Source organism: Thermoanaerobacterium sp. RBIITD (genome assembly GCF_900205865.1).
In the GTDB taxonomy this organism is placed as follows: domain Bacteria; phylum Bacillota; class Thermoanaerobacteria; order Thermoanaerobacterales; family Thermoanaerobacteraceae; genus Thermoanaerobacterium.
In genome coordinates this window covers 1,384,114-1,614,799 of the sequence record NZ_LT906662.1, presented here as the reverse complement: position 1 = coordinate 1,614,799, position 230,686 = coordinate 1,384,114, and the positions used below count along the sequence as shown (strand labels likewise).

Below are 230,686 nucleotides of genomic sequence, written 5' to 3'. Positions count from 1 at the left end.
TGTGCTTATTTCCCTCAGACCTTGTATCATCGCTTTCCTTTACATCTATCATTACATTAAATTTGGCGACATTAAATACATCTACCATTGTATCAACAACAAATTTAATCTCTGCTTCTTTCATAGCCATAATGTCATATGATATATGAGTAATTTTTACATCAACATAAAGCTCGCCACTATTTATGGTCACATCTACAAAAGTCTTAAATGGCAATTCACCTTTTGTTGACATAACATTATCGTCATCACTTACATAAAGTATATTATAATCGATTATTCCCTCTAAAAGCACTTTGCCGTCACTTAGACTGTAATCTGTCAAAACCGGATATGCTATAACGTCCACGATTTTTTTTACGTTATTTTTGAATTCGACACTTTCTTTAAATATCGCTTGTGATTTATATCTATCTAAACTGTCTACAGCTTCAATCTCCTCTTTTACAGGTTCTATGTTTCTGGATATACCATATATGTCAACAGGGATTTCAGTCTCATCATGTTCTGTAACAGCCGCTTCGGTTTTAAGTACAAGCTCAACATCAATAACCCTATTCTCTCCGTTCTCATCAGGTGAAATTGTTATGTTTTGCTCTGTTATTTCTTCATATGTTTTTGCATTCATATAACTCAGTGCATCCGGTATCTCTATGAAATTTGCATAATTCAAATCGCATTCTTCATATCCAAAATCATTTTTTGGTTCACCTTCATAGACTATATGCGCATGAACACTCCCTTGAATAACAACGCGATTATCTGTAATCTTCGGTTCTTCTGGTTTAATTAATATATCAGTTTTTAATATCTTAGAAATTTTTGGTGCTCCATCAGGTATTTTCACCTGTTCTTTCAAAAATGTCTCAGCACTATTTTGTCCAACGGTCTTTACAAATTTCACTGATTTTCTCAGATATTCTATGTCATTATTGTCTTGAATGCCAACAACTACATCCTTTTTGTCTCTTTCAAATGCTCTTCCAGACACATTTAAAATTATTTTGACGTTCATTTTTCTGCTATTAATCAAGGAAAAGTCAACATGTTCCACTCTCGCATTAACAAATGCCATACACTTAGGATTTGCCCCTTCAATTTCGAGAAAATGTGTAAAATCAATAGATTTATCAATTTTCGCAAGCTTTTTTTCTTTATCTGCCGCATATAAGATATTAAGCCTTAACTCTCCGTCAACCTGGGCTTTCCCATCACTTGATGTTATTCCATTTACTATGACTTTGGCATCAACTGCAGTTATATTTAATACATCAGGCATATCCTCAGGCACTATAATGTCATTTTCAACAAGCGCCTGGCTGTCTTCTCCGCCTAAAAATCTGTCATAACTTATCGTATTTGTTAAAATACCTTGAGCCATATTTTAACCTCCTTTATATTAGAAATTCATGATATTCTACTGAATTAAAAATCCACTTTTTTAATGACATGAATATCTAATATAATAATATAATGGGAAGGGTTAAAATATGCTAAAAAAACAAAAGGCCGATAAATAATCGGTCTTTTGTCACATGCACTGTATTTCTTTTTCATCTTTCATCAAAGTAAGTTCAACTGTATCTGTTAAAATGTCTGAATAACTATAAGAGACCCTGCGGGTTGCTCCCTGTCCATCTATAACTATAATAAAAATACTCGGATATGTCTTCTCTAAAAATCCTTCACGGATTATTGTCTTTTTTCTACCACCATTGGTTTTTAGCCGGACTCTCGCTCCAACATGGTCATCCAGCTTCTTCTTAATCTCATGTAGGGCTAATCTATCGGCCAACTTCATCACTCCTTAAAGCATTCTGAAAATATTATAACACATTTTTCATTCATTGTCAAATAAATAAAATATTATACCAGTGAAAAAGTTATTTGTCAATAAGATATTTGCCAAGTAAAAATGCAAATTACTTTGTCATAGTAAGATTTTTAAGTATTATTACGAAAAAAACAAATGGCGAGCCTTTAAAGACTCGCTTTTAGTATTTTGCTTTCGGCGCTCCATATCTAAATTTACCCATTGTTTGAAGACCACCAATCCCAGGAGATCCAGTTATAGTATTTTCAATGAGGTCTTCTATTTTGACTATTTCATTAATATGGGAGTATGCAACTTTCTCACATACCAAAACTGGATCAAGGCAATGTATCAAAACTCGCTCAGGTGAACTTGCATAGTTAGCACCTGCGGCAATTATCGCTTCATAATTTGATTGACAGGCGCCCGCAAAAACAACCAAATCATCTAGTGAAGGTTCATATTTTCTGGCATTTTTTACAGCATCAATAAAATACTTCGAATTTCTGTAATTATTTAAATCTGAATAATTCCTACTGTTTTTTACGCCATCATGTCCTGTCAATACAAGTATATCAGGTCTATATTTATTAAGAAGGTCTAAAACCTTATCTGGCTGATCTTCCTCATCAACAATTTCACCATGTGCCTCAATATTCGCCTTTTTATATGCATCAAGGCAAATATTTAAATATCCTTCATCGCCATCAATATGAAGAACCGTTCCGGGTTTGCCATATGGCTCACTTCGGTTTGACCGCATCATCCCCCGTCTTTTTAAGTCTTTTGACTCTGCAATTTTTTTTATAAGGTAGTTTGCCTTTTTTTGATATGGTTCATCATATTCATTAATTCTGGACATCGATGCTGGCATAAGGTCATCTTCAGGCGCATCGGCAACTATCCTCATGGTAATACCATGTAGAAGATAATGCTTTACGCCCCTATTTTCAATAACATCTATAACTTTAAACAGTATGTCAAAGCCATGTGATTTCCTAACAACAATATCATTAATCTTAAATGGCATTAATATCCCCCCACAACATTATAGTCATATCTTATATACTATAATATGCAGGGTTTTATATATATGTTATATATTTATTCTTCCATCTGCTTTCCTAAGAAAGTAGCTGCTGTCTCAGCTATTTTTGCCTCTACCTCTGTCAATACTACTCCGCTTTCACGGGTAAATATTATAACAGAACCTATTGTATCACCTCTTGAAATTATAGGAACAATCACTTGTGATACAGGCATAAATTCTTGACCATCAGCAATTGTTATAGCACCCTTTTCTTTGCCCTCACCAAGTACAACTGTTCTTTTCTCTTCCATGTATTTCTCCAACTCGGAACTAATAGGTTTCTCGATCAGCTCTTTTTTTGGCATTCCAGCAACAGCAATTACATTGTCGCCATCTGTAATGCAGACAGACTGCTTTGTCGACTGATATATACTATCAGCATATTCCTGTGCAAAATCTCCAAGTTCACTTATAGGAGAGTACTTCTTTAGGATTATCTCGCCTTCCCTGTCAGTAAATATCTCTAGCGGGTCACCTTCTCTTATCCTTAATGTCCTTCTTATTTCTTTTGGAATAACGACCCTACCGAGGTCATCTATTCTTCTAACTATTCCTGTTGCTTTCAATATATGTACCTCCATTCCATGAAATTTTAAGTTCAATGATTAGTATTTATGTATTACCATAATTTTATACATAAAAAAAAGACACTTTATGGTGTCTTTTTTAGTCTACGGTAACCTTTATATTTTGTGGAAATTTTTCAATCTTTGCAACCTTCTTAAGCTCGTTGTACTTATTATCAAAAACTTCTTTCTTCTTATTGTTTTCAAGATACGATATTATACTATTTTTTACGTCATTAAATGGTTTTATCGATGTTCCTTCTGATTTTATTATATGATACCCAAACTGTGTTTTGACAGGTTTTGATATCTCACCAGCTTTTAATGCAAAAACAGCTTGGTCAAATTCTGACACCATAGTACCTCTTGGAAACTCTCCTAAGTCACCACCTTTGTCCTTTGTTCCAGTATCTGTAGAATACTGTTTGGCGAGATCCGCAAAATTAGCGCCTTTTTGTAATTTGTCATAAACTTCATTAGCTGTCTTTTCATCCGCCACTAATATGTGACTTGCTTTAACAACTTCAAATTGGCTTTTATTATCATTATAATATTTCTCAGCATCGCTATCAGAAACTTTTACATTTTTTGTCCAATCACTAACAAGCTTATTTATTAGCAAATTGTTCTTAGCCATATCTTTTGTTACATTTTTATTTGATGTTTTTTCACTGTTATATTCATTATTAATTTCTTTATCTGTAACAGTTAACTTCTCTTTTTGTGCCTCTTTAAGTAATACTTTCTCCATTATTAGGTTATCCAAAACAGATTCTTTTACTGCGTCAATGAATTTTTTCCCATTGTAATCTTGATTCCAGACATCTTTATTATATTGAGGATTGCTCTTTATCTGATCTTTTACCTGATTAAAAGAATCCTGATATTCTTTTACAGTTATATTCTGCCCATCAACTTTTGCAACTATATTTTTGCTTGATGCACAAGATGTCAATGTGGTAAGTGCTAATGACAATACCAAAATCGTGCTAAGTTTTTTTAACTTCAAAACATTCATCCTCTCATAATATCAATATTATATACTTTCATTATATATCATATTCAATTAATCTGCAAACATTTAATTTTCCCCACAAGTCCAATTAATTCTTTCAAAATGCTCTCTTTTTTCATATATTTATATGTGAGATATGGTGGAAGCTGCCCTGAAAACATAAGACTACCTTTGTATTCCTTTATCAAATTATCAACTATTCCCATATTAATAGAGTTAGCATCTTTAAATTTTAGTATTATAGATGAGCCTTTTTCCGAAATTTCAGTGATATTTACACTTCTCGCCAATGCTTTAAGGTATGCTACATCTATAAGTGCTTCAACTGGTTTTGGATATTCCTTAAACCTGTCTATAAGCTCATCTATGATATCATCGACATCCTTTTTCGTTTCAATAGACGAAATCTTTTTATACATCTCAAGCCTTTGGTTTTCATCTTCTATATATTCCTGATCAATATATGCGCTTATCTTAATATCTATCGTCGTATTTGGCTTTTCTTCACTTATTTCACCTTTTAAATTCCTTATAGCCTCGTCGAGAAGCTTTAAATACATGTCATAGCCTATAGCATCTATATGTCCATGTTGTTCTGCTCCAAGGAGATTACCAGCACCCCTTATTTCAAGGTCCCTCATCGCAATTTTAAAACCTGAACCGAATTCGGTAAACTCTTTTATGGCTTCTAATCTTTTTTCAGCAACCTCGGTTATGACCTTGTCCTTTCTATAAGTGAAATAAGCATACGCTAATCTGTTCGACCTTCCGACCCTACCTCTTAATTGATATAGCTGCGAAAGCCCCATTCTGTCAGCATCACATACTATAATAGTATTGACATTTGGTATATCAAGACCTGTTTCAATAATAGTCGTACATACAAGCACATCGTAATCACCATTTAAAAACCCCATCATTATTTCCTCGAGCTGCCTTTCATCCATCTGTCCGTGTGCTACAACTACCTTTGCATCTGGTATCAATTCTTTAATAAGTGCCGCCATTTTATTAATCCCACTTATTCTATTGTATACAAAATACACTTGACCACCGCGGCCCATTTCCCTTAGTATTGCATCCCTTATCAATTCTTCATTAAATTCAACAACATATGTCTGAACAGGATATCTATCTTCTGGCGGGTTTTCAATGACGCTCATGTCCCTTATACCTATTAGTGACATGTGTAGCGTCCTTGGAATCGGTGTGGCTGACAATGACAGAACATCCACATTTTCTTTTAATCTTTTTATCTTCTCTTTGTGTGCAACACCAAATCTCTGCTCTTCATCTATTATCAAAAGCCCTAAATTTTTAAATTTAACATCATCCTGCAAAATTCTATGTGTTCCTACTAGGATGTCGATAATTCCTTCGTTAAGAGATTTTATTATTTCTGATTGTTCTCTGTGACTTCTAAATCTCGAAAGCATCTCGATCTTAACAGGAAAATCTTTAAAGCGCTGAATAAAATTCGTATAATGTTGCTCGGCTAATATTGTCGTAGGACATAAAAAAGCAACTTGTTTACCATCTGCTACGGCTTTAAATGCAGCCCTTAAAGCAACTTCTGTCTTACCATATCCAACATCACCACAAAGAAGCCTGTCCATAGGTTTTTCTTTTTCCATATCTTCCTTTATTTCTTGAATACATCTTAATTGGTCTTCTGTTTCTTCATATGGAAATCTCTCTTCGAAATCCTTTTGCCATGGCGTGTCTTTTGAAAAAGCATATCCCTTCATTGTCTGTCTTTTTGCATATAGTTTAATAAGATCCTTTGCAAGTTCTTCTACGGCTTTTTTAGCTTTTCTTTTTGCTCTTGCCCATTCATTACCACCAAGTTTATTAAGCTTAGGCGGTTTGTCCTCAGGACCTATATATTTTTGAATTAGATCTAACTGCTCAACAGGAATAAAAAGTTTATCACCACCTGCATAAATAATTTTAAGATAATCCTTTGTCACACCATCGACAGTTATTTTCTCTATCCCTTCATATTTACCAATTCCATAATTTACATGCACTATATATGAACCAACAGTAAGTTCAGTAAAATTCTTTATTCTATTGCCATTTTTTATTTTAAATGTCTTTCGAGGTTTTCTTGACTGCCCAAATATCTCAGCATCACTTATTAAAGCAAATTTCGCATCAACATATTCAAAGCCTTTGTTTACCGTCCCCGGATATATTAAAATATTTCCTTCCGGAATATCATAATCATCATCATCGATTATTGGAATCTCCATTCCATAGCTCATTAAAGAATTTTTTAGTATTTTTCCTCTTTCAATATTGCTGGATAACAGTATAACCTTGTAACCAGCTCTTTTATAATATTTTAAATCGTCAACTAACAATTCCAATTTGCCATGAAATGGATGCATTGACTTTGACACAAAATTAACAATACTTTTTGGTTCTATATTACTATCAGATTTTATAATGGTATTCATCAAAATTAGTGGCTTTTGTTTAAGTTTTTTTAATAATTCCTCATAATCGTATAGCAAGCCTGATTGCTCTGGCAAAACTTCTCCAGATACTAAAAGTGATTTAAAATTTTCGCTAAATTCTGTTAGGATATTTGTGGCTCTTTCTTTGACCCTAATATTTTCATCGAGAATAATAATTGCATCATCAAAATAATCAATTATAGAATATAATTTTTCATAAAAAAAATTGAGAAGTTCCCCTATATTTGATGTGTTTTTCGTCTCTTCTATATTCTCCATTATCTCATCAAATTTCTTTTTTAGTTTTTCTGCTCTACCGCTATGGCTCTCCTTTATTCTTGATATATATGAATTCAAACAGCTGCTCAAATTTTTCATACCCAATTTGATATTTTTATCTTCAAGGATAAATTCTCTTGCAGGAAATATCTCTATCACATCAGCATTATTTAATGACCTCTGTGTGAATACATCAAAGCTTCTAATTGAATCAATAACATCATCAAATAGCTCTATCCTGTATGCCTCCTCCATCATAGGTGAGAAGAAATCTATTATTCCGCCTCTTATGCTGAATTGTCCCTTGCCTTCTACCATTGGCACTCTTTCATATCCCATAGTAACTAATGATGAAGTAATCTCTTCTAAATCTACAGCATCGCCAATCTTATATGAAAAGCTGTATTTTCTAAATATATCTAATGGCATAATTTTATTCATTACAGCGTCTATTGATGCAACGAAAGCACCAGGCTTTTCATCAATGATATTTTTTATTGTCTTAAGCCTTCTTCCAATTAGGTCAAGGCTCGCCGCATCTACTTTATAAAAAAGAGCGTCTCTTGATGGAAATAAATATGCATCACCATGTAAAAAAGAGGTCATATCTTCGTAAAGCATCCTTGCCTCAACATCATCGTACGTTATAAATAATACTTTCTTATTAAATTCCTTTATAATATAATGAGCTACATGAGATTTTTGCGAATCTGTAAGACCATATATTAAAATTGGTACATTATCTTTCTCAATTGCCTCTTTTATATCTATAATCTCTTTTAAATTTTCTATGGGTTTTATAAACAACACTATCACCTCAACATAATCCTATTCCAGTACCCATGTATAAATGATGCAAAAATTACCGCAACATATATATTTATATAAGTTGTTATATAATATGTCATTAAACCAAATACCACATGGCTCATTATACTTAACATTGCCGCGCGAAAGTTTACTCTTTTAGATGCTGAAAAAAAATCATTCAATGCTTCTGTTATACCGAATACAGCATGTACACCTATTATACTGCCAGAAAAATACCCAATAATGGTTTTTGAAGACTCCTCTGCGAAAGGTACTCCATATATTATAGCCTTATCGCCATATTTATTTACTATAAACTTATTTAAAAAATAAGCCATGAAAGTACTTATTAGTCCACCTATAACCCACATGTACCATTGCCATTATATAAATTCATGGCATGTTCAACTCCATTCTCTATAATGTCAAGTACAGCATTTGAGGCATTTGATAAAGCACTATTTACAAGCTCCATATCGCTATCATTAAATCTTCCAAGGACATGTTTTATCATATCTCCATCAGGTTTTCCAATGCCAACGCGCACTCTTGGAAAGTCTTCACTATTTAAAAGATATATAATCGATTTCATGCCGTTATGTCCACCTGCACTGCCTTTCTTTCTAATTCTTATTTTACCAACATCAAGATCTTTATCATCATATACAACGATAAGATTTGAAAGAGGTACCTTATAAAAATTTATTATATCATATATTGCTTCACCACTTAAATTCATAAATGTTTGTGGCTTTTGCAATATAATCTTTTCACCTTTAAAGATTCCCTCACCAATTAATGACTTAAATTTAAGCTTTAGTACATCAATATTAAGTTTTGAAGCAAGATTATCTATTACATTAAAACCCATATTATGCCTTGTTCCTTCGTATTCTTTGCCTGGATTTCCAAGCCCTGCAATAATATACATAATAAAAAAACCTCCCGTCGTACTATTTTTAATTATATCATAAATCATTTTAAAAAAAAGATAAGGTATTTTTTACAATTAAAAAAGGCTCTTTACCAGCGGGAGGAATCTGGTAAAGAACCAATTGTACATTATTGTATACTATTGTGCATTAGCACTGCTCATAAGTTTTACCTTTGCACTAAGAGTTTTCCCATTTCTCCAGAAGGTGACATTTATCGTATCACCGACTTTATGCTTGTTCAATATTCCCTGTAAATCATCAAATGTTTTTATCTGTGTCCCATCTATTGATGTTATTATATCACCTGCTTGAAGTCCTGCATTATCTGCAGCACTTCCTTGTTGAACTTGTGCGATATATACTCCGACTGGTATATTGTATTGCTTTGAATCCTGTTGTGAAACTTCCTGTATGCTAACACCCATCATCGGTCTTTCAACATAACCATGTTTTATAAGCTGGTCTATTATTGGCTTTGCTTCATCAATTGGAATTGCAAACCCCATCCCTTCTACAGGTGTACCTTGACTCTGAAACATACCAAATGGATCCTGAACATCTGACCCACCTGTCGATGTTAACTTGACACTTGTTATGCCAACTACTTCACCTTTGCTATTTACAAGGGGTCCACCGCTGTTACCAGGGTTTATAGCCGCATCTGTTTGTATAAGTCTCACAGGGCCATAATCACTTTGAAGATTCCTATTTAAGCCACTTATTATTCCCGCTGTAACAGTTCCTGCAAAGCTTTCTCCAAGTGGATTTCCTATTGCAACAGCAAGCTCACCAACTTCAAGCTTTGATGAATCACCGAATTTAGCAACAGTTAAATTTGGCGCGTTTATCTTTAAGACTGCAAGGTCTGTCTTATCATCTTTGCCAACCAATTGAGCAGAGAATTTCCTACCATCGGAAAGGTTAACTGTAATTTTCGATGCACCATTTATTACATGATTATTTGTAACAATATATCCCTGTGAATCAAATATTATACCAGACCCACTACCTTGAGGTACAAGAGCGCTTCTATAACCATTTGAATATGATACGCTTGTATCAATACCGACAACGGCAGGGCTTACTATCTTTGCAATATTTGTTATAAGACTAAAATTATTATTATCAGATGACAATGGTAAGTATCTATTTATAATTTGCGGCTGTTGACCTACATTGTAATACCTCATCACACCAGCGACAGTTCCACCACCTGCTAAAGCAGCTATTAAAGCGACAGCAACAAAAGAAACAAACATTCTTCTTCTAAATCTTTTTACCATCTTTCCCAAGCTCTTTTTGTTGTTTCTAAACTCTACTCTTGGCATCTCATGGCTATCAGATACTCCCCCACTTTGATTATATGTTGCGGGAATTTCTGCTGTCTTGTCCATAGAATTTTCAAAGTCCTCATTTGAAGTAAATATTTCGTCATCATTTTTTATATCATCATTGTTTATGTTTTGATTTTGATTATTATTTAAATCCATATGATTCACTCTCCTTAATTATCTTTCATAATTACATTATAGAAGAGAATTTTTAATAAACTGTGAACACTTTGTAAATAATTTTTAAGAATTTATATTATTTTTAATTATAAATTAAAATGCAGCCCGAGGGGTGGCTCGGACTGCTATAATAAGGGAGGTCAAGGAGAGGCTTTTCTCTCTCTCAATTATTATTATATCTTTAATTTATGAATAAACTATGAACAAATTGTAAAAATTTTATTCTATGATTTAATTTTTTTCAGCTTTAATGTGAATGTAAAGGTCGTTCCATCCTCTTTGTTGCTTTTTACCCAAATGTCTTCGTTATGCTGGTTTATTATATTCTTTACGATATATAAGCCTAAACCAACACCATTGCTGCCGCTTCTTGACTTATCCGCTTTATAAAATCTATCCCATATATGTGGTATTTCATCATCTGGTATTATCTTGCCTTTGTTTTGTATCTTTATATACAGTTTATCTTTTGCTTTCTCTGTTAATACATGGATGTAACCTTCTATGTCCGAGAATTTAATCGCATTATCAATTAAATTTGTTAAAACCTGTTCTATTCTGTCCTTATCTGCCTCAACAATATTTTTTTCACTATCAAAGTCTACCTTTACCATTAATTTTTTATCATTTATGCGGGATTCCATCTTGATCAATGTTAGTCTTATCAACTCATTGACATCAAATTCTGAAATGGTTAAAGGAAATTCACCTGATTCCATCTTTGTAATATCTAGAAGCTCAGAAATAAGCCTCGCCATGCGCCGCGTTTCTTTTTGTGCTATCCCAAGGTAAAAATTCGCTTTATCCTGAGGTATTGTACCATCGACAACACCATCGATATATCCTTGAATTGTCGAAAGTGGCGAACGCAGTTCATGAGAAACATTTGCAACAAATTCCTTTCTCGCACTGTCTATTCTTCCTAGCTCACTTGACATGACATTAAATGATTTTGAAAGATCACCTATTTCATCATCATCAATGACATTTATCTTAGTCGAAAAATCCCCTTTTGCCATTTTCTTTGTAGCAAGGCTCATCTCTTTTAAAGGATCTGAAATTCTTTTAGATGTGTATGAAATTAATATAAATGCAACCAATATAGATGCTGATATGGCAATAATCATTATTAAAAATATATCCATCAATGTTTTTTGCATCTCAACAATGGGTGCATGCATAAATATTGCACCTTGAATCTTTCCATTTAGTACAAGTGGCAGTCCTACTGTCAATACCGGCTGTGTAAATCTTCCGCCAAAATAACCCCTTCTTACGATAGTCTCACCATGTAAAATATTTTTAATATCATCTTGACTTAACTTTACTCCTGTCCAGTTTTTTTCAAAGTTCCTCGATTGAATGTATATACGTCCGTCCGTACTGACGACCCAAATTGATGCATTTATAAATCTATCGACAACATTTAAATTCTGACTTAATCTATCAAGGTCTATATCACCTATTATATAATCATTCAATATAGTATTTATCTGCTTTCCTTCTTCAACCATTATTCTTTCTTTTTCTTGAAAATAGTAATTTTGAAACATTATATAAAATAATATAAACAGCATTACCATAGTTATAAAAATAATCGCTATATTAGTAAAAAGCAGCCTTCTAAAAAGCCTGTTTCTACCCAAATCATTTCACCTCGAATTTATATCCGACACCCCATACTGTTGTTAACTTCCAGTTTGGCCCATCTCCCATTTTTTCCCTCAACCTCTTTACATGGACATCTACAGTTCTGCTATCACCCATGTATTCATATCCCCAAACATTTTCCAAAAGCTGATCCCTTGTAAAAACCTTGTTGGGATGTGTGCACAAAAAGTAAAAAAGCTCTAATTCCTTTGGCGTCAAATCAATATTTTTCCCCTTGTATATGACTTTGTATTCACTTAAGCTTATGGACAAATCTGGATATGTTATATAGTCACCATTATCCTCTTTATGTTCGTATCTTCTTAAAACAGCTTTAACTCTCGCAACTAATTCTTTTCCATCAAAAGGCTTAACAATATAATCATCTGCACCTATCTCAAGCCCCAATACTTTGTCAAAAGTATCACCTTTTGCCGTAAGCATGATTATCGGAACATCCGTGAATTTTCTCACTTCCTTGCATAACGTCATACCATCAATGCCTGGAAGCATTAAGTCAAGTATAATAAGCATAGGGTTTTCTTCTTTTATTTTATTAAGAGCCGTTGTGCCATCACCGATTCTCAAAGTGCTGAATCCCTCTTTTTCAAGGTACAAAGAAATTATTTCACATATATTTCTATCATCATCAACAATATATATCTTTTTATTCTCTCCCATAAAAACACCCCTTATTATATCTTAAAACTATTATACATAATATATCATTAAACCGCAATGAAGTAATATGAATTAAATTTGCATTAAAAAAAGGCACCTTAGTGCCTATACAAATAATTTACTTACTGACATACCTTCATAAATGCGCATTATAGCTTCTGCCAAAAGTGGTGCAACAGATCTAATCTTTATTTTGCTTATTTTTTTCTCATCAGGCAATGGTATAGTATCCGTTATCACTAATTCCTTTATAGGGGAATCTTTAATCCTGTCAATAGCAGGGCCTGACAAGACTCCATGTGTTGCACACGCATAGACTTCTTTTGCGCCATTATCTATGAGAGCCTGTGCACCCTGCTGTAATGTGCCTCCTGTGTCTATTAAGTCATCTACGAGAATTGCAATTTTGCCTCTTACATCGCCGATAAGATTCATAATCTCAGCTACATTGGCCTTTGGTCTTCTTTTATCAATTATAGCAATAGGTGCATTCAATTTTTCGGCAAAATTTCTCGCTCTTACTACACTTCCGTGGTCAGGTGAAACAACTACAACATCACCACCAAGTTCTTTTTCTATAAAATATTTGGCAAGAATTGGTCCACCAAGAAGATGGTCAACAGGTATATTAAAATATCCTTGTATCTGTGCAGCATGCAGATCCATTGTAAGTACCCTGTCGGCACCTGCAACTGTTATAAGGTCTGCCACCAATTTTGCTGTTATTGGATCTCTTGGCTTTGCTTTTCTATCCTGCCTTGCATAGCCATAGTATGGTATAACTGCGGTTATCTCACCTGCAGATGCTCTCTTAAAAGCATCTATCATTATCAAAAGTTCCATTAAATTGTTATTTACAGGTGCACATGTCGATTGCACTACAAAAACATTTGCACCTCTTATACTTTCACCTATTCTAACACTAATCTCTCCATCGCTAAATGTTCCAACTTCTGAATCACCAAGTGTAAGTCCCAAATTTTCGGCAATCTCCTTTGCCAATTCCGGATTGGAATTACCTGTAAAAATCTTTATTGATCCTCCGTGTCTCACCACTTCTTATAGTCCTCCTTTTTTTCTTCTTCCTTCTACCCAACCTTCTTTGTTTGTCTGACGACATCTTGCAATAGCAAGTGCACCGTCCGGTACCTCATCTGTTATTGTCGAACCGGCTGCTATAAATGCATTATTATTTACTTTAACAGGTGATACGAGGTTTACATTGCATCCAACAAAAACATCATCACCTATCGTAGTCTTGTGCTTCCTCTTACCATCGTAATTTACAACTATTGAGCCACAGCCCATATTGACGCGCTTCCCAACTTCTGCATCACCTATATAAGTGAGATGTGGTACTTTTGTACCTTCCCCAATAATAGATTTTTTGATTTCAATAAAATTACCAAGCTTTGCATTATCATGTATTACACTATCCGGTCTAATCTGCGCAAATGGTCCAAGTTTAATATTATTGCAGAGTTTTGATTCAGTAATCATTGAGAATATAATTTTACATCCATTGCCAATCTCCGAATCGATTATACGAGAATTTGGTCCTATTTCGCAATCCTTGCCGATTGTAGAATTACCCTCAATTATGGTCCCTGGATAAATTATTGTATCTATACCAATATTTACATCCGGACCTATATAGGTATTATCAGGATCTATAATTGTTACACCTTCTAACATATGTCTTTCATTTATTCTTTTCCTCATGACTTTCTCTGCCTCAGCAAGTTGGACTCTCGAATTAACACCCATGATCTCTTCGCTATGAACCTTGTATGCTCCTATCTTGCCGCCCATGTTTTTTACAATTTCGATAGCATCCGTCAGATAATATTCACTCTGTGCATTATTGTTATTAATATGCTCAAGAGATTTCTTTAAATAATCCAATTTAAAAATGTACATGGCAGAATTTATCTCATGGATGCCTTTTATCTTTTCATCTGCATCTTTATCCTCTACAATTTTTAAAACACCGCCATCAGAACCCCTCACAATTCTTCCGTAGCCCTGCGGATCATCAAATATAGAAGATAATATAGTTATAGAATTCCCCTCATTCAAATGAAAATCATAAAATTCTTTTAAAGTTCCCGATGTGATAAGAGGTGTATCACCAGTCAAAATCATTATATCACCCTCATCAGGTAGCATATCCTTTGCCATCATGACTGCATGTCCAGTACCAAGTTGCTTTTCCTGATATGCAAATTTTACATCATCACTTAATATGCTCTTTACTTCATCTGCCCCATGCCCAACGACAACTATAACATCATCAGAACCTGCCGCTTTTGCACTTCTAACAACCCATTCTACCATTGGTCTACCACAAACCTTATGTGCAACCTTAGGATGTCTTGACTTCATTCTCTTGCCAAGACCGGCTGCAAGTATGAGTGTATATAATTTCTTCATTTTGACACCTTCTACTACTTTTCTTTTATTTTTTCAATTCTTTACTATATTATTTTAACTATATTTTAATTAAACTTCAACAAAAAATAAAAAGGAGATAACTCCTTTTTATTCCTGATCCTGTGGCTTGTCCTGTTCTTTCGCTTTCTCGTATTCATTAAGTATTGCGTCCTGTATTTTCGCCCTTGTCTCAGAATTTATCGGGTGTGCAATATCTTTAAACTCTCCTTCGGGAGTTTTACGACTTGGCATTGCAATAAACAAGCCATTCTGTCCCTCAATAACCTTAATATCATGAACAACAAATTCATTATCGAAGGTTACAGAAACCACAGCTCTCATTTTGCCTTCCTCGTTTATCTTTCTCACCCTGACGTCTGTAATTTCCATAAGCTCACCACCTTCCTGCAAAATAAGCCCATAATGGGTGATTATTTGAAAATTACTAAATAAAATTTCTTTACCTTATTATTATTCGCCATCAATTCTAAATTTCCTCCATCAAAATTTAAAATTCAGAAAAATTTTGATAAAAAATTTCATTTTATGCCATCTTGTCTATTATTTCCATAATTTTTCGCCTTATACATCTATTTAAGCCAGTCACTTATTTCCATCTCTATTAAGTTTTTCTCTTCATCCATTTCAACCAGGGTAAAAAGTGAAAAATAATTTTTAACAACTTTAACTTCTGGCTCTTTCGTAGCAATCATAACACCAGCACCTAAGACTTCTGCGTCGAATTCATTCATAAGCTCCATCATTCCTTTTATTGTGCCACCCGCCTTCATAAAATCATCAATAAGGACGACTTTTGAATTTCGCTCAAGTGACCTTCTTGAAAGTGACATCGCTCTTATTTGCATCTTAGACCCAGATACATAATTTATTGAAACAGATGAACCCTCAGTTACTCTGTTGTCCTGCCTTATAATAACAAGTGGAACATTTAGTGATCTTGCACACATTAAGGCTATAGGTATCCCCTTCGTTTCCACAGTTACAACAGCATCTACTTCTTTCTCCTGAAACGGATGCGAAAGAATCTCCCCTATTTTATTTGCTGCAGATGGCGAATAAATTATGTCTGCAGTATACAAAAACCCCCCCGGTATTATTCTTTTCGGGTCTTCAAGCTTTTTGCATATATCTATCATAAATTCGTGATAACTATCTATACTATTGATAGGAATATATTTTATTCCACCACCAGCACCTGCTACCGTTTTTATTTCACCAAAGCCGAACTTTTTTAAGGTACTTTTAAGTATTTCTATATCCTCAGATGCAGTTGACTTTGCCGTCTTAAATAGATCCATAAAATAATTCAAATTAAATAATGTATTGGGGTTTTCGGACAGGATTTTTAGTATTACACTAATTCTCTCGTACCTTTTATAAATATTCATCGAAAAACCTCCAAAGACAAACTTTTACTTTAAATTATATTTTAAAGTTCATAAATTTGCAATATATGATATAATCTTTTTGTATAGTATTTTGTCATTAATAATTTAGCTAATTTATGGTAATAATAATAGCAAAACCTGAAAGAGGTGTAATTTTAATGGATATAAATATAGAAAATTTTAATAGAGTACATTTTATTGGAATTGGCGGAATAAGCATGAGCGGGCTTGCGCATATAATGCTTAATGCCGGTCATATTGTAACAGGCTCTGACCTTAAGGATTCACATATTATACAAAGATTAAGAAATGAAGGCGCAATCATAAATATTCCTCATGATGCAAAGTCTGTTGAAGGGTCAGATTTAGTTGTCTACACTGCAGCTGTAAAACAGGATAACCCTGAAATGGTAAGAGCTAAGGAGCTTAATATACCAGTTATAGATAGAGCAACATTGCTCGGAAAAATAATGAAAAAATACAAATATGGAGTAGGTATTGCAGGAAGTCATGGTAAGACAACAACAACATCATTAATATCTGTACTCCTTGAAGAAATGAGTTATGACCCAACAGTCCTTGTTGGAGGAGAAGTCGACGTTATAGGTGGAAATGTAAGAGTGGGAAACTCAGATTATTTTGTTACTGAGGCATGCGAATACACTGACAGCTTTCTTAAATTTTATCCATATATAGCTGTCATCCTAAATGTTGATTCAGACCACCTCGACTATTTTAAAAACATTGACAATATAAAGCAATCCTTCACACAATTTGCAAACCTCGTGCCAAGTGATGGATTTGTAGTCGCATGTGGTGACGATGCAAACACCATGAGTGTCCTTAAAAATGTCGACCGCAATATAATAACATTTGGAATAGATAATAAGTGTAACTGGAATGCCAAAAAAATAAAATTTGATGAAAAGGGTTGTCCCTCTTTTGATGCATATTACAATGGTAAATATGTTGGTAACTATGAATTATCTATTGTAGGTAGGCATAATGTCTATAATGCCCTTGCCACATTAGCAGTTTGTAGCTTATTGGGGGTTGATGTAAAAAAAGCTGCAACATGGATGAAAAAATTTAAAGGAACCCATAGGAGATTTGAAGTTAAAGGAGCAATCGATGGTGCTATTATAATTGACGATTACGCACACCATCCGACAGAAATTAAAGCGACTTTGTTATCTGCATTAAATTATCCTCATAAGCGTATAATTTGCGTGTTTCAGCCCCACACGTATTCAAGAACAAAATCCTTATTGTGCGATTTTGCAAGTTCTTTTGATAACTCGGACATAACGATAATTACGGATATTTATGCTGCTAGAGAAAAAGATTCTGGCATTATACATGCAAGAGATCTTGCCAATTTGATCAAAGAAAGAGGAAATGAAACATATTATATAAAAGAGTTTACCGACATAGCAGAATATCTAAAAAGCATATTAAAGAGCGGTGATTTGGTTATAACAATAGGTGCCGGCGATATCTACAAAATTGGAGAATTACTTTTAAACTACAATAAGAAAGCCGCTGTAGGTGCATAATAAATAGGCCTTTTAAGGGCCTATTTATTTTTTATTATGCATGATTTTCTTTCTATAAGCTTTACAGGAACTATAATATGATTTGCTTTGGCATCCTTGTTTTTAAGATTGTGAATTAAAAGTTCTGCAGATTTAACGCCCAATTCAAATGTTGAAATATCAATTGTTGTAAGTGGCGGATTTGCAAACTCAGAAAGTGGTATATTATTAAAACCGATTAGGGATATATCTTGTGGTACTTTAAAGCCCGAATCAATTGCTGCCCTTATTACCCCAAATGACATTATATCATCTGTAACAACGACGGCTGTCGGTTTTTTATGCTTTAAAATCCTCATCATTGCATTATATCCGCCATCTTCTGAAAACTCATCCTGTTGTGCCAAATCTCTGTCAAAAGGAATATGATTTTCTTCAAGGGCCAATTTATATCCATCAAGCCTATCCAAACTTACGACGAACTCGAGTGAACCACTAATAAAAGCGATCTTCCTATGGCCATGCTTTATTAAATAATTTGTAGCAAGTCTTGATGCACCGATATTATCATTATCAACCCAGCAGACATCCTTTGAATCAAGTGGCTTGCCGATAACTGTAAAAGGAAACCTCTCTTTTCTAAGCCATGGTATAAGTTTATCTGTAGTCCTGGAACACAGAAGTACGATTCCATCGACTTTTCTACCCTTTACCATATTTATAACAGCATCTTTTTCCTCTTCTTCATTTCCTGATGTAGAAATTAACAAGTCGTATTTTTCATTGTGTGCTACAACGCTAATACCTCTCATCACTTCTGGAAAGAATGGGTTTGAAAAGGCATCCTCCGCAGAACGAGGCATAATTAGTCCGATTGTATATGTCATCTTGCTAGCAAGGCTTCTAGCTATTGCATTTGGATAGTATCCCAATTCCTCCATCACCTTCCAGACTCTATCTTTTGTCTCCTTGCTTATCCTCGGGTTGTCTGCTATAACCCTTGATACAGTTGAAGGTGCAACATTTGCACGCCGTGCTACATCTTTTATTGTTACGTTCATTAATATCACCGCCTTAGTGAAACCGATTGCATCTAACTATATTTTATCGCAATTTATAACTTATGTCAACATTTTAAAAAAGCTAAATGATGAACCAGATATCTTCAAAACCTCTAGTATAATCATAGCAATAAAAATAAATACCGATATAGATAAAGGCCAGTGCAACAATATCTTAAAATCATCTTTGATTTTTGTAGGACTATATATTATATATGGGTTTGTCGTATTCACTAATAATTTTAACAATAGATAAAGGATAAAGCCAAATATAATAGCTACAATGCTATACGCAATGACTGAAATAAACGATATATCCACTTTTATCATAGAATTTGGTTGCAATTTTTGAACCTTTGCAAAATTAAATGTGATATATTGAGTCATTAGTGCCAAAGTATTATTTGTAAAATGTCCTAACATACCAGCAAATATGGAATCTGTCCTATGTACCACATATCCGAGAAGGCAGCCCAAAAAAATTATGCTTAAAAAGTTTTGTATATTCAAATGAAGAGCTGCAAACATTATACCGGATATCACAACAGCTTTAATCGACCCTCTCATCTCGTAGCTCCTCATGATTAATCCTCTCATGAGAATTTCTTCACATAGTGCCGCAGTTCCGGAAACAATTAGAATCTGTATAATTAATCCTTTAAAATCGCTTGCAGCAGTAATAGGTGGAAGCGGTACTCTCCCTATTTTGCTCAAAAAATAGTTTGTTAAAACACCTAAAAAACTTGATACAAATAATCCACATATCATTATAGCAATGATCAATAATGCATGACCAACTTTAAGTCGATTGAATCTCAATACGTATTTTATGTCAAATCTCTTTAAAGCCAAAAAAAGTATAACTGGCAAAAGAACAATGCCAAATTCCGTTATAACAAGGCCCGAATACAACGATTTCCTTTGAACATAAGACCCAACAAATATAAAGAGTATTAAAACTAAGAGATATACTTTATTTGCATCTTTTTCTGATGGTCTCATAATAAAACTCCTCTTTTTTAAAATTGTCTACATTTGATTTTACCATACATATAATAAAAATGTAAGAATAAAAAAATATATTTCTCACAAAATATTATTGAAAAAAAATTTTGGAGGTGTCTTAAATGAGTTTAATCAAATGGCATTGTAATGAATTATGGCCCGATTTTAACTTCGATTTTAATTTACCGGCATTTTCAAACATGTTTGTAAGGCCAAAAATTGATATAACAGAATCAGATACAGAAGTAACTGCAACTGCAGAACTGCCAGGTGTCGATAAAAAAGATATTGAAATAAATGTACATGACAACGTACTTGAGATTAAAGGGCAAACTTCAAAAGTGGCTGAGAAGAAAAACCAAAATTATTACCTAAATGAAAGGTATTATGGTTCATTTGAAAGAAGAGTAGGACTTCCATCTGAAGTAGATTCAGAGAGGACAACAGCAAAATTTGAAAATGGCATACTTACAATTGTAATGCCAAAACTTCATCCTGAAAAGCAAAAAGGTAGAAGAATAGACATACAATAGTGGAACAGGGATCGTTTCCTTGTCCCATTTTTTTAATATACATTTAATTATTTTATAGTAAATAAATATCTTATATTATTTTGAAACTTAAATATATATTAACATAATATAAGAAATGGCATATTATATTCTATATTTAAATATATATATTTGGAGGTATATATATGCCAGATGGAGATAAACACTATCACGATTATTCCGGAACTACAAGTACCGTACTCGAACATTGTCATAATTATTGTGGCGCCACAAGCTATGCAATAAATTATGGCTTGAGCCATATTCATTATTATTCAGGATATACAACAGTTGAAAGTGGCCATAAACACTATATTTGCGAATACACAGGTCCTGGTATAAGAACTAAGAATGGTCATGTCCACAGAATGGATGGTAAGACATCATATGATAAAAATCATTATCATACCTATAATAATTGTACAACTAAGCAGATATACTATTAGCTAAAGATATTTTCATTAAATATGCAACTCATAATTTCATGATAAAATAGAATAATGTTGTTAGAAAAAGCCCCCTTTGCAATTTAGTAAAGGGGTTTTATCTTTCCATCCACTTATTATCGTTATTTCTATGTCCAAATGATTTCTTAATATTGCTGAAAAGTTTATATAGGCCATCAGCAACATTGTAAATCATACCTATAGTATGATCATCAAAATCGTAACTATAATTAAGTGTATTCCCTTTATATCTTCCTGATTTTTTCATTTCACTCTCAACTTGTGTCCCAGCAAGCGGCAAAAGCTTACTTATCGGATAATAATTAAGTCTATCTTTGCCTATTAGTTTACTAGCATTGTTTATAAATGCAATATTATCGCTAAGTTCCTTATAATTTATATGTGGATCAAACATTATAAATCCCATCGAAATATATAACTCAAGTTTATTCAATATCTTTAAAGCCTTAATATTTTCTTCTACAGTAGCATCTTTGTTAAAGCGGTCAAGTATAGTCTGTGAACCTGATTCAACACCAAGGAACACCCTTCTTAAGCCTGCATTTTTAAGAAGTGTAAAAAGTTCTTCATCGACATCATTTACCCTACACTGTATGCTAAAATGCAAATCATAATTTCTCGCAATTAGCTCTTCAGCCAGTTTCCACGCCCTTTCATACCCTCTTCCCTTGCCACCTATAAATTCCGCATCATTGAAAAATAGATTCCTCACATTGTATTTATTATACAAAAGATCAATTTCCTCCAAGACATTTTCCGTACTTCTAAGTCTATATTTGGGGCCGAACTGTGAAAAGAAAGGCCCAACACTGCAAAAGCTACATCTACCATAGCAACCCCTTGATGTAAGAATTGACGCAAAACCTGATTTAAGTAATACAATTGGCAGTGTATCCCTTTCAGGAAACGGAAAACTATCAATGTCCTCAATTAAAGGTCTCTTTTCATTTAATTTGATACCATTTCCTTCATGATATGCAATACCTATCACATCTTTCCAATTTTCATCATTTAAAATTTTCTTTGTAAGCTCCAAAAATGTAAGTTCGCCTTCGCCAATAACCACCGAATCAATTGAAGGATATAAATTCATTATTTCTTCATAAGAAAAAGTCGGATAAATACCGCCTATAGAAATATGCTCTAAAAATCCAGATTTTCTTATATTTTCAATAAATTCAAATGCTTCTTTGGCACTATCTTGAAATGGTACACTTACACCTATTATTTTCGGCTTCTCAATCTTTATATCACTAACAACGATATTTGGATCTAAATCATATAATGGTATATCATCAATTTTAACTCGTATTCCATTCTTCCTTAAAACTGCGGCTATATACATTAAACCAAGGTGCTCATATTTTTCCTTCATATTTCTCGAAGGTGGGTTTATTAGTAAGACATCGTATTGTTCCATCTAAGCATTCATTCCTTTCACAATGGACCTCTTTATGACTTCTCTCTATTAGCAAAAATAACTATATATATATTTCTACAAATTATTCATATATCCTTCTATTATTCATCAATATAATTGTTCCATTGTGATTTTATTGTTTTCCACTCTCTTTCCACATTTTATAGATAATATAAAAGCAATTTGTATATTAATTAATAATATAAACCTAAAATAAGGCTTTTATTTTATCATAATTTAATTCATGAAAAGAATTCACTATAATATCTGCCACTTTCAAATCTTGATTGCCCGAATTAGGATTTTGAAATCCAATAACTTTCATACCAGCCTTCTTCGCTGCCAAAACCCCATTATGTGAATCTTCAATAACAGCACAGTTTTTGGGATCCTTTTTTAGTTTGTTTGCAGCATATAAAAATATATCCGGTTCAGGTTTGCTTTTTTCAACAAAGTCCCCTGTAACAAGTTCATCAAAATACTTTGAAATACCCAACTTCTCTACTACAATTTCAATTACGTTAAATGGAGAAGATGATGCAACTGCAAGTTTCGTTCCTCTTTTATATAAATCTTCTATAAGGTCTTTTACACCTTCTATAGGGATAATTCCATCTTCTTTATTATCTGTTATATAGTCAAGATATCTCTTCCTATCTTTTTCTACGAGTTCCTCAACAGTATATGGAAGCTTATATTTATTGATGATATTACTCCACATAAAATGTGATGTTGTACCTACATATGTAAGATGCTCTTCCAGTGAAACATCGACACCCAGTATCTTATAAAATTCCTCTTCAAGTTTAAGATGCAGTGGTTCACTGTCAATCAACACACCATCCATATCAAAAATCGCTGCTTCAAACACTCACAACACTCCTATATAAAATATTTACTCCATATATAGTATATTAGTTTTTACATATGTTTTCAATTGATTTTTTGAAGCAGCTATAATTCAAAGTTAATTAAAATTCGCGACTTTTATAAAATTTAGCAGAAAGAAAATAAGAAAATGTATATATAAGTAATGCTAATATAACTGATTTACTCATTACCTGCATATTTTCGTTTTTATGCAGTTCAAAAGCATCTCGACTATTTTGCGGGATGCCTAAAAATTTTTGTGAAACAATAAATGAGGCTTCACATACTCTTTGAATATTTAATAATATCAAAATCTTGACCCTTTATTTCCATAATAATGGGTTCAACAGCTTCTAATCCTTTTTTTATACAATCCTCTGCACAATCGAACCTAAACCACTTAATTTTTCAACTCCAGGCCTTATCATATAAACTTTTATATCTCCATATACCTCATTCTTTTCATTTGTTTTTCTGTGTAATAGTATTACTGGTATAAATATACTTGCTCATACAGCTTTTAATAAAGACCCCTCTGAAAATATTACTTCTTTACCTTTATTTATATCTGTATCTATTACATATAGCGGTATATTTAAATCTTTAAAGTCTTCCTTAATATAATTTGATAAATATGCCTCTATTTCGTCACCCCTTATAAGACCCTTTCGTGGTATTCTCAAATCAATTAGCCGTTGTCATCGAATTAATTGTTTTTGTACCTGTTTCACCTACATGTTTCACCTACATTATTCAAATATTATCTGAACAGCATCCAATGCATCTGATATTTCTTTTTGATCAGGTTCCAATACTATCTGGTATGGCTGTACCAAACATCGCGCCAAGTATCATTCGCGCTATTGATTTTGATGAATATCCTTTTAGACTTCCATTTAAAGTTGTTTTTGACAATATATTTTCTTCGATCAATTCTGATATTCCATTAAATAACTCTTTCAATAAATCATTAAATGAAGTTGACCAAATGGATAATCCAGTCAAATCATATAACATCCGAAATAATTCCGGATTGTTTTTAAGCATTTCCCTAAAAAAATTAATTATTGATAACAACTTTTCTTTAGCTGATTCACCTTTTCTTAATGCCTTAACTATTTCTTTCATGTATTTGTTAATCATAATTTTTATTACTTCAGCAAAAAGCCCTTCCTTATTCCCGAAATAATAATTAAGTTGGCTTAGTACTACACCCGCTTCATCAGCTATTTCTCTTAAAGATACATTTGCATATCCCTTTGATGAAATACAATTATACGCTGCATCTAAAATTTTTTGTGCCTGAGTTTTTTCTTCCATAAAGCATAACCTCTTTCTAAATCATAACCATCCAGATTGATTATATTAATATTTCGCTGACTTAAATTTATTAATCGGCAATTCTTTCACACCTTATGTTAGACAGCCGTCTTTCTTTGAAGACTTATAATTAGGACATACGTCCTAATAACATTATAGTAATACTCTTGTATTAAGTTAATAATAATAGTTCACAAGATCTTATAGATTATTATAATCCATATTAATCCTTTTTTGTTATTCTTATACTTAATCATTTGCAATAAAATTAAACTTATTAAAATCCTATCTTTGACATATATATGTTAGATTAATTGAATTGTCATTATTCTTAAAGGCCCAAAAAAGATTTGATAAATCAAACCACTACAATTAAATATTATATACTTATAACAAATTTATCATATGTACTTAATTTCTCCCCCTTATCTTTTAACCTAAATTTAACATAAGTCACTAATATACAATGTTATAATATCCTTGAGATTAAAAGAAAGGATGAATAACTTATGGATTCTAACAAAAAAGAAGTATTTTCATGGGTTATGTATGACTGGGCAAATTCGGCATTTGCAACGACAATTTGTGCCGCAGTATTCCCAATTTTTTATCATGATGTAGCAGCAGGAAACTTGCCTGGGTCGGTAGCATCTGCCTATTGGGGCTTTACTGCAGGAATTTCAATGCTTGTCCTTATAATTTTATCACCGATTATTGGTACACTCGCAGATTATTCTTATTCTAAAAAGAAATATCTTATCACACTAGCATTGCTTGGAATAATATCTACTGGTTTTTTTATGATGGTAAATAAAGGACAATATTTATTAGCATCAGCAATATATATAATTGCTGTAATAGGTTTTGCCGGTGGAAATGTCTTTTATGATTCATTTTTACCCGACATAGTTGACGAAGAAGAAAGAAATTATGTTTCATCAAAAGGTTTTGCATTTGGATATCTCGGTGGTGGACTTCTTCTAGCAATAAATATATTAATGATACAATTCCCAAAATTCTTTTTCATACATGATACATTAGAAGCAACTAAACTTTCATTTTTATCTGTAAGCATATGGTGGTTTATCTTTTCATTGCCGATATTTATTAATCTAAAAGAGCGTAAACCTGCAAAAATTGAGAAACACCATTTTAGTAAATTAATAATTGGAAGTTTTAATAGACTTGGAAATACATTCTTAAATATAATGAAATATAAGGAGTTATTTAAATTTCTAATAGCTTTCTGGTTATATAATGATGCAATAGGAACTATCATAGCAATGGCAACAACATATGGAAGAGATATCGGTATAAATCAAGTATCGCTTATGGGCGCATTATTGTTGACACAATTTGCTGGATTCCCATTTACAATGATTTTCGGAAAATATGCTAATAGATGGGGCACAAAGAATAGTATATACATATGCCTTTTCATATATGGTCTTATATGTATAGGCGGTTTTTTTATGAAGAATGCTTTGCATTTCTGGATTTTAGCTTTTGCTGTATCAATGGTGCAAGGCGGCAGTCAAGCTCTAAGCCGTTCGCTTTTCTCAAATCTCGTTCCTAAGGAGAGAACAGCAGAGTTTTTCGGTTTTTATAGTATATTCAATAAACTATCGGATTGGATGGGACCAATGATTTTCGGTTTTGCCAGCTTATTTACAGGAAACAGCCGTTTTGGTATATTCTCACTTATCTTTTTTATCATATTAGGTGCAATTGTACTATATTTTGTTGATGTTGAGAATGAAAAAGAAGTTAACCTTGAAATGGTAGTTGAATAAAATAAAAATAATGGGATGCACTTTGTATACGTCCCATTATTTTTATTTTATTCCTCAATATTCTGCCGTTATATTTAAAAAGCTCTTGTATTAATTTTGCTCACATATAAAATACAACAATATACATTTAAAGTCTCCCCATAAACCTTTTATGAGAAAGCCACCATTCATAAGTGTACTTCCTGAATACACTTCATTTGTCTCTTCGTTGCGGTAGAAGGCATTCTTTCGTAGCCCCTTTAAACGAATTCTTCTGCTGTGATAATTTGGCCGATTTAAAACTTGAACATAAACCACCAAGGCTTCGCTTTTATCTTTTGCAACATACTTCACACAGTAAAACTCCGGATTTTCAAATGAATTCCCAATACGGTGTACTCCACGTATCAAATCATTATATTTATTATACATGGCTATTTGTTTTGGTATCATATTTCTATCTTCCTGCGAAATTTTAGTAATATCCAGCTCGTATCCAAAAGTTCCAGAAAGAGCAACTAATCCTCTAGTTTCAAAAGGAGTTATTCTTCCAACAATATGATTTGGGCAATCACTTACGTGGGTACCCATAGCTGATACAGGATAAACATAAGAAGCACCATGCTGAATTTTTAACCTTTCAATAGCATCTGTATCATCTGAAATCCAAATTTGAGGACTGTAGTATAACATACCAGGATCTAACCTAGCACCACCTCCTGAGCAATTTTCTAGAAGTATATGTGGGAATTCTGTAGTTAACCTGTCCATTAACTCATAAACCCCTAGCACATATCTATGCCAGATTTCTCTCTGGCGCTCAGGTGGAAGAATACTATTTCCAACATCACTAAGCTGCCGGTTCATATCCCATTTTACATATTCAATATTTGCACTAAGTAAAATATTTCTTAAGCTTTCATAAACATAATCTCTAACTTCTCTTCTAGACAAATCTAATACGTATTGGCTGCGACAAAGCGTACCTACTCTTCCTTCAATATGAATGCACCAGTCTTGATGTGCTCTATATAAATCAGAATCTGGTGAAATCATTTCAGGTTCAAACCAAATTCCAAACTTCATTCCAAGCTTGTTAACTTCATCTACTAAATATTTAAGCCCGCCTTTTATTTTATATTCGTTAACTACCCAATCACCTAAAGAACAATTGTCACTGTTTCTTTTCCCAAACCAACCATCATCCATAACCAGCATTTCAATACCAAGCTTAGATGCTTCTCTTGCTATACTTAATAGTTTTTCTGTATCAAAATCAAAGTAAGTAGCTTCCCAATTATTAATTAAAATAGGACGCTTTTTGTCCTTGTATTCTCCACGAATAAGGTGATTCCGGTATAAGTCATGAAAAGTTCTAGACATTTTCCCTATACCGCTATTTGAATAAACCATAACAACTTCAGGAGCTACAAACTCCTCTTGTGGTTCCAGCTTCCAGGCAAAATCAAAAGGATTAATACCCATTATAACACGGGTTGTGTCAAATTGGCATCCTTCTGCCTGAGCAAAAAAATTTCCGGAATATACAAAATTAAATCCATACACTTCGCCAGAATCTTCAGTAGCACTTTTATCCATCACTGCCAGAAATGGATTAACTTGATGGCTTGATTCACCTCTTGCAGAAGAAATACCCTGCTTTCCTAAGTTAACACTTCTTCTGCATATATGGCATTCTCTTGCCCATGAACCATGCAAAGTGATCATGTCCATGTCAATTCTGTCAAAATCCACACAAGCGGATAAAACTCTTGTTAATATGATATCTTCATTTGAACAATTCTTTACCCTTACACTTCTTGTTATAACATCCAGGTTTTCAAAAACGGTATAAATTAAAACTACTTCTAAATTCAAATTCTTATCCATGCAAGTTATTTCTAAAGTTGTACAGTCTTTTTCTCCCCCAAATGTAGCCGGTAAGCCTTTTAATTTAGGCTTGCCTTCATAAATTTTGTGTGAATTATAGAAAATACCACAAGCAGATATGCCTGACTTTGTCATAACCTGTAAGCACGATTCCCTAAAATCTCCTAACCCTCCTGTAGAATATTCAGTTGGAAAGCTATCTAAAAAGGACATTCTATCCCTATTGTTTTTTGAAGGTATAAATGGTGGCTCCTCTAGGCGCATTAAATAATTTACATTTTCATCTGGAATTTTCTCACCAAAATAAACATGTCCTAAAAATTGCTCTTCATCAACAATTGCTATTACATAGCTTGTATCTTTTGCATCAAGCTTAAAGGACTTTGATTTTTCATAATAATGAATAGGCATAATAATCCTCCATTTTTTCTCTAAAAGAAAGTCTATTATTTATTCCAGTAAAATTCTTTTGCATTCAAAAATGCTTTTGCTAATATCATATTAAATAAAACTTGCCATTTAGTTCAGTAGCGCCAAAATTCATTATAGCATTAAACCCTAATCTTTCCATAAAATATGGATTTATCTCTAGATTGAAGTCATATTTCCAAAATAATGGTGTATGATCACGAGTTAAAACAAGATATTTATATCTTTCGTAAATTCCATTGTAGAAGCGCTCATCTACTTAATTTTTTCCTGTAAATAAAGCTCGTATTTTTTCTGTTCTTGTTTTACTAATTTATTAAAACTTTTTATATCTTTTAATTACCTCCATACACATTCTCCCATTATGATAAGGACATTTCCAGGGTTCTACAATTGGTTTTCTGCTGGAAGGCTTACCTTCAAAATCAACATCCCAAAACCACTCCGAACCTACCCTTTTATCAATGATATGCTTTTTAATATAGTCCCAAATTTCCAAAGCTGCGACCAGGTATTTCTTATCCTTCGTTTTCTCATATGCATTTAAAAAACCTACAACGCTTTCTGCCTGTACCCACCATACTCTTGTTTTATCAATTCTCCCTGCACAATTTTGATTATTAAGTGCACCATTTTCATAAGCAGTCTTTAGCACCATGTCAACAATCCCTGATGTCATTGGTGCAATTTCTTTTGTAAGCTCTGCATCACCAAGAACCTCACAAGCTCTGTCTATAAGCCAGCTTGCTTCAATATCGTGTCCGTAGGAATATATATCTGCAATGGAGTTCATCTTACTGTCAAAAAACACTCTTAAGATATGAGTATCTGCATTATAAACTATATCTTTAAAGGCAAGAAGTATATCCTTTAATTTTCTTCCTACTTTTTCATTTCTATCTACACGATAAAGTTCTGTGTATGCTTCCAGAATGTGTAATAATGTATTCATAGTCTTGTCCGCACGAAATCCATCCTCTGAAAGCTGCTCATTATCGATTAAGTTCCAAGTTCTATCAAAAGCTTCTGTATATCCATACTGATCTACACATTTAGTTTCCATAATGTTAAAAAGTTCGTAAGCTAGCTTAAGTGCATTTTCATCTTTAGTAGCGTCATAATAAGAAGATAATCCATAAACGGCAAATGCCTGATTATAGGTATACTTCACATCATCAAAAGGAGTACCATCATAATTTAATGACCAGTATACACCACCATTTTCTTTATCTATGCAGTAGTTTTTTAAAAATTCAAATGCATGTTTTGCATAGTTTAAAGCTTCTTTAATTTTACAAGTTAAATAAACATTGGAATAAAACCACAAAATACGGCTATTTAATATAACACCCTTTACCGCATTTTTATCCACATTCAAATCATAATCCATATATCCATAAAACCCTCCGCGGTCATCTTTTAATTTATTCCAAAAGGGCATAATATGGTTTAATAATTCTTTTTTAGTTTCCTTATATAACAAATCAAATGTCAACATGCAAACCTCCTATCTTAACTCTAAAAAAGCGCACACAATGATGCGCTTTTGATCATGGTTCTAAAAGTTCAATAAAATATTTGAGAATTATATCCCCTGAATATAGCAGATACTCATGTTGATATTCCGGGAAAAATATAATCTGCTTTTCTGATGTAATATTGTTGTATGCTGCCATTTGTGAAAATGGCGGACATACAGTATCCATCAAAGCTGTCATCCATAATACATTACACTTGACATCTTTCGCACGATTTTTCAAATCTATATATCCAAGACGTTCAAAGAAAAAATCTTCCATTAAATGATTTGGATCCTTCTGTCTAAAGTACCATGTGATTTCTTCGTAGCTTGGACATTTAAAATTATTTTGGTAAATGCCCCGGAAATCGCAAAGGAACGGATATATTGCTGCTGCTCCTTTTAAGTCATCTACCAGCGATGCACATGCGATTGTTAGTGCTCCACCTTGGGATGCTCCGGTAGCAAATACATTCTTTTCATCTACAAAATCCATGCTTTGGAGAATCCTTACGCATTGTGCAGCATCTAAAAATACATTCCTATAGAATAAATCATCCGGACTATTGCTTTCTAATCCACGTATAATATGTCCACTTTGAGTGTTCCCTTTATATATGCCATTATCAATGCTTGTACCGCCCTGCCCTCTAACATCCATAGCTAAAACGCAGAAGCCTTCTGCAATATACTGCAGTTTCCCACTCCACTCACCACAGTTGCTCCAATATCCATGAAACATTACAATGGCTGGAATTTTTCCCACTATATTTTTAGGCTTTAAAAACTGGCAGTGGATTCTGGCTCCCCCTACACCTGTAAAATACAAATCATATGCATCACAACTTCGAGTTACAAAATCGCTTCGTATCAACTCATAGTTTAAAGAAGCATTTTCCAAATCCTTTTTTGCTCTTTCCCAATACTCATCATAATCTGCTGGTGCATCTCCAATTCCTTTGTAGTTTTTCAGATGTTCTATTTGACATTCATATAACTTATCCATATAAAATCTTCCTCTATATTCTTCCGTCTGTTTTATCAAAGCCTAAAAGTTCGTTATGCTCTTTAATGAAGTTTAAAGTTTCATCTACGGTTGTATAAGCTACTGCAACATACGAATCAGCAGCACCATAGTATAGTGCAATTCTTCCAGTATCGGCATCGCATAATGCAGCACATGGAAATACCACATTTGGAACAAATCCCTTTTCTTCATACCATTCTTCTGGCGTCATCATAAAACTTCCAGCACGATACAAAACTTTAGCTGGATTGCCCTTATCTAATATAGCTGCGCTCATGGAGTAAACCAATCCATTACATGTACCTGTTACTCCATGATAGAAAATCAGCCATCCTTCATCTAATTCAATCGGTGCCGGTCCGCATCCAATTTTAACAGACTGCCACCATCCATTTCCACCCTTTTGCATAACAAGCCTATGTTCTCCCCAGTATTTCAAATCAGGGCTTTGGCTTAACATAATATCACCAAATTGAGTGTGCCCGTTATCACTTGGACGAGACAACATGATGTATTTGCCATTTATCCTACGCGGAAATAAAACAGCATTTCTATTAAATGGTAAAAATGGATTTTCTAAACGCGTAAATGTTTTGAAATCAGTTGTTCTTGCAAGGCCAATAGAAGCTCCATCAAAGTCGCCACACCAAATGATGTAATAGGCATCTTCTACTTTAACGAGCCTAGGATCATATGCGTAAAGTGGTTGATATGGTTTGCCATCTTCATCAACAAACTGTATTTTTTCTTCATCGAAGTCCCAATGCAAACCATCTTTGCTTCTTCCTAAATATATATGCGGTCTACCATTGATAGTTTCACCGCGAAATACCCCAATAAAAGAACCTTCATACGGTACAACTGCACTGTTAAAAATACGCGTTACTCCTTTCATTGGATTGCGCTCAATTATTGGATTTTCTGTATACCGCCAAATTGGCCCATCGAATCCTTCTGGCTTATCCTGCCATGGTATGTTTTTCAAACTGCTACCAATGATTTTGCTCATAATAACATCTCCTTTTTATTTATTCCTTAACAGAACCTACAACTAAACCATTATAAATTTGTTTTTGTAAGGCTATAAAAGTAATCAAAGTCGGTATCATAATAAGAATTATGCCTGCAGATATTATCTCCCAATGTGCACCATACGGTCCCTTAAATGCAAATAAAGCTGTTGATACAGTTAATAAGCTTTGATCAGGTGTATATAGAAATGGAATGTAAAAGTCGTTGTAAATAGCTACACCTTTTGTAATTAATACCGTTGCAATTGCTGGCCTAATCAGCGGAAAAATAATTTTAAAAAATACTTGAAAATAATTCGCCCCATCTATGATAGCTGATTCATCTAATGAAACAGAAATATTTTCCATGAATTGTAGAAAAATATAAATAGATACAATATCAGTACCACAATACAATATTATTGGAGCCAGCCTCGTATTGAACAAGCCTAAAGCATTAATAATCTGGAAAGTCGCAACTTGTGTAGAAATCATAGGGATCATCGTCGCAACTAAAAACAGAAAATTTGCGATTTTACTTATTTGAGATTTAAACCGACTAAATATAAAAGCAGACATCGACCCTGTAAGCACAGAACCAGCTAGTGAAAAAATCATTATAATGATTGTATTTTTAAAACCGGTTAGCATGTGACCATCTACAAATGCAGTAATAAAGTTTTTAAAGTCGAAAAAGCTTGTCGGTAAAGTCAAAACGCTAGTTGTTGCATATTCTTTATTAGTTTTAAATGCTGCAAAGAAAATAACTAAAACAGGTATAACAAATACAAAAAGCAAAAATATAAGTATGGCATATTTAAGAGTACTAAAAAATATATCCTTGAAATTCATTTTTTTAACCATAATCTTATGCACCTCTCGCCTTTAAAACAACTCTTTGAATAACGAATATTGAAATACTGATCAAAAGCAGAATTACAGCAAGAGCAGATGCTAAACCAACTCTATAGTTTTGGAACGCATAATTAACTGTTTGAATAACAAATGTCATACTGCCATTGCCGCCGCCCGTCATAATATATGGTATTTCAAAAGCAGCTAGCGAACCTGTAACGGAAAGAAAGATTAACAATTTTAGAATTGTTGATATACCTGGAATTATAATATGAATAAATTGTTGAAACCTATTTGCGCCATCTACTTCTGCAGCTTCTATAATATCCGTAGGTATTGACTGCATAGCAGCAGAAAACATAACAATATCATAGCCTATATATCTCCAGACAGAGACAAATGCTAACGAAATATTTATAAGCTTAGGATCCTGCAGCCAAAACTTTATAAATTTTCCAAGTCCAACTAATTTCATAACGGTATCCAGTGTAGAACCTGGTTGGAAAAAGAAAATAAATATAAAGCTAATTGCAACACTGTTAATCAGTGAAGGAAAAAAATATACACCTTTAAATAAATTAGCAAACTTACATCTGAAACTTATTAAGTAAGAAATACAAACAGCCAGTATAATTTGAATAAAAGCAGCCACAATATAATATAAGCTGACAAATAACGGTCTAAAATAATCTACACTACTAAATATTATTTTATAATTATATAATCCTACAAAATTTTTGGTTGGACTAATGCCATCCCAATCAGTAAAGCTGTATCCAAACATAAAAATCGATGGAATATAGGTAAATAAAATAAGCAATAATAGTGGAACAAATAAAAATGTTATAGAGATTATTATCTTTTGTTTTTTATATGTTAAAGAAGAAAAACTGAACTTTTTCTTTTTAATACAGGCTTCCATATAATCATCCTTTCGAATTTATGATAACGTGACTAGTACCAATTATGACATTATACTATTTTTTGTTTCCTTTATCATATAAACATTCAGCTTACATAATTTAATAGGTTTAGTTTATGCTCCATGCACACACTCTTTATACCGCAACGTGAACATGAAGCATAAAAGCTAAACCTAAATTATTATCACTTTAAAGAATATAAATTTATCACGCTTTCATATTAAAATTATTTCCCTACAGCTTTAACTCCTTTAGCCCATTTAGAATTTAACTCAGACATGTATTGGTCAAAAGTTTCATTACTAACTCCTAAACCAATTTCAATGATTTTCTTTATCCATGTACCATCGTTTAAATTTATCAATGATACTTTTTGAACTGTATCTAAGTCTTTAGCCTGTTGAGTTGTCCCTGGCTTGGCTTCAACTAATTTAATGTCACTTGCGCCGCTTAAATAGTCAGGTAAACTTGCACCTACAATAGGAGAAAACATGTTAGAATCCTTTGGATATTTTGTGATGAAAAATTTTAAAAACTCTTTTGCTAATTCGATATTCTTACTATGGACGTTTACACCCATACCATAGTCAGGACCTACCTGAACTACTGCTTTTCCGTCATGGCGTACTGGAACTGGCATGAACTTTATGTCCTCTGGTGTTTTTGACTTCGCTTGAATCTGGCCTATAGCCCAAGAACCTAAACACATCACGCCAATCTTGCCATCAGCCATTTCTTGTTTTGACCGTTCCCAATCAGAAGTCATTGGATCCTGTTCTACTAATTTATTTTTAACAGCTTCATAAAGAAAATCTAATGAAGTATATGTGGCAGAACCTTTTATAAATTCGTTTGGATTGTAGATCATCTTGTTCATGTAATCTATATCACCGGAAATTCCTATTTGCAACGCATTAGAAAAGTTTGTTAGCGCCCAATCAGATGTATAGTTCGTGTAATAAGGAATAGCATCTGTCTTTTCCTTAATCGCTTTAAGCATATTTATATATTCCTCTGGAGTTGTTGGAAGGCTAGTTACACCTGCTTCTTTTAGAACCTTTTCATTGTATACAAAACCTGTTGCATTTGCACCTGTAGGGATACCATAAATTGTACCATTGACATCAAAATTATCAAGATAATTATAAGTTTTTGAAAGTTCTTTTCTTGTCCCTAGCGGCGCAAAAAAGTCTTTATATTTATCTTTTGTGATATTAGCAGGAAGCATCAAAACATCGCCATAGTTCCCAGTGGACATTCTTGTTGAAATCGCATTTTGATAATCATTTAAATTCTCAAATTTAACAATTGTTCCAGGATGTAACTTTTGGAATTCTTCTGCGTATTTATTAAAAACATCCGTCATATCTGTCCTGTGTGTCAATACTGTAATCGAACCTTTTAGCTGTCCGTTTGTACTGCTCGTTTTATTGTTGTTACTATCGTTCGTTTTAGCACAGCCAGCAAGTGAAGTGGAAATTACTGTTGTAGTTACTAGAAGTGAAATTAATTTTTTAACTTTCATAACTGCTCCTCCCACGCAAAATTAATTTTTATATTTATTTTTAAGTAATTAAATATAAATGTTTTCATTAATGCTAATCCCATCTCCTTTTTAATAAAGATTTATAAAAAGGTTTAAATCACCTTTTTAACAGAATCACGAATAACAAGGTTTGTACTTAATCTGATGTCTTCATATGGTCTCTCAGGATCATTCATTCTATATATTAATTGCTGAACAGCTTTTTCACCAAGGGCCTGTTTGGGGATATTTACTGTAGTTAATGCAGGATAAGAAAGAGCGCCAATTTCGATATTATCAAATCCTATTACTGAAACCCTATCAGGTACATTTATATCCATTTCTACTAAACTTCTGATGAAAACCAATGCTATTTTATCATTTGCACATATCCATGCCGTTGGGAAGTCATCAGTCAGAGAAATTTTTCTTTTAAAATATTCAACATCTTTAAAAAAGTCAGTTCCCTTGAGGTTTATATCAAGCCATACATATTCACTATCTATGCTTAAATTAAATTCTTTCATATATCTCACATACGAGTAATATCTTTGTTTAAAACTATATGCCCATTCGTTATTTCCAATAAAACCTATTTTTTTATGCCCATTTTCATAAAAATATTTTAGTGCTTTATATATGCCATTCTCATTAGCAGAATTTATATAGTCGCATTCAATTTCTTCACTATAATGATCTACTATAACAAATGGGATCTTTGTTGCTTCTACCTTTTTTATAAATTTGTCGTTCAAAGTTCCTACAATTATTATTCCGTTTGTTGTTTCTTTGGTAATAGTTTGAGGTATATTTAAATTTTCTTCACCCTCAACGTCAATAGCAGTAATACTTAATTTTAAATTATTGTTTCTAGTTGAATTTTCGATACCAAATAAAACATTTGACCAAAAAGTTGATTCCACAAGAAAGTCTTCACGGCACAATACTGTTACATTAATAATTTTATTGGGTAAGTCTTTTATTTTTTTATATCCCATTCTAATTGCTGTATCCAATATTTTATTTTTTACTTCCGCACTTACTCCGTCAGAGCCACGCAAAGCCTTTGATACCGTATTTTTTGATACACCGATTACATCTGCAATATCTTGTAAGGTTACTTTCTCCATATTTATCACCATTTCCGTTTATTTTATGTTTTATTTTTAACTTAATTTAAGTATAATGTAACTATTATAAAATGTCAATATTAAATTAAAATTTTCATTTATTTACATTATATTTTCGTTATTAAACGAATACATAACCATTCATTGATTAATTTATTATATTTTTAATTTAAATTAAGGTTATAAAATTGAAATTTGTAATCCTAAGTAAAAATATTTTTCAAAAAAAAAAAAAAAAAAAACAATACTAAATATAAGTTTATTTAACCTTAACCTATATGCAAATATTTTTTATTTCTTATCACATTCTTGTTCTAATCTGGTTTGATAATATTCAATAATATATCTGTCTATTATCTTACTTAATTTCATTATAATTTCTTGGCGCATATTCATTTCAACTGCATTATTGAGAATCCGCCTTGCAGTTTCAATTCTATCTTTGACGTTCACAAAGTTCACTCCTTTTATAGCATTACTTTATAATTCTACATCAAATATATGCTATTTGCAAATATTATAATTATGCATATCGCATATTCATATGATAATGAAAATTAGGTAAAGTAGTTTTATATAGGAGTGTTATAAATGGCAAAAAATATTAATGTAGATACAAAGTCTATTGGTCAAAGAATACGGGAAGAGAGAGAAAAACTCAACCTTACAAGAGAAGAATTTGCGGAAATTATAGATCTTTCGGATTACTATGTTGGGCAACTGGAAAGAGGAGAGAGGCAAATGAGTTTGCCAGTACTAATCAATGTGGCAAATTGTTTGCATGTATCTTTAGACTACCTTATTTTTGGTAAATCCCCAAATAATGAATACTATGTGCACGATTCAGTTAGCAATTATAGTACTTTAAATTCCAGTAAAAATGCTGAGATTAATAGTTTATTAGAAAAATGTTCTCCGAAAGAATTAGATTTGATAATAAAATTTATAAAAGTTATTCTTCCTTATTTGGGCACTAACTAAATATTTTACTTGAAATATAATACTTCAAGAATCTATAGACTTTGGAAGTATTGTAATAACTTATAACGACATTCGTTGCCATCTTATATTTTTTATTTATAATATTTAAAACAGGCTTATAATGAAACACTTACTTATACTTAATCCCATTGCTATAGCATCACGACTATTTTGAGGTACGCCTAATGGTTTTTCGGCAACAATATGCATAGCTAAATCAATACATGTTACTTCACATGCTCTTTGTCCGATTCATACCTCTTAAGGCTCTTATGAAAAACTATAAACTGCTTCAGCATGCAATTATTATTTATTAATCAATATTAGATGCACTATGAAAGGACAGATACATTTTATACTTAATCGCTTATATTTTTCAACAACCTTGCATTAAGAAATGCCGCAATAAAGCTCATTATTATAAAAACACCTACAAATGTAATGAATTCTTGTACACTTATATTAATTCCTGCGATCTTTTGAAACATTGTTTGTGAAATGACTACAACTCCAACAAATGCATTTAAAACGAGTAAGATTGCTGCATAAATGTAGCCCAACGATTTTTTGCGAAAAAGTAAAATAGCACATGTAAAGGCAGAGGGTGCAATGATGCCCAGATCTAAAACATATGTTGGTTCTGTTGTATAAATACCTAAGCTTATTGGTGGTTTTCCTGTAGATAAAGCGCCAATAATTTCAAATAGCCACACAAAAACCGATGATCCTGCAAAAACCATATAGATTGCAATACTGCGGCGAAGCATTTTATCAGATATTTTATCTGATATACTTTTTGATTCAATACCTGTTATACCAACCATGAAGGCGAAAAGGCTTGAAGAAAAAAGCATGATATAAACAAGAAACAATATATTGTATGATACCCCGAAAGCTAATGATGCCGAATAATATAAAAAATATGAAAGCACACTAACAAGCATTAACCTGCATTTGATCATATTTTGCTTATTATATAGAATCAAATATACAAGCAATGGTATTGCCAAAAATAGTGTTACTAAATCTGTTCCTCTTTGTATGGGCGCTTTAAAATATGTATCATTTGCGTACAAACCATTTCCGTACATTTGAACACTGTTTCCATATATATTATTGACATAAAAGGGCGTTCCGCTGTTAATCCAAAAAAGACCAACAGATGATGCTATCAGCGCTAATAAGGCAACTATGCTGGATAATATTTTTAAAATTCTATATGATCCCATAATAGACTCCTTTACATATTTAATTTGTTCAATTTATAATATTCGATATAGCACACATCAATCCTTCTAATTTACATAAATTTAACAAAAAATTTTTTTCTTTTTCGTTATATAGATTATCAGCAGATAAATCAGGAATCCTTTTATTAAATAAAATCTCATTTATTATTTGGTATTATTAGCAAACCTATAATTTTCATTGACAATTCATATGTATAAGTGTTAAAGTTAAATGGTATAGAATATAAGGAGGTTCACATGAAAAATTTTTATATGAAAAGTTTAAAAATAGGAAACTTGACTGCAAGATTACCTATAATTCAAGGTGGTATGGGGATAGGAGTTTCTTTAAATAATCTTGCATCAGCCGTTGCAAATGAAGGTGGTATCGGTGTGATATCAGCCGCTGGTATCGGTTTTAATGAGCCAGATTTTGCAGTAAATTATATTGAAGCAAATATAAGAGCATTAAAGAAAGAGATAAAAAAAGCTCGCGAAAAAACAAAGGGAATTATCGGTGTCAACATTATGGTTGCACTTTCGAATTTCACTGATATGGTTAAAACCGCCATAGATGAAGGTATAGATATAATTTTCTCCGGAGCTGGGCTCCCATTAAGTCTTCCTAAGTTTTTAAATGGAACAACGAATACCAAAATTGTTCCTATAGTTTCATCGGGAAGAGCTGCAAACCTTATTGCAAAAAAATGGTTTCAAAAATATAATTATGCACCAGATGCAGTAGTTGTTGAAGGTCCGATGGCTGGAGGTCATCTTGGGTATTCACCTGATGAAGTTTCAAACCCGACTTATTCATTGGAAAAGATAGTTAAAAATGTAATTGATGAAATGAAATCATACGAAGATGCATCAGGAAAGGCTATACCTGTTATTGCTGCTGGAGGTATATATACGGGTGAAGATATCTACAGATTTCTAAGCTTAGGCGCATCGGGTGTACAGATGGCAACACGTTTTGTTGCAACAGATGAATGTGATGCATCAACAGAATTTAAAAATGCCTATATTAATTGTGAAAAAGATGATATTGACATAATAAAAAGTCCCGTCGGTATGCCGGGAAGAGCAATTATAAATCAGTTCCTTGAAAGTGTAAAAGCTGGTGAGAAAAAACCATATAAGTGCTTATATCACTGTATAACCCCCTGTGATTATAAAAAAAGTCCATACTGTATAGCACGAGCACTTATCAATGCACAAAAGGGTTTTTTGAAAAATGGCTTTGCTTTCGCCGGTGCAAATGCATTTAGAATAGACAAAATTATTTCTGTAAAAGAACTGATTAAAACGTTGATAAATGAATATGTTGCAGCATCCCAGAAAAATGGGATAATTGAATAAATTTGTATCTCAGGCTATAAATATTAATTTATTTATAGCCTTTTTATGGTTTCTTATTTAATTTTTAGGTTTTGATACTTCTATCTTAATTTTTCTACCACCAAAACTTCTGCCTGAGGAATTCTTTAATATGGATTTAGAAACCTTTTCTTTAGCATCAATAAAAGCAAATTTATCGTATATCTCTATATCGCCAATATCATCTTTACTAACATTCGCAGTTTCACTATATACATATGATTCAACATCCTGTGGCATATTTTCTTCACCAAGGCTAAATATAGCGTAGTGGGTAATACTTATGTTACAACCCTTTCTCGAAACAATAAAACTTCCCTTTCCTAAACTCCACAATTCCTACTGCCTTATATCCAAGCTTTTTATAAAGATTACATGCACGCTCATTATTCACAAAAGCATCCAGCCGAATGGATTCATACCCCAAAGCTTTTCCTTGTTGTTCTGCATAATCCACTAACAATCTTGCAATCCCTTGTCCTTGATACTTTGGATCAATACATAAACGATGTATAATTAAGTGTTTTCCTGAATTAAATTCCCATTTCATATCTTCATATTCCTTATCTTGATATTCATTCAAGACAATAATGCCTTTGATTATACCACCATCTTCATATACATAAAGTGTTTCATTGCTTAAATCATTATTGATCACCTCATCATTCGGATAAATGCTATCCCACTGATAAATACCTTTTGCTTCCATATCAATAATTGCATTATGTATTATCCCCATAATAAATAATTGATCATCCAAACATCCTTTTCTAATCATATTATAAAACCACCACTTTCCCCACTATATGACTCTTTACGCTATCGACTATATAGCTACAGTACTTCGTGAAGCCTCCCCATCTAGCATTAACATTCAAACATCTCGGCTTTCCTAAATTTCACGACCTTTTATTGTTCATTTATTTATATTGTGAATATCTTTGTGTGTAATTTCCAGTGAATATCATTTCCATTATATATCACTTTATAATAATTTTTCTATTTTCTTTATAAAAATGAAAGATCTCCTTTATTTTATGAGAAGATCTTTTTTCCGATATCCATACAAAATAAATGTTTTTTCGTAAGATATTATAAAGCTTCGACAGTCTTAATCCATTCCTTAGCCATTAAGGCATGGCCTTCACCTGTCGGGTGTACACCATCCTGCGTCCAGAAAAGTGGATCACGTAATATAGCCGCCTGTGCCATTATTCCATCAAATGGAATATAATATGTACCAAATTCTTTTGCGAGTTTTCTTACAACATGTATTTTAGGATCCAAGTCTACTCTCCATTCTCTGCGATCAGGTGGCTCAGACATTACAAATGGCTCGCATAAAATGATCTTAGCATCAAGATTTTCTTTAACTTGTTGCAATATGTATCTATAATCTTCTTCAAATTTCTCTGGTGATGTTGGATCATTGCTATCATACCTTCTCCATGTGTCATTTATACCAATAAGAATACTTAAAACCGTTGGTTTTAAATTAAGGCAATCTTCAACCCAACGTTTTTTAAGGTCCCTTACTCTATCACCGCTTACACCCCTATTAATAAATTTTACTTTCAATTCGGGATGTAATGCAGCAAACCATGATGCTACAAAATATGGATATCCCATACCAAGGTCATCAGGTTTTTCTTTTATGCGTCCTGCATCTGTTACACTATCACCTTGAAATAATACAATATCATTGTTTTTTAAAAGCATCATTATCATCTCCTTTTGTTATAATATTAGTTGAAATATATGTATATCTATATATTTATCAAATTTATAGCCGAGTTCTTTTAATGTTCCTATCAATTTAAATCCGTATCTTTCATGAAGATGTACACTTACATCATTTCCGTCGGATATTCTTGCTATTATTGTGTGAAATTCATTTGATTTTGCATGGTCAATTATTGCATTTAATAGTTTTTTCCCCGCACCGCGATCTCTATATTTTTCATCGATATATATAGAGTCTTCTGCAACGCCTTTATAGCCACATTTATCAGACCAAAGTGACAAAGATGCCCAACCTATTACACTATTGTTTTCTTCTGCAACATAAATTGCAAATCTATCATCATGCTTTTTAAACCAATCCAATTGATATTCAATAGGCCTTGGCTCTGTATCAATTGTTGCTGTCGTATTTAGTACGGCCTGATTGTAAATATAATTTATACTTTTCACATCATGAATCGTAGCTTTTCTAATGAGCATGTTTAGCCCTCCAAAAATTTATTTGAAATTCTCTGGCTTTTCAACATACCATTCAACATGTCCACAGTTTGAGCACACATATGGTATTAGTTCACTGCTTTCCTTAGCAGTTAAATACTTTATCGGAAACTTTATAGCACTAAATTTTCCCATAAAACTTGATGCGCGACATTCTGTCATCTTTGTACTTCATTTTGGGCACAAATACTCCATAATATTACCTCCCAAAAGTATGATGACATATAATTAACATTATATTATCACTTTATTAAATTACATTCAACCAAAAACTTCAGATAAAGTACAACAGAACAATGATCATAAACCATAAACAGCATTCAATATGTCAACGCCCTTTACACTTTCGATCATATTATCTGATACAAAGAAATAGTCGATTCTCAACCAGATATTTTTATCTCTTGCCTTAAACCTGTAGCTCTATCATAAATCATTTTATCTTCACATATCCCTGTCCGAATATTTGCTAGCATATTCTCGGTAATAGCTCACCTACAGGTCTGTCAACTATCCTTGAGGTTCCATATTTGGTTTCTACAGTCACAAGATTTGAATCATTTATTTCACCTATTATTGTGGCATCTTTGCCATATTTATTCTTTTTCATTATATTTATAGCATAATTAGCATAATCCTTATCAACAACACATACAAGCTTCCCTTCATTTGCAAGATGCAAAAAATCAAGGCCTAACATATCACATGCTGATTTCACACTTTCTTTTACTGGAAGTTTATCTTCATATATCTTTATTCCGACTTTGCTCATTTTCGCAATCTCATAAAGAATTTCTGCTACGCCGCCTCTTGTCGGGTCTCTTAAAGCTTTTACAACTCTTCCAAGTAATGATAAATCTTCTACAAGTTTATTAAGAGGTGATACATCTGATGCTAAAGGTGGATCAAAATTAAGTCCTTCCCTTGCACTTAATACAGCCATTCCGTGGTCGCCAATCGTACCGGAAATAATGACTATATCACCTGGTTTCGCATTTTTTATTGAAATATCAATGCCTCTCTGTAACATTCCAATTCCGGTCGTATTAATAAATAATCCGTCTGCACTATTCTTTTCTACAACTTTCGTATCACCAGTTACAATTTGCACACCAGCTTCTTTCGCAGTTTTAACCATTGAATCAACTATTCTTTTTAAATCTTCTATAGGAAAGCCTTCTTCTATTATAAAAGATGTGCTTAAATAAATAGGCTTAGCACCTCTCATGGAAAGGTCATTAACTGTCCCACATATAGATAGCTTTCCAATATCACCACCGGGGAAAAACAGTGGTTTTACAACGAAACTATCTGTCGTAAATACGATATTCCCTGGAAGTATTGCAGCATCTTCCATCATTTTAAGATATTCATTATCAAATTTATCAATAAAAACATCCTCAATGAGGCTCTGCATCATTGAACCTCCACCACCATGTGACAACATTATTTTGTCCATTTTCTAAACACCCCTTTCCTTATTAAATGATAAAGTCATAAGACACACTTTATGGGAAGTTACTAAATCATAACAGAATCAAAAAATCATGTGATTTTTCAATGCCTCAGAATTCAGAGAAATACATTAAGATCCATATTTAAAATATGCTGCGCAAGACCCTTCTGATGAAACCATACATGGTCCTACAGGATTAATTGGTGTACATACTTTATCAAATAATGGGCACTCTTTTGGTGATATGAAGCCTTTTAATACATCACCACATTTACAGCCTCTTATTTCTACTTCACCGTTCATTCTTTTTATATTATATTTCTTTTCTGCATCAAATCCACTATACTTGTCCTTAATTCTAAGTCCCGAATTCTTTATCATGCCAAGGCCTCTCCATGTACTATCGCTGATTTCAAAAACCTCTTCTATAAGTTTTTGTGCCTCGATGTTTCCTTCTTCCCTTACGACTCTTTTATATTCTATTTCTATTTTAGGATTACTCAAAGATTTAAGCATCATTATTATACTCATCATTATATCCTCTGCTTCAAAACCGGAAATCACACCACCTATACCATAATCATTAACTAAAAAATCGTAAATTCTACTCCCAGTTATCGTACTCACATGCCCAGGAAGCAAAAATCCTTGTATATCTGCACCGTTTTCAATAAGAGCCTTCAGAACTTCAGGCATTGTCTTGTGCAAACAATATACACTGTAATTATTTAACCTTCTATCAGAAGCTTCTTTTATTGTCAATGCAACAGAAGGAATCGTTGTTTCAAAACCTATGCCTATAAAAATCACTTCTTTTGAAGGATTATCGATAGCGTATTTTAAGGCTTCCAATGGTGAATAAAATACTTTTATATCTCTTCCATTTGCTCTTTCTCTCTGAAGCGATGATTTATTGCCTGGTACTCTTATAAGGTCACCAAATGTGGCAATTGTCACATCTTTTTCGGCCAATGAAACAATAGAATCAATTTCGTTTTGAGCCGTTACACAAACGGGACATCCAGGTCCTGATATAAGCTTGATATTTTTAGGCATAATCTGCCTTAACCCGAATCTAGATATTGCCATTGTATGTGAACCACATACTTCCATGATTTTTATAGGGCTACCCGGATTATATGCATCAATTAGCTCTTTTGCTTTTTTTACAAATTTATTAGAGCTCACTCTCAATTCCTCCATAGTATTTGTAAAACTATCTATGATTTTTTAAATTGACTCTCATTCAATGCCTCTTCCAATTCCTGCATTAGCTTTCTCTCTTCTTCTGCCTCTTTTTCATCGACTATGCTTATGGCAACACCTGCATGAACCATAACATAATCACCAATTTTAACGCCTGGCACCATTTCTATCGAAACTCTTCTTTTTAATCCATTTAAATCTGTTTCAGCAACCTTACCATCAATTTTTACAACTTTCTGTGAAACTGCAATACACATATTACCCCTCCATTTTACTATTTGCTATTACCGCCTGTCCTAAACATATTCCACCGTCATTACATGGGACAGTGCTATTGGAATACACTAAAAAGCCTTTATTCTCGAGTTTATATATGATATTCTCAAGTAGATATTTATTCTGAAAGCTTCCACCGCTTAAAACAATCTTATTTATGCCATAATCATCTCTCAATTTTATCGCCATATCAATCGTAAAATTCACTATTGTATTATGAAATCTTGATGATATTATCCCCTTGTCGATATCATCTAAATAATCAGCATAAACCTGCTTTAAAATATCCGCGGTATCAATAATATATCCATCATCTCTTGTTATAACATAATCATATGATGAAGAATCATTTTTAATAATACTTTCAAGTTCCATCGCGGCCTGACCTTCATATTGTACTTCATAGGTTATACCAATAAGTGATGCAGCCGCATCAAAAAGTCTTCCCATACTGGAAACCAACGGTGCATTAATTTTCTTATCTATCTGCTTTTTTATAATATCTAATTCTTTCATATTAAACCCTCGTAAAAACTTGTCATAATAATTTAAATCATCATTTATGAAACCTATTGCGGTCCTATATATTTTCTTAATTGCAAGTTCACCACCTGGTAGTGGATTGTATTTAAGATGGCCAGCTCTTGTAAAGTCTTTTAGATCAGCAATTAAAAATTCCGCTCCCCAAATGTTGCCGTCAACACCATATCCCGTGCCATCGTAAGCAATGCCAATGATTCTATCCTCTATGCCATATTCTGCCATGCAGCTGACTATATGTGCATGGTGGTGCTGTGTAGAAATTACTGGTAGTCCACAAGATTTTGCATATTGTGTCGACAAGTATCCTGGATGCATGTCACATGCTACAAATTCTGGTGTTACTCGAAATAATTTCATATATTTCTGTATTTCATTTTTAAAATAATCATATGTTTTGCTGTTGTCAAGGTCTCCTATATGATGGCTCATAAAAGCATAATCATCTTTTGTAAGGCAAAAGGCATTTTTGTAAAATCCTCCAACCGCAAGTATTGATTTAACATTATCCTTTAATATGATAGGCTGTGGCGCATATCCTCTTGCACGCCTTATTATCCTCTCTTTTCCCGCTTTATAGCTTGTAACAGTATCATCAATCCTATTTACTATGTCGCGGTTGTTTAAAAGAAAACTATCTGCAATATCTTTAAGCCTTGATAAGGCCTCTCCATTATCCTTACAAAGTGGTTCGTCACTTATATTTCCGCTCGTCATGACAAGTGGAAAATCTATTATATCAAATAGAAGATAATGTATCGGCGTATATGGAAGCATAACGCCTACGCTATCAAGTCCATCACTGATCCATTTGAAATCGTATTTTTTCTTTAAAAGTACAATAGGCCTCCTCTGGCTTAAAAGAAGCTCTTTTTCACCATTATTTAAATAACAATACTTTTCAACTTGATTAATATCTTTCATCATTAAAGCTAATGGTTTGCCATATCTAAATTTTCTTTCTCTTAGTCTTAAAACAGCATCATACATAAGAGCATTAACAGCGAGGTGATAACCGCCAATTCCTTTAATGGCGACAATCTTTCCTCTTTTTAAATCCTCTGACGCTGACTTAATCGGATTTTTGTCATCATTTTCACCTATGTACCGAAGCGATGGACCACAGTCATAGCATGCTACAGGTTGTGCATGAAATCTCCTATTACGCGGATCTGTGTATTCTTTCTCACATAGTCTGCACATGGGGAATTTCTTCATCGATGTTTTGGGCCTATCATATGGTATATCTTCTATTATGGAAAACCTTGGACCACAGTTTGTACAATTTATAAATGGATATCTATACCTCCGATCGCTTTTGTCCATCATCTCCCTTATGCAGTCATCACACACTCCCATATCAGGCGAAACCAGGACAAAACCATTATCTTCTTTGCTTAATTTTATGCTAAAATCCCTATATCCCTTTATCTCACTTTCATTAATAACTACATCATCTATTTTAGAAAGCTTTGGCGGATTTGATTTAAGCTCATCTATAAATGAGTCTAAGTTTCCCTCGTCACCTTCTATATCTATGTGTAAGCCAGATGATGTATTGTACACAATGCCATTTAAGTCATATTTAGATGCAAGCTTAAATATAAAAGGGCGAAAACCAACGCCCTGTACAATACCTTTTACATCTATCGCTTTTGCATATATTCTTTGTAGCGATCTTTCAGCCATTTTGATAACACCTCAAAGCCTTCACCCGTTTTTGATGATACTTCAAAAATCTCTGCATTGTCATTCAATGTCTTAACGCCATCATAAAAATATTTTTTATTAAAATCAAAATACGGTATAAGGTCAATCTTATTTATTACGACCGCTTTAGCTTTTGCAAAAAGTAATGGATATTTATACGGCTTGTCATCACCTTCCGCAACATTTGACAATGCAAGTTTAAAATCCTCACCGATTTCAAATTCTGAAGGACAAACGAGATTCCCTACGTTTTCTATAAACAAAATACCATCATGAAAGTCAAAGTTCATAAGAGCTTTATTTATTGAATTGGCATTTAAATGACATTCCCCGCCTGTGTTTATCTGTATGACAGGTATATTTCTTTCTGCCATTTTGCGTGCGTCAATATCTGATGCTATATCACCTTCTATTACACCACATGGAATGTCAATATTATCAATAAGTTTTAATATAAAGCTGGTTTTACCGGTGCCGGGTGAACCAATAATGTTAACCATTAATATATTTCTTTCATCTTTAATATTTTTGTTTTCTTCTGCAATATTGTTATTCGCCTCAAGGACATCCTTTATAATCTTTATCTCCATTTTTTAAATACACTCCTTTAAAAGGCTTTTTAATCATTCTACATCAATACTATCTATATAAAGCTCTTTCCCTTTCTCTATAAGGACACCGCTTTCACCGCAGTTAGGGCATTTAAAAGTAAAATTGCTCCTATTATAAATCATGCCGCATTTGCGGCATTTAAACTCTGCTTTTATCTTTTTAAAATTTAGTACTGCACCATATAGTGGTGTATTTTCACTCAATATATCAAAATAAAATTTGATGCTGTCCTCTTCAAAACCCGTTAATTCTCCTAAAACGAGATTAATTTTAGTGACTTTCTTTATATCTCGTTTTTTAGTCTCATTCAAGACCATATTAACAATGCTCTCAGTTACAGAAAGCTCGTGCATCTACGCACCAACTTTCTCTGAAACTTTTGGCTTTTCAAGGCACACCTCATATTTTTTGTCTGTACAGCTTCTATAATGTTCATTAAGGTTTAAAGACTTTTTCGGGCATTTATCAACGCAAACACCACATATTACGCATTTAAAAGGTTCGTATGTCCATGTACCCTTCTTCCTATCGACTGTTATGCAACCAGATGGACATACTCTTTGACACATACCGCATAATATGCATTGATCAATGTCATTTTCAATGTGCCCTCTATCTATATCAAATGGCTTTCTTGCAACAAATGGATATAATCGTGTAACTGGTCTTTTTGTCAAATTGCCAATGACATTTTTAAGCATATCAAACATCAAAACCACTCCCTTCTTTCATACTATCTTTCGGTACAGCTAATGCATGGATCAATCGTCAATATTAGCACAGGAACATCCTGTAACTGTGATCCTGGAAGCATCTTTAATAGTGCCGGTATATTTGCAAATGTAGGGGTTCTTATGCGGAGTCTGTCTAAGAATTTGCTTCCATTTGATTTAAGATAGTAGTAAACTTCACCTCTTGACTGCTCAACCCTTGATATCACTTCACCCTCCGGTGGATTGCCCTTTACCATAACATTTATCTCACCCTCTGGCATCTTGCTTAAAGCTTGCCTAACGATGTCAATAGATTGAAATATCTCTCTCATCCTAACGAGATTTCTGGCATAGCTGTCACCATCTTTTTCAACAATAGGTTCAAAATCAAGATATTTATATGCCGCATAACCTGTAGTCCTTAAATCAAGGTCGATACCGCTCCCCTTTGCCATAGGACCTGTTACACCAAGTTCATACGCTTCATCTTTTGACAGTACACCAACACCAACTGTTCTTTCTTTAACTGAATAATTATTTACCACAACATCATTTATGCTTTTTAATTCTCTTTCGATTTCATCCAGTTCTTGCAAAATCCATTTGGCCTGTTCACTATTTATATCTTTTCTTACACCGCCAACAATATTTACAGATATTATAACCCTATTACCTGATGTAGCTTCGAGAATATCCATGACCTTTTCACGTATTTTCCATGTCTGCATAAACAAATTCTCGAAGCCAAATGCATCTGCAAAAAGCCCCAACCATAGTAGATGGCTGTGTATTCTGTGAAGCTCTGCCCATATAGTCCTTAAATATTCAGCTCTTTCAGGAATTTTGATATCCATTAATTCTTCTAGACCTTGACAATACGCTTGTGCATGCATGCAACTGCAGATACCGCATACGCGCTCAACAACATAAACCATCTGGTTTATATCCTTCTTTTTTGCAAGGGTTTCAAGGCCTCTATGAACAAATCCCAATGCGGGATATGCTTCAATTACTTTCTCATCTTCTACAACAAGCTTTAAATGTATTGGTTCAGGTAAAACAGGGTGCTGTGGTCCAAACGGTATAGTACCTTTTTCACTCATCTTTACCACCCTTTGCTCTTTTAATTATTTCAATATTCGCCTGCGGGCTTATAGGAGAGCTTTCCCCAAGCATCAGATTTCCTCCAAAATCAACAGCTAAATTGCTGAAATTTATGCCAAATAGCTCTTTTATCTCATTTTCGACTAGCAATGCGCACAAATAGATCTTTGATATACTTGGCACATCAGATCCATCTGTAATAAGGTGTATATTCTCGATGTCATAGCCTTTGGCAAAACTATAAAGCAGTTTGAAACCATTATCGATATTTACACAGGTTTCTGTGACAAATCTATATCCGCAATCATGATATTCTTTAACCATATCAAGTAAATTATCTGTTGTTACTTCCTTGCTTTTTACAATCATCACATTCACTCCTAACCTAAGCTTCTAACCGCAACTGTTACTTCTTTCTTTCCATACTTATCCTTTAATATCTGTGCTGCCTTGTATAAACCATCTATCAAGGCCTCCGGCTTAGCTGGGCAACCAGGCACATAAACATCTACTGGAACAATCTTATCAATGCCACCGATAACATTGTAACATTCCCTAAATATACCACCGCTTGATGCACATATGCCGGCTGCAACAACTACCTTAGGATTCGGCATCATATCATATACATTTTTTAATACATCCTTATTCTTCTCATTTACCGTACCTGTAACTATAAGAATATCCGCATGCTTAGGATTGCCCACATTCACCATACCGAACCTTTCCATATCATATATAGGTGTCATACATGCAAGTACCTCTATATCACAGCCATTGCAACTGCCACAGTCATAGTGAATAACCCATGGAGATTTTGCAAATGACTTTTTTACAAATTCTTTTAATCCCATGATAACATCACCTCAATACATCATTTACTTCCTAAAATACAAATACGCAATATTTGATATCGTGAATAAGATACCCGTAATCCAACTAAAACCAAGCATCCATTTGAGTGTCATTCTCGCTGATACATTATCTATTATTATATCAATAAAAAGCACTAAAAGTGATATAATAGCTCCAATTATGAGATTCTCCGACCAAAAGATTGCAATCATAGCAAGTATCAAAACAAGCTCATACCAGTCAGCTATCTCAATAAGTGCAAGATATGGTCCAGAATAATCTGTCAGAATACCTCTCACAAGCTCTTGGTGTGCATGCTCCGATGTAGAAAAATCAAATGGCGACTTTTTTATCTTTATATCAAGTACAAGGCATAATACTAAAAACAAAAGTGGTAAATCGAGAATTAGTCTTCCATATGACATAATGTCACCAAGGCTAAAACTGCCCGTATCATAATGCAAACCAATCAGAACGAATATCAAAAGAGGCTCGTACGCTAACATTTGCATTAACTCTCTTTGAGCACCAACTTCGCTATAAGGAGACCTTGTTGCAAGAGCACCTATGATGTAAAATATAATACCTATTGACATAATAAATATTATCATGAGGAGATCTGCCTTTAAGGCAAGAAAGCCTATACTTAAGATAGCTGAAAGCAGATAAATATATGCAGAAAACACCTGGAAGTCATTTACAATCATCTTCTCTTTAAACAAAAGCTTTGTAACATCATAAAAAGGTTGTAATATAGGTGGGCCATACCTTCCTTGCATTAATGCAGTAATCTTCCTATCAAAACCATTAATAAGCCCACCTATTAATGGTGTCAAAACTACTGCTGCAATAATTTGCCATGTCATAGCAAAATCCCTCCAAAAAGCACGACAATTAAAGCTATAGAAATATAATCCATATATTTCGTCATTACACTTTCATTAATTATATTTGATAGATAATAATTCTTAACATCATACCCCTTATTTGTATCAACATAATTTAATCCACATTCATATGGTGTTGTCTGCACCATATTTGTAGTCTTTTTTATCGTCAATACCGATAAAAGTATTGCAAGGCCAATTGCCATAAATATTGGATATATAGTAAAACCGCCCATGCTGCTTCCTATAAAGCCTTTTGCAGCTTTTATTGATACTTCCATTCTCAGCATATTTATTTCAGGGTTAACTACTTTGTTAAAAAGCTGTGTAACCTCAAAACTTAATCCTAATGCAATCGCCATCAATGTATACAAAGAGAACCTAATACTTACAGGCTGCTTTTCAACAAACCATTTGCTATTGTGTCCTTCTGATAGCAGATTACCTATCCATCTAGTATAATACATGACAGTTACTGCACTGCCGACTATCAGCAATAATGCTACGGCAATTTCTTTAGATGCAGCTTCTATTGCAAGCCACTTACTTAAGAGCATTCCAAAAGGAGCAATCATCAACGACAATATACCGAGGAATGTGATTGCCGTCGTAACGGGCATCTTTGCTATAAGACCTTTCATATCCTCTATATCCCGGCTACCGATATTTTGCTCAATCGTTCCAACACAAAGGAATAAAAGTGCTTTAGAAACTGCATGAAATATCAGGAGTAAAATTGCTGCAGCTATAGCACTTGATGTATTTATGCCAATACTTGCTATCATAAGTCCGAGATTTGAAATAGTTGAATACGCCAATATTTTCTTAGCATTGCTCTGGCTCAATGCAAGGACCGCCGTTGCGACAAATGTAAATGCACCATATAGAGCAATAAAGCTACTCAAGGTGCTTCCTCTAAATGTAGGTGCTAATCTCAGCACAAGGTATATACCAGCCTTTACCATAGTACTTGAATGTAAAAGTGCAGATACAGGTGTTGGTGCCACCATCGCACCTAAAAGCCAGCTTTGGAAAGGCATCTGTGCAGACTTTGTAAATGCCGCCAATACCATAAAGAATACCGGTATTAATAATATATAAGAGCTATTTGTCTTTAATAAAGCATTAAGTGTTATTATGCCAGTGCATTTGTAAAGCACCATAATGCCAACTAATAGAGAAAAGCCACCCATCATATTTATCCATAATGCCCTTGAAGCATTTTTTATAGCCTCTTCGGTCTTATCGTGGGAAATTAAAAGGAATGAAGAAAGCGACGTAATCTCCCAGAAGAAATACACCCACATCAAATTATTTGAAAATATGATTCCGTTCATAGCACCTATAAATACAAGTATTATCGCAAAAAACCTTGGTTGCCTTGACCTTGTAAGCTTCTTTTCCCTTTCATGATGATTCATATAGCCAAAAGCATATATAGCTATTATCGGCCCTATAACTGATACTATCAGATTCATTATAATAGATAAATCATCAACGTAAAAAGTGCTTATCTCTTTCTCATTTAACATAAATAGTTCAAAAAATGTAAGAGGTAATATCTGAAGTAATGAAAATACTGCTATCTTTGGTTCCTTAACTTTGAAGGATATATATAATGTATAAAATAATAACAAAAAATCCCCAACTTTAATGAACTTGTCTAACGTACCATAATATGTTGTACTAATAACAGTAGGCACATTGACTACTTTTAATATCGATAATGCGCTTAAAAATATCGCCAACAATGTAGCTAAAACCATTGTTTTTCTCGCAAGTGCTTTGTCGATTGTAAATGTTATCATCCCCATTAAAATCGGAATTATAATACTTAATAGTATTAAATCACCAGACATAAAACCACTCCCTAGTATAATATATTTGTAACAAAGTTACATGATTTATATCAAATCGGGAGTTAATACACCGAACAATAATTTAACATAGCCTTTCTATGTTCGGATTTATTCTAATACTTAACTCCCATATTATGCATATCTTGTCTTAAATGACTTTATATGTCACATCTTAAAAGTCATTTAAGCTGCTTTTAAATAAATAATTTGGGATATCCTTTAAGCCGGTATAGACTTAAGCTTTAACTTTGTGTACAATCTTCTCTGAATAGAGGATAGATGTACCACCCCCTGGGAGATCATCTTTATGGTCTATACCTGTGATTAAGCTAATTTTTCCATTTAGTGAGGATTAATGTTTTGGCTGGTTGGGACCGGCTTTTCGGGATACCCGCGTCACATGCTAGGTTGTTTACTCACTAAATAGAATGGATACTCTTATTCACTTTTACTTAAAGGAGTTGTTGTTTAATGAATTTTTTGCCTAATTATATTAGTGTTGGTATTGATGTTGCAGCTGATTTTAGCTGGTTTTGCATCTTGACACCTGATGGAAAGGAGTTTAAAAAGCCATTTAAGGTTGAACACGATAATGCTGATTCTCTAAAGAACGCTGTTCTGACAATTAAAAAGGCAGAAGAGCAATTCTCCATGAAATCTAAGATATTTCTGGAGTCTACGGGAATCTACCATTTCCCACTCTTCTGCCACCTAAAAGAATTAGGATTTGAGGTTTTTGTTATTAATCCTCTCATTACTAATTCTAACAAAAATATTGGTATAAGAAAAGTGAAAAATGATAGATTTGATGCAAAACGTATTGCTGCTATTGGTTATTCGCCTGACACTAAGCTTTCTGTTATGCCTACTGAATTAATTTTAAATCTTAGATGTTTATGCAGAGAGTACTATAGCCTTGCCGATAATCGTACTTCTTATGTGAATAAACTTAAAGCTCAATTGCATATTGTTTTTCCTGGCTTCTGCAAGGTTTTCTCTGATATTACTGGAATTACAGCTATTTCTGTGTTAAAAAGATTCCCAACACCAGAAGATGTTATAAATGCTCAACCTGATGAAATTATTGAACTTATCTCATTGTTATCAAGAAAAGGCTTAAATTACGCTAAAGCTAAGTATGATAAGTTATTTAAATCTGCTAAAAACGCCTTAAATTTCAGGTATAATTTGTCTTCTGTCTATGATGTACTAAAAATGTATATTTATTTCATAGAAGAATTTGATAAAAAGATTAACCTGATATTATCTGCAATCAAGGCATTTGTGGATAAAAATAAGTCTGAGAAATTTGTACAACAAATTTATTACCTCGATTCTATACCTGGTGTTGGTTTTCTTTCAGCGGTTACTCTTATGTGTGAGATAGGCGATTTTTCAGCATTTAGCAAACCCAAGCAGCTTTTTGCATATTTTGGTGTAGATCCTTCTGTTAATGAATCTGGACATTTTAAAGGTACTGACAATAAAATGTCCAAAAGAGGTTCTAAAATTGCTAGGCGTGTTCTTTATGCCATTGCTTTAGCTTCTGTAAGAGTAAAAAGAAATGACATAGCAATAAATCCTGTACTTTATGATTATTACCAGAAAAAGAAGGAATCCAAACCTAAAAAAGTAGCTCTTGGAGCAATTATGCACAAGATTTCAGACATTGTATTTGCTGTTCTAAGGGATAATAAGCCTTTTGTATTAAAGACACCTGATGAACACAAACTACAATATCAGAACATTCATAAAGCTGCTTAAACTTCTGCATTATGCTTGGAAATAACTATTAACTCTATTAAGTTTTCAAAGTTCGGCTCTTAATTGAGTTTGTTTGCTATACCCTTTTTTGCAACGTAAAAAAGTTTAAATTTCTTTCTAAAACCTATTGACTTTTACTAGCTGGTCTTTACTAAGTACCATAAATTACATATTATATATTGTATACATTATCTAACATTCAACTTGATTATAAATCCAATGCATACATAAGTCAATAAAATTTAATAATTTTTATTTAATAATTTCTAAACACTATTTCTTAAATAAGATTTAATAAAAAATTTATGATTCTGTAACTTTTATATGATATATAAATGGTATATTTATGTAAAATAGATGCAAAAAACAGTAATATTGTAAATTTTTATAGCAAGTATCAAAATTATGAGCCAGATAAAAGCAGTATAAATGGCGATCCGGATGAAAAGACATTAAGCATTCTCATGGATATATCTCATATGAAAAATATATGGTAATGGCGACTTCCGGTGATTCAAATTTAACTGCCATTACACTCTATAAAATTGCTGCAAACAAATAATACATATTGACATAGGATTGTTGTTTTCCAATATCAAATAAATTAAAAAGGCAGAATTTATACTAATTCTCTGCCTTTTTAATTAACATGCTTTTGCTATTTCTTTACCTTTTAATATTTTTCTTAAATTATCTCCAGATATTGTTTCTTCTTTTACTAAAATGCCAGATATCACATTTAACTCATTAATTTTTTCCTTTAATATCTCTTTAACTTTCTTTTCCTGCTCTTCGATTATCCTATTTACTTCTTCATTTACTTTATCACCAGAAATATCATCTTTACTAATTATGCCAAGCGATGAAAGTCCGGTGTAAACAATCTTCTTGGCTATATTTACTGCCTGCTCAAAATCGTTGGCAGATCCTGTGCTTCTGCTATTTAAAATTAAAAGTTCAGCAACAGTTCCACCAAGTGAAACCATTATCTCATGTTCAAGCTGTTCTTTTGTATATATAAGTGTATCATCTTTTTCAGTCTGTCTCACAAATCCAAGTGCCTTGCCTCTCGGAACTATTGTAACAGTCGCAACTGAATTAGGATTTACAGTTTCACCAACTATAGCATGACCAGCTTCATGGATTGATACTCTCAATATCTCCTCTTCTGTCGGTTTTCTGTCGGTTTTCTCACCAAGTATAACTTTGTCGACGGCTTCCTGTAAATGTTTCTGCATTATTTTCTCTGAGCCATCTCTCATAGCTAATATAGCTGCTTCATTGCAAAGACTCTCGAGGTGTGCTCCTGAAAAACCAAAGGTATCTTCTGCAATTGCCTCAAGATTTACATTTTCATCAAGCGGTTTATTCTTCGTATGAATTTTCAATATTTGAAGTCTTCCACTTTTGTCTGGAAGGTCTACACTAACCTGTCTATCAAATCTACCAGGACGCAATAATGCCGGATCTAACATATCAGGCCTATTTGTTGCTGCGATAACTAAAACACTTATATCATTATCACTTTTGATACCATCCATCTCAACAAGAAGCTGATTCAACGTCTGGTCATATTCGTGATGGCTTTCATTAGTGCCCCTTTTTGCACCAAGAATATCTATCTCATCAATAAATATTATAGCGCTTCCTTTCTCCTCTTTTTTTGCTAATGCCTTTGCCGAATCAAATAATTTCCTGACTCTCTGTGCACCAACACCTGCATACATCTCTATAAATTCACTGCCAGATGTCGCTACATAGCTGGAGTCAGTATATTTTGCTGCAGCTTTTGCTAGAAGTGTCTTCCCTGTGCCAGGTGGTCCACTTAAAAGTATTCCTTTTATAGGCCTTATTCCCATCTTTTTAATCTTGTCTCTATTAATCACGAAATCTAATGCTTCTTTTAACTCTGAAATTGCTGTATTTTGCCCACCAATATCTTCAAATGAGATATTTGTGTCAGGATTAACAACTTTTCCTGTCGCACTTATTAATCCCTTATTTTCAAGTATAAAACTTAAGGCAAAGAACATCGCACCTATTAATAAAATCGGTGTAATGTTTATACCCAAAATAGCGGCGAAAATCATAAGTGCAATTGAAACACCTATTAGTATTTCTTTAACCATTCGGTTTTTCCCCCTTTGTCAAACTGCGTGGTATTATCTTATACAAATAATTTGGACCATCTTCAATGATCAAATATATATTATTTTCATCAATATAAATATGTGACTTAACACTTTGATTATTTCCGTTTTTATTTACTATTTCATTCATTTTTATATAATCGCCATTTTGAATAGCTTGATATATTGCAAATTGGTCCTCATAGTAAATATTATTAAGTTTTGCATTCGAATTGTCAAATATTTTTATCTCTATTTTTACAGGATATTTATTAATTTTCTTTTCTATACTCCTGTATGTTTCCATGATATTATTGGTTCTTGCTAACTTTATATTCGCAACATATCCATTATCTCCAATATCAATAGTAGTAGACTTTACATATTTAACAGTCGATATATCTTTTGCGATTTTGCCTGGTAAAATACGATTTTGATATAAATTAAATCCCCCTATAAGTAATCCTAACATAACTGCAACCGTAACAATTACTATCTGCCATTTCAATCCTTTAAACATAATATCCCCCCTCCATAGCGGCATGATATATCATATTATATCACATAATATATATTAGGACAACACATATTTGATTAAGGGCTCACATAATATTATAATAGTTTAAAATATATGAGGAGTGATTATTATGAGGATAGCTGCAACAATAACAAAAGAAGGTTTTATCACCGAACTTCCAGAAGGCCCATACATTGTAATATTCGATACAGATAAAAAAGACGCCGAAAAATATGATAACCCTGGTTTTCCATTGAAGGATGGCAGGAGGAATGCAGTTGTAGATTTATTCATTGATAAAAAGGTGGATATAGTCATAACAGTTCCAGAGGCTTTCTGTGATATGTCATATGGTAAGGCAAAAAAAAATGGAATTAGATTTATAAGACTTGAAGAAAGCTTGCCATACGAAAATGTAATAGAAAATTTATCAACATACCTGAATTACATAGCGTCGGAAATACCAGAAGATGAACTTTTTAAAAGAAAATAAAATGTGGCAAAATAGAGCAGATCTTTTGAATGACCTGCTCTACTATTATCTCTTAATTTCTAAACATCTTTATAATTAGTCCAATGATAATGCCTAATACAGCTGCAATTATTAAAAATATTATATCCATTCTGTACTTACTCTTACTCAAACTTGCCAATAAAGCAAAATACAATATATTTTCCTCACCAGTTAGCTGTTCATAAAGCCTAGGTTCATAAAAAACGTTTCCGCTTTTTGTGCAAACATTCATACCGTTTATTTCTATAGTGCCTTTATCAGGATTATATAGTGTTGCAAGCATTTTCATTGTTGTTGTCTTACCAGCTCCATTATCTCCCAATAACCCTAATAATAATCACAGGTTCAATTCCAAAGCTATCTTTACTGCTACTTTTTCGTAGTTTGCTTCTTAAATTATTATTAAGTTCTCTAAATACAAAATGCTAATTTAGAAATTCAAAAATACCAAGTATTATTAGTAGCATACCTTATGCCAAAAGAAAATTCCAACTTATTTAAGTGGGAATTTTACATTCGTTAATTTTAATCAATATCAGGACTTTTAAGAGATTGAACCATATCTACTTTTTGAAGCTGGAAATGTACTACAATACTTACAAGCGCTGAAAATCCAATTGTCATTAGCGCAGAACATAAAAAGCTTATGGGTTTTATATTACGTCCAAACATAAGTATTTCGACTTCCGATGTCGTCATGACAAATCTATGCAAAAAAATTCCCATAATGAAGCCTAATAAAATACCGATTATAGTAAGTATTGCATTCTCCCTTATGACATACATAGATACTTCAAAATCATAAAATCCTAATACTTTCATAGTTGCAAGTTCTCTAATCCTCTCAGTTATATTTATGTTGGTGAGATTGTATAATACAACAAAAGCCAGAGAACCAGCAGAAACAATCAGAACTAAAACAACAGACAGTAAATTATTTATAACGTTTTGAAATGTCTTTTTTACTGATGTAGTAAAATTTACTGTCATAGCTGCAGGTGATTTCAACATTTTTTGGGATAAATCGTCTTCTAATGACTTAGAACTTCCTATAATTTTTGAAATTATTTCATTTGAAACCGGACTTTCGTTAAATAACCTTCTATAAAGCACAGAACTCATATAAACATAATGCTGTACATAATTTTCAGTTATACCGGTAACTTTCACTTTTACTTCTTTGTTGTTTCCATTTTTTATATAAATACATTCACCTGTTTTGACATCAAGCACGTTTGAAAGTTTTTCAGTAATAACAACACCGTTATCTATCAAGGAAATTGGTGTGCCGTAATTTCTATTTCTTAATAATATGAAATCTTTAAATTTGTCTCTGTTATCAGGGACGACAAGAAATACGCTTTTTTTGACTTTGTTATTTCTTACTTCTATATTTGACTGACTAAGCAACATGCTTTCTTTTATTCTCTTATCATTCTTTATAATTGCCATAAGTTTTGTTATATCGTTTGGAGAAACATCATTCGCAAAAGTTGTAACCATCTGATATTTAAAAATTTCATTATATTGTTTGGTTACAATAGTGTTTATCGAATCTCTGATTCCGAATCCTGTAAGCAGCAGTGCTGTACAACCTCCTATGCCAAAAACAGTCATAAAAAATCTTTTTTTATACCTAAATAAGTTTCTTGCAGTTACTTTTTGAATAAAACCTAAGCGGGACCAAATAAAATTTATTTTTTCTAATAAAACCCTTCTTCCAGCAACTGGTGCTTTCAATCTCATTAAAGCCGCAGGAGTTTCTTTTAAGTTGCTAAAACATACAAAAATAGTAACAAATGTAGTTGATATCATAGCAGTTATTATTCCTAAAACTGCATAATAACCATTAAATTCAGTTATAACTGCCGGCAATGTGTACATTGTACTATATGCTCCAAAAATTACCCTCGGTAATATACTGAAGCCAAGAAATAATCCTATAATACCACCCGAAATTGTTGCGATAACTGAATATATAACAAACTTGAGCATAATAGCAAATTTACTGTAACCAAGAGCCTTCAATATTCCCATTTGAGTACGTTGTTCTTCTACCATTCTTGTCATCGTTGTAAGACTCACAAGTGCGGCAACAAGGAAAAAGATTGTGGGAAATACATTACCTATTGCTTTTATTCTATCTGCTTCATCGCCGAACTCAACAAAGCCTATATTTGATTTCCGGTCCAATACATACCATACAGGTTTTTTTATTTCATTAAGTTTCTTTTCGGACTGTGCTATTTTGTTCTTAGCTTGACTTATTTGTTTATTGGTTTTTGCTTCGGATAGCTCTTTGTTATATTCGCTTTCTTTTGATGCAAGAACCTTTTTTGCGTCATCAATCTCTCTTTGCACTTTGTTTTTTATATCGTTGTATCTTATTTCGCTGCGCTTTTTGCCTAGTTCAACTAAGTCATCTTTTACTGGCTGTATCAAATTATAGTACTCATCTGAATAACTAAAAAGCTTTTTTGCATCATTTACTAAAACATCTATTTCAGTATACGAATCCATTGAAAAAGCAGTTTCAGGCACCATCATAAAAGCTTGGATCTGACCATTTCCAATAGTACTTGCCCCTCTATCTCTCGATATATAATAGGGCGTTTCAACTACACCGACGATTTTAAATTTATTATTCTTGAGGTTTTTTTGATTTTGTGTTCCGAAATTCAACGTTACAATATCATTAATAGAATATCCAAGATCTTTGAGAAATTTCGCTTCTACTACACATTCGGAATTATTTTCAGGAAACCTACCTTCTATAAGCTTAGGTTTATTTATATATGAGTTATCATTTTTTACTTTATCAAGGTCGAGTCCATGAACTTTAATTACAAATCCATTATTGCCTTTATTCACAACTGCGTCTATTGAATAAGTAGGATCAACAGCTTTAACACCTTTTATTTTACTTATACTATCAGCATCACTTTGCGTAAGTCCCATTGTTGATATAATTTGTATATCCATGAGATTATAATCATCTGCATATTTATCAGCAGTTAGTTTCATATCGCGGCTCGTCGCTTTTATACCGCCAAAAACTCCGACACCCATTAAAACAATAAAAAACAAAGATAAAAATCTCTTTTTCGTATGAACAATTTCTCTGAATATATCCTTTAATAGAGATTTTCCCATTTACCATTCTATCCTTTCTATAGGAACTGGGCAGTCATTAATAACTATATTTTCAATTTTGCCATTTTTAAGATTGATAACTTTATCTGCCATAGGGGTTATTGCTTTATTGTGCGTTATTATGATTATTGTCATTTTCATTCGCTTGCATGTGTTATGTAATAGTTTTAGAATCGATCTTCCCGTTTTATAATCTAATGCGCCTGTTGGTTCATCACATAAAAGAAGTTTAGGATTTTTTGCAAGGGCTCTTGCTATTGCTACCCTTTGCTGTTCACCACCGGATAATTGTGAAGGGAAATTGTTAAGCCTCTCAAAAAGCCCTACATCTTTAAGAACTGCTACAGGATCCAACGGATCATTGCAAATTTCTGATGCAAGCTCTACATTTTCTAAAGCTGTAAGATTCGGAACTAAATTGTAAAATTGAAAAACAAAGCCTATGTCTTTTCTTCTATATTCTATTAGCTGTCGAGGATTATATTTATTTATTTCTTTGCCGTCGACAACTATTTGACCTTCATCACATATGTCCATGCCACCCAATATATTTAAAATAGTCGTTTTGCCAGCTCCACTTTCACCTACTATTACAGCAAATTCACCTTTTTCTATATTGAAGCTTACTCCCGAAAGTGCATTTATAATGATTTCACCCATCTTATATCTTTTTACAATATTTTTTACTTCTACAAAGTTTCCCATCATATCTAACCTCAATTATGAAATTTAATCAAGCAAATGATAAACACTTGTTTAAAATATTTGTTTTAATTTTAGCACAATAAAATTTTTCAGTCAATATAATCAAATATTATTTTTGGCTTAACTTTTATGCTTCATGCATGAGTTGTAATATAAAAAGTGTGCTTATTCCGCATAAAAGATAAAACCTTTAAAAGTATTTTTCATTTTAGTATGCTAGTTATAAGAAGTTTCATATATTGTCTCAGTTCTTCTGGATTATCTATATTCAAAAAACTTTTTTTGTCGCCATACATATTTATAACAACACGATTTATAACAGTACCTAATATTCCTGAAAATAATTGTATGTATTTAAAATTTAAGATTTTACTGTCTTGTATATTAGTGATTTTTCCAATTATATTTTCTATTAATCTTTGTGTTTCATTGTTTAAATATACCTTTTTTATTATTACAGGATTATAGCTCTTGTCTTCAGTTGTCAATTTTACTATAAGGGCAATAAGCGCAGGATATTTGAACATATATTCTATTAAATTGATAGACCATTCAAATAATTTATCTTCCAAATCTAAATTATCATCTGTAAGAATATCATATCCTGATTTAAATAGTTTCTCCGCATAATAATTTTCTACTTCTTTAAGCAAATTGTTTTTGTTTCCAAAATAATAATTTATCGAAGCTACATTAACCCCAGCTTTTTCAGTTATTTCCCTTATGGTTACTTCACCCTTCACGCCTACTATATCAATAGTTGCATTTAATATCTTTTCTCTCGTTTCTGTTGATTCATAATTCATATAAATCACTCTTTCATAAAAATCTACAATAATAGTAACATAATAAAAATAAATTTTAAAGATAGAGAGATATTTTTGGATGTTATTTTTCTGAAAATAACAAAACCCTTATCAATATTTATATAACTAGAAAGGGCAGCAAAGTTTCCCCTCCTTTGCTGCCTTACTTTTACTTAATAATAATTATAAGACAGTCTTCATAAAAGCTGTTTTAAAATATTTAGTATGCGTTTATTATTTAAATAACCAGTTGTATTTCCTATATTTAAATCTTTATTTGCTCTTGCCTCATATTCAGCAATCCAATCCATTCTAGCATTACTATCGGACTGTGTCAGGAAAATATTTGGTTTTATTCTTTGAGGCGATTCACTTGGGTCAAAAGTTAGAATTCCGTGATCCAATAATGATATCTGTCCTGCTTTATATAACTCAGAAGAAACATATTTAATATCATTAAAAGAAGCATTGCTAATATTAAATTTCTCTGATAATTTCTCCCAGACATCAGAACAATTATTTGATTTATCATTATTTCTTAACACAAATGTATTGGAAATTTCTTGTCTTTTATCATATTTAGCATTTTCAATATTATATTGAACCTGTTGTTCATAACATAAAGGCATTATCATCACTTTTATCACTTCCTAGATAAATTATCAATAGTTATTTTATATAATGCATTAGGATTCTATAAATTAAGCCCAGCACACCAATTTAATGCTATTATCTAAATAGTTTTATCACCGTATCGGTTTTACTTTTTCTGCTACCTTTTTTGCAAGTTCTATATAGTATTCCGCTTCAGGTCCATTTATAAATGCTATAGGCAATCCTATATCGCTTTTCTCTCTTATTTTTATATCTATAGGAATCTTTACAAGTATCTCTGTTTTAAGCTCTTTCGCAAGTTTTTCTGTCTCACCTTCGCCAAAAATATTGTATCTTTTATGGCAATCAGGGCATTCGAAATATGACATATTCTCTGTTATTCCTATTACATCTATATTTACTTTCTGTGCCATGTATGCAATTCTACCCGCTACATGTGAGGCAGATGCCTGCGGTGTTGTAACAAGCAAAAACTTCTGTTCAGGGATTTTCTGCATTATTGTAAGTGGAATATCACCCGTTCCTGGTGGCAAATCAAGTATCATGTAGTCAAGCTCTCCCCAGTAAACATCATTCATAAACTGTTCAAGGACGCCGCCAAGCAGTGGTCCTCTCCATATTAATGGTGTATCCTCGTCTGCAAAATTTCCCATAGATATTACCTTAATACCATATTTTTCAATAGGTAATATTGTATTTTCATCTAAGGCATATGGCCTCTCGCCAACTATGCCTAAAAGGCGAGGTATACTAAAACCAAGAACATCTGCATCAATAAGCCCTACTTTATAGCCAAGCTTACCCAGTGCAACAGCAAGATTTGCAGAAACAGTAGATTTGCCGACACCGCCTTTGCCGCTGCCAACAACTATAACTCGAGTTTTCTCAAATATCGGTTTTTTCTGTCTATTCATATTTTCAGCAAGCTTTTGCCTTTCTTCATCTGTCATTGCACCCATATTTACACTGACTTCGTCAACGCCTTCGATTGCACTTACTTTTTTTATAACATCTTCTTTAATATTATTTTGTAATGGACATCCTTTTATAGTAAGTTTTATATCTATCGTAACCTTACCCTCATTTATATCGATCTTATCGACCATATTGAGTTCTACAATGCTTCTCCCTATTTCCGGATCATATACGTCTTTAAGTGCATTTATAATTCTCTCTTTTGTTACCAATTAATATACCCCCTCATGGTATTTTATTGTTGATATTTATATTATAATATATAATCATAGTAAATAGAATACCCTTAAAATGATTTTTAAGTACGAATTATATATTGGGGTTGATGTTATGAACATAAATGAAAGGGTTGAAACAGCAAAATTTGATTTAAATGAAAGAGAAAATCTCATAAGAGAATATACGCCTTTTATTATAAAGCAATTATCAAATTTTTTAAATAAGTACATCGATGATAAAAACAGCGATGAATTAAGTATTGGCCTTATGGCGTTCAATGAAGCTATAGAGTTTTATGATTATGGAAAAGGATCTTTTTTAAATTTTTCAACGATGCTTATAAAAAGACGTGTAATAGATTATTTAAGAAAGAATTATTCCGAAAATACCATCCCCATTGAGATGTACTGCGAAAATAAGGATGACTACGAAAGTGAAAATCGTATGCTTGAAATGATATCATTCAAAAGTTTATTGAGTCTTTATAATATTACAATAAAAGACCTCGTAAAAGAGTCACCAAAACATAAAGACACAAGAGAAATCGCATTGAAAATAGCACAAACGATTTGTAACAGCGAGAAACTACTTAAATATTTAAAAATTAAAAAAGTAATTCCTATTAAAGAAATCGTTAAAATCCTAAACATAAATAAAAAGACCATTGAGAGGCATAGAAAATACATAATCGCATTAGTAATTATTATTAGCGAAGACCTGCCTATTTTAAAACAATATTTAAATATAGAAAGTGAGGTGCCACAAGTATGAAAGCTGTAATAATAGATAAAGAAAATGGATCAGCATATGTTATGACACAAAATGGTCAATTTAAAAAAATCAAGGATAAATCAGAATACATGATTGGAAATTCAATAGAAATAGAAAGCAAATCAATTAGAAATTATTTTATAAAATTTGCTGTTGCGGCATTAATAATAATTTCATTATATATAAGTATAATTAATTTTATACCTCATGATGTTTATGCATATGTATATTTAGATATCAATCCCAGTATTGTAGCATCAATAGACAGAAATGCTAAAGTCATAACGGTAAGTTCTTTTAATACTGATGGTGATAAACTTATTAAAGGTATTAAATTTAAAGGTATAGACATAGGAATATTTATAAAAACTGCTATAGATAGAGCATATAGTTTAGGATTTATAAAAAGAGATAATGAAACTATCGCTATAACTACAGTGCCAAGTAATAATAATGCTTTTAATAAAATAAATGAGAAAATTCATTTAGTAGAACAAGATTTTAAAAAGGATAATCAAAATATTAACTTTATAGTACAAACAACAGATGAAAATCACAGAAAATATGCCGAAAAATTAAAAATTTCTGCCGGAAGGCTAGTAATATGGGAAAAAGCGGAAAAAGATGGGATAAGTATACCAAAAAATATGATAAATAGCGAAAACTTCTTTTCGGAAATAGAGGAAAAATACGCAAAGCTAAATAAAAATATAAAAGCTGCTGATGATAGCAAAAATATTAATAATGTAGATAAGAATGCGAATAAACATATAGAAAGAGCCCAAAATAATTCGTATAACTTCGATAATAACAATAGTAAAAATATTTATAATGAGAAGAAGGAAAGTAATACAGTCAACGAAAAACCATCTATCAAAAATGAATCGCAAAATACGGAATATAAAGAAAAAGAGCCCGTTATGCATTCAACTGATGTAAAAGAATCTGAAGAAAAATCAAATAATGAAAAGGTAAAAAATGGGATTGATGATAAAAAAAATATTAATGCGAATAAAAGTGGCCCCAAAAAATCGAAGTAAAAAGCGAATTATATAATAAATACACATTTAGGAGGTATCAACCTATGTCAAAAAAATTATTAAAGGTCATGTGCTTTGTTTTAGCTTTCACAATGCTATTTTCTATTGCATTTGCTAAGCCTAATAATAAAGTACATAAGCAGAATCATTTCTTCGTTGACCTCAATGGATCAAATTCGGTATGGGCTTATAAAGCTATCGACTTAATGTATGCAAAAGGGCTTATAAAAGGAATAGGAAATGGTGAGTTTGCACCAATGAAGCCTGTTACCCACTTAGAAGCTATTGTAATGATACTAAGAACAATGGGCCTTGAAAATGAAGGTGACAAAATTAAAGAACTTCCACCTTTCTATAAAGGAAATAAACCTTCATGGGGTATGGGCTTTATTACATTAGCGTATGAAAAAGGATTTATCACGGCTGACGAACTAAAAGCATTTAATCCAATGGAAAGTAGCAAAAGGTATGAAATTGCAAAATACCTGGTACGTTCACTCGGCTTAGATGATCTTGCAAAAAGCAGCATGGATAAAGTTATGAATTTCAATGATTGGAATGCAATCCCGAAAGATGCAAAGGGATATATCTACGTTGCTGTAGAAAAAGGATTATTAAATGGAGATGGCAAAAACATCTATCCTAATATCCCTGTTACAAGAGCAGAAATGGCAGCATTTCTTGAAAGACTTGATAATAGAATAGAAGATGATAATAATGAAATAGATAAGAGGGACATTGCAGGTACTGTATATGCTATTAATGACAATAGTTTGTCGTTAAAAGTAGATAGTAATATATTGACATATAAATTTTTAAATGATAATATTCCTGTCTACAACGGCGACAATTTAATTAATATTTCAACTATCAAAAATGGTGATAAAGTTAGGTTAATTCTTAATGATAATAGTAATATTATATTTATAGAAATAAAAGATATAAATGATGAGGAAGTGATTCCGATAGAACTTAACAAAGTTGCTGATCCACCGAAAAAGGTAGTAGATGTGCTAAATAAACTGTTAAATCGTCAAGAATATTCCCTTATAAACGATAACGGTATATATTACATCATAGCAACAAGGGGTGAAATGCGGACTGGGGGATATTCAATAAACATTGATAGCGCTAAATTAACCAAAGATAATAATGAATTGACGCTGGAAGTAAATGTGTCATATGTAAATCCATCTAAAGACTCTATGGTCACTCAAGTAATAACATATCCATATGACATAAGAAGTTTCAAATATGACGGCAAAATTACAAAAGTAGTCATTAAAACAAAAGTAGGACCAGATATTACAAAAATTGATTACCTAAATCCTTAAATTAAATCTTCATCTCTCCATAGGCCCTTTAAAGGGCCTATTTATTTCGCATAGAAATTGCGAAAAAAAAGTATCATCAATTTTACCGAAGAATATTTAATTTATTCAACTTTTTATTGAAAACAATTACCAAAATATAATACTTATTTTTGTTAAATCAGATGATTGATTAAATTAAGTTTATAATATATGATAAAGGTATAATACAATAAGGGGGAAACAAAAATGAAGGAATTTAAAGTAAGCCTTAATTCAATAGACAAGGTTAAAAACTTCGTAGAAAAAATGGCAAAATACCCTTTTGAAATTGATGTTGTTTCAGGCCGGTATGTAATAGATGCGAAATCCATTATGGGAATATTCAGCCTGAATCTTGAAAACGTACTTACAGTAGTGCCACATGTGACAGATGAGGATACATTGTCAAAATTTACTAACGACTTGAAAGAATATCTCGCCTAAGAATAACTAAATCAAGCATATATCATATGATCAATAATATAAAAGCGTAGATTTCTACGCTTTTATATTATTGGAGGCGGTGTAGGTCCTTTTGGTATTGCTATCTGACCTGTTGATGCATCAATGTGCATTAGCCAGTACCCCGCATCACCAGCACTCCTCATATTCTCTTTTACAGGATTCCAATATACAAATCCTGTCATCCCTCCAAATGGTTGATCTGATAGTGTAAATAAACCCGGCATACCATAAACTATATATTTAAGCTTACCTTTTTCGTCATTTACAAAACCTACGAGATAGTGGTCATAATAGCTATCTTTATTACCCGTTTTAATCCTCCACCATCTGTAGCCTTCTAAGCCCTTTTCAAATGGGTATACTTCGTCGAGATAATTAACTATATTATTTACATATTCTCTTAGGTATTTTACATATCCGTTATTTTTTTCGTTACTATTAATCTCATAACCTTTACTTTCCTTGTCCTTTGATTTATCATCTTTATCAGCCTCTTTTTTGATCTCAGCATTTGTATCGAACTCAGTTTTCTCTTCAGGAATATTAATGTTTTGAATTTCATTGATTTCGGTCTCTGTATCAAGCTGAATTTCAATTTCAGGCTCTCCGGTTTTTGTATTTTCAAATTCCGGCACAGCATAATTTTGAGGTTCACCTTTTGGGATTTCATTAAGGTAAGGTTTCTCTTCTTGCGTAATCTCATTTTTATTTTCGGCATTTTTTATATCACTGCTTTTCATTAATTTTTTATAAATAGACTTCCAGTTAAATCTCGTTTTATCCATAATGCTCGATAAGGTTACTAATTTATTGCCATTATCAGCTTCAACAAATGCCACCGATAAATCATCGAATTTTGAGCCAGAACCCATCACATTATCTGTATCAAAAGTCCATTCGGCACCGCCCCTGCCTTTGTCATCTACTCTAACAGCACCGAATTCAATTATTTGAGGATTTTCACCACTCTTTAAGAATTTTACATTGTACGAAAAGTTAGGATCAAGGTTTTGTAATGATGCTGTAATTCTTCCTCTACCGCTCCTTGTCTCAACCTTCAAATATCCTGTTATTTCTTTGTCTTTTAATAGTGCTGAGCCTATTTCATCCTGTTCAAGCATTATATACATCCGCTTATAGGTATCCTTTCTTAAAGGCATTTTATTATCCCCCTTATTTCAAATATACTTTTCGCAATATATATTATGAAATAAGGGTATTTAATATTACATTTTCATCTCACTAATAATATTTGAAAGCTCAGCAAATTTTTGTATTGATAAGGTTTCACCCCGTTGTTTTTCATCTATCCCACACTTTAAAAGAGCATTTAGTATAATAGACTTTTCTATGCCAACTGATTTTAATGAATTTGTTATCACTTTTCTCCTCTGTCCAAAGGACGCCTTTACAATTCTGAAAAATAGTTTCTCATCTTTTACCTCAATGGAAGGTTTGTCATAAACATGAAGCTTTATCAATGTAGAACTCACTTTTGGTTTCGGGAAAAAAACATCTGGTGGCAATTGTAATAACATTTCAGGTTTTGAATAATAATTAACAGCAATTGTCAGTACGCCATATTCTTTGCTACCGGGTCCTGCACATATTCTTTCAGCTACTTCTTTTTGTATTAAAATCGTAATTTCCCTAATCAAATGTGATTTTAACAGCAGCATTATAATAGGAGACGTTATATAATACGGCAGATTTGCAACTACCTTGCACACCTCACCATCAAAATATTTATCTACAATTTCTTCTAAATTCACTTTCATTATATCATCGTTTAATATAACCACATTTTGATACTCTTTTAAGTTTTCTTTAAGTTTTTCTATAGCTTCTCCGTCAATCTCAAAAGCTACAACCTTTTTTGCCCTTTCTGCAAGCTCCTTTGTCAAGGTTCCAAGTCCTGCACCTATTTCTATTACATAATCATCCCCAGTTATTTCAGCGCAATCTGCTATTTTTGATAAAATATTTCTATCAAATATGAAATTCTGTCCAAGTCTCTTTTTAGTATTAAATCCATTAATTTTCAAAGCAATCATTCCTCTTGATATATTGGTTTAAAAAACAAGACAGGTAAAAACCTGTCTATTTTAATATATAAACTCGTACAGTACGTCTTCCCCAATTGCATGCTTCTTGATATGAAGTAAAAAACAAATCAATGATATTACCTTTTATAGCTTCACCTGTATCAGCTGCAATACCTGGTCCATATCCTTCTACATATAATCTTGTACCAAGAGGTATTACACGCGGATCAACTGCAATAATCCCTCTTCTAACAGTCGCCCCTGAATACGTAAGGGATCCAGGTGGTGCATCATATCCAGTTGCATCCATGACTTTCATCTCACGATATCTAAAACTTTCTCCCCTGGATGTCGTGAGCAAACCAAGTGTACCAATTTGCACGATTTTATTTATAGGGTTTTGAACAAGCTTATCATCTATAATCTGTCGCGATACTTCTTTTCCATCTTCATATGTAATTTTTATCGTTTTTTGACGTTTTCCAATTTGGCCTTCTTGTACAACTTTAGTCTGGCCCCTTACCATATCATCGTTATTTACCGTTTGCGTTGCAAAGGGTATATCTTCTTCTTGTGTTATAGTCTTCTCATTTACACGAACTATAGTAACACTCATCCCGTTATATGTGTTGCTATCAACGGGAACGCTGATTTTATCGTAAGGGCTCAGTACAATATTGCCTTGTGTCAAAGCATCTTTTAATATCGGCTTAACTGTATATATTGTCGTGTCTTTCCCATCAACATGTACTGTTACAGGATATGCTCTTTTGATACTTACCTTCATTCCCTCTTTTATTTTGGAATCCAATGAAGGTGTAACAACATCTTCTTTTCTCAGTTTGATATTTTTTTCAGTGAAAAGCTCTTTTAGTGTATGTTTAAATGTTATAACAACAGTTGATTTGCCGTTATCTGTAATTGTAACCTGTTTTTTCAAGGTAACGTATACACTTATACTTATTATTGAAATTACTATCGCAGCCAATATCAGAATTACAACCGGTTTTTTAATGTAATCATTAAATTTAGCCGGCCACATTCTTCGGTTGCCTGTTTCCATTACATAACCTCCTAATATTTATTGGGGAGTCTTTTAATTATTTTAATATAACATGATATTTTTGTCAAACGTTTTTCATATTTTTATCTTCCTTTCCATATTAAGCTAATATTTATATTATCTACTATTTATTATATTCTATACATCAATAAAATATGAATAATCGATTTATGTCGTATAATATCAAAATATACAAGGTAATAAAAAACCGCCCATGTAGGGCGATTATTTATCTTTGCATCATTTGCATCATTTGTGTCATTATCATATATGCCATAGAAACATGGTGGTATGCCCTCATGAACATCTCCATATGTCCGGGCGGACAAGGCATTGGTCCCGGCATAGGACCTGGCATTGGTCCCGGCATAGGACCTGGCATCGGACCTGGACACGGTCCGGGTATTGGTCCTAGCATTGGTGGAACATTCGGCATATTGACATTTGCATCTTCTCTATACATTGAATTGTATCCCCCTTTATATCAATAAAAATATCGCATTTCAATACCAGTATATGTTCCACCTTATCATTTGCTATAAATTATCACAAATTTATACTAAATAAACTTGCCGAATTATTAGCAGTAATATTACATACTTCTTCATAATCTATATTTTTTATCTCAGCTATTTTTTTTGCAACATATTTCACATTAACTGGTTCATTTCGCTTTCCCCTATATGGTACAGGTGTCAAATATGGGCTATCAGTCTCTATCAATAATTTTTCTATAGGTATTTTTGACGCAACATCCAAAGCTTTCTTGGCGTTTTTAAATGTGACAGGTCCACCAAGAGAAATATAAAAATTCATTTCAATTAATTGAAATGCCATCTCGCTGCTGCCTGAATAGCTGTGAAAAACTCCTCTTAAGCTGCTTGTCCACTCATTCTTCACGATATCCAGAACATCTCCATGTGCATCCCTATCATGAATTACAATTGGTAAATTATACTTTTTTGCAAGCCTTATCTGTTCTATAAAACATTGTTTCTGATATTCCACTGGTGGATCGCCATAATAATAGTCAAGGCCAATCTCTCCTATAGCAACAACTTTTTCTTGAGATAACAATTTCTCGATAGTCTCAATGTCATTTATCTCCTTTTGTGAATGCTCAGGGTGAATGCCAATAGCAGCATATATAAATTCATTGCTCTTAGCAAGCTCAATCGATTTTTTTGAAGTCTCAATATTTGATCCAACATTTATCACTAATGTAAGCTCATCTTTGCACCTTCTAATCACATCATCTCTGTCATCATCGTATTTTTCATCTTCTAAATGCGCATGTGAATCTATAAGCATAAAATCATCTCCTAAAGTTTATTATCATCAATGATATAATTTGCAACATCTTTTTTATTTTAACATATTTTATCAATATGAAGTATATAGTATATTTTTTGAGATGCAAGTGAAAAATCTATTTACACAAATAAGCTATAATCACTCTTTACCTTACATTTATGATAAAATAAACTTAATAATATAAAATGACATATTAAAAGGATGGTAGATTGTATGGAATTTTTAACTCCTGGTGAAAAAGTTAAAAAAATAAGAAAGATGCTTAAGATTAAGCAGAGAGAACTACAGGATGAAAACATAACAAGAGGTTTTATAAGCATGATTGAAAGCAACAGAAGCGGAATGAGCATTGATACTGCAAAAGCAATCGTAGAAAAATTTAATAAAAGGGCAAAAGAACTTGGTATACATTTAAACATAAATGAAGAATATCTTCTTTTAACTCCCAAACAGGAAGCAGAAAAATATTGCCTTGAAAAATTAAATAATAATATAGAATATCAACATATAAAAGATATTGATGAAATAATCGAAATTTCCGAAAAATACGTATTAACTGAAATAAAAATTAAAGCTTATATAAAAAGGGCAGATTTGGAATTTGAAAATCATAAATATAAAAAAGCTTTTTTAGATTATCACGAAGCACTTGACATATTGATTAATACAGGAGATAAATCACTACAAGCATTCCTTTATAACAAACTTGGAAGATGTAAAATAAATGAGGGAGATTATATTGAAGCATTAACATATTTCAATAAAACATTGTATTATTCGCTTCAAATCAATGACTTAAAAACTAAGAAAAATGCAATTTATAACATCGCTTTATGTTATAAAAAGCTTAACAAATTTGATACAGCATTTAAATATATAGATGAATATCTATCGTTAATTGATAAAAATGAGGAATTTACGCATTATGTATATATAAATATTCTAAAGGCAAATTGTTATAAAGATAAAAAAGAATATGAAAAAGCTATTAATTTATATCAAGACTTAATTAAAGAAGTTAACGATACCGACATTACATTGGTTGGATATATATATTCTAACCTCGCAGAGATATATCTTGAACAAAGTAATTTCGATAAATCATTAGAATGCTTTAACATCGCAGAAAAAATTAGACGAGATAACGATATGACAAATTTGCATCATACATTGATTGATAAAGCAAATGTTTATATAAAAAACGAAAACTACAACGAAGCTTTAAAATTACTTGAAGAGGGCATAAATCTATCATATAGAAATAACGATATTGAATATATATTGAGAGGAAACTATATGCTAACTGACATTTATAAACATTTAGACGATAATAAAAATCTTAATAATACTTACATGAAAATAATAGATGTATTAGAAAATGTAAATAATGAACGTGAAATCATAAAAATCTTTGCAAATTTGTCCCTTATGAATCTTGAACAAGGAAATGCTAAAGAATGCAAAGACTATCTTAATAAAATAATTGAAAAAATAAACCAAAACGAACATGCAATTAAAACAAATACATTTTAATTGCATGCTTCCCTTTATAATGGTACAATATACCTGTACATACCATAAAATGTAATTATTGCAGTATAAAAATTAAATATTAATAATGGGAGGTGCAAATTTGATGAAGAAAAATATTTTAAAAGCCATAGGATTTGTATTGATTTTTATATCATTATCAACATTAGTTATCAAAATTAAGACATACGAAGATCCTCCATCAATCGGACTTAATGTAGTAATAACAAAAAATGTAATGTAAAAGAAAATGCAACTAATTTTGTTTGAAAATTAGTTGCATTTTTAGTTTTCTTATATTATACTAAAAATTAAGAATAGTAAATAGATAGTAATTTACTATTCTTAATAACTAATGTAAAGGAGAGATTTAAGAATGAAAAAGTACTTAATTTCGCTTCTATTGTGTCTGGCATTAGTTTTTTCGACAACTATTGCGTTTGCGAGCTCTGTAAAATTAAGCATTCCACAAGGACCTGATTATAAACAACCAGATGGCTCGATGTGGTGTTGGGCTGCTTCGAACAAGTGCATAATTCAATTTATTAAGGGATCTTCTAAATCACAAAGTGATATAGTCTATGATGAGTTTGGTAACCGAAGTTTAAATCAAGGTGCAACTCTTGAACAAGCAAAAGAGTCATTAGGAAGATATGGTCTTAAATCCTCATTACAAGACAATGGACTTAGCTTTAACGGTGTAGTATCACAAATTAATAATAATCATCCTATCTTTGCCAGGATAGAAAATGGTGGTGGATTATTGTATTCCCATGCTAATACAATTAGAGGATACGATACGTCAACAAATATGTTATATTTTGAAGACCCTTATGATGGCCTTTACCATGCCCAAAACTTTAATGATTATTCATCTGGTGTGCACTGGGACGGTTATGCTTATGAATGGGATGGTAGTATATTTGATATAAGCATTAAATAATATTATTTAAGATTTTATTTTTTTAATCTATATCATCTATATAGGTCAATACAATGTTTGTATATCTCCAAAAATAAAACAAGGGAGGAAAAATAAATGAAACGAAAATTAATTATGATTGCGACATTGTGCATGCTCATCATATTTTCTATTGGTACCATTAGTTATGCTGTCTCTCCTCAAGTGCAAGCCAATATTGCCGCACAAGACAACTTTAAAACATTGCTTAAAAGCATTAATACAGAATACCGCGATTTTTATTTTACAACAAAAGATGAAGTATCAAAGGCAAAGTTGGGAAATCCAATTCAATGGGCCACTATTGATATTAATAAATATGATCCTTCAATAAAAATAAGTGATCAAGTCACTCGTGAACCATTTTACACATACCCAGTAATAGCTGGAAACAATGTAATAACCGATTTTTCAATCATATTAAAGGATGAAGAATGGCATGTTGTAGATTTTGGCGGAGCATTAACCAAAAATATTTATAAATTAGCAAATGAAAACAACTTTAATCCGGACGACTGCTTTTTACTGAATTTTGGCGGTGATATATTTGTGATTGTTAATAAAAATGGAGAAGAGATGGCCTTTTCACCGTATTATTCTGATCAAAATGCTGGTCTAAAGGAAAAAACACTTGTAAACAGCGATATTATTAAAAAATCTTTTGTGAACAAAGTGCATAATATTCAAGAAAAAGCAAAACAAGGAAATTATAAAACAATAGGCAGCAATGAAGCTCTATATGGACTTCCTCCGTTAGAATTCAAGCAGAAAGGCATTTTTGAGCGTTTGTCTATTTATTTTAATCATTTATTATAATGATTATTATACAATTTGATCAGCATCCTAAGCTCTCATTGAATAACTTGAAGCTTGTCTTGTATATACACAAGTTAGGCAAACTTAGTCAAGCAGAAATTGAGATGCCGAAAATCGGCACCTACTTCATAAAAAATGTGCCGAATTTCGGAACTTCCCAAATGTTGGAGTTAGAGTTATAATGTAGTCAAACAAATGAATGGCCATTCGATGTTTAATAAAAAATGTAGTTAGTATACTGTTTTGGTACCAAAATAGTATTACTAACTAATTAATGTAAATGAGGAACAATCAACATGAAGAGCATAGCAAAGATGTGTATAACTTTTATAATCGCTTGTTTGTTTTTTACTCAAATCGCTTTTGCTGAAAATAACAAAGTAAAAATTAATGAACAATATGTAAAGCCAGATCTAGAAATGCAAAAAAAATCAAATGAAAAAATAGAAGCATTTATGGAAAAATTGAATATAGCAAATGAAAAAGAAGGTAATATGTTAATAATACAATCTGATCCAACGATACCACCTTCAAAACAATTAAGCACAAGTGGCTATACAAATCAACCTAATGGATATACATGTGGTCCTACATCGGCACATAACTTATTAATCACTCTGGGGAAAAATGTTTCAATAGACACATTAAGCCAAGAATTAGGAACCACACAATCAGGTACATCTTTTGATACAAACAAATGGTCAAATGTCTTAAACAGTCATATAGGTAGTAGTAGTTGGTATGTAGGAATGTGGAATCCATCTACTGAAAATTTGTGGATAGCTTTTGTAGGAGACATTGTAAGTGGGTATCCATTGATATTAGATACACACATTTCCTCTAGCACTGCCATATTACCAGGTTACGAAAATGACCCTAATGTTAACGTATGGCATTATGTTACTGGAGTAGGCTATAGCGGTTATAATAATACTACACATTATATTGCATATTTTGATCCAAACAAATTTCGCAATGGTGCTTACGGTTTACATACGGTTAATGTGAGTACTATGCAAGCCGCTGTAAGTGAAAGAGGGATTATTTACTAGCAATAACTAACAAATGTTTTATTGATGTTATAAAAAGTATACTATAAGAAGATGATTTCTCTTCTTATAGTATACTTACTTTAATTTAATAGATATAATAAATCGGGAGGCAATGTAATGAAAAAAAGTGTAATAATTTTGTCCATCATTTTATTGTCCATTTTGTTAACATCTTGTCATGCAAAAACTAATAATCAAATACATAAAAGCCTTAATATAGATAATGCTTCAATCATTCCGCAAAACACAATTCCTCTTGGATTTGACAAATATCAAAAAAGAATATTGTTGGCAATAGAAAGCAAAAACAAGAAAAAAACAGAACTGGGCTTCTACGATTTAAATACAAGTGTAGTTAAACCAGTGATAAAGCCAGTTAATCCTGATAAAAATATAATAAATGCTGTTACAGACGGAAAATATGTTGCTTGGGTAGAAGTATCTGACAATTCATACGGAAATGACTGGACAATATATGCTTATAATATAAAAACCGGAACCATTAAAAAGATAGACTACGGAAAATTAAATGAAAAATCTGCTTCAAAAGTATCCTTTAATCAACAGCCAAACCTATCATTGGATGACTCAAAACTTGTATGGTCTACCTATGAGATGGAAAACAATAAAATCCTGTGTTCTTTGGTTTTATATGATTTAGCAAATGACAAAAAACAAGTAGTGAAAAGCATCGATGGATTGGGAAATAGTTATATTGGACATCCAAAAATATTTGACAATTACATCGTATGGCATGAAGGTAAAATCGAAAAACAAAGCGAAGTTGGCAAGGTCTACCTATACAATATTTCAAATAGCAAAATTACAAAAATAAGCGATAATGGATTCACACCAAATATTTACGGTGAAAATATTGTATGGGTATCTGATAAAAGCCATATAACTCTCTACAATCTCAAAACTAAAAATACTGTAGAGATTGTAAAAGGCGATGCAGTAGAAAGATGGCTTCCATCATTAAACGATACATATATTACGTGGTATGATAATATGGGAATATTAGAATTATATAACATTAAGTCAGGTAAATTGCAAGACTTCCCTGTAAAAACAAATAATTTTTCTAGCATAATGGGTAACGTATTGACATGGACTAAATTAGAAAATAATAAAGGTATAACACAATTTATCACCCTTTCTGAATGATAGAAACTAAAAACAAATAACTAAGATACAAGTTAAACAAACTTTAGATAAAATAATGGCGGGTAATGCCCGCCATACTTTTTTATTTTACCTTCGCACCGCTTTCTATGTCTTTATCTAAAGTTACGACAGTCAATTTGCCTTCGTTTGATGCCGCCAAAATCATTCCGTACGATTCTATGCCTCTTAATTTTTTAGGCTCCAAGTTAGCAACGAGGACAAGTTTTTTGCCTACCAGCTCCTCTGGTTTGTAATGTAGTGCAAGTCCTGATACAACTTGCCTTACTTCATCACCGACTTTAAGCTTAAGCTTTAATAATTTATCAGCGCCTTCTACTTTTTCCGCTTCCAATACTTCTGCAACTCTCAAATCGATTTTTGCAAAATCGTCTATTTTGATGTAATTTGTCTCTTCTTTTAGCTCTACTTTTTTAGGCGATTCTTTTTCAGCTTCTTTAAGCTCCTTTTCTACATCGATCCTTGGGAAAATATTCTCCCCTCTTTTAACTTTTGTGCCTGATTTCAGTAAGCCGAATTTAAGGCTATCCCATGTTCTTAAATCATCGCTAATCCCAAGCTGTTCATATATCTTGATAGGCGTATTTGGCATAAACGGCGTTATTAAAACTGCAACAAACCTCAATGATTCAACAAGGTTGTAAAGAACCGTCTTAAGCCTTCCCTTTTTATTTTCATCCTTCGCTAAAACCCATGGCATCGTCTCATCGATGTACTTGTTTGCACGACCTATAAGCTTCCAGATTTCTGTAAGGGCATTAGAAAACTGCAGCTTATCCATATAGCTTTCAACAACTTTTGGCAGAACGTTGGCTATAGATATCAAATCGTCATCGATTTCTTCTTTTTCCCCAGCTTCAGGCACTGACCCACCAAAGTATTTTTCCACCATTGTTACAGTTCTGCTTAGAAGATTGCCAAAGTCATTTGCAAGGTCCGAATTTATCCTGGAAATCAGCGCTTCATTTGAAAATACACCATCTGCTCCAAACGGAACCTCTCTTAAGAGGAAATACCTTATAGCATCTACACCGTACTTTGACACAAGCTCTTTTGGATCAACCACGTTTCCTTTTGACTTTGACATCTTTCCACCATCCAGTATAAGCCAGCCATGGCCAAATACCTTCTTAGGTAAAGGCAAATCCAGCGCCATAAGCATTGCAGGCCATATTATGGTGTGGAATCTTACGATTTCCTTTCCAACAAGGTGCACATCTGCCGGCCAGTACTTTTTAAAATCTTCATCGTAATCCGTAGAATACCCCAGCGCAGTTATATAATTAGACAACGCGTCAATCCAAACATACACCACATGCTTAGGGTCAAATGGAACTTTTACTCCCCAATCAAATGACGTTCTGGATACACACAAGTCCTCAAGACCAGATTTTATGAAACTAACCATCTCATTCAACCTTGATTCAGGTTGTATAAAGTCCGGATGTTCTTCATAGTACTTAAGAAGCCTATCTGCGTAATTTGACAGCTTAAAGAAGTAACTTTCCTCCTTCACAAGCTCTACAGGTCTGCCGCAGTCAGGACAGTTTCCATCAACAAGCTGCTTCTCAGTCCAAAACGTCTCACAAGGTGTGCAATACCATCCTTCATATTCGCTTTTATATATGTCGCCCTTTTCATAAAGTTTCGTAAATATCTTTTGAACAATCTCTTCATGCTGCTTGTCTGTTGTCCTTATAAACTGGTCATTGCTTATGTCCATTGTCTTCCACAAATCTTTGATCCACGCCACAATCTCATCAACATACTGCTTTGGCGTAACGCCTTTTTCCTTAGCCTTTCTCTGTATCTTCTGACCATGCTCATCTGTACCTGTCAAAAATCTCACATCGTACCCTGTAAGCCTTTTAAACCGCGCCATCGCATCTGCAGCAACAGTCGTATAAGAATGCCCTATGTGAAGCTTATCACTGGGATAATAGATTGGTGTTGTAATGTAAAACGTCTTTGCCATAAAAATCCTCCTCATTTTAATTATTTTTAATCGTGGTTACTTACTTCAAATTTATTTAATACTTGAAAATCCAGACGTAAAAAAACCCGCCACCCAATTAGGGGCGAGTTATTCGCGTTACCACCCTTTTTCACATACGCCTCACGGCAATATGCCTCAATAAGTGCCATCACACTCTTACTCTGTAACGGGAAATCCCGCCAAAGCCTACTTAGTTTCAGCTTTGAAGCTCTGGGGCCATATTCAAAAGTTCATTCTCTGCCGGCTTTCACCTACCCCGGCTCTCTTTAAGAGAATTTCCTTTCTACTCTTCCCATCATTGCCTTTTTTAATATTATTTACATTGTTATATTTAATATACTTTAACTTAAGTGCAATGTCAACTAAATTTTCTTCATTTTCATTCTTTCCTCAACGAATTTTATTGCATCATTTCTATCTTCAATATCTCCGTAAAACTGATTTTTTCTTATCTCATATAATATTTGATTAAGCAGTTTATAATTTTTAAGGTCAAAGTTTACTATTATATCGAGTGGTGTCAAAAGCGGAGTTTTTGTATTATTATAGTCGACATATCTTCTAAACATTCTCAATATGAAATCCCTATAATGCTCAGCATCGCTTAACCTATCTGCTGCAACCCTTGTTGAAACAACATCAGCCTGGGACAATAATAAACACCCAATTGAATCATCCTCAAGGTCAGAGAAAAGTTTAAAAAGCGGCTTATTCGATATACCATTAACATAGATAGATAAAGGGTTCATATGATATAGGACCATCTTTTTTATCAATGAAGATTCCTTTTTCCCCATTTTCATCCTTCTAGTAATACCTGACAAAACTTTTTCACCTTTTATATCATGATTGTAAAAATGTATGTGATTTTCAGCATCAATGTAAATTGATTCCGGTTTACCTATATCATGAAATAATGCCGCAAGTTTCAAAATATCTCTTATTTTCTTTCCAGACGAAAGGTCTTTATCAAGATATTCACATATCATTTTTGAAATATCAACAGGGAATCTTAAATCTTCTATAATATTTTCATATTCTTCAACCGTCTTTATAGAATGATGCCATGCATCAAGAACATGATAATAACATTTACCTATATCTTTCATCTTGTAAACCTCTGGAAAAATGGCATCCATTAATCCAAGCTCGTCCATTAATCTAATATATTTAAATGATTCTTTTGACTTTAATATTATGTAGATTTCATACATTATTCTTTCAGATGATATGTTTTTTATTAAATTTGCTTTTTCCTTTATTAGATGTTTAGTTTTTTCTTCTATATTAAATTTGTACATTGAAGCAAACCTTACTGCACGAAGCATCCTTAATGGGTCATCATCAAAAGAATTTTCGCTTACATATTTGATCTTCTTATTTCTCAAATCATTTAACCCGCCCATTGGATCTATAATAAAATCCATGTCAAAAAAATCAGTTAGTTTCATAGCCATTGCATTTATAGTAAAATCTCTGTGTAATAAGTCTTCATATATGTCTTTTCCTTTCATATCTGTAAAATCCATGATTGTCCCTTCAAATACAACCCTGTATGTCCCTCTTTCCTCTGCATACGGTACGTATGATCCCCCAAGCTTTTCTGCCACTAGCTTCGATATCGATGAAACATCACCCAAAACTGCAAAATCATAATCATTAATTTCTCTATTTAGTATTCTATCCCTAACGGTCCCACCAACAACATATATTTTCTCAGCATAATCACCAAGTATTCGTTTTATTTTATTAATCAAAGACATAATGTCATGCATTCCCTTCAGTAATTTATAATACATTTTATCATTTATAGTATATCAAATTTTAAAATGTAAACAAGTCAAAAAAAGAGTCTACTATAAAAAACAGATGCAAGTATAGCAACTATGTCTGCGAAAATGCCAGCTAAAACTGAATGCCTCATTTTTTTAATTCCTACAGATCCAAAATATACCGCTAATACATAAAATGTTGTTTCAGTTGAGCCATACATGACAGAGGCGAGTTTTGAGATAAATGAATCAGGCCCATGAGACTTAATCAGTTCCGTTGCAACCCCAAGAGCACCGCTTCCTGAAAGAGGCCTTATAAGTGCTAATGGAACAGCTTCTGAAGGCATACCTATCTTTGTCGTCAAAGGTGTAAGTAGCTTTGCCAATAAATCTAGGGTGCCGGATGCTCTTAATACACCAATAGCCACAAGCATTACTAAAAGTGCCGGAAATATCTTGATGATCGTATTTATGCCGTCTTTCGCACCATCGACAAATACTTCATATACTTTAACATGTTTTAGCAATCCGTAAAGAGGAATTAACATTAATATAACTGGTATAATCCATTCAGAAATAAGCTTTAACATAAGATCACTCCTTAAAAAGTGGTGATTTCTCTAAAATTTTTACAGTTGTAACACCAGCTATAATCGCTGTAACACTTGATAAGAGCCCAGCAATAACAAAATCCGCAGGGTTTTTAGCTCCCAATGACGCTCTTATCCCTATCATTACTGCCGGTATTAATTGCACAGATGCAGTATTAATGACAAGGAACGTACACATAGAATTTGATGCAATATCACGCATATTTAGTTCCTGAAGGTATTCCATCGCCTTTATACCAAAGGGTGTTGCTGCATTGCCCAACCCTAACATATTTGCAGATATATTCATAATCATTGCACCTATTGCAGGGTGATCTTTTGGCACCTCCGGAAAGAGTTTAATAATTAATGGCTTTAATATTCGAGATAATATATCCATTAAACCTGATTTTTCGGCAATCTCCATAATGCCAAGCCATAAGGACATGATACCAATCAATCCTATAGATATTGTAACGGCCGATTCAGAAGAATCTATTATAGCTTTTGATACTTCACCCATCCTTCCACTTATCATTCCTACGATAATCCCTATCGCTATCATAAAAAACCATATATAGTTTATCAAAAATATCCCCTCCATTCTATAAAAATTTATGTTATTTTTTTTAAAAAATGTCAAAAAAGTATTGACTTATTTTGCAAAACTTGGTATTATTACATATGAGAAGAAATTGTCGAATTTTGTTACTTCAGGAGGGAAGAATTATGTTGAAATCTACTGGAATAGTTCGAAAGGTAGACGAGTTGGGAAGGGTCGTAATTCCTATTGAGCTTAGAAGGACATTAAATATAGCAGAAAGAGATGCTCTTGAAATTTATGTAGACGGCGAGCAGATAGTACTTAAAAAATACGAACCTGCTTGTATTTTCTGTGGCAACGCAGAAAACGTAGTTAATTATAAGGGCAAAAATATCTGCAAAGAATGTCTTGAAGATCTCAAAAAAAGCGAATAATCGAAAAAAAATAATAGAAGTTAATCTTCTATTATTTTTTTGCCTTTCTAATTTTGAGCTTCGGTTTTATCATATGGTTCTATATGAACGATGACTTCCGTAACACCAGGTATCTCTTTTTTTAGTTTTTCTTCAAGTTCACTCGCTATATCATGGGCATCGCGGATATTTTCATTTGGATCAACCATTATATGAAGGTCTATGTTTATATCATCTTCCCGTCCTCTACTTCTTATTTGATGGCATGACAAAACACCTTTAATACTAACAGCAATATCATGTATCTTTTTAGAGTCTACTACAATTCTGTCACATAAAATATCCGAACTGTGCTTTATTATCTCGATACCTGCCTTAATTATAAATACAGCAATTATTACAGACATTATAGGGTCAATATAAGGTGTTACTTTAAATTTTAAAGCTATAAGTGTTACAAGCACAGATACAGAAACAAATATATCGCTTTTTGTGTGTAGCGAATCTGAGACAAGTATGTCACTTTTTAGCTTAATGCCCTGATTATATTCGTAAGTAAATACAAATATATTTACTATGAGTGTTGCGATCATTATTATAAAACTATCAATTGTTATTTTAGGAATAACTGGTGTAATAAATCTGCTATAAGCTTCTTTTAATATATTAAAGCTTACAAAGAATAGCATAACTGATATAAAAATAGAAGAAAATGTTTCAAACTTCTTATGCCCATAGGGATGTTCTTTATCTTCAGGTTTCGATGCAAGATAAATCCCCACAAGGCCAACTATATTGCCTGAGCTGTCAGAAAGTGAATGATATCCGTCAGCCATCATACTTGCACTCTTTATATACAAGCCATATAATATTTTAGCCAATGCGACTATTATATTTAAGACTAATATTATTATCAAAACTTCTTTTATTTTTTTAAATGTGTCCATTTTAAGACCACCTTATAAAAATCAATTGATAATGTTAAGTATACTACATATTATATGCTTAAACATAAAAATATGCAATATAAAAGCAAAATATTTTTTAATTGCAGTTATTGATTTTCATTATCAATTGATATTGAGAAACAAAATCGTATACTTTATTTATCATTTAACGTAAGTTTATAAACTTCACTTTTGGGTATGCCTAATTTTTTAGCAGTTAATTTTACTGCTTCCTTTTTATCAATACCGCTATCTATATATTTTTTAATTAATTCCTCAGGACTTAGGTTTATAACTTCTTTAAATCCTTCTACAAGCACAACTAGTTCGCCCTTAACCTCATTACCGATTTTACTTAAAACTTCATCAATTGTTCCTCTTATAAATTCTTCATGTATCTTTGTTAGTTCCCTCGCGATCACAATTTTTCTATCACCGGCATATGGCTTAAATTCGTTTAATGTATCGATAATTCTATGAGGTGCTTCATAAATGATAACCGTTCTCTTTTCATGAAATATATTATTAATAACCTCTTCACGGTCTTTTTTCTTTGTGGGTAAAAATCCCATAAACGTAAATTCATTTGTATCAAGTCCAGACCCTATTAAAGCCGTTGTTATAGCTGTTGGTCCTGGGAGTGGTATAACATTTATATTCTCATCTATACATAACTTAACAAGGTCCTTACCTGGATCAGATATCCCAGGCGTACCAGCGTCTGTCACCAATGCTACATTTTTGCCTAATTTTAATTCATTGACTATCTTAATTCCGCTTGAAACTTTGTTATGCTCGTGATAACTTATAAGAGGCTTTTTAATTTCATAATGATTTAGAAGCCTCACGGTCTGCCTCGTGTCTTCGGCAGCAATAAAATCAACTTCTTTTAATATCCTCAAAACCCTCAAGGTTATGTCTTCAAGGTTCCCGATGGGTGTCGGGCACAAATATAAATTTCCTATCACTATTACCCCTCCTCAATGCTGGTCTTTCCATATATCTCAATAAGCTCATCTGTATATTTACCATTATCTCTGTATACATACAGTGGCTTTATTATATTAAGTCCCATTTTTGCACCTTTTTTTGCTTCTACTAAAACCAAGTTTGGTTTTTCGTCAATATACGGTTGCACAAATCTAATTTTCTTCGGTTCAAGATTATATTTCCTTAAATTATAAACAATATCCACAAGTCTATCCGCTCTATGTACCAAGAAAAATTTTCCACCGAATTTAAGCAATCTCCATGTAACCTTTATAAAATCCTCAAGATTACCGTTTAATTCATATCTTGAAATATTTTCACTTTCATTGTTTTTATCAAAACCGGTTTCGCATGGCATATATGGCGGATTTGTTGTAACAATATCATACTTCTCTATTCCTAATTTATCCACAATTTTTCGTATATCGTCATTTATTATTGTTATTCTATCTGTAAGATTATTCAGCATCACACTTCTATAAGCCATATCAGAAACTTCCTTCTGAATTTCTACCCCGATTATATGTGTATCATTTGATTTTCCTGCAATTAAAATTGGTATAATTCCAGTACCGCAGCCTAAATCGACAATTTTATCACCTTTTTTTGTATATACGAAATTAGAAAGCAAAACGGCATCCATTCCAAATTTAAATTTGCTTTCATGCTGGATTATTTTAAGTCCATTTAAATTTAAGTCATCTATTCTTTCACCATTTTTTAGCATATATCCACCTCATTTATAAATAATTTTACCATAATAATAAATTAATATAAATTGTATTGAAAAATAAGTATAAGAAAAGTATACTATATAAAGAGTTTATGCGTAGGAGGAATGTGCCGGTGACACAGCCATTATTAATTCCCCATGTATCGTCAGAAATCGGAAATCTTAATGCAGTTATTTTGCACAGACCAGGAAAAGAATTAGAGCGTCTTACGCCTCAAAATCTCACCGAGCTTCTTTTTGATGACATACCATGGGTTAAGAAGATACAAGAAGAACATGACAAATTTGCAAAAGTATTAAGAGATAATGGTATAACTGTATTGTATATTAAAGATCTTCTTAAGGATGTTTTAAGAAGCGAAAACATAAAAGGGCAGTTTATAAATGATCTGCTAATGATCAATGGCATTACATCATATGAGATAAAAAATTATTTAAAGGACTTGCTTTTAAATATGCCATCTGATAATGTTGCTGAAATAGCAATAAGTGGACTTGAAAAAGGTGATATCAATTGTAATAACATGCCAATTGGTCTTGCGGAATACATATACGAAGATCACTATTTTTATATTAAACCTGTTCCAAATATGTATTTTACAAGAGACCCCGGTACCATGATTGATGGTGGTTTGATGATAAGCTCTATGAAAACAGCTGCAAGAAAGCCAGAGACATTAATACTTAAATATATCTATCAGAACCACGATTTATTTAAAAAGAATAATATACCTTGCTGGTATGACAATACATACTTTCATTCTTTAGAAGGCGGTGATGTTCTTATATTGAGCGATAAAGTTATTGCAGTCGGTTGCGGAGAGAGGACAACGCCGCAGGCAATAGAGCAATTGGCACACAACCTTTTTGTAGGTGGTTCGACAGTAGAGCGAATTATCATCGTTCAAATACCTGTTAATAGGTCTTATATGCACCTTGACACAGTTTTTACAATGGTTGATAAAGAAAGGTTTGTTTTTTATCCAGGAATAAAAAAAGATTTGAGAGTATTCAGCATTATAAAGGAAGAAAAGGGCTTTTCAATCAAAAAAGAAAAAGACCTAATGTGTGCATTAAAGACTTCCCTCAATTTAAATAATATAGAGATAATTCCTACCGGTGGATTAAATGCTATAACATCGGCAAGAGAGCAATGGAGTGATAGTACGAATACCCTTGCAATAGCCCCAGGTGTTGTAGTAACATATTCACGCAATGAAGCATCAAATAAGATTATGGAAAAAGAAGGCATAAAAGTAATCGAAATAGAGGGTTCCGAATTGTCAAGAGGAAGAGGTGGTCCCAGATGTATGAGTATGCCTATCGTAAGAGATTAAGAGGGATAAAACCCTCTTTTGTTTTAACAATTTATTAACATTTAATTGGTATAATAGTTTATATTAATGTGAAGGATGTGTGTTATTTGAAGAAAATAATAATAGCAGTGTTGCTTTTTCTTATGTCTTTATCATTCATACCGCAGAATGCTTTTGCATCGACACATGATGAAAATAAAAAGGTCGTATTAGTGATAATTGATAGAGTAAGCCTTGATGACTACATAAAATACGACGCAAAAAATATTCAAAAATTGATAAGCAGCGGTACAATAGGGCTTATGAACACAAGAAGTGCTAATGAATACACTGATGCATCAGGATATTTCACATTCGGCACTGGTACAAGGGCAACTGCAGGTGGTTTAGGTGCAACATGTCTTAATATTGATGAATATTATACCTTTGGAAAAGCCGGAGATATTTATATGCTAAATACAGGGCTTGACTACGGAAATAGCAATATAGTAAATTTAGGTATAACAAGTCTTTTAGAAGGTGCCAAAAAAGCTGATTATAAAATTACGCCTGGTCTTTTAGGTCAACTTCTAAAAGATAATAATATTAAAACATATGTTTTTGGAAACTCCGATACAAAGATAGATAATCAAACATCTTATAAAAGATATGGTGTTTTAATAGCAATGGATGAAAAAGGTACTGCATTCGGGTATGTCAATAGCGATATTTTAAAATATGATAAAAATAGTCCATATTTTTTAAAAACAGATTATGATAAAATTTACAATTATTATACAAAATATGAAAAAACCGGCGGGCTTTTTGTAATAGATGCTGGTGATACAACAAGGATTGATGAATATTCACAGAATGTATCAAGTACAATGACATCAATGTATAAAAAATATGCTATAAAAAATATCGATAACTTCGTAGGTGAATTAATGGATAGTATTGACACATCTAGGGATCTTTTAATAATTGCAACACCATATCCATCCAAAAGTGCCTTAAGAACAGATAATCTCCTGACACCCCTCATTATTTCCGGACCTGGTTACAATGGACTGGCATCATCCATGACAACGAAAAGAAATGGCATCATAACAAACATTGATATCGCGCCAACCATTCTCAAATATTTCAATATCAAAATTCCAGTCGAGATGTTGGGGCATCCTATAACAAATATTAAATCTACAAACAAGGTAAATTATCTTGATAATTTAAATAAGATGGTCGTCTCTATTTATACAGCAAGGCCAATTGTATTAAAAAGCTATGTAATTTTTCTAATTATTATATTAATGCTGTACCTTATAACGCTGTTTCTAAAAATAGAATATCTTAAATATTTAAAGCCTATAATATTGGGTGTAATGGCAGTGCCATTAACGCTTTTAATGCTTTCCATATTTGGGCCATTGCCAATATACTTAAGTATTATAGCGATTATAATCATTACATTTATATTATTAGCTATATTAAAATTATTTGTAAAAGATGAATATGACATTTTAATGGTTATTAGCCTCATAACCGCTTTTGCAATAGCATTGGATATTTTTACAGGTGCACATCTTATGAAAAGCTCTATATTAGGCTACGATGTTATCGCAGGCGCTAGATTTTATGGCATTGGAAATGAGTACATGGGTGTTTTAATAGGTTCTGCGATTATGGGTGTAATGGCACTTATTCAAAAATATAAAAATAGCTTCGTAAAATTAGCCGGTGTCTTATTTTTCGCCATAGTTTTCCTCCTTATGGTTCTTCCGGGATACGGCGCAAAAATAGGAGGATTCATAACGGGATTTATGGCATTCGGTGTAACACTTTTACTTTTATCCGGAATCAAGATAAATTATAAAAACCTTATAATTTTATTTATTTCAATGGTGGCACTTTTGGTATTTATGTTTGTAGGTTCAATGTTTATAGGTACTGCAACACATATGGTACAAACTGCTCTTATCGTCAAAAATGAGGGTATTTTAGCACTGTATAAGATATTTGCAAGAAAATTAGATATGGAACTTACACTTATACGATATACCATATGGTCATGGGTTTTAATCATATCAATCATAATTTTGTTTATTCTATCATATAAGCCTACAGGAATATTAAAGAGTATATTTAGAAAAAATAAATACATCTACTATGGCTTTTTTGGCAGCGTCATCGGTATGCTTTTTGCTTTAGCATTCAATGATGCCGGCATTGTAGCAGCATCTACAATGTGTATTTATGCAATACCACCAATTCTTATATTGCTAGAAAGAGAAATGAGAAATGGTAAATCATTTTAAAACGTTAATTATGTGATAATAATGCCATTAGAGAGCCTGTCCATATCAATAATAGCAAGGACATTCGGATCCCTTTTGAGCCTTGGTGGTAAAGTTGGGTAGCATAAAAAAAGAGGGTTTTGGCCCTCTTTTATTCTTCATCAAAGTCATCACCAAGTATTTCATCATATATTTCAGCAAATTCGTCCTTCTTGTCTTCTATCACGATAACATCATTCGGATCATATTCCTTAGTTATCTCTATTCCTTCAGCATTTTTCATTTTTACTTTAAGTTTTCTCCTTACGACGTCGATTTCCGCAACTCTCATCTCTTTATCATCAACTTTTATTAAACTGCCTACTGCCGGCATTTCAGACCTTACTTTTTCATAAGTATCCTGCTCATATTTTAGGCAACACATGAGTCTGCCACACAAACCCGATATTTTAGTTGGGTTAAGAGACAAATTCTGGTCTTTCGCCATTTTGATAGAAACAGGTTCAAAATCCCCGAGAAACGTCGCACAACAAAGGGGTCTTCCGCATGGGCCAAGACCACCGACTATTTTAGATTCGTCTCTTACACCAATTTGTCTAAGCTCTATCCTCGTCTTAAATATTGCCGCAAGGTCTTTAACTAAATCGCGGAAATCTATCCTTCCATCTGCAATAAAATAAAATATTATCTTATTATTATCAAATGTATATTCTGCATCGATTAATTTCATATCAAGGTTATGTTCTTTTATCATATTCATACAAACACCAAAAGCTTCGGCTTCACAGGATCTGTTTTCATTATAATGCTCTATATCTTCATCTGTTGCAATCCTCAATACCATTTTAAGGGGTGCTATTATATCTTCATCTGGAACTTCCCTTTTGCCAACGACAACTTCTCCAAATTCTATTCCCCTTGCCGTTTCTACAATTACGTTATCACCTATACTTACGGGCAATTCTCCTGGGTCGAAATAATATATTTTACCGGCTTTTTTAAACCGAATTCCTACGACTGTATACAAAATAAATACCTCCTAAATATTTAAGAGAAAATCTTCTATCGCTAATTGGTAATTAACATTGGATTTGAGATTAAAATTAAGATCTTCTATCTTTTTAATTATATTATTTAGCTTAAATCCTGTCAAATTGCCCGAAAGTATTTTTATATCATCTATCATATCTTTATTAATAATAAATGCATCATCGCCTGTCATTTTGTATACCAATGTATCTCTAAAGTATGAAAGCATTATATTTATAATATCATCTATGCTGTCTTTGTTTTCATCAAAGAATTTATAATTGTCAAGCCTTATAGCTTTTTCATCATTAATAGAATCAAATAAAATTTTTCCTAAGCTATATCTCATCTCAGAAAACTCAGGATCTATCAATAAGTCAGCCTTGCCATAATTGCCGAAAGCAATTGATGCGATCTCTTTAGCTTTTATAGAATCGATATTTTTTTCATTTCGAAGATAATTTTCTATAACAGAGTCATTTTCACGTGTAAATCTAACTATCTCACATCTTGAAACAACCGTAGGTAAAAGCCCTTCCATCTTTGAAGCGGTTAGGATAAAAAGGCCATATAGCGGCGGTTCTTCTAAGGTTTTTAAAATACTATTCTGTGCCTGTTCGGTCATCTTTTCTGCTTCTTTTATTATAAATACTTTTTTCAATGAATTATAAGGCTTAACATATATATTATCTATTACATTATTCCTAATAGTATCAGCCTTTATCGAATTGCCTTCCGGTTCTACAAAGAAAATATCAGGATGATTTCCTGATAATATTTGAAGACAAGACGGGCAACTTAAACATGGCCTTTTACCTTTATGAGTACAATTTACCATCATGGCAAAATACTTCGCCATAAATATTTTCCCTAGTCCATTTTCGCCAACAAACAAATATGCATTTGCAATATTGCCCACAGTTAAGATTCTATTAAATAAATTTAAAATATTTTCATGGCCGTATAGATTTAACATCAAATCACCTACGAGTAAATGTCTACTAATAGACCTCTTATTTCTTCAATTGTATTTAAAAGATCAATATTTTTGCTATTGTTATTTAAGAAATCCATGGTTAGTTTCTCAAGTTTATCATTTATCTTATCAATAATTGTATAAATTTTTTTCCGTCCTCTTATATCAATAGACTCTCTCTTATTCCTGCGAAACATTCCATTTATGGCATTCTGCAAAAACTGTTTGACTTTCTTCTTGTATGAAAGTAAATTCTCTATATTTAAATTTTCTTTTAACTTTTGTGCTGTATTATCTATGTCAGCGAGCATTTCATTTAAAATATTGTCCTGCACTTTGCTTATTTCGCTTTCAATTGCATCTTCAAACTTCATTGTAGACATTTTATTTTTCTTATCATCCACAACAAAATCAGATGTAACTTTTCTCGTGTTTATCTCTTGTATCCTCATATATAACACCTATATTCTGAAAAATTTCTCAACATCCATAACAAATACAGTAGCGCCTCCAATAGAAACTTCAACAGGCTGCGGAATGAATATATCTGTTGCACCACCCATCTGCGTCGGTGATGTTATTATCCTATCTCTTGTCTTACATTTTTTCTCAATGATTTCAATTGCATCATCGAGTTTGTTGTCTTCAACACCGATCATCAATGTAGTATTGCCGGACCTTAAGAAACCGCCAGTAGAAGCTACTCTTGTAAAACTGAAGCCTTTTTCTGTCAATCCATCCATCAGTCTTCTCACATCTTCGTCTTGAACTATTGCGAATATTAACTTCATTATAGATCCCTCCTTAAATAATTTTTTTAATTTCATTTATGATATTTTTTTGTATTACATTGACATCACATGTTGCATCTATTACTGCAAACCTCTCTGGGTTTGACAATATTAAATTTTTATATCCTTCGTATACTTTTTTGTGAAAGTCTATGTCCTCCATTTCAAGACGATCTCTATCATGCCTTTGATTAATTCTCTTTAAAGCTTCTTCCGGTTTTATATCAAGATATATCGTTAAATCAGGTTTTAAACCTGAAATAGCTATGTTATTTATTTCCTCAACAGCCTTTATACCTATTCCCCTAGCATAACCTTGATATACGATAGAGCTATCTACAAATCTGTCAAGTATGACTATTTTTCCTATCTTTAGTGAAGGTATAATTATCTCTGACACTAATTCTGCTCTTGATGCCGCATAAAGGAGAGCTTCCGAAACAGGTACTATTTTATTTTCCTCATCAAGGAGTATATCTCTTATTTTTTCTCCTACATGAGTACCACCAGGTTCCCTTAATACTATAATATTGTAACCTAATTTCAAAAGATATTCCTTTAGTAAATTTATTTGTGTAGTCTTGCCGCTTCCATCAATGCCTTCAAATGTAATGAGTTTTCCATTGTACATTATTCACACACCCGTATACTCAAATTATCAATACCTACAATCTTTATACCTATATTATATAGTAAATTTATATATTGTACCATATCTTTTTTTACTATTTCACCAGGGCATATTAATGGAATTCCTGGTGGATACGGTATTACATAATCACATGATATTTTATCAATTGAATCTTTTAGATCTACAGACTTAAAAGATTTTTTGACGGCAATTGATGGCTTAAATGCCATTTGAGGTATTTTAGGATAATAATCAATGAATTTTTTATTTATATTTTTTTTATAATTTCTAAGCTTTTTTATAGCATCAATTAGTATATTAAACTCCTTTTCAGTATCCACAACGGTCATAATTGCAAGTATGTTATATAAATCTGACATTTCTACCTGAATATTAAAATCACTCTTTAATATTTTTTCCGCATCATTCCCTGTGAGGTTGAGACCTTTTACATCGATTGTAAACTTAGTAGGATCAAAATCATATATTCCATATCTACCGATAACATCTTTGCCAAGACAGTTTATACTATCAAACTGATTTAATATGTCTCTTGTTTTTATGGATAAGTCTATACAGTTATTAAGCTTTTTCTTACCTTCTCCTTCCATAAATTCTCTGGCTAAATCAATTGATGACATTAGAATATATGATGGTGATGTTGTTTGAAAAAGGCTTAAATAAAAGCGTAATTTTTCAATATTAATCTTATCTGTATTAACATGTAAAATAGAGCTTTGAGTAAATGCAGGTAATGTCTTGTGTATGCTTTCAACTACTATGTCTGCACCAGCCTTTGATGCTGTAATAGGTAATTTCTCAGAAAATGCAAAATGGGCTCCATGTGCTTCATCAACAATTAAAATCTTATCATATTTGTGCACAACTTCTGCGATCTTTTTTATATCGACGCAAAATCCATAATAATTAGGATATGTTATCAATACCGCTTTTATATCGTTATCTGACCTAAGCATCGTTTCTAACTCATCTATTGATATGCCCATAGCTATACCATCATCGTAATCTATCAATGGATTAAGATAGCATGGTATAGCACCTGTAATAACCAAGCCGTTGTAAACAGATTTATGTGAATTCCTTTGAATTAATATCTTATCATCATTATTAAGTACTGTACACATTGCAGCATATATTCCTGATGTTGTTCCATTTACAAGAAAGAAAGACATCTTTGATCCAAATGCTTTTGCTGCAAGCTCTTCAGCCTCCAATATTGGTCCTTTTGGATCATGGAGATTATCTGTCCCTGGTACTTCCGTAAGGTCTATCTTTGCGAGGTTCTCAATATATTTCCGGGAAATACTCCTGCCTTCTTTATGCCCAGGCATATGGTATGGAATAGTTCCATCTTTTACATATTTCATTAATGCTTCATATAAAGGTGCTGTCATTTTTACCCCCCCTGCTACAAATTATTATATACATATATAATATCACAGAAAGCTTTTCATGACTATTAAATAAAAATATAAGGGCCCATACTATATTTGGTCCTCATATTCAATGCCTTTCATATAATTCTGCCAGATATCTATCATTTTCTTTCTGTAAAAATCGTAGCCAAAATCACCAGGCGATATATCTACAATTATTTTCTGGCAATCATTACATAGAAATTCTCCTAATACTTCTATTCCGTCCCCCGTTTCATGATTGCATATAAAGCACCTTTTCGTCCTTACCATGCTTTCCATATGCTACACCATCTTTCATAATATTTCTATGTATAATTATTTCCATAAAAGCCATTACATATACGTGTTTCCTTAATAACATTATATTATTTTAATAATAAAAAAAGGCGGGTCTCAATGCATTTTGCACCAAGCCCTGCATGTATTTATTTAATGAAAAATATTCATTATGTCATCAAAATTTGCATCGTATGTTTTCTTATATTGGGCTAAAGCTTCTTTTGTCTTATTTCCATATATTCCATCTACAGAACCTTTGTAAAGCCCTAATTTTTGTAATACCCTCTGAACTGCCATAACAACTTCTGTTGCAAGTTCTTTATTTGTATCTTTATTTGGCTGTTCCAATTTTGCTAATGTTGCAGGTCCTGGTAGTCCATCAACAGTTAAGTCATTTTCCTTTTGGAATGCCATCACCGCTTCTTTTGTCATAGATCCGTAGATTCCGTCTATTTCACCCTTATATAACCCTACCTTTTGCAATGCTTTTTGGATGCTTTTAATTGTATCGTTTTTACCAATTTGATTTGCCATATTTTTTGTTTTATCTTGCAAAGCTTTCATTGTTATAGGACCAGCAACACCATCAACAATCAATTTATTCTCTTTTTGGAATTTTATTACAGCATTTTCTGTATTTTTCCCGTAGATTCCATCAACTGTATCTTTGTATAATTTTAGATCTTTTAATTTTTGCTGAAGTTCTATAACCATATCCTTTGACATAGAAATTTTTGATATTACACCTTTAGCGACATTTGTCGTTACTGTCGGTGCAGCAAGGTATGACACGGGGATAAGCAGTATTGTGAAAATTAACAAATAACTTATAAGCTTTTTCAAAATAACACCTCCACTCTTGGAAGTATTATCTCCATTTATAGATTTATTATGCATAGTTTCTGAAACATATATAATTATTCATCTTTTCTATACATAATCTCTTTATATCTAAAGCAGGATAATATGTGGTCATTGACTAATCCTGTCGCTTGCATATGTGAATATATTATTGTTGATCCGATAAATTTAAAGCCCCTTTTTATAAGGTCTTTACTTATTTCGTCTGACAAAGAAGTTTTAGCAGGTACTTCCTTTACATTATTCCAATTATTATTAATAGGCTTTCCATCTACAAATCCCCATATATAATTGTCAAAACTTCCGAATTCCTTTTGAATCTCCAAAAATCTCTTAGCATTGTTTATTGATGCTTCTATTTTTCTCCTATTTCTTATTATGCCTGCATTATTTAAAAGCTCGCTTATCTTTTCTTCATCATACAATGAAACCTTATAAGGATCAAAATTATCATAAGACATCCTGTAATTCTCTCTTTTTTTAAGTATGGTAATCCAACTTAAACCTGCTTGTGCAGATTCAAGTACTAAAAATTCGAAGTGTAATCTATCATCATGTACAGGAACGCCCCATTCTGTATCATGATATTTTATATATAATTCGTCATTTAAACACCATGGACATCTCTCCATTGCACACACCCTTTATAAAACAAGTGCAGCTGCTCCCATTAGACCGACATTTCCTCCAAGCTCTGCTTTCACAACATCACATATTTCTCTGTTTGGTTTTAATGCTCTCTCTTCGACTGTTTTCATCATTTTATCATATAATACATCCCATTGGCTTGATAAGCCTCCACCTATTATTATCCTCTTTGGATTGTAAAACGCCATTATGTTTACAATTCCTATACCAAGATAAAAAGCTTCAGCGTCAATTAGTTCTATTGATAATTTATCACCAGATTTTGCAGCTTCAAATATATTTTCTGCTTTTATTTCATCCATGGGAATATTTTTAAGAATAGTATCCCTCCCGGATTCTATCGCTTTTTTTGCAAACTTGACAAGAGATGTACCAGACGCATATGATTCCAAGCATCCCGGATTCCCACAATTGCACCATCTCGGCCCATCAAAATTTATTGAATGATGACCTATTTCCGCCGCATTAGAATTTGCTCCGTTATATAATTTACCACCTATTATAGCCCCACCGCCGATACCAGTACTTACAGTGATATAAACCATATCATCTATGCCCTTTCCTGCTCCAAATAGATACTCTGCAAGTGCTGCAACATTTGCATCATTATTTAGCTTTATATTTGTATCAAATTCTTTATGGAGAATATCAACTAAAGGAATGTTAACCCATCCTGGCAAATTTGGTGGATACTCAACAATACCCTTTTCAGAATCAAGTGGACCAGGTGAACCTATTCCTATTCCTGATATTTGATCTATTTTTAAACTTGACTTTTTAAGAACATCATTAATACTTTCTTTTATTCTATTTATAACATGATCCGGACCATTCTTAGCTTCGGTTGGTACTTTTACGCTATACAATATTTTCCCATTGTCATCTACTATTCCTGTATTTATCTTTGTACCACCAAGGTCAATGCCACACACTAACTTGCTCATCAATATCTCCTCCAACTTATTTATTCTAAATTATCTTACTTAAAATTAATAATTATATAGTATAAGGATTACATATATTGATATAAAAATCCACTTTATATGATATTTTGAAACTATTTTATTTCTATTGAATATTTATACTTCCCTATGCAAAATTAAAATAAATCAATGACATCATATACCATTATTTATACTTATCGATTAATTATACATTAATATATTGTTACAAGATAGTTGATTTGTCAATACCTAAAAAATAAAAATATCTAAATTAAAATTCCTTGAGAAATGTAGCAAAATCGTTTTTATAACACATTTGCGGAAATTAACAAATTATATGTAATATAAAAAACTCCTAATAAGGAGTTTTACTTAGGGGGCTAATATATGAAATTTTCACCGGCAGCGACCTACTCTCCCGCAATAGCAGTACCATCGGCGCTGGAGGGCTTCACTTCCGTGTTCGGTATGGGAACGGGTTTTTAACCTCCGCTATTGCCACCGGATATCTTTTGTTCATTTCTTTGCATATATGTTGATTCTTCTCTTAGAAAATATTATTTCCGTTCGCAAATTGTGTTTTCTATATACTTTCGGCTCACTTCGTTTGTTCGGCTAAAGCCGTCTATGCGTTGTGACGTCTTTTGACGCCTCACTGCACTTCGTTCGCCGAGTATATTACGAAAACGCAATTAATCGCTCTCTCCAATAATATTTTCTTCTTTGGATTCTTCACATATATGCTTTTTCTAAATGAACTTTGAATACTGCACAATGCTTCTTTGGTCAAGTCCTCGACTTATTAGTACCGGTCAGCTCAAAGTATTTCTACTCTTACACCTCCGGCCTATCTACCTCGTCTTCTTCAAGGTGTCTTACTCCCTTTCGGTTTGGGAAATCTTATCTTGAGGTGGGTTTCACGCTTAGATGCTTTCAGCGTTTATCCCTTCCGAACTTGGCTACCCAGCTGTGCGTACGGCTACGCAACTGGTACACCATCGGTTCGTCCACCCCGGTCCTCTCGTACTAAGGGCAGCCCCTCTCAAATTTCCTACGCCCGCGACGGATAGGGACCGAACTGTCTCACGACGTTCTGAACCCAGCTCGCGTACCGCTTTAATGGGCGAACAGCCCAACCCTTGGGACCTACTTCAGCCCCAGGATGCGATGAGCCGACATCGAGGTGCCAAACCTCCCCGTCGATGTGGACTCTTGGGGGAGATCAGCCTGTTATCCCCAGGGTAGCTTTTATCCGTTGAGCGACGGCAATCCCATTCTCTACCGCCGGATCACTAAGCCCGACTTTCGTCCCTGCTCGAATTGTTTTTCTCACAGTTAGGCTACCTTCTGCCTTTGCACTCTTACGCGCGATTTCCTTCCGCGCTGAGGTAACCTTTGGACGCCTCCGTTACTTTTTTGGAGGCGACCGCCCCAGTCAAACTGCCCGCCTGTCAGTGTCCATATGCCGGCTTACGGCTCCTATGTTAGAATTTCGGTAATCTCAGGGTGGTATCCCAACGTCGGCTCCAGATAGGCTTGCGCCCATCTTTCTCTGCCTCCCACCTATCCTGTACAGGGATTACTAAAATCCAGTGACAAGCTGCAGTAAAGCTCCATGGGGTCTTTCTGTCCTGTCGCGGGTAACTCGCATCTTCACGAGTACTACAATTTCACCGGGTCCCCCATCTAGACAGCGCCCAAGTCGTTACGCCTTTCGTGCAGGTCGGAACTTACCCGACAAGGAATTTCGCTACCTTAGGACCGTTATAGTTACGGCCGCCGTTTACTGGGGCTTAAGTTCTATGCTTCTCCGGCACTCAACTCTATCTACTAAGAGTTTTTACTTTTGGCTATTCTTTCTTTTAACCATCTTCTTGCGTTATGAGATTCTTTTGATTGTTTTTCTCTTTTTATTGCATCTTCTTTCGCTTTGTATGCTTCATAATAAATTATTTCCCATTTATGCTCTTTTGTGTACTTGTTTAATCCTTTATTATGTGCCTCTACTCTTTTTCGTAGATTCTCTGAATAGCCTGTATATATGCCTCCTTTTTCATTCTTTATTACATAGACATAATACATCTTTTTCACTCCTAATAGGTATAGTTGAGTGCCGGATAACATTTCCCCTTAACCTTCCAGCACCGGGCAGGCGTCAGCTCCTATACTTCGTCTTTCGACTTAGCAGAAACCTGTGTTTTTGGTAAACAGTCGCTTGGGCCTCTTCTCTGCGGCCTTTCGGCACTCCTTCTCCCGAAGTTACGGAGTCTTTTTGCCGAGTTCCTTAATGAGGGTTCTCCCGCTCGTCTTTGGATTCTCTCCTCGCCTACCTGTGTCGGTTTGCGGTACGGGCACCTTTATCCTCGATAGCAATTTTTCTCGGCAGCCCCTTTGAAACTTCGCCTTTCGGCTCCCCGTTACAGCTCTTATGGTATGTGGTACTTCACTCACATCCCTTTTCGTCGCTGCTTGGACGTGCTCTACCAACCGCACGCTTTTCTTATCTCGCTGCGTCCTTGCTTCTCTTTTATCGGATATTGGTGGTACCGGACTCATTACCGGTTGTCCATCGCCTACGCTTTCGCCTCGGCTTAGGTCCCGACTTACCCTGGGCGGATTATCCTTCCCCAGGAATCCTTAGGCTTTCGACGGTAAGGTTTCTCGCCTTACTCTCGTTACTTATACCGGCATTCTCTCTACTGTATTGTCCAGATTCGCTTCCGCTTATCCTTCCCCCTATACAGTACGCTCCCCTACCATTTTTCATCCGAAGCTTCGGTGTCATGTTTTAGCCCCGTTTATTTTCGGCGCAGGATTTCTCGACCAGTGAGCTATTACGCACTCTTTGAATGTATGGCTGCTTCTAAGCCAACATCCTGGTTGTCTTGGAAGTCCTACTTCCTTTCCCACTTAACATGCTCTTTGGGACCTTAGCTGTCGGTCTGGGCTCTTTCCCTTTTGACCACGGATCTTATCACTCGTAGTCTGACTCCCAGGTATCAATATGGCATTCGGAGTTTGATAGGGTTCGGTAGCCTTTTTGGCCCCTAGCCCATTCAGTGCTCTACCTCCATATTTACTCCCTGAGGCTAGCCCTAAAGCTATTTCGGGGAGAACCAGCTATCTCCGAGCTCGATTGGAATTTCTCCTCTACCCACAATTCATCCCATGACTTTTCAACGTCAACGTGGTTCGGGCCTCCACCAGATCTTACTCCGGCTTCACCCTGATCATGGGTAGGTCGCACGGTTTCGGGTCTATGATATGCAACTTCCGCCCTTTTTAGACTCGCTTTCGCTTCGGCTCCGCTTTCGCTTAACCTTGCTGCATATCTATAACTCGCCGGTCCGTTCTACAAAAAGTACGTGGTCGTCTGGCACTCAACCGGACACGCTAGTTCTTTTTTCTCCTCCCTAACATGTTCAGTTGAGTGCCAGACTTCCACTGCTTGTGGACATATGGTTTCAGGTTCTTTTTCACTCCCCTCCCGGGGTTCTTTTCACCTTTCCCTCACGGTACTTTGCGCTATCGGTCACTTAGGAGTATTTAGCCTTGGGAGATGGTCCTCCCGTCTTCCCACCGGGTTGCCTATCCTGTGGTACTCTGGATCCCACCTTGGTATCTTTCTTTCGCCTACTGGGCTTTCACCGTCTTTGGCCGGCCTTTCCAGGTCCGTTCGGCTTCGTCCGATACTCCTTTTGCGTGGTCCTAAACCCCATCACCATAGGTGATGGTTTGGGCTCTTTCCTGTTCGCTCGCCGCTACTTGGGAAATCGATTTTTCTTTCTTTTCCTCGCGCTACTTAGATGTTTCAGTTCGCGCGGTCTCCCTTCCTCATGGCTATGTGTTCACCATGGGATGCTTAAGTATTACCTTAAGCGGGTTTCCCCATTCGGATATCTCCGGATCTCTGCCTGCTTGCGGCTCCCCGGAGCGTTTCGCCGCTCGCTGCGTCCTTCTTCGGCTCTAAGTGCCTGGGCATCCACCATACGCCCTTTGTAACTTGACCTTCTCTTTTTTATACATCGCTTTTCTTTGGAAAATTATTATTAACGCTCACAAATTCCGCTTATCTAATATATCATCGATTCTCTTCGCTTGTTTGGCTAACGCCGTCTATGCGTTGTGACGGCTTTCGCTTTCGCTCATACGCCAAACTGCGCTACGTTCATCGTGATATATTACGAAAGCTTCATTAATCGTTCGCTTTTAATAATATTTTCCGGACAATGTATATCGGTTCTCATTGTAACTCGTTTTTCTCGTTACCCTTTTTTTGCATTGTGCAGTTTTCAAGGTTCACTTTGAGGGTTTAACCCTCAAAACTGAACAGTGAGATATGCTCATTGTAATTATTATCGTTCGACAAATTGTGCTTTCTATATACTTTAGGCTCCTTACGCTTGTTCGGCTAACGCCGTCTATGCGTTGTGACGGCTTTCGCTTTCGCTCATACGCCTCACTGCGCTTCACTCGCCTAGTATATTACGAAAGCGCAATTAATCGTCATCTCTTAATAATTACAATTCGCCTTTTAATACTTTTTGTAGGATTTTCTCCTTAGAAAGGAGGTGATCCAGCCGCACCTTCCGATACGGCTACCTTGTTACGACTTCACCCCAATCATTTACCCCACCTTCGGCAGCTGCCTCCTCTCGGTTAGCTCACTGACTTCGGGTGTTGTAAACTCTCGTGGTGTGACGGGCGGTGTGTACAAGGCCCGGGAACGTATTCACCGCAGCATGCTGATCTGCGATTACTAGCAACTCCGTCTTCATGCAGGCGGGTTGCAGCCTGCAATCTGAACTGGGACCTGTTTTTTGGGATTCGCTCCGGATCGCTCCTTCGCTCCCCTTTGTTCAGGCCATTGTAGCACGTGTGTAGCCCAGGGCATAAAGGGCATGATGATTTGACGTCATCCCCACCTTCCTCCGTGTTGTCCACGGCAGTCTCGGTAGAGTGCCCGTCTTTACGCTGGCAACTACCAACAGGGGTTGCGCTCGTTGCGGGACTTAACCCAACATCTCACGACACGAGCTGACGACAACCATGCACCACCTGTCTCACAGCTCCTCTTACGAGGCACTCGAGTATTTCTACTCGATTCTGTGGATGTCAAGCCCTGGTAAGGTTCTTCGCGTTGCTTCGAATTAAACCACATGCTCCGCTGCTTGTGCGGGCCCCCGTCAATTCCTTTGAGTTTCAGCCTTGCGGCCGTACTCCCCAGGCGGGATACTTATTGCGTTAACTCCGGCACGGATGATTCCTCACCCACACCTAGTATCCATCGTTTACGGCGTGGACTACCAGGGTATCTAATCCTGTTTGCTCCCCACGCTTTCGCACCTCAGCGTCAGTTCAAGTCCAGAGAGCCGCTTTCGCCACTGGTATTCTTCCTGATCTCTACGCATTTCACCGCTACACCAGGAATTCCGCTCTCCTCTCCTTGACTCAAGCTATATAGTTTCAGTTGCATCCCCTCGGTTAAGCCCAGGTTTTTTACATCTGACTTATATAGCCGCCTACGTGCTCTTTACGCCCAGTAATTCCGGACAACGCTCGCCCCCTACGTATTACCGCGGCTGCTGGCACGTAGTTAGCCGGGGCTTTCGTATGGTACCGTCATTTCTTTCTTCCCATACTATTGAGCTTTACGACCCGAAGGCCTTCTTCGCTCACGCGGCGTTGCTGCGTCAGGGTTCCCCCCATTGCGCAATATTCCCCACTGCTGCCTCCCGTAGGAGTCTGGACCGTCTCTCAGTTCCAGTGTGGCCGTTCACCCTCTCAGGCCGGCTACCCATCGTTGCCTTGGTGGGCCTTTACCTCACCAACTAGCTAATGGGCCGCGGACTCTTCCTTTAGCGGATTTCTCCTTTCTTCACAAGATGATGCCACCTCGTGACATTATCCGGTATTAGCACCCCTTTCGGTGTGTTATCCCGGTCTATAGGGTAGATTGTCCACGTGTTACTCACCCGTCCGCCGCTAAGTAAATACCGTAGTATTTACTCCGCTCGACTTGCATGTGTTAGGCACGCCGCCAGCGTTCGTCCTGAGCCAGGATCAAACTCTCATGTTTAAATCCTTACCTCTTTTTTATTCTCTGGCTTTTTTCTCACTGTTCGGTTTTCAAGGTTCAACCTGTCGCATTGGCGACATTGTCTATATTATCATATTTCATTTTTTATGTCAACTATTTTTTTGCTGTCATATTTCTTTGGACTACTTCTTTCGGATCCTAAGATCCTTCGCCTCAGTTCATTCGGCTCAGAATTGCATCAACCGATTGTCCCGCTCTCACAGCGACAGGTATTAATATATCATGAATTTTTTCTTTACGCAATATTGTTTTATCGTCATTTATACTCATTATTTTATTATATATTAAGTATGCCCTATTATTCTCCTTTTTGCGTGAATTTTTTATTATATTCAAATTTGAATAATAAAATTTACTTTTCTTTTATTTTTTCTAGCTCTTTTTTTATAGCCTTAAAATCTTCCCATGCGGGATGCTTCTTTTCGGGATCTCTTAAAAGTGCTGCTGGATGATATGTAGCAATGATCTTAACACCTTTCCTTTCTATCCATTGTCCTCTCATTATTGTTATTCTGAAATCTTTATCTATTATCGCTTTCGCTGCTGTTGCGCCTAAACATACTATTATTTTAGGTGCTATTATAGCCACCTGATTTCTCAGATACGGCAAACACGCATCTATTTCATTTTGAAGTGGCACCCTATTATTTGGAGGTCTGCACTTAACAATATTTGCAATGTACACATCTTCTCTTTTTAATCCAATCGCTTCAATCATCTTGTTTAAAAGTTGACCTGCTTTACCCACAAATGGGCGCCCCTGAATATCCTCGTCATGTCCAGGGCCTTCACCGATAAACATTATATTCGACCTTAAATTTCCTTCTCCAAAAACTACATTATTTCTTACATTGCTTAAAGGACATTTTGTGCATTTCATACATTCCTGCCACAATTCTTTTAATGATAATAATGACATTGAAACCACCTTTTATAATAATATAATAATTTACTTCATGGTAAAGATTGCTAATATCTATAATTTGAATTCTTTATATTCACAACTACTCTATTAATCTAAAAATAAATTATGTATTCTTTCTATATTTCTCGCGTTCGCTTTCATATAAATTATTTCCATACATATCTATTGTAACAATAACTGGAAAGTCATCTATAGTAAATTCATGTATTGCTTCAGGGCCAAGGTCTTCATATGCCAAAACTTTTGCTTTTTTAACTCTTTCTGATAGAAGTGCACCGGCACCGCCTATAGCTGTAAAATAGACAGCATGATATTTCTTCATAGCCTCAATTACCTCTTTGCTTCTATATCCTTTCCCTATCATGCCTTTAAGACCGAGTTCTAAAAGCTTTGGTGTGTATGCATCCATCCTGCCACTTGTCGTAGGTCCACAACTGCCAACAACCTGACTTGGTTTTGCCGGACATGGACCAACATAGTATATTATTTGGTTATTTATAACAACAGGAAGTTTCTCACCTTTATTTATTGCATCTATCATTCTTTTGTGTGCCGCATCTCTCGCCGTTAAAATTTTTCCCGTTATAAGAACAAAATCACCTGCTTTTAAATCTTTTAATATATCATCTGTTAATGGCGTATTAATTTTTTTATGCATCTTAACCTCCATTCTACCGCTTATACAAATATAAATATCATAAATCAGCGAATTTTTAATATCATAAGCTATGTTGCTATATTTCCAGCATATTTTATTAATTAACATTTTAAAAACATTTATTATAATGTCGCACTTGCGTGCCTTGTTACATGGCATCCGATATTAACCGCAACAGGAAGACACGCAATATGCGTTGGATACTTTTCTATGTTAACCGCAAGTGCCGTTGTAGTTCCTCCTAGTCCTTGTGGGCCTATTCCAAGCTTGTTAATTTTTTCAAGTAGCTCAATTTCTAAGCTTTTAATATCTTCATCATCGTTATTTACGCCGATTGGTCTTAAAAGCGCTTTTTTAGCTAATAATGGAGCATATTCAAAATTGCCACCAATACCAACACCGACGATTAGAGGTGGGCATGCATTAGGTCCAGCTGCTTCAACAGTATCCAGGATAAATTTCTTTACACCTTCAATACCATCAGAGGGTTTAAGCATTTTTAATGCACTCATGTTTTCGCTTCCAGCACCCTTAGGTGCAACTGTAATAGACAATTTATCTCCACCAACAATATTATAGTGTATAATAGCTGGAGTATTATCATTTGTATTCATTCTAATGATCGGATCACCGACCATAGATTTTCTTAAAAATCCTTTATTGTATCCATTCCTTACACCCTCATTAATGGCTTCTTTCAGACTGCCGTTTACAATATGGACATCTTGTCCTATTTCAACAAAAACCACTGCAATACCTGTATCCTGGCATATAGGAATTTCTCTTTTTTTCGCCACTTCTGCATTTTCTATTATATTTTTAAGTATAGAAACACCAAGCTTACTTTCCTCTTTTTTCTCCCTTTCCTTTAAATTATCAAAAATATCCTCCGGTAAATTATAGTTTGCATCGATACATAATTTTTCAACTATATCTGAAATCAATTTCGCATCTATTTTTCTCATATATACACCCCATTATAATTCTACTTACTATTTAATAATACTACATTTATAGACTTTTTTTAATAAAATTTTGTGTTTTTATATTGTTATTATATAATTAAATTCGAGGTGATTATTTATGGAAAAAATAATAATGTATACTCTTCCGACATGACCCGACTGTGTTGAAGCGAAAAGGTTCTTTTCGCAAAACAAAGTAGATTATGAAGAAAGGGACTGCACAAAAGATGTTTATAGGAGCGAACTTATGAATAAATATAAGCGAAGATTAGTCCCAACATTTATCTACAAAGGTGAAGTTATAACTGGTTTTGCGCAAAATAAAAGCTTAATAAAGAAATTATTAAACATAAGTTAAAAGATGTCCTTATGGACATCTTTTAATAGCTCGAATTTTGTACTGTGAAAATATATTCATTACCGCTATCAGAATACATAGAATCAAAAAATTCATTATATCGTAATCCAATATTATCTTTATTATCTTTTTCTTCTTTGATAAATATGTTTTTCTTTGAATTTGCTTTCAATCTAATTTTAAATTGCGTAACAGCACTTATCATGCTACGAACTCTTAAAATATAGTTTTTATATTTTTTATTTTCAATATATTCTTTTAGCAAAAGAGCCTCTTTGTCCCATGATATATTTTTATTTGAAAAATATTCGGGGTAGAGGTCATATTTTACAATTAATTTATCGCCACTTTCTTCAAATACGACATTCATGACTTTATATTCGTGCATTTCGCCTCTTTTAAGCCATAATGCAACTTCTTTCATTCTCTCAGGTGACCTTTCTTGATTTATGAATGTATTATCTTTCATTACCATAGAAACAAAATTTATTTTATTACCATTATCATCTGTTAAATAAAAATCTTTTGTATCAGGGCTTATTAAAATTTCCGTTTGTATAACACCGTCATATTCTTTATTATCAAAATTATATAATGTTAAATGATTTTTACTAATTTCTTCACTGCCAATTTTTAATAATAATTCATTAATAAGCATCATTAAAATTTTTTCAATCAGCTGAAGCCTTTTTGTATTTTCATAAAACAAAAAGTCAGTCGATTTATTTGCCAATTCCTCATCATTAATATTTTCTATAATAAACTGTTTAAGCCATTTTATATAGGCATCAATATAATTATCGTTAAATTTATAGTCAGAAATAAGTCTCTCGATAATTGAAAAATAATGTTTTACCCTTTCATTATTCTTATAGATTAATCCATTTTCTAATAAATTATTTCTCACATCATGATTTCCCATTCTGTCTTTTATGCCGGAAACCCATATCGGAGAAGAAGCCGCCCATGCATTACCATTTTTAACAAATATCCAATATGGCCCATTCATCATAGGTTTAAAACTTCCTTCACTACCTTTAAATGCATCAAGAGGTGTGTCCCCGTAGTACAGTATTACATCTGAATTTTGTGGACATTTCCAATAAATATATTTATCACCACTTGAAATCAATGTATCTCCCATAATATAATCCTCAGAATAAAGTTCTATCAAAAGGTCTCCAGCACAAGAATATGTATGCCCGGACTTTATTGCATTAATTGCCGTTTCAGTGTTTAATTCCTTATTTTGAGGTATAAAAACTCCTGTCCACGCTTTTCCAAATGTAAATGAATAATGGCAGTCTGTGTTTGCGAATGCTGCAAGTTTATGCCTTAATAAAAGGTAAGCCTTATAAGTTTTTATACCATTACATATGCTGTCTTCTTTATAACTTAATGCATCATGACCGCTATTTAAAATTTCTATGCCATCAATACCAGGTACTAAATTAATTTGCCATTTACAGTTATTATTATCGGGATGTGCCATAATTCGTAAATTATTATCATTATATAAATTTTTTATTGCGTCTTTAATGTATTCACTGTCAAAAATACTTTTATTTAATAAAACTATATGACCTTTTGCAAATGTTATCTCGTAACCTTGCATAATCAAAGGTAACCCGACATGATTTTTTATTTTTAACGATAATTCTTCCCATGTATTCTGTGTAAGGTTATGATGATGATCTGTTATGCATAATACATCGAGTCCGTATTTTTTTGCGAGTTTATCATAATCACTAACATCCATTTTATCCATATTGTCTGAATATAGTGTATGTAAGTGAAAATCTCCCTTTATAAGCATATATTTTTTAGCCATTATGTCCCCCATCCTATTCGCTTATTCTTATACTGCTCCAAGCATTATTCCTGTCATAAAATACTTTTGTATAAAAAATATAAACTAATATCAGCGGTATAACTGAAATAACTATTGCAGCCATTTTGTGTGCTTTATTAGTCCATAATATTTTCAAATGTATGTTGCGGCATAATATACGATAAGAGCTTTGTCAATAATGTTTTGTTTTCAATATAATGGTTTATTATATATATCATAAATCCCTTAGCTACTCTTATAGCAGTTAAGAGTCTTCTTTTTGTTTCATTATATGCGATATCATAGGATTTACCGGCCAAGTCTTCAATTTCAAGTCTTTCTAAGGAAAACTTTTTTAGCCAGCTATAATAATCTTTCCAAACATTATCATGTACCTGAAATTCAAATAATAATTCTAACATGCAATTTAACCTTTTGTTTAATTTGCAAAGAAATGAATTTTTTCTTATCAAATTAAAAACTTCATCTGATTTAGTTTCAATTCCTTCAACCCATATAGGTGATGACATTGCCATCTCGCAACCTTTTCTAGCTACAATCCAATATGGACCATTCACTGTTGGTGTAATGTAACCACAGTTTTTATGGCTTTTTTCAATTATCATATCTCCATTATATATCATAACTTCTTCAGCATCTTTTGCTGTCCAATATAATTTATTTTCGTTGCCTAATATAGTATCACCCATGATGTATCCATCATCGCTTTGAAATTCAAGGCTTATTCTTCCTGTTGTAGCAAAAGTGCGGTTTCTCTTGATCGCATCTAAAGCATTTTCATTATCTTTTACATATATACCTGTCCATACACGACCGAAATCTACTTTTCTATGGCAGTCTGTATTTGCAAAAGGAGACACCTTTTGTTTCATTAAAAGATATTTCCTATATGATTTTATACCAGTATATTTCCCAGGTTGTTTCCAGTACACCATATCATTTATAACTTCAATTCCATTTATCTCTGGAACCATGTTTCTCTTCCATGACCATATATTATAATCTGGATGGGCTAAAATACGTATATTTTCACTGTTGTACATTTCTTTTATAGCTTCATGTGTTTTTCCAACATCATAATTTTCTTTACCAATGACAAGCATATGCCCATTTAAAAAAGTAAGTTCATATCCCTTTATAATTCTTTTATCATCATCAATTTTTTTATATAATTTATCCCAGTTACCATTTTTTAAACAATAATGATGATCGGTAAGTGCAAGTACATCATATCCATATTTATCTCCAAGCTTTGCATAATCATCTGAATCAAGTTTATCGATATTATCAGAGTACAATGTATGGAGATGCAGGTCAGCTTTTAAAAGCTTATACATATTTTCTCCTCCCAAAAAAAAAGCAAAAACATTTTTACATCTATATTTCTATTATACATTACATTTTTCTTTATTTTGTTAACATTACGTTAAACTTTGCTTATTAATGTAAAAAAGTTGATAAAATAAAAAAATCAGGGGCTTTTCGCCCCGATTTTCAGATATTACCACTTTTGTCAAGCAATCTATATATTACTGCCGCTGCTTCTGCCCTTGTGGCATTGCTCTTTGGCACAAAGAGATTATTTGGTTCACCTTCAAGAATTCCAATCTTTGAGGCATTTGCAACGACATTCTTTGCCCAATCGCTTATCATATTGTCATCATTAAATGTCGTCTTATTTATCTGCTCTTCATTGTATGTCGTAAGTTTTCCATATACTCTCATCGCTATTGCTGCCATTTCTTCGCGTGTTATATTATCGTTTGGTCTCATGTTACTTCCATCGCCAAGTATTATGCCTGCTTTATATGCAGCTTCTATGGCATTTGCATACCAGTCACCAGTCTTTACGTCGCTGAATTCGCCTTTATAGGTTTCTTCTGGTATCCCAAGCAGTCTTGTCATCATTGCTGCATATTCTGCTCTTGTTATTGTCTTATCTGGTACGAAGTTATTTTCGTTTATTCCTTCTACTATTTGCCTTGACGCTAATACTTCTATTACGTCTTTTGCCCAGTGTGTCTTTATGTCATTGAATTTCTTGTCATATTCAAATACTGCATATTGTGAAAAATGCTTCGCATTAAATGTTATTGTATTTTTATCTTTATCTGCCTTTCCTCCTACATACTCCCATTTTCCTGTTGTTTCATTGTAGTAATATACTGCGACTTTCCTTACATCATTTGCTTTTTGTATATTTAATGTTACTTTAACGGGTTTTGTAAATGTTACATTATTATCACCAGATTTTATGCTTATGTCTACTGTATTAGAAAGCACCATGTATTTTTCTACATTTGCTTTTCCATTATCTTTAATGGATACGGTTATGTTATCGCCTACATTATTAAGGTCAAAGGAGTCTTTTGATAATACTAATTGGGTATTATCAGATTTTATGACTATATCTTTTCCACTGTCTTTTGCGGCATTTATTACTTCTTTAGGAATTTTAGCGGCCTTTTCCTTTGTTGTGCCTACCGATGTAAGGTCTATTGTAACTTGGCTTCCTTGTGTATTATTTATGGCAGCTAATGTCTTTGATGCATCAAGTGAGAGTGTCGTTGTATTGCCTGATGCCGAAACTGTACCGAGGTCATTTGTTGTACTGCCATTATTATTTGATAATGAGTTATTTTCAATTGATGAAGGATTACCGCCGTTGTTGTCACCAGATGGATGGTTATTGCCACTTAATGATTCCCTCGTTACATTAAGCACCAAATCCTTTGTAAGCTCTGATATCCGGCCTTTGTCATTGCCATAAACAGATTCATCATTTGGTTCAAAATGTATTGCTATCTTATTTAAACCGTAATCAAGTGAAACATTCTTCGTGAATTTTCCATTATCAGCTTGAACAAAGCTTTCACCATTTATGGTTATCTTAGCACCTTTATATGTATTACCTTTAATTTCTATTGAAGTTGTATCAGAGCTAACAGTACTATTATCTGATGGTGAATAAATGTATAAAGGTATGTCTCTCCATCTTGCAACGGTATCATTTATTACCATTTTATTGTCGCCTTGATTTACAATAGTAACCTTTCTATTGTTTGCAAGCTCGTTTCCATATTCGTCTTTTTCAACTTTGTCCCAGCTGCCTCTTGCATATTTGTACTCTAATTGCGTTCCCTCGTTAAGTGTCAATGTTATACTGTAAGTATTATCTCCTACCTTTGTCATTGCCTGTGCACTTGGATTCCATTGCACATCAGGGAAGCTTCCAACAAGATTTACACCATCAGGGGTATAATCAGGCACTTTTACATTGAAAGTAGCTTGAATCGGCACTATCTTTGGAGTGATAGTTACTGCATTTGACTCAGACCTATTAAATGATAGATCAGCCGCAACAACTTTGTAAGTATATATTGTTCCATTGACAACACTTGTATCTATAAAATTATATACGTCATTTGCGACTGTTGCTATTTTTTCGTAAAAGCCGCCACTACTTCTATATATCTCATATTTATAGATCCCTACATTATCGTTTGCTGGACTCCAACTCAGTGAAACCCTCGATGACTCTATACCTGGCTGTTGTAGTACCGGTACTGTCGGTTTCTCTAAATCATCTGAAGGAACTACTGTGAAAAATTTTACATCTGTCTCCTTCCAATTTTGCCCCTGATCATCTGAGAATCTCATCTTATATTCCCATGTACCTATTTTATCAGGTAAAAAGCTTGCTTTATATTTGTCATTATTACCAGAATCTCCTACATATTCTGCATTAACCCAGATAAAACCGCTGCTATCGGCAACACCATATACACTATTATATACGCTTCCATATACAGAATCACTTACACTATCATACTTATATCCCAGCTGTGCAATCATATTCTGTCCCTGTCCTTGCTTATTTGTGAGCCCATCTGCCCATACTTCCGCATATATGTCTTCTGTTGGATTGTTAACACCTATCATATGGTTACTTGCCACATCCGTAAGGTTACCAACCCATCCGATCGGATATGCCGGATATGCAATAGTATCACTGCTTTTATCGCTCTCATTTCCAACATCATCTTTTGCTGTAATTGCATAAACATATTTCAAACCATTTGTAACAGTTGTATCACTATATGTTGTTGCCTTTATATTTGATGCTATTTTTTCATATAGTCCACCATCAACAGTTGAACGGTAAATATTGTATCCTGATGCACCATCTGATGCAGTCCATGATAAATCAACTTTTCCATTGCCGGGTGTAGCAGTAAGTCCAGTAACAACAGCCGGTGCTGTTAAGTCTTGACCGCTGTCAGAAATAAGCATTACACCGCTCATCGCTGGTATATCCACTACTATCTGTCCATCAATATTTGTATAGGCTTTGCTATCGTTAAGTAAATCTTTAAATGTTACGCCATCTCTTAAGAATTTTGATGTATCTATTGCTATTTGCTTATCTGTATTGCTTCTATTTATAGCAACTATAGCAGCACTGTCAGGATATGCTTTGTCAAAGGCATCTTTTCCATTTATTATTCTTCTACCAATTGCATATACATCATCTTGCGCATAGAGTGTTTCAAGGTCACCTGTCTTAAGAACCTGATTATTATCCCTAATATTTGCAATCGTCTTAAAGAAATCTTGCAAAGAGGTGTCTTCATTGCCCCATGGGAATGTCCTTCTATCATCAGGATCTTTTGCACCAGAAACGCCAGCTTCATCGCCATAATATATATCCGCCATACCAGGATATCCCATCTGGAATATCGCTGCAAGTTTTAGCTTACTTTCAGCAAGATTCTTTTCATCTGTAGAATTAGCATTTGGATCAGCACTGTTGTAACCAAATACAGTTAAAATCCTCATCGTATCGTGGGATCCTAAAAGATTCATTGTAGAATAAAACGCCGGAAGTGGATATCTCTCATATATACTCGTTAATCTCTGATCAAGTTTCGATGCATCTATCGGGTTGTGCATACCGTTGCCATCGTCAAATTGTTTACCAATCAAGAAATCAATTACAGCATTCCTAAATTGATAATTCATTACTGAGTTGAATGAATCACCAAGCAAATCTAAAGATGCATCGCCCCAGTTTTCCGCAACCATCGGTGCTTCTGGTTTAACCGAATTTATTGCGTCCCTAAAATGTGTCCAAAAATCATGTGCGACCTCATTTTCAACATCAAGCCTCCAACCATCCGCACCATCGTTTGTATTTCCATCTGGATTTAACCAATACTTGGAAATAGCACTTTTGTCATTTATAATGTAATTAGCCCAGCCAGCTACATTATATTCACTTCCATTTAATGCTTGTATAACCGGCAAGCTATCGTAACCCCACCATCCTTCATATGTCCCGTCTGGATTTATTTTATACCAATTGCCATAGGATGATTTTGACTGATCGCCTTGTTTCCATGCTTCATATGCACCAAGTTCAGAATATTTCCCATACCTGTCAAAGTATATGCTGTCATCACTTGTATGGTTAAATACACCATCAAGTATAACTTTCATTCCTTTTGAATGGGCATCCTCCATAAGCTTCTCGAAATCAGCAGCTGTGCCAAACATTGGATCTATCTTTGAATAGTCTGTTGTGTCATATTTATGGTTAGATGGGGAATCAAATATTGGATTTAAGTATATTACATTGACTCCCAAATTCTTTAAGTAATCGAGTTTATCATCTATTCCTTTCAGATCTCCGCCGAAGAAGTCATTTGACCATATTCCGTCACCTTTATAGCCAGGTTTGCCTTTGTCATTAGGATTGTCAGGCAGGTCATTCCAATTACTATGAAGCTCTATAGGGTCGTTACCACGGCTCAATGTTTTCGCTTGATCATTTGATGTATCACCATTGAAAAACCTATCTGGGAATATCTGATACATCACCGCACCTTTCATCCAATCTGGAGTATCAAAATTCTTGTCATACACTGTTAATTCAAAGTCTTTATTGACTGTATCTGTGGCTTTACCTACACCACCAAGCTGTTCATCATTATCACCATAATATGCTGTTTTTGTTCCATCTTTAAGGATAAAGTAATACCATATACGTGTTGGATGATCAAAACTTAATTTTACTTCCCAATATTCATATTGACCATCTGGACTCTCGCCAATCTTCGTCATAGGTACTTCGGTTCTTGTCTTATCTATTTCATCCCAATAGGAGATTTTTGCTGACTCTAAATCATGATTTTTGGCCTGTAATCTTAAGGTAACCGTTTGCCCTTCCTTTATAGCTCCAAAAGGGCATCTAAAGAATGGATCATGTGTATCATGTTTTAAACTATCATAATATATGTTGTTGTCAGATCCTGTAAGCGCCGGATTGTAGTTTGTAGTTATCGCATGTGTCGTTGAGTTGTAATAGAATGTTATGTCTGTATCATATGCAACATTTAATGGTATATTATCATTAGAAATCCCGTATTTTGGATCACCATATATTCCGTTATTATTGTTCCAATCATTACCTAAAATAACCTTATATTCATAATATCCCTTCGGCACATGTGCAGTATATTCATAAACGTTATCAAAATTGTCATCTGTCATTATTGCAGTAGATGAAGCAGGATCCCAATCCTTTCCTGCACCAATTGCTGATTGAATCGTGCCAGCAAGCCTTGGAAGTTTATCCTGTGGTATCTGTGTATACTTTGTTGAATCCGTAACACTTGATGTCTTATAATTAAACCAAAATGTTACAGCTGTATCTTTATCAAGGTGAAATTTTAAATTGCCCTGCGCAGGTATTCCTCCGCCATCCCATGAGTGGTTTAGTGCAACTTTGTACTCATAATCGCCTGCTTTTAAAGGCGATTGTGTTGTATATTCGTATAATCCATTGCCTTTGTCTATCATTACTGTTATTGTGCTGTCAACTTTCCAATCATCTGTATCACCAAGTTGCTTCTGAAAATTACCAACGATATTTGCTACTACAGTTGTTGGCTCCTGTGCTTTTACATATTGTGCTGGTATTGAACTAAATACCGTTGTAAATATCAAAAAAAATGCTAGTAAAAAGCTTAAGTACTTCTTCTTAAACAAAATCTATACCCCCTCGTTTTAAAATAATTATTAAAGATTAAACTATTATTTCAAATTGTTATTTTATCACCACCTTTGCGCAACCGTTTTATCATAACTTAAAAAAATAATTTAAAAAGAATAACTAAAATTAAACTTGCAATTTTGCGCAATTTTTTGCGCAATCGATTTCTCTGCAAATATTATAATATGCATTACAATTAATGTCAATATATAATTTTGAATCGGCATCATATGTAATGCACCAAAAAAACCGTCATTTGCAATAATAATAGACTTCACCATTTTCAATGGAATGAGCAATTTGATTTTTATCACTCAAATATGAAATAAAAGCAGAAACAGATGAAAAATAAATATAATACTGATTAAAATTAAGTGGCAGGTCATTAAGTATAATTATGCTTTGAAGCAAGCTCTCTTTTGTCTGAGGCTCACCCAATATTTCAAGTATCATCTCTATATTTTTATTTATATTTGAAATATTTAAATCAACAAGTTTTATAAGCTCATCTTTATTTATTACTCTATCAATATGGCTAATCAAAAAATAATCCGCATCAATTTCTTTTAAATTATTAAGCGTCTCAATGCTCTTTTCTATATTAAATAAATATGGTAAAGAGTATTTCCCAATTATATTTTCACTGAAAATGCTATCACCCAAAAAGCAAACTCTATCAGGTGTCACTACACCAATTTGTTCTATAGAATGCCCTGGCAATGGAACTATCTCAATCTTTTCGTCACCTATCTTGTTTATGCCATAATCAGGTATAAAATCAACTGTAAAAGTCTTTTTGCATGTGCCAAGTTCTTTTATAGGATATGCCGAAAACAATATGATATCTCTTAACTCCGGATTCTCGATATAAATGCGCTCCTTTTTTGACGCATATACTTCAATGCCAGGATAAGTTGTCTGAAAATATATATTTCCGCCACAATGATCGAGATGATTATGCGTATTAATTATATATTTTGGATGCAAGCCATTTTCTGATAATACATTGTCAGCTCTTCGAGCTTGACCATTATTAATACCTGTATCAATCAATAGGCAGTTTTTGTTTTTAAATGTATATACACCAATATTTGTTGAGTTATCTATATAATAGGTATTGCGGTTAATCTTATTAAGCACCATAAAAATTCCTCCAGAATATTTATTATCTTATCCTCAGTATATTTTACACCCCTTCTTTATTTAAATCAAAACATTACATTTTCTGCTAATTCCATATTCAAACTTATTAAAAAACCCCCATGGATTACCATGAGGTTTTTCTAAACTACCTTCAAATTTCTTTTTCTAAATACTTCTTTAATTTCTTCTATTTTTTTTGTATCAGGAGGATTTATTCCTTTCAATTTATATGGTATCCCAAGTGCATCATATTTATACACACCCATTTTATGATATGGGAGTATTTCTACTTTTTCGACATTTTTAAGCGTTGAAACATATTCTGCAAGCTTCTCTATTTCGTCTATATCATCTGTTATTCCCTGTACTATTACATGTCTTATCCATACCGGTTTATTTTTTTCTGAAAGATATTCTGCAAAATTTAATGTTTTTTTATTTGATACACCTGTCAATTTCATATGCTCATTATCATCAATATGTTTAATGTCAAGCAAAACAAGGTCTATATATTGCATGAGCTTTTCTACTTTGTCTAAATCAACAAAACCCGATGTATCAAGTGCAGTGTGAATCTCCATCATTTTAAGTTTTTTAAATAATTCTGTGCAGAATTCTGTCTGTAGTGTTGGTTCTCCACCCGTTACAGTAACACCACCATGTGATGCCTTCATATATGGTATATTTCTCTTAATATCCTCAACTATTTCGTCAACTGAAATAGTCTTTCCGCCGTGTAGATCCCAGGTGTCAGGGTTATGGCAGTATGCACATCTTAATTGGCAGCCTTGCATGAATATTACGTACCTTATACCTGGCCCATCTACTGTGCCACATGTTTCAATTGAATGAATTCTACCTTTAACCATGACACCATCTCCTTTTTAAATCTGTAGAATAACATTTTGTCTGAAGACTACATTTTTTCGTGGAATGTTCGTGAAATAACTTCCAACTGCTGTTCTTTTGTTAATTTATTAAAGTTTACCGCATAACCTGATACTCTAATTGTAAGCTGAGGGTATTTTTCAGGATGTTCTATCGCATCAAGTAAAGTATCTCTATTTAAAACATTGACATTTATATGATGTCCCGTTTTAAACACATATCCATCAAGGAGCCCTACAAGATTATTAACTTTATCGTCATCTTCTTTACCAAGAGCATTTGGAACAATCGAAAATGTATATGATATTCCGTCAAGAGAACTGTCATATGGTATCTTTGCAACGGAATTCATTGAAGCTATAGCACCTTTGGTATCTCTTCCATGCATTGGATTCGCACCCGGTGCAAATGGCTCACCAGCTTTCCTTCCGTCTGGTGTGGAACCTGTCTTTTTGCCATACACGACATTTGATGTAATTGTTAGTACTGATAAAGTCGGTATTGAATTTCTATATGTCTTATGCTTCCTAAGTTTATTCATAAACCTTTCTACAATATCCACTGCTATCGAATCAACTCTATCATCATCATTCCCATACTTCGGGAAATCTCCTTCTACTTCATAATCAACTGCAATGCCATTTTCATCTCTTATGGTTCTAACTTTAGCATACTTTATTGCACTTAGTGAATCTGCCGCAACTGATAAACCAGCTATTCCAAATGCCATTGTCCTTACAATGTCTCTGTCATGTAATGCCATGAGAGACCTTTCATATGCGTATTTGTCATGCATATAATGGATGATATTCATCGTCTTTACATATACTTTTGCAAGCCATTCAAGCATATTATCATATGCTGCCATTACCTCATCGTAATCAAGATATTCTGATGTGACAGGCTTAAATTTGGGTGCGACTTGTGTTTTATATCTTTCATCAATCCCTCCATTTATAGCGTATAATAATGCCTTTGCAAGATTTGCACGAGCACCAAAGAACTGCATTTGTTTACCGGTCTTCATTGCAGATACACAGCATGCAATGCTATAATCATCGCCATATATTGGTCTCATGAGATCGTCACTTTCATATTGTATGGAACTAGTATCTATTGACACTTTAGCACAGAACTTTTTAAAGTTTTCAGGTAGATTCTCTGACCACAAAACTGTCAGATTTGGCTCTGGTGCAGGTCCGAGGTTATATAGTGTATTGAGTATCCTAAAAGAGTTTTTCGTTACTAATGGTCTTCCATCAACACCGATGCCGCCTATTGACTCAGTAACCCATACAGGGTCACCACTAAATAGCTCATTATATTCTGGTGTCCTTAAAAATCTCACCATTCTCAATTTCATAACAAAATGATCCATTAATTCCTGTGCTTCTTTTTCTGTTAATTTACCCTCCTGCAAGTCTCTTTCAATATATATGTCAAGGAATGTTGATACTCTACCAAGTGACATAGCCGCACCATTTTGTTCTTTAACTGCAGCAAGATAACCGAAATATGTCCATTGTATAGCCTCTTTTGCGTTTTCTGCAGGCTTTGATATATCATAGCCATACATCTTCGCCATTTCTTTCATTTCATTTAAAGCCTTAATCTGCTCTGATAGCTCTTCTCTTAGCTTAATCGTCGCCTCATCAAATTCATCATAATCTAGTTCAAGCTTCTCTTTCTCTTTTTCTTCAATAAGTCTATCTATGCCGTATAAAGCAACTCTTCTGTAGTCTCCTATAATTCTTCCACGTCCATATGCATCTGGAAGTCCTGTTATTATGCCTGCATGCCTTGCAGCCCTTATTTCAGGTGTATATGCATCAAAAACACCTTCATTGTGTGTCTTTCTATAGTTCGTAAATATTTCGTCTACTTCTGGATCTACCTTATATCCGTATGCTTCACAAGAGCTTTTGACCATCCTTATACCGCCGTACGGCATAATTGCTCTTTTAAGCGGTGCATCTGTCTGAAGACCCACGATCTCTTCAAGTTCCCTATCAATATATCCTGCTTTATGAGATGTTATAGAAGATACTATCTTTGTATCAACATCAAGTACACCTTTATTTAGCTCTTCCTTCATTAAATTAAGAACTTTATTCCATAGCTTCATTGTCTTTTCTGTTGGTCCTTCTAAAAAACTTTCATCGCCTTCATATAACGTATAATTCTTTTGTATAAAATCGCGGACATCTATGTTTTTTTGCCAGTTGCCTTCTTTAAATCCGTTCCAAGCTTTATTCATATAGAACTCCTCCTATAATTTATACTATGATTAAATTATAACCACTATGTTCTTTGTAGTCAATATACTGTATACAGTTCAGAATATTAAAATATTTTAAAACTTATATTTATTGTCTACAAGTAGTCTTCAATAGATTTTAAAAATCTGTCATGTACATTTGATTTATCTGCAATTATAAAATCGTTAACAGACCATAAGTTTTCAAAATTTTACGTTTTCTTATTAATATCTTATTAAAATAATAAATATTTTTTTATTCTGTTAAAAGGATCCTTAATATATAAAATACATTAATTTAATATTTATATACAGGATTAAAGAGTCATTCTTATACCTTGTATTCGCTGTTATCTGAGTTATAATGGTTTAGTAGAAAATTTATTTTATAAATTACGTAAAATAAACTATAAAGGAGTAAATTTTATATGTCAAAAATGAGGATAGATAAACTCTTATCAAATATTGGTATTGGCACTAGGAAGGAAGTCAAAAATTTAATAAAGAATAATCTTGTATCAGTAAACGGCAATATAATAAATGATTCTGGATTAATTGTTGATACTGATATTGATAAAATTTTATTTGAAGATAAACCGATCGTTTATAAAGAGTACATTTATATAATGTTGAACAAGCCAAAGGGTGTTGTAAGCGCTACATATGACCCGGTTGAAAAGACAGTCATTGATTTATTATCAGAAGAATTAAAAGCTCGTAAAGTTTTCCCCGTCGGAAGGCTTGATAAGGATACTGAAGGACTTCTCCTTCTTACTAACGATGGGCAACTCGCACATAGATTATTATCACCCAAAAAGGATGTTTTTAAAAAATATTATGCTGAAGTATCTGGTTATGTAGATGAAGATGACATGCAGACATTTAATGAAGGTATAGTCCTCGATGATGGCTATAAAACACTTCCCGCAAAACTTGAAATACTATCATCTGGTGGTACATCGAAAGTTTATGTATATATAAAAGAAGGTAAATATCATCAGGTGAAGAGAATGTTTGAAACATTAGGAGATAAAGTTATATATCTAAAAAGACTTTCTATGGGCAGCCTTTATCTCGATAAAAATTTAAAAACTGGTGAATGGAGAGAATTAAATGATGATGAAATAGATTTATTGAAAAAAATTGTTTATTAATGCGTCTTGAATTCTCTCATATTGTCACACAATGTGAAATTATTATTGAGGTGATGCTTTCGGCACCTTGATTTAAATTTACACCATTTTTTGTTATTGCATCATAGCATCCACCACTTATGTCGTCATACAAGCTAATCCCTTTGGAATTTTTACCGTAATACCATTCATTACAATCTATCGCTCTTTTTTTGTATTTTTCGTTATTTATTATTTTGTACGCTTCTAAATACATTAAAGCCATACCATATGCCTCTACAGGTTGCTCATCATATTCTGCGACTTCATGGCCTTTTTTATACCATCCATTACAGCCTATAGCTTTAAAATATCCATGCCTAAAACATATGGAATCTAAAAAGTCCAAACTTTCAATAGCAACATCAAGTATTTTTCTATTTTCTATAATAGAATAAGATTTTAATAATGATAATGGAATGATTCCATTATCATATGAAATAATATCTTCATACCATTTCCAATCGCTGCTTGAATGAATTTCATACTCATTTAAAATATCGTTAACCAATTTATTAATATACTTTAATACTTGTTCCTTATTCCATATTGTACCATATTTATAAATATAATATAGGCCAATAAGGGTATATGCTTTTCCCCTTATGTAACACAAATCATTAATATTCTTTAATGCTCTATCGATCATCAATATTGCTGCAGTTTTTATGTTATCCGGTATCGCAGCTTTTAATAAATAGCTTGCTGCCCATAAGCATCTTCCAAAGCAGTCCTCGGAAATTGATTCGTCTTTGAATGTTCTATTATAGTTCATAAAATTTCTAAAATATCCATTATTAGATTGTGCATATAAGAGAAACGATACATATTTTATTATAAGTTTTAAATATTTCTCATCTTTATACTTCTCATACAACATTGTCGCTGCAATTATAGCTCTTGAATTATCATCTGTTGTATATCCATGGTTTGGATCAGGTATAGAACCAATTGAGTGCTGCATTATACCAGTATCATCTGTAAGAGTAAAAATATATTGAAAAAGCTTATTAGTTGCCATATGATTCCCCCTGACATAAATGAATATGTTATACCGCCCTTTCGTCCGAATTTACTTCTTCTAAAGTTCTAAAGAACATTTCTACATATTCAAGTGCAACATTATTCCACATCATTGTTTCACCATAAATCTTTATCTTTTCCTCCATTATCCTCTTCTTATCAGGATTATTTATTACAAATTCTATGCATTTTGCAAGTGAATCAGAATCACGAAATTCTGCCAATAGCCCTTTGCCATCGCTTAGAACTTCTTCTGCATATTTATATGGTGTTGATATTATGAGTTTTCCGAGGCCTGCAGCATATGCTAATGTACCACTTACAGCTTGTTCTTTGCCAAGATACGGAGTCATATATATATCAGATAGCTTTAAATATTCTACAATCTCCCTTTTTGTTAAATATTTATTTATAAATTTTACATTGTCGCTTAAATTAAGCCTATTTATAATACTTATGAGTTTATTTCTATATTCTTCACCATGGAGCTTTATGATATTTGGATGTGTCTGACCAAGTATTAAATACAATATATTAGGATATTCATTCTTTACTTTCGCAATTGCTTCTATAGCGTATTCTAATCCCTTTCCTGGACTAATAAGTCCAAATGTACTTATTATATATTTCCCATCATATCCGTATTTTCTTTTCAGACTTTCTTTTGAAATTACTGGTATATTAGGAACGCCATGTGGTAAAACATCTATTTTTTTATCATCTACATTATATATTTCATTTAATAGTGGAATTGTATTTTTCGCCATTGTTATAATTCTAAGGCTTCTCTGACATAATTCCTTCAAGATGTACTTTTGCTTATCTAAGGGATTCGACAATACCGTGTGAAGTGTAACTACATATGGGATTTTTAAATATTTTATTAAATCTAAAATATATTCACCCCATTCACCACCATATATTCCGTATTCATGTTCTATAACAAGCAAATCTATATTTGATTTATTTAATTTATCTGCCAATTTTATATAACTATCCCTATCATTTTGTTGAAGTTCAAATATTACATCATTATCATATTTGTATTCTTGATCACTTATAGCAATCACGTGTGGTGCATTGATAATTTTAATTTTCTTAAGCTCATTTATTAGATCCTGTGTAAATGTAGCAATTCCACATTCTCTTGGTGGATATGTGCTTAAAAATGCAATATTTATTTTTTTATTTGTTTTCATATTTATCACTCCTATCAACTTACAGCATAGTCATCAATATTATTTGTATAAACTGTATCTACAATTTTCCGCATACTTTCAATTATGCTATTTGAAGCCACAACTGCATTTATCAAATTAACACCTTTATTTATTTTTACATTATCCCACAACACACTATGTCTAATTATGCTGTTGCAACCTATTTGTGAATTGTCTCCGATAACAGAATATGGTCCTATTTGTGCCTTTGTTCCTATTTTAACGTTACGGCCTATGTAAACAGGCCCAATTATCTTAACAGAAGGATTGATATTTATATTTTTGTTTTTAATAAAATCTATTTTCGGGTTTACAAATTTACAATTACCTTTAAAGATATCATTGTGAACCTTTTTATATTTTTCAATAGTTCCTATATCTATCCAGTATCCATCATACTTATATGCTGCCATATAATAACCTTTAGATAGTATTTTAGGATATGTTTCCCTCTCAATTGATACAACCGAATCTTTGGGTATTTCATCTAATAGCTTTGGCTCAAACACATAAATTCCAGCATTTATCCATTTAGATGTTGTTTCATATGGCTTAGGTTTCTCTTTAAATGCCTTTATATATCCATCGTCATCAAACTCAATAACCCCATATTGTGATGGATCTTTTACTTCTGTCATAGCAATAGTTGCTAAAGCCTTTTTTGCCTTATGATAATTTACGAGCTCTTTTATATTTAAGTCGCTTACAATATCTGAATTAAGGACAACGAAAGTGTCGTCAAAAAATCTTTCGGCATTTTTTATTGCACCACCTGTACCAAGCGGTATATCTTCTTCTATATAGTCTATTTTTATGCCAAGATTTTCACCATTGCCGAAATAATTTTTAATATAATTTGATTTGTAGCACGTGCTTATTACGACCTCGCATATTCCATGACGTTTTAGATTCAAAATTGTAGACTCTAATAGAGGTCTCCCCATTATGGGTACCATAGGTTTTGGAAGATGATTCGTTAATGGCCTTAGCCTGGTACCTAATCCCCCTGCTAGCAATAAAGCTTTCATTCGAACTCCTCCTTTATTAAGTTTTTTATTTTATTAAAAAATTTGTCGTTAGTATATTGTTAGTTTATTGTAGAATGTTAAACCATGTGAAAAATATGATAGTATTGCATTTTCCGCTGATATTAGCACTCTATGTTAATGGCTGCTAACACTCTTATTATAATCCATATTATTCCTTATGTCAAGAAGTATTATTTTTATGAAAATGTTTTATTAATAAGTAGAAAAAAGATAATAAATAGACCATTATATGATCTATTGGTTTTAAAATTAATCAAACTTAATATCATTTATATTCAACACTGCAACACCTATTACAGTATCTGCACCACCATAGTAAACATATATATTATCGTCTTTTATGGCATTGCCGCAACTAAATACAACATTTGATATATAGCCATTCTTTTCCCATTCTAATTCAGGCTCTAAAATCGGCTCTTTCTGCCTCGCTAAGACTTTAGAAGGATCATTCGTATCGAGTAATGCCGCTCCTAGCCTATAAACATTATTGTCGTCTGCAGCGTGGTAGATTAAAAACCAACCATCTTTTACCTTTATCGGCGGCCCTGCTACACCAACTCTCGCGCTTTCCCATGTGCCTTTAATAGGCTTAATAACAGGTTTGTGACCATACCAGTTTTTTAAATCATTAGAAAAGGCTATCCAAATATCAGGATATCTTCTATGAAACATTACATAATTACCATGAATCTTCTCAGGAAATAGTGTTGCATCTTTATTTGGCTCATCGAGGACAACACCTTTCCTTTCCCAATTAATTAAATTTTTTGATGTAGCTAAGCATATCCTATAATCGTCTTTTGTCCTATCGCCAAAACCCGTATACATCATATAGTAGGTATCGTCTATCTTTACAATTCTTGGGTCTTCGCATCCTCTCAATTCTTGTTCAACGTCATTGCTTAAAACCGGTTTATCAAGCCTCATAAAATTGATACCATCTTTGCTGACAGCATAACCAAGCCTTGAAATATATCTTCCATACTTCATGTGTGGCCCTAAATCTGTAGCCCTGTAGATAAGATGAAATAATCCATTATCATATATTGCAGAGCAATTGAATACTGCTTTTCTTTCCCATTCATGCTCCTTTATTGGTTTCAGTATAGGTTGATCGCTCAATCTTTTTAGCTTTATCAAAATATCCGCTCCTTAAAACGATATTTTATCTTTTTCTATTACTGCAACTCCAATATGAGTATCGTCACCACCATAATATACATAATATTTTTCATTTACTTCAATTGCGCTACAGCTAGATATTACATTCTAGTATTCTTCTATGAAGCAAAACATATTTACCGTTTATTCGCTTAATCATAAATAATATTCCTTTCTATAGCCAAAATGCAATAACTTTATTGGCTTTTTATTTCTTCATCATTTATTAAATTTTTTTCCTAAATGATAGTTGAAGATTTTATATTTATAATTAAAGTAATTTAAGTTAAATTATATAAATACCTATATAAAACCACCATCAATTGTAAGAACCTGTCCTGTTATAAATGAAGCCTCATCCGACAGTAAAAATGATACAGCTTTTGCTATTTCAATAGGAGTGCCGAGTCTTCCAAGTGATGTCTTTGATACTAAATCTTCTTTTACATCCGATGATAAATATTTATTCATATCAGTGTCAACGACACCTGGTGCTATACAGTTAATCCGAATATTAGAAGGTCCTAATTCTTTTGCAAGTGCTTTTGTAAAAGATATTATGCCACCTTTTGCCGCGGAATAATGTACTTCACATGATGCTCCACGTATTCCCCAAATTGATGAAATATTTACGATAACGCCGGATTTTTTTGATAGCATATATTTTAACGCACTTTGTGTACAATTAAATAAACCTTTTAGGTTTGTATCTATCATAGCGTCCCAGTCGTCTACAGTTATGTCCATAAAAGGCTTGATCTGTGCAATACCAGCATTATTAACTAAATAATCGATACGGCCAAAACTATTGTATATAGTTTCCATCATTTGATCTACTTGTTTTCTGTCCTTTATATCTGCTTTAAATATGTCTGCGTAGCCATAATTCTCTTTTATATAATTTTTTAAGTCATTTGCGCTTTTATAATCACTTTTATAATGGATTGCAATACATCCACCTAATTTTGCTAATTCTTTACATATTGCACTTCCTATCCCACCAGATCCGCCTGTTACAACTATAACTTTGCCATTAAGCATAATAACATCCTTTCAAAAATATACCGTCAAAAATATATTATGGCGAAATTATAATAAACATAAGTCTTTTTTATATTTATTATCTATAAATTGATTATATAAACATAAAGAAAAATTTCAAGGGTATATAAAAAATATGGCATGGAAAATAACCAAACCAACAAATAAAATCATTTTTTAACTGCCTCAACGGTATTTTTTGTCGTACTGTATAATCCAGATGCACCAAGGCCTAACTCTGTACATAGTAGAATACCCTTTAATATTTCGCCAGGTGACATATATAAAATGCAAAGGGCGATCCCAAAAATATTTGATATTAGTGCCGAATATTTTTTTTTGTAGGCCAATTTGCTTAACCACTTCTACAAAAAGTCTGATTATGATATCAACAATTCCATTTGGGTTAACTGTTACTTTTACGAATTCATTCTTCATTGTTGAAGGACCAATAATGAGACTGCCATAATTCCTCAATATTGTATCTTGCATAGACAGCAAACTTGTTCCATCGAGTGCTTTCCACATATATTCGACATCTGCTTTTCTATGTATAAATCCTACTAATTAATCAAAAATACTGCTTTATATTAAAAAAGATTTCGATTGCTCGAAACCTTTATCTCTATATGGAGCGGATGACGGGATTCGAACCCGCGGTCCTCGGCTTGGGAAGCCGATGCTCTACCACTGAGCCACATCCGCAAATATTCTTTTATATAATAAAATGGCTCCTCAGGTAGGGCTCGAACCTACAGCCTACCGGTTAACAGCCGGTTGCTCCACCATTGAGCTACTGAGGACTATTTTAAATCCGGCAGCGACCTACTCTCCCGCAATAGCAGTACCATCGGCGCTGGAGGGCTTCACTTCCGTGTTCGGTATGGGAACGGGTTTTTAACCTCCGCTATTGCCACCGGATATCTTCTGTTCATTTCTTTGCATATATGTTGATTCTTCTCTTAGAAAATATTATTTCCGTTCGCAAATTGTGTTTTCTATATACTTTCGGCTCACTTCGTTTGTTCGGCTAAAGCCGTCTATGCGTTGTGACGTCTTTTGACGCCTCACTGCACTTCGTTCGCCGAGTATATTACGAAAACGCAATTAATCGCTCTCTCCAATAATATTTTCTTCTTTGGATTCTTCACATATATGCTTTTTCTAAATGAACTTTGAATACTGCACAATGCTTCTTTGGTCAAGTCCTCGACTTATTAGTACCGGTCAGCTCAAAGTATTTCTACTCTTACACCTCCGGCCTATCTACCTCGTCTTCTTCAAGGTGTCTTACTCCCTTTCGGTTTGGGAAATCTTATCTTGAGGTGGGTTTCACGCTTAGATGCTTTCAGCGTTTATCCCTTCCGAACTTGGCTACCCAGCTGTGCGTACGGCTACGCAACTGGTACACCATCGGTTCGTCCACCCCGGTCCTCTCGTACTAAGGGCAGCCCCTCTCAAATTTCCTACGCCCGCGACGGATAGGGACCGAACTGTCTCACGACGTTCTGAACCCAGCTCGCGTACCGCTTTAATGGGCGAACAGCCCAACCCTTGGGACCTACTTCAGCCCCAGGATGCGATGAGCCGACATCGAGGTGCCAAACCTCCCCGTCGATGTGGACTCTTGGGGGAGATCAGCCTGTTATCCCCAGGGTAGCTTTTATCCGTTGAGCGACGGCAATCCCATTCTCTACCGCCGGATCACTAAGCCCGACTTTCGTCCCTGCTCGAATTGTTTTTCTCACAGTTAGGCTACCTTCTGCCTTTGCACTCTTACGCGCGATTTCCTTCCGCGCTGAGGTAACCTTTGGACGCCTCCGTTACTTTTTTGGAGGCGACCGCCCCAGTCAAACTGCCCGCCTGTCAGTGTCCATATGCCGGCTTACGGCTCCTATGTTAGAATTTCGGTAATCTCAGGGTGGTATCCCAACGTCGGCTCCAGATAGGCTTGCGCCCATCTTTCTCTGCCTCCCACCTATCCTGTACAGGGATTACTAAAATCCAGTGACAAGCTGCAGTAAAGCTCCATGGGGTCTTTCTGTCCTGTCGCGGGTAACTCGCATCTTCACGAGTACTACAATTTCACCGGGTCCCCCATCTAGACAGCGCCCAAGTCGTTACGCCTTTCGTGCAGGTCGGAACTTACCCGACAAGGAATTTCGCTACCTTAGGACCGTTATAGTTACGGCCGCCGTTTACTGGGGCTTAAGTTCTATGCTTCTCCGGCACTCAACTCTATCTACTAAGAGTTTTTACTTTTGGCTATTCTTTCTTTTAACCATCTTCTTGCGTTATGAGATTCTTTTAATTGTTTTTCTCTTTTTATTGCATCTTCTTTCGCTTTGTATGCTTCATAATAAATTATTTCCCATTTATGCTCTTTTGTGTACTTGTTTAATCCTTTATTATGTGCCTCTACTCTTTTTCGTAGATTCTCTGAATAGCCTGTATATATGCCTCCTTTTTCATTCTTTATTACATAGACATAATACATCTTTTTCACTCCTAATAGGTATAGTTGAGTGCCGGATAACATTTCCCCTTAACCTTCCAGCACCGGGCAGGCGTCAGCTCCTATACTTCGTCTTTCGACTTAGCAGAAACCTGTGTTTTTGGTAAACAGTCGCTTGGGCCTCTTCTCTGCGGCCTTTCGGCACTCCTTCTCCCGAAGTTACGGAGTCTTTTTGCCGAGTTCCTTAATGAGGGTTCTCCCGCTCGTCTTTGGATTCTCTCCTCGCCTACCTGTGTCGGTTTGCGGTACGGGCACCTTTATCCTCGATAGCAATTTTTCTCGGCAGCCCCTTTGAAACTTCGCCTTTCGGCTCCCCGTTACAGCTCTTATGGTATGTGGTACTTCACTCACATCCCTTTTCGTCGCTGCTTGGACGTGCTCTACCAACCGCACGCTTTTCTTATCTCGCTGCGTCCTTGCTTCTCTTTTATCGGATATTGGTGGTACCGGACTCATTACCGGTTGTCCATCGCCTACGCTTTCGCCTCGGCTTAGGTCCCGACTTACCCTGGGCGGATTATCCTTCCCCAGGAATCCTTAGGCTTTCGACGGTAAGGTTTCTCGCCTTACTCTCGTTACTTATACCGGCATTCTCTCTACTGTATTGTCCAGATTCGCTTCCGCTTATCCTTCCCCCTATACAGTACGCTCCCCTACCATTTTTCATCCGAAGCTTCGGTGTCATGTTTTAGCCCCGTTTATTTTCGGCGCAGGATTTCTCGACCAGTGAGCTATTACGCACTCTTTGAATGTATGGCTGCTTCTAAGCCAACATCCTGGTTGTCTTGGAAGTCCTACTTCCTTTCCCACTTAACATGCTCTTTGGGACCTTAGCTGTCGGTCTGGGCTCTTTCCCTTTTGACCACGGATCTTATCACTCGTAGTCTGACTCCCAGGTATCAATATGGCATTCGGAGTTTGATAGGGTTCGGTAGCCTTTTTGGCCCCTAGCCCATTCAGTGCTCTACCTCCATATTTACTCCCTGAGGCTAGCCCTAAAGCTATTTCGGGGAGAACCAGCTATCTCCGAGCTCGATTGGAATTTCTCCTCTACCCACAATTCATCCCATGACTTTTCAACGTCAACGTGGTTCGGGCCTCCACCAGATCTTACTCCGGCTTCACCCTGATCATGGGTAGGTCGCACGGTTTCGGGTCTATGATATGCAACTTCCGCCCTTTTTAGACTCGCTTTCGCTTCGGCTCCGCTTTCGCTTAACCTTGCTGCATATCTATAACTCGCCGGTCCGTTCTACAAAAAGTACGTGGTCGTCTGGCACTCAACCGGACACGCTAGTTCTTTTTTCTCCTCCCTAACATGTTCAGTTGAGTGCCAGACTTCCACTGCTTGTGGACATATGGTTTCAGGTTCTTTTTCACTCCCCTCCCGGGGTTCTTTTCACCTTTCCCTCACGGTACTTTGCGCTATCGGTCACTTAGTAGTATTTAGCCTTGGGAGATGGTCCTCCCGTCTTCCCACCGGGTTGCCTATCCTGTGGTACTCTGGATCCCACTTGGGTATCTTCCTTTCGCCTACCGGGCTTTCACCGTCTTTGGCCCGCCTTTCCAGGTCTGTTCGGCTTCGTCTGATACTCCTTTTGCGTGGTCCTAAACCCCATCACCATAGGTGATGGTTTGGGCTCTTTCCTGTTCGCTCGCCGCTACTTGGGAAATCGATTTTTCTTTCTTTTCCTCGCGCTACTTAGATGTTTCAGTTCGCGCGGTCTCCCTTCCTCATGGCTATGTGTTCACCATGGGATGCTTAAGTATTACCTTAAGCGGGTTTCCCCATTCGGATATCTCCGGATCTCTGCCTGCTTGCGGCTCCCCGGAGCGTTTCGCCGCTCGCTGCGTCCTTCTTCGGCTCTAAGTGCCTGGGCATCCACCATACGCCCTTTGTAACTTGACCTTCTCTTTTTTATACATCGCTTTTCTTTGGAAAATTATTATTAACGCTCACAAATTCCGCTTATCTAATATATCATCGATTCTCTTCGCTTGTTTGGCTAACGCCGTCTATGCGTTGTGACGGCTTTCGCTTTCGCTCATACGCCAAACTGCGCTACGTTCATCGTGATATATTACGAAAGCTTCATTAATCGTTCGCTTTTAATAATATTTTCCGGACAATGTATATCGGTTCTCATTGTAACTCGTTTTTCTCGTTACCCTTTTTTTGCATTGTGCAGTTTTCAAGGTTCACTTTGAGGGTTTAACCCTCAAAACTGAACAGTGAGATATGCTCATTGTAATTATTATCGTTCGACAAATTGTGCTTTCTATATACTTTAGGCTCCTTACGCTTGTTCGGCTAACGCCGTCTATGCGTTGTGACGGCTTTCGCTTTCGCTCATATGCCTCACTGCGCTTCACTCGCCTAGTATATTACGAAAGCGCAATTAATCGTCTCTCTCTTAATAATTACAATTCGCCTTTTAATACTTTTTGTAGGATTTTCTCCTTAGAAAGGAGGTGATCCAGCCGCACCTTCCGATACGGCTACCTTGTTACGACTTCACCCCAATCATTTACCCCACCTTCGGCAGCTGCCTCCTTTCGGTTAGCTCACTGACTTCGGGTGTTGTAAACTCTCGTGGTGTGACGGGCGGTGTGTACAAGGCCCGGGAACGTATTCACCGCAGCATGCTGATCTGCGATTACTAGCAACTCCGTCTTCATGCAGGCGGGTTGCAGCCTGCAATCTGAACTGGGACCTGTTTTTTGGGATTCGCTCCGGATCGCTCCTTCGCTCCCCTTTGTTCAGGCCATTGTAGCACGTGTGTAGCCCAGGGCATAAAGGGCATGATGATTTGACGTCATCCCCACCTTCCTCCGTGTTGTCCACGGCAGTCTCGGTAGAGTGCCCGTCTTTACGCTGGCAACTACCAACAGGGGTTGCGCTCGTTGCGGGACTTAACCCAACATCTCACGACACGAGCTGACGACAACCATGCACCACCTGTCTCACAGCTCCTCTTACGAGGCACTCGAGTATTTCTACTCGATTCTGTGGATGTCAAGCCCTGGTAAGGTTCTTCGCGTTGCTTCGAATTAAACCACATGCTCCGCTGCTTGTGCGGGCCCCCGTCAATTCCTTTGAGTTTCAGCCTTGCGGCCGTACTCCCCAGGCGGGATACTTATTGCGTTAACTCCGGCACGGATGATTCCTCACCCACACCTAGTATCCATCGTTTACGGCGTGGACTACCAGGGTATCTAATCCTGTTTGCTCCCCACGCTTTCGCACCTCAGCGTCAGTTCAAGTCCAGAGAGCCGCTTTCGCCACTGGTATTCTTCCTGATCTCTACGCATTTCACCGCTACACCAGGAATTCCGCTCTCCTCTCCTTGACTCAAGCTATATAGTTTCAGTTGCATCCCCTCGGTTAAGCCCAGGTTTTTTACATCTGACTTATATAGCCGCCTACGTGCTCTTTACGCCCAGTAATTCCGGACAACGCTCGCCCCCTACGTATTACCGCGGCTGCTGGCACGTAGTTAGCCGGGGCTTTCGTATGGTACCGTCATTTCTTTCTTCCCATACTATTGAGCTTTACGACCCGAAGGCCTTCTTCGCTCACGCGGCGTTGCTGCGTCAGGGTTCCCCCCATTGCGCAATATTCCCCACTGCTGCCTCCCGTAGGAGTCTGGACCGTCTCTCAGTTCCAGTGTGGCCGTTCACCCTCTCAGGCCGGCTACCCATCGTTGCCTTGGTGGGCCTTTACCTCACCAACTAGCTAATGGGCCGCGGACTCTTCCTTTAGCGGATTTCTCCTTTCTTCACAAGATGATGCCACCTCGTGACATTATCCGGTATTAGCACCCCTTTCGGTGTGTTATCCCGGTCTATAGGGTAGATTGTCCACGTGTTACTCACCCGTCCGCCGCTAAGTAAATACCGTATAGTATTTACTCCGCTCGACTTGCATGTGTTAGGCACGCCGCCAGCGTTCGTCCTGAGCCAGGATCAAACTCTCATGTTTAAATCCTTACCTCTTTTTTATTCTCTGGCTTTTTTCTCACTGTTCGGTTTTCAAGGTTCAACCTGTCGCATTGGCGACATTGTCTATATTATCATATTTCATTTTTTATGTCAACTATTTTTTTGCTGTCATATTTCTTTGGACTACTTCTTTCGGATCCTAAGATCCTTCGCCTCAGTTCATTCGGCTCAGAATTGCATCAACCGATTGTCCCGCTCTTGCGGTGTATATAAATATATCATATTTTTTTGCATAGTACAACATGATTGATCGCGGTTATTCGTCAATAATCTATTTTATGTTACATTATCTTTTTATTGCTTGTATTTTCTCATTCTTATGTTAAATTTGTGTAAAATTTAAGAGGCATTAATAATGCCCCTTAAAATATTCTTATTTTTTATTTGATAGTATATTTTGAACCTGCTGTGTTGCCTGTTGCTGTTGATTAAGCTTGTTATTTGAATTGACATAGTTTAATCTATTGTTAAGCATATTTACATGTCTTTGCATATCTTGTTGCATCTGCTGAAACATCTGTTTTGCTGATGGATCATCCGTAGAACTTGCAAACTGTGCATATGTGCCAAGTGCTGATTGTGCAGCGGCTACAGCTTTTTCAATATCACTTTTTACTGTCATATTAATTACCTCCTTAAATTGATTACATTCTTATTATTTCATTTTAGGAGGTAAAATAACCTTAATGTGATTTGAAATTTCTGTCATACAATATATTGCAAAATTACAAGGAGGATTATTCCTGGTATTCCAAGAAAGCCGACCACAAGTGCAGTTATCGGATTGATGGCCACATATATTCCAAAAGATTTGCCAGCCATATTTATAAAAAATAAAACCAAAGCACCAATTATGCCATTTAATATTAACCTTAGCAAAAACTTCCTCGGCACGACTAATAACCAGCCAAGTATGTAAAGTAAAAAAAGTCCGATAACATATGCGATAATTATATTATATTCAATGCTTAAATTCATAAAAAAATTCCCCCCTTAATACATCCTATGATTATTATATTAAGAGGGGGACAAATTATGATATCAATGAACTGAAATTATTAAAATTAATACCATTCTCTTTTGCTTTTTTTATTAAGTATATGTATTTCTTTCTTAGTGATTCAAGATTGTATATGGCTTGATCTACTAAATCAGGGTCTGTCACATTTTGAAAATACATTTCCGCGTCTTTTAACTGCCTCATGGTATTTTTAACTTCATTGATTAAAGCAGTATTTTCATCACCAATATTTTCTTTTGTAGCAGAAATTTCTTTAAAAAAATTGTATAGCGAGCCCATAAAATACCTCCTCAACCATATTATTGTCACTAATACGGCTGAGTATACTTTATATAATTGCTTCTTTTAATTTATCAAGTGCTTCACCATCAAGTTTTTTTAATTTTACAGACTTATATATGATATCTATTGCGTCCTTAGACGACATACCTCTTCTGTATGGTCTATCCTCTGTCAGTGCTTGGTACATATCGCATACCGCCATAAGCTTTGAAACACTATCAAGGTCTTTATCCTTAAGACCCTCTGGGTAACCTGATCCATCTAATTTTTCATGATGATTTGCTGCCCATTCTGCAATATCGTCAATGCCACCAATTTCTCTCAATATCTTTTTTGTATAATATGTATGTGATCTCATTTTCATATACTCTTCTTCGTTTAATTTGCCCGGTTTATCAAGTATGTCATTCGGAATAGATAGCTTTCCAAGGTCATGCAAAAGTCCAGCAATTTTTATTTTTTTAATCAATAAATCGTTGTAGCCTGAAATTTTTGCTGTTTTATATGCAAGCTCAGAAACACCTTTTGAATGTGTGTGTGTGAAATGGCTTTTATTATCTATTATTTTTGAGAAAGCCAGTGCAACTTTATTAAGGCCATTTATATCTATAGTTATGAGTTCATTTTTAACATATGGTTCTAAGATACTAAATGTATCATAAAACTCATAATCAAGCCAAAATTTTTCTTGGTTTATAAGGTCTAACATAACGTCTACAATCAAGGGATTAAATGCTTTGCCAGACTCATTTACTAACCATTTTTTTATGTACTTTCTTGTATCATATTCATTTGATTCTTTAGAAACCGTATTGTATTTTATATCGAATTGATCTGCTAAATATATTACTTGTGATTCAATAGGTATAGAAGTACCATTAAGATGAAAATGTCCGCTTCCGTCCCAATTTTCATGATGATACTTTATAAATTCTGAAAACTCTAACCCGTGTGGGATGTCTTTTACTATTTCACTACCTCTTAGAGAGTGCTTCCATGTTTCGGTCGATGTAAAATCTTCATATGTGTCATTTTTGCCTATATCATGGAGAAAAGCAGAATAGAATATCATATGTTCATCATTTTCGTTAAGGTACAAATTCTTTGATAAACGTATAGCTATGTATGCAACTTTGCGTGCATGACCAAAATTTCTTCTCTCGAGAATGTCAAGTGATAGTGATAATGCTGATAATAATCTAAAATAATTTAAAATCAAAGTCTTCCCCCCTCATTTGTATGTATACATATTATAATACACTATTTAAAAAATATTTCCAACATAATAACCAAAAAATGCCCCTAAAAGTCCTATAATAACTGTCATTGCACTGTATAAAAAAGCATGTAAATAATGTTTTTGCCGCAAAAGACTTATCGTTTCATGTGAAAAAGTCGAATACGTCGTAAAAGCACCTATAAAGCCAGTCAATAAAAATAATCTTATATCATTATTCATTATGTAGAACACCTTAGGATTTGATAAAATATTAAGCAAAAATGCTCCCATCGTATTTATCAAAAATGTTTCTACAGGTACAATAAAATCTCTATTTTCTTTAATATGCCTTGATATTTCATAGCGCAATATAGCACCAAAAATACCGCCGAGTCCAACATACAAGATATTCGATATCATTTATTTTCACGTCCTCTTATAAATTTTACTGTCCTATCGCTGAATTCAAATCCCATAAATGACATTATAAATCCACTTAATATCGAAAGGAAAACATAAGTTAGTGCAATTAAAACTTTTCCTCCTCTTAATAAGTCTATTGTTTCTTTAGTAAAAGTAGAAAATGTCGTAAAAGCACCTATGAATCCTGTTGTAATAGCCAATCGTATATTTGAATCAACATTGTACTCTTCAAGAGCTAAGTTTGATATGTAGCTTAGTAAAAATGATCCAAATACATTTATAAAAAATGTCTCAAAAGGAAAAACAGTATGACAAATATTTTGGTAATAATTTGAAACCAAGTACCTCATGATAGCCCCAAAAAATCCACCAATACCTATGTATATATACTCCATTAAAATCACCCTCCATTATTTCATCAAAAATAACAAAATTAGTAAATTAAAACGGCTCCTATTAGGTTATGATACCTAATAGGAGCCATTAGCTTTCAAAGCAATTATAGGTGAGCTCCATCACCATTTTCATTTTATGATGTACAATATTGTTTGTAAAGATTACATTTCCCTTCTGCCTTCCAATGCCCTTGATAATGTTACTACATCCGTATATTCGAGGTCACCGCCAACAGGTACACCATGTGCAATTCTTGTAACTTTTATGCCGAAGGGCTTAATTAATTTTGCTATATACATAGCTGTTGCTTCGCCTTCTATATCAGGATTTGTTGCCAAAATAATTTCTTTTATATCATTATTTTTAATCCTTTCAAGAAGTTCTTTGATTTTTATGTCTTCAGGACCAACTCCATCCATCGGTGATATCACACCATGCAGTACATGGTATAGCCCATGATATTCCCTTGTCTTTTCCATCGCAACGACATCCCTCGGATCAGATACAACGCAAATCGTTGAAGGATCTCTTGTCTTATCGCTGCAAACATTGCATAAATCGCCGTCGGTAAAATTATAACAGACTGTACAATATCTCAAATTTTCCTTTGCCTCCAAAATAGCATTTGACAAGTTTGATACATCTTCTTTCGGCATATCAATTATATAAAAGGCAAGTCTCTGGGCCGTCTTTCTTCCTATACCAGGAAGCCTTGACAATTCATCAATTAACTTAGATAATGACCTCGAATAAAAATTCATTAATTAATTCACCTCAAAATAGACCTGGTATATTTAAGCCACCCGTTACTTTTCCCATCTCCTGGGCAATCATCTGCTCAGCACTTCTTAATGCCTGATTTACTGCTGCCAATACAAGGTCCTCTAACATTTCTACATCATCTTTGTCAACAACAGCAGGATCAATCTTAATGCTTATTAACTCTTTTCTTCCATTCGCAACAACCTTAATAGCTCCGCCTCCTGCGGTCTCTTCAACTGTCTTGCTTTCAAGCTCCTCCTGTACCTTTTTCATCTGTTCCTGCATCTGCTGGGCCTGTTTAATCATGTTGTTCATGTTAAAACCGCCTGGAAATCCTCCTTTTGCCATTAGGCATACCTCCTATTTTATATTTAATGCTCTATCTTATTTATATGCTGATTTTGACTTAGTAGTGAATATATTTAATCTATAATTTCTACATCGCCAAAATAATTTTTAACCTGTTCTAGTAATTTATCGTCATCATTTTTTACAGTGACAAAATCTAAAATATATTCATTTCCCGATATTTTCTTGATAACATCTTTAATATAGTCTTTATTTTCTACCCTATTTAGTTCATTTACGTATAATTCTTGTTCCTCAGGATATTCTACCATAAATTTATCATCTTTTAAATATGGTTTTCCAAAGTTCATAAAAGAATAAATCATTGGCCTATCTTTTTTTATCATTCTTAATGCCTTGTTCCATATATCATTAATGTCTATATTGGTGACATCTTCTTTCTTAGTTTCTTCATCTTTTGTATTATTTTCCCTTTCTTCCTCTCTTTTTAAATCTTCAAGCCTGTTCTCTTCATTAGAGCTTTTTATATTTTTGACTTTTTTTTCTTTAGTAAGTGCTATTTCATTATTTAGATTCTTTATATTATTTAATTTATTTTCAAGATTTTCAATCCTATTCAGAATACTGGACATATCCGGTGAAATTTCAGGACATACGAGTTTTAAGATGGTTATTTCAAGCAGTATCCTTGGTGATGCAGAGTATCTAATTGTACCTTGTAGCTCCATTAATTTATCAATGGCATTTGACAAAAATGTAGTATCAAATTCAGCCGCCAAAAGCTTTTTACCGCTTATATCGACATCAAGTATATCTTTAGATTCCTCACCGCAGGTTTTATATATAAGCACATCTCTTAGGAAGTTTAATATTGATTTAATTAAATTGCTTATATCTATACCATAAAGCATCAATTTGTCAATTTTTTTCATTGATTCTTTCGCATCTTTATCATTTATACTTTTTATAAGGTCGTATATAGTATCATCATTTACTGTGCCAAGGATATCACATGCAACATCATATGTTAATACATCGCTATATGATGCACACTGTTCGAGAATGCTTATAGCATCTCTCATTGAACCATTTCCATATTGTGCAATTGTCGATATAGCCTTATCCTCTGCATTTATTTTGCTATCGCTACAGATCCTCTTTATATTTTGTGCTATGACCTTCGACGATATCCTCTTAAAGTCAAATCTTTGGCACCTTGAAAGAATCGTAGCAGGTATCTTGTTTGGTTCCGTTGTTGCCAATATAAATATAGCATGTGACGGTGGTTCTTCAAGAGTCTTTAAAAGCGCATTAAAAGCACTACTTGATAGCATATGAACTTCATCAATTATATATACTTTGTACCTGCATATTGATGGAGCATATATGATAGTATCTCTTAAGTCTCTTATATCATCAACACTATTATTTGATGCAGCATCTATTTCTATAATATCCATTAGTGAGTTATTATTTGCAGATGTACATATATCGCAATTATTGCATGGCTCTCCATCTTTTGCATTACGGCAATTTACGGCTTTTGCAAAAATCTTGGCAATACTTGTTTTACCTGTGCCTCTAGTACCACAAAAAAGATATGCATGACCTATTCTTTCCGTTTTTATTTGATTTTTCAGAGTCCTGACAATATGATCCTGCCCCAAAACTTCACTAAATTTGCGCGGCCTATATCTTCTGTATAATGACTGATACATAAAAACACCTCATTTATTTAATTGTAACAAAAAAAAGGATATATTTCTATATCCTTTAAGCTAATTTATGAGCTCATTTTCCTTTTTTACTCTTTCAATCTTTCCTTTATCTTTCATGTATATTGATATAACACTGTCAACAACATATGGATTAAATTGCGTCCCTTTATACTCTAATAGCTCATTTATTGCATCCTCAAAGGGCATTCCCTTTCTATATGCCCTATCAGATGTCATGGCATCGATGGAATCCGCAACACATAAAATTGCTGCTACAAGTGGTATCTTATCATCATCAAGGCCAAATGGATATCCTTTGCCATCGTATCTTTCATGATGCTTTTCGATACCATCTATTATATCCTTTGATAAACCAATGGGCTCTAATATCTTTTTTGATATTTTTGGATGCTGCTTAATTATATCATATTCTGAATCAGTTAGTTTTCCAGGTTTCGTAAGTATTTTATCGGATATGCCTATTTTGCCTATATCATGAAGAATACCAGCTATTTTTAGCTTTTCAATTTCATCCTTTGATAATCCCATGCTTTCGCCAATTAATACAGCATATCTTGAAACCCGTAAAGAATGTCCTTTTGTATATCTGTCTTTTGCTTCAACTGCATATGCCAACGCTTGAATAGTTTTCATATACCATTTTCTCAAATTATCATAAAGTCTTGCATTTTCGATAGCAATTGAAACACTACCAGCGACTGACCTCAATAAGCTTAAATTCTTCCCAAGCTTTGATTTTGTTAGAATATTTAAAACACCCATCGTCTCATCTTTTGAAATTAATGGAACAGATATCACGTTTTGAATATTTAGTTCCTTAAGCTTTGGTTTTATAGCTTCGTCAAAAGGAAATTTGTCTACATCTATCAAAGTTATCTCTTTTGATATGAATATTTTCGTATTTGCATCGTTTGACATAGATATTTCTTTTATCACAGGCTCTTCCATTAATTCACCAGCACTCACCATTAATGCAAGCTTTCCTGTGTCTTTATTTATAGTCCTAATTGTGCATAGTGGCGATTCTAATACAGTAGCAACCTTATGTGCAATAGAATAAAGTATATCTTGAGAGTCTAAGTCTTTTGTTAGTAGTTGTGTTACATCACTAATTGTAAGTATCTGCCTATTCCTTTCAAGTATTTCGTTTCTTGCGCTGTAATAATCTGTTATATCACGAGATATACCTTGAAGGCCGATAACTTCATCAAAGTTATTCTTTATTATCCTTGTTCGAGTTTCCGTTATAAGTTTATAGCCATCTTTTCTTATAAATTTCACTTCAGCCATGTTAATTTTTCCTATCATCATGTTTTTCAATACCCTTTTATCATCTTCATCAACAAATTCAAGAATATTTCTCCCTATAATTTCATCAGGCAAATAGCTTAAATACCTCATTGATCTTATGTTTATAAATTCTATGTTAAAATCCTTATCAACAAACCATAAAATATCTGACATGTTATCTACAAGTGTCCTGTATTTTGATTCTGATATTTCGAGTTCACCTGTTAATGCCTCAAGTTGTTCATAGGATGCCTCCAGTTCCATATTGAAATCCTGCAGCTCATTATTCTTTTTAATAAGCTCAACTGATTCATTTTTTAAATCCTCGTACGTTTTTTTTAGCTTCATCGACATTTCATCAAAGTTTTTGGCCAACTCTTTAAATTCACCCGTTACATCTATATCAATCTTATAATCAAAATCACCTTTTGAAATTCTTTTAACACCATCATTTAACCTCACTATAGGTTCTAACAAAATCTTTGATTCCCTCATTGAAATAATAATTGATATAAGCAATATTATAATAGATATTAAAACACCATTCGCTATTCCCTTAACAATATGTATAAAGGATATAAAGTAGATAAATATAGATACACCAAATATAATTGCAAATAAGCGGTTCCGATAATTTTTAAACATAAATACCTCCCGAGAAGATAAAATATCTAAAACATATTTCGACATTCAAAGTGAAAACTTTATAGTAATAATGAAAATTTTTGAATATTTATTGAATGTTACATTTATTTTTGATTTATTAAAATATTTTTGTAAATATGGTTAATAATAAAGGCCGCACACCCGACTTTGTCATGTTACCATAAGCGTTACACAGGCAGTTAACTCCATTCAAGCGCTCCTCCGGCACATGAAAGTATTTGCTTACCGTTGCTTCCTTCCAGACCTGGCGGGATTCACAAATTTCCATTGCGAAGGACTTGAATATCATAATCACTTACCTTTGCCAGCCTTACAGTAATCATGCCTCAGCTCGGGAATTCGACCCTGCTATAGCGGATTGCAGGTTACAGGGCACCGCTACCTCCCCATCTAGTACGGCCATGTAAGTCATATTTAATTGGCTTACGTTATTATTTTGCGTTATGCAAATGTTATTATACATGTTTTATATGTAAAAATCAACACTGTGATCTAGATTTTTAATGGAAGTTATGGATTAAGATGGGACATATTTTCATGGCGGAGAGAGAGGGATTCGAACCCTCGGTACCCATTTTGTGGGTACACACGATTTCCAGTCGTGCGCCTTAGACCAGCTCAGCCATCTCTCCATGGTATTTCATGGCGGAGAGAGTGAGATTCGAACTCACGAGGCGGGAATCCGCCCACTCGCTTTCGAGGCGAGCGCTTTCGACCACTCAGCCATCTCTCCGGATTTACCTAAGTCTACTAAAGAAATCACTTATTAGTTTTTTACACTCATCTTCCATTATACCAAAATAGACTTCAATTTTCTTATTCAAAAAATCATATACAGTACCAGCAGCACCGCTATCGCGGCTCTCTACGCCTATATAGACTCTTTTTATCCTAGATTCAATTATCGCACCTGCACACATAGGACATGGCTCTAATGTAACATACAGCGATGCACCATTGAGTCTCCAATCTCCCATGTTTTTGCAAGCATCTTTTATCGCATTGATTTCAGCGTGCTGCGTTGCATCTTTTTCACTTTCTTTTAAATTATGACCTTTTCCGATGATAGTGCCGTCTTTAACAACAACTGCACCAACCGGCATCTCATTAAGTTTAAAGCTTAGCATAGCTTCATCAATAGCACTCTGCATGTATTTATTGTACATCTTAATCACACATAAATGGTGCGCCCGAGAGGACTCGAACCTCCGGCACACGGTTTAGGAAACCGTTGCTCTATCCTGCTGAGCTACGGGCGCATGATTTATATTATATATAAAAATTAATTTTTGTCAATATCATGGTGCGCCCGACAGGATTCGAACCCGTGGCCTTTTGATTCGTAGTCCCTTATAAGCCACTTTTATCGAATATTGTCTATTCTTCTTAAGTCCCTCTAATGCGCACCATTTCAACGTTTCTTTTACTTATTTCATTATACAATATGTGTTGAAATTAATCAAGTTTTTTCAGTTCGCAATCAGCTCGCAATCAAAAAATCAATTTAAAATAACATATCCTTAAGTTTCTTTGTCGCTTCTTCTTGCATATCTGGCAATACATGCGAATAAATATCTAATGTTATTCCGATATTAGCATGTCCTAATCTTTCACTTACTACTTTTGGATTTTCACCTGCCTTCATTAATAATGTCACTGATGTATGTCTTAAATCATATAGTCTTATATCTGGCAAACCTGCATTTTTTAAAAGTACTAGAGTTAATAAAATTTAAAATGAAAAATTAACCAACCTAAAAAGATGCTTTGTATTTAAGAAAGCAAGGCATCTTTTTTAGTTTATATTGAATTTTCTGAATATTTGTTATATAATAATGTCGAATTAAAAAGAAGACAAGCATAAAAATAAAATGCGCTATGCATCATTCTCTTTCCTTTACGGTTGAAATATCCGGGCCTTCAGAAAGCATTTTGCAAGTATCAAAGGATTAACTTTCTGCCGCTAAAGTTAATTCCTTTGCATGTATCCGAATATTTCATAAAAGAGAATGGCAATGGAAGGTTGCTTGATTTTCTTGAAAGTATTTAAATACGCAGTAGACCTCATGTATTTGCACCAGCGGTAAAGCCCCATGCTCATAGGCTTGGAAAAGAGCAGACGGAATTTTAAGGCATCAGTTATCCAGCATGATAAAAAAATACATACAGCAATAAGCAGCTGCATCGCAAAAATCACTGCAGAAGAAAATTCTATCATGCTATGCGGATAATGTCTTTAAAGAAGATAAAGCGGCTTACCGGCTTTATCAGCGACACAATCTTAACTGGTAATGATGTTTTAACAAAGACTAAACTTAATTTAAGATATAAAACTCACTCACGCAGCGATAATAAGGGAATATAAACGGCGAAGCTGGTTATATTCCCTGTACTATGTTTTTAGGAGGCTTTTATTATGAGCAGAAAAGGAAGTATTTTTTATAGACTCCTCAATAATTTAAAAGAACAGCAGTCATTTTGAAAAAGTAAATATGCTGTTAAGAAGAAAGCTAGAGAAGAGGCAATAAAGAGTTGACTTCATGGTCAGGATGTATTTAATGCTATGAATGATGCAGTTTTTAATGCAGGTATCTTCTCTGTACAAACTTATGCGACTTATCGCAATGAAGTTAAAAAATTTGCTGATTGGTGTAAATCCAAAGGTGTGAAAAACAAAGACTTTGACAAAACAAAGGATATGGTATCAGACTATTTAAGCGAAAAAATCTCACTGGGTAAATCAGCATGGTCTATAAAAGTTGCAAGAGCAGCTCTTAGAAAAGCATATAAGAATAATAGCCTCACAAATAATATCGAAATACCTGAAAGAAAGGTAAAAGATATAACAAGATCAAGACTTGAAAGACCTGATGATAAAAAAATTAACTAGAGAAGCAGTAAGAGAAGTAAGCAGAAACTTAAGTCACAGCCGTGAAAATGTAACAGTATCACATTATTTGTCATAAAAATAAGGGTGGTTGATCACGCCACCTTTATTTCTTTGGTAGAAACTTATCCACCCATTTCTTTTGTTATAGGTACTCACCTTTTAATTTTTAAAAGCTAATCCACTTTTTATTTTTTTAATTCTACCTTCAATCATATTATGACACATAATAATAAAAATGTCAATAGAATATTAAAAATATTTTTACTAATCTCTTAATATGATTAATTACCATTTAAAAGTTAATTTAAGCTTCTAAAAGTTTAGCACGTCTGCGAAATATGAGCAGATGTACATCATAAATTTGTTTGATTTGAACAGAGCAAAAATAAAAAATCCGTTCTGCTAGTTAAAAGCTTATTTTTGAACCTTAAAGCCAGAAATAGTAATATAAATTTAATGTGAATCTAACGTTGATATAACACATCCTAATCTTTAGAATTATTTAAATAAGATTAATTATCTAATTATAAAATTGTTGCCCGCAAATTTATTATATCAATTTATGTAAGTAGATTTTCTTAATTATAAAAAGTTACAAAAAATCCTTCTTACACAATTAGAATAAAATCATTTAAAATGAGCGCAAAAATTAGGCTTAATCGTCTGTTTATTCATAAATTTAAATCTAGACATACTTTCTACCACACGTTTTTTTCTCTCATTTAGTTTTTGTCATAGATTCTTCTTTTATAACCTCATTAATTTCTTTTGCAATCTCATCTTTTACTTTCGCTTTTTCATCAACGAAAAACGTAAGTTATATTTTGATTTTTAAAAATTGAAATTTGGCCTAAATTCGCTTCTTCTAATCCTGATGCTAAATTCTCTTATATTAACGGTCACTATTGTTATGCTCACAAAACTGCTATTGTTACTAATGCTTTAGGTGTTGTTTGTCATGTCGATTTTTATGATGATAATTCTTTAAATCCTGATACGGCAAAATCTGCTCACGAATCTAAGGATCAATATGATACTAAAAGTCTTATCCCTGTCATTGATAATTTCTTTTCTCTTCATCCTGGTTTCTCTCTTAAATATTTTTTGGGTGATTCGGATTTTGATGCTTCTGATAATTATAGATATCTTTTTAAGGAACATGGCATAATTCCTATTATCCCTCTAAATTACCGTAATTCAAAAAATCTGCCTCAACCTGATGTTGCTTCTGATGGAATCCCTACTTGCCCTTATGACCCTTCTCTTAAAATGAAGTATGATGGTATAACTAGGGAGAAAGGCAGAGCTGCCAGGATTAAATGGCTATGTCCTATTCTAAAAAGGTTAAAATAGGTGATAAAACTACTTACATCCTTAAAAGGCACATTCCTTTTTAATATTTTAATAGCTTATACTACTGGTATAGTTCTCCTTTCTGCGAGACTAAAAGCGGAGCATACTTGCATGTATAACTTATCATATTAAGTATATTTATAAAATGACTATCTACTATAAGAATAGCTAACCTATTATAAATAATTACAATTTTTGTGGCAATTTTTAATTAAAATGTTCTAAGTATAAAAATCAATAAAATTTATATAAAATTAATTAATTGATTTAACCCTATTATATGTTTTATATATAAGCGCTACAGTAATCTCTGCAATTCCACATAGTATAAAAATTACCTTTGCGCTAAATACACTTGTTAAAGCGCCACCTATTCCTAAGGATATTATCGATAAAGGATCGACTAATGAACCTAAAAATCCATAAACCTTGCCTCTATTATCGTCATTAGTATTTTCTTGTATTATCGTATCTGTAAGTGTTTCAAACACTACAAATATTACGCCTAAGAAGGTAAAAAGTATTGATGATAATAAAAATATTTTGCTGTTGGAAAATGCAATAAGAGTAATTCCATCAAAAAGCAGTACAGTCGTCATAATTGAAATATTATTAAATTTCTTTCCTATTGAATTTATCAATATACCTCCAATAACCCCTCCAACACCTGCTAACGAAAAAAGCATACCACTTCTTGCTGCAAGCAATTTCTCCCCACCTAGGTAGTTCTTAACAAAAATATACACAAGTGGCGTTTGCATACTTATTATAAGCGTACTCAATAGATTAAGATTTATCACCTGTCTTATTACCATGCTGCCTTTGATAAATCCTATTCCTTGCTTTACTTCATTTGCCATATTGCTGATTGTTTTTGAAACATCATCAAATATATTCTCACTTTTATCTTCTTGAGCCTTTTCATCTATTCTAATAAAGGCAATTAAAATCGCAATTATGATAAATGTAAGACTATCTATTAAAAAAGATATATCATTCCCAAATATCGAAACAATTATACCACCTATAGAATACCCCACTATCATATTTATACTTGATAAACTGCTTCTTATGCTATTTGCCTCTAAAAGATGGTCTTTATCAACCAAAAGCGGGACAATCGAACTTCTAGCGGGATATTCAAATGATGTTAATATACCGTTTATAAAACTAATTATGTATATTAGGCTCATGTCATTTGCAAATATCAATCCAAAAGACGTAAAAGCAAATAATATATATAAAATCATCAATATGTTCTTTTTTCTCATCTTATCGACTACATTCCCAGCAAACAAACCTAGCAAAAAACTCGGTATCCCTTCAAGCATTAGTGTTGCACTTAAAGACAGTCCACTATTTGTAAGATACAATATTTTGCTTGAGATAGCTATCGTCGTAAGTCTTGTGCCAATACCTGATATTACATAACCAATAATATAAAGCATAAAATTACTATTTGATAGCAATACTCTATTTCTTTTCCCAAAATCATTTATCATGTCATCACTTCTTTCTACAATCTTTAATTTTCTTTAATTTACTCACCTATTCTTAGTATTTTGAAATTAACAAAATAAAACCTTTGAATTAAATTTATATTAATAAAAAATATTGGAATTAGAGGATGTAGGTTATGCTTCTTTGTAGAGTCATCGTCCCCTCTAACTGTGATTTATACAACCGACTACTCTAAGCCTCATATTGTCAAAGATCATTTTCTAAGATTTTGTGAGTAATTATCTTAAACTAAAAATATTTGCTACTGTTTATTAAGCAGCATTACATGCAATTTCTGGATTTTAATGCCATTTCAACACATTTTGTTCCTATTGCGTAAAGAACTCTTATAAGCTTACAGCACAGTGTTATGAACGATTACTCTCGCATATTTTCGGCCATTTTTGGTCGGGAAATTATCATCAAAGTTCTTTACTTTTCTTGACATGCATATGATTGATAATAACTATTTTAATTCCTTTATATCTAAGAAACTTTACTAAAACTCATAGTATCCTGTGGGTTCCATGCTATAACGTTATCTTTAGCATATTCTTTGCTTATTTTAGTAAATTATTTATAGAATTCAACAAAGCCTATTTTATTTGTTGGTAAAGCTAAGAGTTTTACCATGCTTAATTCCTCTAAAGTCCTCTGCTCTTGCTACATGTTTTTCTTTCGCAATATTAACTACAAAAATTAATGTTTGTTCATTTATCTGCATTATTTTTATTTTGGTTATAATTCATTTTAGGTACCTCCAATGATAGTTTTAATTTATTTAGAAATGGGTAAATTCATTACCACGTATTCTACCATGATATGCCTTTTTATCAACCTTCAATTTTGTCCATTACAGGAATGCTCCCTTTAAATAGCGTATTAATTATATGATTTATAATCTCTTTTCGTGCATTACAATAATGTTCTCTTTTTTCATTAATTGTCCATCCGTTTATTCTTCTATGAAAACACCCACCCTTACATATCGAAAAATATACGCATTTCATACATTCAACACTAATATCACTACATAAATTTTTAAATCTGCTGAACTGATCTCCACAAATGATATCAATAAAATTATTTTGATTAATATTTCCTAATTTTAGAGAACCAACATTTACTAAACATTCACATGGATAGATGTCTCCATTTGATAATATAGCAAGATTTCGTCCACAGTTACCAGAAAATTCACATATATATTTATCTGGCTGTTCAATATTATAATGCCAATTTATTGTCTTATCAATTATATCACTTAATGTAATTATGTTAATACACGAAAAATTAATGCTATACCATAAATCAAAAATTTTAATTAAAAATCTTGATAAATCATCTGATGAAGGGCTTAGCTCATCATTATTGTAAAAACAAGGTATAAAATCAATTAATTTTATTTTAAGTTTATCAACAAAAAAATTAAAAATATCTTCTGGAAAATTCGAAGAAAATTTAGTAATAACAGATAATATACCTATTGGTACATGTTCTTCCTGAAGTTTTCTAATATTCTCTATTATTACATCAAAAGTACCATTATCATCTATAAACTTACGATATTTATTATGTATATATTTTGGACCATCAAGGCTAATTCCTAAACTAAATTTGTTATCTTTAAAAAAATTTATCCACTCATTATCAATTAATGTAGCATTAGTTTGTAAATAATTAAATATCTTAATGTTAGCATCTTTATTAAGTTCACTATATCTGTTCTCTATCTCCATCATCTTTTTATAATAATCCAATCCAGCTACTAGTGGTTCGCCACCATGCCATACAATATTTAAAATTAATTCTTGTTTATTACTTTCAATAAAATTTATATAATTCTGTAGGATATTTTCAAAAGTACTAGCATCCATATTACCAAGACTATCAAAAATATTATTGGTATTCCCCCTTTTACAATAACAATAATCGCATTTCATATTACAATGTTCAGATGGTTTGATAAAGACTTGTTTAATTTTATATTCATAATCAAAAAGCATTTGTAACCCTTCTTTCAATAATATTTAAAGACTTATATTAATTTAAATTTATATTTTTCTTTTCGGAAAATATAAATCTAAATTATTTAGAATATGGTAAATAATTCCCTTTCTTGCCTCACAATAATAATCTTTTAAATTATAAGTATATTGAGGTAATCTCCTATTTAAACAACCAGCATGACAAATATCTAAAATATCACATCTTAAACAGTCTTTACTTACGTTGTTATATAATTCTTTAAATTCATTAAATTCTCGTTTTTTTAATATACTTATGAAATCTTCTTCTTTTATATTTCCCAATTTCATATAATCAATAGGGGTCAAGCATTCACATGGAAATATATCACCATTTACAGAAATACTATAATTACGTCCACATACTTCACCCAACTCACAACCTACATTTACTCTAATATTTTTATCATATTTACGCAAAATGTTTTGGAAAATGTCATTTAAAAATCTAATTTTTATAACATTTTTATATTTTTTCATCCAAATATCGAATATGTTAATCATAAAGTTCTTATAATTTTCAACTGATAATGTATATCTATCATTATAAAAATAACATGGAATAAAGTCTACAACATTTATTCCTAAATCAACAAAGTATTCCAATATCTGGCCTCCATAATTTACATAATCGTTATTAATTACAGATATAATATTAATTGATATATTACATTGTTTGAGTAATAATATTCCATTTATTGTATCTTCAAATGATGAATATCCCTTCCTATTTAATCTATGTTTGTCATGGATAAATTTAGGTCCATCTAAACTAATTCCTATAATGAATTTATTGTTTTTAAAAAATTCTATCCACATTAATAAATTTCATTTATCCAATTACTTAATTAAATTTTAAAGTTAACTTTTTTTCGATTAATTTAATAATAATACTGTTATTGAATTTTGAAAATAGCTTGTTGGTACAAATTATTTTGTCAATATAAGTCGAATTTTATCGTAACTATTGTACTAGTAGGCTATTAAAAAATTGTTATATTTATTACTTTTTTAATAAAGATCTATGATACCAACTTTTGTTGCCCTGAAAACTAATTCTGCATCCGTGTTTGCTTTTAATAAAATTCGAAGTTTTTTTATATGATTTTTAAGAGTATTTTCTGCAATATGCATTACTTTACATATATCTTTTCTCTCCATCCCATGCGCTAACCAATATATTATTGCTGTATCAATTGAAGTTAATTCCGACTCAATTGTATACAATTTATTTTTATATGTTAAAGCTTTTTCTACACATTTAACTATATTTCTTAAGATAAAACTTTGATAATCTATTTTTTGACAATTTACACATGACAAATCAAGATAAGCAATTATTAAAGCATTTGCATAATCAATTACAGGTATTGCCGTACAATACCAATTTTCTAATATGTCCCACTGATGATCATTACCACATATTTGATACTGTTGTTTATATTCCATTGCTAAACTGACTGCATTTATTCCACTGCTTTCTAGCTTTAAACTGACTCCTTCTGCCAAATTTATTTCTTTAAAATAATTTTCTAATTTATTGTTATATATTAATCTAATGATATAGCCATCTTCATCACATAAAATAAAAAAATAGCCTTCATCAATCATTCTCATATACAAAAAGTCTGTATTTATAATATTATCAAGTACTGTAATAATATCATTTTTACGTTCTTTTCTATGCTTAAATTCTTCAGCTTCAATACTTTTTTTAAATTTCCCGTCTATAAAATTTAAATTTAATCTACTTAGTTTAAGATATAATTCTACATACTCTCTTGATTCTTTTGTTACAGTAATGACTTCAAACAATTTAGATACCTCCATTATTTTTAAAATAGCATTAATCATTAATTAATTCTATAAAATAGCAAAAAATCCTCCTTAATAAAGAAAGAGATGTTTTTTAGGTATTTGCAAAACCTCATAATGCTCTATAAAAGTGGAATTCCGCTTATATTTTTAAATGATTTCCTCTACTTTTGTCGAATTATTATATAATATTTAAATCATCTTGAAACATGAAGGAAATAAGTATTGGAGCCAATTGTTATAACAAAAAACGAATTTATTTCAGGGCTGCATAAATTAAAAGCAGCAAAAGTGCTAGATTTAAATGAAATAGAATGCATAACAATGAGCTACAATAATATTGACAAAGAATTGGCTGAAATTGACAAAAACTTAATAATGACAGAATAGACAGTCTTGTAACATACTGAACATTTAAAAAGAATGAAAGATCTGTATGAAGCAAAGTATCCAGAAACAAAAGCAGGTATAAAATGCGCTTATGGAATGAACAAAGCATCAGGATATAACGTTGACGACAAAATGACACCAACGTTTGCTGAAGATACTGCTAATAAATCAAGGAACACCATAATTCCAATTTCAACTCGCAATCAACTCGCAATCAAAAAGGGTATGCATCTTACGACACATACCCTCAAATATGCTATTTTACTGGTGCGCCCGACAGGATTCGAACCCGTGGCCTTTTGATTCGTAGTCAAACGCTCTATCCAACTGAGCTACGGGCGCATATTTACATACTGTATGATAACATATTTTTTTATAAATTGCAAATACTTATTTCAATATGTTTGTGTCAAGTAGTTGTTGGCAAATTTTTTTCTTCAAATTTTATCCGCATAATGTTTAATGTATTGTGAATTTTCGTGCAATTGTTTTTACTCCATTCTTATCTTCATATTGCGCCTTTTATATGACTTTTAATTCACTTAAACATTTGTATCTGAGTATTTCTCTTATTGCTTTTCGACTGTTTGTCATTGCACAACCTTCAAACGGCATACCGCCTCTTTGTATGCGATATGTTTTTGCTTTTTTCTGCTTTTTGTTTACATCCGCTGCTGATAGTTTTATTTCTTCTTTTATCTCTGTTAATTTTTCTTTTGATATTATAACATTGAAGTATGTTTCTACTACACTATAAAGTTTTCCACTTGTCTTTAAGGCTAATATCTTTGCTAAATTGTTTGCACCTTTTTCTGTCCAACTCATTTTTCCTGCATTCATTCTGCTTGCTAATGTGTCAAATATATTGTTTTCCATTGTTCCTAAATGTTTGTATTCTATTCCTTCTGGGGCTTCTGGTATTTTTATTTCTTCTCTCTTTTGGTATGGTTTTATCCCTTCTTTATTGGCTACTAAATAGTTATATAGTTTTTCTAATTTCTTCATTTGCTTTTCATCATCTTTTTGCTCTATCATTAATTTTGCTATGTATTCTAGGCTTTCTTCTGCTTTTCCTTCATCTAGCATTTTCATTAATTTGCGGGCATCTTTTTTGTTCTCTACATTCCTTATTACTGCTTGGCTTTTATGAAATGGATCTAATTGAAAATATACTCCTTCTTCTCCCAAGCTTTCTTTAATCCAACTTGCTCCATCCCCATTTATTATCTTTATTTCTATTTCGTCTATGTTGTATTCTTTTGCTATCGTTGCATCTACTAATTCTTTAAATTCTTTGCTGCTTGCAAATCCTGCACATGCTATTTTATTATGTGTTATATATTCATTACTTCCTGGGCTTCTTTTTACCCATCCGTCGTATGCTACTGCTAATTTTATTTCTTTCTTCCCTCTGCTTTTTTTGCCTTTTGGTCTATCTTTGCCTTGCATAGATAACCATAATCCATCCATTTCTTGAAATAATATTTTTGTTTCTTTTTCTCCTCTTAATTTGTTTTCTTTGAATAGTTTTATATCTTGTTTTTCTAATTCCGCTATTTTCTCTCCAATCTTTTGTATTATATTCCATGCAGTTGTATGGCTTATGCTTTGATTTGTTAATGATTCTATATTTTTCGCTGCTTCTCTATATGATATTTCTGTTACATTTTCTACAACTTTTTCAATAAGATTTGTTGATATATGCCCTATTGTATCCATTTTTAAATACTCATCTAAAAGATAAACATATTCCTTTTTACCTTCACTATTTATATGTCCATAAATTCTTTTATCAAATTCAACAGTGCCCATAATTGTCTTTACGTTTGTATGCTTTTTACCTTTACACCTATATTCTTTTTTGTCCCTTTTTTCTAGTAGCATATCATCTATTTTCATAAGGATTTGAGCCATTATTTTACAAGCTTCTTCGCAGACTAATTTGTAAATTTCTACTTCTAAATCCTTGAAATTTATTTCATTTTCGTTTAAATTTATTTCTAGCATGTAATCACCTCTATAACGCTTTTTTGTTTTTTCTATTTAAACATTATAGCGGATGATTCATGTGAATGGAAGGTATCTTTTGGATGCCTTCCTTTTTCTATTTTTTACCGCCTACTAAAATTATACACTAAGTTTCAATATCGAAATTGATTTCAATAAATAAAAGGGTTATAAGTATTGTAACCTATAACCCCTATTTTAAACTTCTTTTATTACTGCATTCCTGCCTGTCCAGGCGTTTGTTGATTTGCTTGCTGTTGATTCAAAAAGCCGGCCTGTGGCTGCTGTGCTTGCGCACCCATAGGCTGTTGTGCTTGCGTTCCTAATTGCGGTGTTAACTGCTGTAGCTGCTGATTCGATGAATCTAATATTTTGCTCATTTGAGCAAAAACTTGATTTGCTTGAATGCTTTGTTGTGCCTGCTGAAGCGCAGCCATGGCCTGTTGCAAAGCCTGCTGTACCTGCATATCTGTTTGCTGCTGCTGTTGCTGTGCTTGTGTTTTAACCTGATTTAATAATTGCTGAAATTGCTGAGGTGTAACATTTATACCCATGCTTTGCAGTTGTTGCTGAAACTGCTGTGCTTGCTGTTGCGCTTGTTGTTGAGCCTGTTGCTGTGCCTTTTGCTGTGCCTGTGTACTTGGCTTACCAAATCTTGCACTTAATTCCTCTGATACTTCGCTGTTGATCTTTTCTCCCATGTAATCCTCAAATTCTCTTCTATTCAATGTTAACCCTCCTTTAAAATATTTCCCCGCTATATAATATTCCCTTAATAAGTAGAATTACTAATGAAAATTTTTCTATTGTAATTGATTAAGATTATTTATTATGTCCTCGTATACTTTAATTCTCTCAATGCCATCTTTTGCAATACATACATTTTCAAAGGCTTTGTTCAAGCTATCAATAAGTTGTGGCGGCATATCATAAACATATTCAACTTTTTCAACAGGTAGTTGCCTATTTAATTCCATGTTCAGCAATATGTCCTTTTCAACGATTGATTTTAGTGAATTTAAATCATTTTTTAAATTCACTATTTTATAATTATTTTTTTTACAATCGTTATTAAGTTCTTTTATATTTTTTATCACCCCTAAAATATGTTCTATTTTATCGTCCTTATTAAATTTTAAATTTTCTTCTGCCTCTGTTTTTACTGCTTTTGATTTTCTAAAATAGCTAACTAAGTATTTCCTCTCTTCTCTATATTCTTTTATTTCATCGCCTTTTAAGTGTTTATCTATGTCTTGAAATAACTTATTAACATTTTCTTCAATCTCACCTAAGTTTATTTCTATTGAATTATTTATTTCATTAAATTTGTCATGAAAATGTTCAATATCCTTAATTATGCTATCTATTTTAATTGTAGTTTGCATTATTTCCATAGCAATCACCACCTGTTTTTATTATTTCCAATTTTGATTTAAAAATTTTCAAATTTCAATTAAAAAAAGAGGTCTTCTATGACCTCTTTATTTCAAACTATTATTTAAATCATTTAATATATTTTTAAGCTCATCCATATATTTACCGAAATCTGTCCAGTTTCCGTTTTTCGTAGCATTTATGGCATTATTATAAATATCATTTGCCTTCTTTATAAGCTCTTGCTGTGTCTGATTTAAATTCGTAGGTGCTTGTTGCGGCAATCCAGGCACGGTCTGAGGCTTTAAATTAAATAATTTATTTAAAGCATTTTGCAGTGTATCTTCCATCACTATTTTATCTCTGTATGCCAGTATAACCCGTTTAACTTCAGGTAGAGCATTATCATTTGATGACTGTATATAAAGGGGTTCGACATACAGCATTGCATCATCTATTGGTAATGTCAAGAGATTTCCCCTTATTACACTAGAACCCTTTTGATCCCACAGGCTTAATTCCTTTGAAATTGTGGGATCCTGGTCTATCATGTTTTCTACCTGCATAGGTCCATAAATTATACTGCTCTTTGGGAATTTGTACACAACAAGCTTTCCATAATTGTCGCCGTCCATCCTTGCAGCTAACCACGCCACCATGTTGTCCTTTGTAGCTGGTGTATATGGAACCATTAAGATATACTCTGCTTTACTTCCATCAGGTAGCTTCATTATTACATATTGTGACTCCTGCGGCTGTACTTTACCAGAGAATTTCTCCTTTGCAATATCCCATGAATCCTCTTTATTGTAAAACACTTGTGGATCACTCATGTGATAATTTTTATACACATTTGATTGTATATCAAATAGATACTGTGGGTATCTTATATGGGCTTTTAAGCCTTCCGGCATTTTGTCGATGCCCTTAAAAAGTCCGGGGAATATCCCATCATATACCCTTATTACCGGATCATTTTTATCTGATATATAGTAGTTTACATCACCTGTATATGCATCAACAACCACCTTAACAGAATTTCTTATATAGTTTATTCCTGTTTGTGCATATGGCTCTGAATATGGATAATTACCAGAATATGTATATGCATCGATAATCCAGTAGAGTTTTCCATTGTCTACAACGATATAGGGATCATCATCATATATAAGGAAGGGTGCAATCTTTTCAACTCTGTCTTTAATATTCCTGTATATCAGCATCTTGCTATCTGATGTAATATCAGTCGACAAAAGTATTTTAAAATCCCCCGTATAAGCTGTAAAAAAAATCTTATTTAAAAATGTCATAGGTATACCGGATTTACCCTTATAAAATGTCTCTTTATTTGTATCGCCTGATGGGTAATCGAACTCCCCTGTCTTTGTATTGACTATTGCATAGCTGTTCGTAAGTTCACCAAAATAAATTTCAGGCCTTATTATTTTTATATTCGTATCCGTTGTAGGAGGGATATTTTTAACAAGCAAATCAGGTTGGCCAGTCGCCGTAACATCATTAACCGTAGATATAACGACACCATATCCATGTGTATATTTGAGGTGCATATTTATCCAATTTTTTGCCTGACTGTTTAAATTATCAAGGTTCATCTCCCTCGCAGAAATAAAAACCTGCTTGTAATTTCCGTCTATCGTGTATCTATCAATATCTATGTCATTAAATTTGTAGTAAAGCCTTATACCTTGAAGCTGATTATATATTTGATTAACAGGTCTATAATCATTAATTCTTATATTATTTACAGTATCCTTATTTTCGTTGAGAACCTGTTTATCAATATCTTTTTTGAGGTAATAGTTCTTTTCAGCTACATTAATAAGGCCAAATGCTCTCTTCGTGTATTCTATATTGTACTTTAAATATGTTTTCTCTTTATCAAGTTCATTTGGCGCAACAACGAAGCTCTGAACAACAGCTTGTGATATTGTCGATAAAATTAATATTGCGATAATTATTATGGGTGACGCAACTATATATTTAAGTTTTTGTTTAAATGCACCTAACATGAATAGAACGCCTGATAAGATAGATGCAAAAATTAATATCCTGTAAAATATAAGTGTAACATGTACATCTGTAAAACTTGCTCCAAATGCAACACCTCGTCTTGAATAAAGGATTCCATATGACTTTAAATAAAATCCAAGTGCAAGCACGATAAAAAAAACAAATCCTAATATTGCTATTTGCCTAAAAGCAATCATGAGAATGTCTTTATTGTATATAGCTTTAAAAAGATTACCGCCTCTATCGGATATCTCGTAAAACCGTGTTTTATCCGAAAGATACATGAGGCCATATACTATAATCGTAGCAACTATCAGTATTGGTATTATTACTATAAGCAATTCATAAATATCAAATAAAAAAGGCAGTCTGAACATGTAAAGACTTATATCTTCATTAAATATAGGATCTCTTACACCAAAATTTGCTGAATTAACATAAAACAGATAATCATTCCACCAATTTGAAGAAATAAATAGTGAAATAACGAAGCTTACTATAAAAGATACAGCAATTACAATGTTTCTAAATCGCCTATAGCCTTTTTTAACGACTATATCCTGCGCGAATTTTGCATAATCTTTAACCATTCTATTTAGATAGAAGTAAGATAATATAAATAAAATGATAAACGATGGTATCCCAATCATAATTTGTGTTAAAAACTTCTTAAAGAATACATTTAAATAGTTCATACTTAGAAACCATTGTATATCAACAATTAGGTTAGCAAAGCTTATAAGTACACCAATTATTATAAATATCGCAATTACAGATGTAATCACTACAATATTTCTTTTTTTCAAAATTATCACCATCCGATAAATATATTTCAAATAATATTATAATATATTTATAATATATATGACAACAAAATAAAGGGGATAAGCCCCTTTATTTCTTCTCGGCATCTTTTTTAGTAAAAGATTCTTTAGGCGCACCGCACTCAGGACATTTGCCTGGTTTGCAGCGGCTTTCTTTTTCATATCCGCATTTAGAGCATACCCACACTGCCATTTTATCACTCTCCTAATTGTTTTCTTTTGATAATTCTTCTTAATTATATTATATTCTAATACATATTTAATAATTTATAACATTTAATTTATTGATTATAACATAGCTATCATGTATATTAATAATAAACAGATAAATATCATGATTGGATGTGGGGTTAAATGAATAAGACATTAAAAATTTTTATTTTTATAATTCTTGGCGTTGTAATTTCTATAGGTACAGGTACTCTTATGTTTTATAAAAATATGAATGTTTCAAATGACACAAAAAACATCAGTGAGAATAAAAATACACCGACAGAAAAGGAAGAAAATATAGATAAGAAAAACATTTTATTTGTCGGTGATGCAGATGGTCTATCAGATACTATATTTGTTGCAAGCTTTGATTCAAATAAAAAAGAAGTTAAAATGTTATCGATTCCACGCGATACTTATTATCCCAGGCCTGGTTACAATAATCCAGGAGAGAAAAAAATCAATGCCGCATACTCTGAGCAAAAAATTGATGGTTTAAAAAAATCTGTAGAGGATTTATTAGGAATAAGGATTGATAATTACGTAATTTTAAGCTATAAAGGTTTTAAGGATATAATTGATACGATTGGTGGCGTAGAGATAAATGTACCATTCAACATGAAATATGACGATACCGTTGCTAAGCCTCCTCTCCATATAAATTTAAAAAAGGGATTACAAGTATTAGATGGAGAAAAAGCATTACAATATGTGCGCTACAGACACGGTTATACAGAAGGCGATATAGGACGAATAAACGCTCAGCAGGAATTTATAAAAGCCTTTATAAAAAAGGTAACAACACCATCTATACTTCCAAGGATTCCTTCTCTTGCAGTAACACTTAGCAGAAATTTAAAGACTGATTTATCCTTATCAGATATTACTAAATATGCTATCGCTTTTGCAAAAAATAAGCCTGAAAAAATAGATACTGCAATTATACCTGGTGAAGGTCGTTATCAAGATAATGTTAGCTATTATTACGTCGATTCCAAAAAAGCTATGGAAATTGCATCAAGTATGTTTGGAGAATATACAAATGGTGAAGCATCACAGACTGTATCACAAATGACATATTCAATATCAAATAACGCAATTAAAGTCGAAGTATTAAACGGGACAAAAATATCAGGCCTTGCTACAAAGTATGCTGATGAATTAAAGAAGTTAGGATTTAACGTTATAAAAATAGGCAATATAAGTGGCATTGATTATACTGATTCAAGAGTTTATATAAGAAATGATGCAGAAAAAGCTAATAAAGTAGCAAAAGCATTGTCTATAAATTATGTCGAAAATGATAAAAATAATAATTCAAATATAGATGTTACAGTTGTAATAGGTGAGGATAAAAAATAAATTTGTTTGGGAAAATACCTATTGAGGTGATATAAAATGCTAAACGCCATAAGAGAAACCCGTTCTGTCAAAGATGGGCTTCACAGTATAACACTTGAACTGCCTGATAAAGAATATACATTTGAAGATTTTAACGAAGATAATGCAAAGAAAATACTTGAGATGTATTTAAGCTACCATCAAGATGATGGCAGACCATCGGATGTAAAGATACATCATAATAATAGCTCACATATGGTAAATATAACAGCACATCTTCATTATCTTGGTAATTCAAAAACAGAACAGAGGACATATCCATCTGATGTTTTTTAAGGCGGAAAACCGCCTTTTTTATGTTAAAAGAATTAATTCTAAATTATATTAATTCATAGATTATAATGAAAATATATTTAAATGTTGATCGTTTTCTTTAATTGTTCAAAAACACGTTTGTATTCAGTACAATTTCTTATAAAAAATATTATGTATGGCGGAGAAGGAGGGACTTGAACCCTCGCGCCGGGTTATCCCCGACCTACAGTCTTAGCAGGACCGCCCCTTCACCAACTTGGGTACTTCTCCATGTCAGCTCAAAACTATAATATGCTTCTAATTACTGCGTCAGTAATCATATCTATGTTGCCCACATATCATATAAATTTAATGGCGGAGAGGGTGGGATTCGAACCCACGGCTCCGTGAAGAGACACTGGTTTTCAAGACCAGCTCCTTAAACCCCTCGGACACCTCTCCAAGCCGGAACGATATAAAGTATATCATATACCGGCACAGTTGTCAATAATTCTATATGATAATTTACTTCTATTTTAACCTCTTATTTCCTCAATACATCGCATTTCATATACGGTCTTAATGCTTCTGGAATGATCACAGAACCGTCTTCCTGCTGATAATTTTCTAAAATCGCTGCAAATGTTCTTCCTACTGCAACACCAGACCCATTCAATGTATGAACATATTGGGCTTTTCCACCGCCAACAGGTCTATACTTGATATTTGCCCTTCTCGCCTGGAAATCTTCACAGTTGCTACACGATGATATCTCAACATATCTTCCGTAGCTTGGCATCCATACCTCAAGGTCATATTTCTTTGTTGCTGTAAATCCAAGGTCTCCTGTGCATATTGATACTACTCTATATGGTATCCCAAGTGTTTTTAAAACATCCTCAGCATCATTTACCATTTTTTCAAGCTCATCATAGGATTTGTCAGGCTCGGTAAATTTCACAAGCTCAACTTTATTAAACTGATGCTGTCTTATGAGTCCCCTTGTATCTCTACCGGCAGATCCTGCTTCTTGCCTGAAACATGCACTGTATGCACAATGGTAAATCGGAAGTTTTCCGCCATCTATTATAGTTTCTCGATACATATTTGTAACAGGAACCTCGGCAGTAGGAATTAGAAAATAATCTGTTCCAGCAACTTTAAATGCATCTTCTTCGAATTTTGGAAGCTGCCCTGTACCATACATGCTCTTTCTGTGAACCATGAATGGTGGAAAAACTTCTGTATATCCATGTTTTTCGGTGTGAAGGTCTATCATAAAGCTAATCAATGACCTCTCAAGTCTTGAACCTAAACCTTTATAAAATGTAAATCTTGAACCCGTAACCTTTGACGCAGTCTCAAAATCTAAAATACCAAGGTCAACACCCAAATCCCAATGAGGTTTTATCTCAAAATCAAATTTTCTAACATCACCCCACCTTCTCACTTCGACATTATCTGCATCACTATCACCTATTGGCACACTCTCGTGAGGGATATTTGGTATTGTCCAAAGTAATTCATCAAGCTTTTCGTCATATGTTTTGACATCGCTTTCCATGCTTTTGATTCTATCAGATATCTCTTTCATTTCTTTTATTAAATCATCTGCATCTTTTCCTTCTCTTTTTAACTTTGCTATGTTTTCCGATTCTTTGTTTCTCGTATTTTTGAGTGATTCTAATTCTTTTAAAAGCTCTCTTCTTTTTTCGTCTACCTCAAGAAATTCATCGATATTTGAATTTTCTTTTTTTAATTCTATAGCTCTTTTTACTTCTTCTGGATTATTTCTAATCCTTTTGATATCAAGCATAATAACACCTCCAAGAAAAAATTAATCCCATCCCTAAATAGTAGGGACGGGAATTCCGTGTTGCCACCCTGATTCGGCTTTACGCCCTCATCACTGATTTAACGGTCGCCCGTTGGTTATTAACCATAGCTCCAGGCCGGATTCATATGTATTTTATACCGGTTCACACCTGCCACCGGCTCTCTTCTAATATAATACATACTATTTGCCCTTCACAGCTTCATTTTTACTTATTTTGTATTATACTACACAAAACGTATAATTTCAATAATTATTTTCCTGCCATAGAACCTATATTATTTATTGGCCATATTCTAAATACTATTTTGCCAAGAATTGCGTCTTTTGATACATATCTGTGCTGCCAAAATCTCGAATCAAGTGATTGATTTCTATTGTCCCCCATCATAAAATAATGATTTGGTGGAACTTTATATGGGCCAAATACACCATTTTTATCCATGGGTTCTTTAAGATAAGGTTCCTTTATTGCAACACCATTTCTATATAGGATGCCATTCTTTATTTCAATTGTATCCCCGCCAATACCTATTACTCTTTTTACAAAATTTACTGATGGATCATCAGGATACCTAAAAACGACTATATCTCCTCTTTTAATTGGCTCAAATCTGTATATAAATTTGTTCTCTATAAATTTATCATTTAACTGTATCGTATTTAGCATCGAACCAGTCGGTACATCTACAAGTTCGAAAATATAAGTCCTAATAAACAAAGCTATAATGAATGCAAGGCCAATCGTTATAATCCAGCTTATTAATTCCTTTCGAGCATTACTTTTCATTGTTCAATCCCCTTATCGAAATATACAAAAATATTATATCACATTGAAGTACCAAATACTAATTCAAAAATTAAAAACCAATAAATATTAATATGTATATTCTAATAAAATATGTCAATAATTAAAATATCTAATAGTTAAGGGGGGTATTGCATGAACGAAATTAAATATATTTTAGAACTTGCCAATATAAAAGATACAGAGTATAAAAACACACTTGCAATTACATCTCTAATTGAGCTTCTAATTGAAAAGGGTGTTATATCACAGTCCGAAATAGCAAAAAAATCATACGAAATAAAAATAAAAACCGCCCAATAAAATCCGGAAATACCGGATTTTATTTATTAATAGTAGACATAAGCTTTTTGTCATATTATAATTATTGTAAGGAGGGATCGAGGTGAAAGAATTTATCTCAAAATATGGCAGTAATTTAAAGGACATGTTAACTATTTTGGTTGTAGTAATTGCTTTTTACCTGTTGGCATTTAAATTAATTCCTTTTTTGATGCCCTTCGCAATTGCATTATTTTTAGCTATTCTTATTGATCCAGCCGTCGAATTTTTTGAAAAGAAATTAAGAATACCGCGAGGAATTTCTTCTATCTTACTGATATTTATGTTGATTGCAATAATAGGCCTTTTAATTACACTTTTGATAACACAACTGATTTTTGAGCTCAATACGCTTGCAGAATACGCACCAAAGTATACAAAAAATTTCGATTTGATTATACCTGATACGATAGATAGGATCAGAAGATATTACATTACATTGCCACCAAACATTACAACATTTTTTGAGAATAACCTTCAGTCAATTCTGAATAATATATCTATCATTGCAAAAAACATAGCTTCATGGCTTTTAAGTTTAGCTGCAAAGTTACCAAATTTATTCTTTATGACGCTTATAACAATTGTTTCAACATACTTCTTAAGCAAGGATAAATGGATGATAATCAATTTTTTTAAAAGACAATTCCCATCCGTCTGGACTAAACACGCAAATTACATAAAAATCGAACTATTTCAAACACTTATTGGTTTTTTAAGGGCTGAAATAATCATAATGTTTATAACATTTATGGAAGTTTCAATAGGCCTGACTATCATTGGATTTGATTATGCATTTTTATTAGGCTTGATAGTTAGTTTCGTCGATATACTACCTGTTTTGGGTTCTGGTTCAGTTCTAGTGCCATGGGCTTTATATAACATACTTACTAAAAACTATATGATAGGAATATATTTATTAATACTCTTAGGTTTCGTAACAGTTGTAAGGCAAATCATAGAGCCAAAAATTGTAGGAAAAAGCATAGGTCTCCACCCACTTGTAACGCTTCTCTCTATGTTTATTGGTGCAAAGCTTTTTGGCGGTTTAGGCCTTATAATGGGGCCCGTGTTCGTGGTTTTATTTAAAACACTTCAAAAAGCCGGAATCGTGCCATCTTGGAAATAAAAATAATTTAAAATGAAAAACCTCCTAATAGGAGGTTTAAATTTGTTTGCTTTCATCATCATATTCATTATTTACATTTTTTGTTAATTTTAGCATCTGGCCAGCATTAAATATGTGTGGCCCAAAATTTGATTACTCCCTACAACTGTAACATACTTTTTATCCATTTTTATAAAACCTACATCTGATATTCTGTAAATATCATATCAAATAGAAAGTTCATAGTACGGTAGTATTATATTCTTTTAATAAATTTGCCATCTCTATCGCCGAAACTGCAGCATCAAAACCTTTATTACCAGCTTTTGTACCAGACCTTACAATCGCCTGTTCAATCGTATCTGTCGTAAGTACGCCAAATATAACAGGTGTATCAAAATCAATCGAAACTTTTGCAATTCCCTTTGATACTTCATTTGCAACATAATCAAAATGTGGCGTATCTCCTCTTATTACTGCACCAAGTGAAATAATGGCGTCATATTTTTTTTTCATTACCATTTTTTTCGCTATAAGAGGCAATTCAAATGCACCGGGAGTCCAGGCGATTTCTATATCGTCATCTTTTACACCATGCCTCTTAAGTGCATCTAGAGCACCGTCTAAAAGCTTATTTGTTATGAATTCATTGAACCTGCTTATAACTATTCCTATTTTTAAACCTTCACCAATGAGTTTGCCTTCATATATTTTCAAGTTAATCTCTCCTCACAAATAATTTATATATAAAATTATCATAGTCTCCATTTACAAAATCAGAAAGAAAACTGTCCCATGTCCGGATTTCATACAGCGTGAAGGATGTGGCCCATCCTTTCCTTTTTTGTTTCAAGGTATTTTTCATTATGATCATTTGGACATATCTCTATAGGGACCCTTTCTACTATTTCAAGTCCATAACCTGATATACCGGCTAATTTTTTAGGATTATTAGTCATTATTCTAAGCTTTTTTAAGCCCAAATCTTTTAAGATCTGTGCTCCTATACCGTATTCTCTCATATCCGCCGGAAATCCAAGCTTTAGATTTGCATCTACAGTATCAAGACCACCGTCTTGAAGGTGATATGCTTTTATCTTGTTTATAAGGCCAATTCCTCTACCCTCCTGTCTTAGGTATAGGAGAACGCCACCTTCCTGTCCAATCTTTGTTAGTGCGGCATGTAGCTGGTCACCACAATCACATCTTAAAGATCCCATTATTTCGCCTGTTAAGCATTCTGAATGTACTCTCACAAGTGTAGGTTCTTCAGTTAACTCTCCTTTTATAAGTGCCACATGTTCTTTCCCCGTTAGAATTTCTTCATATCCTATTATTTTGAAATCCCCATATTTTGTAGGTAACTGTGCTTCAGCTACTCTTTTTACAAGTGTTTCGTTTTTCCTTCTGTATTCTATTAAGTCCGCAATAGATACTATTTTAAGATTAAATTTCTTAGAAAACTCTAAAAGGTCAGGAAGCCTCGCCATTGTACCATCATCTTTTATTATCTCACATATTACACCGGCACTTTTAAGGCCAGCAAGCTTTGCAAGGTCAAAGGCAGCTTCTGTATGTCCTGCTCTTTTTAATACACCGCCATCTTTTGCTCTTAATGGAAATACATGTCCAGGCTTTGTAAAATCCTCCGGTTTAGCATTATCATCAATAAGCATTTTTATGGTTAATGCTCTCTCATATGCGGAAATCCCTGTTTTACAATCCTTATAATCCACAGATACAGTAAAAGCAGTTTCTTTATGATCAGTATTATTTTCAACCATCTGGTAAATTCCAAGCTCATTAAGTCTCTTTTCCGTCATTGGAGCACATACAAGACCACGGCCGTACTTTATCATAAAATTAATGTGCTCTCCTGTAACCTTTTCTGCAGCCATGACTAAGTCGCCCTCATTTTCCCTGTTTTCATCATCAACAACAATAACCATTTTACCATCTTTAATATCATTTACAACATCTTCAATCACATCAAGCAAATTTATCAGCTCCTTCTAATTCTATAAAAGAATATACCTTCAAAAATATAATAAAGCCCTGAAGTATTTATACCTCAGGGCTTTGAAACATTAAATTCTATATTATAATAAATTAAATCCTATGTTTTCATTAACTCCTTCTTTCATCCAGACTGTACTGTCGGCTCTGGAATTTAACCAGATCAGCCATAGGCTCGCGGGCTATACCGCCGGTATGGAATTACACCAATCCCTGAAGGCATACTCTATTAAGTTATCTTAATTAATTATATAATATTTTAAAAATAAATACAATAAAAATTACACAAATCCATTATCTTTAAGCAAATCTTCAATACTCCTTTTTGGAATAATTTTTTCTATATATTTTGCTAATATATCCACTTCTATATTGACACTGTCTCCTACGCCTTTATGTTTAAGTGTTGTATAAGACTCTGTATGAGGTATTATTGATACTGTAAAATAATTCATAGATGCTTCAACAACAGTCAAGCTAATACCATCAACAGCTATGCTTCCTTTACTTACCACATACTTTGAGTATCTTTCATCAATGCTTATTTTAAATATATGTGCATTCATGTCCAAAATTTTATTGATTATAGTACCTGTTGTATCTATATGACCTGTTACAATATGACCTCCAAGCCTCCCTGTTAGACTTAACGCTCTTTCAAGGTTAACAATACTTCCATTTTTTAAGCTTCCTAAATTGCTTGACTTTAATGTTTCCGGCATTACATCCGCAGTAATTAAGTTTTTATCTATATTTGTAACTGTAAGACATACTCCATTTACAGCTATGCTATCTCCAACTTTTGTACCATCTATGACTTTTTCACATTCTATTATTAATTTAGTGAAATCACCATGTTGTAATCTTTTGACTTTGCCAACCTCTTCTATTATTCCTGTAAACATAATTCACACCCACTTTTCAATATATCCGGTTATAAGTATGTCATCATCAAACTTTGTTATCTCTATATCATTAAGCTTTATCGCATCCTTTATATAATCAATTCCATTTCCTTCTACGGGTGTTAACGCATTACTACCACCTATAATCTTTGGTGCTATATAAAACATGACTTTGTCGACTATTCCTTCTTTTAAAGCCGAGTAATTTAATGTTCCTCCTCCTTCGATAAGTACACTGTCTATGCCCATAGTTCCAAGTACTTTTATTAATTCTTTTAAATTCACTTTTCCATCTATGCTATCGACAATTATAATGTCGATAGCCAAATTCCTTAATTTATTTATTTTATCCACAGGCATTTTTTTAGTTGTTGCAATTATAGTCTTTGCCGATCTATCGCATAAAACATTTGAATCCAATGGAATTCTTCCTTGGCTATCGATTATAATCCTTGTAGGACTTTTTAACCCTCTTATTCTCGCGGTAAGGTATGGATTATCTTTGATTACCGTATTAACACCGACCATTATTGCCATGACACGTCCTCTTAACATATGGACATGCTCTCTTGATTTTTCGTTTGTTATCCATTTAGAATCACCAATAGTTGTTGCAATCTTGCCATCAACAGTCATTGCAGATTTTAAAATCACATAAGGAATTTTAGTTGTGATATACTTTATAAAGATTTCATTTAATTTTTGCGCTTCGTTTTTTAAAATTCCTGTATATACATTTAAGCCTGCCTCTTTAAGATACTTTATCCCTTTCCCAGAAACAAAGCTATTAGGATCCTCCATAGCTATATAGACATCTTGAATCCCTGATTTTATAATTGCATCGACACACGGTGGCGTTTTCCCATGATGACAACAAGGCTCTAATGTTACATATAATTGAGCACCTTTAACATCTTCTTTTGCATTTTTTATTGCATTTATTTCTGCATGTGGCCCGCCAAAATACTCATGATAACCCTCACCGATTATTCTACTGTCTTTTACGATTACCGCTCCAACAAGTGGATTAGGATTTGTATATCCCCATCCTAATTTAGCAAGCTCAAGAGCTCTTTTCATGTATTGTTCCAAAATTAACACCCCATAAAAATTAAGCCCTGAAATCATAGCTTCAGGGCTTTTCTTAAAATTAAATGCGTATAACTACCTTCTCTCATCCAGACTATACTGTCGGCTCTGGAATTTGACCAGATCAGCCATAGGCTCGCGGGCTTTACCGCCGGTATGGAATTGCACCAATCCCTGAAGGTTATTCGATTTTATATATTATATCATAAACTAAATTTAAATACTACCCTATCGTATCTTCAACTGTACCACCAGCTGGAATAAACGGCAGCACCATCTCATCTTTGTCTATCATACATTCTAAAACATATGGTCTATTATATGTTATAGCTTCTGCAAAAGCACCTTCAAACTCTTCTTTTGTAGAAATTCTTTTTGCGGCTACTCCTAATGCTTCAGCTACTTTTGAAAAATCAAGATTTGGATTCAAATCTGTCTCTGAATATCTTTTATTAAAAAGGAGTTTTTGCCATTGTCTTACCATTCCTAGTGTCTGATTATTAAGAATAATTGTAATCACTGGTATATTGTATATAGCCGCAGTCTCAAAAGCGTGAATATTCATTCTGATGCTGCCATCGCCAGCAATATTGACAACGCGCTTCTTAGGATTTCCTACTTGTGCACCTATTGCAGCCGGAAGTCCAAATCCCATCGTGCCAAGTCCGCCCGATGTCACAAATGTCCTTGGCTCTTTAAATTTGAAATATTGTGCTGTCCACATCTGATTCTGACCAACTTCTGTCGCCATTATAAGATTATCTTTTCCGATTTCTTGTATCTTCTCAATAATCCATTGAGGCTTTAATTTACCGTCATCCTTATATCTAAATACATTTTTTTCTTTTATAGTCAAAAGTTCTTGCATCCATTCATTATGGTTTATATTTTCGATCCTATCATTAATAAGTACTAATACTTCTTTTGTATCACCAACAAGTGGAACATCAACATCGATGTTTTTTCCTATCTCAGCTGGATCTATATCAATATGAATAACTTTTGCATCAGGTGCTAAACCTCCTGCTTTTCCAGCAACTCTATCACTGAATCTCGAACCTATTGCTATAATAAGGTCTGATTTATAAACCGCCATATTTGCATAACGGCTTCCATGCATCCCTATAAGTCCAAGTGAAAGTTCGTCATCTTCAGGAAAACATCCGAGTCCCATAAGGGAACTGGCAACCGGAATCATAGCTTTTTTAGCAAAATCATAAAGGCTTTTTGATGCCTCACTCCATATTACACCGCCACCCGCAAATATTACAGGCCTTTTGCTCAATTTAATTAGTTCAATCGCTTTATTTAAATCCTCTTCATTAACACTATGCTTTTTTTCCTCTACATAAAAATCTTTTCGCTTGATATAATTGATATTTGCTGTCTGGATATCCTTTGGTATATCAACTAAAACAGGTCCTGGCCTTCCTTCTTGTGCAATGTAAAATGCTTCTCTTAATGTGTCAGCTAATTTATCTGGAGATTTTACTATAAAATTATGCTTTGTCACAGGCATCGTAATACCGGCAATGTCAACTTCCTGGAAGGAATCCTTCCCTATTAGATTTGTTGCAACCTGACCTGTTATTGCAACAATAGGAATTGAATCCATATAAGCATTTGCAATACCAGTGACTAAGTTTGTTGCTCCAGGTCCTGATGTAGCTATACACACACCGACTCTTCCCGTTACTCTTGCATATCCATCTGCCATGTGTGCAGCCATTTGCTCATGTGTAGCAAGGATATGATTTAAGTCTGAATCATATAATGCATCGTAAAGTGGAATAACTGAGCCACCGGGAATACCGAACAGTGTATCGACACCTTGCTCTTTTAATACTTCAATGATAACCTGTGCACCTTTTAAAATCATCAACATGCCTCCTTTCCAATGTAACAGTAAATAAATCTATTTAACTTCCGCAAAAACTGCACCTGTACTTGCCGACGTGACTTCATTGGCATATCTCGCCATATAACCTGTTTTTATCTTTGGCTCCGGTTTTTTGAAATTTTTCAACCTTTCTTTAAGTTCATCGTCACTTATTCTTAAATTTAGCTTTCTTCCAGGTATATCAATGTCTATGATGTCCCCATCTTTTATAAGGGCTATTTCTCCACCTTCCATAGCTTCCGGTGATACATGACCAATGCAGGCACCTCTTGTCGCACCGGAGAATCTTCCGTCTGTTATTAATGCTACATCTTTATCAAGGCCCATGCCAGCAAGTGCCGATGTAGGGCTTAGCATCTCTCTCATCCCAGGACCGCCTTTTGGCCCTTCATATCTTATAACGACGACATCGCCTTTTTCTATTTTTCCCTCATATATCGCTTTAATCGCCTCATCCTCAGAGTCAAAAACTCTTGCAGGACCAGAATGTTGGAGCATCTCGTTTGATACTGCTGATGCTTTTACAACAGAGCCATCTTTAGCGATATTACCATATAATATTGCAAGACCACCCGTTTTGCTATAAGGATTTTCAATGGAATGTATAACATCATAGTTTTTAATAACGGCATTTTTTATATTTTCGCCGAGAGTTTTTCCAGTAACTGTTATGCACTCTGTATTTAGGATACTTAATTTTGACAATTCATTTAACAGAGCTGATATACCACCAGCATGGTACAGGTCTTCAATATGATATTTACCAGCCGGACTCAATTTGCAAAGATTCGGAACTTTTGAACTAATAACATTTATCTCTTCCAACGGAATCTCAACACCTGCTTCATGTGCTATCGCTTTTAAGTGCAAAACCGTATTTGTAGAACCTCCAAGTGCCATATCTGCACAAAATGCATTTATAAAAGCATCTTTTGTCAATATATCTTTCGGCTTAATATCTTTTTTTAAAAGATCCATGACCTTGATACCGGCATATTTTGCAAGCCTAATTCTCTCAGAATATACCGCAGGTATTGTTCCATTTCCAGGTAAACCAAGCCCTAAGACTTCTGAAAGGCAATTCATTGTATTTGCAGTATACATTCCGGAACATGAGCCACATGTTGGACATGCCGCCATCTCCATGTCGTGCAATTCCTCTTCGGTTATTTTCCCAGCTTTTAAGGAACCAACTGCTTCAAACATTGAACTTAAATCATATGGATTTCCTTTGTATGTACCAGCAAGCATTGACCCCCCGCTAATAATTATTGATGGTATATTAAGCCTTGCAGCAGCCATAAGCATACCAGGAACAATTTTATCGCAGTTTGGTATGAGAACGAGGCCATCAAAACCGTGTGCCATTGCCATTGTTTCTACGCTGTCTGCTATTAACTCTCTTGATGCAAGTGAATACTTCATTCCCTTATGATTCATAGCAATACCGTCACAAACACCAATTGTAGAAAACTCTACAGGTGTACCACCAGCCATTCTTACACCCGCCTTTACGGCTTCTGCTATTTTGTCAAGATTCATATGGCCTGGAATGATTTCGCTTTTTGAGTTGGCAATACCGATAATAGGCCTTTCTATTTCTTCATCTGTAAAACCGAGTGCATATAATAATGACCTATGTGGTGCTTTTTCAGGTCCCTTTTTAATGTTATCACTTAGCATATAAATCACTCCTTTAAGTATTTAACAACAATATCACCCATCTCTTGTGTATTAAGTATCTTTCCCTTACCAAGGTCCGCCGTTCTATACCCATCCTCCAAAATATTATTTACTGCCTGCCTAATGTCTTTTGCAGCATCTACCATATCAAAAGAATATTCAAGCATCATCGCCAATGACAAAATAGTCGCAAGGGGATTAGCTTTTTTTGTCCCTGCTATATCTGGTGCAGAACCGTGTACAGGTTCATATAATCCGACTTTATCGCCTCTTAGACTTGCAGATGGTAGCATACCTATGGATCCTGTAAGCTGTGATGCTTCATCACTTAATATATCTCCAAACATATTTGATGTAAGTATCACGTCAAATTGTGAAGGGTCTTTTATAAGCTGCATCGAACAATTGTCTATATAGAGATGATTTAATTCTATATCTGGATACTTTTGGCTTACATTATTTACTACCTTCCTCCAAAGCCTCGATGAATCCAATATATTTGCCTTATCAACAGATGTTACCTTTTTCTTTCTCTTCTTAGCTATCTCAAAAGCGATATATGCTATCCTCTCTATTTCCTTTGTATCATATACCTCTGTATCATATGCTTTGTAACCATATTCTGTTTTCTCTGTACCTCTCGGTCCAAAATATATACCGCCCGTCAATTCTCTTACTACAAGTACATCAAGTCCATCTTTTAATAATTCATCTTTTAAAGGTGAAGAACCCCTCAAGGGACTAAAAAGCGTGGCAGGCCTTAGATTTGCATATACTCCAAGGCTTTTTCTTAATGCCAATAAACCCGCTTCAGGTCTTTTATCGCCGTCCAACATATCCCATTTAGGCCCTCCAACAGCCCCAAGTAATACTGCATCACTATTCAAACATGCCTCTTCAGTTTCCTTAGGATATGGTGTATTATATTTATCTATTGCAATACCACCAAAAAGATATTTTTTAGTATCGAATTTAACATTATATTTATTTGATATTACATTTAATACTTTTAATGCTTCATCTATAACTTCAGGACCTATTCCATCACCTGGTAATACAGTTATCCTATACATTTCTACCTTCCTTTCTATGTCACCTTTTCTTTGACATAATTAATAAGCCCGCCACATTCAATAATCTTTTTTATAAATTGCGGAAATGGCTGTGATTTAAATTCGATACCTTTTGTTATATCTTTTATTATACCTGTTTCTGTGTTAACTGAAACAATGTCACCTTCATCTATTACTGATGCAGCATCTGGACATTCTAAAATAGGCAGCCCAATATTTATAGCGTTTCTGTAAAATATTCTTGCAAAGGATTTAGCTATTACACAAGATATTCCGGATTCTTTTATCGATATCGGTGCATGTTCCCTTGAAGAACCACAGCCAAAATTATAACCCACAATCATTATATCTCCGGATTTAACTTTATTCTTAAAGTCCTTGTCAATATCCTCCATGCAATGAGATGCGAGTTCTTTTGGATCGGAAGTATTTAAAAACCTCGCAGGTATTATTACATCTGTATCAACATTATCACCATATTTTATTGCTTTGCCTTCCATTACACTACCTCCTTAGGGCTAACTATATACCCTTTAATTGCAGATGCCGCAGCAACTGCAGGACTTGCAAGGTATACTTCGCTCTCTGTATGGCCCATTCTGCCAACAAAGTTTCTATTTGTCGTAGATAATGCTCTTTCACCTTTTGCAAGTATTCCCATATGGCCGCCAAGACATGGCCCACATGTTGGTGTAGATACGGCTGCACCGGCTTTAATAAATTCTTCTATATAACCTCTTTTTATGCATTCAAGGTATATATCCTGCGTTGCAGGGAAAATAATTAACCTTACATCCGGATGCACCTTTTTCCCCTTTAAAATTTCATATGTTATCTCCATATCCTTCATGCGACCATTTGTACATGAACCTATTACAACTTGATCTATTTTTATATCTTTAACTTCATCAATCGGTTTTGTATTTTCAGGAAGATGCGGAAATGCCACTTGCGGTTCTATCTTTGATAAATCAATATCATAAACCATGCTATATTCTGCATTCTCATCTGCCTTAAATATTTTATATTCTCTTAATGCTCTCCCTTTAACATATTCTTCGGTAATTTCGTCATAATCAAAAATACCGTTTTTTGCCCCTGCTTCAATCGCCATATTTGCAATTGTAAATCTGTCATCTATCGATAAAGAACTTATATCACCTGTAAACTCCATCGATTTGTAAAGCGCACCATCAACGCCTATCATACCAATAATATACAAAATTACGTCTTTTCCGCTTACCCATTTATCTAATTTGCCTTTTAAATTGAACTTAATAGCTTCCGGTACTTTAAACCATGCTTTTCCAGTCGCCATTGCACAAGCCATATCGGTGCTTCCTACGCCTGTTGAAAAACAGGAAATTGCGCCATAGGTACATGTATGTGAATCTGCACCTATGACGACATCACCAGGCAAAACCAAACCTTTTTCAGGTAAAAGTGCATGCTCAATCCCCATTTTCCCTACTTCAAAGAAATTTACAATGCCATATTCTCTCGCAAATTTGCGTACAGTATTAACCTGCTCAGCTGATTTTATGTCTTTATTTGGGACAAAATGATCTGGTACAAGTGCGATCTTATTTTTATCAAAGACCCTCTTAGCACCGATTTTTAAAAACTCATTTATAGCAACAGGCGATGTAACATCGTTCCCAAGAACCATGTCTACATCTATCTCAATGAGTTCACCAGCTCTAACTTCATATCCTGCCTTATTTGAAAGTATTTTCTGTGTGAGTGTTAAGCCCAAAACTCTCCCTCCTTGAGATTTCTATAATTTAAGATAACATCGTCAACAATCGATTTAATATCTTCGTCATTTATAATTTTTTTATTATCCGCATAGTCTTTGAATTTATGAAAAGCTTCGTTAATCTCCTCATGTGATAGATGATAACCCATCTCTTCCAATTTAAGTTCAAAAGCATTTCTCCCTGATAATTTTCCCATAGCTATATGATCTGTTAAAATACCTATATCTTCAGGCTTCATAATCTCGTACGTCGCTTTATTATTTATTACACCATGTTGATGTATTCCAGCTTCATGTCTAAAAGCATTAGCACCCACAATAGCTTTATTTGGCTGAATTGCAATGCCAGATAGCTCACTGACAAGTTTACATGTTTTGTATATCTCTTTAGTGTTTATACTGTGGTACAAATCAAAATAATCTTTTCTCGTGTTTATTGCCATTATTACCTCTTCCAAAGATGCATTTCCAGCCCTTTCACCTATTCCACATACAGTAACCTCAACCTGAGTAGCACCGTTTTCTAATGCCGCAAGGGAGTTAACTACAGCCATTCCAAGGTCATTATGGCAATGTGCGCTTATTATCACATTATCAATATTTGGTACATTGTTTTTAACATAGTTTACTAAGCTGCCAAATTCTTTTGGAACCGCATATCCTACTGTATCAGGTATATTAATGATGGTAGCGCCTGAATCAATCACTTCGCTAAATATTTTAACGAGGAAATCCCAGTCAGTTCTAGATGCATCCTCCGCAGAAAATTGTATCTCATCAAATTTTCCCTTTGCATATTTTACGCATTCGGATGCCATCTTTAATGCTTCATCTCTCGATATTTTCAGCTTGTATTTAAGGTGAATGTCAGACGTTGCTATAAATAGGTGTATCCTCGATCTTTTTGCACCTTTTATCGCATTATATGTCTTATTTATATCATCTTTAACGCAGCGGGATAAACCCGCTACTGTTACACCTTCTATATTGTCGGATATATTCTTGACTGCTTCAAAATCGCCATTTGATGCGGCAGGAAAACCTGCTTCAATTACATCAACGCCGAGAGCGACAAGCTGCTTTGCTATCCTATATTTATCATCTTTATTAAAACTGACACCCGGTGTCTGTTCGCCATCTCTTAATGTGGTATCAAATACAATGACCTTCTTATCCCCCATATACAGGCCCCCTTTTTAGTTCTTTTTAAGCCATGACATCATTTCGCGGAGCTCTTTGCCGACTTTCTCAAGTTTTTGATTTGCTTCTTTTTCTCTCATGGCATTAAATTGTGGTCTGCCAATTTGATTTTCTAATAGCCACTTCTTTGCAAATTCTCCATTCTGGATCTCATTAAGTACTTTTTTCATTTCTTTCCTTGTATCTTCTGTTATGAGTCTCTTTCCCGTCATATAATCCCCATATTCAGCTGTATCTGAAATAGAATATCTCATTTTTCCAAAACCGCCTTCATAGATGAGGTCAACTATAAGCTTCATCTCATGGATACATTCAAAATAAGCTATTTGTGGCTGATATCCAGCATCTACAAGTGTTTCAAAACCAGCCTTCATAAGCTCTGTTATACCACCACATAAAACTGCCTGCTCACCAAAGAGGTCTGTTTCCGTTTCTTCCTTAAAAGTCGTCTCTATAACGCCTGCTCTCGTTCCACCGATTCCCTTAGCGTATGCCAATGAAAGTTCAAAAGCTTTTCCAGTATAATTTTGATATACTGCAACTAAGTCTGGAACACCTTGGCCTTCCTGAAATACTCTTCTTACAAGGTGTCCTGGCCCTTTTGGTGCTACCATAAATACATCTACAAATTCTGGTGGTACGATCTGATGGAAATGGATGTTAAATCCATGTGCAAATGCCAAGGCATTGCCTGGTTTTAAATGTTTTTCTATATTTTCTTTGTATACTTTTGATTGTTTCTCATCTGGTATAAGAACCATAATTACATCTGCAGCCTCACATGCATCATCAACACTTAATACTGTAAGACCTGCTTCTTTTGCTCTTTCTGCAGATTTACTTCCTTTGTAAAGCCCTACAACTACATCCAATCCAGAGTCTTTAAGATTTAATGCGTGAGCATGACCTTGGCTACCAAAGCCAATTACCGCAATTTTCTTACCTTTCAGTAGATTTAAATCCGCATCCTCTTCATAATACATTTTTGCCATTTTAAATTTCCTCCTCATATTCTTTTAAAATTTTATTGCCTCTTTCGAGCGAAATAAGACCTGTTCTTGTAAGTTCTCTGACTTGAAATTGCTTAATAAGTTTGATAAATGCATTTACCTTTTCACTATCACCAGTGATTTCGATGATAAGCGAGTTTAACGAAATGTCAATGACTTTCCCCCTGAAGGTTTCAACTATCTGCATGATGTCATCTCGGTTATTGGAATTCATTTCTACTTTTACTAATAAAAGTTCTCTCGACACATTTTCATATGCCCCGACGTCCTGAACTTTTTTGACATCATACAATTTGCTAAGCTGTCTTATGATCTGGGTTATTACATAATCGTCGCCTTCGACTGTTAAAGTAATCCGAGATAGGTCGTTCTGCTCGGTAGTACCGACTGCAAGGCTTTCTATGTTGTAGCCCCTTCTTGAAAAAAGGCCAACAACCCTTGACAGTACCCCAGAATGATTATTTACTAATACTGATATAACATGCCTGATAATATCACCTCCTTCTAATTAAAAATCCCAGCCCATATTTCAGGGCGGGGATTTTTCCTCGCGGTACCACCTGACTTTACATTTGCCTCACGACAAATGCCTCAGTAAGTAAAAATACTAAATCTTTAACGCAGATATACGGTTAATCCTACTTGGTTCAGATTAACTACTCCGGAGCGATCTAATATATGCTGTAGCACCGGTTCGCAGCCACCACCGGCTCTCTTAAGCTCATACATATACCCCTCTCCATCATTGCTTTTTATTATTAAAGTGTAAAACTAAAGATGAAATTAAGTGTTATTTTAACAGCTTATAATAAATTAGTCAAATAAATTTTTTATAAATTTTAAATAATTTATCGTTTACACTTATTAAAAAATTTTAAATACAAAAGTAAAAAAATACTTTTTTATTAAAATGATTACATTTTCATCAAATTAAAAAATATATTTTTCAATTTTAATATGTAACATACACATTTTTTACAACATATGATTAAATTAGAGGTGAATGCTTAATGAATAAAAAAGAATTAATAATTAATTTAAATTTGGACCTTACGAAAGAATATGCAGCTATGATACAGTATATACAACATGCCAGCATGTTACATGGACCTGAATATGTCGAAGTTATTGATAAAATATTAGAGCACGCTAAAGATGAACATGAACATGCTGTAATATTGACAGATCTAATACAATACCTTGGAGGTATCCCTACAGTCGAAGTCTATCCAAGACAAACATCTCTCGATAACCGTGAAATGCTGTACCAGGATCTAACATATGAATATGATGCTTTAAATAGTTATAATCAGAGAATAGCACAATCCGAACAAATTGGATTATACGATGTTGGGCAAAAAATAAGAAATATAGCATTGGAAGAAGAAAACCATATTATAGACCTTGAAAAAGCTCTTGGAATCCTAAAGGTTGATCCATAAAAGAAAAAGCCCTCTTTTAAGGGCTTTTTCTTACTTCTTTGCATCCTTTAGAGCCTGGTCTGCTAACTCTTTAAATGTCTTTGATGTCTCTGTTGCACCAGCAACAGTATCAACCTTTGAAGTATCCTGTTTATCAATTAAAGATTTCTGCAATTTTTCATCAGCTTCCTTTGGTGTAACGTTGTTTTCAGCTTTCATTTTGTTAGCATATTGTTTGTCATCTCTTTTAAATTTGCCATTTTTGTCAACTTCATTGTATACGACATTTGAAATCTTGCCGTCATTTATTGTTATTTCGATTTGACCCTTCCAGCCATATGAATCAAATAATGGTTGTTCAGCTTTGTATGTACCATCTTTGAAAGCACCGGAAGCTGTCTTTGAAGCACAGCCTGCTAAACTAACCACAACTAATGTAGTAGCAATCCCTATAGCTAATGCTTTTCTCATGAAGACCTCTCCTTCAGAAATTTTTTTGACAACTATATACATATGTCATTATATTTAAAAATCCTTCTTTTGTTAATATTATTCATCACTGTCTACGTTATTTATCCTTGTTGTCGATACCACCCTATCACCTTCGTCAAGTTTCATTAATGTTACACCTGTTGTATCTCTGTGCATCTTAGATATATCAGATATATTCGTCCTAATCAATATTCCGTTTGCTGATATTATCATAAGTTCATCCTCTGCTTTAACAGACATTATAGCGACTAATTTACCAGTTTTTTTCGTTATTTTTGTAGCTATTATGCCTTTACCAGCTCTTGTCTGAGTCCTATATTCTTCAAGGTCAGACCTTTTTCCAAATCCATTTTCTGTAACAACCAATATCTCACTGTCTTTATTTACAAGGTCCATTTCAACAACATAATCATCGTCTCTTAACGATATCGCTATAACACCTCTTGCTTGTCTTCCAATAGGCCTTAAATTGTCCTCGTGGAACCTTATACAATAACCATTAGATGTACCTATGATTATTTCCCTGTCGCCATCGGTTAATTTAACATTGATAAGTTCGTCACCATCATCAAGTTTAATCGCCGTATTACCGCTTTTCTTTATTGTTGGGAAATCATCGATTTTTGTCTTTTTAATGATGCCATTTTTAGTACACATTACTACATATTTAGCCTTTACTGATTTTTTTATTGGTATTACGGCATTAACTTTTTCATCTTGCTCAATCTGTATCAAATTGATTATAGCAGTACCCTTAGCTTGTCTTCCCGATTCAGGTACATCGATTGTCCTTAAACTGTAGACTTTACCTTTATTTGTAAAGAAAAGAAGTCTATCGTGTGTAGTTGTTATAAACACATTTTCAACAAAGTCATCTTCTCTCGTTGATATCCCTGATATACCTTTTCCACCACGCTTTTGTGACTTATATGCATCAAGAGGCATTCTTTTGATATAGCCAAAATGCGTCATTGTTACAACCGCATCTTCAAGCTGTACTAAATCTTCAATGTCCATTTCGTCTTCTTTTGCAACTATATGAGTTTTTCTTGGAGATGAAAATTTATTTTTTATTTCCGTAAGTTCATTTCTAATTATGTCGAGGACCTTTCTTTCATCTGCAAGAATGCCTTTTAATTCCTCTATCTTTCTATATAGTTCATTTAATTCATCTTCTACCTTTTGTCTTTCAAGACCAGTCAAGCGGCCAAGTCTCATATCAACTATAGCCTGTGCTTGTCTATCGCTAAAGCCGAATCTATCCATTAAGCTTTTCTTCGCAATAGGTTCGGTCTTTGAACTTCGAATGATGTTTATAACTTCATCTATGTGATCTAAAGCGATTTTTAAACCTTCTAATATATGAGCTCTCTCTTCCGTTTTTTTAAGATCATATTTTGTCCTTCTTGTTATAACGTCTGCCTGATGGTCGACATATTTTTCGATAATTTGTTTTAATGTAAGTATTTTTGGTGTTCCATCGACTAAGGCTAACATTATTGCTCCAAATGTCTGCTGCATCTGTGTATGCATATATAGTTTATTTAAGATTACCTTTGGATTTGCATCTCTCTTTAAATCTATGACAATTTTCATCCCATTTCTATCTGATTCATCCCTTAAATCAGATATGCCCTCAATATGCTTCTCTCTTGCAAGTTCTGCAATCTTTTCAACAAGCTTTGCCTTTACTACCATATACGGTATCTCTGTTACAATAATTCTATTCCTGCCATTGTGCTCTTCTATTTCGGCTTTTGCCCTTACTATTATTTTGCCCCTTCCTGTCTCATATGTCTGTCTTATACCATCTTTTCCAACTATAAGTGCACCAGTTGGAAAATCAGGTCCTTTGATATATTTCATAAGTTCATCTGTCGTTATATATGGATTATCTATATAATTTATAACACCGTTAATTACTTCTGCAAGATTATGTGGTGGTATGTTCGTTGCCATACCTACCGCAATACCTTGAGATCCATTTACTAAAAGATTTGGAAACCTCGATGGAAGTACAACTGGTTCTTTTAATGTTTCATCAAAGTTTGGAACAAAATCAACAGTTTCTTTATTTATATCTGTAAGCATTTCAAGGGAAATCTTTGATAGCCTTGCCTCTGTATATCTCATAGCTGCAGGAGGATCTCCGTCAATGCTACCGAAATTTCCATGGCCGTCAATGAGGGTTTCCCTCATAGAGAAATCTTGTGCCATTCTAACCATAGCATCATATACAGCAACATCACCATGTGGATGATATTTTCCAAGGACTTCACCGACAACAGCAACACTTTTTTTATAGGCCTTGTCCGGTGTAAGCCCAAGACCACTCATGGCATACAGTATTCTTCTATGAACTGGTTTTAATCCATCTCTTACATCTGGTAGTGCCCTACTTACAATAACACTCATGGCATAATCTATAAAAGATTTCTTCATCTCATCTTCAAGGTCTACTGGAATGACTTTATTTACATCATCGTTTTTATTTTCACTCATCTATTTCACCTCTCTTTATATATCGAGATTTCTTACTGTTTTAGCGTATTTTTCGATAAACTCTCTTCTTGGATCTACTTTATCACCCATAAGAATCGTAAAAATCTCATCTGCTGCAATTGCATCATCGAGATTTACTTTTAACATAGTCCTTTTTTCGGGGTCCATTGTAGTATCCCAAAGCTGTTCTGCATTCATTTCACCAAGACCTTTGTACCTTTGTACATTGTAATTTTCCCTGCCGATTTCTTTCAAAAGATTATCAAGTTCCTTATCAGAATAAGAATAATAAACCTTTTTGTTCTTTTCCACTTTATAAAGAGGTGGTTGTGCTATATAGACATTGCCATTTTCTATTAAAGGTCTCATGAATCTATAGAAAAATGTAAGAAGCAATGTTCTAATATGGCTTCCGTCCACATCGGCATCTGTCATTATGACGATCTTATGGTATCTCAGTTTTGAAATATCAAAATCATCCCCGATACCAGTCCCCAGTGCCGTTATCATGGCTCTAATTTCCTCATTTGACAATATCTTATCTAGTCTTGCTTTTTCAACATTTAAAATTTTACCTCTCAGTGGAAGTATAGCCTGATACTTACTATTTCTCCCCATCTTTGCAGAACCACCTGCAGAATCACCCTCAACAAGGTATAGTTCACACTTCGATGCATCCTTTTCAGAACAATCTGCTAACTTGCCTGGAAGTGATGTTGTTTCAAGTGCAGACTTCCTCCTCGTAAGCTCTCTGGCTTTCCTTGCTGCTTCTCTGGCTCTAGCTGCTGATGTAGCTTTCTCAAGTATTACCTTTGCAACTGATGGATTTTCTTCCATAAAGGTTGTTAGCTTTTCAGTAACAACAGAATCAACTATAGACCTCATCTCAGTATTGCCCAGCTTGGTCTTTGTCTGTCCCTCAAATTGCGGTTCCATCAGCTTAACGCTTACTATAGCTGTCAATCCTTCTCTTACATCTTCACCTTGAAGATTTTTCTCACTGTCCTTAATAATATTGAATTTTCTAGCATAATCATTTATAACCTTTGTTAGAGCAGATTTAAACCCTACCAAATGGGTTCCGCCTTCTCTTGTGTCTATATTATTTGCAAAACTAAATATATTTTCAGCGTATGTGTCGTTATACTGCATAGCAACCTCTACTTCATAGGTATCATCTTTGCTCTCCATGTATATAGGTTCTGGATGCAGTACCTCTTTATTTCTATTTAAATATTTTACAAATTCAATTATTCCACCTTCATAGTGAAAAACTTCTTCTTTTCCGTCTCTTTCATCATTCAACTTGATCTTTATGCCTTTATTTAAAAACGATAGCTCTCTTAACCTTTGTGACAGTATATCATAATCATATTCCAATGTTTCAAAAATTTCTTTATCTGGCTTAAAAGTTATTGTTGTACCGGTTTCATCAGTATCGCCAATGACCTCCAATTCAGATTTTGGGATACCCCTTTCATATTTTTGTTTGTAAATTTTGCCATTTTGCTTTACAATTACTTCAAGCTTTTCTGAAAGGGCATTAACAACCGAAACACCAACACCATGGAGCCCCCCTGAAACCTTATATGCATCATTATTAAATTTACCACCAGCATGGAGCATTGTGAGTGCAACTTCAACAGCTGATTTACCAACCTTAGGGTGTATCCCTGTTGGTATACCTCTTCCATCATCTTTTACTGTTATAGAATTATCTTTATGAATAATAACAAGAATATTTTTACAATAACCTGCTAATGCCTCATCAATACTATTGTCGACGATCTCATATACAAGATGGTGTAGTCCTCTGCTGCCTGTACTGCCTATATACATTCCCGGACGTTTCCTGACTGCTTCAAGGCCCTCAAGTATCTGAATCTGACTTGCACCATATGTTTCATCTTTTGCCATATTCATACCTCCGTACTTTTATCCAATAATTTTATTGTATCATTTTTTTATTTTTTATACAAGAAAATACGATTTTGAATAAATATTGAAATAATATAATAAAATTTAAGGTAAATTTTTTCATTTTAAATTTGCATTGTTATATAATATACTTAAAATAAAAGTTTACTTATGTCAAATGGGAATAATTTTAATATATTATAGGGTTTATCGTTAAGGTGGTGTTATTTTGGATTTATTAGGTGTTACGTTTGGTAAAATAGTATTATTAGCTTGTAAAATAACAGGCAAGGGTGGAACGTCACTTCCAGGAAAACTTACTCTAAAATTATGTCCTAATATAATAAAAGATCTGATTAACGGTATTAAAAACGAGAAAGTAGCAATAACAGGTACAAATGGAAAAACAACTACATCTGGACTTATTGCAAGTATTTTAAAAGCATCGAAGAAAAAAGTTGTTCACAACAGAGAAGGTGCTAAAGAGAAGGTGCTAATATGTTAAGTGGTATTGCTACAGTACTCATAAAGGATAGCAGTACTTTGGGTAAAGTTGATGCAGATATGGGAGTTTTCGAAATCGATGAAGCGAATATGCCTTTAATACTTAATGATATAAAGCCTAAGATTGTCGTTATAACGAATTTTTTTAGAGATCAGCTTGATAGATATGGTGAGCTTGATACAACGATAAAAAAAGTAAAAGAATCTTTAAATAAGTTGCCAAATGATACAATATTGCTATTGAATGCCGATGAACCATTTACAGCAGCTATAGGTGACAGTTTAAATTTAAAAGTAATGTATTACGGCATATATGATCATCTAAACAGGGGTTACAAATTATCGCCTGCTTTTGAACAGAAATACTGCCCCGTTTGTGGTAAAAAATACATATATAGAGAGGTTTTCTACGGACAATTGGGGGATTATTACTGTCCTTCCTGTGGTAAAACAAGACCAGACCTTGACTTTGGTGCATTGGATATTGATTTTAGCGAAGATGGCATATCATTTAAGATAAAATATAAAAATAATTTTATTAAGATAAAAAGTCATCTCACAGGTGCTTATAATGTTTATAATGTAATGGCAGCTGTTGCAGTAAATCTATTACTTGATGTACCTTTAAATGACATAGAAAAGGGCCTATTAAACTATAAGCCAATTGCAGGGAGGTTACAGACAACATACTTAAACGATAAGAAGGTTATTATAAACCTCATTAAAAATCCAATAGGCTTTGATAGCACTTTAAACATGTTGAGGGAAATAAATAAACCATTAAACCTCTTAATTGCGATAAATGATAATTACGCAGATGGAAGAGATGTTTCATGGCTCTGGGATGTTGATATTGAAAATTTTGTATCACATACAACTATAAACAATGTTGTAACATCAGGCTTGAGGGCAGAGGATATGGCTTTAAGACTTAAATATGCCGGAGTTGACCCAAAAAAAATAAAGATAATAAATTCCATTGAAAAAGCCCTCGATTATATACCATTAGTCACAAAAGATGAGCTTATTGCAATCCTTCCGAATTATACATCGTTGCATGAAGTAAATAGTTATATGAGGTCAAGAGGTGTTAAAAAATGAAATTAGTAATCGGACACATGTACCCAGACCTTTTAAACCTTTATGGTGACAGGGGCAACATATTAACATTAAAAAGAAGATGTGAATGGAGAGGTATTGATGTTGAAGTAAAACCAATAATGGTTGATACGAAGACTAATTTTACAGATGTGGATATACTATTTCTCGGCGGTGGATCTGACAGAGAACAAAAAATTGTAAGCGACGACCTAACATTAAAAAGAGCAAAGAATTTAAAAGCTGCCATAAATGATTACCTCACAGTTTTAAGCATTTGTGGTGGTTATCAATTGCTCGGGAAATACTACAAAACTGGTACAGGAAATAAATTGCCTGGAATCGGTGCATTAGATGCTTATACCGTCGCTGGAAATAGAAGGATGATCGAAAATGTAATAATAGAAGCAGATTTAAATGGAAAAAAATTTAAAATGGTAGGGTTTGAAAACCATTCTGGAAAGACGTATTTAGAAAATATAAAGCCTTTAGGAATTGTAATATCTGGAAATGGAAATAATGGCGAAGACCATATGGAAGGTGCTATGTACAAAAATACCTATGGAACGTATCTACACGGACCTGTTCTACCGAAAAACCCGGAATTTGCCGATATCCTTATACAAAGTGCCATAAACCGAAAATACGGTAAAAAAGAAATTGATCCGCTTGATGATTCTTTTGAACACATAACACAGAACGCAATTATAAAAAGATTTGTTAAAAAATAGAGGCTTAAAAACCTCTATTTTTCATTCTTCATATTTTAAGGCTCTTTTTATTATAGTAAATGAGGAAATTGGCGAAAGATATATTATGCTTTTTTTATCTCTTTCAGTAACTATAAATGACTTCGGATTTTCTTCGGATATCTTTACTATAAATCCCTCTTCATCAGCTATTCGCAAGAAGTCACCTGTATCTTTAGACATTGTCTTAACATTAATATCAAAAACAGCTATTATCTCACTATCAGGTACTACTATATTACCTCCTAAATGAACGTACATATTTACCTCCTTATTCCGAAATTATGCTTCCATCAGAAATTAAAAAGTATTTATCTCCTTTTATATCGTCCTTTTCTGTATGTGTTATAAAGGTTTGACTTCCATTAATTCTATTTAAAATATAGCTTCTTCTACTAGAATCCAATTCAGACATAACATCATCAAGGAGAAGTATTGGATTTTCATGGGTTTCCATCTTTATTATCTCCTGTTCCGCAAGTTTAAGACATAATGCAATAGTTCTTTGTTGACCTTGTGATGCATAAATTCTCGAATCATGGCCATTAATATATATCTTTATATCGTCTCTTTGTGGTCCATACTTCGTATCACCATATTTTAAATCAATCTCTCTACTAAATTTAAGTTTATTATTAATAGCTTTTTTTATGTCATTTAATTCTTCTGTAGCTTCAATTACATTATTTGAATATTTAAGATCAACATCTTCCTTTGATATATCATGTAATATTTTTTTAACAATAATATTAAGGTTTTTTATATACTGCATTCTATACAATATTATCTTAGAACCATATATTGAAAGCTGTTCATCCATTATATCAAGAAGCTTTAAATTATTATTTTTAAATTTTATGTCTTTTAAAACTTTATTTCTGTTATTAAGGACTTTATTGTACTGTAAGAGGTCGAATAAATAATTTCTTTTTATCATTGATATTGAAGTATCTATATAGCGTCTCCTTATAGATGGGCTATTTTTTATTATATTTAAATCTTCTGGTGAAAAGACCGTCGTTAAAGTACTTCCAACAAGTTCAGAAATATTTTTTACTTTATTATTATTAAGCTTAATTATCTTATTTTGATTCATTTTATAACCCATCTCTATTACCATATCTTCTGTATCAACATCAAATATACCTTTTATATAGTAATAATCACTATTAAAATTTATCATATCTTTATTTTTGCTATTTCTAAACGATTTACCAATGCTTAAAATCCTTATACACTCCAATAAATTACTTTTTCCTTGGGCATTTTTACCATATATAACATTTATACCTTTTGAAAATTTCACCTTTTGATGTCTTAAATTTTTAAAATTATCTATAATAAGTTCTTTTAAATACACTTATTCCTTATCCTTTCGCTTAATTAAATGTAAAAAGCAAAAGACTTATATAAAGAAATTTAGAAATGCTTACTTTATGATGTATTCTTTCCCCATAGCATTTACTATATCATTTTTACGAAGTTTTTTACCCCTTTTAAGTTCTATATTGCCATTTACTTTTATAAGTCCATCTAATATCATTTGTTTTCCTTGACCACCTGTTTCAACAATTCCGACATATTTTAGAAATTGATCGAGTGTTATATAATCAGTGTTAATTTTAATCTCTTCCATTTTATACAATCCTTTCAATTATCAACCATTTAATTTGACTGGCAATACCATATATATATAATCTTCATTTTTTTCAGGTGTTATTATCATTGGATTAATGCTATTTATTAAATTCATTTTTATTTTATCTGAATCAATAACCCTTAAAGCCTCCAATAGGTATCTCGAGTTAAATGCAATTTCTATTAAATTTCCTTCTATATCAACATTTACTTTTTCAAACATCTTACCCTTATCAGAATTTGATGATATAACAAGCTCTTTTTCATTAAAAGTAAATTTAATCAAATTATTTTTTCCTGATGCAAGTAATGATGCCCTCTCTATTGCACCTAACAAATCATCTTTACCAACATTCACAATTAATTTAAAATCCCTCGGCAATACCGCTTTATAATTCATATAGTTCCCTTCTAAAAGCTTTGATATAACTTTAGTATCATCCATTTCAAATAATACTTGGTTATTTGTAAAAGAAATTTCAACAATACTATCATCATCGCTCATGATTCTTATAAGCTCATTTACCGTAGTACCCGGTATAACAACACTAAAATTGTCATAGTCTTTTAATAATACATCATCTGATGTATATTTTTTTAATGCCATGCGGTATCCATCAAGTGCCACCATATTGATTTGATTTTTGTTTATTTCCAAAAGTATTCCTGTCAATATAGGTCTTGTCATTTCTTGTGCAACACAAAAAGACGTCTGTCTTATCATGTCTTTTAAAATGTTCTGATTAATCTTAATAGTCATTTCCTTTATTATCTCAGGAATTTCGGGGAACTCATCTGAAGAATTACCTGATATAGTAAAGTCCGATAAGCCACATTTAATATTTACTATGCTATTTTCATCTGAATTAAAATAAACAATGTCATCTGGAAGTTTCCTTACAAGTTCTGAGAAGACTTTCGATGATACAACAATACTTCCACTTTCCTCAATTTTGGCATTAAGTTTACATTCTATACCGATCTCCATATCTGTAGAATACATCAATATTTTATCATCAAAGGATTTTATTAGTATACCTTGCAATATAGGGAGGGTAGTACGGGGGGTAACCCCTTTTATAACTTTATTTACGGCATCTAATAATGAATTTTTATCACAAGAAAATTTCATAAAAAATTTTCGCTCCTTTTAAGCATATTTTATTATAAAAAAGAATATAATAGATAATAATAGTAGTAGTATTAGAACCTGTTAATTTGTGCAAAAATGCCCTTAAATAAAGATAAAAGCTTACTATAAGCTGTGAATAACTTATATACTATTATAAAATTTTATCAACAATATTAACAAGTTCTAAAACATTAATGTTATCAACAACATATCAACGTGGATATGTTAAAAACCTTTAATTCTCTTTTTTAACTCTTCTATCTGATTTTTAAGCGATTCATCATCTTTTATATCGGTTGATATTTTATCATAAGCATGTATAACTGTTGTATGGTCTTTGCCAAATTCTTCACCTATTTTAGGCAATGATAAATCAGTCATTTCCCTTGCAAGATACATAGCGATCTGTCTTGGAAATGCAATTGTTTTTGTCCGTTTTTTTGAAATAAAATCTTCATATTTAATATTGTAATATTTGCAAACCTCTTCCTGAATGAGTTTTACAGTTATTTTTCTAACTTTGTTTGATATTATGTCCTTTAATGCATCTTTAGCAAGATCTAAATCTATATTTGCTTTTGTAAGAGATGAAAATGCAACAATTCTTATCAATGCACCTTCTAATTCTCTTATATTTGAAGGAATTTTTTCAGCAATATATGTAAGGACATCATCTGGTATATTTAAATTTTCATTTTGAGCTTTTTTCTTTAATATAGCTATTCTTGTTTCAAAATCAGGTGGCTGAATATCAGCTATTAAACCCCATTCAAATCGTGATCTAAGTCTGTCTTCTAATGTTGGTATTTCCTTTGGTGGCCGATCACTGGATACGATAATCTGTTTATTAGCCTCATAAAGCGTATTGAATGTATGGAAGAATTCTTCTTGTGTCCTTTCTTTTTTTGCTATAAATTGTATATCATCAATTAAGAGTATATCCATATTCCTGTATTTACTTCTAAATTCTTCATTTTTATCATCTTTTATTGAATTAACTAATTCATTTGTAAATGTCTCTGATGTAACATACATTATTTTTGTATTGCTATTGTGTTCTAACACAAAATGACCGATTGCATGCATTAGATGTGTTTTACCGAGACCAACGCCGCCGTATATAAATAGTGGATTGTATGCTCTTGCGGGTGATTGTGCTACAGCTAAGCATGCGGCATGTGCCAATTTATTACTGTTACCAACAACAAAAGTATCAAAAGTATATTTAGGGTTTAACATATTTGAAACGGCTTTTTCTTTTTCATTTTTATCTTGTATAGTTTCTTTTATTTTCTTGTATTCTTCCTCATCTTCTGAAACGATCTTAATTTCGATGTTTTTATTTGTTATGGCTTTAGCAGCTTCATATATTACATTTAAATATCTTCCATTTATAATATTTTTTGTAAATACATTTACTGTTGAAAGTATTAATATATCATCTATAAGTGCTACGGGTTTTAAATGAACAAGCCATGTTGTATAGCTAGTTGATGTTAGTTCACTTTTAAGTTTTTCAAATATAGCGTCCCAGAGTGCGAAACAATCATCATACATTTTTTGACCTCCTACACAATATGAACAAGTTGTTAATTAAGTGAAAGTAATTATTGTTGATATATTTAACATGTTAATATATCTTGTTAAATAATCAAATAAAAATTTTTATACTACGCATTTTTATTAGTTATTAATATGCTGTGTATAAAATTTTATTAAAAATATATATCTAAAAAGGCTTATAAAACCTTAAATATAGAATTAAAAATAGAAACATATTGAAATAATAACAAGTTATTCACAGATTTATACACAATCTGTGAATAACTGAATATTTTTGGGCATAAAAAATCTGTCTTATTAACAATATCGATTATATGATATCAAATTATTAACATATTATCAATAAAAAAATTAAATTTATCAACAACATATGAATAAATCTTCTTAAGTTGTTAATAACAACAATGATAGATTAATTTATTGACATGTTTATAAATAAACGATATAATCTTATTAGCATTTTGAAGGTATTAGGAGGTGTTGTCGTGTTACGTACACATCAGCCAAAAGTTAGGCATAGAAAAATGGAACATGGTTTTAGAAAAAGGATGTCTACAAAAAACGGTCGTAATGTTTTAAGAAGAAGAAGGAGAAAAGGTAGACATAAGTTGACAGCATAAGGAAGGCCTTTATTAGGCCTTTTTTGCAATCGGAGGTTTATATTGTATAGATATGATAAAAATTAAAAGAAGAAGAGATTTTAAAAATATATATAATAACGGTAAATCTCTTGCAAATCAATACATTGTAATGTACTACATTTCGAATAATATGAATATAAATAGAGTTGGTTTTTCCGTAAGTAAAAAGATAGGAAAAAGTGTTGTTAGAAATCGCTATAAAAGATTATTATTCGAAAATTTTAGACAAATAGATGCTGATTTAGTTAAAGGTTATGATATTATTTTTATTGCAAGGAATAAAATTGTTGAGGCAGACTATTATATATTAAGAAATGCAATGAAAAGACTGATTAAAAAGACACCTCTTGTGAAGGTGAATAAATAATGAGGTATATTTTTATATATTTAATAAAATTTTATCAAAAATTTTTATCCCCATTGAAGCCAAAATCTTGCAGGTTTTATCCTACTTGTTCCCAATATGCTATAGATGCTATAAAAAAATATGGTATTTTTAAGGGTGGATTAATGGCTATCTGGAGGATAATAAGGTGTAATCCATTTAATCCTGGTGGATATGATCCAGTAAAATAGTTTAGGAGGTTTGAAATGGCAACTATTGGTATGTACCTTGGCCAGCTATTGAAGTTTATATATGGTTTTGTCGGAAATTATGGGATTGCTATAATTATATTTACAATTTTAATTAGATTTGTTCTTTTGCCATTTTATGTTCAGCAAATGGGAACGATGAGAAAGATGAAAGAAATAAATCCACTTATAGAGGAGTTAAAGAAAAAATATTCAAAAGATCCACAAAAATTAAATCAAGAAATGATGAAATTATACAAAGAAAAAAATGTAAATCCTATGAGTGGATGTCTTCCAATGTTACTACCACTAATTATTTTGTGGCCATTATTTACTATGTTGAGAACTTATCCTGATTTTAATACTGCATCTTTTTTATGGCTAAAAAGTCTTTCAAGCAGAGATCCATATTATATATTGCCGATTTTATCAGGTGTGACGACATATATTTCGTCTGCAATGATACAGACAGACAGTAATCAAAAGTCTATGAATTTAATTATGTCGGCTTTTATGATTTGGATTACTGTTTCGCTACCGGCAGGTGTAGGAATATATTGGGTTACAAGCAACATATTTCAGATATTGCAGCAATATTTCTTCTTAAGACCTACCGTATCTATGAAGGGAGAGTCTTTGAATGAGGGAAATAATAAAAACGGGAAAAACAGTTGATGATGCTATTGGTGCGGCTTTAAGCGAATTGAATATTACTAGGGACATGGTGGATATTGAGGTAATTGATGAGGGCAGTAAAGGATTTCTTGGTTTACTTGGAAAACAGGCAATTGTTAAAATAATTGTTAAAGATATATTAAAGGAAAGTGCAAAAAAGTTTTTAGATGGAATAATAAATTTAATGGATATCGATGTAAAGTATGATGTGGAAGAAAGGGGCAACAATATACTGATAAATCTAAAGGGTAAAAGCGTTGGTTTATTAATTGGCTATAGGGGCGAGACTTTGGATTCCCTTCAGTATTTAACATCACTTGTAGTAAATAAAAAAAATAACGAGGGAATTCATAAGAGAGTACTGATAGATGCAGAAAATTACCGTGAAAAAAGAGAGAAAATATTGATTAATTTGGCAAACAAAATTGCACGAAGGGTAAAAGAAGAAAACAAAAGCATAACATTGGAACCGATGAATGCCAATGAGAGAAGGATAATTCATTTAGCACTTCAGGATGATCCGGATATAGAAACCTTCAGCGAAGGTGAAGAGCCCAATAGAAGAGTTACAATTTCACTGAAATAAATACCCGTAAGTGGGTATTTTTTCTTTTTCTATTGAAAATAATTTTATTGTGATATATTATCATATTTAAGTTAGAAAGTTTGGTGGTTATATGATAGATGATACAATCGCTGCAATATCGACAGCAGTTGGTGAGGCAGGAATAAGCATCGTTAGAATTAGCGGAAAAAATGCAATACAAATCATATCAAATATTTTTAAATCAAAAAGAAATATTGATTTAAAAAATGTGAAAAGTCATACAGTACATTATGGGTTTATATATGAAAAAGATAATGGTGAAATATATGATGAAGTGCTTGTAAATGTCATGAGAAGTCCCAACACATATACAAAAGAAGATGTAGTTGAGATAAACTGTCATGGTGGATATATACCAGCAAAAAGAATTCTTGAACTCGTATTAAAAAATGGTGCAAGGCTTGCTGAACCAGGGGAATTTACAAAACGAGCTTTTTTAAATGGTAGAATTGACATGTCACAAGCAGAAGCAGTAATTGATATAATTAGGTCTAAAACATCTCTTTCAAATAAATATGCTATGATGCAATTAAAAGGAAGTATAAAAAACCGCATAGAAGAGATAAAAAATGACCTTGTTAAGCTTATAGCACATATTTTTGCACTTATGGATTTTCCTGATGAAGATGTAGAGTTATTTAAGGATGACGAATTAGTAAATGGAATAAAAGAATCTATATTTAAAATTGATAAAATTATAGAGTCATCGGAAAAAGGTCGAATAATTCGGGAAGGTCTTAATACAGCAATTATAGGAAAGCCAAATGCGGGCAAATCATCATTGCTTAACGCTTTATTAAATGAAAATAGAGCTATAGTTACAGATATACCTGGTACAACAAGGGATATAATTGAAGAGTATCTTAATATTAGAGGAATACCAATTAAGCTAATTGATACGGCTGGAATAAGAGAGACTAAAGAGGTTGTTGAAAAAATAGGTGTTGAAAGAAGCAAAGAAGCAATCAATAATGCAGACCTTATAATTCTTGTATTTGATAATTCAAGGCCATTAGAGAAGGAAGATTATGATATTTTAAATATTATTGAAAACAAAAATGTGATATATGTAGTGAATAAAATAGATTTACCTTCTTATATAAATATAGAAGAAATACGTAAAATATCAAATAGTAAATATATAAAAATATCATCTAAAACAAACGAAGGACTAGATATATTAGAAAATACAGTATACAACATGGTATTTGAAAATGGATTATCAAATGACGAGTTTTTGTTGACGAATATGAGGCATAGAGACGCGTTATATAAAGCAAGGGAGAATTTATTATCATGCCTTGATACAATAAATAAAGGCCTTACAGAAGATTTTGTTTCGATAGATTTAAATTCGGCGATAGATAATCTTGGTCTTATTACAGGGGAAACAGCCAATGAAGATCTGATAAATGAAGTGTTTTCAAAATTTTGTGTAGGAAAGTAGGTGTTTATATGGTATACGATGCAGGTTGTTATGATGTCGCAATAATTGGACTCGGACATGCAGGTTGTGAAGCGGCACTTGCAACAGCAAGGCTAGGTCTTAAGACAGTTGCTTTTGCGATTAATTTGGATTCAATTGCTCTAATGCCGTGTAATCCAGCTATAGGAGGTCCAGCAAAGTCAAATCTTGTTAGGGAAATAGATGCTCTTGGAGGACAAATGGGGATTAATACAGATGAAACATTGATACAGGAAAGGACATTAAATACAAGCAAAGGACCGGCTGTAAGAGCATTAAGAGCTCAATCAGATAAAAAGAGATATCAATTTAATATGAAATATACATTAGAAAAACAAGTGAACTTAGATATAAAGCAAGCAGAAGTAGTTGACATTGAAGTAGAAAATGATGAGGTAAAGAGCGTTATAACAAAAACTGGTGCAAAATATTTATGTAAGGCATGTATTGTAACGACAGGAACATATCTTAGAGGAAGGATTATTATAGGAGATGTAAGTTACAGCGGTGGGCCGAATGGATTATTTCCTGCAAATGAGCTATCAAAATCTCTCGAGAGGCTTAATATTAAGTTAATGAGGTTTAAAACAGGAACTCCTGCAAGAGTTGATAAAAAATCTCTAAATTTTGATGAAATGGAGATACAGCCAGGTGATGATGTGATAAAACCATTTTCATTTATGCACGATGAGATAAATATAGAACAGGTTCCTTGTTGGCTTACATATACAAATGAAAAAACTCATGAAATAATAAGAAAAAATATAAATAGATCACCATTATATAGCGGCATGATAAAAGGTGTGGGTCCAAGGTATTGCCCTTCAATAGAGGACAAAGTTATTAAATTCCCTGAAAAAGAAAGACACCAGCTATTTATTGAACCAGAAGGATTATATACAAATGAAATGTATGTACAAGGTATGTCATCAAGTATGCCGGAAGATGTGCAAATTCAATTTTTAAGGACAATAAAAGGTCTTGAGAATGTCAAAGTTATGAGGACAGGGTATGCAATTGAATATGATTGTATTGATCCAACACAGTTAAGGCAAAACCTCGAACTAAAAACAATATCTGGATTATTTTTTGCAGGTCAAGTTAATGGAACATCGGGCTATGAAGAAGCAGCAGCACAAGGACTTATAGCTGGTATAAATGCAGCAATGAAGCTAATGAATAAGGAACCATTGATACTTGACAGGTCTGAAGCATATATAGGTGTACTTATTGATGACCTTGTGACTAAAGGAACAAATGAACCATATAGGATGCTTACATCAAGAGCAGAATATAGGTTATTATTAAGACAAGATAACGCAGATTTAAGATTGACTGAAAAAGGAAGGAAAGTAGGACTTGTAGATGATATTAGATATAATAGATATTTGGAAAAAAAGACACAATTAGAGAATGAAATGAAAAGATTAAAAAATTTGATGATTACACCTTGTCAGGAAGTTAATGAATATTTAAAGTCAAAAGGTAGTTCATTAATTGTAACGGGTATTACATTATATGATTTATTAAAAAGGCCGGATATCGATTATCATTCATCAAAGATAATAGATAATGGAAGACCAGATAATATAATGGAAGATGTTGCGGAACAAATTGATATCAATATAAAATACGAGGGATATATAAAAAAGCAATTGCAGCAAGTAGAGAGATTTAAATCCTTAGAGAATAAAAGAATACCTTCCTGGATAAATTATGATGATATAAAAGGTATAAGCATAGAAGCAAGGCAAAAACTAAAAGCTATAATGCCAACATCTGTTGGACAGGCATCGAGAATTTCTGGTGTTTCACCTGCGGATATATCGGTTATTCTTATATATCTTCAACAAGCAAGGAGATAGTATATGGAAGGAAAAAATAAAGATATCTTATTAAAAGGTGCAGAATTATTAGGAATCCACATGGATATGTTCCATGTGGAACAATTTGATAGATATTATAATTTGCTAATAGAATGGAATAATAAGATGAATTTAACGGCTATCACAGAAGAGCATGATGTTGTGATAAAGCATTTCTTAGATAGTCTATCTGTATTTAAAAGCGGGAAAATAAAGAAAGATGAAAAAATCATAGATATAGGAGCTGGTGCTGGTTTTCCATCAATACCAGTAAAAATTGTCTTTCAGAATTTTAAACTGACAATTATTGATTCATTAAAAAAAAGAACAATATTCCTTAATGAGTTGAAATCATATCTAAAGTTAAAAGATGTAGATATTTTACATGGACGAGCTGAAGACCTAGGTAGAGATAGTTTACTGAGAGAAAATTATGATATAGCTTTAGCAAGGGCTGTTGCTAGTTTAAATGTGATATGTGAATATTGTCTTCCATTTGTAAAGAAAAATGGCTATTTTATTGCATTAAAAGGACCAAATGTAGAAGAAGAAATATATGCATCTTATAACGCTTTAAAAATCTTAAATAGCGAAATAGAAGACATAATAGATATAAATTTACCATATACAGATATATTACATAAACTAATAGTAATTAAAAAATATGATTTGGTTGATATAAAATATCCGAGGAAACCAAAAGCCATAGAAACAAAACCATTATAAAGAGATTATAATATATATCATTATGAATAAAAATAAAGAGAAATCTATGAAATATGAATATTAAACATTATTTTTTAAGAAGGGATAATTTTAATATGAATAAATTTAGAGCATGTTTACTGGTATCAAGAGTAGTTATAATAGAAAATGATAAAGTATTGCTTGTAAAACATCAAATTGGTGATGATAGTGCTTGGATCTTCCCTGGCGGAAGAGTTGAAGAGAATGAGACAACAGTAGATGCTGCCATTAGAGAGTGTAAAGAAGAAACTGGTTATGATATAAAAGTTAATGGTGTTTGTTATTTACAAGAATTTGACATGTATTATGTTACATATTTTAATAGCACAATAATTGGCGGTAATCTTATTATCGGAAGTGATCCAGATATATCCAAAGATAAACAAATAATAAAAGATGTTAAATGGATTGATATATGTAAATTAAATAATTATGAAGTTTATCCAGAGAACCTTGCTAAGCTTATTTATGAAGGATTTAATAATAATTATATTAATGTTCCAGATGTATATTTAAATGTATTAAATTCATAATTCATATAATAAAAACTTTTCTTCATAATATCACTTGATTCTCACTCATTCAAGAACCATAATATTTGTAATAGTAGAAAGGTGTGTATTATTACTATGATTTGGATTAATATATTAGCTGGTACTTTGTCATACACAATAAATTTCATTATATTTTACAATATATTCAAAAGATCAAAAATAAAAAATTGCATTGCGTAAATTCGAATAAGGTAATATGCATAAGCATTGTAGCTTTATTTAATATATTATATTTAAATGGTGCTTATTAGGTTTTACAATATTAATTTTAGAATCCACTATACCTTTGAAAAAATAACTAATCTAATTATATAGATAATAATGTTTGTTACATTTTAAAAAAATTTAACAGGATTTTAATGGAAGATAAGGAGGAATTTAGAGATATATGTCGAATATATATTTATAATTAATAATAAGATTATTTTTATTAAGAGGTGTTATTAATGGTTTCAATAAAGCAGCAAGAGATAAAAAACTTACCTATAGATGAAATCAGACCGAATCCATATCAGCCTCGTAGAATATTTGATACAGGAAACTTACAGGAATTATGCGAATCAATAAAAGCTTATGGAGTTATTCAGCCTATAAGTGTCAGAGTTGTAAATGGAAATTCATATGAACTTATTGCAGGTGAAAGAAGATTGAGGGCATCAAAGCTCGCAGGTTTAAAAACTATACCAGCTATAATAATAGATGCATATGATGAAGATTCAGCTATAATTGCATTAATTGAGAATCTTCAAAGGAGAGATTTAAATTTCTTAGAAGAGGCCGAAGGATATAATAATTTAATAAATGACCATCATTTAACACAAGAAAAGCTTGCAGAGATGCTTGGCAAAAGCCAGTCAACAATAGCAAACAAATTAAGGCTTCTAAAATTAAATGATTATATAAAAAGCAAGCTTATAGAAAACAATTTAACTGAAAGACATGCAAGAGCTCTTTTAAGGTTACCTGATGAAGAATTACAAAAGAAAGCAATTGATACAATTATTAAAAAGAAGTGTAATGTGAAAGAAACAGAAAAAATTGTTCAGGATATGATAAATAAAATAACAATGGATGAGGATAAGAAACAAGAAAAGAAAAAAATGATGAAGTTTTATAAAGATATAAGAATTTTTGTAAATACAATTAAACAAGCAATAACGATAATGAAGAAATCAGGTGTTGATGCCGAATATATTGAACAGAATGAAGATGATTATATTGAATTTAAAATAAAAATACCAAAAAAATAATATATTATCACCCATGATATATTTATCTTTTGTTCCACATGGAACAATGTTATAATTAAAATGTGTTTTAATTTGTTTGTGGGGTGATAACTTGGGAAAAGTAATAGCCATAGCAAATCAAAAGGGTGGAGTAGGCAAAACAACGACAACGATAAACTTAGGGTATTCATTATCAACTAATAAGAAAAGAATATTATGTGTTGATATGGATCCGCAAAGTAATATGACAAGTGGTTTTGGCATAGATAATACACAGCTAAAATATACTACATATAATGTTTTGATTGAAGGTACGGATATAAAGGAAGCTTTTGTAAAGCCTAGGGACATAGAGAATGTTACGATTGTTCCATCGAGTATTCAATTAGCAGGCGCAGAAATAGAATTAGTTCCAATGTTATCTAGAGAGTACAGACTAAAAAATTCACTTAAAGATGTAAAAGATGATTATGACTATATCCTGATTGATTGTCCTCCATCATTGGGTTTACTTACTGTTAATGCACTTACAGCATCAGATTCTGTATTAGTACCGATTCAATGTGAATATTATGCATTAGAAGGGCTTACACAGCTTATGAATACAATAAATCTCATAAAGAAAAATATAAATCATGAATTAGACATAGAAGGTGTTGTACTTACTATGTTTAATGCTAGAACAAATTTATCCATTCAGGTAGTTGATGAGGTTAAGAAATATTTTAAGGGTAAAGTATATGGAACGATAATACCGAGAAATATAAGATTAGGTGAGGCACCAAGTTTTGGTAAGCCTATTTCTATATATGATCCACATTCAAAAGGTGCTGAAGCATACGATGAACTCGCGCTAGAAATGATTGAAAGGGACGGTGAGGCAGTTGAATAGTAAAAGAGGGCTTGGAAGGGGTCTACAAGCTCTTATACCAGAATTCGATGATGAAAATTCTAGAGGAGTTGAATATATTAAAATATCCGATATAGAACCAAATCAATATCAACCTAGGAGACATTTTAATGATGAATCATTGCAAGAACTATCTGAATCAATTAAGGAAAATGGAGTTATACAACCTATCATAGTTCGAAAGATTGATTATGGATACCAGATAGTAGCTGGTGAAAGAAGGTGGAGAGCTGCAAAATTAGCTGGTCTTAAAGAAATACCCGCATTAGTAAAAGAATTTGACGACCAGAAGGTAATGGAAATAGCCTTGATAGAAAATCTTCAAAGAGAGGATTTAAACCCTATTGACGAAGCTAAAGCATATAAATCCCTTATTGAGCAATTTAATTTAACACAAGAAGAAATATCTAAAAGAGTTGGCAAAAGCAGATCTGCCATTGCTAATAGTATAAGGCTATTAAACTTAAATGATAAAGTGCAGGAAATGTTAATTGAGGGCAAAATATCCATAGGCCATGCAAAAGTGATATTAGCTATCCAAGATTTGGACAAGCAGAATTTTATAGCCAACAAAATAATTGATAAAAATCTAAATGTCAGAGAAACTGAAAACTTAATAAAACAAGTTTCAAATGTAAAGAAAAAGAAGAAGACATATGATGATGTGTATATAAAAGAAATTGAAGATAATTTTTGTAGATTTTTCGGGACGAAGGTAAAGATATTGCCTGGAAGAAATAAAGGCAAAATAATGATTGAATATTATGGCGAAGATGACCTTTCAAGACTAACTGAACTTATTATAAATAAATCATAAATGCATTTGTTAAGACAAATGCATTTTTTCTATTGTAACTATGGTTAAATAAATATAAAATATAATATATAAAATACTAAAACTCTTAGGAGCGAATATATGGAACACTATATAATAATTTGCAATTCAACACAGCATATGCTTAATGCTGATAAAATATTAAAACAGAATGGGATTAAAACAGAATTGGTCCCTGCGCCAGCAGAGTATGGTTCCGTATGCAGTACCGCAATTAAAATTAATGCATATAATATTGATATGGCAAAGGAATTGCTTTATGGTAATTCTATTTCTGTAAAAGGAATATATCCGTATAAAATAAGAAAACTTGATGGGCTTATTAATCGCCTTAATAAAGGTTTGGATAGTGACATAAAAGATGTTCTGAAAAAAGTAGAGATGGGAATAGAGTTAGATGAAGATGATATAGTAACAATACTCAGTGCAAACGGAGATGAGAACCTCAGTTCTATATATAATGCTGCAGATGAAATGAGAAAAGCGATTGTTGGAGATGTCGTCGATATAAGGGCTGCTATAGAATTCTCAAATATTTGTAGAAAAAATTGTTTTTACTGCGGTTTAAGGCGGGACAACATGTTAGTTGAACGGTATAGAATGAGCATCGATGAAATAGTTGATACCGCAAAAGAACTTAAAAAGATAGGTATAAAAACCGTGATACTTCAATCTGGTGAGGATTTGTGGTATACCGAAGAAAAGATAATAGAAATAATAAAGAGGATTAAAAAAGAAACAAAAATGAGGATAACCTTAAGTATTGGGGAAAGAAATGAAGAAGAATACAGACATTATAAGGAAGCTGGTGCAAATAATTTTCTATTAAAAATAGAAACTACTAATAGGGAAATATTTAAAAATATACATCCGGATGATGATTTTGATTATCGGGTAAAATGCTCTGAATGGTTGAGAAAATACGGATATATAAATGGTAACGGCAATATCATTGGATTGCCCGGCCAGACAGCGAGAGATATAGCAAAGGATATAATATTTTTTAAAGAAATGGGAATTCATATGGTAGGCATTGGCCCCTTTGTTCCTGCTAAGGGTACTCCATTTGAATCACTGCCTCATGGAGATGTTGAGATGACACTAAAAACTGTAGCAGCAACAAGGCTTGTCTTAAAGAATGTATTTATCCCTGCAACAACCGCTTTAGCCACAGTCGATAAAGATGCACAGGTAAAAGCTTTGATGTCAGGTGCAAATACTATCATGCTTATATCTACTCCTGAGAAATATAGAAACAGATACAGAATATACAGCAATAAAAACATGGTAGATATTGATACCGCATATAGGGCTGTAATAAAGGCGGAAAGAAAGATGCCTCCATATATTAATAAGGAATTTTTAAAACTACTGAATTAGTGTAAAGATAGGGGGGTTAAGATTGATTTATTTTGACAATGCAGCAACATCATACCCAAAACCTGATGTAGTATATGATGAAATAGATAGAGTGATGAGAAGTTGTGGAAATCCAGGCAGAGGCAGCCATAAGATGGCAATTGAATCAGGAAAATATATATTGGATGCGAGGCAGGAAATATGCCAGCTTTTTAATATAAAAAATCCAATGAGAGTAATTTTTACGCTTAATACCACAGATTCATTGAATATTGCTTTAAAGGGTTTTTTAAAAAGTGGTGACCATGTTATAACATCAAGCATGGAGCATAATTCGATGATAAGGCCTTTGATGGCATTAAAAGATAATCAAGGGGTCGATCTAACAATAGTAGACTGTGATCCTATGGGAAATATTGATATAGAGGATATTAGAAAAGCAATTAAGTCTAACACAAAATTGATTGCGATGATACACGCATCAAATGTCACAGGAACATTATTGCCCATTAGGGAAATAGGACGTATTGCCCGGGAAATGGGTATATATTTCCTTGTTGATGCTGCCCAAACCGCGGGAAATTATCCAATTGATGTTGAAAAAGATAATATTGATATGTTAGCATTTCCTGGACACAAATCTCTTTTTGGACCACAGGGAACTGGTGGACTTTATATTAGAGATACGATAAAATTAAAGACGATAAAAGAAGGTGGTACAGGAAGCAATTCTGAAAAGATTTATCAACCTGGTATGATGCCTGACATGTTAGAAAGTGGAACACCTAATACACCGGGTATCGCTGGACTCAAAGAAGGCGTAAAATTCATAAGAAATGTAGGAATAGAAAATATAAGGCAACATGAAAAAGAACTGACAGAAAGGTTTATAGAAGGTGTAGAAGAAATACCAAATATTATTTTGTATGGCAATAAAGATCCTGAAAAACAAGTAGGCGTTGTATCAGTAAATATAAAAGATATAGATTCAGGGGAAGTTAGCTATATTCTTGATAAAGTCTACGATATTGCAACAAGGTCAGGACTTCATTGTTCCTCATTAGCTCACAAAACCTTAGGGACATTAAAAAGAGGCACAGTTAGGTTTGGAATAGGTTATTTTAATACGAAAGATGAAATTGATATTGCTACAAAAGCACTATATACAATAGCAAAACAAACATTATGAAAAAGTCGATTGATTAAACACCTCTTGGTATAAAAGAAGAAACATTTTTGTTTCTCATATTACGAAAAGAAAATTGAAAATAAACTAATTTTAAAATTCGGAGGAGAAATTATGCAACAACTTATGACTCTTTTAGAAAAAAACATAGGATTATTTATATTATTTGCAATTGCACTTGGTTTATTTGATTTGATAGTTGTAACAATTATAAATTCAAAATATACAAAGCTAAAAAAGCAGTATAAAAGGGTTATGAAGGAACTTGAAACAGGTGACATTTTAGATATCCTATCTAAGGATATAATGAAGAACGAAGAATTCAATGAAAAACTTGATAAATTTAGAAAAGAGCTTAGTTTTATTGACAATGAGATGAAGACATCTATAAAAAAGGTCGGTATTGTAAGATACAACGCTTTTAACGATGTTGGATCAGATTTGAGTTTTTCTATTGCGCTTTTGGATAGCAATGATAATGGAGTCGTCATATCAGGCATATATGGGAGAAATGAAACGGCTACCTTCGCAAAACCTATAATGAAAGCACAATCAAATTATCCTTTATCAGCAGAGGAAATTCAAGCGATTGATAAGGCTAGAAAGGGCCAATAAGGAGGAGGATAATTTGATTGCCTTTATTGTTAATCCTGTAGCTGGTAACGGGAAAGCTATTAAAATGATACCTAAGATAGAAAAAATAATGAAAGAGAAAGCACAGGATTATAAAATATTTATAACTAAATTTGCTGGAGAAGGCACAAGACTTGCTAAGGAAGCATCAAATAGCGGTTATGATATTGTAGCTGCAGTTGGCGGTGATGGTACTGTTCACGAGGTGATAAATGGGTTAAAAGATACTAATGCTGTACTCGGCATAATACCGCTTGGAACAGGAAATGATTTTGCAAGGTTTTTCAACATTCCAAAAAACATTAAAAAAGCATTAGAAATTTTGATAAATGGGAAAGTAAATATCATTGATAGTGCTATTATAAATAAGTATATAACGTGTAACAACATAGCGAATATTGGGATAGACGCAGATGTTGCTTTAGAAGTTGCCAAATTTAAAAAGTTTTTAAGAGGAATTTTTGCGTATTTAATAGGTCTTTTCAATGTGCTTATAAAGTATAAGCCATATGATATAAATATTGACATAGATGGTAAAAAGATAAAAAGAAAAATAATGTTGGCCGCATTTGGAAATTGTAGCTTTTACGGCGGCGGGTTTAAAATTCTCCCAGATGCTAATCCTAAAGACGGATTTATCGACATTATCATAGTAAATAAGATTAATAAATTAAAACTGCTTTTTTTACTTCCTATGGCGATTATTGGTAAACATACTTTATTAAAATGTGTTGAAACATATAAAGCAAAAAATATTCGAGTAAATATGGAAAAGGAAGTCGCTATATGTGTTGACGGTGAGGTTCTACCATCATCACATATAGAATTAAATGTCAAAAAAAGTGCTGTAAAATTGTGTACAAATTAAATATTAAAGTATATTGTTTGATACCTTCAGCCATAATATATATGTCTGAAGGTATTTTTATATAAAATTTTAGAATAGTTTTATGCCACACATAAAAAATTCTTTTGTGGAGGCGTATAAATGGAGGAAATTACGAAAGGAAAACTTCTTATTATAGGTGGTGCCGAAGACAAAAAAGATAAGTGCGTAATATTGAGGGAAGTGATAAAACAATCTGGTGGTGAAAACAGCAGAATAGTGGTTATGACGACCGCGACAGAAAAACCTGAAGAGGTAGGCAAAAATTATATAAATATCTTTAAAAAATTAGGTGCAGGAAATGTGGAAACTGTAAATATAAATTCTAGAAAGGATGCAAACGATAAAATTGTACAACAAAGGCTAAAAAATAGCACCTGTGTCTTTTTTACAGGTGGTGACCAGCTGAGAATAACAAGCATTCTTGGTGGAAGCGGTATTGATAAACTATTAAATGAATTAAATCAAAAGGGAATTTTGATTGTCGGTACAAGTGCTGGCGCATCTGTCATGTCAAGAACAATGATAATAGGGGGAAATGACGAAGAAGCACCAAGAAAATGTACAATAAATATGGCACCTGGTTTAGGACTTCTTAATGAAGTTGTAATAGACCAGCATTTTGCACAAAGGGGGAGAATAGGTAGACTTTTAACTGCAATTGCAGAGAATCCAGAAAATCTCGGTGTGGGAATTGATGAGGATACAGCAATTATTGTGGATGGCAGTGAATTTAGAGTTATAGGCTCAAATGCCGTAACAATTGTTGATGGAAGAACACTTATTAATACCAATGTATCTGAGTCAAGTCCTGATGAGATATTGGCACTTACACATGTGACACTTCATATACTGCCGTCTGGATATGGTTTTGATATAAAGGCAAGAGAGCCTTTTAAATATAACAAGGAGGATATATAATGGTTATTAAAGACATAAGGGTATATCGCGGCAGAAATATTTATTGCCATAGGCCTGTTATAAAAATGATTGTTGATACAGGTAATGAAGATATACCTACAAAAAATATACCAGGATTTAACGAAAAGCTTTTAAAGCATATGCCTGGTTTGTATAAACATTGTTGTTCATATGGATATGAAGGAGGATTTGTAAAGAGGCTTTATGAGGGAACATATTTACCACATGTAACAGAACATATCATATTGGAACTTCAAAATATGCTTGGCTACGATGTGAAATTCGGAAAAGCCAGGATTATTGAAGAATATATTTATAATGTTATATTTGAATATGGCCTTGAAGAATGTGCTGTAAGGTCAGCTAAATTAGCTGTCGAAATGGTTAATAAATTTGTTAAAGGTGAAGATTTTGACATTGAAAAAAAGCTTGAGGAAATAAACAAGGTAGTTATTGAGACAGAACTTGGCCCAAGTACAATGGCAATAAAAAAAGCCGCAGAAGAGGCATCTATACCTGTTACAAGGGTAGGAAATGGAAGCATATTGCGGCTTGGATATGGAAAATATCAAAAAATGATTGAGGGTACTATAACGCAAAATACAAATTGTATTGCTGTTGATATTGCTTGTGACAAGATTTTAACTAAAAAAATTATAAAAGAGTACGGATTACCAGTTCCAGAAGGTGATGTTGCATACAATGAAAATGATGCAATTGCAATAGCTGAAGAAATCGGATATCCTGTTGTTGTAAAACCTTTTAATGGAAATCAAGGCAAAGGTGTATTTTTAAATCTCACAAATAGGGAAGATTTGATTATAGCATACAGAAATGCAAAAAACATTAGTGATTTAGTAATAGTCGAAAAACATATAAAAGGGAAAAACTACAGGGTTCTTGTCGTAGGTGATAGAGTTGTAGCAGTTTCTGAGAGAATTCCTACGAGGATTCTCTGCGATGGTGTGCATTCAATTAAAGAACTTGTGGATATCGAAAATCAGAACCCCTTAAGAGGTGAAGGCCACGAGAAACCATTGACAAAGATAAATATTGACACAATATCAAAGTTTGTCTTAAAAAAACAAGGTTATGATATAGATGACATACCACCAAAAAATACCTATGTATATTTCCGTGAAAGTGCTAATTTAAGCTCAGGTGGTACCGCCGTAGATAGGACTAATGAAATACATCCTGATAATATAGAGATAGCTATTCGCGCCGCTAAAGCTATTGGGCTTGATATAGCAGGTATTGATATTACGATGGAAAATATCGCTCTACCACTTAATTTGAAGACAGGTGCAATTATAGAAGTTAATGCGGCACCTGGAATAAGGATGCATCATTATCCAACAAGGGGTAAACCGCGCAATGTTGCAAAAGCAATTGTCAATATGTTATATCCTAAAGGAAGCAAAGCGACAATACCCATTATATCCGTTACAGGCACAAATGGCAAAACAACTACAGTTAGAATGATAGCTCAAATATTGAGAATATATGGATATACGGTTGGAATGACCTCAACAGACGGGATATATGTAGATGATATGTGCATATATAAAGGAGATAATTCAGGACCAAGAAGTGCTAGAACATGCCTTGCAGATAAAAATATTGATGCAGCAGTTTTGGAAACAGCAAGAGGAGGTATTATAAGAGAAGGACTTGGATATGACCTTGCAGATGTAGGCGTTATTACAAATATATCTGAAGACCACCTTGGCATAGATGGCATAGAAACCTTGGAAGATTTAGCTTTTGTAAAATCTTTAGTAATAGAAGCTGTGAAAAAAGACGGTTACTCTGTATTAAATGCAGACGATCCCATGACACCATACCTTTTTGAAAGAGCGAGAGGAAAGATAATATATTTTTCAATGCACGATAACAACTTAACAATAAAAAGGCATATTGAAAATGGTGGTGTCGCTGTATATGTCAAAGATGATACTATAGTAATAGCAAATGGTGAGATAGTGCCTATAGTAAAAGTAGATGAAATCCCTGCTACATTGAATGGAAAAGTTCTATATAATGTAGAAAACGCTATGGCAGCAATTGCAGCATCATATGGTGTCAAAGTTCCTATAAATATTATATCAAAGGGAATAAAAGCATTTTACTGTGATGAAAATCATAACCCTGGTAGATTTAACATCTTCAATGTCGGAAATTTCAGAGTTCTCGTAGATTATGGACACAATATTGCAGGCATAAAAAATGTCATAGAATCGGCACAAAAGCTTAATCCAAATAGATTAATCGGTGTTATTGGTGTACCAGGTGATAGAAGCGATTCCAGTTCATTAAAAGTTGGAGAGATCTGCGGAAACGGATTTGATATGGTATACATTAAAGAAGATTTGGACTTAAGAGGACGAAAGCCGGGCGAGATAGCAAAGTTACTTGAAATAGGAGTACTAAAAGGTGGCTTAAATAAGGATAATATAAAAGTAATATTAAAAGAGACAGATGCACTTAAAGCTGCTATGCATAGTGCACAACCCGGTGATCTTATTATAGTATTTTACGAGAAATTTTCACCTATTGTAGAAACCATCAATAGTTTTATAAAAACAAGGGCATATGATAATGTTGTTAATATAGAAAGGGCTTAATTGTTTTAGGCCCTTTCTTCGTTGTATATTTTAAGTCCAATTATTGACTTTGTTATGCCATATGTAATTATGTCTGCCATCTTCATCACAATATTAAGTCTTGTATTCTGTAACACCATGAACTCCATAAACCCTGATATATTTACTATCCCTGTTACATACATATTTCCTATGGCTGGCAGGTCCTTCAAAACACCAGCACCAGGTTTTATCGGTCCTTCGCCAATTGAAATATATCCTACATGGTTTAAAGATCCGAGGCAGGCATCAATTGCAATTATAAAAGGATTTTTATATGTTTTGTTTATCATATTCAATGTTTCATTCAGATTTTTAGCATGTACAGGTTCACTTAGTGTTCCATATATACCAATTTTATTAGAAAAGAAAGGTTTAAGCTTGTATCCGACAATCGGACCCAAACTGTCACCCGTTGACCTATCTGTTCCAATACAGACAACTACAATATCATCTCTAAAATTAAATAGTGTATTTAAGTATTTTGAGAATGTTAAATAAAAATCCCTGTAGCAAGTTTTATTGTTGATATTGATAAAATTCATAAGCCATCTCCTTTTAGCATATTATTATTAATATTTTTTACAACATTTGAGTACTTAATACGCTTTTTAAAATATTGGCAAATTCTTAGTGTATAATTTTAGTAGGCGGTAAAAAATAGAAAAAGGAAGGCATCCAAAAGATACCTTCCATTCACATGAATCATCCGCTATAATGTTTAAATAGAAAAAACAAAAAAGCGTTATAGAGGTGATTACATGCTAGAAATAAGTTTAAACGAAAATGAAATAAATTTCAAGGATTTAGAAGTAGAAATTTACAAATTAGTCTGCGAAGAAGCTTGTAAAATAATGGCTCAAATCCTTATGAAAATAGATGATATGCTACTAGAAAAAAGGGACAAAAAAGAATATAGGTGTAAAGGTAAAAAGCATACAAACGTAAAGACAATTATGGGCACTGTTGAATTTGATAAAAGAATTTATGGACATATAAATAGTGAAGGTAAAAAGGAATATGTTTATCTTTTAGATGAGTATTTAAAAATGGATACAATAGGGCATATATCAACAAATCTTATTGAAAAAGTTGTAGAAAATGTAACAGAAATATCATATAGAGAAGCAGCGAAAAATATAGAATCATTAACAAATCAAAGCATAAGCCATACAACTGCATGGAATATAATACAAAAGATTGGAGAGAAAATAGCGGAATTAGAAAAACAAGATATAAAACTATTCAAAGAAAACAAATTAAGAGGAGAAAAAGAAACAAAAATGTTATTTCAAGAAATGGATGGATTATGGTTATCTATGCAAGGCAAAGATAGACCAAAAGGCAAAAAAAGCAGAGGGAAGAAAGAAATAAAATTAGCAGTAGCATACGACGGATGGGTAAAAAGAAGCCCAGGAAGTAATGAATATATAACACATAATAAAATAGCATGTGCAGGATTTGCAAGCAGCAAAGAATTTAAAGAATTAGTAGATGCAACGATAGCAAAAGAATACAACATAGACGAAATAGAAATAAAGATAATAAATGGGGATGGAGCAAGTTGGATTAAAGAAAGCTTGGGAGAAGAAGGAGTATATTTTCAATTAGATCCATTTCATAAAAGCCAAGCAGTAATAAGGAATGTAGAGAACAAAAAAGATGCCCGCAAATTAATGAAAATGCTAGATGAAGGAAAAGCAGAAGAAAGCCTAGAATACATAGCAAAATTAATGATAGAGCAAAAAGATGATGAAAAGCAAATGAAGAAATTAGAAAAACTATATAACTATTTAGTAGCCAATAAAGAAGGGATAAAACCATACCAAAAGAGAGAAGAAATAAAAATACCAGAAGCCCCAGAAGGAATAGAATACAAACATTTAGGAACAATGGAAAACAATATATTTGACACATTAGCAAGCAGAATGAATGCAGGAAAAATGAGTTGGACAGAAAAAGGTGCAAACAATTTAGCAAAGATATTAGCCTTAAAGACAAGTGGAAAACTTTATAGTGTAGTAGAAACATACTTCAATGTTATAATATCAAAAGAAAAATTAACAGAGATAAAAGAAGAAATAAAACTATCAGCAGCGGATGTAAACAAAAAGCAGAAAAAAGCAAAAACATATCGCATACAAAGAGGCGGTATGCCGTTTGAAGGTTGTGCAATGACAAACAGTCGAAAAGCAATAAGAGAAATACTCAGATACAAATGTTTAAGTGAATTAAAAGTCATATAAAAGGCGCAATATGAAGATAAGAATGGAGTAATAACAATTGCACGAAAATTCACAATACATTAAACATTATGCGGATAAAATTTGAAGAAAAAAATTTGCCAACAACTACTTGACACAAACTGGCAAATTGAAATGGTTGAAAATGAATCAATAAATGTGTATTATAATAATAAAGGTATTAAGGTGGTTTTTATGAATATCATAGACTTAATAATTGTAATAATAATTATATCCTTCATGTATACTGGTTACTTAAGAGGCTTTATTATGACACTTTATGGAATTGCAAATTTTGTTATATCATGGTTTTTTACCATAAAATTTTATCCATATGTATCAAACTATATCATGGAAAATAAGTATTTGTTAAATTTTGTTTCAAGATTAGCTGGTTCATTTAGAGGGATGCTCTTTAATGTCGCTACATTAAGGCCGTTTGTTAATCTTATAAGCATAATTTTTACTTTTGTATTTTTTATGATTTTACTAAGGATATGCGCAGTACTTCTTAACATTGTAGCAAATTACTCGTTTATAAAGATTTTTAATAGGATTGGCGGTGGTGTACTTGGTATATTTGAAGCCGTGATAATACTTTACATTGCTTTTGGATTATTTAAAACAATCAGCAATATTATACCCTTCCAATATTGGATTTATATAGATAAATCACAGTTTGCAAGAATATTTTTAAATAGCGGTTATATTTATAAAATCTTTTTGCTCTGAGAATAATATAAAAGCATGATATGCTTTACATCTGATTCTTTCATAGATAAGCATAAAGGGCATTAACGTTAATATGAGAGGGTGGTATTTTGGAAAACTTACTTAGCTTTTATAAACAATTTTTGAACCTGTACGACATTAAGTTCTTTAAGACGATATTTGATATATTGAAAATTGTAATAATAGCGTATATCTCTAAAAGAATCGGGTATTTTTTGATCGATAGGTTTTACATAATGCAGGATAGGTCTAAAATTCAGTTTCCTGAAAGAAAGATGAAGACACTTTCATCACTTATGAAAAACATTTTAAGATATGTAATATATTTTGTTGCAGTCTATTCAATTTTAGAAATATTAGGATTTAGAATGGGATCAATTTTGGCTGTCGCAGGTGTTGGAAGCCTTGCTGTGGGCTTTGGCGCTCAAAGCCTTGTGAAAGACGTCATAACAGGTTTCTTTGTCATATTTGAGGACCAGTTTGGGGTCGGGGATTATATTACTACGAATAATTTTTCAGGTATCGTTGAAGAAATTGGCTTAAGGATTACGAAAGTTCGAGATTTTTCAGGTGATTTGCACATAATTCCAAATGGGGAGATTAAAGTTGTGACAAATCATACAAGAGGTGGTATGAGGGCCCTTGTGAATATAGGTATCTCATATGAAGAAGATGTTGATAAAGTAACAAATGTTTTAACTAAAATATGTGATGAAATTAAAAACGATAGAGATGATATCTTAGAAGGTCCATCTGTCCTTGGTATAACAGGTTTTAATGATTCATCTGTTGAGGTAACAGTAGTAGCAAAAACAAAGCCTATGCAGCAGTGGGCTGTTGAAAGAGATTTAAGGTACAGGATAAAGCAAGTATTTGACGATATGAAAATAGAATTTCCATATCCTCATATGGATATCTTATTAAAAGAAAATATTAAAAAAGGTGAGAAAGATGCCGAAAGAGCTTAATGTTGGAGATATAGTCAAAATGAAAAAAGTCCATCCATGTGGCTGTGATGAATGGGAAATATTAAGAGTCGGGATGGACATAAGGATTAAATGCTTAAAATGCGGGAGAATGGTATTGCTACCGAGGCCAAAATTTGAAAAGGGAATCAAAAAAATTATAAAAACTGTTGAAAAACTTGATGAACAATGATAGAATATCAATGTGGATTGCCGCCTTGCCCGAAAGGGCCGCATAGTCCAAAAGGAGGTGAAATAATGAGATCGTATGAAACTATTTTTATTCTCTCACCGGAGATAAATGATGAGGCAAGACCATCTTATATTGAAAAGTTTAAAAACCTTATAGCAGAAAAAGGTGGAGAAGTCACAAACGTTGATGAATGGGGAAAGAGAAAGCTAGCATATGAAATCGATAAAAAGAATGAGGGCTATTATGTTCTCATGAATTTTAACGGCGATGTGGAAGTTCCCCATGAGCTTGAGAGAGTTTATAAGATAACAGATGGTGTAATGAGATATCTTATTGTTAAACTTGATAAATAAATGATGATTGGTGGGTTTAATTATGTTAAATAAAGTTGTATTGATAGGCCGACTTACAAAAGATCCTGTTCTTAAATATGCATCGTCAAATATGACACCTGTTACAACATTCACAATTGCTGTAAACAGGAACTATACATCACAAAATGGAGAAAGACCGGCGGATTTTATACCCATCGTGACATGGAGAAAGCTTGCGGAAATTTGTGGAAGTAATCTAAAAAAAGGAAGGTTAGTAGCTGTTGCTGGGAGTATCCAGACGCGTTCATGGGATGATAATAGCGGCAATCGTCATTGGGCAACAGAAGTTGTTGCAGATGAAGTGAAATTTCTTGATTCAAATAAAAATGGAAACAATGATGCTAATAAAGAGAATCATGATGTAGATATTGATACTATGAACGTTGACTTTGATGGATTTGCTCCGGTAGAATCAGAAGATGATCTTCCATTCTAAGGAGGGTTGAAAATGGCAAATAACAATAATAATAATAGTAGTAGTAAAGAAAATTCTGCACAGAGAAGAAAAAATAGAAAAGCAAAAAAGCGTGTATGTGCTTTTTGCGCCGATAAAGTTGAACAGATAGATTATAAAGAGGTCGGAAAGCTTCGCAAGTATATAACTGAAAGAGGCAAGATACTTCCGAGAAGGATAACTGGAAACTGTGCAATACATCAAAGACAGCTTACTGTCGCAATAAAAAGAGCAAGACAGATTGCACTACTACCATATACAGCTGAATAGTGTTATAATAGAGAGGGCATTGCCCTCTCTTGTTTTTCTCTTTGTATGTTTAAGGTGGGATAATATGGAGAATAATTTTGATATAGCAAAAAATATTAAAATTATAGAAAATTTAAAGATTGAGCTATTAAACCGCACTGCATCACTATTTAATGCTTTTAATCAAGACGATATGTCATTGGAATTAATAGATGATATATGCCATATTATAATTACAGGATATTTACTTGGCAATAAATTAGGCTATGATTATAAAGAATTAGATGAAGAAATTGAAAAAAGAATAAGGTTGATTCCTGCTGAAATTAAAGAAGAGGATACATTAAATTACAAAGAGCTTATTACATATCTAAGGAAAAGATAAAGTTTAAAAGCGTGGAGGAGTAATAATGGGTAATAAAAACCTTACAAATGCTGCTATTATGGCTGCAATAGCAGTTATAATGGTAATAGCCGGTGTATACATACCACCGCTTTTTTTCATACTATTTTTCATACCTGTGCCTATTAGCATAATATGTGTGAGAAGCAATATATCATATGCCATTTTAGCAATTATAGTTCTTTTTATTGCATCATTTATTTTTACAGATATAATAATAGCAGCGACTGTTGCTGTTATAAGCCTTATGGGAGTTGTGATGGGCTATCTCATATCAAAAAAGCAACCTTCACAAGAAGTTGTAAAGGATACAGGTGTTATATCCCTTTTAGGGCTTGTAGCTATCTTATACATACTAAAGTTATTTGGCATCAATGTTATAAATGATTTATTAAGTGTATATACAAAAGTTAGCAATGAATTTATAACACTTTACAAAAATGCCCCAAATGAGGCTTTAGTTAGGAGTATGTTGACATCGATGGTTGATACAATAAAGATCACTATACCTTCGATGTTCATTATAATGATAGCATTTATGGTAGTAATAAACTATATGATGGTCACAAGAATATTGATTGGCAAAGATATAAGTGTACAAAAATTGCCTCCTTTTATGCTGTGGAGGATGCCATATACAACAGGATGGATATTTATTGGTACACTTCTGTATCAATATTTTGCACCAACAAACATTGTATCAATAAATTTGATGTTGCTCTTATCAACTGGTTTTACAATAAGCGGACTTGCATATGTTAAATATTATATGACGAGAAAATTTCATGTGAAACCTGCTATAAGCAATATTGTTTTGATACTTTTGTTTATGTTTCCTGTAACATTTTCCTTAATGACACTATTAGGCGTTATTGATACAGGAATGAATTTAAGGAGATTCACATAGAAGATAAATAAAGACATAATCTATTTGATAATGCTTATGGGTATATGACGATTTTAAGGGGATGTAAATATGTTTGATAAAAAGTTCTATAATTTAATATCCTCTACAAGCGTTCTTAATATATTATTATCTGCGATTTTGACAATAATTCTTTTTTATTATAATTTATATATAGGTTCTATTTCACTTTTAATACTTATATATATACTCTTCAGTGAATACAGAGGTGCAAAAAAGAAGCGTTCAGAATTTGACAGGTATATAGAAAGGCTGTTTTTTAGTGTAGATAGGGCATCTGGAAATATTGTCGCATTGATGCCGATACCTGCAGCGATGATAAACGAAGAAGGTAATATTATCTGGTACAATTCTAATTTTGCACAGACTTTTGAAGATAAAAAGGATATTAATGATGCAATTGTGAAGTATGCCAAAAGTAAGCGGAACGATAAATACCATATTAAAATTGGCGACAAATATTATTATATATTGAGCATTTTATCACCTACTAAAAAGAGAAAGTCAAAAGATAACCACACATATTACAATATTTTTATATTTGACGAAACAGAATATGTGGAAATGTCCTCTAAGTTCAATAGTTCTAAGCCTGTTTTAGGATATATACTTGTCGATAATTACGAAGAGGCTTTGCAGTCGGCAGAGGACCTTAAAAGGCCGGTTGTTGCTGCTGAAATTGAAAGAAGGCTCAACATATGGGCACAATCTATGAACGCATATATTAAAAAATATGCGAATGACAGATATGTTTTTATAACACAAAATAGCGATTTAGATAATTTAGAGAAAAATCGATTTGAAATACTTGACTTTATAAGAGACATAAATGTTGGCAATAAAATTCCCGTTACATTGAGCATTGGTGTTGGTGCAGAATCTTTAGAATATATGAAACTTAATGAATATGCATCATCTGCAATGGATTTAGCATTAGGAAGAGGAGGAGACCAAGCTGTTGTCAAAAAAGGTGAGAAAATATTAATATACGGTGGGAGGGCACAAGCTGTTGAAAAAAGGACAAGAGTCAAAGCAAGAGTAGTGTCACACGCTATTAGAGAGCTGATCGATGATTCATCAAATGTTTTTGTAATGGGACACAATTTTATGGATTTCGACTCACTTGGTGCGGCAATGGGGATGTACAGGTGTGCTGTATCACTTGGCAAAGATACAAAAATAATTCTTGATAAATCAAACCCAGCTATAGAAACCCTTCTTGAAAGGATTGAAAAGACTGAAGAATATGAAAATCCTTTTATAGATGTGGGTGATGTGAAGAGCCTTGTTAATCCAAAGACGCTCCTGATCGTTGTAGATGCTCATAGACCCAGTTATCTGACATATCCGGACATAGTGAAGATGACTGAGAGGATAATCGTCATAGACCACCACAGAAGGGGCAAGGAATTTATTGACAAAGCATTGCTTGTATATCTTGAACCATATGCCTCATCAACTTGTGAGCTTGTGACAGAAATAACACAGTATATAAAAGATAAAGTAGATTTAAAACCAATAGAAGCGGAAGCCCTTCTAGCAGGTATAACAGTAGATACAAAGAATTTTACATTTAGAACTGGTGTAAGGACATTTGAAGCAGCCTCGTATTTGAGACGAAAAGGAGCTGATACAACTTCTGTCAAGATGCTATTTCAAAATGATTTAAAATCGTATATAATAAAATCTACAATAGTTAAAAATGCCGAGATTAGTAAAGAAGGAATCGCAATTGCGATAAGTCCTAATGAAGCGAATAATGTTATTGTTGCACAGGCGGCAGATGAGCTTTTAAATATAAAGGGAGTACAGGCATCATTTGTTATATTTGAAAGGAAAGATGATGTTGCAATAAGCGGAAGGTCCCTCGGCGATATAAATGTACAGGTAATCCTTGAAAAACTTGGCGGTGGTGGACATTTGACAGTAGCAGGGGCGCAATTAAAAAAGCCACTTAATGAAGTTGTAGAGGATTTAAAAAAAGCTATAAATGATTACTTTAAGGAAGGTGAAGCATAATGAAAGTTATATTGAAAAAGGATGTAAAGGGAATTGGTAAAGCAGGTGATGTAGTAAATGTAAGTGATGGATATGGGAGAAACTATTTATTACCCCGTGGTTTTGCTATAGATGCTACACAATCAAACATAAATATTTTAAATGAAAAGAAAAAAGCTGAAGAAAAGAAAAGGCAAAAAGAAGTAGAAAATGCGCAAGAGATAGCAAAAAAATTATCGCAAGAGGCAATTCAATTAAAAGTAAAGACAGGAGAAAATGGGAAATTATTTGGATCAATAACATCTAAAGATATACAGGATGAATTAAATAAAAGAGGCTATGACATTGATAAGAAGAAGATTAATTTAGTTGAGCCGATAAAGACGACCGGTACATTTTATGCTGATGTAAAGTTGTATCCTGGTGTTCAAGGAAAGATAAAAATTGACATTGTAAGTGAATAGCTGAGGCTCAAGGGGGTTTAAAAATGGAGTGGAATAAAATCCCTCCTCAAAACTTAGAAGCGGAACAAGCTGTTTTAGGTTCAATGCTTTTATCAAGAGATGCAATCATAGATGCATCAGAGATAGTAAAAGCTGATGACTTTTATAAAGAGGCAAATAAAAAGCTTTTTAGTATCATAATGGATATGTTTGAAAAAAACATTCCGGTTGATTTAGTTACCGTTGTCGACGAATTGAGGCGTCAAAATCTTTTAGAAGCAATAGGTGGAATAGATTATATAACGAATTTGTCCTCCAGTATAATAACAACAGCAAACGTGTCATACTACGCCAAGATGATACAGGAAAAAGCCACGTTGAGAAGGCTTATTCAGGCATCTTCTGAGATAATGGAATTAGGATATGGCGGAAGTGATATACACGAAGTCCTTGATATTGCAGAGCAAAAGATATTTGACATTGCACAAGGTAGAAATACAGAGAATTTTTACCCTATAAAAGATGTTTTGATGGATACATTTTACAACATAGAGAACCTTTATAAAAACAAGGGTCATCTTACTGGTGTACCTTCAGGATTTCCGGACCTTGATTTAAAAACATCTGGATTTCAACCATCTGATTTCATCCTTTTGGCTGCAAGGCCATCTATGGGTAAAACCTCTTTTGCCTTGAATATAGCGGAGAACGCCGCATTATCTGAGAAAAAGCCTGTTGCCATTTTTAGCCTTGAAATGTCAAAAGAACAGCTTGTCAATAGGCTCATATGCTCTACAGCAAATATTGACAGCCAAAAATTGAGAACAGGAAATCTTGATGACGATGATTGGCCAAAACTTGCAGCTGCTATGGCGCCACTATCAGCGGCACCAATTTATATAGATGATACACCAGGTATATCTGTTATGGACATAAGGGCAAAATGCAGAAGATTAAAATTAGAGAAAGGTCTATGCATGGTTTTGATTGATTATTTGCAGCTTATGCAAGGCAAAGGTAATCCTGAAAGCCGTCAGCAGGAAGTATCAGAGATATCGAGGTCTTTAAAGGGGCTTGCTAGGGAGCTGCAGGTACCGATAATAACACTATCACAGTTATCCCGTGCACCTGAAGCAAGATCAGACCATAGGCCTATTTTAAGTGATTTAAGAGAATCTGGTGCGATTGAGCAGGATGCTGACATTGTGATGTTTCTTTATAGAGATGATTATTATAATAAGGATTCTGAAAAGAAAAATATAGCAGAACTAATAATAGCAAAACATAGAAATGGACCGACAGGGACAATTGAGCTTTTATGGATGGGACAATATACGAAATTCGTAAGTGTTGATAAATACAGGACAGAGTAGTCAGAAAGGTATGTATCTAATATGAGTGATTATGAGTATTTAAGAAAGATACCTTATTTTAATACACTTAATGAAAATTCTCTTAAAGAATTAAATAGTATAGCCATAATAAAAGAATACGAAAAAGGAAGCACCATATTCTTTGAAGGGGATACGGGCGATGCAATATATTTCGTAAAATCAGGTAAAGTGAAGATATCTAAGATATCACAACAAGGGAAAGAGCATATAATAAAGATAATGGAAGAGGGAAATATTTTTGCAGAATCACTGCTTTTTATCGGTGGCGTGTATCCTGCAACTGCTGAGGCGATAGAAGATTCGGTTGTAATAGTATTAAAAAATAAAGATATTGAGAACTTGATTTTAAAAAACAATGAGATAGCACTTGGAATAATAAAGCTTATGGCAAAAAGACTTCAAAATGTGGCAGTAATAATTGAAAATTTAGCACTGAAGGATTCTTTAGGAAGAACTGTTTCTATATTACTGACAATTGCAAGGGAAAAAGGCATTAAAAATAAAGAAGGCATTTCAATAGAATTAAATCTAAGCAGGCAAGACCTTGCAAACATGGTCGGAACATCGAGGGAAAATGTTATAAGGATTTTAAGCCAACTTGACAAAGAAGATGTAATAAAATTAGAAAGACATAAAATAATAATAAAGGACATGGATAGATTAAAAAATATGGCATAATTTTATTGTATAAAGAAATATTATGTGTTATAATTTACTTACAAAAAAATAATTATCGTTAAGTGAGGCTCCTATGCGGATACATGCTGATGCCCGGAAACATCGAGAGATGCCAATGGGTCAACAGATTCTACCGTAATAAGGTTTAATCTAATGCAGCCGGTAAATCCTATGCCGTATAGTGCTAAAACCCAACGAGTATGTTGAGTAATGAGCCTTTTACATATGTAAAAGGCTTTAATATTTTAAAGGCAGGTGGTAATGATGGACTCTGGCCCTTATTATAAGCGAATAATTTTTTTAATTAAACAAAAAAATATGGGAGAGGAGTCTATCATTAAACCGGCTCCTCCCCCTGAAGGAGGAGGTTTAAATGAATGTAACAAGATTTTATTTAAGCGATATATTGGGTCATAATTTAGTTGACATTAGAAATAGGCCTATAGGGAAGATCGTTGACCTAGTTGTATCACTTGAAGCGGGTCATCCAAAAGTACTTGCAGTAAAAATAAAGGCAAGGAAAAAACCAATTAAAGTTGATATAAAAAATATTGAGTTAAAAGAAGAAAATGAGAGAATAATCCTTCAATGCAAAAGAGTAATAGAGACATTTATTGAAGAAAGCTACCTAAATCTTGATAGAGATATAATGGATAAACAAGTTGTAGACCTCAATGGAAGAAAAGTAGTTAGAGTAAATGATATAAAACTCGTTTATATACACGGCGATATTATCGTGTTGGCTGTCGATGTTGGTGTTTTGGGTATTTTAAGAAGACTTGGCGTAATGGGTATAGTAAATAGCTTTGAGAAGATTTTTAAATTCAATATTCCCGAATATTTGATTTCATGGGACAGCATTGAGACACTCTATAAAGGCATTGACAAACTTAAATTATCTGTACCATATGAAAAATTATACAATCTACATCCTGCAGATTTAGCGGATATAATAGAAGACCTTGACGGAAAGGAAAGAGCAGAAGTCTTTCAAGCCCTTGATGATGAAGTGGCTGCAAACGCGTTAGAAGAAATAGAACCAGATATACAGGTAAATTTGCTTGAGAATATGATGAATGGTAGGGCATCGAGAATTTTAAGTACAATGGATGCGGATGAGGCTGCAGATATACTGGAAGAACTTGAGGATGAATTCGCAGAAAGTATATTGTCAGGTATGAAGAAAGATGATGCAGATGCTATAAGAAAACTAATGAAATATGAAGACATGTCTGTAGGAAGTATAATGACATCGGAATATGTAACATTAAATGAAAAGATGACCGTTATAGAAGCGAAAGAATACTTAAAGAGCAATTATGAAAATGAAGATATACCATATTATCTATATGTTGTTGATGATAATAATATATTAAAGGGGATAATCTCATTAAGAAAATTTATATTTTTGCATGATGATGCATTATTGAAAGATGTAATGGAAGATGATGTAATATCAATTGGAGATAATGAAAGCATCGAAAGCCTTATTGAGCTTATTTCAAAATATAATTTATTAGCGTTGCCTGTTGTTGACAAAGAATATCATATTATTGGAATGGCTCTACTCAATGATATAGTTGATGAGGTATTCCTCCCGAGATGGCGTAAGCATTTAAGAAAGGTAAGCTAAGGGGGGATAGCATGACGAAGAAAAATAGATTTTCAAATATATTTATGTTTCTTGCTATATTGGGTCCCGGCATCATTACTGCAAATGCAGGTAATGATGCTGGTGGTATTACGACATATGCAACAGTTGGAGCATCCTATGGTTATAGGATGATATGGGGTCTTATTTTAATTACAATAAGCTTAATAATAATACAAGAAATGTGTGCTAGAATGGGTGCTGTCACTGGTAAGGGCCTTTCTGACCTAATAAGAGAAAGATTTGGAATAAAGCTTACATTTCTTGCTATGATGACATTGTTAATAACTAATATAGGTATTACTATATCAGAATTTGCTGGTATTGCTGCTGCAATGGAGCTGTTTGGCATAAGCAAGTATATATCAGTACCGATAATGGCGGTTGTCATATGGTATTTGGTTACAAGGGGTTCATATAGTGTAGTTGAAAAAGTGTTTATATTTTTTTCTTTTGGCTTTTTTGGTTATATAATATCTGCATTTATGGCAAAGCCTCATTGGGGTATTGTAACGGCACAAACTATTACACCTTATATTGAGTATAACAGCGGATTTATTATGACATTTATTGCTATGATCGGTACAACAATATCACCGTACATGCAATTTTATCTACAGGCATCAATTGTTGATAAAGGCATATCTATAAAACATTATGATTATGAGAAGCTTGATGTTGTTTTTGGTGCCATATTTGGCGTTATTGTGCAATTTTTTATAATCGTATCGACAGCAACGATATTAAACCCAAAAGGCATCAAAATCACGACTGCAGCACAAGCAGCATTGGCCCTAAAGCCACTAGCAGGGCAGTATGCTTTTATTTTGTTTGGCTTAGGTTTGTTCGGAGCATCGGCACTTGCTGCAGGTGTTTTGCCATTGACTACATCATATGCAATATGTGAAGCATTTGGATGGGAAAGCGGTCTTGATCATAAGTTTAAAGATGCCCCTGTTTTTTATACTTTATATACTGCGCTTATACTGATAGGGTCAATAACAATTTTAATTCCTGGAATAAACCTTATAAGTATAATATTGATGACACAAGTAGTACAAGGTGTGCTATTGCCTATAACATTGATATTTGTAATACTTTTAGCAAGCAATAAAAGAATTATGGGTAATTATGCTAATAAAAAAATATTAAATTTTGTATCATGGATAACAATAATTATCTTAATAATATTAAATATTATGCTTGTTATTACGTCAATTTGGTAGCAAATTATATATATCTTCATATATTATTATTGTAATAAAAAAATATATGGAGGTATATGTGATGGATTATAGATGGATGGATGGAATGTATCCATATGCAAAACCTATGCATATGTATGGTGCAGGTATGATGCATGGTTATGGTATGGATCCTTTCATGGTAGTTCATATGGCAATGAAAGACCCATTTTTCAAATATTATGCTATGCAATCTTTAGAGCACATGCTGGAGGAATTTGTAGAATATATGTACTATGGGCCACATGGGACAAGAATGATGTGATATTATTAATTTATATTGAAAGGGGCAAATATTGCCCCTTTATTTGAATTGCTTTTTTATATGGCGTTATAATATTTTTCATACATATCTTTCCTATATGTCTTATATTTATTTTCTAGTAGCGTATTTGTAATTCTATCAAGTAAATTTAAAGTTCCAGTGTAATCTACAGATAGGAGATTCTCTGGCCACAGACTCTATCGAGTATAGGGAATCCTATGCGTATAAGTGGTATATCGCCTTTTTCGGTAAGGTATTTTCCATCAGATGGAACTTCCTTTCTTTTGATATTTTTAATATTTCGCTAAAATCAGTTTCAGCTAAAAATTGTAATGTTCTAAGAGGTAATTACAGGCAATGTGAAAAACCAAGTCCATCGAGGGCTGTCTTTGTTTCATGAAGTTTCTGCCTCCTGATGATTGCTACAATCTCTTTCATAAATAACCCTCCTCATAATTCTTTATTACCAGTTCTAATCGTGTATGCTTCATCGACTTCACTTATGAATATTTTGCCATCACCTATGTTTCCTGTACGAGCATTATTTTCTATTAATTCTACTACTTTTGATGCATCATTATCTTTTACGACTAGCATAAGCATGATTTTAGGTAGTTCATCATAGACAATAGGTCCTACTTGTAATCCCTTTTGTTTTCCACTGCCAAATATGTGCATTTTTGTCATTGAGCTGTACCCGTTTTTATCAAGAACTTCAACAACTTGCCTTTCTTTTTCGGGCATTATTATAACACGTATTACCTTCAGATATTGTTTATTCCCTTTCAATTAATATAATTACAATCGTTATATTTCGAACAGCTTGAGCGAAGTGCATTAAGATTGTGTGGCACACTTATAAAAAATCTATTGTACTTGTCGTCATATTCGATTTTGCTGTATTGAAGGTAATTAAGGTCTGATTTGTTAATATAGCTGAATACATAATTCGGCAGGACCAATTCCTGCTTCTCTTCCAAGGACAAGTGCTTCTATTGAATTACCCATATCTTCTATTTCAAAGATATGGTCGTTCCGCCCTTCTGATAGAGGTGTATCTCACCTGTCATCGGTGCATCAAGCACATCAGAGATATCTGGAAGAATGATTGCACCTATTCCCATTAGCTTCAATATTCTTTTGATTTCGCGCAAATCACCGGGGATCATAAACCCCGGAATAATGTTTGTTTTTCCATTCGGTGAGCTTTTTTTGGCAAATGTATCTATAGCAGATTTTACCATATTAGAAAAAACTGTCACATGTGAACCGATTTAACTCGATGTGCTGGCTGTAAAAACTTTGACATCTTTTCTATTACCCTTTCAAAGTGATATGTGTCGAGTATCTTATGATGTGGTGCTTCTTTTATCTCAGGTATTATTTTATGCCCTTCATAATCGTCACGGTGTGCGAACTCATAACTGGCAATAATTGCCTCCATTTCAAGATCTTTTAGTAGATATTTATTATAATGGTGTGCGCGAGAAACCGCGTACAAAAAGTATTGCTCTTTTTCTTTTAAGTCTTTCTCTGTAATAATCAAGCTTAGGTTTTATCTTTTTCCATCTCTTCTTTAATAATTTTTTCAGTATTGGTATATCATTGAGTCGTCAAAGAATAACCTTCACAGCTTACAGTTATGACTTTTATCCCGAGTTCTTCTTCAGCTTTTTTTTGCGACAGCTTTAATGTCATCACCAATAAGGTAGACAGGACATGTAGCATATATGCCTACAACTTTTGGTTTAAATATTTAATATATAAGCCTCCTTTCAACTAGTCCATAAGTTCGTATTCTATGAGGAGTTTTTCAAGCTCATCTGTTGGCATGTGTTCTAAGTTTTTCGCAAAAACCTTTCAGAAGCTCTTCTTTATTATCGGCTTTTCTTGAGTTGCAAATAATACCACCTAATCTTATAACGCCTTGATTTGCATATTTTCTAATACCTTTATAGATATTGTTTATTGCATACAATGCCATCATTTCACCGCTAGCTACGATATATATTTCTTTTGCTTTACCTTTATAAATAGACATTGCGAAACCACCGCATACAACATCACCAAGGACGTCATAAAAAACATAGTCGAGGTCGTCATCATAAACGCCAAGGTTTTCGAGCACATTTATCGATGTAATGATACCGCGGCCTGCATATCCAACTACCATTACTTTTTGCCCATCTCTGTTAAATGCCGCAACTGTATTCTGTGTTTTTGTTGATTTACCAATACCACCTTTACCATAAATAGCTACTTGCCTTATTATTGAATTCTCCTTGAAATTTTAATATTTAATTAATAAAAAAAATTAATTATGATAGTGACAAAAGGTATCACCTCCTTAAAAAATAAAGCTATGTTATGGTTAATCCATGATTTCATTGTCAAAACAAAAAAGTTCTTTTCCTTATTAGAAAAGCACAAAAAATAAAGTATTGACATTGAAAATCTATTATGATAATATATTTTCAATAATTTTCATAATAAAAAGGCGAAGAAGTCTTTAACCGCATGGTTAAGGACTTTTTTTAAAGGCATTGAGGTCTTTAATCATTTGATTAAAGGCCTTTAATTTTTTAAAAGGAGAGGACGAGAATGAATAAAGAATTTAATATTGTAGATTTCGGACATCCGTGTTTTAATCCTGATGTGACTAAATATCACGGCAGAATACATCTACCTGTAGCACCTAAGTGCAATATAAAATGCAAATACTGTGATAGAAAGACAGGCTGTATAAATGAAAATAGACCCGGCGTAACAACTAAGGTAATGAATCCATATGAAGCATTATGCTATACGAAAGATATATTAGAAAAAGAGTCTTGCATTTCTGTTGTAGGAATAGCAGGTCCCGGTGATCCGCTTTACAATGAGGAGACATTTATGACTTTTAAATTAATTTCCCTTGAATTTAAAGATATGATTAAATGCTTAAGTACAAATGGGCTACTTTTAAGTGATAAATTACCTCTTCTTATAGATTGTGGCATCAGTACACTTACAGTAACGATAAATGCTATAGATCCATATATAGGTAAAGAAATATATGATTATGCAGTATATAAAAATATTGTGTACAAAGGAATAGATGCAGCAAAATTGCTTATAGAAAAACAGTTAGAGGGAATAGAAGCTGCTTGTGATAATGGTATACTTGTTAAGATTAATACTGTCTTAATACCAGGTATAAATGATGGACATATAAAAGAAATAGCCCAAAAAGTAAAAGAACTTGGAATAGACATCATGAATATAATGCCGCTTATTTCACAGGCGGAGCTTTCACATATAAAAGTACCTGAGTGCAAGGAACTGGAAAAAGTGAGGATGGAAAACTCAAAAATTGTAAATCAAATGTACCATTGCAGACAGTGTAGAGCAGATGCAGTTGGACTTTTAGGTGAGGACATATGATACACAGAATTGCTATTGCGACATCGGATGGCAAGATGGTCAATGAGCATTTTGGCCATGCAAAGAGATTTATCATTGTTGACTTAAGCGATGAGGGAAGTTATTTTGTAAGTGATGTGAGAGAATGTATAAATGCTTGCGGTAGTGATGATGTTAATGACAGGATGAACACAGTAATAGATAAAATCAAGGACTGTGAAGCAGTTGCTGTATGTAGAATAGGAAGCTCTGCTATAATGAGGCTTAAAGAAAAAGGCATAAAAGCATATGTGAATCCCGGCTTTATAGAGGATGTGCTTAAAGAATATTTAGAAAATTTTATAAGGAGGTGACGAGTGATGAGGTATCTAAAAATAATGTGGCTTATTATAGCTCTTTTTTCGATTATTATAATGTTAACAGGATGTAATACAAATGTTGGTGGAAATGATAATAAATCTTTGACGGTTTTTATAGCAGCAAGCCTAAAAGACTCTATGAATACAATTGTTAAGCAGTTTGAAAAATTAAACCCAGGCGTTAAAATAATCCTTAATCCCGCAGGAAGCCAAACATTGCGAACACAAATAGAACAAGGAGCATATGCCGATATATTTGTGTCTGCTGATGAAAGAAATATGAAACCACTTCAAGATAAAGGCCTTGTTGAGGCGCCTAAAATATTATTATATAATAAGCTCATTGTTATCGCATATAAAGACAGCAATATCAGTAATTTTATGGATATAAAAAATACAGGTTTAAAATTAGCACTTGCAGATGAATCCGTCCCAGCTGGTAAATATGCATTTGATATATTATCAAAAATCGATGCAGATAATAAAGGATTTAAAGATGCAGCACTAAAAAATATCATTACAAAAGAAGTAACTGTTACAGATGTTGCACAAAAGGTTGCAATGGGTGAAGCAGATGCTGGCATCGTCTATGTGACTGACGCTAAACCCTTTTTAGATAAAGTAAAAGTTATTGACATACCTGATAAATACAATGTCATCGCAACATATCCTGTTGCTATTGTCAGAGGTACTAAAGACAAGACTTTATCTAAGAAATTCGTAGACTTTATATTAAATGGCGATGGAAAAAAGACATTAAAAGATTACGGATTTATAATGGAAAAATAATTAATTAGGGGTGTTTCAAATGCTATATATTTATTCTATTGCATCAATTCTATTTTTTTTCTTATTAATACCCTTTGTTTCACTAATAGTAAAAACTCCTTTAAATATAATAATGGCGGGACTTTTATCGGGTTCTGCTATTGATGCATTGTTGCTCAGCATAATATCATCTGTTGTAACTGTCATTATTGCATTTATATTTGGAACACCTCTTGCATACTATATTGCTTTTAAAAAAGGAAAGATATCAACATTTGCTGAATATCTTGTGGATATCCCTGCGGTTTTACCTCCTGCAGTTGCAGGCATTGCACTTTTAATGGCATTTGGGAGGCAAGGTTTAATTGGTAAGTTGCTCGATGCTTTCGGTATACAAATATCATTTACAATGGTCGCTGTAATAATGGCACAGATATTCATATCGTCGACATATTATATTAAAGCCGCATATTCGTCATTTTTGTCTGTTGATAAGACCATATGGGAAGAATCTCAGTTAATTGGTGTTGATGATTTTAGACTTATGTTGGTTGTTTACATTCCTATAACAAAGAAATTTCTCATGGCAGGGTTAATCAGTACATGGGCAAGAGCCATGGGGGAATTCGGCGCGACTATTATTTTTGCTGGTAATTTGGCAGGCAAGACAAGGACAATGTCACTTGCAATATATACTGCAATGCAAGGGGATTTAAATTCCGCTTTGAGTCTTTCAATTTTAATGGTCATATGCTCCTTTGTTATTATCTACTTTTGTAGACTTATGGTCGGTAGAAGTTTCGACAAGGTTTGAAAGATTATTTAATTATATTTTCTCTGCCACAGAAATTTCATAAACAGTAAAAAATTTATTTATATAATTTTTATTAAAATATTGTTTTAAATATTAAATAGTGCTAAATTAAAGGTGAGGTGGTTTTGTGGCTGAGTTAATATATATTATTGATGATGATAAAAATATTAGAGATTTGATTGTCAAATACATTGAAAAAGAAGGATATTCCGTAAAAGCCTTTGATAATGCGGAGGATGTTCTTAAAAACTTTAATATAGACAAACCTGACATGTTAATTCTTGACATTATGATGCCAGGTATGGATGGCTATGAGCTTTGCAAGGAGATAAGGAAGACAAGTGATGTCCCAATAATAATAGTATCCGCAAGGGATGAGGACCTTGATAAAGTATTGGGATTAGAGCTTGGATCAGATGACTACATTGCAAAGCCTTTTTCACCAAGGGAGCTTATTGCAAGGATGAAGTCTATTTTTAGAAGAGTTAAGGCACCACAAAGAAATAATGAAATAAGGATAAAGGATATTATAATCGTTCCTGATGAGAGAAAAGCATTGTATAATGGGCAGGAAATAGACTTCACGTCTATGGAGTTCGAACTTGTGCTTTTTTTATCTCAAAATGTTAATAAGGCATTTACGAGAGAGCAGCTTTTAGAAAGGGTATGGAGATATGATTCCTTTGTTGAAACTAGGGCTGTTGATGATATGGTTAAAAGGATAAGAAAAAAATTAATGGGTTATGGGTGCAAATTTAATATAACAACTATTTGGGGCTATGGCTATAAGGTGGAATCATAATGTCAATAAGGTTAAAAATTATATTTTCATATATCCTCTTAATTTTGGTTTCATTTGCTATAATCAGTTCTCTGTTTAATATAATGATAAAAGATTTTTTAATAAATGATGCAAGGCAAAATCTTGTAAGACAGGGTACTGCGATACAAAAATTGTATAATGGCAGGATAAAAACACCCGAAGCATTACAAAACATAAAATACAGACCTAAATTCAAAATTGGTGAGAGAATTCTTGATGGGGATTTGTTAGTCGTCGATTTATATGGCGATATTGTATATTCATCAAGGGAGAATCCTCTCGGCGGCGGGAATAAAATCGAATACGCCATACTTGACAAGATAATGAGAGAGGGATCCTATAACAGTATAAAAATTGGAAACTTAGATGTGGTCGCTGCCGTATTTCCGATAAGAAGTGAAAATGGCAGAATAATAGGTTCTATTGTAATGTACACACTTGTTAAGGGTATTAAGATTGCTTCACAGCGTATACTTGGCGTTTTATTGAAAGGATTTTTGGTATCTGGAATCATATCATTTATAATTGGCTATGTGCTTTCAAAATCTATTTCGGCACCTATTAGAAAACTTACCGAAGTGGTTGATAAAATTAAAAACAAAAAGTTTGGAGAAAAGGTAGATATAAAAGCGGATGGAGAGATAAGAGTTTTGGCCGACGCTTTTAATGATATGTCAATTGAATTAAATAATTACTATATTTCACAAAAGCGTTTTTTGCAGAATGCTTCACATGAGTTAAAGACGCCACTTATGTCTATACAAGGTTATGCTGAAGGGATTAAAGATGGCGTTATTGAAGGTGATGATATATCAAAGTCTCTTGACATAATAATAGATGAAAGTATGAGACTTAGAGACATCGTAAATGACCTTATGTATCTTTCGAAACTTGAAACACATCAGGAAAAACTTAATATACGCATTGAAAATCTTAAAGATATTATTCAAGAATGCAGTGATAAACTACTGCCACAACTAAATAAGAATAATATATTGCTTAATATAAACGTTAACGACATTATGATAAATTGTGATAGAAAAAAGCTTGTACAAGCTTTTATGAATATATTAGGAAATGCGATAAGGTATGCTAAAACAACTATCAATATAAAAGCTACAGATAATAAGGACTTTGTTGAAATAAACTTTGAAAATGATGGAAGAAAGTTTACGAATGATGAAATGAAAAACATGTTCGAAAGGTTTTATAAAGGTGATAAAGGTGAAACTGGGCTTGGGCTTGCAATAACAAAAGCTATTGTAGAAAGTCATGAAGGGAGTATAAGAGCATTAAACTTAGATAATGGGATATGCTTTTCAATAAAACTAAAAAAATAGTTTTCCATTTAAATTTTTAAAAAATAATTTATGTGATATAATATAAAAGTTCTAAAGTTTAATTATATAATGACGATAGAAATAAAAGAGGTGTTATTTTGCAGGCTACATTATTTGCTTTATTAACAGGACTTTTGGTCGGGCTTATATTTTCATTTTTAAAGCTTCCATTACCTGCACCAAATGTACTACCAGGTATAGCTGGCATTGTAGGTATATATTTAGGCGGTCAGATATTTCAGTATATAATGAAACTGATAGGTAAGTAAAGTAATTAGTCCTTTATATGAATGGGGTAAACTATCATTAAAATCTAAATACAAGGGGGCAAAATTTATGAGAAGTATATTTTGGAGGCTAATTATTTCATTTTTAATCGTAATAATAGTACCTTTAGCAGGAATTTATCAGTTTTTAGTTGACCAAAAGACCTTAAGCATATTTATAATTGTCGCTGCAGTTTCATTAGTATTATCAATTTTATTCTCTATATACATGGCTTTAAGCATAAAAAAGCCTATTTCGAGGTTGAAAGAGGGCATGAAGAAGCTTGCTGATGGGGACTTTATGGTACATATTAAGGAGAGTCGCCGCGATGAACTTGGCTCATTGATAGATACCTACAATAAAATGGTTGAGAATGTCAGGGAAATCATAAAAAATGTTTCAGACTTTGCAAAAAGTACAGAATACACAGTAAATAACTTTTCAAGCTCTATAGAACAGGCTAATACTACATTTGACCAGATAACAAAAGCAGTTGAAGAAATAGCCCAAGGTTCATCAGAACAGGCAAAAGATGCATCAAATGCCGCCGAGATGGCACAAAAGATGGGACAAAGTATCGATGAATCTGCTAAATATTTCAAAGCTGTTGAAGAATCTACAATAAATGCAGATAAATTGAGTCAGAATGGTATTGAAACAATAAACTCACTTAAAGATAAGACTGCTGAAACAAAAGATTCCATTGATGAAGTAGTTACAGAGATAAATGAATTGCAGTCAAATTCTAGACAGATAGAGAAGATAATAGAGGTTATAACAGGAATATCAGATCAGACAAACCTTTTGGCATTAAATGCGGCAATTGAAGCGGCAAGAGCAGGGGAAGCTGGAAAGGGATTTGCGGTTGTCGCAGAAGAAGTAAGGAATCTTGCAGAGCAATCAAGAGAAGCTGCATCAGAAATTGCTAAGATAGTAGGCAATATAAAGCAAAAGACAGATACGACGGTTGAAAAAGCCAATACTGTAAAGCAGATAGCAGATGAACAGTCGAGCCATGTTGAGACGATGTCACAAGCATTTAACGAGATAAAGACGTCTATTGACACGATTACAGAAAATACTCATGTGTTAAATGATGCTGTTATAGGACTTACTAAGTATAAAAATGAGATTATTTCATCTATAGAAAATATCTCTGCGGTATCTGAAGAAACGGCCGCATCAACAGAAGAAGTATCTGCGTCGGCAGAAGAGCAGTCCAAATTTATTCAAGAACTTAAAGATAATGTTGATAATCTAATGAATTCAGTTAAAGTTCTCGACAATGCTTTGTCTAAGGTTACCATTTCTTGATTCGAGCAAATGAGATAACAAACATTAAACCGGCGGCAATAGCTAAGGCTATACCGATCGTTTGCAGGCCAAGTCCAAAGGCCTGCTTGTTATTTCCCTGAATTATGGCAAGTATTGTTCTATATGAGTATGCTCCTGGTACCAATGGTATGATTCCAGGTATGACAAAAATTGTTGAAGGATTTTTCATCTTTCGTGCGAAGATTTC

The 230,686-nt window shown here is 33.3% G+C and carries 220 protein-coding genes, 8 tRNA genes, 6 rRNA genes, 1 other RNA gene, 2 pseudogenes, 4 riboswitches and 3 other annotated features (2 of these 244 running past the window's edge); of the genes and pseudogenes, 77 read left to right on the top strand and 160 right to left on the bottom strand.

Features of this window, described 5'->3' with window-relative positions:
• The 15 genes from CPG45_RS07510 to purR form a co-directional block, all read right to left on the bottom strand.
• Window positions 1-1,381, bottom strand: partial view of a DUF3794 and LysM peptidoglycan-binding domain-containing protein gene (locus CPG45_RS07510; protein ID WP_096231324.1) — the 5' portion only. It extends 152 nt beyond the left edge of the window; 1,381 of the gene's 1,533 nt are visible here — the first part of the coding sequence; it begins with the start codon at window positions 1,379-1,381; its stop codon lies off the left edge, out of view.
• Window positions 1,382-1,531: 150 nt separating this feature from the next.
• On the bottom strand, window positions 1,532-1,801 hold the full coding sequence (locus CPG45_RS07505; RefSeq protein ID WP_172856624.1) for a Veg family protein: 270 nt from the start codon (window positions 1,799-1,801) through the stop codon (window positions 1,532-1,534).
• 193 nt (window positions 1,802-1,994) lie between these two features.
• Window positions 1,995-2,843 carry a sporulation peptidase YabG gene (gene yabG, locus CPG45_RS07500; RefSeq protein WP_096231322.1) on the bottom strand — a complete coding sequence of 283 codons (849 nt, stop codon included), beginning with the start codon at window positions 2,841-2,843 and terminating at the stop codon, window positions 1,995-1,997.
• Window positions 2,844-2,917: 74 nt separating this feature from the next.
• Window positions 2,918-3,469, bottom strand: coding sequence for a stage V sporulation protein T (spoVT, locus tag CPG45_RS07495; protein WP_096231321.1), 552 nt, complete (start codon window positions 3,467-3,469; stop codon window positions 2,918-2,920).
• Between the two features lie 100 nt (window positions 3,470-3,569).
• Entirely contained in the window at window positions 3,570-4,478 is a 909-nt protein-coding gene (locus CPG45_RS07490) for a peptidylprolyl isomerase (RefSeq protein WP_231969049.1), read from the bottom strand.
• A gap of 53 nt (window positions 4,479-4,531) precedes the next feature.
• Window positions 4,532-8,032, bottom strand: coding sequence for a transcription-repair coupling factor (gene mfd, locus CPG45_RS07485; RefSeq protein ID WP_096233528.1), 3,501 nt, complete (start codon window positions 8,030-8,032; stop codon window positions 4,532-4,534).
• A gap of 5 nt (window positions 8,033-8,037) precedes the next feature.
• Window positions 8,038-8,373: a hypothetical protein gene (locus CPG45_RS07480; protein WP_231969048.1), complete on the bottom strand. Its 336-nt coding sequence runs from the start codon at window positions 8,371-8,373 to the stop codon at window positions 8,038-8,040.
• Window positions 8,374-8,393: 20 nt separating this feature from the next.
• Window positions 8,394-8,966 (bottom strand): aminoacyl-tRNA hydrolase, encoded by a 573-nt coding sequence (gene pth / locus CPG45_RS07475; RefSeq protein WP_096231318.1) that lies wholly within the window; start codon window positions 8,964-8,966, stop codon window positions 8,394-8,396.
• A 141-nt stretch (window positions 8,967-9,107) separates the two neighbouring features.
• The gene (locus tag CPG45_RS07470; RefSeq protein ID WP_096231317.1) at window positions 9,108-10,460 is read right to left on the bottom strand and encodes a S1C family serine protease; all 1,353 of its coding nucleotides are present in this window, start codon (window positions 10,458-10,460) and stop codon (window positions 9,108-9,110) included.
• Window positions 10,461-10,705: 245 nt separating this feature from the next.
• Entirely contained in the window at window positions 10,706-12,127 is a 1,422-nt protein-coding gene (locus tag CPG45_RS07465; protein ID WP_096231316.1) for a sensor histidine kinase, read from the bottom strand.
• Window position 12,128: 1 nt separating this feature from the next.
• Window positions 12,129-12,812, bottom strand: coding sequence for a response regulator (locus CPG45_RS07460; protein WP_096231315.1), 684 nt, complete (start codon window positions 12,810-12,812; stop codon window positions 12,129-12,131).
• A gap of 105 nt (window positions 12,813-12,917) precedes the next feature.
• Window positions 12,918-13,868, bottom strand: a complete 951-nt coding sequence (locus CPG45_RS07455) for a ribose-phosphate diphosphokinase (protein ID WP_096231314.1) — start codon at window positions 13,866-13,868, stop codon at window positions 12,918-12,920.
• A 3-nt stretch (window positions 13,869-13,871) separates the two neighbouring features.
• Window positions 13,872-15,245 (bottom strand): bifunctional UDP-N-acetylglucosamine diphosphorylase/glucosamine-1-phosphate N-acetyltransferase GlmU, encoded by a 1,374-nt coding sequence (gene glmU / locus CPG45_RS07450; RefSeq protein WP_096231313.1) that lies wholly within the window; start codon window positions 15,243-15,245, stop codon window positions 13,872-13,874.
• 108 nt (window positions 15,246-15,353) lie between these two features.
• Entirely contained in the window at window positions 15,354-15,635 is a 282-nt protein-coding gene (spoVG, locus tag CPG45_RS07445; RefSeq protein ID WP_096231312.1) for a septation regulator SpoVG, read from the bottom strand.
• Between the two features lie 200 nt (window positions 15,636-15,835).
• Complete coding sequence (gene purR / locus CPG45_RS07440) at window positions 15,836-16,654, bottom strand: pur operon repressor (protein ID WP_096231311.1); 819 nt, start codon at window positions 16,652-16,654, stop codon at window positions 15,836-15,838.
• 158 nt (window positions 16,655-16,812) lie between these two features.
• On the opposite strand from purR, the gene murC reads away from it, so the two are divergent.
• Complete coding sequence (murC, locus tag CPG45_RS07435; RefSeq protein WP_096231310.1) at window positions 16,813-18,210, top strand: UDP-N-acetylmuramate--L-alanine ligase; 1,398 nt, start codon at window positions 16,813-16,815, stop codon at window positions 18,208-18,210.
• Between the two features lie 20 nt (window positions 18,211-18,230).
• On the opposite strand, the gene CPG45_RS07430 is transcribed toward murC, so the two are convergent.
• Together CPG45_RS07430 and CPG45_RS07425 are read right to left on the bottom strand one after the other, a co-directional pair.
• The gene (locus CPG45_RS07430) at window positions 18,231-19,250 is read right to left on the bottom strand and encodes a LacI family DNA-binding transcriptional regulator (protein WP_096231309.1); all 1,020 of its coding nucleotides are present in this window, start codon (window positions 19,248-19,250) and stop codon (window positions 18,231-18,233) included.
• Window positions 19,251-19,310: 60 nt separating this feature from the next.
• Entirely contained in the window at window positions 19,311-20,252 is a 942-nt protein-coding gene (locus tag CPG45_RS07425) for a CPBP family intramembrane glutamic endopeptidase (protein WP_096231308.1), read from the bottom strand.
• Window positions 20,253-20,377: 125 nt separating this feature from the next.
• Here CPG45_RS07425 and CPG45_RS07420 point away from each other — a divergent pair, with 125 nt between their 5' ends.
• Both CPG45_RS07420 and CPG45_RS07415 read left to right on the top strand, forming a co-directional pair.
• Window positions 20,378-20,788, top strand: a complete 411-nt coding sequence (locus CPG45_RS07420) for an Hsp20/alpha crystallin family protein (protein ID WP_096231307.1) — start codon at window positions 20,378-20,380, stop codon at window positions 20,786-20,788.
• A gap of 164 nt (window positions 20,789-20,952) precedes the next feature.
• Window positions 20,953-21,252, top strand: a complete 300-nt coding sequence (locus CPG45_RS07415; protein WP_096231306.1) for a YmaF family protein — start codon at window positions 20,953-20,955, stop codon at window positions 21,250-21,252.
• A 97-nt stretch (window positions 21,253-21,349) separates the two neighbouring features.
• Here CPG45_RS07415 and CPG45_RS07410 read toward each other — a convergent pair whose 3' ends face one another.
• The 4 genes from CPG45_RS07410 to CPG45_RS07395 all read right to left on the bottom strand — a co-directional run bounded on the left by CPG45_RS07410 (window position 21,350) and on the right by CPG45_RS07395 (window position 24,883).
• Window positions 21,350-22,693 carry a B12-binding domain-containing radical SAM protein gene (locus CPG45_RS07410; RefSeq protein ID WP_096231305.1) on the bottom strand — a complete coding sequence of 448 codons (1,344 nt, stop codon included), beginning with the start codon at window positions 22,691-22,693 and terminating at the stop codon, window positions 21,350-21,352.
• A 208-nt stretch (window positions 22,694-22,901) separates the two neighbouring features.
• Entirely contained in the window at window positions 22,902-23,564 is a 663-nt protein-coding gene (locus CPG45_RS07405) for an HAD family hydrolase (protein ID WP_096231304.1), read from the bottom strand.
• A gap of 508 nt (window positions 23,565-24,072) precedes the next feature.
• Window positions 24,073-24,246 (bottom strand): patatin-like phospholipase domain-containing protein, encoded by a 174-nt coding sequence (locus CPG45_RS16830; protein ID WP_157732347.1) that lies wholly within the window; start codon window positions 24,244-24,246, stop codon window positions 24,073-24,075.
• A gap of 118 nt (window positions 24,247-24,364) precedes the next feature.
• Window positions 24,365-24,883, bottom strand: a complete 519-nt coding sequence (locus CPG45_RS07395) for a TetR/AcrR family transcriptional regulator (protein WP_231969047.1) — start codon at window positions 24,881-24,883, stop codon at window positions 24,365-24,367.
• 509 nt (window positions 24,884-25,392) lie between these two features.
• Here CPG45_RS07395 and CPG45_RS07390 point away from each other — a divergent pair.
• Window positions 25,393-26,676, top strand: coding sequence for an MFS transporter (locus CPG45_RS07390; protein WP_096231302.1), 1,284 nt, complete (start codon window positions 25,393-25,395; stop codon window positions 26,674-26,676).
• Between the two features lie 90 nt (window positions 26,677-26,766).
• On the opposite strand, the gene CPG45_RS07385 is transcribed toward CPG45_RS07390, so the two are convergent.
• The 9 genes from CPG45_RS07385 to CPG45_RS07340 form a co-directional block, all read right to left on the bottom strand.
• Window positions 26,767-28,956: an alpha-galactosidase gene (locus CPG45_RS07385; RefSeq protein WP_096231301.1), complete on the bottom strand. Its 2,190-nt coding sequence runs from the start codon at window positions 28,954-28,956 to the stop codon at window positions 26,767-26,769.
• A 334-nt stretch (window positions 28,957-29,290) separates the two neighbouring features.
• On the bottom strand, window positions 29,291-30,472 hold the full coding sequence (locus CPG45_RS07375) for an AGE family epimerase/isomerase (protein WP_096231300.1): 1,182 nt from the start codon (window positions 30,470-30,472) through the stop codon (window positions 29,291-29,293).
• A 52-nt stretch (window positions 30,473-30,524) separates the two neighbouring features.
• The gene (locus tag CPG45_RS07370) at window positions 30,525-31,499 is read right to left on the bottom strand and encodes an acetylxylan esterase (protein ID WP_096231299.1); all 975 of its coding nucleotides are present in this window, start codon (window positions 31,497-31,499) and stop codon (window positions 30,525-30,527) included.
• Between the two features lie 13 nt (window positions 31,500-31,512).
• Window positions 31,513-32,529 (bottom strand): glycoside hydrolase family 130 protein, encoded by a 1,017-nt coding sequence (locus CPG45_RS07365; RefSeq protein ID WP_096231298.1) that lies wholly within the window; start codon window positions 32,527-32,529, stop codon window positions 31,513-31,515.
• Between the two features lie 19 nt (window positions 32,530-32,548).
• The gene (locus CPG45_RS07360; RefSeq protein WP_231969046.1) at window positions 32,549-33,394 is read right to left on the bottom strand and encodes a carbohydrate ABC transporter permease; all 846 of its coding nucleotides are present in this window, start codon (window positions 33,392-33,394) and stop codon (window positions 32,549-32,551) included.
• Between the two features lie 4 nt (window positions 33,395-33,398).
• On the bottom strand, window positions 33,399-34,307 hold the full coding sequence (locus tag CPG45_RS07355; RefSeq protein WP_096231297.1) for a carbohydrate ABC transporter permease: 909 nt from the start codon (window positions 34,305-34,307) through the stop codon (window positions 33,399-33,401).
• A gap of 227 nt (window positions 34,308-34,534) precedes the next feature.
• Complete coding sequence (locus CPG45_RS07350) at window positions 34,535-35,833, bottom strand: ABC transporter substrate-binding protein (protein WP_096231296.1); 1,299 nt, start codon at window positions 35,831-35,833, stop codon at window positions 34,535-34,537.
• 113 nt (window positions 35,834-35,946) lie between these two features.
• Window positions 35,947-36,963 carry a LacI family DNA-binding transcriptional regulator gene (locus CPG45_RS07345; RefSeq protein ID WP_096231295.1) on the bottom strand — a complete coding sequence of 339 codons (1,017 nt, stop codon included), beginning with the start codon at window positions 36,961-36,963 and terminating at the stop codon, window positions 35,947-35,949.
• Window positions 36,964-37,254: 291 nt separating this feature from the next.
• Window positions 37,255-37,416 carry a Spo0E family sporulation regulatory protein-aspartic acid phosphatase gene (locus CPG45_RS07340; protein WP_096231294.1) on the bottom strand — a complete coding sequence of 54 codons (162 nt, stop codon included), beginning with the start codon at window positions 37,414-37,416 and terminating at the stop codon, window positions 37,255-37,257.
• 138 nt (window positions 37,417-37,554) lie between these two features.
• On the opposite strand from CPG45_RS07340, the gene CPG45_RS07335 reads away from it, so the two are divergent.
• The gene (locus CPG45_RS07335; protein WP_096231293.1) at window positions 37,555-37,944 is read left to right on the top strand and encodes a helix-turn-helix domain-containing protein; all 390 of its coding nucleotides are present in this window, start codon (window positions 37,555-37,557) and stop codon (window positions 37,942-37,944) included.
• 359 nt (window positions 37,945-38,303) lie between these two features.
• On the opposite strand, the gene CPG45_RS07325 is transcribed toward CPG45_RS07335, so the two are convergent.
• Complete coding sequence (locus CPG45_RS07325) at window positions 38,304-39,173, bottom strand: hypothetical protein (RefSeq protein ID WP_096231292.1); 870 nt, start codon at window positions 39,171-39,173, stop codon at window positions 38,304-38,306.
• Window positions 39,174-39,431: 258 nt separating this feature from the next.
• On the opposite strand from CPG45_RS07325, the gene CPG45_RS07320 reads away from it, so the two are divergent.
• Entirely contained in the window at window positions 39,432-40,535 is a 1,104-nt protein-coding gene (locus CPG45_RS07320) for an NAD(P)H-dependent flavin oxidoreductase (protein WP_197702846.1), read from the top strand.
• Window positions 40,536-40,592: 57 nt separating this feature from the next.
• On the opposite strand, the gene CPG45_RS07315 is transcribed toward CPG45_RS07320, so the two are convergent.
• The 17 genes from CPG45_RS07315 to CPG45_RS07240 all read right to left on the bottom strand — a co-directional run bounded on the left by CPG45_RS07315 (window position 40,593) and on the right by CPG45_RS07240 (window position 54,012).
• Window positions 40,593-40,793, bottom strand: coding sequence for a DbpA RNA binding domain-containing protein (locus tag CPG45_RS07315; RefSeq protein ID WP_096231291.1), 201 nt, complete (start codon window positions 40,791-40,793; stop codon window positions 40,593-40,595).
• A 46-nt stretch (window positions 40,794-40,839) separates the two neighbouring features.
• The gene (locus CPG45_RS07310; protein ID WP_096231290.1) at window positions 40,840-41,331 is read right to left on the bottom strand and encodes a GNAT family N-acetyltransferase; all 492 of its coding nucleotides are present in this window, start codon (window positions 41,329-41,331) and stop codon (window positions 40,840-40,842) included.
• Between the two features lie 314 nt (window positions 41,332-41,645).
• Window positions 41,646-42,275 (bottom strand): SGNH/GDSL hydrolase family protein, encoded by a 630-nt coding sequence (locus tag CPG45_RS07305; RefSeq protein WP_231969045.1) that lies wholly within the window; start codon window positions 42,273-42,275, stop codon window positions 41,646-41,648.
• A gap of 15 nt (window positions 42,276-42,290) precedes the next feature.
• The gene (locus CPG45_RS07300; RefSeq protein ID WP_096231288.1) at window positions 42,291-42,776 is read right to left on the bottom strand and encodes a GNAT family N-acetyltransferase; all 486 of its coding nucleotides are present in this window, start codon (window positions 42,774-42,776) and stop codon (window positions 42,291-42,293) included.
• A gap of 18 nt (window positions 42,777-42,794) precedes the next feature.
• Window positions 42,795-42,956, bottom strand: coding sequence for a hypothetical protein (locus CPG45_RS17015; protein WP_172856430.1), 162 nt, complete (start codon window positions 42,954-42,956; stop codon window positions 42,795-42,797).
• 307 nt (window positions 42,957-43,263) lie between these two features.
• A complete protein-coding gene (gene hypE, locus CPG45_RS07295) occupies window positions 43,264-44,253 on the bottom strand; it encodes a hydrogenase expression/formation protein HypE (RefSeq protein ID WP_096231287.1) in 990 nt (329 codons plus the stop codon).
• Window positions 44,254-44,379: 126 nt separating this feature from the next.
• Window positions 44,380-45,438, bottom strand: a complete 1,059-nt coding sequence (gene hypD, locus CPG45_RS07290; RefSeq protein ID WP_231969044.1) for a hydrogenase formation protein HypD — start codon at window positions 45,436-45,438, stop codon at window positions 44,380-44,382.
• 32 nt (window positions 45,439-45,470) lie between these two features.
• On the bottom strand, window positions 45,471-45,713 hold the full coding sequence (locus tag CPG45_RS07285) for a HypC/HybG/HupF family hydrogenase formation chaperone (protein ID WP_096231285.1): 243 nt from the start codon (window positions 45,711-45,713) through the stop codon (window positions 45,471-45,473).
• 1 nt (window position 45,714) lies between these two features.
• Entirely contained in the window at window positions 45,715-47,961 is a 2,247-nt protein-coding gene (gene hypF / locus CPG45_RS07280; RefSeq protein ID WP_096231284.1) for a carbamoyltransferase HypF, read from the bottom strand.
• Window positions 47,919-48,572, bottom strand: coding sequence for a hydrogenase nickel incorporation protein HypB (hypB, locus tag CPG45_RS07275; RefSeq protein ID WP_096231283.1), 654 nt, complete (start codon window positions 48,570-48,572; stop codon window positions 47,919-47,921). The genes hypF and hypB overlap by 43 nt, the downstream gene beginning before the upstream one ends.
• Window positions 48,573-48,605: 33 nt before the next feature.
• Window positions 48,606-48,947, bottom strand: a complete 342-nt coding sequence (hypA, locus tag CPG45_RS07270; RefSeq protein WP_096231282.1) for a hydrogenase maturation nickel metallochaperone HypA — start codon at window positions 48,945-48,947, stop codon at window positions 48,606-48,608.
• Entirely contained in the window at window positions 48,948-49,304 is a 357-nt protein-coding gene (locus CPG45_RS07265) for a 4Fe-4S dicluster domain-containing protein (protein WP_096231281.1), read from the bottom strand. It lies immediately after the preceding gene.
• Window positions 49,305-49,327: 23 nt separating this feature from the next.
• Entirely contained in the window at window positions 49,328-50,410 is a 1,083-nt protein-coding gene (locus CPG45_RS07260; protein ID WP_096231280.1) for a hydrogenase large subunit, read from the bottom strand.
• Window positions 50,403-50,780, bottom strand: a complete 378-nt coding sequence (locus CPG45_RS07255) for an NADH-quinone oxidoreductase subunit C (protein WP_096231279.1) — start codon at window positions 50,778-50,780, stop codon at window positions 50,403-50,405. The genes CPG45_RS07260 and CPG45_RS07255 overlap by 8 nt, the downstream gene beginning before the upstream one ends.
• Window positions 50,781-50,791: 11 nt before the next feature.
• Window positions 50,792-51,265 carry an NADH-quinone oxidoreductase subunit B family protein gene (locus CPG45_RS07250; protein WP_096231278.1) on the bottom strand — a complete coding sequence of 158 codons (474 nt, stop codon included), beginning with the start codon at window positions 51,263-51,265 and terminating at the stop codon, window positions 50,792-50,794.
• 24 nt (window positions 51,266-51,289) lie between these two features.
• A complete protein-coding gene (locus tag CPG45_RS07245) occupies window positions 51,290-52,132 on the bottom strand; it encodes an NADH-quinone oxidoreductase subunit H (RefSeq protein ID WP_096231277.1) in 843 nt (280 codons plus the stop codon).
• On the bottom strand, window positions 52,129-54,012 hold the full coding sequence (locus CPG45_RS07240; protein WP_096231276.1) for an NADH-quinone oxidoreductase subunit 5 family protein: 1,884 nt from the start codon (window positions 54,010-54,012) through the stop codon (window positions 52,129-52,131). The genes CPG45_RS07245 and CPG45_RS07240 overlap by 4 nt, the downstream gene beginning before the upstream one ends.
• Before the next feature lie 471 nt (window positions 54,013-54,483).
• On the opposite strand from CPG45_RS07240, the gene CPG45_RS07235 reads away from it, so the two are divergent.
• Both CPG45_RS07235 and CPG45_RS16825 read left to right on the top strand, forming a co-directional pair.
• Window positions 54,484-55,776, top strand: coding sequence for an IS110 family RNA-guided transposase (locus tag CPG45_RS07235; RefSeq protein ID WP_096231275.1), 1,293 nt, complete (start codon window positions 54,484-54,486; stop codon window positions 55,774-55,776).
• Between the two features lie 335 nt (window positions 55,777-56,111).
• Window positions 56,112-56,273 carry a hypothetical protein gene (locus CPG45_RS16825; protein WP_157732346.1) on the top strand — a complete coding sequence of 54 codons (162 nt, stop codon included), beginning with the start codon at window positions 56,112-56,114 and terminating at the stop codon, window positions 56,271-56,273.
• Between the two features lie 147 nt (window positions 56,274-56,420).
• Here the strand turns inward: CPG45_RS16825 and CPG45_RS07230 are convergent, their stop codons facing one another.
• Both CPG45_RS07230 and CPG45_RS07225 read right to left on the bottom strand, forming a co-directional pair.
• A complete protein-coding gene (locus CPG45_RS07230) occupies window positions 56,421-57,905 on the bottom strand; it encodes an AAA family ATPase (protein WP_096231274.1) in 1,485 nt (494 codons plus the stop codon).
• Window positions 57,898-58,425 carry a hypothetical protein gene (locus tag CPG45_RS07225; RefSeq protein WP_096231273.1) on the bottom strand — a complete coding sequence of 176 codons (528 nt, stop codon included), beginning with the start codon at window positions 58,423-58,425 and terminating at the stop codon, window positions 57,898-57,900. The genes CPG45_RS07230 and CPG45_RS07225 overlap by 8 nt, the downstream gene beginning before the upstream one ends.
• Window positions 58,426-58,552: 127 nt before the next feature.
• Here CPG45_RS07225 and CPG45_RS07220 point away from each other — a divergent pair, with 127 nt between their 5' ends.
• Window positions 58,553-58,915, top strand: coding sequence for a NifB/NifX family molybdenum-iron cluster-binding protein (locus tag CPG45_RS07220; RefSeq protein ID WP_096231272.1), 363 nt, complete (start codon window positions 58,553-58,555; stop codon window positions 58,913-58,915).
• A 52-nt stretch (window positions 58,916-58,967) separates the two neighbouring features.
• Here CPG45_RS07220 and CPG45_RS07215 read toward each other — a convergent pair whose 3' ends face one another.
• From CPG45_RS07215 to CPG45_RS07190, 6 genes are all read right to left on the bottom strand, one after another.
• On the bottom strand, window positions 58,968-59,258 hold the full coding sequence (locus CPG45_RS07215; RefSeq protein ID WP_157732345.1) for an ATP-binding cassette domain-containing protein: 291 nt from the start codon (window positions 59,256-59,258) through the stop codon (window positions 58,968-58,970).
• 203 nt (window positions 59,259-59,461) lie between these two features.
• Window positions 59,462-62,089, bottom strand: coding sequence for an ABC transporter permease (locus CPG45_RS07210; RefSeq protein ID WP_096231270.1), 2,628 nt, complete (start codon window positions 62,087-62,089; stop codon window positions 59,462-59,464).
• Window positions 62,090-62,797 carry an ABC transporter ATP-binding protein gene (locus tag CPG45_RS07205; RefSeq protein ID WP_502695806.1) on the bottom strand — a complete coding sequence of 236 codons (708 nt, stop codon included), beginning with the start codon at window positions 62,795-62,797 and terminating at the stop codon, window positions 62,090-62,092.
• Between the two features lie 200 nt (window positions 62,798-62,997).
• Window positions 62,998-63,600 carry a TetR/AcrR family transcriptional regulator gene (locus tag CPG45_RS07200; RefSeq protein WP_096231268.1) on the bottom strand — a complete coding sequence of 201 codons (603 nt, stop codon included), beginning with the start codon at window positions 63,598-63,600 and terminating at the stop codon, window positions 62,998-63,000.
• A gap of 197 nt (window positions 63,601-63,797) precedes the next feature.
• Window positions 63,798-64,235, bottom strand: a complete 438-nt coding sequence (locus CPG45_RS07195) for a hypothetical protein (protein WP_231969089.1) — start codon at window positions 64,233-64,235, stop codon at window positions 63,798-63,800.
• 111 nt (window positions 64,236-64,346) lie between these two features.
• Entirely contained in the window at window positions 64,347-65,402 is a 1,056-nt protein-coding gene (locus CPG45_RS07190) for an Mrp/NBP35 family ATP-binding protein (protein WP_096231266.1), read from the bottom strand.
• A 118-nt stretch (window positions 65,403-65,520) separates the two neighbouring features.
• Here CPG45_RS07190 and sigI point away from each other — a divergent pair, with 118 nt between their 5' ends.
• From sigI to CPG45_RS07170, 4 genes are all read left to right on the top strand, one after another.
• Window positions 65,521-66,180, top strand: a complete 660-nt coding sequence (gene sigI, locus CPG45_RS07185; protein ID WP_096231265.1) for an RNA polymerase sigma factor SigI — start codon at window positions 65,521-65,523, stop codon at window positions 66,178-66,180.
• Complete coding sequence (locus CPG45_RS07180) at window positions 66,177-67,220, top strand: anti-sigma factor domain-containing protein (protein WP_096231264.1); 1,044 nt, start codon at window positions 66,177-66,179, stop codon at window positions 67,218-67,220. Before sigI ends, CPG45_RS07180 begins: the two co-directional genes overlap by 4 nt.
• Before the next feature lie 44 nt (window positions 67,221-67,264).
• Complete coding sequence (locus tag CPG45_RS07175; protein WP_096231263.1) at window positions 67,265-68,554, top strand: S-layer homology domain-containing protein; 1,290 nt, start codon at window positions 67,265-67,267, stop codon at window positions 68,552-68,554.
• Window positions 68,555-68,779: 225 nt separating this feature from the next.
• A complete protein-coding gene (locus CPG45_RS07170) occupies window positions 68,780-69,016 on the top strand; it encodes an HPr family phosphocarrier protein (RefSeq protein ID WP_096231262.1) in 237 nt (78 codons plus the stop codon).
• Between the two features lie 62 nt (window positions 69,017-69,078).
• Here the strand turns inward: CPG45_RS07170 and CPG45_RS07165 are convergent, their stop codons facing one another.
• From CPG45_RS07165 to CPG45_RS07145, 5 genes are all read right to left on the bottom strand, one after another.
• A complete protein-coding gene (locus tag CPG45_RS07165) occupies window positions 69,079-70,197 on the bottom strand; it encodes a hypothetical protein (RefSeq protein ID WP_096231261.1) in 1,119 nt (372 codons plus the stop codon).
• 66 nt (window positions 70,198-70,263) lie between these two features.
• Window positions 70,264-71,082 carry a 16S rRNA (adenine(1518)-N(6)/adenine(1519)-N(6))-dimethyltransferase RsmA gene (rsmA, locus tag CPG45_RS07160; RefSeq protein WP_096231260.1) on the bottom strand — a complete coding sequence of 273 codons (819 nt, stop codon included), beginning with the start codon at window positions 71,080-71,082 and terminating at the stop codon, window positions 70,264-70,266.
• 55 nt (window positions 71,083-71,137) lie between these two features.
• Window positions 71,138-72,145 carry a resuscitation-promoting factor gene (locus CPG45_RS07155; protein WP_096231259.1) on the bottom strand — a complete coding sequence of 336 codons (1,008 nt, stop codon included), beginning with the start codon at window positions 72,143-72,145 and terminating at the stop codon, window positions 71,138-71,140.
• 229 nt (window positions 72,146-72,374) lie between these two features.
• Window positions 72,375-72,608, bottom strand: a complete 234-nt coding sequence (locus CPG45_RS17010) for a hypothetical protein (protein ID WP_096231258.1) — start codon at window positions 72,606-72,608, stop codon at window positions 72,375-72,377.
• Window positions 72,609-72,691: 83 nt separating this feature from the next.
• Window positions 72,692-73,456: a TatD family hydrolase gene (locus CPG45_RS07145; protein WP_096231257.1), complete on the bottom strand. Its 765-nt coding sequence runs from the start codon at window positions 73,454-73,456 to the stop codon at window positions 72,692-72,694.
• A gap of 216 nt (window positions 73,457-73,672) precedes the next feature.
• On the opposite strand from CPG45_RS07145, the gene CPG45_RS07140 reads away from it, so the two are divergent.
• The 6 genes from CPG45_RS07140 (at window position 73,673) to CPG45_RS07120 (ending at window position 78,985) form a co-directional block, all read left to right on the top strand.
• Window positions 73,673-74,992: a helix-turn-helix domain-containing protein gene (locus CPG45_RS07140; protein WP_096231256.1), complete on the top strand. Its 1,320-nt coding sequence runs from the start codon at window positions 73,673-73,675 to the stop codon at window positions 74,990-74,992.
• 103 nt (window positions 74,993-75,095) lie between these two features.
• Complete coding sequence (locus CPG45_RS16815; RefSeq protein ID WP_013296671.1) at window positions 75,096-75,233, top strand: hypothetical protein; 138 nt, start codon at window positions 75,096-75,098, stop codon at window positions 75,231-75,233.
• Between the two features lie 132 nt (window positions 75,234-75,365).
• Window positions 75,366-75,932 (top strand): papain-like cysteine protease family protein, encoded by a 567-nt coding sequence (locus tag CPG45_RS07135; protein ID WP_096231255.1) that lies wholly within the window; start codon window positions 75,366-75,368, stop codon window positions 75,930-75,932.
• Window positions 75,933-76,028: 96 nt separating this feature from the next.
• Entirely contained in the window at window positions 76,029-76,766 is a 738-nt protein-coding gene (locus tag CPG45_RS07130; protein WP_096231254.1) for a hypothetical protein, read from the top strand.
• Window positions 76,767-77,062: 296 nt separating this feature from the next.
• Window positions 77,063-77,818: a C39 family peptidase gene (locus CPG45_RS07125; protein WP_096231253.1), complete on the top strand. Its 756-nt coding sequence runs from the start codon at window positions 77,063-77,065 to the stop codon at window positions 77,816-77,818.
• A 117-nt stretch (window positions 77,819-77,935) separates the two neighbouring features.
• Window positions 77,936-78,985, top strand: a complete 1,050-nt coding sequence (locus tag CPG45_RS07120; RefSeq protein ID WP_096231252.1) for a hypothetical protein — start codon at window positions 77,936-77,938, stop codon at window positions 78,983-78,985.
• 82 nt (window positions 78,986-79,067) lie between these two features.
• Here CPG45_RS07120 and metG read toward each other — a convergent pair whose 3' ends face one another.
• The 4 genes from metG to CPG45_RS07100 form a co-directional block, all read right to left on the bottom strand.
• Window positions 79,068-80,978 carry a methionine--tRNA ligase gene (metG, locus tag CPG45_RS07115; RefSeq protein WP_096231251.1) on the bottom strand — a complete coding sequence of 637 codons (1,911 nt, stop codon included), beginning with the start codon at window positions 80,976-80,978 and terminating at the stop codon, window positions 79,068-79,070.
• A 96-nt stretch (window positions 80,979-81,074) separates the two neighbouring features.
• Window positions 81,075-81,307, bottom strand: a binding site (T-box leader).
• A gap of 54 nt (window positions 81,308-81,361) precedes the next feature.
• On the bottom strand, window positions 81,362-82,762 hold the full coding sequence (locus CPG45_RS07110) for a CCA tRNA nucleotidyltransferase (protein ID WP_172856503.1): 1,401 nt from the start codon (window positions 82,760-82,762) through the stop codon (window positions 81,362-81,364).
• A 77-nt stretch (window positions 82,763-82,839) separates the two neighbouring features.
• Window positions 82,840-83,361 carry a spore maturation protein gene (locus tag CPG45_RS07105; RefSeq protein ID WP_096231250.1) on the bottom strand — a complete coding sequence of 174 codons (522 nt, stop codon included), beginning with the start codon at window positions 83,359-83,361 and terminating at the stop codon, window positions 82,840-82,842.
• A 4-nt stretch (window positions 83,362-83,365) separates the two neighbouring features.
• On the bottom strand, window positions 83,366-83,950 hold the full coding sequence (locus tag CPG45_RS07100) for a nucleoside recognition domain-containing protein (RefSeq protein WP_096231249.1): 585 nt from the start codon (window positions 83,948-83,950) through the stop codon (window positions 83,366-83,368).
• Window positions 83,951-84,087: 137 nt separating this feature from the next.
• Between CPG45_RS07100 and CPG45_RS07095 the strand changes: the two genes are divergently transcribed.
• On the top strand, window positions 84,088-84,339 hold the full coding sequence (locus tag CPG45_RS07095) for an AbrB/MazE/SpoVT family DNA-binding domain-containing protein (protein WP_231969087.1): 252 nt from the start codon (window positions 84,088-84,090) through the stop codon (window positions 84,337-84,339).
• Between the two features lie 47 nt (window positions 84,340-84,386).
• Here CPG45_RS07095 and CPG45_RS07090 read toward each other — a convergent pair whose 3' ends face one another.
• The 3 genes from CPG45_RS07090 to CPG45_RS07080 all read right to left on the bottom strand — a co-directional run bounded on the left by CPG45_RS07090 (window position 84,387) and on the right by CPG45_RS07080 (window position 86,982).
• On the bottom strand, window positions 84,387-85,265 hold the full coding sequence (locus tag CPG45_RS07090; protein WP_096231248.1) for a cation diffusion facilitator family transporter: 879 nt from the start codon (window positions 85,263-85,265) through the stop codon (window positions 84,387-84,389).
• A gap of 155 nt (window positions 85,266-85,420) precedes the next feature.
• Window positions 85,421-86,233 (bottom strand): 16S rRNA (cytidine(1402)-2'-O)-methyltransferase, encoded by an 813-nt coding sequence (gene rsmI / locus CPG45_RS07085; protein ID WP_096231247.1) that lies wholly within the window; start codon window positions 86,231-86,233, stop codon window positions 85,421-85,423.
• Window positions 86,234-86,235: 2 nt separating this feature from the next.
• On the bottom strand, window positions 86,236-86,982 hold the full coding sequence (locus CPG45_RS07080) for a tRNA1(Val) (adenine(37)-N6)-methyltransferase (protein WP_096231246.1): 747 nt from the start codon (window positions 86,980-86,982) through the stop codon (window positions 86,236-86,238).
• A gap of 119 nt (window positions 86,983-87,101) precedes the next feature.
• Here CPG45_RS07080 and CPG45_RS07075 point away from each other — a divergent pair, with 119 nt between their 5' ends.
• Both CPG45_RS07075 and CPG45_RS07070 read left to right on the top strand, forming a co-directional pair.
• Window positions 87,102-88,325: an arginine deiminase gene (locus CPG45_RS07075; RefSeq protein WP_096231245.1), complete on the top strand. Its 1,224-nt coding sequence runs from the start codon at window positions 87,102-87,104 to the stop codon at window positions 88,323-88,325.
• Between the two features lie 86 nt (window positions 88,326-88,411).
• The gene (locus tag CPG45_RS07070) at window positions 88,412-90,598 is read left to right on the top strand and encodes an alkaline phosphatase family protein (RefSeq protein ID WP_096231244.1); all 2,187 of its coding nucleotides are present in this window, start codon (window positions 88,412-88,414) and stop codon (window positions 90,596-90,598) included.
• A gap of 130 nt (window positions 90,599-90,728) precedes the next feature.
• Here the strand turns inward: CPG45_RS07070 and CPG45_RS07065 are convergent, their stop codons facing one another.
• The 16 genes from CPG45_RS07065 to CPG45_RS06990 all read right to left on the bottom strand — a co-directional run bounded on the left by CPG45_RS07065 (window position 90,729) and on the right by CPG45_RS06990 (window position 106,823).
• The gene (locus CPG45_RS07065; protein WP_096231243.1) at window positions 90,729-91,604 is read right to left on the bottom strand and encodes a PSP1 domain-containing protein; all 876 of its coding nucleotides are present in this window, start codon (window positions 91,602-91,604) and stop codon (window positions 90,729-90,731) included.
• A 12-nt stretch (window positions 91,605-91,616) separates the two neighbouring features.
• Entirely contained in the window at window positions 91,617-92,582 is a 966-nt protein-coding gene (gene holB, locus CPG45_RS07060) for a DNA polymerase III subunit delta' (protein WP_096231242.1), read from the bottom strand.
• A gap of 8 nt (window positions 92,583-92,590) precedes the next feature.
• Window positions 92,591-93,034 (bottom strand): YaaR family protein, encoded by a 444-nt coding sequence (locus tag CPG45_RS07055; protein ID WP_096231241.1) that lies wholly within the window; start codon window positions 93,032-93,034, stop codon window positions 92,591-92,593.
• A 9-nt stretch (window positions 93,035-93,043) separates the two neighbouring features.
• Window positions 93,044-93,373 carry a cyclic di-AMP receptor DarA gene (darA, locus tag CPG45_RS07050; protein WP_096231240.1) on the bottom strand — a complete coding sequence of 110 codons (330 nt, stop codon included), beginning with the start codon at window positions 93,371-93,373 and terminating at the stop codon, window positions 93,044-93,046.
• A 13-nt stretch (window positions 93,374-93,386) separates the two neighbouring features.
• Window positions 93,387-94,004: a dTMP kinase gene (gene tmk, locus CPG45_RS07045; RefSeq protein ID WP_096231239.1), complete on the bottom strand. Its 618-nt coding sequence runs from the start codon at window positions 94,002-94,004 to the stop codon at window positions 93,387-93,389.
• Complete coding sequence (locus tag CPG45_RS07040; RefSeq protein WP_096231238.1) at window positions 94,004-95,419, bottom strand: aminotransferase class I/II-fold pyridoxal phosphate-dependent enzyme; 1,416 nt, start codon at window positions 95,417-95,419, stop codon at window positions 94,004-94,006. Before CPG45_RS07040 ends, tmk begins: the two co-directional genes overlap by 1 nt.
• Window positions 95,420-95,509: 90 nt before the next feature.
• The gene (locus tag CPG45_RS07035; protein WP_096231237.1) at window positions 95,510-95,722 is read right to left on the bottom strand and encodes a sigma factor G inhibitor Gin; all 213 of its coding nucleotides are present in this window, start codon (window positions 95,720-95,722) and stop codon (window positions 95,510-95,512) included.
• A gap of 150 nt (window positions 95,723-95,872) precedes the next feature.
• Window positions 95,873-96,565: a peptidoglycan-binding domain-containing protein gene (locus CPG45_RS07030; RefSeq protein WP_197702845.1), complete on the bottom strand. Its 693-nt coding sequence runs from the start codon at window positions 96,563-96,565 to the stop codon at window positions 95,873-95,875.
• Between the two features lie 74 nt (window positions 96,566-96,639).
• A complete protein-coding gene (locus CPG45_RS07025; protein ID WP_096231235.1) occupies window positions 96,640-97,215 on the bottom strand; it encodes a DNA-3-methyladenine glycosylase I in 576 nt (191 codons plus the stop codon).
• Between the two features lie 12 nt (window positions 97,216-97,227).
• Window positions 97,228-98,175, bottom strand: a complete 948-nt coding sequence (locus CPG45_RS07020) for an ROK family protein (RefSeq protein ID WP_096231234.1) — start codon at window positions 98,173-98,175, stop codon at window positions 97,228-97,230.
• Window positions 98,176-98,572: 397 nt separating this feature from the next.
• Window positions 98,573-98,681 (bottom strand): 5S ribosomal RNA (gene rrf, locus CPG45_RS07015).
• 276 nt (window positions 98,682-98,957) lie between these two features.
• Window positions 98,958-102,184, bottom strand: a 23S ribosomal RNA gene (locus CPG45_RS07010).
• A 555-nt stretch (window positions 102,185-102,739) separates the two neighbouring features.
• Window positions 102,740-104,254, bottom strand: a 16S ribosomal RNA gene (locus tag CPG45_RS07005).
• Together the 16S, 23S and 5S rRNA genes form the textbook arrangement of a ribosomal RNA operon.
• Before the next feature lie 373 nt (window positions 104,255-104,627).
• Window positions 104,628-105,194 (bottom strand): uracil-DNA glycosylase, encoded by a 567-nt coding sequence (locus CPG45_RS07000; protein WP_096231233.1) that lies wholly within the window; start codon window positions 105,192-105,194, stop codon window positions 104,628-104,630.
• Between the two features lie 109 nt (window positions 105,195-105,303).
• Entirely contained in the window at window positions 105,304-105,858 is a 555-nt protein-coding gene (locus CPG45_RS06995; RefSeq protein WP_096231232.1) for a Fe-S-containing hydro-lyase, read from the bottom strand.
• 122 nt (window positions 105,859-105,980) lie between these two features.
• Window positions 105,981-106,823, bottom strand: coding sequence for a fumarate hydratase (locus CPG45_RS06990; RefSeq protein WP_096231231.1), 843 nt, complete (start codon window positions 106,821-106,823; stop codon window positions 105,981-105,983).
• Window positions 106,824-106,989: 166 nt separating this feature from the next.
• On the opposite strand from CPG45_RS06990, the pseudogene CPG45_RS18180 reads away from it, so the two are divergent.
• Window positions 106,990-107,181, top strand: a pseudogene (locus tag CPG45_RS18180) (glutaredoxin family protein); the annotation flags it as partial.
• 22 nt (window positions 107,182-107,203) lie between these two features.
• On the opposite strand, the gene CPG45_RS06980 reads toward CPG45_RS18180, so the two are convergent.
• From CPG45_RS06980 to pflB, 6 genes are all read right to left on the bottom strand, one after another.
• Complete coding sequence (locus CPG45_RS06980; RefSeq protein ID WP_157732343.1) at window positions 107,204-109,012, bottom strand: CehA/McbA family metallohydrolase; 1,809 nt, start codon at window positions 109,010-109,012, stop codon at window positions 107,204-107,206.
• Between the two features lie 137 nt (window positions 109,013-109,149).
• On the bottom strand, window positions 109,150-110,370 hold the full coding sequence (locus CPG45_RS06975; protein WP_096231228.1) for a CehA/McbA family metallohydrolase domain-containing protein: 1,221 nt from the start codon (window positions 110,368-110,370) through the stop codon (window positions 109,150-109,152).
• Between the two features lie 157 nt (window positions 110,371-110,527).
• The gene (locus tag CPG45_RS06970) at window positions 110,528-116,083 is read right to left on the bottom strand and encodes an alpha amylase N-terminal ig-like domain-containing protein (RefSeq protein ID WP_096231227.1); all 5,556 of its coding nucleotides are present in this window, start codon (window positions 116,081-116,083) and stop codon (window positions 110,528-110,530) included.
• Window positions 116,084-116,339: 256 nt separating this feature from the next.
• Window positions 116,340-117,230 carry an MBL fold metallo-hydrolase gene (locus CPG45_RS06965; RefSeq protein ID WP_096231226.1) on the bottom strand — a complete coding sequence of 297 codons (891 nt, stop codon included), beginning with the start codon at window positions 117,228-117,230 and terminating at the stop codon, window positions 116,340-116,342.
• A gap of 140 nt (window positions 117,231-117,370) precedes the next feature.
• A complete protein-coding gene (gene pflA, locus CPG45_RS06960; protein WP_096231225.1) occupies window positions 117,371-118,099 on the bottom strand; it encodes a pyruvate formate-lyase-activating protein in 729 nt (242 codons plus the stop codon).
• Window positions 118,100-118,146: 47 nt separating this feature from the next.
• Window positions 118,147-120,375, bottom strand: coding sequence for a formate C-acetyltransferase (gene pflB, locus CPG45_RS06955; RefSeq protein ID WP_096231224.1), 2,229 nt, complete (start codon window positions 120,373-120,375; stop codon window positions 118,147-118,149).
• A gap of 428 nt (window positions 120,376-120,803) precedes the next feature.
• On the opposite strand from pflB, the gene CPG45_RS06950 reads away from it, so the two are divergent.
• Window positions 120,804-121,529 carry a pseudouridine synthase gene (locus CPG45_RS06950; RefSeq protein WP_096231223.1) on the top strand — a complete coding sequence of 242 codons (726 nt, stop codon included), beginning with the start codon at window positions 120,804-120,806 and terminating at the stop codon, window positions 121,527-121,529.
• Between the two features lie 16 nt (window positions 121,530-121,545).
• Here CPG45_RS06950 and CPG45_RS06945 read toward each other — a convergent pair whose 3' ends face one another.
• The 28 genes from CPG45_RS06945 to CPG45_RS06810 form a co-directional block, all read right to left on the bottom strand.
• Complete coding sequence (locus CPG45_RS06945; RefSeq protein ID WP_096231222.1) at window positions 121,546-122,568, bottom strand: glycoside hydrolase family protein; 1,023 nt, start codon at window positions 122,566-122,568, stop codon at window positions 121,546-121,548.
• 28 nt (window positions 122,569-122,596) lie between these two features.
• Entirely contained in the window at window positions 122,597-123,769 is a 1,173-nt protein-coding gene (locus CPG45_RS06940) for a glycosyltransferase family 4 protein (RefSeq protein ID WP_096231221.1), read from the bottom strand.
• Window positions 123,770-123,783: 14 nt separating this feature from the next.
• Window positions 123,784-124,818, bottom strand: coding sequence for a nucleotidyltransferase family protein (locus CPG45_RS06935; protein WP_096231220.1), 1,035 nt, complete (start codon window positions 124,816-124,818; stop codon window positions 123,784-123,786).
• Between the two features lie 270 nt (window positions 124,819-125,088).
• Entirely contained in the window at window positions 125,089-125,982 is an 894-nt protein-coding gene (locus CPG45_RS06930) for a 1,2-beta-oligomannan phosphorylase (RefSeq protein ID WP_096231219.1), read from the bottom strand.
• 12 nt (window positions 125,983-125,994) lie between these two features.
• Entirely contained in the window at window positions 125,995-126,105 is a 111-nt protein-coding gene (locus tag CPG45_RS06925) for a hypothetical protein (protein WP_157732443.1), read from the bottom strand.
• Between the two features lie 201 nt (window positions 126,106-126,306).
• Window positions 126,307-127,044, bottom strand: a complete 738-nt coding sequence (ymfI, locus tag CPG45_RS06920; protein ID WP_096231218.1) for an elongation factor P 5-aminopentanone reductase — start codon at window positions 127,042-127,044, stop codon at window positions 126,307-126,309.
• Window positions 127,045-127,214: 170 nt separating this feature from the next.
• Window positions 127,215-127,394, bottom strand: a complete 180-nt coding sequence (locus tag CPG45_RS06915; protein WP_231969043.1) for a hypothetical protein — start codon at window positions 127,392-127,394, stop codon at window positions 127,215-127,217.
• A gap of 280 nt (window positions 127,395-127,674) precedes the next feature.
• Window positions 127,675-127,749, bottom strand: a tRNA-Gly gene (locus CPG45_RS06910).
• 23 nt (window positions 127,750-127,772) lie between these two features.
• A tRNA-Asn gene (locus CPG45_RS06905) sits at window positions 127,773-127,847 on the bottom strand.
• Between the two features lie 9 nt (window positions 127,848-127,856).
• Window positions 127,857-127,965 (bottom strand): 5S ribosomal RNA (rrf, locus tag CPG45_RS06900).
• Between the two features lie 276 nt (window positions 127,966-128,241).
• Window positions 128,242-131,468: ribosomal RNA gene (locus CPG45_RS06895) — 23S ribosomal RNA — on the bottom strand.
• 556 nt (window positions 131,469-132,024) lie between these two features.
• Window positions 132,025-133,541: ribosomal RNA gene (locus CPG45_RS06890) — 16S ribosomal RNA — on the bottom strand.
• A 393-nt stretch (window positions 133,542-133,934) separates the two neighbouring features.
• On the bottom strand, window positions 133,935-134,183 hold the full coding sequence (locus CPG45_RS06885) for a DUF1657 domain-containing protein (protein ID WP_096231217.1): 249 nt from the start codon (window positions 134,181-134,183) through the stop codon (window positions 133,935-133,937).
• Between the two features lie 83 nt (window positions 134,184-134,266).
• On the bottom strand, window positions 134,267-134,539 hold the full coding sequence (locus tag CPG45_RS06880) for a pro-sigmaK processing inhibitor BofA family protein (RefSeq protein WP_096231216.1): 273 nt from the start codon (window positions 134,537-134,539) through the stop codon (window positions 134,267-134,269).
• 55 nt (window positions 134,540-134,594) lie between these two features.
• On the bottom strand, window positions 134,595-134,861 hold the full coding sequence (locus CPG45_RS06875) for a DUF2508 family protein (RefSeq protein WP_096231215.1): 267 nt from the start codon (window positions 134,859-134,861) through the stop codon (window positions 134,595-134,597).
• 49 nt (window positions 134,862-134,910) lie between these two features.
• Window positions 134,911-136,083, bottom strand: a complete 1,173-nt coding sequence (locus CPG45_RS06870) for an HD domain-containing phosphohydrolase (protein WP_096231214.1) — start codon at window positions 136,081-136,083, stop codon at window positions 134,911-134,913.
• A 45-nt stretch (window positions 136,084-136,128) separates the two neighbouring features.
• A complete protein-coding gene (gene crcB, locus CPG45_RS06865) occupies window positions 136,129-136,500 on the bottom strand; it encodes a fluoride efflux transporter CrcB (RefSeq protein WP_096233518.1) in 372 nt (123 codons plus the stop codon).
• A complete protein-coding gene (gene crcB / locus CPG45_RS06860; RefSeq protein WP_096231213.1) occupies window positions 136,500-136,901 on the bottom strand; it encodes a fluoride efflux transporter CrcB in 402 nt (133 codons plus the stop codon). Before crcB (CPG45_RS06860) ends, crcB (CPG45_RS06865) begins: the two co-directional genes overlap by 1 nt.
• Window positions 136,902-136,973: 72 nt before the next feature.
• A riboswitch (Fluoride riboswitch) is annotated at window positions 136,974-137,035 on the bottom strand.
• A 28-nt stretch (window positions 137,036-137,063) separates the two neighbouring features.
• Window positions 137,064-137,663 (bottom strand): recombination mediator RecR, encoded by a 600-nt coding sequence (gene recR, locus CPG45_RS06855; protein ID WP_096231212.1) that lies wholly within the window; start codon window positions 137,661-137,663, stop codon window positions 137,064-137,066.
• A 13-nt stretch (window positions 137,664-137,676) separates the two neighbouring features.
• Window positions 137,677-138,012 (bottom strand): YbaB/EbfC family nucleoid-associated protein, encoded by a 336-nt coding sequence (locus tag CPG45_RS06850; RefSeq protein WP_096231211.1) that lies wholly within the window; start codon window positions 138,010-138,012, stop codon window positions 137,677-137,679.
• 74 nt (window positions 138,013-138,086) lie between these two features.
• Window positions 138,087-139,691 (bottom strand): DNA polymerase III subunit gamma/tau, encoded by a 1,605-nt coding sequence (gene dnaX / locus CPG45_RS06845; RefSeq protein WP_096231210.1) that lies wholly within the window; start codon window positions 139,689-139,691, stop codon window positions 138,087-138,089.
• Window positions 139,692-139,751: 60 nt separating this feature from the next.
• Window positions 139,752-141,647 carry an HD domain-containing phosphohydrolase gene (locus CPG45_RS06840; RefSeq protein WP_096231209.1) on the bottom strand — a complete coding sequence of 632 codons (1,896 nt, stop codon included), beginning with the start codon at window positions 141,645-141,647 and terminating at the stop codon, window positions 139,752-139,754.
• 154 nt (window positions 141,648-141,801) lie between these two features.
• Window positions 141,802-142,067: signal recognition particle sRNA large type (gene ffs / locus CPG45_RS06835), an RNA gene on the bottom strand.
• Between the two features lie 139 nt (window positions 142,068-142,206).
• Window positions 142,207-142,300: transfer RNA gene (locus tag CPG45_RS06830), tRNA-Ser, on the bottom strand.
• Between the two features lie 11 nt (window positions 142,301-142,311).
• A tRNA-Ser gene (locus CPG45_RS06825) sits at window positions 142,312-142,401 on the bottom strand.
• A gap of 4 nt (window positions 142,402-142,405) precedes the next feature.
• A complete protein-coding gene (locus tag CPG45_RS06820; RefSeq protein ID WP_096233516.1) occupies window positions 142,406-142,834 on the bottom strand; it encodes a nucleoside deaminase in 429 nt (142 codons plus the stop codon).
• Window positions 142,835-142,850: 16 nt separating this feature from the next.
• Window positions 142,851-142,927: transfer RNA gene (locus CPG45_RS06815), tRNA-Arg, on the bottom strand.
• A 245-nt stretch (window positions 142,928-143,172) separates the two neighbouring features.
• Window positions 143,173-143,400 carry a tyrosine-type recombinase/integrase gene (locus CPG45_RS06810; protein ID WP_096231208.1) on the bottom strand — a complete coding sequence of 76 codons (228 nt, stop codon included), beginning with the start codon at window positions 143,398-143,400 and terminating at the stop codon, window positions 143,173-143,175.
• Between the two features lie 831 nt (window positions 143,401-144,231).
• Between CPG45_RS06810 and CPG45_RS06805 the strand changes: the two genes are divergently transcribed.
• Window positions 144,232-144,558, top strand: coding sequence for a site-specific integrase (locus CPG45_RS06805; protein WP_231969041.1), 327 nt, complete (start codon window positions 144,232-144,234; stop codon window positions 144,556-144,558).
• A 1,607-nt stretch (window positions 144,559-146,165) separates the two neighbouring features.
• Here CPG45_RS06805 and CPG45_RS06795 read toward each other — a convergent pair.
• From CPG45_RS06795 to CPG45_RS06780, 4 genes are all read right to left on the bottom strand, one after another.
• Window positions 146,166-147,413 carry an MFS transporter gene (locus CPG45_RS06795; RefSeq protein WP_096231207.1) on the bottom strand — a complete coding sequence of 416 codons (1,248 nt, stop codon included), beginning with the start codon at window positions 147,411-147,413 and terminating at the stop codon, window positions 146,166-146,168.
• Window positions 147,414-148,244: 831 nt separating this feature from the next.
• Complete coding sequence (locus CPG45_RS06790) at window positions 148,245-149,417, bottom strand: radical SAM/SPASM domain-containing protein (protein WP_013296612.1); 1,173 nt, start codon at window positions 149,415-149,417, stop codon at window positions 148,245-148,247.
• A gap of 48 nt (window positions 149,418-149,465) precedes the next feature.
• The gene (locus tag CPG45_RS06785) at window positions 149,466-150,257 is read right to left on the bottom strand and encodes a radical SAM protein (protein WP_096231206.1); all 792 of its coding nucleotides are present in this window, start codon (window positions 150,255-150,257) and stop codon (window positions 149,466-149,468) included.
• 192 nt (window positions 150,258-150,449) lie between these two features.
• Entirely contained in the window at window positions 150,450-151,253 is an 804-nt protein-coding gene (locus CPG45_RS06780) for a LuxR C-terminal-related transcriptional regulator (RefSeq protein WP_013296610.1), read from the bottom strand.
• 225 nt (window positions 151,254-151,478) lie between these two features.
• On the opposite strand from CPG45_RS06780, the gene CPG45_RS16800 reads away from it, so the two are divergent.
• Together CPG45_RS16800 and CPG45_RS06775 are read left to right on the top strand one after the other, a co-directional pair.
• The gene (locus tag CPG45_RS16800; RefSeq protein WP_155812159.1) at window positions 151,479-151,643 is read left to right on the top strand and encodes a ParB N-terminal domain-containing protein; all 165 of its coding nucleotides are present in this window, start codon (window positions 151,479-151,481) and stop codon (window positions 151,641-151,643) included.
• A gap of 33 nt (window positions 151,644-151,676) precedes the next feature.
• Window positions 151,677-151,946 carry a hypothetical protein gene (locus CPG45_RS06775; protein ID WP_081441834.1) on the top strand — a complete coding sequence of 90 codons (270 nt, stop codon included), beginning with the start codon at window positions 151,677-151,679 and terminating at the stop codon, window positions 151,944-151,946.
• Here CPG45_RS06775 and CPG45_RS06770 read toward each other — a convergent pair.
• The 6 genes from CPG45_RS06770 to CPG45_RS06745 form a co-directional block, all read right to left on the bottom strand.
• Window positions 151,909-151,985 (bottom strand) — tRNA-Arg (locus CPG45_RS06770). The two genes, CPG45_RS06775 and CPG45_RS06770, sit on opposite strands and share 38 nt — an antisense overlap.
• Before the next feature lie 180 nt (window positions 151,986-152,165).
• Window positions 152,166-153,650, bottom strand: coding sequence for an ISLre2 family transposase (locus tag CPG45_RS06765; protein ID WP_096231205.1), 1,485 nt, complete (start codon window positions 153,648-153,650; stop codon window positions 152,166-152,168).
• A gap of 212 nt (window positions 153,651-153,862) precedes the next feature.
• Complete coding sequence (locus CPG45_RS06760; protein WP_096231204.1) at window positions 153,863-154,378, bottom strand: hypothetical protein; 516 nt, start codon at window positions 154,376-154,378, stop codon at window positions 153,863-153,865.
• 75 nt (window positions 154,379-154,453) lie between these two features.
• On the bottom strand, window positions 154,454-155,044 hold the full coding sequence (locus tag CPG45_RS06755) for a hypothetical protein (protein ID WP_096231203.1): 591 nt from the start codon (window positions 155,042-155,044) through the stop codon (window positions 154,454-154,456).
• A gap of 87 nt (window positions 155,045-155,131) precedes the next feature.
• On the bottom strand, window positions 155,132-157,873 hold the full coding sequence (locus tag CPG45_RS06750) for a UPF0182 family membrane protein (protein WP_096231202.1): 2,742 nt from the start codon (window positions 157,871-157,873) through the stop codon (window positions 155,132-155,134).
• A gap of 76 nt (window positions 157,874-157,949) precedes the next feature.
• Window positions 157,950-158,072: an RCKP-type rubredoxin-like domain-containing protein gene (locus tag CPG45_RS06745; RefSeq protein WP_096231201.1), complete on the bottom strand. Its 123-nt coding sequence runs from the start codon at window positions 158,070-158,072 to the stop codon at window positions 157,950-157,952.
• Window positions 158,073-158,233: 161 nt separating this feature from the next.
• On the opposite strand from CPG45_RS06745, the gene CPG45_RS06740 reads away from it, so the two are divergent.
• Both CPG45_RS06740 and CPG45_RS06735 read left to right on the top strand, forming a co-directional pair.
• A complete protein-coding gene (locus tag CPG45_RS06740; protein WP_096231200.1) occupies window positions 158,234-159,454 on the top strand; it encodes an LCP family protein in 1,221 nt (406 codons plus the stop codon).
• A gap of 36 nt (window positions 159,455-159,490) precedes the next feature.
• Complete coding sequence (locus CPG45_RS06735; RefSeq protein WP_096231199.1) at window positions 159,491-159,769, top strand: hypothetical protein; 279 nt, start codon at window positions 159,491-159,493, stop codon at window positions 159,767-159,769.
• A gap of 155 nt (window positions 159,770-159,924) precedes the next feature.
• On the opposite strand, the gene CPG45_RS06730 is transcribed toward CPG45_RS06735, so the two are convergent.
• The 4 genes from CPG45_RS06730 to lepB all read right to left on the bottom strand — a co-directional run bounded on the left by CPG45_RS06730 (window position 159,925) and on the right by lepB (window position 162,351).
• A tRNA-Ser gene (locus CPG45_RS06730) sits at window positions 159,925-160,018 on the bottom strand.
• Window positions 160,019-160,100: 82 nt separating this feature from the next.
• Window positions 160,101-160,189: transfer RNA gene (locus tag CPG45_RS06725), tRNA-Ser, on the bottom strand.
• An 82-nt stretch (window positions 160,190-160,271) separates the two neighbouring features.
• A complete protein-coding gene (gene serS, locus CPG45_RS06720; protein WP_096231198.1) occupies window positions 160,272-161,543 on the bottom strand; it encodes a serine--tRNA ligase in 1,272 nt (423 codons plus the stop codon).
• 39 nt (window positions 161,544-161,582) lie between these two features.
• Window positions 161,583-161,768: a binding site (T-box leader), on the bottom strand.
• A 46-nt stretch (window positions 161,769-161,814) separates the two neighbouring features.
• Window positions 161,815-162,351, bottom strand: coding sequence for a signal peptidase I (gene lepB, locus CPG45_RS06715; protein ID WP_096231197.1), 537 nt, complete (start codon window positions 162,349-162,351; stop codon window positions 161,815-161,817).
• Window positions 162,352-162,504: 153 nt separating this feature from the next.
• On the opposite strand from lepB, the gene CPG45_RS17005 reads away from it, so the two are divergent.
• Together CPG45_RS17005 and ytvI are read left to right on the top strand one after the other, a co-directional pair.
• The gene (locus CPG45_RS17005) at window positions 162,505-162,672 is read left to right on the top strand and encodes a hypothetical protein (protein ID WP_172856499.1); all 168 of its coding nucleotides are present in this window, start codon (window positions 162,505-162,507) and stop codon (window positions 162,670-162,672) included.
• Window positions 162,673-162,754: 82 nt separating this feature from the next.
• On the top strand, window positions 162,755-163,819 hold the full coding sequence (ytvI, locus tag CPG45_RS06710) for a sporulation integral membrane protein YtvI (RefSeq protein ID WP_096231196.1): 1,065 nt from the start codon (window positions 162,755-162,757) through the stop codon (window positions 163,817-163,819).
• Window positions 163,820-164,038: 219 nt separating this feature from the next.
• Here ytvI and ribH read toward each other — a convergent pair whose 3' ends face one another.
• The 12 genes from ribH to ilvN form a co-directional block, all read right to left on the bottom strand.
• Window positions 164,039-164,515: a 6,7-dimethyl-8-ribityllumazine synthase gene (gene ribH, locus CPG45_RS06705; protein ID WP_096231195.1), complete on the bottom strand. Its 477-nt coding sequence runs from the start codon at window positions 164,513-164,515 to the stop codon at window positions 164,039-164,041.
• Between the two features lie 89 nt (window positions 164,516-164,604).
• Window positions 164,605-165,795: a bifunctional 3,4-dihydroxy-2-butanone-4-phosphate synthase/GTP cyclohydrolase II gene (locus CPG45_RS06700; RefSeq protein WP_096231194.1), complete on the bottom strand. Its 1,191-nt coding sequence runs from the start codon at window positions 165,793-165,795 to the stop codon at window positions 164,605-164,607.
• A gap of 131 nt (window positions 165,796-165,926) precedes the next feature.
• Window positions 165,927-166,039: riboswitch (FMN riboswitch) on the bottom strand.
• A 56-nt stretch (window positions 166,040-166,095) separates the two neighbouring features.
• Window positions 166,096-166,719 (bottom strand): riboflavin synthase, encoded by a 624-nt coding sequence (locus tag CPG45_RS06695; protein ID WP_096231193.1) that lies wholly within the window; start codon window positions 166,717-166,719, stop codon window positions 166,096-166,098.
• 3 nt (window positions 166,720-166,722) lie between these two features.
• Window positions 166,723-167,811 (bottom strand): bifunctional diaminohydroxyphosphoribosylaminopyrimidine deaminase/5-amino-6-(5-phosphoribosylamino)uracil reductase RibD, encoded by a 1,089-nt coding sequence (ribD, locus tag CPG45_RS06690; RefSeq protein ID WP_172856497.1) that lies wholly within the window; start codon window positions 167,809-167,811, stop codon window positions 166,723-166,725.
• Window positions 167,812-167,881: 70 nt separating this feature from the next.
• A riboswitch (FMN riboswitch) is annotated at window positions 167,882-167,994 on the bottom strand.
• A 37-nt stretch (window positions 167,995-168,031) separates the two neighbouring features.
• Window positions 168,032-169,687 carry a biosynthetic-type acetolactate synthase large subunit gene (gene ilvB / locus CPG45_RS06685; RefSeq protein WP_096231192.1) on the bottom strand — a complete coding sequence of 552 codons (1,656 nt, stop codon included), beginning with the start codon at window positions 169,685-169,687 and terminating at the stop codon, window positions 168,032-168,034.
• A 36-nt stretch (window positions 169,688-169,723) separates the two neighbouring features.
• Entirely contained in the window at window positions 169,724-171,391 is a 1,668-nt protein-coding gene (gene ilvD, locus CPG45_RS06680; protein WP_096231191.1) for a dihydroxy-acid dehydratase, read from the bottom strand.
• A gap of 5 nt (window positions 171,392-171,396) precedes the next feature.
• Window positions 171,397-172,464, bottom strand: coding sequence for a 3-isopropylmalate dehydrogenase (gene leuB / locus CPG45_RS06675; protein ID WP_096231190.1), 1,068 nt, complete (start codon window positions 172,462-172,464; stop codon window positions 171,397-171,399).
• Window positions 172,465-172,478: 14 nt separating this feature from the next.
• Entirely contained in the window at window positions 172,479-172,964 is a 486-nt protein-coding gene (gene leuD, locus CPG45_RS06670; RefSeq protein ID WP_096231189.1) for a 3-isopropylmalate dehydratase small subunit, read from the bottom strand.
• Window positions 172,964-174,220: a 3-isopropylmalate dehydratase large subunit gene (leuC, locus tag CPG45_RS06665; RefSeq protein ID WP_096231188.1), complete on the bottom strand. Its 1,257-nt coding sequence runs from the start codon at window positions 174,218-174,220 to the stop codon at window positions 172,964-172,966. Before leuC ends, leuD begins: the two co-directional genes overlap by 1 nt.
• The gene (locus CPG45_RS06660) at window positions 174,211-175,404 is read right to left on the bottom strand and encodes a 2-isopropylmalate synthase (protein ID WP_096231187.1); all 1,194 of its coding nucleotides are present in this window, start codon (window positions 175,402-175,404) and stop codon (window positions 174,211-174,213) included. The genes leuC and CPG45_RS06660 overlap by 10 nt, the downstream gene beginning before the upstream one ends.
• A 15-nt stretch (window positions 175,405-175,419) precedes the next feature.
• The gene (gene ilvC, locus CPG45_RS06655; RefSeq protein ID WP_096231186.1) at window positions 175,420-176,415 is read right to left on the bottom strand and encodes a ketol-acid reductoisomerase; all 996 of its coding nucleotides are present in this window, start codon (window positions 176,413-176,415) and stop codon (window positions 175,420-175,422) included.
• A 1-nt stretch (window position 176,416) separates the two neighbouring features.
• Complete coding sequence (ilvN, locus tag CPG45_RS06650) at window positions 176,417-176,923, bottom strand: acetolactate synthase small subunit (RefSeq protein WP_096231185.1); 507 nt, start codon at window positions 176,921-176,923, stop codon at window positions 176,417-176,419.
• A gap of 37 nt (window positions 176,924-176,960) precedes the next feature.
• Window positions 176,961-177,188: a binding site (T-box leader), on the bottom strand.
• A gap of 255 nt (window positions 177,189-177,443) precedes the next feature.
• Here ilvN and CPG45_RS06645 point away from each other — a divergent pair.
• Window positions 177,444-177,875 (top strand): ferritin-like domain-containing protein, encoded by a 432-nt coding sequence (locus tag CPG45_RS06645; RefSeq protein ID WP_096231184.1) that lies wholly within the window; start codon window positions 177,444-177,446, stop codon window positions 177,873-177,875.
• 30 nt (window positions 177,876-177,905) lie between these two features.
• Here CPG45_RS06645 and CPG45_RS06640 read toward each other — a convergent pair whose 3' ends face one another.
• The 3 genes from CPG45_RS06640 to gyrB all read right to left on the bottom strand — a co-directional run bounded on the left by CPG45_RS06640 (window position 177,906) and on the right by gyrB (window position 182,765).
• On the bottom strand, window positions 177,906-178,325 hold the full coding sequence (locus CPG45_RS06640; protein WP_096231183.1) for an FMN-binding protein: 420 nt from the start codon (window positions 178,323-178,325) through the stop codon (window positions 177,906-177,908).
• A gap of 78 nt (window positions 178,326-178,403) precedes the next feature.
• The gene (gene gyrA / locus CPG45_RS06635; protein ID WP_096231182.1) at window positions 178,404-180,848 is read right to left on the bottom strand and encodes a DNA gyrase subunit A; all 2,445 of its coding nucleotides are present in this window, start codon (window positions 180,846-180,848) and stop codon (window positions 178,404-178,406) included.
• Between the two features lie 15 nt (window positions 180,849-180,863).
• Complete coding sequence (gyrB, locus tag CPG45_RS06630) at window positions 180,864-182,765, bottom strand: DNA topoisomerase (ATP-hydrolyzing) subunit B (protein ID WP_096231181.1); 1,902 nt, start codon at window positions 182,763-182,765, stop codon at window positions 180,864-180,866.
• Window positions 182,766-182,994: 229 nt separating this feature from the next.
• Between gyrB and CPG45_RS18465 the strand changes: the two genes are divergently transcribed.
• The 3 genes from CPG45_RS18465 to CPG45_RS06620 are packed head-to-tail and all read left to right on the top strand — an operon-like array spanning window position 182,995 to window position 185,098.
• Complete coding sequence (locus CPG45_RS18465) at window positions 182,995-183,270, top strand: Mur ligase family protein (RefSeq protein WP_255405151.1); 276 nt, start codon at window positions 182,995-182,997, stop codon at window positions 183,268-183,270.
• Window positions 183,264-184,370, top strand: coding sequence for a MurT ligase domain-containing protein (locus CPG45_RS17455; protein WP_255405150.1), 1,107 nt, complete (start codon window positions 183,264-183,266; stop codon window positions 184,368-184,370). The genes CPG45_RS18465 and CPG45_RS17455 overlap by 7 nt, the downstream gene beginning before the upstream one ends.
• The gene (locus CPG45_RS06620) at window positions 184,367-185,098 is read left to right on the top strand and encodes a type 1 glutamine amidotransferase (protein ID WP_096231180.1); all 732 of its coding nucleotides are present in this window, start codon (window positions 184,367-184,369) and stop codon (window positions 185,096-185,098) included. Before CPG45_RS17455 ends, CPG45_RS06620 begins: the two co-directional genes overlap by 4 nt.
• A gap of 21 nt (window positions 185,099-185,119) precedes the next feature.
• Here CPG45_RS06620 and remB read toward each other — a convergent pair whose 3' ends face one another.
• The 5 genes from remB to dnaA all read right to left on the bottom strand — a co-directional run bounded on the left by remB (window position 185,120) and on the right by dnaA (window position 189,443).
• Window positions 185,120-185,377, bottom strand: coding sequence for an extracellular matrix regulator RemB (remB, locus tag CPG45_RS06615; protein WP_096231179.1), 258 nt, complete (start codon window positions 185,375-185,377; stop codon window positions 185,120-185,122).
• 10 nt (window positions 185,378-185,387) lie between these two features.
• The gene (gene recF / locus CPG45_RS06610; RefSeq protein ID WP_096231178.1) at window positions 185,388-186,476 is read right to left on the bottom strand and encodes a DNA replication/repair protein RecF; all 1,089 of its coding nucleotides are present in this window, start codon (window positions 186,474-186,476) and stop codon (window positions 185,388-185,390) included.
• Between the two features lie 69 nt (window positions 186,477-186,545).
• Window positions 186,546-186,752 (bottom strand): RNA-binding S4 domain-containing protein, encoded by a 207-nt coding sequence (locus tag CPG45_RS06605; RefSeq protein ID WP_096231177.1) that lies wholly within the window; start codon window positions 186,750-186,752, stop codon window positions 186,546-186,548.
• A 21-nt stretch (window positions 186,753-186,773) separates the two neighbouring features.
• Window positions 186,774-187,886, bottom strand: coding sequence for a DNA polymerase III subunit beta (gene dnaN, locus CPG45_RS06600; RefSeq protein WP_096231176.1), 1,113 nt, complete (start codon window positions 187,884-187,886; stop codon window positions 186,774-186,776).
• A 225-nt stretch (window positions 187,887-188,111) separates the two neighbouring features.
• Entirely contained in the window at window positions 188,112-189,443 is a 1,332-nt protein-coding gene (gene dnaA / locus CPG45_RS06595; protein WP_096231175.1) for a chromosomal replication initiator protein DnaA, read from the bottom strand.
• Between the two features lie 491 nt (window positions 189,444-189,934).
• Between dnaA and rpmH the strand changes: the two genes are divergently transcribed.
• From rpmH to cphA, 18 genes are all read left to right on the top strand, one after another.
• Entirely contained in the window at window positions 189,935-190,069 is a 135-nt protein-coding gene (gene rpmH / locus CPG45_RS06590; protein ID WP_096231174.1) for a 50S ribosomal protein L34, read from the top strand.
• 52 nt (window positions 190,070-190,121) lie between these two features.
• Entirely contained in the window at window positions 190,122-190,457 is a 336-nt protein-coding gene (rnpA, locus tag CPG45_RS06585) for a ribonuclease P protein component (protein WP_096231173.1), read from the top strand.
• Window positions 190,457-190,666 (top strand): membrane protein insertion efficiency factor YidD, encoded by a 210-nt coding sequence (yidD, locus tag CPG45_RS06580; RefSeq protein ID WP_096231172.1) that lies wholly within the window; start codon window positions 190,457-190,459, stop codon window positions 190,664-190,666. Before rnpA ends, yidD begins: the two co-directional genes overlap by 1 nt.
• Window positions 190,667-190,681: 15 nt before the next feature.
• A complete protein-coding gene (locus tag CPG45_RS06575; RefSeq protein WP_096231171.1) occupies window positions 190,682-191,338 on the top strand; it encodes a YidC/Oxa1 family membrane protein insertase in 657 nt (218 codons plus the stop codon).
• Window positions 191,304-191,924: an RNA-binding cell elongation regulator Jag/EloR gene (gene jag, locus CPG45_RS06570; RefSeq protein WP_096231170.1), complete on the top strand. Its 621-nt coding sequence runs from the start codon at window positions 191,304-191,306 to the stop codon at window positions 191,922-191,924. The genes CPG45_RS06575 and jag overlap by 35 nt, the downstream gene beginning before the upstream one ends.
• 91 nt (window positions 191,925-192,015) lie before the next feature.
• Window positions 192,016-193,392, top strand: coding sequence for a tRNA uridine-5-carboxymethylaminomethyl(34) synthesis GTPase MnmE (gene mnmE, locus CPG45_RS06565; RefSeq protein ID WP_096231169.1), 1,377 nt, complete (start codon window positions 192,016-192,018; stop codon window positions 193,390-193,392).
• Between the two features lie 8 nt (window positions 193,393-193,400).
• Window positions 193,401-195,275, top strand: coding sequence for a tRNA uridine-5-carboxymethylaminomethyl(34) synthesis enzyme MnmG (mnmG, locus tag CPG45_RS06560; RefSeq protein WP_096231168.1), 1,875 nt, complete (start codon window positions 193,401-193,403; stop codon window positions 195,273-195,275).
• A 3-nt stretch (window positions 195,276-195,278) separates the two neighbouring features.
• Window positions 195,279-196,001, top strand: coding sequence for a 16S rRNA (guanine(527)-N(7))-methyltransferase RsmG (rsmG, locus tag CPG45_RS06555; protein ID WP_096231167.1), 723 nt, complete (start codon window positions 195,279-195,281; stop codon window positions 195,999-196,001).
• Between the two features lie 95 nt (window positions 196,002-196,096).
• Window positions 196,097-196,555: an NUDIX domain-containing protein gene (locus CPG45_RS06550; RefSeq protein WP_096231166.1), complete on the top strand. Its 459-nt coding sequence runs from the start codon at window positions 196,097-196,099 to the stop codon at window positions 196,553-196,555.
• Between the two features lie 467 nt (window positions 196,556-197,022).
• Window positions 197,023-197,826 carry a nucleoid occlusion protein gene (noc, locus tag CPG45_RS06545; protein ID WP_096231165.1) on the top strand — a complete coding sequence of 268 codons (804 nt, stop codon included), beginning with the start codon at window positions 197,023-197,025 and terminating at the stop codon, window positions 197,824-197,826.
• Window positions 197,827-197,917: 91 nt separating this feature from the next.
• A complete protein-coding gene (locus CPG45_RS06540) occupies window positions 197,918-198,697 on the top strand; it encodes a ParA family protein (protein WP_096231164.1) in 780 nt (259 codons plus the stop codon).
• Complete coding sequence (locus tag CPG45_RS06535) at window positions 198,690-199,532, top strand: ParB/RepB/Spo0J family partition protein (protein ID WP_096231163.1); 843 nt, start codon at window positions 198,690-198,692, stop codon at window positions 199,530-199,532. Before CPG45_RS06540 ends, CPG45_RS06535 begins: the two co-directional genes overlap by 8 nt.
• 99 nt (window positions 199,533-199,631) lie before the next feature.
• Entirely contained in the window at window positions 199,632-200,930 is a 1,299-nt protein-coding gene (gene hydE / locus CPG45_RS06530) for a [FeFe] hydrogenase H-cluster radical SAM maturase HydE (RefSeq protein ID WP_096231162.1), read from the top strand.
• Between the two features lie 22 nt (window positions 200,931-200,952).
• Window positions 200,953-202,098, top strand: coding sequence for an aminotransferase class V-fold PLP-dependent enzyme (locus CPG45_RS06525; protein ID WP_096231161.1), 1,146 nt, complete (start codon window positions 200,953-200,955; stop codon window positions 202,096-202,098).
• Window positions 202,099-202,209: 111 nt separating this feature from the next.
• Window positions 202,210-202,710: a DUF4446 family protein gene (locus CPG45_RS06520; RefSeq protein ID WP_096231160.1), complete on the top strand. Its 501-nt coding sequence runs from the start codon at window positions 202,210-202,212 to the stop codon at window positions 202,708-202,710.
• 13 nt (window positions 202,711-202,723) lie between these two features.
• Window positions 202,724-203,596: a diacylglycerol/lipid kinase family protein gene (locus tag CPG45_RS06515; RefSeq protein WP_096231159.1), complete on the top strand. Its 873-nt coding sequence runs from the start codon at window positions 202,724-202,726 to the stop codon at window positions 203,594-203,596.
• A 120-nt stretch (window positions 203,597-203,716) separates the two neighbouring features.
• Window positions 203,717-204,535 (top strand): cyanophycinase, encoded by an 819-nt coding sequence (locus CPG45_RS06510; RefSeq protein WP_096231158.1) that lies wholly within the window; start codon window positions 203,717-203,719, stop codon window positions 204,533-204,535.
• Window positions 204,535-207,162, top strand: coding sequence for a cyanophycin synthetase (gene cphA, locus CPG45_RS06505; RefSeq protein WP_096231157.1), 2,628 nt, complete (start codon window positions 204,535-204,537; stop codon window positions 207,160-207,162). Before CPG45_RS06510 ends, cphA begins: the two co-directional genes overlap by 1 nt.
• 5 nt (window positions 207,163-207,167) lie before the next feature.
• Here the strand turns inward: cphA and yyaC are convergent, their stop codons facing one another.
• Window positions 207,168-207,725 (bottom strand): spore protease YyaC, encoded by a 558-nt coding sequence (gene yyaC / locus CPG45_RS06500; RefSeq protein ID WP_096231156.1) that lies wholly within the window; start codon window positions 207,723-207,725, stop codon window positions 207,168-207,170.
• Window positions 207,726-207,941: 216 nt separating this feature from the next.
• Here yyaC and CPG45_RS06495 point away from each other — a divergent pair, with 216 nt between their 5' ends.
• The 16 genes from CPG45_RS06495 (at window position 207,942) to CPG45_RS06420 (ending at window position 221,391) form a co-directional block, all read left to right on the top strand.
• The gene (locus CPG45_RS06495) at window positions 207,942-209,426 is read left to right on the top strand and encodes an ISLre2 family transposase (RefSeq protein WP_096230214.1); all 1,485 of its coding nucleotides are present in this window, start codon (window positions 207,942-207,944) and stop codon (window positions 209,424-209,426) included.
• An 81-nt stretch (window positions 209,427-209,507) separates the two neighbouring features.
• Entirely contained in the window at window positions 209,508-210,155 is a 648-nt protein-coding gene (locus tag CPG45_RS06490) for a CvpA family protein (protein WP_231969040.1), read from the top strand.
• A gap of 89 nt (window positions 210,156-210,244) precedes the next feature.
• Window positions 210,245-211,123, top strand: a complete 879-nt coding sequence (locus CPG45_RS06485; protein ID WP_096231155.1) for a mechanosensitive ion channel family protein — start codon at window positions 210,245-210,247, stop codon at window positions 211,121-211,123.
• Window positions 211,107-211,313: a DUF951 domain-containing protein gene (locus CPG45_RS06480; RefSeq protein ID WP_096231154.1), complete on the top strand. Its 207-nt coding sequence runs from the start codon at window positions 211,107-211,109 to the stop codon at window positions 211,311-211,313. The genes CPG45_RS06485 and CPG45_RS06480 overlap by 17 nt, the downstream gene beginning before the upstream one ends.
• A 65-nt stretch (window positions 211,314-211,378) precedes the next feature.
• Window positions 211,379-211,666 carry a 30S ribosomal protein S6 gene (rpsF, locus tag CPG45_RS06475; RefSeq protein ID WP_096231153.1) on the top strand — a complete coding sequence of 96 codons (288 nt, stop codon included), beginning with the start codon at window positions 211,379-211,381 and terminating at the stop codon, window positions 211,664-211,666.
• A 22-nt stretch (window positions 211,667-211,688) separates the two neighbouring features.
• Entirely contained in the window at window positions 211,689-212,123 is a 435-nt protein-coding gene (locus CPG45_RS06470; protein ID WP_096231152.1) for a single-stranded DNA-binding protein, read from the top strand.
• A gap of 12 nt (window positions 212,124-212,135) precedes the next feature.
• Window positions 212,136-212,411 (top strand): 30S ribosomal protein S18, encoded by a 276-nt coding sequence (gene rpsR, locus CPG45_RS06465; RefSeq protein WP_096231151.1) that lies wholly within the window; start codon window positions 212,136-212,138, stop codon window positions 212,409-212,411.
• A gap of 64 nt (window positions 212,412-212,475) precedes the next feature.
• Complete coding sequence (locus CPG45_RS06460; RefSeq protein ID WP_096231150.1) at window positions 212,476-212,775, top strand: MazG-like family protein; 300 nt, start codon at window positions 212,476-212,478, stop codon at window positions 212,773-212,775.
• Between the two features lie 25 nt (window positions 212,776-212,800).
• The gene (locus tag CPG45_RS06455) at window positions 212,801-213,700 is read left to right on the top strand and encodes a DUF2232 domain-containing protein (RefSeq protein WP_096231149.1); all 900 of its coding nucleotides are present in this window, start codon (window positions 212,801-212,803) and stop codon (window positions 213,698-213,700) included.
• Between the two features lie 69 nt (window positions 213,701-213,769).
• Complete coding sequence (locus tag CPG45_RS06450) at window positions 213,770-215,737, top strand: DHH family phosphoesterase (RefSeq protein WP_096231148.1); 1,968 nt, start codon at window positions 213,770-213,772, stop codon at window positions 215,735-215,737.
• Complete coding sequence (gene rplI, locus CPG45_RS06445; RefSeq protein WP_096231147.1) at window positions 215,737-216,180, top strand: 50S ribosomal protein L9; 444 nt, start codon at window positions 215,737-215,739, stop codon at window positions 216,178-216,180. The genes CPG45_RS06450 and rplI overlap by 1 nt, the downstream gene beginning before the upstream one ends.
• 23 nt (window positions 216,181-216,203) lie before the next feature.
• On the top strand, window positions 216,204-217,532 hold the full coding sequence (dnaB, locus tag CPG45_RS06440; protein WP_096231146.1) for a replicative DNA helicase: 1,329 nt from the start codon (window positions 216,204-216,206) through the stop codon (window positions 217,530-217,532).
• A gap of 21 nt (window positions 217,533-217,553) precedes the next feature.
• Window positions 217,554-218,231, top strand: coding sequence for a Crp/Fnr family transcriptional regulator (locus CPG45_RS06435; RefSeq protein ID WP_096231145.1), 678 nt, complete (start codon window positions 217,554-217,556; stop codon window positions 218,229-218,231).
• 47 nt (window positions 218,232-218,278) lie between these two features.
• Window positions 218,279-218,440: riboswitch (M-box (ykoK) riboswitch) on the top strand.
• Window positions 218,441-218,604: 164 nt separating this feature from the next.
• A complete protein-coding gene (locus tag CPG45_RS06430) occupies window positions 218,605-219,864 on the top strand; it encodes a magnesium transporter (protein ID WP_096231144.1) in 1,260 nt (419 codons plus the stop codon).
• An 11-nt stretch (window positions 219,865-219,875) separates the two neighbouring features.
• On the top strand, window positions 219,876-221,108 hold the full coding sequence (locus CPG45_RS06425) for an NRAMP family divalent metal transporter (RefSeq protein WP_096231143.1): 1,233 nt from the start codon (window positions 219,876-219,878) through the stop codon (window positions 221,106-221,108).
• A gap of 61 nt (window positions 221,109-221,169) precedes the next feature.
• Window positions 221,170-221,391 carry a hypothetical protein gene (locus tag CPG45_RS06420; protein WP_096231142.1) on the top strand — a complete coding sequence of 74 codons (222 nt, stop codon included), beginning with the start codon at window positions 221,170-221,172 and terminating at the stop codon, window positions 221,389-221,391.
• A 450-nt stretch (window positions 221,392-221,841) separates the two neighbouring features.
• Here the strand turns inward: CPG45_RS06420 and CPG45_RS06405 are convergent, their stop codons facing one another.
• From CPG45_RS06405 to CPG45_RS18460, 6 genes and pseudogenes are all read right to left on the bottom strand, one after another.
• Window positions 221,842-222,180, bottom strand: a complete 339-nt coding sequence (locus CPG45_RS06405) for a P-II family nitrogen regulator (protein ID WP_255405148.1) — start codon at window positions 222,178-222,180, stop codon at window positions 221,842-221,844.
• A 224-nt stretch (window positions 222,181-222,404) separates the two neighbouring features.
• On the bottom strand, window positions 222,405-222,635 hold the full coding sequence (locus tag CPG45_RS17450) for a nitrogenase component 1 (RefSeq protein WP_231969038.1): 231 nt from the start codon (window positions 222,633-222,635) through the stop codon (window positions 222,405-222,407).
• A 14-nt stretch (window positions 222,636-222,649) separates the two neighbouring features.
• A complete protein-coding gene (locus tag CPG45_RS17445; protein WP_231969037.1) occupies window positions 222,650-222,937 on the bottom strand; it encodes a hypothetical protein in 288 nt (95 codons plus the stop codon).
• A gap of 120 nt (window positions 222,938-223,057) precedes the next feature.
• Complete coding sequence (locus CPG45_RS17440) at window positions 223,058-223,147, bottom strand: nitrogenase component 1 (protein WP_255405170.1); 90 nt, start codon at window positions 223,145-223,147, stop codon at window positions 223,058-223,060.
• Between the two features lie 63 nt (window positions 223,148-223,210).
• A complete protein-coding gene (locus tag CPG45_RS06390; RefSeq protein WP_231969036.1) occupies window positions 223,211-223,564 on the bottom strand; it encodes a P-loop NTPase family protein in 354 nt (117 codons plus the stop codon).
• Window positions 223,565-223,570: 6 nt separating this feature from the next.
• Window positions 223,571-223,645, bottom strand: a pseudogene (locus CPG45_RS18460) (hypothetical protein); the annotation flags it as partial.
• A gap of 347 nt (window positions 223,646-223,992) precedes the next feature.
• Here CPG45_RS18460 and CPG45_RS06385 point away from each other — a divergent pair.
• The 8 genes from CPG45_RS06385 to CPG45_RS06350 all read left to right on the top strand — a co-directional run bounded on the left by CPG45_RS06385 (window position 223,993) and on the right by CPG45_RS06350 (window position 230,478).
• Window positions 223,993-224,814, top strand: coding sequence for a radical SAM protein (locus CPG45_RS06385; protein ID WP_096231141.1), 822 nt, complete (start codon window positions 223,993-223,995; stop codon window positions 224,812-224,814).
• Window positions 224,811-225,146 carry a NifB/NifX family molybdenum-iron cluster-binding protein gene (locus tag CPG45_RS06380; RefSeq protein WP_096231140.1) on the top strand — a complete coding sequence of 112 codons (336 nt, stop codon included), beginning with the start codon at window positions 224,811-224,813 and terminating at the stop codon, window positions 225,144-225,146. Before CPG45_RS06385 ends, CPG45_RS06380 begins: the two co-directional genes overlap by 4 nt.
• A 6-nt stretch (window positions 225,147-225,152) precedes the next feature.
• Window positions 225,153-225,941: a molybdate ABC transporter substrate-binding protein gene (gene modA, locus CPG45_RS06375; protein WP_096231139.1), complete on the top strand. Its 789-nt coding sequence runs from the start codon at window positions 225,153-225,155 to the stop codon at window positions 225,939-225,941.
• A gap of 19 nt (window positions 225,942-225,960) precedes the next feature.
• Window positions 225,961-226,734 (top strand): molybdate ABC transporter permease subunit, encoded by a 774-nt coding sequence (gene modB, locus CPG45_RS06370; RefSeq protein ID WP_096231138.1) that lies wholly within the window; start codon window positions 225,961-225,963, stop codon window positions 226,732-226,734.
• A 127-nt stretch (window positions 226,735-226,861) separates the two neighbouring features.
• On the top strand, window positions 226,862-227,536 hold the full coding sequence (locus CPG45_RS06365) for a response regulator transcription factor (protein ID WP_096231137.1): 675 nt from the start codon (window positions 226,862-226,864) through the stop codon (window positions 227,534-227,536).
• Window positions 227,536-228,897, top strand: coding sequence for a sensor histidine kinase (locus tag CPG45_RS06360; RefSeq protein WP_096231136.1), 1,362 nt, complete (start codon window positions 227,536-227,538; stop codon window positions 228,895-228,897). Before CPG45_RS06365 ends, CPG45_RS06360 begins: the two co-directional genes overlap by 1 nt.
• 98 nt (window positions 228,898-228,995) lie before the next feature.
• Entirely contained in the window at window positions 228,996-229,166 is a 171-nt protein-coding gene (locus tag CPG45_RS06355; RefSeq protein WP_096231135.1) for a XapX domain-containing protein, read from the top strand.
• A gap of 67 nt (window positions 229,167-229,233) precedes the next feature.
• Complete coding sequence (locus CPG45_RS06350; protein WP_096231134.1) at window positions 229,234-230,478, top strand: methyl-accepting chemotaxis protein; 1,245 nt, start codon at window positions 229,234-229,236, stop codon at window positions 230,476-230,478.
• Here CPG45_RS06350 and CPG45_RS06345 read toward each other — a convergent pair.
• On the bottom strand, window positions 230,465-230,686 hold the 3' portion of the coding sequence (locus CPG45_RS06345; RefSeq protein WP_096231133.1) for a threonine/serine exporter family protein. Its footprint extends 195 nt past the window's final position; only the last 222 of its 417 coding nucleotides appear in the window; its start codon lies off the right edge, out of view; it ends in the stop codon at window positions 230,465-230,467. The two genes, CPG45_RS06350 and CPG45_RS06345, sit on opposite strands and share 14 nt — an antisense overlap.

Excerpts from the sequence above, each read along its gene's own strand:
- CPG45_RS17015 (WP_172856430.1), bottom strand. The coding sequence starts at position 42,956 with ATGACAGAATGTCGCGCATCAAGTTTTATGGGAAAATTTAGTGCTATA.
- CPG45_RS07260 (WP_096231280.1), bottom strand. The coding sequence starts at position 50,410 with ATGAGTGAAAAAGGTACTATACCGTTTGGACCACAGCACCCTGTTTTA.
- dnaX (WP_096231210.1), bottom strand. The coding sequence starts at position 139,691 with ATGTATCAGTCATTATACAGAAGATATAGGCCGCGCAAATTTAGTGAA.
- CPG45_RS07000 (WP_096231233.1), bottom strand. The coding sequence starts at position 105,194 with ATGTCATTATTATCATTAAAAGAATTGTGGCAGGAATGTATGAAATGC.
- yyaC (WP_096231156.1), bottom strand. The coding sequence starts at position 207,725 with ATGAATTTTATCAATATCAACAATAAAACTTGCTACAGGGATTTTTAT.
- CPG45_RS06645 (WP_096231184.1), top strand. The coding sequence starts at position 177,444 with ATGAATAAAAAAGAATTAATAATTAATTTAAATTTGGACCTTACGAAA.
- CPG45_RS06875 (WP_096231215.1), bottom strand. The coding sequence starts at position 134,861 with ATGGGCTCGCTATACAATTTTTTTAAAGAAATTTCTGCTACAAAAGAA.
- rnpA (WP_096231173.1), top strand. The coding sequence starts at position 190,122 with ATGATAAAAATTAAAAGAAGAAGAGATTTTAAAAATATATATAATAAC.
- CPG45_RS06420 (WP_096231142.1), top strand. The coding sequence starts at position 221,170 with ATGGATTATAGATGGATGGATGGAATGTATCCATATGCAAAACCTATG.
- CPG45_RS07265 (WP_096231281.1), bottom strand. The coding sequence starts at position 49,304 with ATGTTTGATATGCTTAAAAATGTCATTGGCAATTTGACAAAAAGACCA.
- CPG45_RS06430 (WP_096231144.1), top strand. The coding sequence starts at position 218,605 with ATGAATGTAACAAGATTTTATTTAAGCGATATATTGGGTCATAATTTA.
- remB (WP_096231179.1), bottom strand. The coding sequence starts at position 185,377 with ATGTACGTTCATTTAGGAGGTAATATAGTAGTACCTGATAGTGAGATA.
- CPG45_RS06640 (WP_096231183.1), bottom strand. The coding sequence starts at position 178,325 with ATGAGAAAAGCATTAGCTATAGGGATTGCTACTACATTAGTTGTGGTT.
- CPG45_RS06735 (WP_096231199.1), top strand. The coding sequence starts at position 159,491 with ATGCTAAACGCCATAAGAGAAACCCGTTCTGTCAAAGATGGGCTTCAC.
- CPG45_RS07165 (WP_096231261.1), bottom strand. The coding sequence starts at position 70,197 with ATGCCTTTAAGAAAGGATACCTATAAGCGGATGTATATAATGCTTGAA.
- CPG45_RS07110 (WP_172856503.1), bottom strand. The coding sequence starts at position 82,762 with ATGTCTTTGATTAATAAAATAAAACGAATACTTGGTGATTATGCTGAG.
- CPG45_RS07470 (WP_096231317.1), bottom strand. The coding sequence starts at position 10,460 with ATGGATTTAAATAATAATCAAAATCAAAACATAAACAATGATGATATA.
- CPG45_RS07195 (WP_231969089.1), bottom strand. The coding sequence starts at position 64,235 with ATGATAATGCCTTTATGTTATGAACAACAGGTTCAATATAATATTGAA.
- leuD (WP_096231189.1), bottom strand. The coding sequence starts at position 172,964 with ATGGAAGGCAAAGCAATAAAATATGGTGATAATGTTGATACAGATGTA.
- pflB (WP_096231224.1), bottom strand. The coding sequence starts at position 120,375 with ATGAATAAAGCTTGGAACGGATTTAAAGAAGGCAACTGGCAAAAAAAC.
- CPG45_RS17005 (WP_172856499.1), top strand. The coding sequence starts at position 162,505 with ATGAACGAAATTAAATATATTTTAGAACTTGCCAATATAAAAGATACA.
- CPG45_RS06575 (WP_096231171.1), top strand. The coding sequence starts at position 190,682 with ATGGCAACTATTGGTATGTACCTTGGCCAGCTATTGAAGTTTATATAT.
- CPG45_RS06605 (WP_096231177.1), bottom strand. The coding sequence starts at position 186,752 with ATGGAAGAGATTAAAATTAACACTGATTATATAACACTCGATCAATTT.
- mnmG (WP_096231168.1), top strand. The coding sequence starts at position 193,401 with ATGGTATACGATGCAGGTTGTTATGATGTCGCAATAATTGGACTCGGA.
- CPG45_RS07460 (WP_096231315.1), bottom strand. The coding sequence starts at position 12,812 with ATGGGAGAGAATAAAAAGATATATATTGTTGATGATGATAGAAATATA.
- rpsF (WP_096231153.1), top strand. The coding sequence starts at position 211,379 with ATGAGATCGTATGAAACTATTTTTATTCTCTCACCGGAGATAAATGAT.
- CPG45_RS06470 (WP_096231152.1), top strand. The coding sequence starts at position 211,689 with ATGTTAAATAAAGTTGTATTGATAGGCCGACTTACAAAAGATCCTGTT.
- CPG45_RS06935 (WP_096231220.1), bottom strand. The coding sequence starts at position 124,818 with ATGAAAGCTTTATTGCTAGCAGGGGGATTAGGTACCAGGCTAAGGCCA.
- CPG45_RS07420 (WP_096231307.1), top strand. The coding sequence starts at position 20,378 with ATGAGTTTAATCAAATGGCATTGTAATGAATTATGGCCCGATTTTAAC.
- CPG45_RS07315 (WP_096231291.1), bottom strand. The coding sequence starts at position 40,793 with ATGCCACAGGATGTTGAATCATATGTATATAGTGAAACTGCGAATGTT.
- CPG45_RS06385 (WP_096231141.1), top strand. The coding sequence starts at position 223,993 with ATGAATAAAGAATTTAATATTGTAGATTTCGGACATCCGTGTTTTAAT.
- holB (WP_096231242.1), bottom strand. The coding sequence starts at position 92,582 with ATGTTAAATCTATACGGCCATGAAAATATTTTAAATTTATTTAATAGA.
- ilvD (WP_096231191.1), bottom strand. The coding sequence starts at position 171,391 with ATGCTAAGTGATAACATTAAAAAGGGACCTGAAAAAGCACCACATAGG.
- CPG45_RS07335 (WP_096231293.1), top strand. The coding sequence starts at position 37,555 with ATGGCAAAAAATATTAATGTAGATACAAAGTCTATTGGTCAAAGAATA.
- CPG45_RS07430 (WP_096231309.1), bottom strand. The coding sequence starts at position 19,250 with ATGAACGTAACAATAAAAGATGTAGCACGGCGTGCAAATGTTGCACCT.
- CPG45_RS07035 (WP_096231237.1), bottom strand. The coding sequence starts at position 95,722 with ATGGAAAGCATGGTAAGGACGAAAAGGTGCTTTATATGCAATCATGAA.
- CPG45_RS07040 (WP_096231238.1), bottom strand. The coding sequence starts at position 95,419 with ATGACAGCACCTTTATATGAAGCATTAATGAAATATGTAAAAGATGGA.
- CPG45_RS07425 (WP_096231308.1), bottom strand. The coding sequence starts at position 20,252 with ATGAGACCATCAGAAAAAGATGCAAATAAAGTATATCTCTTAGTTTTA.
- CPG45_RS07345 (WP_096231295.1), bottom strand. The coding sequence starts at position 36,963 with ATGGAGAAAGTAACCTTACAAGATATTGCAGATGTAATCGGTGTATCA.
- lepB (WP_096231197.1), bottom strand. The coding sequence starts at position 162,351 with ATGAAAAGTAATGCTCGAAAGGAATTAATAAGCTGGATTATAACGATT.
- CPG45_RS07225 (WP_096231273.1), bottom strand. The coding sequence starts at position 58,425 with ATGTTTAAAGGATTGAAATGGCAGATAGTAATTGTTACGGTTGCAGTT.
- CPG45_RS06965 (WP_096231226.1), bottom strand. The coding sequence starts at position 117,230 with ATGGTGCTTAATAAGATTAACCGCAATACCTATTATATAGATAACTCA.
- CPG45_RS06990 (WP_096231231.1), bottom strand. The coding sequence starts at position 106,823 with ATGAGAAAAATAGATGCGAAATTGATTTCAGATATAGTTGAAAAATTA.
- CPG45_RS06425 (WP_096231143.1), top strand. The coding sequence starts at position 219,876 with ATGACGAAGAAAAATAGATTTTCAAATATATTTATGTTTCTTGCTATA.
- CPG45_RS07305 (WP_231969045.1), bottom strand. The coding sequence starts at position 42,275 with ATGATGCTTTTAAAAAACAATGATATTGTATTATTTCAAGGTGATAGT.
- CPG45_RS06805 (WP_231969041.1), top strand. The coding sequence starts at position 144,232 with ATGAATGATGCAGTTTTTAATGCAGGTATCTTCTCTGTACAAACTTAT.
- pflA (WP_096231225.1), bottom strand. The coding sequence starts at position 118,099 with ATGGTTAAAGGTAGAATTCATTCAATTGAAACATGTGGCACAGTAGAT.
- ymfI (WP_096231218.1), bottom strand. The coding sequence starts at position 127,044 with ATGCTTAATGGCAAAGTTATAGTTGTAACAGGCGGATCTGGTGGGATA.
- CPG45_RS17455 (WP_255405150.1), top strand. The coding sequence starts at position 183,264 with ATGTTAAGTGGTATTGCTACAGTACTCATAAAGGATAGCAGTACTTTG.
- hypA (WP_096231282.1), bottom strand. The coding sequence starts at position 48,947 with ATGCACGAGCTTTCTGTAACTGAGAGCATTGTTAATATGGTCTTGAAT.
- modA (WP_096231139.1), top strand. The coding sequence starts at position 225,153 with ATGAGGTATCTAAAAATAATGTGGCTTATTATAGCTCTTTTTTCGATT.
- CPG45_RS06550 (WP_096231166.1), top strand. The coding sequence starts at position 196,097 with ATGAATAAATTTAGAGCATGTTTACTGGTATCAAGAGTAGTTATAATA.
- cphA (WP_096231157.1), top strand. The coding sequence starts at position 204,535 with ATGGTTATTAAAGACATAAGGGTATATCGCGGCAGAAATATTTATTGC.
- CPG45_RS06840 (WP_096231209.1), bottom strand. The coding sequence starts at position 141,647 with ATGTTTAAAAATTATCGGAACCGCTTATTTGCAATTATATTTGGTGTA.
- CPG45_RS06785 (WP_096231206.1), bottom strand. The coding sequence starts at position 150,257 with ATGTGGATAGAATTTTTTAAAAACAATAAATTCATTATAGGAATTAGT.
- CPG45_RS06980 (WP_157732343.1), bottom strand. The coding sequence starts at position 109,012 with ATGGCTAAAAAATATATGCTTATAAAGGGAGATTTTCACTTACATACA.
- spoVG (WP_096231312.1), bottom strand. The coding sequence starts at position 15,635 with ATGGAAATTACAGACGTCAGGGTGAGAAAGATAAACGAGGAAGGCAAA.
- CPG45_RS07140 (WP_096231256.1), top strand. The coding sequence starts at position 73,673 with ATGGAATTTTTAACTCCTGGTGAAAAAGTTAAAAAAATAAGAAAGATG.
- rpsR (WP_096231151.1), top strand. The coding sequence starts at position 212,136 with ATGGCAAATAACAATAATAATAATAGTAGTAGTAAAGAAAATTCTGCA.
- darA (WP_096231240.1), bottom strand. The coding sequence starts at position 93,373 with ATGAAGTTAATATTCGCAATAGTTCAAGACGAAGATGTGAGAAGACTG.
- tmk (WP_096231239.1), bottom strand. The coding sequence starts at position 94,004 with ATGTACAATGGAAAACTCATTACATTTGAAGGCATTGATGGAAGCGGC.
- CPG45_RS07220 (WP_096231272.1), top strand. The coding sequence starts at position 58,553 with ATGAGGATAGCTGCAACAATAACAAAAGAAGGTTTTATCACCGAACTT.
- CPG45_RS07210 (WP_096231270.1), bottom strand. The coding sequence starts at position 62,089 with ATGGGAAAATCTCTATTAAAGGATATATTCAGAGAAATTGTTCATACG.
- CPG45_RS06435 (WP_096231145.1), top strand. The coding sequence starts at position 217,554 with ATGAGTGATTATGAGTATTTAAGAAAGATACCTTATTTTAATACACTT.
- CPG45_RS07090 (WP_096231248.1), bottom strand. The coding sequence starts at position 85,265 with ATGGACACATTTAAAAAAATAAAAGAAGTTTTGATAATAATATTAGTC.
- CPG45_RS06975 (WP_096231228.1), bottom strand. The coding sequence starts at position 110,370 with ATGTATAAGCTTTTAAAAGCTGACCTGCATCTCCATACATTGTACTCT.
- CPG45_RS06740 (WP_096231200.1), top strand. The coding sequence starts at position 158,234 with ATGAATAAGACATTAAAAATTTTTATTTTTATAATTCTTGGCGTTGTA.
- CPG45_RS06350 (WP_096231134.1), top strand. The coding sequence starts at position 229,234 with ATGAGAAGTATATTTTGGAGGCTAATTATTTCATTTTTAATCGTAATA.
- yidD (WP_096231172.1), top strand. The coding sequence starts at position 190,457 with ATGAGGTATATTTTTATATATTTAATAAAATTTTATCAAAAATTTTTA.
- CPG45_RS16825 (WP_157732346.1), top strand. The coding sequence starts at position 56,112 with ATGGTATATTTATGTAAAATAGATGCAAAAAACAGTAATATTGTAAAT.
- CPG45_RS06480 (WP_096231154.1), top strand. The coding sequence starts at position 211,107 with ATGCCGAAAGAGCTTAATGTTGGAGATATAGTCAAAATGAAAAAAGTC.
- CPG45_RS06745 (WP_096231201.1), bottom strand. The coding sequence starts at position 158,072 with ATGGCAGTGTGGGTATGCTCTAAATGCGGATATGAAAAAGAAAGCCGC.
- CPG45_RS07130 (WP_096231254.1), top strand. The coding sequence starts at position 76,029 with ATGAAACGAAAATTAATTATGATTGCGACATTGTGCATGCTCATCATA.
- gyrB (WP_096231181.1), bottom strand. The coding sequence starts at position 182,765 with ATGGCAAAAGATGAAACATATGGTGCAAGTCAGATTCAGATACTTGAG.
- serS (WP_096231198.1), bottom strand. The coding sequence starts at position 161,543 with ATGCTTGATATCAAAAGGATTAGAAATAATCCAGAAGAAGTAAAAAGA.
- CPG45_RS17450 (WP_231969038.1), bottom strand. The coding sequence starts at position 222,635 with ATGGTAAAATCTGCTATAGATACATTTGCCAAAAAAAGCTCACCGAAT.
- murC (WP_096231310.1), top strand. The coding sequence starts at position 16,813 with ATGGATATAAATATAGAAAATTTTAATAGAGTACATTTTATTGGAATT.
- CPG45_RS07370 (WP_096231299.1), bottom strand. The coding sequence starts at position 31,499 with ATGGATAAGTTATATGAATGTCAAATAGAACATCTGAAAAACTACAAA.
- CPG45_RS06620 (WP_096231180.1), top strand. The coding sequence starts at position 184,367 with ATGAAATTAGTAATCGGACACATGTACCCAGACCTTTTAAACCTTTAT.
- CPG45_RS07105 (WP_096231250.1), bottom strand. The coding sequence starts at position 83,361 with ATGTTAAAGCTTATTTCTGAATGGATTATACCAGTTATATTAATGTTA.
- CPG45_RS07320 (WP_197702846.1), top strand. The coding sequence starts at position 39,432 with ATGAAAAATTTTTATATGAAAAGTTTAAAAATAGGAAACTTGACTGCA.
- noc (WP_096231165.1), top strand. The coding sequence starts at position 197,023 with ATGGTTTCAATAAAGCAGCAAGAGATAAAAAACTTACCTATAGATGAA.
- CPG45_RS07480 (WP_231969048.1), bottom strand. The coding sequence starts at position 8,373 with ATGGCTTATTTTTTAAATAAGTTTATAGTAAATAAATATGGCGATAAG.
- glmU (WP_096231313.1), bottom strand. The coding sequence starts at position 15,245 with ATGAAGAAATTATATACACTCATACTTGCAGCCGGTCTTGGCAAGAGA.
- ilvB (WP_096231192.1), bottom strand. The coding sequence starts at position 169,687 with ATGATTTTAAAAGGTGCACAGGTTATCATTGAAGTATTAAAAGAGCAA.
- CPG45_RS07415 (WP_096231306.1), top strand. The coding sequence starts at position 20,953 with ATGCCAGATGGAGATAAACACTATCACGATTATTCCGGAACTACAAGT.
- CPG45_RS06390 (WP_231969036.1), bottom strand. The coding sequence starts at position 223,564 with ATGGTAGTTGGATATGCAGGCCGCGGTATCATTACATCGATAAATGTG.
- CPG45_RS07135 (WP_096231255.1), top strand. The coding sequence starts at position 75,366 with ATGAAAAAGTACTTAATTTCGCTTCTATTGTGTCTGGCATTAGTTTTT.
- ilvC (WP_096231186.1), bottom strand. The coding sequence starts at position 176,415 with ATGGCAAAAATGTATTATGAAGAGGATGCGGATTTAAATCTACTGAAA.
- CPG45_RS07245 (WP_096231277.1), bottom strand. The coding sequence starts at position 52,132 with ATGACATGGCAAATTATTGCAGCAGTAGTTTTGACACCATTAATAGGT.
- CPG45_RS06885 (WP_096231217.1), bottom strand. The coding sequence starts at position 134,183 with ATGACAGTAAAAAGTGATATTGAAAAAGCTGTAGCCGCTGCACAATCA.
- jag (WP_096231170.1), top strand. The coding sequence starts at position 191,304 with ATGAGGGAAATAATAAAAACGGGAAAAACAGTTGATGATGCTATTGGT.
- CPG45_RS06455 (WP_096231149.1), top strand. The coding sequence starts at position 212,801 with ATGGGTAATAAAAACCTTACAAATGCTGCTATTATGGCTGCAATAGCA.
- CPG45_RS07360 (WP_231969046.1), bottom strand. The coding sequence starts at position 33,394 with ATGGTTAAAAAAATGAATTTCAAGGATATATTTTTTAGTACTCTTAAA.
- hypE (WP_096231287.1), bottom strand. The coding sequence starts at position 44,253 with ATGGACAAAATAATGTTGTCACATGGTGGTGGAGGTTCAATGATGCAG.
- leuB (WP_096231190.1), bottom strand. The coding sequence starts at position 172,464 with ATGTATAGGATAACTGTATTACCAGGTGATGGAATAGGTCCTGAAGTT.
- CPG45_RS07180 (WP_096231264.1), top strand. The coding sequence starts at position 66,177 with ATGAAAGCTGTAATAATAGATAAAGAAAATGGATCAGCATATGTTATG.
- rsmG (WP_096231167.1), top strand. The coding sequence starts at position 195,279 with ATGGAAGGAAAAAATAAAGATATCTTATTAAAAGGTGCAGAATTATTA.
- CPG45_RS06945 (WP_096231222.1), bottom strand. The coding sequence starts at position 122,568 with ATGGCAACTAATAAGCTTTTTCAATATATTTTTACTCTTACAGATGAT.
- CPG45_RS07285 (WP_096231285.1), bottom strand. The coding sequence starts at position 45,713 with ATGTGTATTGCAGTTTCACAGAAAGTTGTAAAAATTGATGGTAAGGTT.
- CPG45_RS07310 (WP_096231290.1), bottom strand. The coding sequence starts at position 41,331 with ATGATTAGAAAAGGATGTTTGGATGATCAATTATTTATTATGGGGATA.
- mnmE (WP_096231169.1), top strand. The coding sequence starts at position 192,016 with ATGATAGATGATACAATCGCTGCAATATCGACAGCAGTTGGTGAGGCA.
- CPG45_RS07175 (WP_096231263.1), top strand. The coding sequence starts at position 67,265 with ATGTCAAAAAAATTATTAAAGGTCATGTGCTTTGTTTTAGCTTTCACA.
- CPG45_RS07200 (WP_096231268.1), bottom strand. The coding sequence starts at position 63,600 with ATGAATTATGAATCAACAGAAACGAGAGAAAAGATATTAAATGCAACT.
- CPG45_RS07385 (WP_096231301.1), bottom strand. The coding sequence starts at position 28,956 with ATGCCTATTCATTATTATGAAAAATCAAAGTCCTTTAAGCTTGATGCA.
- CPG45_RS07230 (WP_096231274.1), bottom strand. The coding sequence starts at position 57,905 with ATGGTTAAAGAAATACTAATAGGTGTTTCAATTGCACTTATGATTTTC.
- CPG45_RS07120 (WP_096231252.1), top strand. The coding sequence starts at position 77,936 with ATGAAAAAAAGTGTAATAATTTTGTCCATCATTTTATTGTCCATTTTG.
- CPG45_RS06850 (WP_096231211.1), bottom strand. The coding sequence starts at position 138,012 with ATGGCAAAAGGAGGATTTCCAGGCGGTTTTAACATGAACAACATGATT.
- CPG45_RS06450 (WP_096231148.1), top strand. The coding sequence starts at position 213,770 with ATGTTTGATAAAAAGTTCTATAATTTAATATCCTCTACAAGCGTTCTT.
- CPG45_RS07410 (WP_096231305.1), bottom strand. The coding sequence starts at position 22,693 with ATGGAACAATACGATGTCTTACTAATAAACCCACCTTCGAGAAATATG.
- CPG45_RS07365 (WP_096231298.1), bottom strand. The coding sequence starts at position 32,529 with ATGAGCAAAATCATTGGTAGCAGTTTGAAAAACATACCATGGCAGGAT.
- CPG45_RS06510 (WP_096231158.1), top strand. The coding sequence starts at position 203,717 with ATGGAGGAAATTACGAAAGGAAAACTTCTTATTATAGGTGGTGCCGAA.
- CPG45_RS06775 (WP_081441834.1), top strand. The coding sequence starts at position 151,677 with ATGAAAGATCTGTATGAAGCAAAGTATCCAGAAACAAAAGCAGGTATA.
- CPG45_RS06380 (WP_096231140.1), top strand. The coding sequence starts at position 224,811 with ATGATACACAGAATTGCTATTGCGACATCGGATGGCAAGATGGTCAAT.
- sigI (WP_096231265.1), top strand. The coding sequence starts at position 65,521 with ATGAACATAAATGAAAGGGTTGAAACAGCAAAATTTGATTTAAATGAA.
- hypF (WP_096231284.1), bottom strand. The coding sequence starts at position 47,961 with ATGGCTGAAAGATCGCTACAAAGAATATATGCAAAAGCGATAGATGTA.
- CPG45_RS06495 (WP_096230214.1), top strand. The coding sequence starts at position 207,942 with ATGCTAGAAATAAGTTTAAACGAAAATGAAATAAATTTCAAGGATTTA.
- CPG45_RS07375 (WP_096231300.1), bottom strand. The coding sequence starts at position 30,472 with ATGTTGACATTTGATTTGTTATATAAGGAAACTAAAAAAGAATTATTA.
- CPG45_RS06880 (WP_096231216.1), bottom strand. The coding sequence starts at position 134,539 with ATGAATTTAAGCATTGAATATAATATAATTATCGCATATGTTATCGGA.
- CPG45_RS06360 (WP_096231136.1), top strand. The coding sequence starts at position 227,536 with ATGTCAATAAGGTTAAAAATTATATTTTCATATATCCTCTTAATTTTG.
- recR (WP_096231212.1), bottom strand. The coding sequence starts at position 137,663 with ATGAATTTTTATTCGAGGTCATTATCTAAGTTAATTGATGAATTGTCA.
- dnaN (WP_096231176.1), bottom strand. The coding sequence starts at position 187,886 with ATGAAATTTTCTTGTGATAAAAATTCATTATTAGATGCCGTAAATAAA.
- CPG45_RS07355 (WP_096231297.1), bottom strand. The coding sequence starts at position 34,307 with ATGGAAGCCTGTATTAAAAAGAAAAAGTTCAGTTTTTCTTCTTTAACA.
- CPG45_RS07020 (WP_096231234.1), bottom strand. The coding sequence starts at position 98,175 with ATGAGCAAGTTAGTGTGTGGCATTGACCTTGGTGGTACAAAGATAAAT.
- CPG45_RS06750 (WP_096231202.1), bottom strand. The coding sequence starts at position 157,873 with ATGGTGATAATTTTGAAAAAAAGAAATATTGTAGTGATTACATCTGTA.
- metG (WP_096231251.1), bottom strand. The coding sequence starts at position 80,978 with ATGGCAAAGACGTTTTACATTACAACACCAATCTATTATCCCAGTGAT.
- CPG45_RS07250 (WP_096231278.1), bottom strand. The coding sequence starts at position 51,265 with ATGGGATTAAAAGAATTTGTAAAAAAGTCATTTGCAAAATCTCCATGG.
- CPG45_RS06460 (WP_096231150.1), top strand. The coding sequence starts at position 212,476 with ATGGAGAATAATTTTGATATAGCAAAAAATATTAAAATTATAGAAAAT.
- yabG (WP_096231322.1), bottom strand. The coding sequence starts at position 2,843 with ATGCCATTTAAGATTAATGATATTGTTGTTAGGAAATCACATGGCTTT.
- gyrA (WP_096231182.1), bottom strand. The coding sequence starts at position 180,848 with ATGAGTGAAAATAAAAACGATGATGTAAATAAAGTCATTCCAGTAGAC.
- crcB (WP_096231213.1), bottom strand. The coding sequence starts at position 136,901 with ATGGAGTATATATACATAGGTATTGGTGGATTTTTTGGGGCTATCATG.
- CPG45_RS07145 (WP_096231257.1), bottom strand. The coding sequence starts at position 73,456 with ATGCTTATAGATTCACATGCGCATTTAGAAGATGAAAAATACGATGAT.
- hypB (WP_096231283.1), bottom strand. The coding sequence starts at position 48,572 with ATGGAGATAAAGATTATAAAGGATGTCCTTGAGGCGAATAACAATATT.
- modB (WP_096231138.1), top strand. The coding sequence starts at position 225,961 with ATGCTATATATTTATTCTATTGCATCAATTCTATTTTTTTTCTTATTA.
- CPG45_RS07325 (WP_096231292.1), bottom strand. The coding sequence starts at position 39,173 with ATGGGATCATATAGAATTTTAAAAATATTATCCAGCATAGTTGCCTTA.
- pth (WP_096231318.1), bottom strand. The coding sequence starts at position 8,966 with ATGTATATTATTGCAGGGCTTGGAAATCCAGGCAAAGAATACGAAGGA.
- CPG45_RS06520 (WP_096231160.1), top strand. The coding sequence starts at position 202,210 with ATGCAACAACTTATGACTCTTTTAGAAAAAAACATAGGATTATTTATA.
- dnaA (WP_096231175.1), bottom strand. The coding sequence starts at position 189,443 with ATGTATGATGATTGTTTCGCACTCTGGGACGCTATATTTGAAAAACTT.
- CPG45_RS07055 (WP_096231241.1), bottom strand. The coding sequence starts at position 93,034 with ATGAGGATACAAGAGATAAACACGAGAAAAGTTACATCTGATTTTGTT.
- CPG45_RS07350 (WP_096231296.1), bottom strand. The coding sequence starts at position 35,833 with ATGAAAGTTAAAAAATTAATTTCACTTCTAGTAACTACAACAGTAATT.
- CPG45_RS07505 (WP_172856624.1), bottom strand. The coding sequence starts at position 1,801 with ATGAAGTTGGCCGATAGATTAGCCCTACATGAGATTAAGAAGAAGCTG.
- CPG45_RS06660 (WP_096231187.1), bottom strand. The coding sequence starts at position 175,404 with ATGGGGGATAAGAAGGTCATTGTATTTGATACCACATTAAGAGATGGC.
- CPG45_RS07205 (WP_502695806.1), bottom strand. The coding sequence starts at position 62,797 with ATGATGGGAAACTTTGTAGAAGTAAAAAATATTGTAAAAAGATATAAG.
- hydE (WP_096231162.1), top strand. The coding sequence starts at position 199,632 with ATGGAACACTATATAATAATTTGCAATTCAACACAGCATATGCTTAAT.
- CPG45_RS07155 (WP_096231259.1), bottom strand. The coding sequence starts at position 72,145 with ATGGAAACAGGCAACCGAAGAATGTGGCCGGCTAAATTTAATGATTAC.
- CPG45_RS06765 (WP_096231205.1), bottom strand. The coding sequence starts at position 153,650 with ATGCTAGAAATAAATTTAAACGAAAATGAAATAAATTTCAAGGATTTA.
- CPG45_RS06995 (WP_096231232.1), bottom strand. The coding sequence starts at position 105,858 with ATGCATAAAAAAATTAATACGCCATTAACAGATGATATATTAAAAGAT.
- CPG45_RS07300 (WP_096231288.1), bottom strand. The coding sequence starts at position 42,776 with ATGCTCATTAGAAAAGCTACGATTCATGATGTGAAAAGTATAAATTAT.
- CPG45_RS06940 (WP_096231221.1), bottom strand. The coding sequence starts at position 123,769 with ATGAAAACAAATAAAAAAATAAATATTGCATTTTTAAGCACATATCCA.
- CPG45_RS06795 (WP_096231207.1), bottom strand. The coding sequence starts at position 147,413 with ATGATAAATGATTTTGGGAAAAGAAATAGAGTATTGCTATCAAATAGT.
- CPG45_RS07125 (WP_096231253.1), top strand. The coding sequence starts at position 77,063 with ATGAAGAGCATAGCAAAGATGTGTATAACTTTTATAATCGCTTGTTTG.
- dnaB (WP_096231146.1), top strand. The coding sequence starts at position 216,204 with ATGGAGTGGAATAAAATCCCTCCTCAAAACTTAGAAGCGGAACAAGCT.
- CPG45_RS07395 (WP_231969047.1), bottom strand. The coding sequence starts at position 24,883 with ATGGAAGAAAAAACTCAGGCACAAAAAATTTTAGATGCAGCGTATAAT.
- CPG45_RS07080 (WP_096231246.1), bottom strand. The coding sequence starts at position 86,982 with ATGCTAAAAAATGGTGAAAGAATAGATGACTTAAATTTAAATGGACTT.
- CPG45_RS07025 (WP_096231235.1), bottom strand. The coding sequence starts at position 97,215 with ATGGAGAGATGTCCATGGTGTTTAAATGACGAATTATATATAAAATAT.
- CPG45_RS06695 (WP_096231193.1), bottom strand. The coding sequence starts at position 166,719 with ATGTTTACAGGAATAATAGAAGAGGTTGGCAAAGTCAAAAGATTACAA.
- CPG45_RS06950 (WP_096231223.1), top strand. The coding sequence starts at position 120,804 with ATGTCAAAAATGAGGATAGATAAACTCTTATCAAATATTGGTATTGGC.
- CPG45_RS07240 (WP_096231276.1), bottom strand. The coding sequence starts at position 54,012 with ATGTCTGGTGATTTAATACTATTAAGTATTATAATTCCGATTTTAATG.
- CPG45_RS07235 (WP_096231275.1), top strand. The coding sequence starts at position 54,484 with ATGAATTTTTTGCCTAATTATATTAGTGTTGGTATTGATGTTGCAGCT.
- CPG45_RS17010 (WP_096231258.1), bottom strand. The coding sequence starts at position 72,608 with ATGTATAGAGAAGATGCAAATGTCAATATGCCGAATGTTCCACCAATG.
- rplI (WP_096231147.1), top strand. The coding sequence starts at position 215,737 with ATGAAAGTTATATTGAAAAAGGATGTAAAGGGAATTGGTAAAGCAGGT.
- CPG45_RS06755 (WP_096231203.1), bottom strand. The coding sequence starts at position 155,044 with ATGGAAATAATGCAAACTACAATTAAAATAGATAGCATAATTAAGGAT.
- CPG45_RS07390 (WP_096231302.1), top strand. The coding sequence starts at position 25,393 with ATGGATTCTAACAAAAAAGAAGTATTTTCATGGGTTATGTATGACTGG.
- CPG45_RS07255 (WP_096231279.1), bottom strand. The coding sequence starts at position 50,780 with ATGATTGTAAAAAGCAAGGAAGTAACAACAGATAATTTACTTGATATG.
- CPG45_RS06790 (WP_013296612.1), bottom strand. The coding sequence starts at position 149,417 with ATGCTTTTTGATTATGAATATAAAATTAAACAAGTCTTTATCAAACCA.
- CPG45_RS16815 (WP_013296671.1), top strand. The coding sequence starts at position 75,096 with ATGAAGAAAAATATTTTAAAAGCCATAGGATTTGTATTGATTTTTATA.
- purR (WP_096231311.1), bottom strand. The coding sequence starts at position 16,654 with ATGAATATTTATAAAAGGTACGAGAGAATTAGTGTAATACTAAAAATC.
- CPG45_RS07170 (WP_096231262.1), top strand. The coding sequence starts at position 68,780 with ATGAAGGAATTTAAAGTAAGCCTTAATTCAATAGACAAGGTTAAAAAC.
- CPG45_RS06820 (WP_096233516.1), bottom strand. The coding sequence starts at position 142,834 with ATGTACAATAAATACATGCAGAGTGCTATTGATGAAGCTATGCTAAGC.